This window comes from Spirosoma sordidisoli, from assembly GCF_004138325.1.
Lineage (GTDB): Bacteria > Bacteroidota > Bacteroidia > Cytophagales > Spirosomataceae > Spirosoma > Spirosoma sordidisoli.
The window spans coordinates 403,701-633,570 of record NZ_SBLB01000005.1 but is presented as its reverse complement, the minus strand read 5'-3'; the positions used below and the strand labels follow the sequence as shown (position 1 = coordinate 633,570).

The 229,870-nt window shown below is 55.7% G+C and carries 182 protein-coding genes (1 of these 182 running past the window's edge); 82 read left to right on the top strand and 100 right to left on the bottom strand.

The window, feature by feature from the left end; translation table 11 throughout:
- Positions 1–183: 183 nt before the first annotated feature.
- The 4 genes from EQG79_RS20360 to dnaN all read right to left on the bottom strand — a co-directional run bounded on the left by EQG79_RS20360 (position 184) and on the right by dnaN (position 4,157).
- Positions 184–768: a carboxymuconolactone decarboxylase family protein gene (locus EQG79_RS20360; protein ID WP_317126258.1), complete on the bottom strand. Its 585-nt coding sequence runs from the start codon at positions 766–768 to the stop codon at positions 184–186.
- A 75-nt stretch (positions 769–843) separates the two neighbouring features.
- A complete protein-coding gene (locus EQG79_RS20355) occupies positions 844–1,398 on the bottom strand; it encodes a peroxiredoxin (RefSeq protein WP_077919314.1) in 555 nt (184 codons plus the stop codon).
- Between the two features lie 315 nt (positions 1,399–1,713).
- The gene (locus EQG79_RS20350) at positions 1,714–2,952 is read right to left on the bottom strand and encodes a TCR/Tet family MFS transporter (protein WP_129603527.1); all 1,239 of its coding nucleotides are present in this window, start codon (positions 2,950–2,952) and stop codon (positions 1,714–1,716) included.
- Between the two features lie 83 nt (positions 2,953–3,035).
- Positions 3,036–4,157 (bottom strand): DNA polymerase III subunit beta, encoded by a 1,122-nt coding sequence (gene dnaN, locus EQG79_RS20345; RefSeq protein WP_077919316.1) that lies wholly within the window; start codon positions 4,155–4,157, stop codon positions 3,036–3,038.
- A 68-nt stretch (positions 4,158–4,225) separates the two neighbouring features.
- Here dnaN and EQG79_RS20340 point away from each other — a divergent pair, with 68 nt between their 5' ends.
- The 15 genes from EQG79_RS20340 (at position 4,226) to EQG79_RS20270 (ending at position 20,604) form a co-directional block, all read left to right on the top strand.
- On the top strand, positions 4,226–4,753 hold the full coding sequence (locus tag EQG79_RS20340; RefSeq protein WP_129603525.1) for a DUF2480 family protein: 528 nt from the start codon (positions 4,226–4,228) through the stop codon (positions 4,751–4,753).
- A gap of 167 nt (positions 4,754–4,920) precedes the next feature.
- Positions 4,921–5,820 carry an ABC transporter ATP-binding protein gene (locus EQG79_RS20335; RefSeq protein WP_129603523.1) on the top strand — a complete coding sequence of 300 codons (900 nt, stop codon included), beginning with the start codon at positions 4,921–4,923 and terminating at the stop codon, positions 5,818–5,820.
- Between the two features lie 171 nt (positions 5,821–5,991).
- Positions 5,992–9,639, top strand: a complete 3,648-nt coding sequence (locus EQG79_RS20330) for an ABC transporter permease/M1 family aminopeptidase (RefSeq protein WP_129603521.1) — start codon at positions 5,992–5,994, stop codon at positions 9,637–9,639.
- 23 nt (positions 9,640–9,662) lie between these two features.
- Positions 9,663–10,010: an S-adenosylmethionine decarboxylase family protein gene (locus EQG79_RS20325; RefSeq protein WP_077919320.1), complete on the top strand. Its 348-nt coding sequence runs from the start codon at positions 9,663–9,665 to the stop codon at positions 10,008–10,010.
- The gene (locus tag EQG79_RS20320; protein ID WP_077919321.1) at positions 10,007–11,305 is read left to right on the top strand and encodes a DUF4178 domain-containing protein; all 1,299 of its coding nucleotides are present in this window, start codon (positions 10,007–10,009) and stop codon (positions 11,303–11,305) included. The genes EQG79_RS20325 and EQG79_RS20320 overlap by 4 nt, the downstream gene beginning before the upstream one ends.
- A gap of 7 nt (positions 11,306–11,312) precedes the next feature.
- Entirely contained in the window at positions 11,313–11,504 is a 192-nt protein-coding gene (locus tag EQG79_RS20315; protein WP_129603519.1) for a hypothetical protein, read from the top strand.
- 11 nt (positions 11,505–11,515) lie between these two features.
- Entirely contained in the window at positions 11,516–11,731 is a 216-nt protein-coding gene (locus EQG79_RS20310; protein WP_077919323.1) for a DUF350 domain-containing protein, read from the top strand.
- Positions 11,724–13,289 carry a polyamine aminopropyltransferase gene (locus tag EQG79_RS20305; protein WP_129603517.1) on the top strand — a complete coding sequence of 522 codons (1,566 nt, stop codon included), beginning with the start codon at positions 11,724–11,726 and terminating at the stop codon, positions 13,287–13,289. Before EQG79_RS20310 ends, EQG79_RS20305 begins: the two co-directional genes overlap by 8 nt.
- 4 nt (positions 13,290–13,293) lie before the next feature.
- On the top strand, positions 13,294–14,970 hold the full coding sequence (locus EQG79_RS20300) for an FAD-dependent oxidoreductase (protein WP_129603515.1): 1,677 nt from the start codon (positions 13,294–13,296) through the stop codon (positions 14,968–14,970).
- 6 nt (positions 14,971–14,976) lie between these two features.
- Complete coding sequence (locus EQG79_RS20295) at positions 14,977–16,008, top strand: hypothetical protein (protein WP_129603513.1); 1,032 nt, start codon at positions 14,977–14,979, stop codon at positions 16,006–16,008.
- 73 nt (positions 16,009–16,081) lie between these two features.
- Positions 16,082–17,149 carry an AAA family ATPase gene (locus tag EQG79_RS20290; RefSeq protein WP_077919327.1) on the top strand — a complete coding sequence of 356 codons (1,068 nt, stop codon included), beginning with the start codon at positions 16,082–16,084 and terminating at the stop codon, positions 17,147–17,149.
- Positions 17,146–17,799, top strand: a complete 654-nt coding sequence (locus EQG79_RS20285) for a DUF3226 domain-containing protein (protein WP_077919328.1) — start codon at positions 17,146–17,148, stop codon at positions 17,797–17,799. The genes EQG79_RS20290 and EQG79_RS20285 overlap by 4 nt, the downstream gene beginning before the upstream one ends.
- Position 17,800: 1 nt before the next feature.
- Positions 17,801–18,700 carry a LysR family transcriptional regulator gene (locus EQG79_RS20280; protein ID WP_077919329.1) on the top strand — a complete coding sequence of 300 codons (900 nt, stop codon included), beginning with the start codon at positions 17,801–17,803 and terminating at the stop codon, positions 18,698–18,700.
- Between the two features lie 83 nt (positions 18,701–18,783).
- A complete protein-coding gene (locus EQG79_RS20275) occupies positions 18,784–20,331 on the top strand; it encodes a M28 family peptidase (RefSeq protein ID WP_077919330.1) in 1,548 nt (515 codons plus the stop codon).
- Positions 20,332–20,382: 51 nt separating this feature from the next.
- Complete coding sequence (locus EQG79_RS20270; protein ID WP_077919331.1) at positions 20,383–20,604, top strand: DUF4834 domain-containing protein; 222 nt, start codon at positions 20,383–20,385, stop codon at positions 20,602–20,604.
- Positions 20,605–20,671: 67 nt separating this feature from the next.
- Here EQG79_RS20270 and EQG79_RS20265 read toward each other — a convergent pair whose 3' ends face one another.
- Positions 20,672–21,073 carry a hypothetical protein gene (locus EQG79_RS20265; protein ID WP_077919332.1) on the bottom strand — a complete coding sequence of 134 codons (402 nt, stop codon included), beginning with the start codon at positions 21,071–21,073 and terminating at the stop codon, positions 20,672–20,674.
- On the bottom strand, positions 21,070–21,651 hold the full coding sequence (purN, locus tag EQG79_RS20260; protein ID WP_077919333.1) for a phosphoribosylglycinamide formyltransferase: 582 nt from the start codon (positions 21,649–21,651) through the stop codon (positions 21,070–21,072). The genes EQG79_RS20265 and purN overlap by 4 nt, the downstream gene beginning before the upstream one ends.
- A 116-nt stretch (positions 21,652–21,767) precedes the next feature.
- On the opposite strand from purN, the gene EQG79_RS20255 reads away from it, so the two are divergent.
- Genes EQG79_RS20255 through EQG79_RS20240 form a run of 4 tightly spaced genes read left to right on the top strand, consistent with a single transcriptional unit; the run spans position 21,768 to position 24,305 of the window.
- Complete coding sequence (locus EQG79_RS20255; RefSeq protein WP_077919334.1) at positions 21,768–22,394, top strand: ABC transporter ATP-binding protein; 627 nt, start codon at positions 21,768–21,770, stop codon at positions 22,392–22,394.
- Positions 22,395–22,399: 5 nt separating this feature from the next.
- Entirely contained in the window at positions 22,400–23,137 is a 738-nt protein-coding gene (locus EQG79_RS20250; protein ID WP_077919335.1) for a peptidylprolyl isomerase, read from the top strand.
- Positions 23,134–24,042: an SDR family oxidoreductase gene (locus EQG79_RS20245; protein WP_077919336.1), complete on the top strand. Its 909-nt coding sequence runs from the start codon at positions 23,134–23,136 to the stop codon at positions 24,040–24,042. The genes EQG79_RS20250 and EQG79_RS20245 overlap by 4 nt, the downstream gene beginning before the upstream one ends.
- Entirely contained in the window at positions 24,039–24,305 is a 267-nt protein-coding gene (locus EQG79_RS20240; RefSeq protein ID WP_129603511.1) for a DUF167 domain-containing protein, read from the top strand. The genes EQG79_RS20245 and EQG79_RS20240 overlap by 4 nt, the downstream gene beginning before the upstream one ends.
- 166 nt (positions 24,306–24,471) lie before the next feature.
- On the opposite strand, the gene EQG79_RS20235 is transcribed toward EQG79_RS20240, so the two are convergent.
- The 6 genes from EQG79_RS20235 to EQG79_RS20210 form a co-directional block, all read right to left on the bottom strand.
- Positions 24,472–25,950 carry a RagB/SusD family nutrient uptake outer membrane protein gene (locus tag EQG79_RS20235; protein WP_129603509.1) on the bottom strand — a complete coding sequence of 493 codons (1,479 nt, stop codon included), beginning with the start codon at positions 25,948–25,950 and terminating at the stop codon, positions 24,472–24,474.
- A gap of 14 nt (positions 25,951–25,964) precedes the next feature.
- Positions 25,965–29,150, bottom strand: coding sequence for a SusC/RagA family TonB-linked outer membrane protein (locus tag EQG79_RS20230; protein ID WP_129603507.1), 3,186 nt, complete (start codon positions 29,148–29,150; stop codon positions 25,965–25,967).
- Between the two features lie 268 nt (positions 29,151–29,418).
- Positions 29,419–29,880, bottom strand: a complete 462-nt coding sequence (locus EQG79_RS20225) for a GNAT family N-acetyltransferase (RefSeq protein WP_129603505.1) — start codon at positions 29,878–29,880, stop codon at positions 29,419–29,421.
- A 120-nt stretch (positions 29,881–30,000) separates the two neighbouring features.
- Positions 30,001–30,801, bottom strand: a complete 801-nt coding sequence (locus EQG79_RS20220; protein WP_077919342.1) for a polyprenol monophosphomannose synthase — start codon at positions 30,799–30,801, stop codon at positions 30,001–30,003.
- A gap of 73 nt (positions 30,802–30,874) precedes the next feature.
- On the bottom strand, positions 30,875–32,233 hold the full coding sequence (hemG, locus tag EQG79_RS20215) for a protoporphyrinogen oxidase (RefSeq protein ID WP_129603503.1): 1,359 nt from the start codon (positions 32,231–32,233) through the stop codon (positions 30,875–30,877).
- Positions 32,230–32,610, bottom strand: coding sequence for a DUF4296 domain-containing protein (locus EQG79_RS20210; protein ID WP_129603501.1), 381 nt, complete (start codon positions 32,608–32,610; stop codon positions 32,230–32,232). The genes hemG and EQG79_RS20210 overlap by 4 nt, the downstream gene beginning before the upstream one ends.
- 90 nt (positions 32,611–32,700) lie before the next feature.
- On the opposite strand from EQG79_RS20210, the gene EQG79_RS20205 reads away from it, so the two are divergent.
- Genes EQG79_RS20205 through EQG79_RS20195 form a run of 3 tightly spaced genes read left to right on the top strand, consistent with a single transcriptional unit; the run spans position 32,701 to position 35,636 of the window.
- Positions 32,701–33,564: a DUF58 domain-containing protein gene (locus EQG79_RS20205; protein WP_129603499.1), complete on the top strand. Its 864-nt coding sequence runs from the start codon at positions 32,701–32,703 to the stop codon at positions 33,562–33,564.
- A complete protein-coding gene (locus EQG79_RS20200; RefSeq protein ID WP_240699404.1) occupies positions 33,564–34,526 on the top strand; it encodes a hypothetical protein in 963 nt (320 codons plus the stop codon). The genes EQG79_RS20205 and EQG79_RS20200 overlap by 1 nt, the downstream gene beginning before the upstream one ends.
- Positions 34,527–34,556: 30 nt before the next feature.
- A complete protein-coding gene (locus EQG79_RS20195) occupies positions 34,557–35,636 on the top strand; it encodes a VWA domain-containing protein (protein ID WP_129603497.1) in 1,080 nt (359 codons plus the stop codon).
- A gap of 18 nt (positions 35,637–35,654) precedes the next feature.
- Here the strand turns inward: EQG79_RS20195 and EQG79_RS20190 are convergent, their stop codons facing one another.
- Both EQG79_RS20190 and EQG79_RS20185 read right to left on the bottom strand, forming a co-directional pair.
- A complete protein-coding gene (locus tag EQG79_RS20190) occupies positions 35,655–36,299 on the bottom strand; it encodes a phosphatase PAP2 family protein (RefSeq protein WP_129603495.1) in 645 nt (214 codons plus the stop codon).
- A gap of 6 nt (positions 36,300–36,305) precedes the next feature.
- Positions 36,306–36,782 carry a gliding motility lipoprotein GldH gene (locus tag EQG79_RS20185; protein WP_077919348.1) on the bottom strand — a complete coding sequence of 159 codons (477 nt, stop codon included), beginning with the start codon at positions 36,780–36,782 and terminating at the stop codon, positions 36,306–36,308.
- A gap of 109 nt (positions 36,783–36,891) precedes the next feature.
- On the opposite strand from EQG79_RS20185, the gene EQG79_RS20180 reads away from it, so the two are divergent.
- From EQG79_RS20180 to EQG79_RS20170, 3 genes are all read left to right on the top strand, one after another.
- Complete coding sequence (locus tag EQG79_RS20180) at positions 36,892–37,257, top strand: BlaI/MecI/CopY family transcriptional regulator (RefSeq protein ID WP_129603493.1); 366 nt, start codon at positions 36,892–36,894, stop codon at positions 37,255–37,257.
- A 68-nt stretch (positions 37,258–37,325) separates the two neighbouring features.
- Complete coding sequence (locus EQG79_RS20175; RefSeq protein WP_129603491.1) at positions 37,326–39,053, top strand: M56 family metallopeptidase; 1,728 nt, start codon at positions 37,326–37,328, stop codon at positions 39,051–39,053.
- A 341-nt stretch (positions 39,054–39,394) separates the two neighbouring features.
- Positions 39,395–40,987 carry a sensor histidine kinase gene (locus EQG79_RS20170; RefSeq protein ID WP_129603489.1) on the top strand — a complete coding sequence of 531 codons (1,593 nt, stop codon included), beginning with the start codon at positions 39,395–39,397 and terminating at the stop codon, positions 40,985–40,987.
- 99 nt (positions 40,988–41,086) lie between these two features.
- Here EQG79_RS20170 and EQG79_RS20165 read toward each other — a convergent pair whose 3' ends face one another.
- Positions 41,087–42,121, bottom strand: a complete 1,035-nt coding sequence (locus EQG79_RS20165) for a glycoside hydrolase family 43 protein (RefSeq protein WP_129603487.1) — start codon at positions 42,119–42,121, stop codon at positions 41,087–41,089.
- 69 nt (positions 42,122–42,190) lie between these two features.
- On the bottom strand, positions 42,191–43,228 hold the full coding sequence (locus tag EQG79_RS20160; protein ID WP_129603485.1) for a LacI family DNA-binding transcriptional regulator: 1,038 nt from the start codon (positions 43,226–43,228) through the stop codon (positions 42,191–42,193).
- 446 nt (positions 43,229–43,674) lie between these two features.
- On the opposite strand from EQG79_RS20160, the gene EQG79_RS20155 reads away from it, so the two are divergent.
- The 16 genes from EQG79_RS20155 to xylA all read left to right on the top strand — a co-directional run bounded on the left by EQG79_RS20155 (position 43,675) and on the right by xylA (position 69,146).
- Complete coding sequence (locus EQG79_RS20155; RefSeq protein WP_129603482.1) at positions 43,675–46,803, top strand: SusC/RagA family TonB-linked outer membrane protein; 3,129 nt, start codon at positions 43,675–43,677, stop codon at positions 46,801–46,803.
- A gap of 45 nt (positions 46,804–46,848) precedes the next feature.
- Positions 46,849–48,588: a RagB/SusD family nutrient uptake outer membrane protein gene (locus EQG79_RS20150; RefSeq protein WP_165358929.1), complete on the top strand. Its 1,740-nt coding sequence runs from the start codon at positions 46,849–46,851 to the stop codon at positions 48,586–48,588.
- Positions 48,589–48,906: 318 nt separating this feature from the next.
- The gene (locus EQG79_RS20145; RefSeq protein ID WP_077919356.1) at positions 48,907–49,851 is read left to right on the top strand and encodes an RraA family protein; all 945 of its coding nucleotides are present in this window, start codon (positions 48,907–48,909) and stop codon (positions 49,849–49,851) included.
- A gap of 26 nt (positions 49,852–49,877) precedes the next feature.
- A complete protein-coding gene (locus EQG79_RS20140; protein ID WP_077919357.1) occupies positions 49,878–51,161 on the top strand; it encodes a mandelate racemase/muconate lactonizing enzyme family protein in 1,284 nt (427 codons plus the stop codon).
- Between the two features lie 24 nt (positions 51,162–51,185).
- Positions 51,186–54,098 (top strand): glycosyl hydrolase 115 family protein, encoded by a 2,913-nt coding sequence (locus EQG79_RS20135; protein WP_129603478.1) that lies wholly within the window; start codon positions 51,186–51,188, stop codon positions 54,096–54,098.
- A gap of 78 nt (positions 54,099–54,176) precedes the next feature.
- The gene (gene uxaC / locus EQG79_RS20130) at positions 54,177–55,655 is read left to right on the top strand and encodes a glucuronate isomerase (RefSeq protein ID WP_129603476.1); all 1,479 of its coding nucleotides are present in this window, start codon (positions 54,177–54,179) and stop codon (positions 55,653–55,655) included.
- Between the two features lie 13 nt (positions 55,656–55,668).
- Positions 55,669–57,012: an MFS transporter gene (locus tag EQG79_RS20125; protein ID WP_129603474.1), complete on the top strand. Its 1,344-nt coding sequence runs from the start codon at positions 55,669–55,671 to the stop codon at positions 57,010–57,012.
- Between the two features lie 150 nt (positions 57,013–57,162).
- The gene (uxuA, locus tag EQG79_RS20120) at positions 57,163–58,416 is read left to right on the top strand and encodes a mannonate dehydratase (RefSeq protein ID WP_129603472.1); all 1,254 of its coding nucleotides are present in this window, start codon (positions 57,163–57,165) and stop codon (positions 58,414–58,416) included.
- Between the two features lie 78 nt (positions 58,417–58,494).
- Positions 58,495–60,654: an alpha-glucuronidase family glycosyl hydrolase gene (locus EQG79_RS20115; RefSeq protein ID WP_129603470.1), complete on the top strand. Its 2,160-nt coding sequence runs from the start codon at positions 58,495–58,497 to the stop codon at positions 60,652–60,654.
- Between the two features lie 77 nt (positions 60,655–60,731).
- Positions 60,732–62,150 carry a Gfo/Idh/MocA family protein gene (locus EQG79_RS20110; RefSeq protein WP_129603468.1) on the top strand — a complete coding sequence of 473 codons (1,419 nt, stop codon included), beginning with the start codon at positions 60,732–60,734 and terminating at the stop codon, positions 62,148–62,150.
- A gap of 10 nt (positions 62,151–62,160) precedes the next feature.
- Positions 62,161–63,570: a putative oxidoreductase C-terminal domain-containing protein gene (locus EQG79_RS20105; protein ID WP_129603466.1), complete on the top strand. Its 1,410-nt coding sequence runs from the start codon at positions 62,161–62,163 to the stop codon at positions 63,568–63,570.
- A gap of 50 nt (positions 63,571–63,620) precedes the next feature.
- On the top strand, positions 63,621–64,796 hold the full coding sequence (locus EQG79_RS20100; protein ID WP_129603464.1) for a Gfo/Idh/MocA family protein: 1,176 nt from the start codon (positions 63,621–63,623) through the stop codon (positions 64,794–64,796).
- 64 nt (positions 64,797–64,860) lie between these two features.
- Positions 64,861–65,700, top strand: a complete 840-nt coding sequence (locus EQG79_RS20095; RefSeq protein ID WP_129603462.1) for an SDR family NAD(P)-dependent oxidoreductase — start codon at positions 64,861–64,863, stop codon at positions 65,698–65,700.
- Positions 65,701–65,788: 88 nt separating this feature from the next.
- Positions 65,789–66,835: an endo-1,4-beta-xylanase gene (locus tag EQG79_RS20090; RefSeq protein WP_369822677.1), complete on the top strand. Its 1,047-nt coding sequence runs from the start codon at positions 65,789–65,791 to the stop codon at positions 66,833–66,835.
- 101 nt (positions 66,836–66,936) lie between these two features.
- Complete coding sequence (locus EQG79_RS20085; protein ID WP_077919368.1) at positions 66,937–67,641, top strand: NUDIX hydrolase; 705 nt, start codon at positions 66,937–66,939, stop codon at positions 67,639–67,641.
- Positions 67,642–67,814: 173 nt separating this feature from the next.
- Positions 67,815–69,146: a xylose isomerase gene (xylA, locus tag EQG79_RS20080; RefSeq protein WP_129603460.1), complete on the top strand. Its 1,332-nt coding sequence runs from the start codon at positions 67,815–67,817 to the stop codon at positions 69,144–69,146.
- 62 nt (positions 69,147–69,208) lie between these two features.
- Here xylA and EQG79_RS20075 read toward each other — a convergent pair whose 3' ends face one another.
- The 3 genes from EQG79_RS20075 to recQ form a co-directional block, all read right to left on the bottom strand.
- Positions 69,209–70,420 (bottom strand): PSP1 domain-containing protein, encoded by a 1,212-nt coding sequence (locus EQG79_RS20075; protein ID WP_240699403.1) that lies wholly within the window; start codon positions 70,418–70,420, stop codon positions 69,209–69,211.
- Between the two features lie 87 nt (positions 70,421–70,507).
- Positions 70,508–71,791 carry a phosphoribosylamine--glycine ligase gene (gene purD, locus EQG79_RS20070; protein WP_129603458.1) on the bottom strand — a complete coding sequence of 428 codons (1,284 nt, stop codon included), beginning with the start codon at positions 71,789–71,791 and terminating at the stop codon, positions 70,508–70,510.
- An 87-nt stretch (positions 71,792–71,878) separates the two neighbouring features.
- Complete coding sequence (gene recQ / locus EQG79_RS20065; protein ID WP_077919372.1) at positions 71,879–74,086, bottom strand: DNA helicase RecQ; 2,208 nt, start codon at positions 74,084–74,086, stop codon at positions 71,879–71,881.
- A gap of 107 nt (positions 74,087–74,193) precedes the next feature.
- Here recQ and EQG79_RS20060 point away from each other — a divergent pair, with 107 nt between their 5' ends.
- From EQG79_RS20060 to proC, 7 genes are all read left to right on the top strand, one after another.
- Positions 74,194–75,162 carry a KpsF/GutQ family sugar-phosphate isomerase gene (locus tag EQG79_RS20060; protein ID WP_129603566.1) on the top strand — a complete coding sequence of 323 codons (969 nt, stop codon included), beginning with the start codon at positions 74,194–74,196 and terminating at the stop codon, positions 75,160–75,162.
- Positions 75,163–75,435: 273 nt separating this feature from the next.
- Positions 75,436–75,951, top strand: coding sequence for an RNA polymerase sigma factor (locus EQG79_RS20055; RefSeq protein ID WP_077919373.1), 516 nt, complete (start codon positions 75,436–75,438; stop codon positions 75,949–75,951).
- Between the two features lie 203 nt (positions 75,952–76,154).
- Complete coding sequence (locus tag EQG79_RS20050) at positions 76,155–77,627, top strand: phytoene desaturase family protein (RefSeq protein ID WP_129603445.1); 1,473 nt, start codon at positions 76,155–76,157, stop codon at positions 77,625–77,627.
- 32 nt (positions 77,628–77,659) lie between these two features.
- Positions 77,660–78,496 (top strand): phytoene/squalene synthase family protein, encoded by an 837-nt coding sequence (locus EQG79_RS20045; RefSeq protein WP_077919375.1) that lies wholly within the window; start codon positions 77,660–77,662, stop codon positions 78,494–78,496.
- Positions 78,497–78,546: 50 nt separating this feature from the next.
- Complete coding sequence (gene gatB, locus EQG79_RS20040; protein ID WP_129603443.1) at positions 78,547–80,037, top strand: Asp-tRNA(Asn)/Glu-tRNA(Gln) amidotransferase subunit GatB; 1,491 nt, start codon at positions 78,547–78,549, stop codon at positions 80,035–80,037.
- Positions 80,034–81,158 carry a TlpA disulfide reductase family protein gene (locus EQG79_RS20035; protein WP_129603441.1) on the top strand — a complete coding sequence of 375 codons (1,125 nt, stop codon included), beginning with the start codon at positions 80,034–80,036 and terminating at the stop codon, positions 81,156–81,158. The genes gatB and EQG79_RS20035 overlap by 4 nt, the downstream gene beginning before the upstream one ends.
- Before the next feature lie 69 nt (positions 81,159–81,227).
- On the top strand, positions 81,228–82,031 hold the full coding sequence (gene proC / locus EQG79_RS20030) for a pyrroline-5-carboxylate reductase (protein WP_077919378.1): 804 nt from the start codon (positions 81,228–81,230) through the stop codon (positions 82,029–82,031).
- Between the two features lie 76 nt (positions 82,032–82,107).
- On the opposite strand, the gene purB is transcribed toward proC, so the two are convergent.
- The 20 genes from purB to EQG79_RS19930 all read right to left on the bottom strand — a co-directional run bounded on the left by purB (position 82,108) and on the right by EQG79_RS19930 (position 105,596).
- Positions 82,108–83,448 carry an adenylosuccinate lyase gene (purB, locus tag EQG79_RS20025; protein ID WP_077919379.1) on the bottom strand — a complete coding sequence of 447 codons (1,341 nt, stop codon included), beginning with the start codon at positions 83,446–83,448 and terminating at the stop codon, positions 82,108–82,110.
- A gap of 94 nt (positions 83,449–83,542) precedes the next feature.
- Complete coding sequence (locus tag EQG79_RS20020; RefSeq protein WP_129603439.1) at positions 83,543–84,922, bottom strand: DUF1207 domain-containing protein; 1,380 nt, start codon at positions 84,920–84,922, stop codon at positions 83,543–83,545.
- A 1-nt stretch (position 84,923) separates the two neighbouring features.
- Positions 84,924–86,288 (bottom strand): dipeptidase, encoded by a 1,365-nt coding sequence (locus EQG79_RS20015; RefSeq protein WP_129603437.1) that lies wholly within the window; start codon positions 86,286–86,288, stop codon positions 84,924–84,926.
- 174 nt (positions 86,289–86,462) lie between these two features.
- Entirely contained in the window at positions 86,463–87,122 is a 660-nt protein-coding gene (gene plsY, locus EQG79_RS20010; RefSeq protein ID WP_077919382.1) for a glycerol-3-phosphate 1-O-acyltransferase PlsY, read from the bottom strand.
- 154 nt (positions 87,123–87,276) lie between these two features.
- Positions 87,277–88,554, bottom strand: coding sequence for a M16 family metallopeptidase (locus tag EQG79_RS20005; RefSeq protein WP_129603435.1), 1,278 nt, complete (start codon positions 88,552–88,554; stop codon positions 87,277–87,279).
- 84 nt (positions 88,555–88,638) lie between these two features.
- Entirely contained in the window at positions 88,639–89,847 is a 1,209-nt protein-coding gene (gene porV, locus EQG79_RS20000; protein ID WP_077919383.1) for a type IX secretion system outer membrane channel protein PorV, read from the bottom strand.
- Positions 89,848–89,965: 118 nt separating this feature from the next.
- Positions 89,966–93,463: a type IX secretion system sortase PorU gene (gene porU / locus EQG79_RS19995; protein WP_240699402.1), complete on the bottom strand. Its 3,498-nt coding sequence runs from the start codon at positions 93,461–93,463 to the stop codon at positions 89,966–89,968.
- Positions 93,423–94,034: a sprT domain-containing protein gene (locus EQG79_RS19990; RefSeq protein WP_077919385.1), complete on the bottom strand. Its 612-nt coding sequence runs from the start codon at positions 94,032–94,034 to the stop codon at positions 93,423–93,425. The genes porU and EQG79_RS19990 overlap by 41 nt, the downstream gene beginning before the upstream one ends.
- A gap of 63 nt (positions 94,035–94,097) precedes the next feature.
- Positions 94,098–94,295, bottom strand: coding sequence for a hypothetical protein (locus EQG79_RS19985; protein WP_077919386.1), 198 nt, complete (start codon positions 94,293–94,295; stop codon positions 94,098–94,100).
- 177 nt (positions 94,296–94,472) lie between these two features.
- A complete protein-coding gene (locus EQG79_RS19980) occupies positions 94,473–94,949 on the bottom strand; it encodes a GtrA family protein (RefSeq protein WP_077919387.1) in 477 nt (158 codons plus the stop codon).
- Between the two features lie 116 nt (positions 94,950–95,065).
- The gene (locus tag EQG79_RS19975) at positions 95,066–96,472 is read right to left on the bottom strand and encodes an NADH-quinone oxidoreductase subunit N (RefSeq protein ID WP_129603433.1); all 1,407 of its coding nucleotides are present in this window, start codon (positions 96,470–96,472) and stop codon (positions 95,066–95,068) included.
- 118 nt (positions 96,473–96,590) lie between these two features.
- Positions 96,591–98,066, bottom strand: coding sequence for a complex I subunit 4 family protein (locus EQG79_RS19970; RefSeq protein ID WP_077919389.1), 1,476 nt, complete (start codon positions 98,064–98,066; stop codon positions 96,591–96,593).
- Positions 98,067–98,074: 8 nt separating this feature from the next.
- Positions 98,075–100,000 (bottom strand): NADH-quinone oxidoreductase subunit L, encoded by a 1,926-nt coding sequence (gene nuoL / locus EQG79_RS19965; RefSeq protein ID WP_077919390.1) that lies wholly within the window; start codon positions 99,998–100,000, stop codon positions 98,075–98,077.
- An 83-nt stretch (positions 100,001–100,083) separates the two neighbouring features.
- Positions 100,084–100,428: an NADH-quinone oxidoreductase subunit NuoK gene (gene nuoK, locus EQG79_RS19960; RefSeq protein ID WP_077919391.1), complete on the bottom strand. Its 345-nt coding sequence runs from the start codon at positions 100,426–100,428 to the stop codon at positions 100,084–100,086.
- Between the two features lie 141 nt (positions 100,429–100,569).
- The gene (locus tag EQG79_RS19955) at positions 100,570–101,391 is read right to left on the bottom strand and encodes a 3'-5' exonuclease (RefSeq protein WP_077919392.1); all 822 of its coding nucleotides are present in this window, start codon (positions 101,389–101,391) and stop codon (positions 100,570–100,572) included.
- A 43-nt stretch (positions 101,392–101,434) separates the two neighbouring features.
- Positions 101,435–103,015 carry an FAD-dependent oxidoreductase gene (locus tag EQG79_RS19950; protein ID WP_129603431.1) on the bottom strand — a complete coding sequence of 527 codons (1,581 nt, stop codon included), beginning with the start codon at positions 103,013–103,015 and terminating at the stop codon, positions 101,435–101,437.
- A gap of 104 nt (positions 103,016–103,119) precedes the next feature.
- The gene (locus tag EQG79_RS19945; RefSeq protein ID WP_077919394.1) at positions 103,120–103,512 is read right to left on the bottom strand and encodes an ExbD/TolR family protein; all 393 of its coding nucleotides are present in this window, start codon (positions 103,510–103,512) and stop codon (positions 103,120–103,122) included.
- Between the two features lie 100 nt (positions 103,513–103,612).
- Positions 103,613–104,326 carry a MotA/TolQ/ExbB proton channel family protein gene (locus EQG79_RS19940; protein WP_077919614.1) on the bottom strand — a complete coding sequence of 238 codons (714 nt, stop codon included), beginning with the start codon at positions 104,324–104,326 and terminating at the stop codon, positions 103,613–103,615.
- 110 nt (positions 104,327–104,436) lie between these two features.
- A complete protein-coding gene (locus tag EQG79_RS19935) occupies positions 104,437–104,625 on the bottom strand; it encodes a hypothetical protein (RefSeq protein WP_129603429.1) in 189 nt (62 codons plus the stop codon).
- On the bottom strand, positions 104,625–105,596 hold the full coding sequence (locus tag EQG79_RS19930) for a zinc-dependent alcohol dehydrogenase family protein (protein WP_077919395.1): 972 nt from the start codon (positions 105,594–105,596) through the stop codon (positions 104,625–104,627). The genes EQG79_RS19935 and EQG79_RS19930 overlap by 1 nt, the downstream gene beginning before the upstream one ends.
- Before the next feature lie 110 nt (positions 105,597–105,706).
- On the opposite strand from EQG79_RS19930, the gene EQG79_RS19925 reads away from it, so the two are divergent.
- Positions 105,707–106,432, top strand: a complete 726-nt coding sequence (locus EQG79_RS19925; protein WP_077919396.1) for an MIP/aquaporin family protein — start codon at positions 105,707–105,709, stop codon at positions 106,430–106,432.
- A 54-nt stretch (positions 106,433–106,486) separates the two neighbouring features.
- Positions 106,487–107,998, top strand: a complete 1,512-nt coding sequence (gene glpK / locus EQG79_RS19920; RefSeq protein WP_129603427.1) for a glycerol kinase GlpK — start codon at positions 106,487–106,489, stop codon at positions 107,996–107,998.
- Positions 107,999–108,049: 51 nt separating this feature from the next.
- Here glpK and EQG79_RS19915 read toward each other — a convergent pair whose 3' ends face one another.
- Positions 108,050–108,919 carry a YitT family protein gene (locus tag EQG79_RS19915; RefSeq protein WP_077919398.1) on the bottom strand — a complete coding sequence of 290 codons (870 nt, stop codon included), beginning with the start codon at positions 108,917–108,919 and terminating at the stop codon, positions 108,050–108,052.
- Between the two features lie 109 nt (positions 108,920–109,028).
- On the opposite strand from EQG79_RS19915, the gene gldD reads away from it, so the two are divergent.
- On the top strand, positions 109,029–109,619 hold the full coding sequence (gldD, locus tag EQG79_RS19910) for a gliding motility lipoprotein GldD (RefSeq protein ID WP_077919399.1): 591 nt from the start codon (positions 109,029–109,031) through the stop codon (positions 109,617–109,619).
- A gap of 33 nt (positions 109,620–109,652) precedes the next feature.
- Complete coding sequence (locus EQG79_RS19905; protein WP_077919400.1) at positions 109,653–110,066, top strand: c-type cytochrome; 414 nt, start codon at positions 109,653–109,655, stop codon at positions 110,064–110,066.
- 42 nt (positions 110,067–110,108) lie between these two features.
- On the opposite strand, the gene EQG79_RS19900 is transcribed toward EQG79_RS19905, so the two are convergent.
- On the bottom strand, positions 110,109–110,468 hold the full coding sequence (locus EQG79_RS19900; protein ID WP_077919401.1) for a winged helix-turn-helix transcriptional regulator: 360 nt from the start codon (positions 110,466–110,468) through the stop codon (positions 110,109–110,111).
- A gap of 128 nt (positions 110,469–110,596) precedes the next feature.
- Here EQG79_RS19900 and EQG79_RS19895 point away from each other — a divergent pair, with 128 nt between their 5' ends.
- The 3 genes from EQG79_RS19895 (at position 110,597) to EQG79_RS19885 (ending at position 112,313) form a co-directional block, all read left to right on the top strand.
- Positions 110,597–111,229, top strand: coding sequence for an NAD(P)H-dependent oxidoreductase (locus EQG79_RS19895; RefSeq protein WP_077919402.1), 633 nt, complete (start codon positions 110,597–110,599; stop codon positions 111,227–111,229).
- A gap of 166 nt (positions 111,230–111,395) precedes the next feature.
- Positions 111,396–112,010 (top strand): hypothetical protein, encoded by a 615-nt coding sequence (locus EQG79_RS19890; RefSeq protein ID WP_129603425.1) that lies wholly within the window; start codon positions 111,396–111,398, stop codon positions 112,008–112,010.
- 114 nt (positions 112,011–112,124) lie between these two features.
- Entirely contained in the window at positions 112,125–112,313 is a 189-nt protein-coding gene (locus EQG79_RS19885) for a hypothetical protein (protein WP_129603423.1), read from the top strand.
- Positions 112,314–112,419: 106 nt separating this feature from the next.
- On the opposite strand, the gene EQG79_RS19880 is transcribed toward EQG79_RS19885, so the two are convergent.
- The 5 genes from EQG79_RS19880 to EQG79_RS19860 form a co-directional block, all read right to left on the bottom strand.
- On the bottom strand, positions 112,420–112,815 hold the full coding sequence (locus tag EQG79_RS19880) for a tellurite resistance TerB family protein (RefSeq protein WP_129603421.1): 396 nt from the start codon (positions 112,813–112,815) through the stop codon (positions 112,420–112,422).
- 24 nt (positions 112,816–112,839) lie between these two features.
- Positions 112,840–113,625 carry a prohibitin family protein gene (locus EQG79_RS19875; protein WP_077919406.1) on the bottom strand — a complete coding sequence of 262 codons (786 nt, stop codon included), beginning with the start codon at positions 113,623–113,625 and terminating at the stop codon, positions 112,840–112,842.
- Positions 113,626–113,702: 77 nt separating this feature from the next.
- Positions 113,703–114,032, bottom strand: a complete 330-nt coding sequence (locus EQG79_RS19870; protein WP_129603419.1) for a hypothetical protein — start codon at positions 114,030–114,032, stop codon at positions 113,703–113,705.
- A 100-nt stretch (positions 114,033–114,132) separates the two neighbouring features.
- On the bottom strand, positions 114,133–115,497 hold the full coding sequence (locus tag EQG79_RS19865; RefSeq protein WP_129603417.1) for a sensor histidine kinase: 1,365 nt from the start codon (positions 115,495–115,497) through the stop codon (positions 114,133–114,135).
- Between the two features lie 10 nt (positions 115,498–115,507).
- Complete coding sequence (locus tag EQG79_RS19860) at positions 115,508–116,200, bottom strand: response regulator (protein ID WP_129603415.1); 693 nt, start codon at positions 116,198–116,200, stop codon at positions 115,508–115,510.
- 328 nt (positions 116,201–116,528) lie between these two features.
- Between EQG79_RS19860 and EQG79_RS19855 the strand changes: the two genes are divergently transcribed.
- Positions 116,529–116,726 carry a hypothetical protein gene (locus tag EQG79_RS19855; protein ID WP_129603413.1) on the top strand — a complete coding sequence of 66 codons (198 nt, stop codon included), beginning with the start codon at positions 116,529–116,531 and terminating at the stop codon, positions 116,724–116,726.
- A gap of 61 nt (positions 116,727–116,787) precedes the next feature.
- Here the strand turns inward: EQG79_RS19855 and EQG79_RS19850 are convergent, their stop codons facing one another.
- Positions 116,788–118,413: an acyl-CoA carboxylase subunit beta gene (locus EQG79_RS19850; protein ID WP_129603411.1), complete on the bottom strand. Its 1,626-nt coding sequence runs from the start codon at positions 118,411–118,413 to the stop codon at positions 116,788–116,790.
- 280 nt (positions 118,414–118,693) lie between these two features.
- On the opposite strand from EQG79_RS19850, the gene EQG79_RS19845 reads away from it, so the two are divergent.
- The gene (locus tag EQG79_RS19845) at positions 118,694–121,801 is read left to right on the top strand and encodes a VPS10 domain-containing protein (RefSeq protein ID WP_129603409.1); all 3,108 of its coding nucleotides are present in this window, start codon (positions 118,694–118,696) and stop codon (positions 121,799–121,801) included.
- 650 nt (positions 121,802–122,451) lie between these two features.
- On the opposite strand, the gene EQG79_RS19840 is transcribed toward EQG79_RS19845, so the two are convergent.
- Positions 122,452–123,447 (bottom strand): MlaD family protein, encoded by a 996-nt coding sequence (locus EQG79_RS19840; protein WP_129603407.1) that lies wholly within the window; start codon positions 123,445–123,447, stop codon positions 122,452–122,454.
- 173 nt (positions 123,448–123,620) lie between these two features.
- Complete coding sequence (locus tag EQG79_RS19835; RefSeq protein ID WP_077919616.1) at positions 123,621–124,460, bottom strand: N-acetylmuramoyl-L-alanine amidase family protein; 840 nt, start codon at positions 124,458–124,460, stop codon at positions 123,621–123,623.
- 178 nt (positions 124,461–124,638) lie between these two features.
- On the opposite strand from EQG79_RS19835, the gene EQG79_RS19830 reads away from it, so the two are divergent.
- Positions 124,639–127,773, top strand: coding sequence for a putative LPS assembly protein LptD (locus EQG79_RS19830; RefSeq protein WP_394343316.1), 3,135 nt, complete (start codon positions 124,639–124,641; stop codon positions 127,771–127,773).
- Positions 127,774–127,866: 93 nt separating this feature from the next.
- On the opposite strand, the gene EQG79_RS19825 is transcribed toward EQG79_RS19830, so the two are convergent.
- Both EQG79_RS19825 and EQG79_RS19820 read right to left on the bottom strand, forming a co-directional pair.
- Positions 127,867–129,036, bottom strand: a complete 1,170-nt coding sequence (locus tag EQG79_RS19825) for a zinc-dependent alcohol dehydrogenase (RefSeq protein WP_077919413.1) — start codon at positions 129,034–129,036, stop codon at positions 127,867–127,869.
- Positions 129,017–129,859, bottom strand: coding sequence for an SRPBCC family protein (locus tag EQG79_RS19820; RefSeq protein ID WP_077919414.1), 843 nt, complete (start codon positions 129,857–129,859; stop codon positions 129,017–129,019). Before EQG79_RS19820 ends, EQG79_RS19825 begins: the two co-directional genes overlap by 20 nt.
- 400 nt (positions 129,860–130,259) lie before the next feature.
- Here EQG79_RS19820 and gldG point away from each other — a divergent pair, with 400 nt between their 5' ends.
- Together gldG and EQG79_RS19810 are read left to right on the top strand one after the other, a co-directional pair.
- Positions 130,260–131,927: a gliding motility-associated ABC transporter substrate-binding protein GldG gene (gldG, locus tag EQG79_RS19815; protein ID WP_077919415.1), complete on the top strand. Its 1,668-nt coding sequence runs from the start codon at positions 130,260–130,262 to the stop codon at positions 131,925–131,927.
- A 6-nt stretch (positions 131,928–131,933) separates the two neighbouring features.
- On the top strand, positions 131,934–132,989 hold the full coding sequence (locus EQG79_RS19810) for a saccharopine dehydrogenase family protein (RefSeq protein ID WP_077919416.1): 1,056 nt from the start codon (positions 131,934–131,936) through the stop codon (positions 132,987–132,989).
- A 78-nt stretch (positions 132,990–133,067) separates the two neighbouring features.
- Here the strand turns inward: EQG79_RS19810 and EQG79_RS19805 are convergent, their stop codons facing one another.
- The 5 genes from EQG79_RS19805 to EQG79_RS19785 form a co-directional block, all read right to left on the bottom strand.
- Entirely contained in the window at positions 133,068–133,571 is a 504-nt protein-coding gene (locus EQG79_RS19805) for a DUF4126 family protein (RefSeq protein WP_077919417.1), read from the bottom strand.
- Between the two features lie 9 nt (positions 133,572–133,580).
- Entirely contained in the window at positions 133,581–134,669 is a 1,089-nt protein-coding gene (locus tag EQG79_RS19800) for an NAD(P)-dependent alcohol dehydrogenase (protein WP_077919418.1), read from the bottom strand.
- 203 nt (positions 134,670–134,872) lie between these two features.
- Positions 134,873–135,925, bottom strand: a complete 1,053-nt coding sequence (locus tag EQG79_RS19795) for an SDR family NAD(P)-dependent oxidoreductase (protein WP_077919419.1) — start codon at positions 135,923–135,925, stop codon at positions 134,873–134,875.
- Between the two features lie 91 nt (positions 135,926–136,016).
- Positions 136,017–137,174, bottom strand: a complete 1,158-nt coding sequence (locus EQG79_RS19790) for a zinc-dependent alcohol dehydrogenase (protein ID WP_077919420.1) — start codon at positions 137,172–137,174, stop codon at positions 136,017–136,019.
- 155 nt (positions 137,175–137,329) lie between these two features.
- Positions 137,330–139,174, bottom strand: coding sequence for a glycoside hydrolase family 2 protein (locus EQG79_RS19785; RefSeq protein ID WP_129603403.1), 1,845 nt, complete (start codon positions 139,172–139,174; stop codon positions 137,330–137,332).
- A gap of 82 nt (positions 139,175–139,256) precedes the next feature.
- Here EQG79_RS19785 and EQG79_RS19780 point away from each other — a divergent pair, with 82 nt between their 5' ends.
- Both EQG79_RS19780 and EQG79_RS19775 read left to right on the top strand, forming a co-directional pair.
- On the top strand, positions 139,257–139,610 hold the full coding sequence (locus EQG79_RS19780; RefSeq protein WP_129603401.1) for a winged helix-turn-helix domain-containing protein: 354 nt from the start codon (positions 139,257–139,259) through the stop codon (positions 139,608–139,610).
- Positions 139,611–140,046: 436 nt separating this feature from the next.
- Entirely contained in the window at positions 140,047–142,623 is a 2,577-nt protein-coding gene (locus tag EQG79_RS19775; RefSeq protein ID WP_129603399.1) for a TonB-dependent receptor, read from the top strand.
- A 94-nt stretch (positions 142,624–142,717) separates the two neighbouring features.
- Here the strand turns inward: EQG79_RS19775 and EQG79_RS19770 are convergent, their stop codons facing one another.
- Both EQG79_RS19770 and EQG79_RS19765 read right to left on the bottom strand, forming a co-directional pair.
- Positions 142,718–143,152, bottom strand: coding sequence for a response regulator (locus tag EQG79_RS19770; protein ID WP_077919424.1), 435 nt, complete (start codon positions 143,150–143,152; stop codon positions 142,718–142,720).
- A 265-nt stretch (positions 143,153–143,417) separates the two neighbouring features.
- Positions 143,418–144,770, bottom strand: a complete 1,353-nt coding sequence (locus EQG79_RS19765; protein WP_129603397.1) for a PQQ-dependent sugar dehydrogenase — start codon at positions 144,768–144,770, stop codon at positions 143,418–143,420.
- Between the two features lie 137 nt (positions 144,771–144,907).
- Between EQG79_RS19765 and EQG79_RS19760 the strand changes: the two genes are divergently transcribed.
- From EQG79_RS19760 to EQG79_RS19730, 7 genes are all read left to right on the top strand, one after another.
- The gene (locus EQG79_RS19760; protein WP_129603395.1) at positions 144,908–146,614 is read left to right on the top strand and encodes a hypothetical protein; all 1,707 of its coding nucleotides are present in this window, start codon (positions 144,908–144,910) and stop codon (positions 146,612–146,614) included.
- The gene (locus tag EQG79_RS19755; protein WP_165358928.1) at positions 146,614–146,949 is read left to right on the top strand and encodes a tRNA-binding protein; all 336 of its coding nucleotides are present in this window, start codon (positions 146,614–146,616) and stop codon (positions 146,947–146,949) included. The genes EQG79_RS19760 and EQG79_RS19755 overlap by 1 nt, the downstream gene beginning before the upstream one ends.
- A 71-nt stretch (positions 146,950–147,020) precedes the next feature.
- A complete protein-coding gene (locus EQG79_RS19750) occupies positions 147,021–149,072 on the top strand; it encodes a plastocyanin/azurin family copper-binding protein (RefSeq protein WP_129603391.1) in 2,052 nt (683 codons plus the stop codon).
- Positions 149,073–149,239: 167 nt separating this feature from the next.
- Complete coding sequence (locus EQG79_RS19745; RefSeq protein WP_240699401.1) at positions 149,240–149,800, top strand: hypothetical protein; 561 nt, start codon at positions 149,240–149,242, stop codon at positions 149,798–149,800.
- 49 nt (positions 149,801–149,849) lie between these two features.
- Complete coding sequence (locus tag EQG79_RS19740) at positions 149,850–150,710, top strand: tetratricopeptide repeat protein (RefSeq protein WP_129603389.1); 861 nt, start codon at positions 149,850–149,852, stop codon at positions 150,708–150,710.
- Positions 150,711–150,749: 39 nt separating this feature from the next.
- On the top strand, positions 150,750–152,120 hold the full coding sequence (locus tag EQG79_RS19735) for a M20/M25/M40 family metallo-hydrolase (RefSeq protein ID WP_129603387.1): 1,371 nt from the start codon (positions 150,750–150,752) through the stop codon (positions 152,118–152,120).
- An 18-nt stretch (positions 152,121–152,138) separates the two neighbouring features.
- Complete coding sequence (locus tag EQG79_RS19730) at positions 152,139–153,413, top strand: aminotransferase class V-fold PLP-dependent enzyme (protein ID WP_129603385.1); 1,275 nt, start codon at positions 152,139–152,141, stop codon at positions 153,411–153,413.
- 5 nt (positions 153,414–153,418) lie between these two features.
- Here the strand turns inward: EQG79_RS19730 and EQG79_RS19725 are convergent, their stop codons facing one another.
- Genes EQG79_RS19725 through EQG79_RS19705 form a run of 5 tightly spaced genes read right to left on the bottom strand, consistent with a single transcriptional unit; the run spans position 153,419 to position 161,602 of the window.
- Positions 153,419–156,580 (bottom strand): nSTAND1 domain-containing NTPase, encoded by a 3,162-nt coding sequence (locus EQG79_RS19725; protein ID WP_129603383.1) that lies wholly within the window; start codon positions 156,578–156,580, stop codon positions 153,419–153,421.
- On the bottom strand, positions 156,577–157,737 hold the full coding sequence (locus tag EQG79_RS19720) for an SIR2 family protein (RefSeq protein WP_077919433.1): 1,161 nt from the start codon (positions 157,735–157,737) through the stop codon (positions 156,577–156,579). The genes EQG79_RS19725 and EQG79_RS19720 overlap by 4 nt, the downstream gene beginning before the upstream one ends.
- 10 nt (positions 157,738–157,747) lie before the next feature.
- Positions 157,748–158,770, bottom strand: a complete 1,023-nt coding sequence (locus tag EQG79_RS19715) for a trypsin-like serine peptidase (protein WP_077919434.1) — start codon at positions 158,768–158,770, stop codon at positions 157,748–157,750.
- A gap of 11 nt (positions 158,771–158,781) precedes the next feature.
- Complete coding sequence (locus EQG79_RS19710) at positions 158,782–159,936, bottom strand: hypothetical protein (protein WP_129603381.1); 1,155 nt, start codon at positions 159,934–159,936, stop codon at positions 158,782–158,784.
- Between the two features lie 4 nt (positions 159,937–159,940).
- Positions 159,941–161,602: a S8/S53 family peptidase gene (locus EQG79_RS19705; RefSeq protein ID WP_129603379.1), complete on the bottom strand. Its 1,662-nt coding sequence runs from the start codon at positions 161,600–161,602 to the stop codon at positions 159,941–159,943.
- A 325-nt stretch (positions 161,603–161,927) separates the two neighbouring features.
- On the opposite strand from EQG79_RS19705, the gene EQG79_RS19700 reads away from it, so the two are divergent.
- Complete coding sequence (locus EQG79_RS19700) at positions 161,928–162,380, top strand: lipocalin family protein (RefSeq protein ID WP_129603377.1); 453 nt, start codon at positions 161,928–161,930, stop codon at positions 162,378–162,380.
- Between the two features lie 54 nt (positions 162,381–162,434).
- Here EQG79_RS19700 and EQG79_RS19695 read toward each other — a convergent pair whose 3' ends face one another.
- From EQG79_RS19695 to EQG79_RS19685, 3 genes are all read right to left on the bottom strand, one after another.
- Positions 162,435–162,794 (bottom strand): MmcQ/YjbR family DNA-binding protein, encoded by a 360-nt coding sequence (locus tag EQG79_RS19695; protein WP_129603375.1) that lies wholly within the window; start codon positions 162,792–162,794, stop codon positions 162,435–162,437.
- A gap of 196 nt (positions 162,795–162,990) precedes the next feature.
- Positions 162,991–163,887, bottom strand: a complete 897-nt coding sequence (locus EQG79_RS19690) for an aromatic alcohol reductase (RefSeq protein WP_077919439.1) — start codon at positions 163,885–163,887, stop codon at positions 162,991–162,993.
- 179 nt (positions 163,888–164,066) lie between these two features.
- Positions 164,067–164,930 (bottom strand): helix-turn-helix transcriptional regulator, encoded by an 864-nt coding sequence (locus EQG79_RS19685; RefSeq protein WP_129603373.1) that lies wholly within the window; start codon positions 164,928–164,930, stop codon positions 164,067–164,069.
- A gap of 200 nt (positions 164,931–165,130) precedes the next feature.
- Here EQG79_RS19685 and EQG79_RS19680 point away from each other — a divergent pair, with 200 nt between their 5' ends.
- The 3 genes from EQG79_RS19680 (at position 165,131) to EQG79_RS19670 (ending at position 170,146) form a co-directional block, all read left to right on the top strand.
- A complete protein-coding gene (locus tag EQG79_RS19680) occupies positions 165,131–165,820 on the top strand; it encodes a 3-keto-disaccharide hydrolase (RefSeq protein ID WP_077919441.1) in 690 nt (229 codons plus the stop codon).
- A 47-nt stretch (positions 165,821–165,867) separates the two neighbouring features.
- Positions 165,868–168,735, top strand: a complete 2,868-nt coding sequence (locus EQG79_RS19675; RefSeq protein WP_129603371.1) for a PVC-type heme-binding CxxCH protein — start codon at positions 165,868–165,870, stop codon at positions 168,733–168,735.
- Positions 168,736–168,898: 163 nt separating this feature from the next.
- On the top strand, positions 168,899–170,146 hold the full coding sequence (locus EQG79_RS19670) for an FG-GAP repeat domain-containing protein (protein ID WP_129603369.1): 1,248 nt from the start codon (positions 168,899–168,901) through the stop codon (positions 170,144–170,146).
- 155 nt (positions 170,147–170,301) lie between these two features.
- Here EQG79_RS19670 and EQG79_RS19665 read toward each other — a convergent pair whose 3' ends face one another.
- The 10 genes from EQG79_RS19665 to EQG79_RS19620 all read right to left on the bottom strand — a co-directional run bounded on the left by EQG79_RS19665 (position 170,302) and on the right by EQG79_RS19620 (position 183,620).
- Positions 170,302–171,306, bottom strand: coding sequence for a Hint domain-containing protein (locus EQG79_RS19665; protein ID WP_129603367.1), 1,005 nt, complete (start codon positions 171,304–171,306; stop codon positions 170,302–170,304).
- A gap of 18 nt (positions 171,307–171,324) precedes the next feature.
- A complete protein-coding gene (locus EQG79_RS19660; RefSeq protein ID WP_077919445.1) occupies positions 171,325–172,884 on the bottom strand; it encodes a flavin monoamine oxidase family protein in 1,560 nt (519 codons plus the stop codon).
- Positions 172,885–172,993: 109 nt separating this feature from the next.
- Positions 172,994–174,163: a pyridoxal phosphate-dependent aminotransferase gene (locus EQG79_RS19655; RefSeq protein ID WP_129603365.1), complete on the bottom strand. Its 1,170-nt coding sequence runs from the start codon at positions 174,161–174,163 to the stop codon at positions 172,994–172,996.
- Between the two features lie 244 nt (positions 174,164–174,407).
- Positions 174,408–176,072 (bottom strand): complex I subunit 4 family protein, encoded by a 1,665-nt coding sequence (locus EQG79_RS19650; protein ID WP_129603363.1) that lies wholly within the window; start codon positions 176,070–176,072, stop codon positions 174,408–174,410.
- Between the two features lie 57 nt (positions 176,073–176,129).
- On the bottom strand, positions 176,130–178,019 hold the full coding sequence (locus EQG79_RS19645) for an NADH-quinone oxidoreductase subunit 5 family protein (RefSeq protein ID WP_129603361.1): 1,890 nt from the start codon (positions 178,017–178,019) through the stop codon (positions 176,130–176,132).
- Between the two features lie 58 nt (positions 178,020–178,077).
- Positions 178,078–178,713, bottom strand: a complete 636-nt coding sequence (locus EQG79_RS19640) for a 2OG-Fe(II) oxygenase (protein ID WP_077919449.1) — start codon at positions 178,711–178,713, stop codon at positions 178,078–178,080.
- Positions 178,714–178,742: 29 nt separating this feature from the next.
- Positions 178,743–179,054 (bottom strand): NADH-quinone oxidoreductase subunit NuoK, encoded by a 312-nt coding sequence (nuoK, locus tag EQG79_RS19635; protein WP_077919450.1) that lies wholly within the window; start codon positions 179,052–179,054, stop codon positions 178,743–178,745.
- Positions 179,055–179,095: 41 nt separating this feature from the next.
- Positions 179,096–179,629, bottom strand: a complete 534-nt coding sequence (locus EQG79_RS19630; protein WP_077919451.1) for an NADH-quinone oxidoreductase subunit J family protein — start codon at positions 179,627–179,629, stop codon at positions 179,096–179,098.
- 23 nt (positions 179,630–179,652) lie between these two features.
- Complete coding sequence (locus tag EQG79_RS19625; RefSeq protein WP_129603359.1) at positions 179,653–181,128, bottom strand: 4Fe-4S dicluster domain-containing protein; 1,476 nt, start codon at positions 181,126–181,128, stop codon at positions 179,653–179,655.
- 83 nt (positions 181,129–181,211) lie between these two features.
- Positions 181,212–183,620 (bottom strand): alpha-ketoacid dehydrogenase subunit alpha/beta, encoded by a 2,409-nt coding sequence (locus EQG79_RS19620; RefSeq protein WP_129603356.1) that lies wholly within the window; start codon positions 183,618–183,620, stop codon positions 181,212–181,214.
- Between the two features lie 243 nt (positions 183,621–183,863).
- Here EQG79_RS19620 and EQG79_RS19615 point away from each other — a divergent pair, with 243 nt between their 5' ends.
- From EQG79_RS19615 to EQG79_RS19605, 3 genes are all read left to right on the top strand, one after another.
- A complete protein-coding gene (locus EQG79_RS19615; protein WP_077919454.1) occupies positions 183,864–184,316 on the top strand; it encodes a DUF1573 domain-containing protein in 453 nt (150 codons plus the stop codon).
- 158 nt (positions 184,317–184,474) lie between these two features.
- Positions 184,475–185,380, top strand: a complete 906-nt coding sequence (locus EQG79_RS19610) for a prohibitin family protein (protein WP_129603354.1) — start codon at positions 184,475–184,477, stop codon at positions 185,378–185,380.
- 29 nt (positions 185,381–185,409) lie between these two features.
- Complete coding sequence (locus EQG79_RS19605; RefSeq protein WP_077919456.1) at positions 185,410–186,561, top strand: acyltransferase family protein; 1,152 nt, start codon at positions 185,410–185,412, stop codon at positions 186,559–186,561.
- Between the two features lie 194 nt (positions 186,562–186,755).
- On the opposite strand, the gene EQG79_RS19600 is transcribed toward EQG79_RS19605, so the two are convergent.
- The 10 genes from EQG79_RS19600 to EQG79_RS19555 form a co-directional block, all read right to left on the bottom strand.
- The gene (locus EQG79_RS19600) at positions 186,756–187,709 is read right to left on the bottom strand and encodes an alpha/beta hydrolase (protein WP_129603351.1); all 954 of its coding nucleotides are present in this window, start codon (positions 187,707–187,709) and stop codon (positions 186,756–186,758) included.
- A gap of 72 nt (positions 187,710–187,781) precedes the next feature.
- Complete coding sequence (locus EQG79_RS19595; protein WP_077919458.1) at positions 187,782–189,026, bottom strand: serine hydrolase domain-containing protein; 1,245 nt, start codon at positions 189,024–189,026, stop codon at positions 187,782–187,784.
- Between the two features lie 333 nt (positions 189,027–189,359).
- Entirely contained in the window at positions 189,360–190,874 is a 1,515-nt protein-coding gene (locus tag EQG79_RS19590) for a capsule assembly Wzi family protein (RefSeq protein WP_129603349.1), read from the bottom strand.
- A 58-nt stretch (positions 190,875–190,932) separates the two neighbouring features.
- Positions 190,933–192,312: a sugar transferase gene (locus EQG79_RS19585; RefSeq protein WP_077919460.1), complete on the bottom strand. Its 1,380-nt coding sequence runs from the start codon at positions 192,310–192,312 to the stop codon at positions 190,933–190,935.
- Between the two features lie 185 nt (positions 192,313–192,497).
- Positions 192,498–193,871 (bottom strand): capsule assembly Wzi family protein, encoded by a 1,374-nt coding sequence (locus EQG79_RS19580; RefSeq protein ID WP_240699400.1) that lies wholly within the window; start codon positions 193,869–193,871, stop codon positions 192,498–192,500.
- Between the two features lie 330 nt (positions 193,872–194,201).
- Positions 194,202–194,744 (bottom strand): T9SS type A sorting domain-containing protein, encoded by a 543-nt coding sequence (locus EQG79_RS19575; protein ID WP_129603345.1) that lies wholly within the window; start codon positions 194,742–194,744, stop codon positions 194,202–194,204.
- 1 nt (position 194,745) lies between these two features.
- Positions 194,746–196,443, bottom strand: coding sequence for a beta strand repeat-containing protein (locus EQG79_RS19570; RefSeq protein WP_236648568.1), 1,698 nt, complete (start codon positions 196,441–196,443; stop codon positions 194,746–194,748).
- A 205-nt stretch (positions 196,444–196,648) separates the two neighbouring features.
- On the bottom strand, positions 196,649–197,893 hold the full coding sequence (locus EQG79_RS19565) for a WcaI family glycosyltransferase (protein WP_129603343.1): 1,245 nt from the start codon (positions 197,891–197,893) through the stop codon (positions 196,649–196,651).
- A gap of 227 nt (positions 197,894–198,120) precedes the next feature.
- Complete coding sequence (locus EQG79_RS19560; RefSeq protein ID WP_206445601.1) at positions 198,121–198,852, bottom strand: glycosyltransferase; 732 nt, start codon at positions 198,850–198,852, stop codon at positions 198,121–198,123.
- Between the two features lie 40 nt (positions 198,853–198,892).
- A complete protein-coding gene (locus tag EQG79_RS19555; RefSeq protein WP_129603341.1) occupies positions 198,893–200,152 on the bottom strand; it encodes a hypothetical protein in 1,260 nt (419 codons plus the stop codon).
- 353 nt (positions 200,153–200,505) lie between these two features.
- Here EQG79_RS19555 and EQG79_RS19550 point away from each other — a divergent pair, with 353 nt between their 5' ends.
- A complete protein-coding gene (locus EQG79_RS19550) occupies positions 200,506–202,941 on the top strand; it encodes a hypothetical protein (RefSeq protein ID WP_129603339.1) in 2,436 nt (811 codons plus the stop codon).
- A gap of 38 nt (positions 202,942–202,979) precedes the next feature.
- Here EQG79_RS19550 and EQG79_RS19545 read toward each other — a convergent pair whose 3' ends face one another.
- The 7 genes from EQG79_RS19545 to EQG79_RS19515 form a co-directional block, all read right to left on the bottom strand.
- Positions 202,980–203,879: a glycosyltransferase family 2 protein gene (locus EQG79_RS19545; RefSeq protein WP_077919467.1), complete on the bottom strand. Its 900-nt coding sequence runs from the start codon at positions 203,877–203,879 to the stop codon at positions 202,980–202,982.
- A complete protein-coding gene (locus EQG79_RS19540; protein ID WP_077919468.1) occupies positions 203,872–204,729 on the bottom strand; it encodes a glycosyltransferase in 858 nt (285 codons plus the stop codon). The genes EQG79_RS19545 and EQG79_RS19540 overlap by 8 nt, the downstream gene beginning before the upstream one ends.
- Entirely contained in the window at positions 204,726–205,400 is a 675-nt protein-coding gene (locus EQG79_RS19535; protein WP_161492694.1) for a class I SAM-dependent methyltransferase, read from the bottom strand. The genes EQG79_RS19540 and EQG79_RS19535 overlap by 4 nt, the downstream gene beginning before the upstream one ends.
- Before the next feature lie 21 nt (positions 205,401–205,421).
- Positions 205,422–206,711, bottom strand: a complete 1,290-nt coding sequence (locus EQG79_RS19530; RefSeq protein ID WP_077919470.1) for an oligosaccharide flippase family protein — start codon at positions 206,709–206,711, stop codon at positions 205,422–205,424.
- A gap of 204 nt (positions 206,712–206,915) precedes the next feature.
- Complete coding sequence (locus EQG79_RS19525) at positions 206,916–207,875, bottom strand: GDP-mannose 4,6-dehydratase (RefSeq protein WP_077919471.1); 960 nt, start codon at positions 207,873–207,875, stop codon at positions 206,916–206,918.
- Entirely contained in the window at positions 207,872–208,978 is a 1,107-nt protein-coding gene (locus tag EQG79_RS19520; RefSeq protein WP_077919472.1) for a Wzz/FepE/Etk N-terminal domain-containing protein, read from the bottom strand. The genes EQG79_RS19525 and EQG79_RS19520 overlap by 4 nt, the downstream gene beginning before the upstream one ends.
- A 12-nt stretch (positions 208,979–208,990) precedes the next feature.
- A complete protein-coding gene (locus tag EQG79_RS19515; RefSeq protein WP_129603337.1) occupies positions 208,991–211,399 on the bottom strand; it encodes an SLBB domain-containing protein in 2,409 nt (802 codons plus the stop codon).
- A gap of 226 nt (positions 211,400–211,625) precedes the next feature.
- On the opposite strand from EQG79_RS19515, the gene secA reads away from it, so the two are divergent.
- The 4 genes from secA to EQG79_RS19495 all read left to right on the top strand — a co-directional run bounded on the left by secA (position 211,626) and on the right by EQG79_RS19495 (position 218,501).
- A complete protein-coding gene (secA, locus tag EQG79_RS19510; protein WP_129603334.1) occupies positions 211,626–215,018 on the top strand; it encodes a preprotein translocase subunit SecA in 3,393 nt (1,130 codons plus the stop codon).
- A 183-nt stretch (positions 215,019–215,201) separates the two neighbouring features.
- Positions 215,202–216,293, top strand: a complete 1,092-nt coding sequence (locus EQG79_RS19505; RefSeq protein WP_129603332.1) for a hypothetical protein — start codon at positions 215,202–215,204, stop codon at positions 216,291–216,293.
- Entirely contained in the window at positions 216,290–217,420 is a 1,131-nt protein-coding gene (locus EQG79_RS19500; protein WP_129603330.1) for a glycosyltransferase, read from the top strand. The genes EQG79_RS19505 and EQG79_RS19500 overlap by 4 nt, the downstream gene beginning before the upstream one ends.
- Before the next feature lie 142 nt (positions 217,421–217,562).
- Entirely contained in the window at positions 217,563–218,501 is a 939-nt protein-coding gene (locus tag EQG79_RS19495; protein ID WP_077919477.1) for a 3-oxoacyl-ACP synthase III family protein, read from the top strand.
- A 442-nt stretch (positions 218,502–218,943) separates the two neighbouring features.
- Here the strand turns inward: EQG79_RS19495 and EQG79_RS19490 are convergent, their stop codons facing one another.
- The 3 genes from EQG79_RS19490 to ispE form a co-directional block, all read right to left on the bottom strand.
- Positions 218,944–220,932 carry a M1 family metallopeptidase gene (locus EQG79_RS19490; RefSeq protein WP_165358927.1) on the bottom strand — a complete coding sequence of 663 codons (1,989 nt, stop codon included), beginning with the start codon at positions 220,930–220,932 and terminating at the stop codon, positions 218,944–218,946.
- Between the two features lie 118 nt (positions 220,933–221,050).
- Complete coding sequence (locus EQG79_RS19485) at positions 221,051–221,647, bottom strand: cytochrome c oxidase subunit 3 (protein WP_129603328.1); 597 nt, start codon at positions 221,645–221,647, stop codon at positions 221,051–221,053.
- A gap of 72 nt (positions 221,648–221,719) precedes the next feature.
- The gene (ispE, locus tag EQG79_RS19480) at positions 221,720–222,553 is read right to left on the bottom strand and encodes a 4-(cytidine 5'-diphospho)-2-C-methyl-D-erythritol kinase (protein WP_129603326.1); all 834 of its coding nucleotides are present in this window, start codon (positions 222,551–222,553) and stop codon (positions 221,720–221,722) included.
- A gap of 148 nt (positions 222,554–222,701) precedes the next feature.
- On the opposite strand from ispE, the gene EQG79_RS19475 reads away from it, so the two are divergent.
- A complete protein-coding gene (locus tag EQG79_RS19475; RefSeq protein WP_129603324.1) occupies positions 222,702–223,400 on the top strand; it encodes a beta propeller repeat protein in 699 nt (232 codons plus the stop codon).
- A 3-nt stretch (positions 223,401–223,403) separates the two neighbouring features.
- On the opposite strand, the gene EQG79_RS19470 is transcribed toward EQG79_RS19475, so the two are convergent.
- The 4 genes from EQG79_RS19470 to EQG79_RS19450 all read right to left on the bottom strand — a co-directional run.
- Positions 223,404–225,857, bottom strand: coding sequence for an OmpA family protein (locus tag EQG79_RS19470; RefSeq protein WP_129603322.1), 2,454 nt, complete (start codon positions 225,855–225,857; stop codon positions 223,404–223,406).
- Between the two features lie 86 nt (positions 225,858–225,943).
- On the bottom strand, positions 225,944–227,971 hold the full coding sequence (locus tag EQG79_RS19465) for a gliding motility-associated C-terminal domain-containing protein (protein ID WP_240699399.1): 2,028 nt from the start codon (positions 227,969–227,971) through the stop codon (positions 225,944–225,946).
- 414 nt (positions 227,972–228,385) lie between these two features.
- Positions 228,386–229,033 (bottom strand): hypothetical protein, encoded by a 648-nt coding sequence (locus EQG79_RS31100; protein WP_161492695.1) that lies wholly within the window; start codon positions 229,031–229,033, stop codon positions 228,386–228,388.
- A gap of 180 nt (positions 229,034–229,213) precedes the next feature.
- Positions 229,214–229,870, bottom strand: the 3' portion of a protein-coding gene (locus EQG79_RS19450) for a GMC oxidoreductase (RefSeq protein ID WP_077919484.1). It continues 1,068 nt past the right edge of the window; only the last 657 of its 1,725 coding nucleotides appear in the window; its start codon lies off the right edge, out of view — the gene reads right to left on this strand; it ends in the stop codon at positions 229,214–229,216.

Below are 229,870 nucleotides of genomic sequence, written 5' to 3'. Positions count from 1 at the left end.
TTTTTTTTGTGAGCATGTCGTTGACATAAAAAGACCTCCTTTCTGGCTTTGGCGTTGTGGTGATGCTCAAAGCTAAGAAAGGAGGTTCCTTTTTGTCAACTCCCTAAAATTCGGGATGACTCATGTTTCCAAAGGACCCCGTCAGGGGTAAACCCCCTGACGGGGTCCTTTGGAAACAGTTGCTTACAATACCGTAATCAATCCTTTGATAACAGCACCCAGGCGAATCGCGTCCAGCACGCGGGCTTCGGAAGCACCGTGTTTGAGTACGCTCTCCTCGTGCGACCGAACGCACATTTCGCAGCCGTTCACGGCCGAAACGACCAGGCTCATGAGTTCGAAAAACTCCTTACCCAGTACTGGCGTCATCATGATGCTCATCCGGATACCCGCCTGGGCCGTGGTGTAATACTCTTTATCCATGAAGTGCCGGAACCGGTAGTACACGTTGTTCGTGCTCAGCAGCGACGTGCAGGCCAGCGTTTCGCTTAGCTCGGCGGCCGTGGCTCCTTCAGCTTCGGCGGCTTTGGTAAAGGCGTCGATCAGCAGCTGTTGCTTTTCGTTAGCGGCTACCGACAGGGCCAGCAGCAGCGCTTCTTTCCTGGTCAGGTGCTGGCTGTTGTTCAGCACATTGCTAACGTTGATTTTCAGATCGCGCAGATACCGGTTATCACTCAGCTGCTCCAGCACCGGGAAGTCAGCCGTTGTATCGATGCCCAGGTTGCTCAGCAACGATTGGGCCGTGTCATTCAGTGTCGTTGTCATCATGTAAAGCGTATAAGCGTGAATGAGGAAACCAATCCTCCTCATTCACGCCGGTTTATCGTATCGATCGCTTAGTTATTAAGCGGCCAGGGTGGCTTCGCCTTTGGTCCAGTTGCAGGGGCAGAGCTCGTCGGTTTGCAGGGCGTCGAGTACGCGCAGTACTTCGTTTACGTTACGGCCTACAGACAGATCGTTAACGGCCACCCACCGAACAATACCTTGTGGATCAACGATGTAGGTAACGCGGTAAGCTACTTTCTCGTTAGCTTCCAGAATACCCAGCTCATCGGCCAGCGACTTCGAGGTGTCGGCCAGCATCGGGAACTTCAGCCCGCGCAGGTCGTCGTGGTTTTTGCGCCACGCCAGATGAACGAACTCCGAATCGGTCGAGGCACCTACGAGCATGGTGTCACGGTCTTCGAAGTCGTCAAATTTTTTGTTGAACTCAGCGATTTCGGTGGGGCAAACGAAGGTAAAATCTTTCGGCCACCAGAACATCACGAGCCATTTGCCAGCCTGTCTGTGGTCGTCTGACGAGATTTCGTAAAACTCGTTGCCTTTATCGAGCGACACCACCGCCAACTTCTTGAACTCGGGAAATTCTGACCCTACCGAAACGATATGATTTTTCATAGACAAAACAGGTTGTATTCAATTGTAACGACTTACTTCTGTACAAAAATAGGCGCCTATATCATATTTACTACTATTGATTTTATCAATGAGAAATAGATAAACTATATGCCTTCATTATTCTAATAGCGAATTGTATTGTTCATTATCACCTCAACTCAAAACCTAATCATCGCCTAACCGCATCTTCCTATAATACAATTTGAATCAGGCTACCGCATTAAAGAAAAATTGAACCATAGTGCTGTGGCCCATAAAAAAACACCCGACTGCTTAGCCAGGTGTCGTTCATAAAATTGGCTGGTAACGGCTGGTTTATACGCTTACCAGCTTGGGTTTCCGGAAACCGCGCCAGGCCAGAACGGCGCTGATCAGGGTCAGTACCGCACTCAGCACATACGGCGCGCCCGGAAAGTAAACGGGTGCCTCGGTGCTGGTGAAGTACGAAAACAGGTTGGTCATAATCAGCGGGCCGAAAATCGATGTAGTACTGGTCAGGCTGGTCAGCGCGCCCTGTACCTCGCCTTGTTCGTTGGCCGGTACTTGGGTCGATATGATCCCCTGCACCGAAGGCCCGGCAATGCCGCCCATGGCGTAAATAGCCATAAACGCGAACATCATCCAGCTCTGGGTGGCAGCCGCAAAGAGAGCGAAACCCACCGCCGAAAACAGAAGCCCCACGTAGACCGATCGCTCCTGACCGAGTTTAGGAATAATTATTCGCGTCAACCCGCCCTGAACGATAGCAAACGCCAGCCCGATGGTAGCCAACGACCAGCCAACCATCTGCTCGTCCCAGCCAAATTTCTCGATGGTATAAAACGTCCAGGTGCCCTGTACCGAAAAACCGGCAATGTAGATCAGCACCAGCGAGGCCACCAGCCCCAGAATAACCGGATAGCGACCCAGATTCAGCAGCGACCCGACCGGGTTGGCCCGTCGCCAGTCGAAAGGGCGTCGGTTTTCGGGAGCCAGGGATTCGGGCAGGATGAAGAACCCGTACAGGAAGTTGAGAAACGTAAGCCCCGCAGCGACGAAGAACGGCGTGCGCGACCCAAACTGGGCCAGCGTACCACCCAGCGCCGGGCCCAGGATGAAGCCAACCCCAAACGCAGCGCCTATCAGTCCGAAATTTTGCGCCCGCTTTTCGGGAGTGCTGATGTCAGCAATGTAGGCGCTGGCCGTTGTGAAGCTGGCCCCTGTAACGCCCGCCAGCAGCCGCCCCAGAAACAACCACTCGATGGTTGGCGCAAACCCGGTCAGGACGTAATCGAGGCCGAAGCCGAACAGCGAAAACAGCAGCACCGGCCGGCGACCGTACTGATCGCTGAGTCCACCCAGTACCGGCGAGAAGATGAACTGCATAGCCGCGTAGGCAAACGTCAGCCAGCCACCGTAGCGGGCGGCCTCGCTAATGTCGCCGTCAATAAGCTGCTCAATCAGTTTCGGAACAACGGGAATAATGATGCCTAGCCCCGTTACATCAATCAGGAGGGTGATAAAAATAAAGATGAGCGCCGGGCCGCGACGGTCAGATACAGCAGGGTTGGCCATAATGATAAATGAAGAATGATGAACGATGAACAGGTATTGCGCGAGCGATTACCCATTCATCATTCATCATTCTTCACTCTTTTTTACGCGTATGTATTCAGCATCACTGGCATGACCAGCATCAGAATATCTTCATTTTCTTCTTTATCGGCAGGAATCAGCAGACCGGCCCGGTTCGGAGCCGACATTTCGAGCGAAATCATCTTAGCGCTCAGGTTGCTGAGGACTTCGGACATCAGCTTGGCGTTGAAGCCGATTTCCATGGGCTCGCCATCGTAGTCGCAAAGCAGTTTCTCGTTGGCTTCGTTCGAGTAGTCGAGATCCTCGGCCGAGATGGTCAGCGAGTTGGTTTTGAGCGACAACCGAATCTGGTGCGTAGTGCGGTTGGCGTAGATCATAATCCGCTTCAGCGAGTTGAGCAGATCGGTCCGGCCAATGGTCATCACGTTGGGATTGTTGGTCGGGATGGCGTTTTCGTAGTCGGGGAAACGCTCGTCGATCAGGCGGCAGATCAGCTGCGTGGGTCCGAAGGTGAACGACGCGTTGGCCTGGCTGAATTCGGCCACCACCGGCACGTTTTCCGGCAGCGAGGCTTTGAGCAGCTGCAGCGCCTTCCGCGGTACGATCAGCGACGCACTGGCTGCCGAGCCGAGGTCGGTCCGGCGGTAGCGGATCAGGCGGTGACCGTCGGTAGCCACGAAGGTAGCATTGTCGGTCGACAGTTGCAGGTATACCCCCGTCATGGCCGGACGCAGATCGTCGGTGCTGGTGGCGAAGACGGTATTGTTGATGGCGCTCAGCAGAATATCCGACGTCATATCGACCGACAGAGTCTTGGCCACGGTCGGTAGTTTTGGGAAGTCGATCGGGTTTTCGCCGGAGAGTTTGTAGCGACCGTTGTCGGTCAGGATTTCAGTGCCGAAGGTGTCGGTATCTATGTTGACGGTAACGGGCTGTTCGGGCAGACTACGCAGGGTATCGAGCAGCAGCTTGGCCGGAATGGCAATGGCGCCGTTCTCGCTGGCTTCGACCGGAATCTGGGTGGTCATGGTCGTTTGCAGGTCCGAAGCCGTAACGGTCAGCGTACCATCTTCAATACGAAACAGGAAGTTTTCAAGGATGGGAACGATGGGATTCGTGGCCACTACCCCGTTTATATGCTGAAGATTTTTAAGAAGGACGGACGAGGAAACGATAAATTTCATGGGCCTGTTGTTTAGGGGCGTGACATGATGATATATATCTACAAAAGTAGCAAAAAATACTGAGACGGATGGAAACAGAACTGGTCAACCGAGTAGCCAATAGTGGCCTGGTAACGCTCGATCTGGAAGACTTTTATCACCCGGGCGAGCGCCTGGTCTACGACCTGAAAGATAACCTCTACATGGGGCTTATTCTGAAAGAAAAAGACTTCCGCGCTTTCCTGAAAGAACACGACTGGAGCCAGTACGCGGGCAAAAATGTAGCGATCACCTGTACCGAAGATGCTATTGTTCCGACCTGGGCCTACATGCTGCTGACCCTGCAGCTCCAGCCCTATGCGCATACCGTTGTTTTCGGGTCGCTGGCCGATCTGGAGACAAAGCTATACCTCGACGCCATTGCCCGGATCGACCCCGAGACCTACCGCGATGCGCGTGTTGTAGTGAAAGGCTGCTCGAAAGTACCGGTGCCCACGTCGGCCTACGTGGAGCTGACGCGGGTATTGAGGCCGGTGGTGCAGAGTCTGCTCTTCGGTGAGCCCTGTAGCACGGTGCCGCTCTATAAACGATCGGTTCCCAAACCCATCAGGTCCTGAGTAGTTTGCAATAACAAAAAAAGCCCCATTCGGTCGACGGATGGGGCTTTTTTTTGCCATTAGACAACCAGAATCAGCCGCCCGATCAAGTTTGGCTTTTTTTACTGTTCAATTTGTAACTATTTGCTATAAATTGACTTTCCCCAAACTTTTTACCCACTCTTTGTATGCAACTCGAAATCCGCAACCTTTCCAAGACCTATTCGAACGGGGTTCACGCGCTCAAAGATGTAACGCTAACCATTCCGCAGGGCATGTTCGGGCTCCTGGGGCCCAACGGGGCTGGCAAATCGAGCCTGATGCGTACCATCGCCACCCTTCAGGAGGCCGACAGCGGAAGCATCACGCTGACCGATGTTGGCGGGGCCGACCTGAATGTGCTGACCCAGAAAGACGCCACCCGACGACTGCTGGGCTATCTGCCGCAGGAGTTTGGGGTTTATCCCCGCGTAACGGCCGAGGCCATGCTCGATCATATCGCTACGCTGAAAGGCATCGCCAACGGACGCGAGCGGAAAGAGCTGGTATCGGGCCTGCTGCAGAAAGTAAACCTGCACACCGTTCGGAAGAAGAACCTCGGTACCTTTTCGGGGGGTATGAAACAGCGCTTCGGCATTGCGCAGGCCCTCATCGGCAACCCGCGTCTCATCATTGTCGACGAACCCACGGCGGGCCTCGACCCGGCCGAGCGCAACCGCTTTCATAACCTGCTGGCCGAAATTGGCGAAAATACGGTGGTCATTCTGTCGACCCACATTGTTGAAGACGTCACGAACCTCTGCTCCGACATGGCCATTATCTGCCTCGGCGAGGTCGTCGCGCAGGGAAATCCCAACGACCTGGTGGCCGATCTGCACGGTAAAGTCTGGCAGAAATTTGTGGAGAAAACCGAGATCGATACCTACCGGGCGATGCACCGCGTCATCTCGACCCAGCTAAAAGGCGGCAAAACCCGGCTACACGCCTACAGCGACGGGCCGATACCCGGTTTCGACGCCGTAACGCCCGACCTGGAAGACGTCTACTTCGCCAAGATCACAGAGCGCATGGAAGTCACGACGGTCTAACGGTGACCAGGTCAGGTGGTGCGTGCGGTCGGCGTCCCGATCCGCACGCACCACCTGACCTGGTCACCGTGGTCCGTGAGGACACGGACCACGGTGAATCATGCACAACGCTGGGAACGATGACTGCCCGCCTGATCGACTTAGGTTTATGTTCTAACCCCCTTACGACTTATGTTTCTTGAAATATTTCGTTTTGAAGTGGCGTACCGGCTCAAACGACCGGCCACGTACCTCTACGCCCTGATTTTATTCCTGTTCACGTTCCTGTTTGTCATTTATGGCAGTGGTCCGGCCTCCGAGAAAACCAACGTAAACTCGCCCTATGCCGTCAGCCAGTTCGTTGTGGTGCTGACGATCTTCGGTATGCTCATCGCTTCGGCTATTATGGGCGTACCGGTCTACCGCGACATCGAACACAGCACCAAAAATTACTTCTTTAGCTTCCCCGTTACCGAGCGGGGCTATCTGCTGGGGCGGTTTTTTGGTTCGTTCGTCGTACTGCTGGGGATCATGATCGTCGGGTTGCTGGGCATTGCGGTGGGGTCGCTGCTGGGGCCGGTGTTCAACCTGGCCGACAACACCGAACGCTTCGGGCCGATCCGGTTCCGCGACTATGCCTACCCCTTCCTGCTGTTTGTCGTGCCGAACATGTTTCTGGTCGGCAGCATCTTCTTCGGGCTGGTTGCCTTTTCGCGGCAGGTCTTTACGACCTACGCAGCCAGCATTCTGCTGTTCATCGGGTACCTGCTGGGCAGCACCCTGGCCAGTGATCTCGATAACAAACGCCTGGTCAACCTCCTCGATCCGTTCGGGTCCTACGCCTACGACAACGCCACCAAATACTGGACGCCGGTTGAGCAGAATACGCTCCTGGCACCCCTGGAAGGCGATCTGCTCACCAACCGGCTGATCTGGGGCGCCGTAGCGCTGCTGATCTTCGGCCTGACCCTGTTCAGGTTCAGCTTCACCCGATTCCTGGCGGTTAAACTCGGCCGAAAACAGAAAGGAGCCGATGAACCGGTGCTGGCCCCGTCGCTGGCCAGTCTGCCCAAACCGACGCCTGTTTTCCAGACCAGTGCTTACGTTCGGCAGATGGTCAGGCAGGCCGGGCTGGAGTTCCGCAGCATTGTTCGTGATCCGTATTTCATCGCCATTCTGCTCGGCGCGGTGCTCTTCCTGTTCCTCGACGGCTGGTTCGGCTCGCAGATATACGGAACGCCGTCGCTGCCCACGACCTACGCCATGCTCGAAGCCCGCAACGGCACCTTCTTTTTCTTCGTCCTGATCGTCCTCATCTTCTATACCGGCGAGGTCGTTCACCGCGACAAGTCGGTGCATTACGATACCATTGCCGATGCCCTGCCCGTACCTGACTGGATGAACTACGGCGCCAAGCTGCTGTCGATGCTGTATGTCTGTTTGCTCCTGTGCAGCCTGGTGCTGGTATCGGGGGTGCTGAACCAGACCGTCAAAGGGTACTTCAACTACGAGTTTGGCCTGTATTTCCGCGATTTGCTCGCCATTGGCTTTACCCAGTATTTCCAGCTGGTGATGCTGGCCTTTTTTGTCCATACGCTCGTCAACCAGAAGTTCACGGGTCATATCGTTACGCTGGCCGTATACATCGTGATCTGGGCCGTGCCGCAGTTTGCCGAGTTCGGCTACCGGCTGGCTATTCCGTTTTCGGGGGGCGGGGTTACCATTTCGGACATGAACGGCTTCGGGCATTATCTGACCGGCCTGTTCGCCTTCCGGGCCTACTGGTATGCGTTTGGTGGTCTGCTGCTGGTGCTGGCCCTGTGGTTCTGGAACCGGGGTAGCGATACCGCCTTCAAAGCCCGCTGGCAGCTGGCCCGGCAGCGGATGGGTCGGGTATCGATTGCCGTATTCGCCATCCTGCTACTGGCTTTCGTGAGCATGGGCGCCTGGATTTACACGAACGTCAGCGTCAAAAACCGGTATTACTCAGCCGACGAAGGGCGGGAACGACTCGCCAACTACGAGAAGAAGTACAGCAAATACCGCAACGTACTCCAGCCCAAAATTACCAGCGCCCGGGTAAACGTGGATGTCTATCCTGACGAGTTCAAAGCCGTAGCAGCCGGTCAGTTTGTGATCGTCAACAAGGGCGATCGACCCATCGACTCGCTGCATATCAGCATGGCGCCCGACAACTTTCACCGCAGCCTGACGCGCTTCACCATCAACGGTATAGCCCCCGGCAAGGTATTCAACGACGAAGCGATGGGCTATACGATCTACCGGCTGGCCAAACCCCTTATTCCCGGCGACAGTGCGCGCATGGAGATGGCCGTAACGGGCCAGTATGTCGGGTTCGCCAACAGCGGTAATGACCGGGATGTCCTGAGCAACGGCACCTTCTTCAACGTCGGTATCCTGCCCGGCTTCGGCTATAACGGCGACGCGGAACTAAGCAGTGACAAGTATCGCAAGAAGTACAGCCTGCCCATCAAGGAGTGGGCACTACCCACCCAGACCGACCCGCGCGGCCTGCGCGATTTTCTGTTCACGACCGATGCCAACTGGGTTACCTTCGAAGGAACCATCTCCACAACCCCCGACCAGACGGCCATCATGCCCGGCGAGCTGCTGAAAACCTGGACAGCCAACGGGCCCGACGGTAAGCCGCGCAAGTATTTTAAGTATAAGCTGCCCGGCTTCTCCGATTACTTTTTCAGTATGTGTTCGGCCCGCTACGGCGTCAAACGCGACAAATGGACCGGCCCCGATGGCCAGACGGTGGCGCTGGAGATCTATCACCAGCCCGGCCACGAGCGCAACCTCGACCGGTTTATGGCCAGTATGAAGGCATCGCTCAGCTATTACACGAAGAATTACGCCCCTTACCCGTATCCGGTACTGCGCGTGCTGGAGTTCCCCCGCTATGCCTCGTTTGCGCAGTCGTTCCCGACCACGGTGCCGTATTCGGAAGAGTTTGGCTGGGTGGGCGACTTCCGCGACCCCGACAAAACCGACTACGCCTATTACGTAACCGCCCACGAAGTAGCCCACCAGTGGTGGGGTCACCAGATCATGCCAAGCCGCACCCGGGGCGCCAACCAGATTTCGGAGACCATGGCCGAATATTCGGCGCTGATGGTGCTGAAACAGCGGTACGGAGCCGATGCCATGCCGAAGTTCCTCAAGTACGCCCTCGACCAGTACCTGCGTGGCCGCTCGAACGAAGACAAGTTCGAGGCCAATATGCTCGACAACGATACCCGCAGCTATGTCTGGTATCAGAAGGGATCGATGCTGATGTACGCCCTGCAGGACTATATCGGCGAAGAGCGGGTCAACAAGGCGCTTAACGACTATATGAAGGCCGCCCGTTTCCGGCAGGAAGCCCCCTTTACGACCTCGCTGGAATGGTACGGCTTTCTGAAAGCGGCCACCCCCGACTCGCTCCGGCCCTGGCTGACCGACAATTTCGAGAAGCTGACGCTCTACGACAACCGCATCACTAAAGCCGAAGCCAAAGCTCTCGGCAACGATCGCTACCAGGTCCGGCTCTACATCCGCTCCGAAACGCAGTATTACGACAAGACCGGTAAAGAGATTAGTAAAGGCAAAAACCCCGTCGTGGCCGATATTGCGGTACTGGCTGCCGATAGTAAAAACAAAGACGGCCTGACCATCAAAGTGCCGCTGCTGATGCAGAAGCGCAGCATTCGGCCCGGCGAGCAGGTCATTGACGTAACCGTAAAAGGCAAACCAGTCAAAGCCGGTATAGACCCGTACAACAAACTCATCGACCGCGTATCCGACGACAATCTGGTGACTGTCGATCTGTTGTAACTTCCGGCTTTCCTAAACGAACTATGTATAGCCCCGGCCTGCACATACTGGCCCAGTTTACAGCGCCGGCATCGACCCTGACCGATGCCGGCAGCTGCAAACGGCACTTCGACCAGCTTGTCGACACCCTCGGCCTGACCAACGTTGGCGAGGTGTATCACAGCTTCCCGAACGGCGGCTTCACGGTGACGATCTGCCTAACCGAGTCGCATATCGCGATGCACACCTGGCCCGAATACGGACTGGCAACCTTCGATGTGTTTCTCTCCAACTACCGGCGCGACAACCAGGCGCGGGTCCGGCAGATCTACACCGAAACCCTGTCGTTCTTTCAGGGCATCGAGCAAACCAAAACCGAACTGCTCCGATGACCGAGTCTGCACCGACCACACCCCCATTGGCCACGCTGACCTGCCCGAACTGCCAGACGTCGATCACGTATTACGACGTTACGGGCAGCTCGTTCTACGCCTGCCCGGCCTGCGCTACCCTGTTCGAATACGAACACGAGGGGCCACCGCGTATTATCCATACCCTGCAGAAACTAAGTACCCAGCCGCTGATACCGATCGGCGCAACGGGTACGCTGGGCGGCAACGCCTACCGCGTAGTGGGGTTCATGCGCAAGACCGAGGCCGGAGCAGCAGCCGAGTGGAGCGAGTACGTGCTGTACAGCCCGGTAGTCGGCTATGCGCAACTGGCCGAGTATAACGGCCACTGGCAGTTTGTCCGGCCGGCCCCGCGCAACGACTACACCATCCTGAAAGAATCGGCCCGCTCCTGGACCGTCAATGACGACGATCGGGATTACCAGCTGTACCACCACTACCAGCCCCGTTTGCTGGCGGCCGTTGGGGAGTTCGACTGGAATATTCGGGAAGATGAAGCGCTGACGGTATACGAGTTCATCGCGCCCCCCTACATGCTCTCCAGCGAGCAGAAGAACGAACAGGAAGCAAGCTGGTACCGGGCCGAGCACCGCTCCCGGCAGGCCATTGCCGACGCCTTCGGACTCGACAACGAACTGCCGCAGCCGCTGGGCGTAGGCGCTATACAGCCCTCGCCCACCGAAGGCCTACTGGCTCCGCTCGTGTCGCTGACGATTGGGGCCTGTCTGGCCGTACTGCTAATCATGCTGATTTTTAACGGATTTCGGTCGTCGCCCACGCTGATCGAACAGTCGTTTTTCAGTCAGCGCGACTCCACGAAAGGCAACGCCCTGCGCGAGTTTATCAGCCCTTCGTTTGCGGTAGAAGGGCCCACCGCCCTCGCTGTTCAGATGAATACGACCCTGACTAACCAATGGGTCGAGCTGGCGGTGCGGCTCGTCAACGACCAGACGGGCGACGCCTACGAGTTTGCCAAAAGCATTGAATACTACTCGGGGGTGAGCGGGGGCGAAAGCTGGACCGAAGGCCGCCAGAGCGAATCGGCCGTACTGTCGCGGGTGCCGTCGGGGCGGTATCATCTGGAGGTGCAGCCCTATGCCGAAAACGCCATGCCGGCTCCGGTTCGCATCACGGTAAAACAGAACACCACCCTGCACTCCAACATTTTTCTTATACTGGCGGCTTTGCTGATCTACCCCATTGTGAGCTACATCCAGCAAGCCAGTTTTGAACAAAGGCGCTGGGCCGAGAGCGACTACGGCGCCATGGACGACTGATACACCGATGAACCAATTCAAACCCCTTCGGCTCTACGGCCTGGTTGTACTTTTGGTGCTGGGCGTTTTCACCTGGGCTACCATTACCGGCACCCGCCTGCTCGGCGACGATGATGAGTCGGTCGAGAAACGGCAGGGCTACAGCTCGGGCGGACGATCAGGTGGCCGCGTTGGCCGTACTCATTTCTACCACAAATAACCGCTACCCTTATGGAATACCTGAACCCCAAACTGATCACGGCATCGGTTGTTTACTCCCTGATCGGCATCCTGATTCTGGTCGTCAGCTTTTACATCTTCGACAAGCTCACGCCCAAAACGCTCTGGAAAGAGATCATGGAGGAGCACAATACCGCGCTGGCTATCGTGGCGGCTGCGTTCATGCTGTCCGTAGCCCTGATCATCAGTTCGGCCATTCATGGTTAGCGAAGAACAACCCCGATCAACGCGCGGCAACGCATCCCGGCCCGACCTGCTGCCGGTGCTGCTGCTGGTGTCGGTGTTTGTAATTGCTACCTGCGGACTCATCTACGAGCTTATTGCCGGTACGCTGGCCAGCTACCTCCTGGGCGATTCCGTTACCCAGTTTTCGACCATCATCGGTACCTATCTGTTTGCGATGGGCATTGGCTCGTGGCTCTCGAAATACCTCGACGGAGCGCTGCTGAAGTGGTTTATCCGAATCGAGATACTGGTCGGCCTGGTCGGCGGCTGGTCGGCCCCGCTGCTGTTTGTGCTGTTCGAATACGTGCAGTCGTTCCGGGTGGTCCTCTACGCGCTGGTGGGGCTGACGGGGGTGCTGGTCGGCCTGGAGATTCCGTTGCTCATGCGGATTCTGGAAGGCCGGTACGCCTTTAAAGATCTGGTTTCGCGCGTGTTTACTTTCGATTACATCGGGGCGCTGCTGGCTTCGCTGATTTTTCCGCTGGTGCTGGTGCCGCAGCTGGGTCTGGTGCGTACCTCGCTGTTTTTCGGACTGCTCAACCTGGCGGTGGCGGCTGTGGTACTGTACCGATTTCAGGAAACGCGGCCCTACCGGCGCAGCTTCACCCTGACTATGATCGTCGCGTCGGGGCTGATGCTGGTCGGGTTCGTGGGAGCCGACCGGATCATGACCTATACCGAAAGCCTGGCGTTTCAGGACAAGGTCATCTATAGTAAAACCACCCAGTACCAGCGCATTGTGCTGACGCGCAACGCCCGCGAATGGCGGCTGTTCCTGAACGGCAACCTGCAATTTTCGTCGGCCGATGAGTATCGCTACCACGAAGCCCTTATTCATCCGGCCATGCAGCAAAATCCGTCGGCCCGGCGGGTGCTGGTACTGGGCGGTGGTGACGGGCTGGCGGTACGGGAGCTGCTGAAATATCCGCAACTCGATGCCATCCGGCTCGTTGACCTTGACCCCGGCATGACGCAGCTGTTTCAGCAGAACGAGATGCTGCTGGCGCTGAACCAGCGGTCGCTGCTGTCGCCGAAGGTGCAGGTGCTCAATGCCGATGCGTTTCTGTTCGTTCGGCAGGACACCAGCCGCTACGACCTGATCGTGGTCGACTTTCCCGACCCGGCCAACTATTCGATCGGTAAACTGTACAGCACCGCTTTCTACAGCGAGCTCGACAAGCTTCTGTCGGCAAACGGCGTCGTGGTGGTTCAGTCGACCTCACCCTACGTAGCCCGGCGCTCGTTCTGGTGTATTGCACATACCCTCGGGGCCGTTGGGTTCCGGACCCTGCCCTACCATGCCTACGTACCGTCGTTTGGGGAGTGGGGCTATGTGCTGGCCGCCCGAAACCGGCCGCTATCGCCGGTTCATCGCGCCGTCAGGCTTCCGGCCGGGCTGCGCTATATCAACGTCCGAACCCTGGCCGACCTGACCCACTTCCCCACCGACATGGCCGAACTCCCCACCGACATTAACCGACTCAACAACCAGGCGCTGGTTCGTTATTTTGACGATGACTGGGGCCCCTACAGCCACTAAGCCGATGCCAACCCGCCGATTTTTTCTGCAGCAGACGGGGCTTGGCCTGGCGAGCCTGCTGGCCGGCCCCTGGGCCCTGGAAAGCTGCCGGTCGACTACTGCCCGGGTACCCATAGCGGGTCAGCTGCGTGGCGCCAACCAGGCGGTCGGTCACCTGCTGCGCGGAGGCATGACGTTTCCGGCACCCACCCGCAACCGAACTGTCGATGTGCTGATCATAGGCGGTGGTATAGCCGGTTTGTCGGCCCGGCGGTGGCTGCACCGGCAGGGGCTTTCCGATACGCTGCTGGTTGAACTCGACGAGCAAACCGGCGGTAATTCGAGCCACGGCCAGAACACCGTATCGGCTTACCCCTGGGGGGCGCACTACCTGCCCATACCCGATCCGCGCAACACCGAACTGATCGATTTTCTGCGCGACACCGGCACCATAACGGGACATACCGACCAGGGTCAGCCCATCTACAACGAATACCACCTCTGCCACGACCCACAGGAACGACTGCTCATTGACGGGCACTGGCAGGAAGGGCTGGTGCCGGAGCGGGGGGTTCCGGCCAGTGACCGGGCGCAGCTGGCGCGCTTCTTCGCCCTCATCGACACCCTGAAACAGGCCAAAGGGCAGGATGGTCGCGATGCGTTTGCCATTCCGCTCGACCAATCATCGGCCGACCTTACTTTTCGGGCGCTGGATACCGTCACCTTCGCCGATTACCTCGACCAGCACGGGTACACCTCGCCCTATCTGCGCTGGTACCTGACCTATGCATGCCGTGACGACTACGGCGCCACCCCCGAAACGGTATCGGCCTGGGCCGGGCTGCATTATTTTGCCGCCCGGAAAGGCCAGGGCCGTACGCAGACGGGAGGCCTCGTTGCATCCAGCGATGTGCTGACCTGGCCCCAGGGAAACGGCTTTCTGCTCGACCACCTCCGCCAGTCCGTCGACAGCCCACCGGAACAGCCGAACCTGCTGACTCATCATCTGGCCTATGCTATTCAGCCTCAGCAGGACGAGGTTCGGGTGCTGTGCTATGACGTGACCGCCCAACAGACTATCGCCATCCGGGCGAAGGCGGTGCTGCTGGCCACTCCGCAGTTTGTAACGAAATCACTGCTCAGGTCCCTGGCTCCCGACCGGGCCGCCTTCGCCGATCGGGTCCATAACGCGCCCTGGCTGGTAGCCAACCTGACCGTCAACAGCCTCCCTCAGGGTGGCGGTATGCCTCTCTGCTGGGATAACGTCGGCTACAATACGGCCTCGGTAGGCTATATCACCGCCAACCATCAGGACGTGAGCGACCAGCCCAAACGGGTTATAACCCTCTACTGGCCCCTTACCGACGCCCCGCCCCACGAAGCCCGCCGACGCGCCTACCAGTCGACCTACGCAGACTGGGTTCAGCAGGTGCTGGCCGAGCTGGAGACGCTACACCCCGGCGTTACGCCCTCTGTTGAGCGGGTCGATGTGCAGCTATGGGGGCATGGCATGGTGGCGCCCACGCCCGGCTTCGTCTGGGGAGAGGCACGGCAGCAGGCCATGCGTCCGATCGGCAAGCAGCTGTTTTTCGCCCATTCGGACCTGAGCGGGGTATCTCTGTTTGAAGAAGCCTTTTATCAGGGCATCCGGGCCGCCCGCGAAATAGTTCAGGCACTGCACCCATCCACCAACCCCGTCTGACGGCCCATGCAACCCTGGATTCGTTCTCCGCGCTACGATGGTGTGTTCATCCTGATGCCGCCGTTTATAGCCCTGCTGATCGTAGCGCTCCTGCCCGACCGCTACCGGACCACCACCGACATGCCGGTGGTGAGCTGGTTCTTGCTCGTCGTCCTGATCGATGTGGCGCATGTATACAGCACCCTGTTTCGCACCTACTTCGACCGGGCGCGGTTTCGGCGGCAGCGGTGGCTGTTCGTTGGGGTACCGGTCATCTGTTATCTCATCGGCGTTGGGCTGCACAGCCTGGGCGCGGGGGTATTCTGGCGGGCGCTGGCCTATCTGGCGGTTTTCCATTTCGTCCGGCAGCAGTACGGCTTTTTACGGCTCTATGCCCGTACCGAATCGGGTCGATTTGCCTGGCTCGACGCCATAACGATCTATGCTGCCACGCTTTATCCGCTGCTGATCTGGCACCTGACACCCGACCGCAATTTCAACTGGTTTACCGACGGCGATTTCTGGCAGATCGACTGGCCCCTGGGTCGGGCGGTAGCTACGCTTCTGTACGTGGGTCTGCTCGGCCTGTATCTGGCGAAAGAGCTGGTCACGGGTTTCCGATACGGCACCGTTAACCTGCCCCGCAACCTGCTGGTGCTCGGTACAGCCCTGTCGTGGTACGTCGGTATTGTTTACCTCAACGGCGATCTGGCGTTTACCCTGCTCAACGTCGTATCGCACGGCATTCCGTATCTGGCCCTGATCTGGCTCACCAACCCGCCCCGGTTCAGGCGCCGGTCGGCGCTGGCGCAGCGCGTATGGCTGCGTCTGGTCCTTTTTCTGGGCGTCGTGATCGGGCTGGCGTATCTGGAAGAAGGCTTCTGGGACGGGCTGGTCTGGCGCGAACACGGGGCTGTATTCGGCAGCTTCCAGGCGCTGCCGACCGTTCAGAGCGACTGGCTGCTCGCGTTACTGGTTCCGCTGCTGGCCCTTCCGCAGGCAACGCATTACGTACTGGACGGATTCATCTGGCGACGCGACACCGGAACGGCTACCTGAGAAGCCAGTAGGTGCTGCTTTTTGTTCGTATTCGTATTAACCCGTACTTTGACTGGTATTAACATTAACAACCATGTTACGCTCTCTCGACATCCGAAACTACCGCAACCTGCGTCACCTGACCATCGGGAAGCTAGGGCGGGTAAACTTGCTGGTTGGCAAGAACAACACGGGTAAGACGTCGGTACTGGAGGCAATTTATGTATGGGCCAACTACGGGCGGTTCCAGACTATATATGAGATACTGGAAACCAGAGATGGCACGTTTGAATCAACATCTGAAGATCCGCAACTACGCGCTCAGGCGCTGCTGGCATCCCTGTTTACCAACCGCGTAAGCCGTACAAAAGAAGATTCAGCTCAGATTACCACTGACCGGAACGGTATAAAAAGTCAGTTAACGCTTAGTCTGCGTCTGATGGAGCCAGCCCCTTCGGAAGTAGAGATAACACCGACCAGGAAGCTGTTATTTTTTGAAGTAGACTCTGACGCAGATCACAATATCATACAGCCTTACCACATACTCGATGCCAAAACGCGAAGCGATTTTTCGTTTCTGCAGCCTCGAGACATCAAAACCCAGTTCATCCGCTCGAACGAAATCAACACCGTAAACGTAGGGCACCTCTACGACGAAATTGCCACAACTGATTGGGAAGAAGAGGTTATATACGCACTCAGGATCATTGACCCCAGAGTTAGCAAACTAAACTTCAGAACCGATATTGTGAGCAATAAGCGGTATCCAATAGTGCGGCTGGAAGATAGCAATCAGCAACTTCCTCTCCGCTCAATGGGCGATGGTATCAACCGAATTCTGGCAATCATTCTTGCCATGGTTAATTGCGAAAACGGATACCTGCTGATCGACGAATTTGAAAATGGCCTGCATTATTCCGTTCAGGAGAAATTGTGGGAAGTTATCTTTTCGCTGGCTGAGCGGCTCAACATCCAGGTTTTTGCCACGACGCATAGTCTCGACTGCGTTGACGCTTTCTCAGCCGTCCTCAACGCCGGGTCGCTGCCCCCCGACTCTGGTACCATGATCCGGCTCGAAAACTATGAAGACAACATTGTGGCAACCGTTTATGATGCCGACGATATTCAGGCTACCACCCGCGTTCAGGTTGACCCCCGATGAGTACGTATATTGACCGCAAAAAACTTCCGTTCAAACTGCTCGTTGAAGGCAAAGATGATTTATTCGTTGTAGCCAGCATTCGGGACAAACACCGCCTGGATGATAATTTCGAGATCATCGACTGTCAGGGCGTCGACAAGATAGCCGATCAACTTACCGCGCAGATCCTGCGGCAGCGACCTACCGTCGATGTGATTGGGGTCCTGCTCGATGCAGACGCTGATTTGCAGGCACGCTGGGATAGCATACGTCAGGTCCTGCTTGGCAAATCGTATCAGGTAACGGCTTCACCCAACTCGAATGGGACCCTGATTACGGGCGATGGCCGAAATCCGACAATTGGCATCTGGCTGATGCCCGACAACGTAACCACCCCCGGTATGCTGGAGCACTTTGTGGAGCGATTGATTCCTGCCGATGACCGTCTACACGTACATGCTCAACAAATTATAGCTACCATCGAGCAACAGGGTATAAACCGTTACCCGCTCATTCATCAAAAAAAAGCGCTTATTCATACCTGGCTCGCCTGGCAGGAGGAGCCCGGCAAACCGATGGGAACAGCGATAACGGCAACGTATCTTAACCATGACGCCGATCTCTGCCTGCGCTTCGTTGCCTGGCTGAACCGACTGTTCAACACCCCATAGCATGCTCGACTTTCGCCTGAACGTTTTTTATACCGTTGCCAAGCGGCTCAGCTTTACCAAAGCTGCGGCCGAGCTGTACGTGACGCAGCCCGCCGTAACCAAACACATTCAGGAGCTGGAGCACCAGTTCGGTACGGCCCTGTTCGACCGGCGCGGTAACCAAATCAGCCTGACGGCCGCCGGTAGCCTGCTGCTGCGTCATGCCGAAACCATTATGGCTACCTACCGACAGCTGGAGTTCGACATGAACGCGCTCAAAGGCGAACCGGGCGGTGCGCTTCGGCTCGGCGCCAGTACGACCGTAGCCCAATATGTTATCCCACCTATCCTGGCCCGCTTTCATGAACAGTCGGTCGATGTCAGCATTTCGCTGCTGAACGGCAATACCGAACAGATCGAGCAGGCGCTGCTCCGGAACGATATCGACCTGGGGCTGGTAGAGGGCCGAACCCACCACAGCGACATCCGCTATACCCCGTTCGTCAAAGACGAACTGGTACTGATCTGCCGCGCCGACCACCCGCTGGCCGACCGCGACGAGATCACCCTCGATGAGCTGAAGGCTACTCCTATTCTGCTGCGCGAACGCGGTTCGGGCTCGCTCGAAGTGATCGAACACGCGCTCCGGGGGCAGGGCATCAAACTGACTGACCTCACCATCGAGATGCAGTTGGGCAGCACCGAAGGTATCAAATCCTACCTTAGCTATTCGCGCTGCATCGCGTTTGTGTCGGTATTTGCGGTTCAGGAAGAACTACGGGCCGGTACGCTCAAGATCGTTGACGTGCAGAACCTGACCATTAACCGCGAGTTCTATTCCATCCAGTTGCAGGGCGTCAGCGAAGGATTGCCCGATACGTTCATGCGCTTTGCGCGCCAGCATTACAAACGCCGGGACTAGCCCCCCGACGGCCAACCGATCATCCCTTGTTCTGCCTGGCCTCGCTCCCTTTTTCGTAGTTTTACCGCCCAAACCCAATCATCATGCAAACGCATTCGTTACTTGCCCTGCTGACGGGCCTGTACGTCGCTACCACCAGCGTAACGGCTCAGCCACGCCCGGCCAAAGCACCACCTGCCAAAGCCAGAAACGCAGCACCATCGGCCCTCCTCCCCGAACAACGGCTCCCCCGTACCGAACCCGAAACACACCTCCGCTTCCTGGCTTCTGACGAACTACAGGGTCGGCGCACCGGCGAACCCGGCAACCGGATTGCCGCCCGCTACATTGCCGAGCAGTTTCGGCTGCTAGGCCTCAGGCCCGCTGGTGAAGGAAACGATTATTTTCAGCCCATCGCGTTCGAGCGGGTCGGGTCGGCCACGATGGCCACGCTGACGCTGGGGAAAGATACGCTCCGGCTCGGGAAAGAACTGGTCGTGATGGCCGGTGGGCCATCTACCCTGTCGGGCGAGGTCGTTTACGTCGGTTACGGTCTGACCGATGCCGAAGATGGCTACAAAGGCCGCGACGTGAAAGGTCGTATTGTCGTGGCGCAGGGTGGCTCTCCGGAGGCCAAAGGACCGGGCGAAATCTTCCGGGCGTCGAACCGGAAGCGCCAGCTGGCTACCGAAAAAGGGGCAGCGGCCCTGATCGAGTTGTATGCCGAGTCTATTCCGTGGGGATTCGTTAACCAGTATTTCAGTCGCGAACAGGTCAGCCTGCCTGCTCCGGCCGATGGGGGTGCCCCGGTGGCTCATCTGTGGGTCAACAATACCAACAACCAGTATAAACAACTGAAAGAGCCCGGCCAGTCGGTTACGCTGCGTACGTCGGGACGACCCCGCTCAACGGCTCCGTCGGCCAACGTAGCCGGCATTATTGAAGGCACTGACCCCAAACTCAAAGACGAGTACGTTGTGCTGTCGGCGCACTTCGACCATGTTGGCGTGGGCAAACAGGGCGGCAATCCCTACCAGCCATCGGACAGCATCTTCAACGGCGCGCGCGACAACGCCTTCGGTACGGTAGCCCTGCTGTCGGCGGCCAAGTCGCTGACCCAGCAACGGCCTAAGCGCTCTATTCTGGTGCTGGCCCTGACGGGTGAAGAAGTTGGGTTACTCGGCAGCCGGTATTACGCCGAGCATCCGCTGGTACCGCTGAAACAAACGATCTTCGATCTGAACACGGACGGGGCCGGCTATAACGACACCACGCTCATTTCGGTCATCGGGCTGGAGCGAACCGGCGCCAAAGCCGAAATAGAAGCCGGTGCCAAAGCGTTTGGCCTCGGTATCTTTGCCGAACCCGCCCCCGAGCAGGGCCTCTTCGACCGGTCCGACAACGTTAATTTTGCGATCAAAGGCGTACCCGCTCCCGATATCGCCCCGGGTTTTACGGCCTTCGACGCGGCCATCGGCAAATATTACCACCAGGCGATCGACAATCCTGACTCCATCAATTTTGGCTACCTGCATCGCTTCTGCCAGGCGTATGCGCACATGGCCCGGCTGATTGCCGACCGCGCTACCCGCCCCCAATGGGTAGCGGGCGATAAGTATGAAGCCGCCGGAAAAGCCTTGTATGGTCAGTAAGCAAACTAATCAGGCTTCCCTGACGTTTATTCAGTACGAACGACATCCGACATGCTGCTCAAATATCTGTTCATCATCACCCTGATCATTCTGTTTGTACCGCCGGTGCGCCGGTTTGTATTCTATCTGCTGGTTGGCCGGCAGCTGGTTAAACAACAGAAGCAACACCCGACTAGCAACCGCCGGGAGGGCGATGTGCGCGTAGACAACCGGCCAAAGGGCGATACGCGCTTTCAGGGGGGCGAGTATGTCGATTACGAAGAGATCAAATAACGTCTTGATATAACGCAGGAGGGGCGCATCGACTGGTTCGATGCGCCCCTCCTGCGTTTATGTTCGGCTACTCTACGGCGTATTCTTTCCGGTATTTTACGGCCAGGCCCGTCATGCGGTAGCCGTTGGTGGTCTGCGAGGTAAAATAGGTGTAGCGCACGCCAACCAGCGCATCGGCCCCGAGCTTCTTCGCATCCATGGTCATCCGGGCCAGTAGCAGTTCTTTCTGCTGCATGTCGTTACCCCGGCTTAGCATCCGTCGGTTCTGGGTTTGCCGATCGGTCAGCGGCACCTCGCCGATGGATTCCAGCTCGCGGATTGGCTCGAACGACCGGTCTGGTTTCTGGTTGTCGTAGAAGACATCGACCGGGTAGTTCGGGTTGTTCTGCAAATACACGATGGGCCGGAAACAGCCCGTTAACAGACCGCCTAACCCAACGATTACCAACAGACGACCGAGTGTTTTCATGGCCTGGTTTCCAGTTGGTTGAGCAGATCGACCACAACGCGGGGGTAATACGCATGCTCCAGCTTCTGTACCTTACGGGCTACATCGTCGGGAGTGTCGGCGGGATCGACCGGACAGCTCGCCTGCACGATGATCTGGCCTTCGTCATAGCGCTCGTTCACGTAGTGGATCGTGATGCCCGACTCGGTTTCGCCCGCAGCCACCACGGCCTCGTGTACAAAATGACCGTACATGCCTTTTCCGCCAAACTTAGGCAGTAATGCCGGGTGAATATTGATGATCCTGTCCGGAAACGCCTGCACCAGCCCGGCCGGCATGAGCCACATGAACCCCGCCAGCACGATGAGGTCGATCTGTTGCTGTTGCAGCAGGGTCGTTATCCGGTCGCTGTTATAAAAGGTAGTGCGATCGAACAACAGCACCGGAATATGCAACCGGCGCGCCCGTTCGATTACGCCCGCCCTGGGGTTGTTAGACAGCATGAGCGCCACATCGATATCGGCGTAGGCCGCACAGTACTCGGCTATTTTCTCGGCGTTGGAGCCGGAACCGGACGCAAACAGAGCAATTCGTTTCAAGGTAGGTACGAGTTGGTAGCGGAAAGTCGGTAACGCAGCTGAACGAACCGATACGCACGACAATCGGCTCAAACATACAACTTTTACCTATTTTTGTGGTGATTCGCCCCTATCCAATGCTGGCAACTAACCAACTTACGTTTGCCTACGGTCCGTCCAGGCAGTTCGTTTTTCCGGACGTTTACTGCGCCGACCGCGAAGCGCTCCTGATTCTCGGCCGCTCAGGCACGGGCAAAACTACGTTTCTGCACCTGCTGGCGCTGCTGCTTCGGCCCCAGAGCGGTTCGGTTACCATGAACCAGACCGAACTGACCCAGCTTAGCCCGGCCGAAACGGCGGCTTTCCGGGCCAGCCACGTGGGTATTGTCTACCAGAAACCGCATTTTGTGAGCTCGCTGTCCGTACTCGACAACCTGCTGCTGGCCAACTACCTGGCCGAAAAACCGCAGAACAAAGCCCGCGCCCGCGAGCTGGCCGGTCAGCTCGGCTTCGGTGATCATCTCAGCAAAAAAGCCAACCAGCTCAGTCAGGGCGAACAACAGCGCGTCAGCATTGCCCGCGCCATGATGAACCAGCCCGGCGTCATACTGGCCGACGAACCCACCTCCAGCCTCGACGACGAAAATACGGCGCGGGTCGTCGACCTGCTTCGGCAGCAGTCGGAACAGATCGGGGCCAGCCTGATTGTGGTAACCCACGACCAGCGCCTGAAAGACGCATTTGCCAATCAGGTTCTTCTTTAATCCTCATGAAAAAAGCGTTCTGGCTCCTGTTGTTCCTTCCGTTCCTGTCAAAGGCCCATGCCGACAACAACGCACGAGGCCCCGGTAAACCCGGCAAAAAGAAAGACTATCTCGTTACGCTCGAAACGCCCTACGGCCCCATGCAGCTCGTCCTGTATGACCAGACGCCAAAGCATAAGGAAAACTTCATCAAGCTCGTTGACCGGCGATTTTACGACAGCCTGCTCTTTCACCGGGTTATTCAAAATTTTATGATTCAGGGGGGCGACCCCAACTCGAAACAGGCCAGACCCGGCGAACCGTTGGGTAATGGCGACGTAGGCTATACCGTTCCGGCCGAAATTTTACCGAACTTGTTCCATAAGAAAGGGTCGCTGGCCGCAGCCCGGGACAATAATCCCGCCAAAGCGTCGAGCGGCTGCCAGTTTTACATCGTGCAGGGCCGCGTCTGGCCCGACGATGAGCTGCAAAAGCAGATCGAACGGAGCCGGAGCCGCGCGCCGGAGCGGGTCATGACCGATGCGCAGAAGCAGACCTACAAAACCCTCGGCGGCAGCCCGCACCTGGACGGCAGCTATACGGTTTTCGGGGAAGTGATTCACGGGCTGGCCGTAGTCGACAGCATTGCTCAACAGCCCCGCGACCCGAAAGACCGCCCCACGGCTGATGTACGGATGCGTATGACCGGCGCGTGGGTCAAGAAAAAGAAGATTACCAAACAATACGGGTATCAATACTTATGACAAAAATCCTAATTACCGGCGCTAATGGGCTGCTGGGGCAGAAACTGGTTGGTTTACTGGCTCAGCAATCCGACATTGAGCTGATTGCGACGGCCCGGGGGCAGAACCGGCTTCCGTTTACCGAAGGCTACACGTATCGCTCGATGGACATCACCGACCGGCAGCAGGTACTCGACGTGATCAGCGATGTTCAGCCACAGGCCGTTATCCACGGAGCCGCTATGACCGATGTGGATAAGTGCGAACTCGACAAGGAAGCCTGCTGGGCACAGAACGTTACCGCTACCGAATACATCGTTGACGCCTGCAAACAGACCGGCGCGTTCCTCTGCCACGTCTCGACGGACTTTATCTTCGACGGAGCCGACGGACCGTACGACGAGTCGGCCGCGGCCAACCCGATCAGCTTCTACGGCTGGAGCAAGTATGCCGCCGAGAAAGTAGTGCAGCACAGCGGCATCCGCTGGGGTATTGCCCGCACGGTGCTCGTTTACGGCATTGCGCACGACATGAGCCGGAGCAATATTATCCTCTGGGTCAAGAAATCGCTGGAAGACGGCAAAACCATCAAGGTCGTAACCGATCAGTTTCGCAGCCCAACGCTGGCCGAGGACCTGGCCAGTGGATGCGCGCTCATTGCTACCAGACAGGCCACCGGCATCTTCAATATCTCGGGCAAAGAAGTACTGACGCCCTACGAAATGGCCATCCGCACCGCCGATTATTTCGGGCTGGACAAGTCGCTCATCACCCAGGCCGACGCGTCGACGTTTACGCAGGTGGCCCGCCGACCACCCCGCACCGGTTTCATTATCGACAAAGCCCGTACCGAATTAGGGTATGCCCCCCACTCGTTCGAGGAAGGCATTGCGACCCTGGCCAGCCAGCTTCAGCAGCCCGCATGACGATACAGCTGAAGGTGAAGCCCGGCAGCAAGGTCGATTCGCTGTTTTACGACGCGGCCGGGCTGCTACAGGTCAAGATCAAAGCACCGGCGCAGGATGGTAAAGCCAACGCTTACCTGGTCGAGTTTCTGGCCAGACAGCTGGGCATACCCAAAGCCAGTGTCACGATTACGGCGGGTTTCACCAGTCAGCACAAACGGGTCGATATCGACGCTTCGGCCGAGACCGTGGCGCGGTTTACCGACCAGATTGCCCGACCCTAGAGCAACTGGCTGCTTTCATGAACCGATCGGATAAACAGCAACGCGCCTGACTCGGGTTTGAGTCAGGCGCGTTGCATAGTGGGGGAGCGTAAGCCGCACGTCCGGCGCGAGGCTTCTGCTGAATCAGGTCTTTTTCTGGCGATTCAGCAGCGCCACCGGATGCTTGTTACAGCGGGTTCTGCACAATGGCTTTGTTAGAATCCAGCTCCCGGCGCGGGAACAGGAACTCCCACTGAGGATCACCTGCTTTTACGTCGAAGATGACAGCTACCGCCGGGTTGTGGTTGGCTCCGTTCCGGTTCAGGGGCAGATTCATCCGTTTCAGATCGGTAAACCGAACCCCTTCGCCCCACATTTCGATACGGCGGTGGAAAAGAATTTCGTCGATCAGGGCCGTACCGGTTTTGGTCGACCGAACATAGGCCGGATCACGCTTGCTAACGTAGTCGAACAGCACCCCGGCGGCTTCGGTTGTTTTGCCCAGCCGGGCCTGCGCTTCGGCTTCGATCAGGTACATTTCAGCCGCCCGCATGTACGGAATATCGCCCATGGTGCTGGTCGACGGCGTACCCGGCAGCCGGAACTTCTGAGTCATGTAGGCAACCCGCAAACCACCCGTCGGCACAACCGAGTTAGCCGCTGTCGGGGCTTTTACCCACATTTTCGACCGGACGTCCGTAGCCGGAATCTGATCATACACCAGTTTATTGATCAGCTTGGGCGTGACCCGGATATTGGTCGAGTTGAAGTTGCTGGAGATATATGAGTGAAACGCTCCAAAAAACTCCGACTGATCTTCAATGTGATCGAAGCCCCACATCCACTCGGGGTTATTGATGTCAGAAAATCCTTCCTGATACTGCGCGATGCTCATCAGCGAAAACGACTTACGGGCCTCGGCGGCAAACCTGGCGGCATCGGCCCAGTTCTGCTGCGTGAGCGCCACACGGGCCTGAAACCCTTTGACCACCTCCAGATTGATGTGCGACTTATAGGTACGGGTCGACGTTAGCAGTCCGGCCGCATCGACCAGATCCTTGTTGATCTGCGTGTAAACGTCTTCTACCGTAGCGCGGGGCAGTCCATCGGTCGTCGGCGTTAGTACCAGCGGAACGCCCAGCTGGCTGTTTGGCTTAGCGGCTCCGTCGTACCGCTTGCCATAGAGTTGAACCAGATTGAAGTACGAAAAGGCCCGCAGCGCCAGGGCTTCGCCTTTAACCTGATTCCGCTCGGCCTGCGAACCCGTAGCGTTGTCGATGTTGGCAATAGCCAGGTTCGCGTTTCCGATGAGCCGGTAATACAGCTGATACGGGAAGCGGGTCATGGTATTGACATCAGACCGGTGGGCAATCCAGCGCTGCTCGCCCAGGTGCCAGTTGTTGGAGGTGTTGCTCAGGATCAGATCTTCGCCCATAGCGTCCAGGATAATCATCATGGCCGGATGACCAAAGTGCCCCTGCGAGTCCAGATACCGCAGCACCATGGCCCGGTAAATACCGTTGATAGCGGCCGATGCGTTTTTGGTCGTTGCGTAAATAGCTCCGGCATCGACGCTTCCCGTAGGCGAGGTTTCCAGATAGGATTCTTTACAGGAGGTAGCAAACAGGCCCATCCCGACGAGCACTGTCAAAACTATTTTTTTCATGAGTTGTCTGACGTTTAGAGCGAGAATGAAATACCCATAACCAGGCTTTTGGCCGGGCTGAACACGTTGGAGGTGGTACCGGCGAAACTCTGCTGCACGTTCATCCCTTTCCGGGCCGACAGCAGGAAGAAATTCTCGCCACTGATGTACACCTGCGCGTTTTGTACGAATATCCGGCGCGAGAGGGTGTTCGGAATCGAGTACCCGAGCGTTACCGAACGAATGTTGAGATAGCTGGCACTGGTCAGCCACCGGTCAGAAGCCGCATCGAAGTCAGCCGTTCGGCCATTGTCCATGCGAGGTACGTTGGTTACGTCACCGGACGATTGCCAGCGGTTCAGAATATCGACGTGTTTGGCACTGCCGTAACTACCCGATCCCATCAGAGCCGCGTAGGCACCGTCGTAAATTTTGCCACCAATCTGGTACACCAGCAAGCCCGACAGCGTCAGTCCTTTGTAGCTGAACGAGTTGGTGATACCGCCCGTCAGTTTGGGAATCGAGGTGCCGTTGTAATGGAAGCGGGCGTTGTTGATACTGGTCGTTACGGTATCGCCGGCTTCGGTAATGCGCGAGTTGGCCGCTACGAAGGTGCTGGCCCGGTACTGAGCCTCGCCCGTTGTGGGGTTCACGCCCATGTATTCGCGGAGCCAGAAATCATAGATCGAATGACCAACCGACAGTTTTTTGGTACCGTCAATGATCTCCGGAGTTTCGTCCGGCATCTTCGTGATCTGGTTTTTCAGACGGGTCGCGTTCAGGTCGATGCGCCAGGTAAAGCCCTGGGTACGAACCGGCTCCAGGCCCAGTTCAAGTTCAACACCCCGGTTGTACATCGTCCCGATGTTCCGCGTAACGGTCGTGATCCCCGTTGACAGCGGCAGCGGTACGGCAAAAATCAGGTTCGACGACTGGCGGTTGAAGTACTCGATCGTACCCGTGATGCGGCCTTTGAACAGACCAAACTCCAGGGCCACGTCCGATGAGTTGCTCGACTCCCACTCCAGGTCCCGGTTACCCAGGCTGGTCTGAAGTGAACCAGCTTCCAGCGCATTGTTGTTGTTCAGCGCAAAAAGCGGCTGCCAGGCGTAATAGCTGATGGTGTTGCTGGCAGCGAAGCTACCCGTATTACCACCACCATCGTTACCCGTCTGCCCATACGAAGCGCGCAGTTTCAGCAGGCTGATGCTGGGAATATTTTTAATGAAATCTTCCTGATCCAGACGCCACGCACCACTCACCGAATAGAACGTTCCCCAGCGGCTGTCGCGGTAGAACTTGCTCGTACCATCGCGCCGAACCGATGCCGATACGAAATAACGCTGGTCATAGTCGTAGTTGAGACGCGAGAAGTACCCTTCTACCCGCCGAACGTTGTATACCGAGTTCAGGTTGGTCGTGGTGGTAAAATTGACCAGTTCATAATTGCCGTCCAGCACCTGCTGCGAGCGGGAGCCCGTCAGAAAATTATCCGTCACGCTGAAGTTCTCGTGGCCCAGCAACACGCCTATGGTGTGCTTGCCGATCGACTTGTCGTAGTTCAGTAACTGGTTCAGGTTATAGCCACTGATATTCTGGAACTCGTGCGTGGCGCGACCGGCCGGCGCCCCATCGCCAATTTCGGGGTTGCCGTAGGTTACGTTGTTGATGTTGGTAATGTCGGCTCCGAAGTTGGCGGTCAGTTTAAAGTCTTTCAGGAAGGTTACTTCGCCGTAGGTCCGGCCGCTCAGCACGTTCCGGCGGAAGTAATTCTGGTTCAGCTCGGTTTCGGCAATGGCATGCCGACCTGCGTATTGCGGACGGGAGGGTAACCCCAGTGCGGTCAGGTTGCCGTAGTCGTAACGCCGGTTACCGTTGGGCAGGGTCAGAAACTGCCCCGGATTAGCCGGATCGTAGGCATAGACCGGGTAGATCGGCCCCATAGTGCGCGCGAAGAAGAACGGGTTAACGAACGACGTACTGCCGTCGGCATCGGCCTGGTTGGAGTTCGACACGGTAGCCGATAGGTTGGCACCGGTTCTGAACCACGGTTTTATCTGCGAATTGATGTTGAGCCGGGCTGTATACCGTTCAAAGTCGGAACGAATCAGATAGCCTTTATCGCTCAGGTACGAAAGCGACAGGAAATAATCCGTTTTGTTTTGTCCGCCCGCAAAGCTGAGGTTGTATTCATCCCGGTTGCCCTGGCGCATCAGCGGCTTCGCCCAGTCCAGGTCTTCGGCCGAGTACAACAGACGCGCGTTCGGATTAAGCTGCCCATCGACACCGACCAGCTGGTTATTAGGTACGTTGTAAATATTGTATCCCACATTTTCGACCACACGGCTGCTGGCATCGGCATTAGCAGCCGACAAAGAAAGCGGGCTCGTAGCGCGGTAAGCCAAACTGTTGCGGTACGATTCCCACATCAGCGGGTAGTACTCAGCCGGACCGACGCGCTCGTATTCGGGCAGGGCGCGGGTGTTCAGCCCTTTTGTATACCGGAACGAAATAGTGCTCTGGTCTTTAACGCCTTTTTTGGTCGTTATCACCACAACCCCGTTGGCGGCCCGGGCGCCGTACAGCGCCGTTGAGGCCGCATCTTTTAGGATTGTGATGCTCTCAATATCATTCGGGCTGATGTTGCTGATGTTGGCTGTAAACGGAATACCGTCTACCACGTACAGCGGATCGTTACCCGACGAGTACGAGCCGAACCTCCTAATCCGGATATCCGGCGCCGAACCAGGCTGGCCGCTACCGACCGTTGTCTGCACCCCGGCCGCGGCTCCGGCCAGCGCCTGCCCCACGTTGGTAAGTGGGCGGGTTTTGAGGTTCTCGGCCGAGATCGTACCGGCTGAACCCGTAAACGAAGCCCGTTTGGCCGTACCGAATGTCGTTACAATGACCTCGTCCAGGTTGGTGGCATCGGCCTCCAGGCGAACCGAGATAGCCGACTGATTGCCTACCGCCACTTCCTGAGACTTGTAGCCCACGAAGCTGAACACAAGCCGGGTACCGGGCGTTGCCTCGATCCGGAAATCGCCGTCGGCGTTGGTTGTTGTGCCCCGGGTTGTGCCTTTGACCAGCACCGTAACCCCCGGAATCGTGGCTCCATCGTCGCCTGTTACCTTTCCGGTCACTACCTGACCCTGGGCCATAGCAGCCTGACTCAGTAGGACCACTATCAGAAGACAAATAAGTTGTAGAACTCTGTTCATGTTGATGGTTATAGCTTAAAAACAGCTCGCAATTTAATATGTTAATATGTCAACCAAGAAGTTTATGGAATAAAATTTGGTGTTACTGGCTTTTATATAAGAATTATACCACTAATTGTTTATTTGACGATATATTATAATTCAACCCAAACCATATAAATACTAGGATTAATACAAAAAAGGGCGGTGACCATACCCAATGGTATGATCACCGCCCCGACCGATGCGGCCCGCGGGTAGCCGGCCGCATCAGTTGAATCAGTACGGGTTATTGGTGTAAATTCAGCTTCATGCCCTCGTGCGAATCGACAAAGCCGAGCGACGCGTAAAATCGTTTGGCATCATGCCGTTTCTTATCGGTAGTGAGCTGAAGCAGACGGGCTCCTTTTTCGCTGGCGCGCCGGATAATGTACTCAAACACGGTAGTGCCGATGCCCTGCCCCCGGTACGTCGATTTAACCCGAACCGATTCTACCTGCGCCCGGGTACTGCCCTGGTGGGTCAGACACGGAATAAAACTGAGCTGAAACGTGGCTACGATCTCGCCATTTTGTTCGGCAACCGTCAGCTCCTGGTTCGGATCGTTCGCAATGGCCCGGAACGCCCGGTAGTACGACTCGGGCAGAGGCAGTTGAAAAGGGTCTCTCGCAGCCCCCAGCGGGTCGTCGGCCAGCAGCCGGACAATTTCGATCAGGTCAGCTTCAGTAGCCAGTCGGTAAATTAAATTCATAGAGGCAGCGGGTTAATGGAAACAAGACTGGTCAGAATAGCACCAAACGCAACACCCGCTGCTGTGTTCCCACAACAACGGGTGCGCAATAAAATAGGTGCCGACCGACGATCCAACGCCCTATACCGCATCGACGGGTTCCTCGGCTCGTACGGCCGCTTCCCGACGCGGGATATAATGGCGAAAGAAACTGCTGATTTTCATCTGTAGTACGCCAAAAACGGCCTCCTTGAAAATCTTGGACGACATTTTTGAGACGCCTTTGGTACGATCGGTGAAAATAATGGGGACTTCGGTAATCCGGAAGCCATATTTCCAGCACGTAAATTTCATTTCGATCTGGAACGCATACCCAACAAACTTGATTGGGTTGTGCAGAATCACTTCCAGCACCTCGCGCCGGTAGCAGACAAAACCCGCCGTGGGGTCCATAATCGACATGCCCGTCACGAACCGCACGTACACCCCGGCAAAATACGACATCAGTACCCGGCCCATGGGCCAGTTCACGACGTTGACGCCTTTGATGTACCGCGACCCAACCGCAACGTCGGCCCGCTGCGGCCCTTCGTCCGCGCAGGCGTGGTACAACCGGATCAGATCGTCGGGATTGTGAGAGAAGTCGGCATCCATCTCGAACAGGTACTGATACCCCCGCGACAGGGCCCACTTGAACCCATCGATATAAGCCGTACCCAGGCCCAGTTTACCCCGCCGTTCGAGCAGATGAAGCCGCTGCACCGGACCGTTGGGGGGAAATTCTTCCTGTAAATCACGAACACGGCGGGCCGTTCCGTCCGGCGAACCATCGTCAACGATCAGGATGTCGAACGGCTCGGCCAGGCTGAACACTTTACGGATGATAGCCTCGATGTTCTCTATTTCATTATATGTGGGAATAACCACCAAACGTTCTTTCACGATGTCGAGCAGGTTAGTATGAGGGATCTATTATTACAACACGAAACCTATGCCTTTTTGTACAATTAAGCCATTAAAAATTGTTAATCAGCGATTTAGCACCAATTTCTTCGGCCAGGTTACGTGCTTTCTTCAAACAGTCGGCCAGCGAAAGGCCACCGTACCAGTTGGCGCAGACCAGTAACTTATCCGCTTTAACCGCAGCTACCTGCTGCTGCACAGCTACAATCTGCCCATCATATTGCGGAATAGCGCGATCCCAGCGGTAGATGGCCCGAAATACGGGCTCGCTGGCCCTAATTCCAAAGCTCCGGGCCAGCTCCTGGTGTATATTCCTGAAAATAACCTCGTCGGGCTGGCGGGCGTTGTCGGCAGCGGTCATACCACCCACAAACGACGTAAACAGCACCTCATCGGCCGGGCAGCGCCCCGATTCCGGCCCGGTACCGAACACCGAACTGCTCCAGATATGCCCGGCGGCAAACCGCTTCTCCACGGCGGGGTTCAGCCCACCAAATCCGTTGAGAGGATGCTGAACATCAACGCGTTTGTAGGCAGAATGAACCGCCGTCATGGGCGGATACCGAACCGCCTGCAAGGCTTGTGCCAACCCATCGTAATAAGGCGCAACCAACCGCGCAGCCGCATCGGCACCGACCGCCAGCACCAACTGATCGACCTCGGTTATTCCCTGTACGCTGGTTACGCGCCAGCCGTTGCTCGTGCGGGTAAGCTGGCTGACCGGATCGTTGAGCGACAGCTTCGTCAGGCGGGCGGCCAGGGCGTCGGGCAGGGTCTGCATACCATCCCGGAAGCTGAACGACTGCCGCCGACCGGCCGCCGACTGGTTTTTGATCAACCCTTTCAGTACCGATCCGTAGTCGCGTTCGTAAGCCAGCAGCATCGGAAAGGTTTCCGACACCAGCAGCTGATCCGGATCTCCGGCATAGATACCGCTCACAAACGGCGCCAGCGCATAGTCGACCAGCTCATCGGAAAACCGGCGCCGGAAAAAGTGACCCAGCGTTTCGGAACCGATCGATCTGGTTTTGTTGAAAAGCTCCCGAACAATGGCCCATTTGGTACGCCAGCTGAAGAACGTACCGCCCAGCAGCGACGGCGGGCCCGACGGCAGCGCCCGGTAGTGCCCGTTGCGGTAAACGAAGCGGGCTTTGCTGACGGGGTTGGCAAAGAGCAACTCGGAGGTCAGGCCGAGTTCGTCGATCCACGCCAGCAGCTCATCTCCACCCAGCAGTGAGTTAGGACCCAGCTCGCGCAGGTACGACGCGTTGCCCACCAGCTCGCGCCTGGACCGGATATAGCCCCCCGGCTCGGCCGAGGCTTCCCAGAGGTGATAGTCAACACCCCGCTTTTGCAGCTCGTAGGCCAGGGTCAGCCCCGAAATACCCGCGCCAATGATACCGATTCTCATGAACGGGCAGAGGTCTTACCGGTTTCTGTTCGCTTCTGCAGTTTGCTAACCACTTCTTTATAGATCGCTTCCATATCGCGCGGGTGCGATGCGTAGTATTTGTAGCTTTGGTTGTAGGCCGAGGTGTCGGTCTTGAACCGGCGCAGAATCTGTTTCTCCAGCCGCTTGTAAACAATATTGGACGAGTCGGACGACGAGAACGCCATACGACTTACGCGAGCTTCGGCCATATGGATCTCGACCAGAATATCGGCCATCCGATCTTCATCGAGCAGGTTATCGGGCCGCTCATCGGCCGGCACTCCGCAGGCCATCATCCAGAGGGCCGTTAGCAGCAGCACGCCCTGACGAACAACAGCAAATCGATTACGGCGCATAGAAAGAAAGATTACAGACTACTTTTGTAAGGCAGTCGCGGTGCACAAAGTTCGGGCATGGCTGTTAAAATACCCTAACACCTATCACCTATGGATGAATTCCTGGCCAGACTTCGTCATTTCGACATTCGAATCCGGAAAGCCGTTAACTCGCAGATGCGGGGCAGCTTCCGGTCGGTCTTCAAAGGGACCGGGCTGGAGTTTGCCGATCTGCGTCAGTATCAATACGGCGACGATGTGCGCGCCATCGACTGGAACGTATCCTCCAAAGGCCACGGCACCTTCGTCAAAGTATTTCGGGAAGAGAAAGACCAGACCGTTTTTTTTGTTGTCGATGTCAGTGCTTCACAACAGGTCGGGCCGCACCACCGCGACAAACTCACGACGACCAAGGAGGTATGTGGCGTACTGGCCCTGTCGGCTATTCACGAAGCCAGCCACGTAGGCCTGTACTGCTTTTCGGATCAGAAAGAAAAATACATCAAACCCGGCAACGGGCTGAAAACGGGCTATCAGCTCATTATGAGCCTGTTCAAACTGCAACCCGAGTCGGGCCGGACGAGCATTGCCGATGCGCTGCTGTTTACGCTCAACAGTCTTAAGCGCCGGAGTGTGGTCATTCTGCTGTCTGACTTTATCGATCAGAGCTATGAACATAACCTGAAGGCGCTGGCTAAGAAACACGATCTGGTCGTTATACACCTGTACGACCAGCGCGAGGTAAACCTGCCCCGGTTGGGCATCATTCCGGTATACGATACCGAAACCGGCCGAACGGTATGGGTCAACACCTCGTCGGTTTCGTTTCGGAGCAGCCTGCGCGACACGTTCCGGCAAAATCAGCTTCGGCTGGAGCGCCTTTGTAAACAATATAACGCCAACTACCTGGCCCTCGATTCGCAGGAAGACTTTGTTCCTAAACTCGTTGACCTGTTTCGCATTCGCAGAAAATAATGACTGGTTTCTGGGGCCTGCTCCGGCGGAGGTATGCGGCCATCGTTTTCATGCTCCTGCTGCTGGTGATCGACACCGGCGCCCAACCGCCCGCCCGGTCGCGGCTGACCGGCGTGTTTCTGACCGACAGCATCGAGATCGGTCGGCCGTTCCGGTACGCGCTGACGTTTTATCACCGGCCAACCGTCGATGTGCTGTTTCCGGATACGGCCGCGCATTTCAGTCCTTTCCAGGTCCAGGACGTCGCTATTTTTACGACCGAGACCACGGGCAGCGGACCGACCGCGGTCAGCCGCGACAGCGCCGTTTATACGCTGGTTTCGTTTGGGATCGATTCGGCCCAGCTCCTGCAGGTGCCCGTGCGCCTGATCAATGCAACCGACTGCACGACCCTTTTCACGCAGACCGATACCGTTTTTCTGAAGTCGAAGCTCAAAGCCAGCCGACCGGCCAGCCTGACGCTGGCCAGCAGCACCCGGCTGGCGCCCCTGCGGCAACAGTTCAACTACCCCGTTCTGGGTCTTGTGCTGGCCATGACGGGGTTGGCGGGCCTCCTGCTTTACGCCCTCTTCCGGCAACCCATCGAGCGGCAATACCGCCTTTACCGGCTCAACCGACGCCACCTTCGCTTTCTGCGCGACTACAATCGCCTGAGTCGTAATATTATGCCGATAACCGCAGCCGACTCGGCTAACCAGGCCATCGTGCTCTGGAAAACCTACCTGACTACGCTGGAGCAACGGCCGTATGAGTCGATGACCACTTCGGAAATTGCCGAGCAGATTGCCAATGAGCGCGTTACGGAAGCCCTTCGCGAAGCCGACCGGATGATTTACGGGGGGGCTTTCTCGTCGCAATCGCAGCCAGCCTTACAGGTATTGAGCGACATAGCCACCCAGGCGTATTACCGGCGCCGGATCACCTTGCAGTACCACAACCTGGTAACCCAGCCGCTGACCTGATGTCTGACCTGACTCCCGACTACACCCCGCATGAAACCCTGGTACTCGCTCGACTGGCTTAGCCCGCTGCAATGGCAACAATACCGGTTTGCGTATCCGCTGGCCTTGTGGGGCATACCGGCGCTGGTGCTGCTATTCCTGCTGCGCTATTATTTGCATCAGCAGGCCCAGCAGCGGCTGAACATTTCGCTCGGCCCACTCTACGCTTCGCTCAGCGGAAACCGGCCGCAACGGCTGGGCCAGTCGGTACTGCGCCTGCTCCGGTACCTGTTGCCGCTGAGTGTTTTTATCGGTGTCAGTTTCATCCTGATTGCGCTGGCCCGCCCCCAGATCGTGCGCGAACAACGGGAAGAAGACTCGGAAGGAATTGATATCATGTTCGCCATGGACGTCTCTGACTCGATGACCGAAACCGACCTCCCACCCACCCGGCTGGCTGCGGCCCGGCGGGTAGCGCAGTCGTTTGTGAACGGCCGCAAGAATGATCGGATCGGGCTGGTCGTTTTTGCGGGCGAAGCCTACTCTCTCTGTCCGCTCACGACCGACTACGCGCTGATTAAGCAGTATTTGAGCGAGTTGAACGCGCAGATGGTCCGCACGTCGGGAACGGCCATTGGCGATGCGCTGGCCCGCTGCATTGTTCGGATGCGCGACCCACTAGCCCCGGTCGCCGACACGACCCGACGCGACAGCCTGGCAACCGCCAAAGAACGCAGCAAAGTGATTATTCTGCTGAGCGATGGCGACAATACGGCGGGAAACCTGGACCCGCTTACGGCCTCCCGGCTCGCCAGGGCCTTCTCCATAAAAATCTACACCATCGCCGTTGGCCGGCCGGTGGCCGCGCCCAACGAAGCCGTTACGGTTGATGAAGGCATTCTGAAAACCATTGCCACGACGGGAAACGGTAGCTTTTACCGGGCTTCGGATGCGCGTCGGCTCCGGGCCATTTTTGCCGAAATTAACCGGCTCGAACGCGCCCCGGTCCGCATCCGGGTGTATCAGGATGTGCAGGATTATTACCGGATTTACCTCTGCTGGGCCATTGCCTGCCTGCTGTTCGGCCTGCTGCTGAAGAACACCATCTTCGGCAATGTACTCGAAGACTGACGCCGGTCGGACCGGGCGTTACAGCTTTCGCTTCAGCCGAACGGTCTGGAGCCACTCGTAAAGCCCCCAGTAGACCAGCACCGACGAGGCCGTACCGATCAGGGAACCCACGAATACGTCTTCGACAAAGTGCTGAAACAGGTATACCCGCGAATACCCCGTCAGGATACCCAGCAGCAGAAAGAACCAGCCCCGGTTTTTACGCCCGTCAATGAAGGCCCATAACGAGAACACCGCAAAAGCCGATATCGTATGGCCCGAGGGGAAGCTGTTGTAGCTGTAAATATCCAGCCCTTCGATGAGGTGGTATTCGTTGATAGAGTGTTCGAAGTAACGAAGCGGGCGGGGCGAGCCGGAAAATACGACCGTTTTCAGAAACAGCGACGTCAGCGACGATACCGCAAAACTGGCCACTGCCAGCAGGCCAATCCGCCAGTTGTAGATCAGCATGATGACGCATGTAATCACGAAAAAAGCGCCATCGCCCAGGTACGTGGCGTAGGTGAAAAACAGGTCCGCTTCGGGGCTGTTACGGGCGTTGACCCACTGCATCAGCTGCGTCTGCGAATAGAGCAGCTGCAACGTGCCCACGATCAGCAACGTACATCCGTAGGGAACAAAGAACCAGCGATTGTTACGAAAAAGAAGAAGCAAAGCGGGCATACTAACTTAATTGGCAGGCGTTGCCTTTTCGACCGTAATTCCTACACTCATGATGTTCAGCAGCGGGTCCTGCCGCATGTACTGCCGGATCTGCATGGTGTAGCGGCCGGATTTGGGGAAACGGTAGTTGCGCTTCATCAGAAACTTATGATCGAACAGATCGCCGAGTCCGTCGCCGTTGGGTTTGCCGGTTTTGGGGTCGAGCAGAATCAGCTCGTCGAGCCGCGACTCGATTTCCCGACCGCTGGCATCGCGCAGATACCGGGTCAGGTAAAGATTGTAGTACCCGTAGGAAAGGCTGTTGCGCAGGTTGTAATAAATGTTGTAGGGTATGGTGGCGTCGTCGATCTCAAAGGTAAACGAGGGGGCATTTTTGACATACCATTTGCCGTCTTCGATGTCTTCATAAGCGCTGTACACCGCATTGGTGTCGCAGCTGAAGGCCGCTAACGCCATGACAAACAAGACCATTACTTTTTTCATACCGGCTAGTTAATCCATCACAAAGCTACGATGCCCCATCTGGCTTTTCAAACGCTGACAAAAGAGCAGGATTGTTTTTAAACTACATAAATAGTTTTAGGTTTGTACTATGGAAAAGTTAACCGCTAAGGAAGAAGAAGTTATGCAGGTGCTGTGGCGCATGGAGCCCTGTTATGTAAAAGACATGGTGCCTAACTTCAGCAACCCGCCCCTGCACTACAATACCGTATCTACGATTGTCCGTAACCTGGAAGAAAAGGGCTACGTAGGCCACCGCGCCTACGGCAACACCCACGAATACTACGCTGTCATCTCTAAAGAACAGTATCAGAACCGGTTTGTGCTGACCAAAATCGTGGGCGACTACTTCGACAATTCGTACAAGAACCTGGTTAGCTACTTTGCCCGGAACGAAAAAATTTCGGCCGACGAACTCCGGGAGATCCTGGCCATGATCGAGAAAAAAGACGAATAGCCGGGTTCGCGTCCGGTCCGACCAGCCTAACACGAGTAGCTGCCAGCCACTCCTCCCACACCAATCTGATGGAAACGTTGCACTATATCCTCCTGTCCAACGGACTACTGGTTGTGGTCAGTCTGGCCTTTTACGCACTCCTCCGGCGCGAAACCCTGTTTGGGGTCAACCGGGTCATTCTGTGGCTGGGCCTCGCAACGGTGCTGCTGCTCCCGCTCGCGGAGCTGCCCGACTGGCGACCGCAGCCCGTGCGCCACATGATGCAGCGAACGGCTCAGGCCATTGCGCCAACCCTGCTGGCTCCACCCGCCGACATTACCATCACCTATCCTACTGGTCAGACATTCCGGTCTACACTGCAACCACCCACCCAACCGGGCTGGCCATGGCAGCGGTATCTGGCCGGGCTGTACCTGGCGGGGGTGCTGGTGTTACTGGTTCGGTTGGGTAGCCGGCTATGGGCCCTGCGCCGGATTATTGGCCAGTCGGTTTGTGAGCCCTACACGGATTTCACGCTGGCCCGCAACGAGACCGTCACCTCGCCTTTTTCATTCTTTGGCTGGGTGGTAATCAACCCGGCGCTCTACCCGCCCGATGTTTTTGAGCACATTCTGCGCCATGAGCGCGTACACATTCGGGGCTGGCACAGCCTGGACACGATCACGGGCGAGCTGGTTTGTATACTCTTCTGGTTCAACCCGGCTGCGTATCTGTTCCGGCACCTGCTGCACCAGACACTCGAGTTTACGGCCGACCAAACCGTAGTAGCCGAGGGGGTCGATGAGCGGGTTTATCAGTACAACCTGGTTACGGTAAGCCTGTCGGCCAGCCGCAGCCCGCTGGTTACGTCGTTCGGCCAGTCGGCCCTGCGGCAGCGCATCCGCATGATAAACCGCCCCCGGTCAGGACCGGCCGTCTGGGGCCGATACGCACTCTGGGGATTGCTGGTCAGTGCGGGCGTACTGGCCTGCCGCCACCGCGATCAGGCCCAGGCGGATACGTCCGGGTTTATTCCAAATCACGCCGGTAAAAGACTACCCGCCACTAGTTCGACCCGGGCACTGGTTGTTGAACTGGAAGCCCGGGGCAGCTGGTACCAGCACATGGCCCTCTTCGATACCCGATCCGGTACCGAAACCATTGCCAGCGATCCGGTGGTGGTACAGATTCTGAAAAATAAGTTCTCCGTTGCCAACGACTTTCTGTACGCATCCGCTCTGTATATCAACGGAAAAGAAATGCCGCTCGATTCGCTGAGCCAGATCGCGCCGGAATCGATCAGCGAGCTGTTTGTCATGCACCAGCTTGAGGGGCAACCCGATACCGACAGGCAGGCCAAACCGTACCAGATCCTGCTTCAGACCGCCACGAAGCCGGTTCGGTTCACGGCGCAGCGGAACGAATTTTTCGCCCTGCTGCAGGCCGCAGCCATCTCGCAGCACCCCCGGGGCGAATCGTATATGTTTACCATGAACTCCCTGCTCGAAGCGACCTTTTTTCATAATAAAAACGCCCTGGTCGAACGCACGGCCGACGAGCACCTGAAGGTATACGACGAGTACAAAAATGACGTCGACGTCTTCATCAACAACCTGCCGGCCACCGTTGCCGATGTAGCCACGATACACGTGCGCGAGGTAGCCAGGCTGGGCACACGGGAGCGTCCCTATACAAGCTGGTTTCGCCCCGATCAGCCCGAGCGCCGGTTCGAGCTGCATATCAAAACCGCCCCCAAACGGGCCAAACGCGACAGTAGCTACTACGTATTCAGTCCGTTCTACACCGGCGACTTTTAGGGAGACACCCGCCAAGCATACGCCTGCACCCTCCTTCCTGCGTCTTTGCACGAACTAGCGGACGATCGCGGTCAACTGGCCGTTTAGTGTTGTGAAACCGATTGATTTCTTCCTGAAATTTCGTCGTCGTACGTGGCAGAATCCTTATTTCATGGCGCCTTTTTAACTATTCTTACATCTTTGTAATCGTATTGGCATTTAGTACTACAAAACCGGGTAGATTTCCCTGATGGCAATCAAACCGGCTCCCTTGTACCCATCCGGTTCGGGTTCAATCCTACTCAACACGTCTGCGCATTTGTAGTTCTCTACCCACTCACTGGCTTGTTCTTTACCGGAGTATGTTCACCTCTTCATGCCTATCCGATCATCTTGGACCACTTGCTCTCACCAACCCTGCAGAGCAGGGTTTTCCGATCGATGTTTTAGCCAACGCAGCTCATGCCTTCAGTACAGGAGTCGCCTGTACACTTTTTCTGTTATTTCTGTTCTATAGTTTTCTCTACCGCCACGATCTTCTTTACCAATGGTTCAACGTGGCGAGTACGGCTTCGGTTGGCTTTTTTACCTTATCCTGGTATCAACTCCTCCGGCCCGACCTGTTCGATCAGGAGCTGTACGCGGTGCTGCTTGTTGTCTTCGAGAAGATGATGATCATAGGGCTGGCCGGTACTGTATACTACCTGCTGAACCGGAGTAAAATTCGGCGACTCAAACGCCTGACAGCCATTGGGATAGTCGGTACTCTTGTTGGTCTGCTGGCAGTCTGGACAAAGCAACAGTGGCTCAGTTCATTGTGTAAAGGCATTTCGTCCGTTATTCTCGTCGACTCGTTCGTTATGGCGTTTCTGGCTGGCCGCAACCAGCGCGATTACAGCGGCTATCTGGTGGCGCTGGCGTTATTAGGCGCCAGCATGGGCTCTACCCTGGTTGTACTCAAGTTGAGCCAGCAGCCGTCATTTACGATTTTCGCCCCGCTTCCGCTCAGCCTGATGCTCGCGAATCGGTTCGGTGGCTTTTTCGTGTTGCTTTTCCTGCTGGCCCGCCATAACTATCATACAGGCCGGCTGCTTCATCTGGCCCAGGGCGAGCTGGTTACGCTCTCCGACGAGAAGCGAGCCATACTTGAACAGCAGAACGCCTGGCTTGAGCAACAGGTAGCCAAGCGAACTACCGAGTTAAATCAGTCCAACCAGGTGAAAGACCGGCTGTTTTCCATCATAAGTCATGAGCTCCGAAGTCCCATCGCTTCGTTGAAAAGTATGCTGATGATGATGCAGCAACAGAACCTGAGCCGGGTTCAGTTTATGGCCTTACAGGCCCGGCTATCCCAACACGTTGACCGGCTCTACGGCAACCTGGATAATCTGCTGTACTGGTCGCTCGGTCAGATGAACGAACTCAGATCACGGCCAGCCCCCCATCCGATACGCGAGGTGGTCAACGAAGTACTGGGCCTATTGCAGGAAATGGCCGCAAGTAAGCAAGTTGCCTTTCAAGTCAATGTACCTATTCAAAACCAGGTCTGGGCCGACGAGCTTCAGCTGCGGGTCATTCTGCGCAACCTGGTTGATAACGCCATCAAATTTTCTAAACCGTCGGGCATCGTAACCCTAAGCAGCTACCGGGAAGGCGAGCGCTGCTGGATTTGTGTTCAGGATACGGGGCAGGGAATGTCGATGGATCAGTTGGCCACCATGTTTGCCAATGCTCCCTCGTCGACAGGTACCGCGGGTGAGCGCGGTACGGGGCTGGGTCTGCGCCTGTCGAAAGAACTGACCGAGCGCAACCAGGGTCAAATGATCGTCTACAGCGAACCGGGGGCAGGTACCCTGGTCAAAATCAATCTGCCCGCGGCTCAATCCCTCCAGAACAGAACGAACCGCGCCGGTAACGAGCACACCCGACAAACACCACAGGTACAGGTAACATAAAATACCCCGAACCGCGCTAGGCAAACGGGCAGTTCGGGGTATCTCAAGACAAACCGGCGGGGCTACTCCCCCCGCTCCGGGTCTGAACTATGACTTCATCTAGGGCGTGATGGTCTCGATCGACCCATCGGCCCGGCGGGGCAGCTCCCGGACTTTCACATTGCGCAGGTGCGTTTTACCCGACAGTTCGACATCGTGGTAGAAGATGTACCATTTGCCGTTGAACTCCACAATGGAGTGGTGGGTTGTCCAGCCGGTTACGGGCTTCATGATAACGCCCTGGTACGTGAACGGACCGTAGGGCGTATCGCCCGTGGCATAGGCCAGCAAATGGGTATCGCCGGTCGAGTACGAGAAGTAGTATTTGTTTTTGTACTTATGCATCCAGCCTCCTTCAAAGAACCGGCGGTCGTGATCACCACCGAGTAGCGGCTTCCCGTTCTGGTCCAGAATCTGCACATCTTTGAGGGGCTCATCCAGCGTAAGCATGTTTTTACTCAGTCGGGCAACCTTAGCGCTCAGCGCCGGTTCGTTATCTTTCTTCAGATCGGTTTTGGAGCCGTTGGCCTCGTACTTGCCCGTATGCCACCGTTGCAGCTGCCCGCCCCAGATACCACCCAGGTACATGTAGGAAGTGCCGTCGGTATCGGTAAACACCGCCGGATCAATACTGTAGGTACCCGCCATCGGCTGCGGCTCGGCTTTGAACGGACCCGTCGGCGACTTGCTGGTAGCTACGCCAATCCGAAACACATCCTGCTTGTCCTTAACCGGGAAGTAGAGGTAATACGTCCCGTTTTTATAGGCTGCATCGGGTGCCCAAAGCTGCCGCCCCGCCCAGGGAATATCTTTCAGATCGAGGGCTACGCCATGATCGGTCACCTTGCCACCAATTTTATCCATTGACAAAATGTGGTAGTCGCGCATGTTGAAGTGTCCGCCTTCGTCGTCTTCGGCTACGTTGGCTTCGATATCGTGCGAGGGGTAGATATAGATCTTCCCGTTGAAGACGTGGGCCGAAGGATCGGCGGTGAAAATATGGCTAACCAGCGGCTTCGGCGCGCTGGCCGACTGGCAGACCCCGGCACTGGCACAGGCCGCTACCAGCGCGGCCACCAAGAGTGACCGATTCATGACTAGGGATTGGACGAGATTTTTGGTACGCATATCAGACTAATAGGGTTTACAGTAAACAAAAAGCGATCAGCGCGATTCGGCCGGCGGAGTACGTAGCGACGAGGCCCGGACCACAAGCTCGTAATTAAGCAGGATCGTGTTGGTTGTATTGATGCGCAGCAGCCCGTTCAGGTGATTGATCAGGCTTTGGGCCGCTATTTCGCCCATTTCCTGACCGGGATAATGTACCGTTGTCAGGTTGGGCTCGATCACCTGCGAGACCGGGTCGTTATTGAAACCAACCACGGCGATATCGCCGGGAATCGAAAATCCGTTGGCTTTCAGGGCGCCCATGCAGCTTACGGCGCAAAAATCATTGGCCACAAAAAGCCCGTCGGGTGGCGATGCCATATGTTTGATATGATCGGCCATCTGCAGGCCATCCTGCCGGGTCAGGTTGGTTAGCTGCACCAGCGCATCGTCGACGGTTAGCCCGTGATCCATCAGAGCGAGCTTATAGCCTTTGAGCCGGTCTTCATATACGTTCCGTTTTATGTTGCCGGTCATGTGCATAATCCGGCGGCAGCCCTGCTCGATGAGGTGACTCGTTGCATCGTAACCCGCCTTTACGTTGTCGATCACGATGTTGGTGCAGTTTTTCTGGGGCATGATCCGGTCGAACAGGATCATGGGGATGCCTTTCTGAAAAAAAGTATTGAAGTGATCGAGGTTTTCGGTGTCGGCCGCCAGCGACACGAGCAGCCCGTCGACCCGGCTGTCGAACATCGTTTTGGCGTTGGCGACTTCTTTCTTGACCGACTCCAGCGACTGGCTGATGATCAGGTTGTAGTTGGCGTCGTTGGCTACTTTCTCCATACCGGCCAGCACCGTCGACATGAAGTAGCTATCGAGCCGGGGCACAATTACGCCGATCGTGCTGGTACGCTGGCGTCTCAAATTACTGGCAAACATATTGGAGCGGTAACCCATCTCCTTCGCCTTGCTGGCGATCATATGTTTGGTATTGCTATTGATAGCGGGGTGATCATTCAGCGCCCGACTCACTGTAGCTGGTGATAACTGCAGCAGTCTGGCTATGTCATAGATCGTTACATCTTTCTCCATGCTAAACTTCCTTACCGGTGGTGGTAAGGCAAAATACGGCTTAATCCTGTAAACTACATTTGCAATCGGTTGAATAAAGCGAGCCGTTTCCGTCATTCGCGGCATAAATATGCATAAACTATCAGTAACGCGCTGTAATTATTGACCAATACCTACCCAAAAGAAGGATAAAATTAGATTATTTACTGGCACTAGGGTTTTCCCTAATAAGATTTTTCTCATAAAAAATTTTTATGCAACCGATTGCTTTACTAGAAAAATAACAGGAATTTTATAGCCAAAACACCTATGTCTTCTATAGCATAGGTTGTCTGCTACTTATATCAATTTTTTAAATTCCTGATTTACAAGAGATTGCTTGTTAAAGTACCAACTCTTTAGGTTTTAACAGTCAGCCGCTTCACCATCAGGGATTTGTCAACTTATTTAAACTCTTTGTACACTTTATGTTATTTCCACGATTACTAAACTCAACGGCGCTGTCGCTGGCTCTCCTGCTGCGACACGCTGTTCGACCGACACTGTCGGTTAGCCTGCTTACCCTGAGCAGCCTCGGGTCGATCGTTATGGCTCAGACAGCCCAGGTGAAAGGCGTGGTGCTGGACGAGAACAGTCAGCCCTTACCCGGCGTCAGTATCGTCATCAAAAACACCCAGCGCGGTACATCGGCCGACGCTGAGGGCCGGTTCTCGCTGGCAGCCGCTCCCGGCAATACCCTGGTGCTGTCGCTGGTCGGTTACGAAAGCAAAGAGGTGACGGTTTCCAACAGTACGGCCGATCTGCGGGTACAGATGGCCCCGTCAGACAACCAGCTCAACGAGGTAGTAGTCGTCGGCTACGGTACCCAGAAACGGTCTGACCTGACGGGTTCGGTTGTATCGCTCGATTCCAGAGCCCTCAAGGAAGTACCCGCAGCCAACGTATTACAGGCGCTGGCAGGCCGGGCCGCCGGGGTTGACCTGGCCCGTACCGGTACGGCCCCCGGCGCCGGTGCCCAGCTCCGCATTCGGGGAAACCGCTCGCTGAGTGGCTCGAACGACGCCCTGATCGTGGTAGACGGCGTTCCCTACGGCGGTAGCCTGAACGACCTCAACACCGACGATATCGCGACCATGGATATCCTGAAAGATGCGTCGGCAACGGCCATCTACGGGTCGCGGGGTTCGAACGGGGTGCTGATCATCACCACGAAACGGGGTAAGATCGGCAAACCGGTTATCAGCTACAACGCCTATGCCGGGCAGAACACCATTCTGGGCCAGTATGACCTGCTCAACGGACAGGAGTTCAAGGCCATGCGCGACCTGGCGCAGTACAGCGCGGGCTACTCACCCGACGAACTGGCCGGTGTGGCCGCCGGAACCTCGACCAACTGGCAGGATCTGCTTTACAAGAAAGGCTTCGTGACCAGCAACGAGCTGAGCCTGTCGGGCGGCACCGAAAACACCCAGTACGGCTTCTCGGGTGGCTATTTCAAAGAAACCGGTGTGATTACGGGGCAGTCGTTCGAACGGTTTTCGCTGCGCACCTCGATCGATACCAAGCTGGGCAGCCGCGTAAAAGTGGGCCTGACCAACCTCAGCAACCTGAACTATACGCGGGGCGAGGGCATCAACCCCATCTACAATACCCTGCGACTCAGCCCCCTGACATCGCCCTACAACGCCGACGGCACGCCTAACCTGCGGCCACTGCGGGGCACCATCGACGAGCTGTCGAGTATGAACCCGATTACGCTCGAAGACCAGAACGCCATTGTACAGCGTCGCCGGCGGATCACGACCTTCAACAGCCTTTACGGCGAGGTGCAGATCATCGACGGCCTGAAGTACCGGCTCAACGTCGGGCTCGACTTCCGCCAGGAAAACTTCGGCCAGTACATCGGCCCCAACACCATCATCAACCCGGGCTCTACTCTGCCCACGCAGAACAGCGCAGCCGTACAGAACGGCGAATCGTACCGCTACACGGTCGACAACATCGTTACCTACGATAAAGTCTTTGCCGAGAAACACCACCTTACGTTTACCGGTCTGTACGGCGTTCAGCAGGACCGTGGTTTCACGAACCGGGTCGAAGCAACGGGTCTGCCTGCCGATTATATCCAGTATTACAACCTGAACCTGGCCAGCGGCACGCCCGTAGTGCCGGCGGGGGGTAACAACAGCTTCAACCGAAGCGGACTGGTATCGATCATGGCCCGGGTCAACTACGTCTACTCCGATCGCTATCTGCTTACGGCTACGTTCCGTCGCGATGGGTCGTCGGTCTTTCCGCAGGGCACCTGGCTCAACTACCCGGCTTTTGCGGTGGGCTGGAACATCAGCAACGAAGAGTTCCTGAAAAGCAATACCCTCATCTCGCTGCTGAAACTGCGGGCCGGGTACGGTATTACGGGTAACCAGGGCATTCCGTCGGGCGCCACCCGGGGCAGCCTGTCGACCAACCGCTACAACTTCGGCAGCAACAACGTGCTGGGCTACTTCGTCAGCTCGCTGGGCAACCAGGACCTGCAGTGGGAATCGACCAGCAACGTCAACGTAGGGGTCGACTTCGGTTTGTTCAACAACCGGCTGTCGGGTTCGATCGACCTGTATCAGCAAACCACCGACCGCCTGCTGGTGCAGAAAAACCTGCCCCTGAGCAACGGCGCCAACAGCTACTGGACCAACGCGGCCAAAACCCAGGGTAAAGGGATCGAAGTGGTGCTTAGCTCGGTCAACGTCAACACCAGCAGCGGGTTCAAATGGACCACCGACCTGAACTTCGCCATCAACCGCGAAGAGATTCTGGCGCTCGAAGACCCGACCAAAACGCAGGACATCGGCAACGGCTGGTTCGTGGGTCAACCGATCAACGTCATCTACGACTACAAGAAAATAGGCATCTGGCAAAGCAACGAGGCCGATCGGGCGGCTCAGTTTGGCGCGGTACCGGGTCAGATCAAGCTCGAAGACCTCAACAACGATAACCGCATTACCGATGCCGACCGGTCGGTGATCGGCTCGTTCCAGCCGAACTGGATCGGCGGTATGACCAACCGGTTCAGCTACAAAAACTGGGACCTGACGGCTACGATGAACGCCCGGATCGGCAACACCCTGGTAGCGACCTATTTCCAGTCTGACGGTACCGGCACCGGCTACGCCTTCCTGAACAACGGCCGGGTCAACCAGCCCAAATTCGACTACTGGACCCCGACCAACCCGACCAACGCGTTTCCGCAACCCGCGCCCGGCGACCGGATCAACTACTCCTCTACGCTGGGGTACTACGACGGCTCGTTTGTGCGGATGCAAAGCCTCAACCTGGGCTATACCCTTCCGACCGGCCTGCTGAAGAAGGCGGGGCTGGGCTCGGCCCGGGTCTATATCTCGTCGCGAAACCCATTCCTGCTTTACTCGCCCTTCGTGAGCAACGGTCTGGGTATCGACCCTGAAGGAACCGGCACGGGTGGTGCCGTACCCACCCAGGGCGCTTCGGCCGGCACCGGCGTCAACAACCGGGCCATAACGGTTGGACTGACCACGCCGGCGACGCGCCAGCTGCTGATTGGCGTAAACCTCAAGTTTTAATCTATTCGATAATCCCGGTATATGACGTTGTCAACAACCATGACTATGTATAAATCACTCAAGATAGGCAGTCTGAGCCTGGCGCTAACGGCCCTCCTCGCTACGGGCTGTCAGAACGTTCTGGAACAGGAATTCCGGTCAGAACTAGGTCCCGAATTTTTTGCCACAGCCGGTGGGCTGGAGGGGGGCGTTACGGCGTCCTACTCGATTGCGCGTTTCTTCTGGGGGTCAGAAGGGTTTACCTATACCGAAAACGCGGGTACCGATGAGTCGATCCTCGGCGCCAGCGACGGCAATACAACCTTCTTCCAGTACACCAACATTCTGCCCTCCGAAGGGTCGATCGGGTCGATCTGGAACAACAGCTACCAGGCTATCAACAACCTGAACGGGGTACTCAAGTTCGGCCCCAGCGCCAACATCGACGCGGCCCGCCGAACCACCCTGCTGGCCGAAGCCAAGTTTCTGCGCGGGTTTTACTACTACCTGCTGGTGCGCAACTTCGGTGATGTGCCGCTCTCGCTGAACTTCATCGACGTACCAACGACTTCGGCCTCGCGGGCACCGATTGCCGACGTATATGCCGCCATCATCAAAGACCTGACCGAGGCTTCGCAGGAGCTGCCCAACACCTCGAACCAGTCGAAAGGGCGCGCTACCAAACCGGCTGCGCTGCACCTGCTGGCTAAAGTGTATCTGCAGCGGGGCTGGTCGGCAGCCGCTCAGCCGACCGACTTCCAGATGGCCGCTACGACCGCCCGGACGCTGATCGACAACCAGGCGACCTATAACGTCGGGCTGGAGCAGGATTTTGCCGATGTGTTCCGCGAAGGCAACGAGTACGGCAAGGAGTCGCTGTTCGTCATTGACCGCAATACGGACCCCAGCTATGCCGAAAGCCAGTTCAACAACTCGCCCCAGATTGCGAACGGCAATAAAGAGAACCGCGCCAACTTCTTCTGGGTGTCGCTGTATACCAACGCCCTCAACGTGAATGCGGGCATTCCGGGAGCGCCCAACAACACGGTAGCCGTGATGGACCGCGACGCCCGCAACGGTCGGCCGTTCCGCCGGTTCCGGCCTACCAACTATACGCTGAACACCGCTTTTGCCGATCGCACCACCGATTCGCGCTACTTCAAAACGTTTCAGTCGGCCTGGATTTTTAACCGGACCACCCCCGTTACCACCTCGCGCGGTACGCTGGTAGCCGGTCGGGATACAGCCATCTGGATGCCGGGTGTTGAAGTAACCGAAGCCCAGCGCCGGGCCTTCAAGGGCGTTATCATCTCGCCTTCGCAGTACACGGCCGATCTGCACCCGACCATGACCAAGTACACGGCCGTCAACCGGCTTACGGTCAACGAATCGTCGTACCGGCCCATCATCCTGTTCCGGCTGGCGGATACCTACCTGCTGGCGGCAGAGGCTTACATCAAGGATAACAAACCAGCCGAAGCCGCGGCCATGATCAACGCCGTGCGGCAACGGGCGGCCTACAAAACCACCAACACCCCCGCCCAGAATGCGGCTGCGGCTACGGCACTGGCCATCACCCCCGCGCAGGCTACGCTCGACTTCCTGCTCACCGAACGGACCCGCGAACTGTACGCCGAGTACGCCCGCTGGCAGGACCTGGTGCGGACCAAAACCCTGGCCAGCCGCCTGGCTACCTACAATCCGACACCGGGTTTTCGGGAGTATCATTTGCTTCGGCCCATCCCGCAGTCGCAGATTGACCTGACAACCTCCGGTCCGAAGTTCCCGCAGAACCCGGGCTACTAACCCATGACCGGCTGGCTGACTACTGCATCAGAAGGTAGTCAGCCGGTTTTTACAGAAGTCATCGAACAGACAGGCCCGATACGCTGCGGAGCGTAGATGGCCGACCCGTAATCCTGATCAGTCAGGACCTGACTGACAAGGCAGTAGCAATTATAGGTTTACCGGACAGCCTCCTGCCACCTGGCGGGAAGGCTGTTTTTTCACCTAAGCTACCAACGGAAGACTGCAACTGAAATTCAATCGGTTGAAAAGGGTAGAAGGAGTGCACAGCCGCGTTTATCCGAATGTATACAAACCCCTTAACCTTTTTTTACCTGTATGAAGCTGACAATTGTTACAGCCGCTTTAGTATGCCTCCTCGGGCGGGCAACAGCGTCGCTGGGGCAGCAGATTTCCCGCGAAGAGCTCATCTTCCTGACGCCCGACTGGAAAGGCGAACGCTTTCCGGACGGACGACCTAAAGTGCCGGATGCCATCCTGAAACGGATGAAGCTGGTGACCCACGAAGAAGCCTGGGCTGTGCTCAAAAACGAAAACTACCGGTATCAGTTTACTGGCGACTGGCAAACCATCAACCCCGACAGCGTACTGGTAGGACGGGCGCTGACGGCCACGTTTATGCCCGGCCGACCCGATGTACACCGCGTGACCGACGAAAAAGGACATACCAAAGATGGACGCGTAAAGTCCCAGAACGCCTGGCCTATCGACATGCTGATAAAAGGCGATGTGTACGTGGTCGATCAGTTTGGCATGCACGAAGACGGACCGACCATTGGCGACAACCTGGGCAACTCGATCTACGCCAAAACGGGCAACGGCATCGTTTACGAAGGCGCCGTTCGGGACGTGGCCGGGCTGAAGGAGATTGGCGGCTTTACGTCCTACTTCCGCAGCTATCACCCCTCCCACCACAACCCCGACGGAAACCTGAACACCACCCTGGTCGGCATCAACCGCCCTACGCGCATCGGTAAAGTCATGGTCATGCCCGGCGATGTGGTACTGGGCCGCGACGGGGGTGTCTGCTTCATTCCGCCCCACCTGGCCGAGAAGGTTGTAAAAACATCGGAGATCATCCGCCTGCGCGACATGTTCGGCCACCAGCGCCTGCGCGAGCAGAAGTATACGCCCGGCCAGATCGACACCCGCTGGTCGGCCGAAATCGAGAAAGACTTTTCGCAGTGGCTCAACGCCCACGTGAACGAACTGCCCGTACCGAAAGAGCAGATTCAGGAGTATTTGAAAACCCGTACCTGGTAAACCGAACGCCTACCCCTTACCGAACCATGACTAAACCTACCTCCCGGCGTTCGTTTCTGACCAAGAGCGCCATCAGCACGGCCCTGGCCGCCACTACGTTCTCAACCTTCGGCGAAGGCCTCGAAACGGCGGTTCATAACGCGCCCCTGTCTTCGGCCCCATCTGACCTGAAAATAACCGATATAAAATGCGGCTACACCCGAAACGGACACAGCCTCTTCGTGAAAGTACATACCAACCAGGGCATCTGGGGCTGCGGTGAAGCCGTCGATGCCTCGGTCGGCACCTACCACCTGGTTAAAATGATGGGCCAGCGCATCAAGGGCAAAAGCCCGCTCAACGTGAACCGGCTGTTCGAAGACGTTCGGCGGTCGGGTTTCTTCGAAGGTGCGCAGGCCGGTATCTATATATCCGTTCTGTCGGCTATCGAAACGGCCCTGTGGGACCTGGTCGGTAAAGCCCTCGGCATGCCCGTCTACCAGCTGCTGGGCGGTAAATTCCGCGATAAAATCCGTGTCTACTGCGATACGGGCGCCTACCGCGAAACCGACACCAGCCCCGACGCCTTCGGCCGAAGCGCCAAACGAGCCGTCGACATGGGTTTTACGGCCGTTAAGTTCGACATCGACGAGCGCAACGACCCCAACAAGTACGACGCCTACAACTGGACCGCCAGCCAGGGCGAACTGGAGCGGATGTACAACCAGATTGCCAGCGTCCGGAAAGCCGTTGGCCCGAAAGTCGATATCTGCGTCGACATGCACGGCCGGTACGACGTCACCACGGGCCGGCGCGTGGCCAAGATGATGGAACCGCTGAACCTGCTGTTTCTGGAAGAGCCGATCCCGGCCGAAAACCCCGAAGCTTACCGCCAGATCCGCGAAGCGTCGAACACGCCGATCTGCGCGGGCGAGAACCACTACCTCGCCCACGGGTTCCGGAAGCTGCTCGAAATCGGCGCCGTCGACATCATCATGCCCGATCTGCAAAAAGCGGGCGGTCTCGGCGAAGCGCAGCGGATTGCCAACCTGTCGAATCTGTATTACGTACCCTTTGCGCCCCACATGGTAGCCTCTTACCTGGGCGCCATGGCGTCGAGCCACGTTTGTGCGTCGGTGCCGAACTTCCTGATTCTGGAGTGGCAGATTTATTTCCACGAGGAGCCGATGTTCAAAGAGGTCGTCACCTTCGACGGGCCGATGGTGAAAGACGGCTACATCCCGCTCTCCGAAAAGCCCGGTATCGGGGTCGAAATCAACGAGGAAGGGATGCGTAAATATGCCCCCAAAGACGTTCCATTTTTTGTATAAGCCAGACCGAATGCCCACTTGACTATGTTGACTTACCCAACGTTTCTTTCTTTTCAAAAACGAGTTCTGGCTTTCGCCTTCCTGGCGTTGGTCAGCGCATCGTCAGTTTGGGCCATCGATCCCGATTCGTACGTCGCCAGCCGAAAAAGCAAGGGTTCCTTTGCGCTTTCTGCTGGCGGCCGGTCGACTCCGCTCCTGACCAGCCCGACCGACTTTCCGGGGGTTGTTCGGGCCGTCAGGAACCTCCAGGCCGATATCCGGCAGGTGACCGGGGCCGAGCCAGCGCTGATGACCGGCAACCCGGCCTCCGCCAGAGAGCTGGTCTTGATTGGCACGCTCGGCAAGAGTCCGCTGATCGATCAGCTGGTAAAGGCCCGTAAGCTCGACGTGTCGGGTATTGTTGGTAAGTGGGAAACGTCGCTGACCCAGGTGGTCGATAAACCCATGCCGGGCGTTGATCAGGCGCTGGTCATCGTCGGCAGCGACAAACGCGGTACGATTTACGGGATCTACGACCTCTCGGCCCAGATCGGCGTATCGCCCTGGAACTGGTGGGCCGACGTACCGGCCGTCCCGCAATCCAGTTTATATGTGCTGCCCGGCCGTCATTCGCAGGGTACGCCCGCCGTCAAGTACCGCGGCATCTTCATCAACGACGAAGCACCCGCCCTCTCGGGCTGGTCGAAAGAGAAATTTGGCGGCTTCAACCACAAGTTCTACGAACACGTTTTCGAGCTGATTCTCCGGCTGAAAGGCAACTACCTCTGGCCCGCCATGTGGGGCAATGCGTTTTACGACGACGATGCCATGAACCCGAAGCTGGCCGACGAGTACGGCGTCGTAATTGGCACCTCCCACCACGAACCCCTCATGCGGGCCCATGACGAATGGCGACGCTATGGTCAGAAAACACCCTGGAACTACCAGAAAAACGATTCGACCCTGCGCGAATTCTGGCGAACCGGCATCCGGCGCATGGGCACCAACGAAAGCATCATAAGCGTGGGGATGCGGGGCGACGGCGACGAGCCGATGAGCCGCGAAAGCAACACCGCCCTGCTCGAACGGATTGTGGCCGACCAGCGGACCATCATCGGCGAGGTAACCGGCAAGGCCCCGTCGCAAACGCCCCAGCTCTGGGCCCTCTACAAAGAGGTGCAGGAATACTACGAAAAGGGGATGCGCGTACCCGACGATGTTACCCTGCTCCTCTGCGACGACAACTGGGGCAACATCCGCAAGCTACCGGCCGTAGGTACGCCCAAACGCAGCGGAGGCTACGGCATCTATTACCATTTCGACTACGTAGGTGGCCCGCGCAACTACAAATGGCTCAACACCAACCCGATTGCGCGCACCTGGGAGCAGATGCACCTGGCCTACGAACACGGCGTCGACCGAATCTGGATTGTCAACGTCGGCGACATCAAACCGATGGAGTTTCCGATCGAGTTTTTCCTCGATTACGCCTGGAACCCGGCCCGGTGGCCCGCCGGCAAACTCCCCGACTATACCCGGCTCTGGGCCGAAAAACAGTTCGGCGCCAAACACGCATCGGCGATTGCCCAGATTCTGACCCGCTACACCCAGTACAACGCCCGCCGGAAACCCGAACTCCTCTCGCCCACGACCTACAGCCTGACCAATTATCGGGAAGCCGAAACCGTAGTGGCCGACTACAACAACCTCCTGGCCGAGGCCGAACGGATCGGGCGGGAGCTACCGGCTACGCATCAGGACGCTTATTTCCAGCTCGTATTGCACCCCGTCAAAGCCTGCGCTACCGTAAACGAGATGTACGTAGCCGCCGGCCGGAACCAGTGGTACGCCAAACAGGGCCGGGCTGCTACCAACTTGCTGGCTCAACAGGTTGAACGGCTCTTCGAGCGCGACGCGCAGATCAGCCGCTTCTACAACGACACCCTGGCGGGGGGCAAATGGAGCCACATGATGGACCAGACCCACATCGGCTACACCTACTGGCAACAGCCCGAAAAAAACAAAATGCCAGCCGTTCAGACGCTGACCCTGCCCCAGCCAGCCAATATGGGCGTAGCCATCGACGGATCGGCAGCCTGGTGGCCGGCCGAGTCGGGCGAGGCCGTTTTGCCCGCTTTCGATGCCTTTCATCAGCAAACGTCGTACATCGACGTATTTAACCGCGGCCAGACGCCGTTTCGCTTTACGGCCGAATCGGGCGCGCCCTGGCTGAAGCTGTCGTCGTCGGCCGGCAGCGTCGATCAGGAAACCCGCCTGCTGGTCAGCATCGATTGGAAACGGGTACCGGCCGGCACCCAGCGCGCGCCCATCACGATCAGCGGGCCGGATGGCAAACGCATTACGGTACAGGCAGTGGTACATAATCCGGCGGGGCTCCAATCCGATGCCCTGGCGGGTTTTGTAGCCAGCAACGGCTACGCGTCCCTGAAGGCCGATCTGCCCAGCCGCACCGTCGAAACCGGGTCGACAACCTGGTTGCGCATTCCGGATATTGGCCGGACGGGCTCGGGCATGACCATAGTGCCGGTTACCGCAGCCAGCATCGACAAGCCGGGTGGCGCATCGCCCCGGCTCGAATACCGGGTTCATATCGCCGAAAGTGGACCGGTTCAGGTACAGACCTACCTCTCGCCCACGCTGAATTTTAACGACAACAAAGGCCTGCGATTCGCTATTTCGTTCGACGACGAAGCGCCCCAGGTGATCGACATCCACGCCAGCGAAACCAACAGGGTATGGGAGCAGTCGGTAGCCAATAACGTACGCCTGATCACCTCCCGCCATACGATCGGCCAGCCCGGCGAACACGTGCTGAAGATCTGGGTGGTTGACCCGGCGGTGGTTTTCCAGAAAGTCGTGATCGATCAGGGTGGCGTAAAACCCAGTTACCTCGGCCCGCCCGAACGCGTATCGCCAGCCCGACCAAGCGCCAACTAACGATAACCGGAGCACCCGGGATTCACTGGCTACAACCAGCAAAACGCCCGATCCGATTCAGTACTCGAGAACAGACACATGATTGATCTTCCTCCCAGCCACCCCGCCACCCGCGATTTTCTGGACGAAAACTTCATCCTGGAAACCGAAACGGCCCGTTACCTCTACACTGAGTTTGTACGGGACCTGCCGATCATTGACTACCATAATCACCTGTCGCCCGCCGAAGTGGCGCTCGACAAACGGTACGACAACATGACCGAGATCTGGCTCCAGGGCGACCACTACAAATGGCGGGCCATGCGGGCCAATGGCGTTCCGGAAGCGCTCATCACGGGTAGCACAGACCCCTGGCGGTCTTTTAACGCCTGGGCCCATACGGTTCCGTACACGATGCGGAACCCGCTCTATCACTGGACGCATATGGAATTGAAAAAACCGTTTGGCATCGGCGATCTGCTCAACGAAGCCAGCGCCCGCTCTATCTACGACCAGTGTAACGAACAACTTCAGTCGCGATGGACGGCCCGTGCCCTGCTGACCGAGCATAAGGTGCAGGTCATCTGCACCACCGACGAACCGGCCGACGACCTGCGTTATCATCAGCAGCTGGCCGACGAAGGGACCGACCTGACCATGCTGCCGACGTTTCGGCCCGACGCGCTGTTTCCGGCATCGGGCCAGGCCTGGCGCGATCGCGTGGCAGAGCTGGCTTCCGTCAGTGGCCTGGCAATTACGAGCCTAGACACCTTTCTGGAAGCGATGCAGCGACGGATCGATTTCTTCCACGAAACAGGCTGCCGGGCCGCCGACCACGGCCTGGCGCAGATGCCGCTGGCAGCCGCCCGCAGCAGCCAGCTCGACACCGCTTTCCGACAGCTGCTAGCCGGCCAGACAACCGTTACGCCCGACCAGATCGACCAGCTGACGGGCTGCATCCTGCTCGAACTAGGTCGGATGTATCACCAGCGCGGCTGGGTGCAGCAGTTTCACCTGGGTGCGCTGCGTCAGGTCAACACCCGGCTCACCAAACAGATCGGCATCAACATCGGCGTCGACTCCATCAATGATCTGCCGCAAACCGCCCGGCTGGCCCGCTTTCTCGACACCCTCGACCAGAGCGGGCAACTCACCAAAACGGTGCTCTACAACCTGAACCCGGCCGACAACGAAACCTTCGCCACCATGATCGGGAACTTCCAGGGCGAGTCCACGCCGGTCGTATCCACGCCGGTCGTATCCACGACGGGCGCATCCACGACGGGCAGGATGCAATGGGGGTCGGCCTGGTGGTTTCTGGACCAGAAAGACGGGATGGAAACCCAGCTGAACGTTCTCTCGAATATGGGGCTGCTGAGCCGGTTTATCGGCATGGTGACCGACTCGCGGAGCCTGTTGTCGTTCTCGCGGCACGATTACTTCCGGCGTATTCTCTGCAACATCATCGGTACCGATGTCGAGAAAGGCCTGCTGCCCAGAGACCTTACCTGGCTGGGGCAGATGACCGCCAACATTGCCTATCACAACGTCTCGACCTTTTTTGACTGGAAACACTAACCCGACCCCAGGAATGACCGGACAATCTCAACCCGCAGCGACCTCGGCCGTTGGCAAACGGAGCAACTACCGATGGATCATCGTAGCCCTGCTCTTTTTTGCCACGACTATCAACTACCTCGACCGGCAGGTTATCAGCCTGCTGAAGCCGATTCTCGAAAAAGAGTTTAGCTGGACCGAGTCCGACTACGCCAATATCGTAACGGTCTTTACGTTTTTCTACGGCTCCAGTACGCTGTTGGCTGGCTACATCATTGACCGGATCGGCACGAAGCTGGGCTACATCGGCGCTATTCTGGTCTGGAGTCTGGCCGCTATGGGCCATGCGCTGGCGGGGGGTACGCTGGGTTTCATGGTAGCCCGGGCGCTGCTGGGCATTGGCGAAGCGGGTAACTTCCCGGCCTCGATCAAGACCGTTGCCGAATGGTTTCCCAAGAAAGAACGGGCGCTGGCGGTGGGTGTGTTCAACGCCGGGGCTAACATCGGGGCCGTGGCCGCTCCGGCCGTTGTACCCTGGCTGGCGCTGGTTGCGGGCTGGCAGATGGCCTTTATCGTTACGGGCGCCCTGGGCTTCGTCTGGATTGTGGCCTGGTGGATCTATTACGAAGTGCCGGCACGGCACCAACGGGTCAACGCGGCCGAGCTGGCCTACATCACCGACGAGCCCGTTGCCCCAACCGTGGCCGGCGATGCGGCTGCCACCGACCTCATTGCCGATGCGCCGAAAGCCCCTTATGCCATCTTCTCCAACCGGGCAATCTGGGGGTTCATGGGCGGCAAACTCCTCACCGATCCGATCTGGTGGTTCTTTCTGTTCTGGCTCCCGTCTTACCTGGCCAGCATCTATAACCTCGACCTCAAAAAGCTGGGCGGTCCGCTGATCATCATCTATCTGGCCGCAACGATCGGGAGCGTAGGCGGTGGCTGGCTCTCCTCGACGCTGATTCAGAAGGGCTGGCATCCGACCCGGGCGCGGCAGTATGCCATGGCCCTGTTCGCGGTCTGCGTTACGCCCGTCATGCTCATCAGTCAGCTGAGCAGTATGTGGCCCGTTATTGCCATCCTGTCGCTGGCCGTGGCTGCCCACCAGGCCTGGTCGGCCAACATCTTTACCGTGGCCGCCGATCAGTTTCCGAAGCACGTGCTGAGTCGCGTAGTTGGGTTCGGCACCATGGCCGGTACGCTGGGGGGCGCTATGTTCCCCCTGCTGGTTGGCCGGATTCTGGATCATTACAAAGCGCTGGGGCAGCTATCTGAAGGATATTACGTTATTTTTTACATAGCCGGGCTAGCGTATCTGGTAGCCTGGACTCTGCTCTACGTGTTTGTGTTCCGCCGAAAAGTGGCCACCACCTGATCAGTTTGCTGAGTCGAAACTGGCATCGGTCAGCCGGGTAAAGGCCGGGATCAGGAAGCACGTTACGTGCTGGTTTACGTGTTTTTTTAGCTATGCGGAGGCCTCGTCGGCATGAACCGTCGGGGTCCTCTCTTTACAAAGTGTACGTTTATGGGAATGTTACAAACCATGCGCTGGTTCGGGCCAAACGACCCGGTTTCATTGATGGATATCCGGCAGGCGGGGTGTGCCGGAGTGGTTACGGCCCTGCACCAGATTCCGGTCGGTGAGGTATGGCCAACAGCCGCCATCGAGCAGCGCAAACAACTGGTTGAAGCCGACAACGATCGGTATTCGGCCCTGCACTGGGCCGTAGTCGAGAGCCTGCCCGTTCACGAAGCCATCAAGAAAGGCCAGCCCGAGCGCGCGCAGTACATCGAGAATTACAAGGCGTCGATTCGCAACCTGGCCAACTGCGGCATCCGTACCGTTTGTTACAACTTCATGCCGGTCCTCGACTGGTCGCGCACGAACTTGAGCTACGAGATGCCCGACGGATCGCGGGCGCTGCGGTTTGTGTGGGAAGATTTTGCGGTATTCGACCTCTGCATCCTGAAACGCCCCGGCGCCGAAGCCGACTACGAACCCGAACTCATCGAGTCGGCCCACCGCTCCTTCGCGCAGATGACGCCCGACCGCGTTACCGAACTGGCCAACATCGTGCTGCTGGGGCTGCCCGGCTCCGAAGAGGCCTTTACCCTCGATACGTTTCAGGGCCTGCTCGACGACTACGCGACCATTGGCGATACCGAGCTTCGGAATAACCTGTATTACTTCATTCAGCAGGTCGCGCCGGTGGCCGAAGAAGCTGGCGTGAACCTCTGTATCCACCCCGACGATCCGCCGATGCCGCTGCTGGGTCTGCCCCGCGTGGTCAGCACCGAGTCCGATCTGGCCCGGCTGATGGAGGCCTGTCCCGTAACCGCCAACGGCATTACGTTCTGCACCGGCTCGCTGGGTATCCGCCCCGACAATGACCTGCCGGGCATGATCAGCCGCTTCGGCAACCGGATTCACTTCGTCCACCTCCGCACCACGAAACAGGAACGCACCGACGGCTGGCGCAACTTCCACGAAGCCGACCACCTGGCGGGCGATGTAGACATGTACGCCGTTGTCAAAGCCATTGTGCTGGAGCAGCAGCGCCGGGAGCGGACCGGTACCGGCGTAACGGCCATCCCGATGCGCCCCGACCATGGTCATCAGATGCTCGACGATCTGCACAAGAAAACGTATCCGGGCTACTCGGCCATTGGACGGCTGCGCGGACTCGCCGAGCTGCGGGGCCTGGAGCTGGGCATCACTCGCAGCCTGGCCGACCAACCGGCTCAGGCATCGTACCAAACGTATGCCAATACCCTTTGAGCGGTCTGAAAAGCCTATTCGCTGACAGCCATCAACATATCCAAACTGAACCGCTTTGCCGAAGCAAAGCCGCTTTATATGACATATATCCTTAAACCGATTTTCGTACTTGGCTGTCTGCTGCTGCTGATCAGTAGCCGGGCCCAGACTCTCTCCAGCCTGCCTCCGGGCGGAGACGATGGGTACCGGCTGTGGCTGAAGTACGACCTGATCGATGATGTTGCCAAACGACAGGCTTATGCCCGCGCTGCTCAGTTTATTGCCCTGACCGGATCAGGACCGGTTTTGCGGTCGGCGGCCGAAGAACTACAGACCGGTTTGCGCGGCCTGCTGGGCAAAACCGTTCCGATCATTAGCAGCGTTGGCAGCCGTACGGGCGGCATCGTGCTGCGCGCAGGTGCCCCAGCCGCCACCCCGCCCGCCAACCGCGAAGGTTACCAGATTGCCGCTGACCGCAACACCCTGACCATCTCCAGCCCGAGCGAGGCCGGGGTGCTCTACGGTGCGTTTGCCCTGCTGCGGCAGATGCAGACCCGCCAGCCGCTCGACGGGCTATCGCTGGCGAGCAGCCCGAAAGTACAGTACCGGATGCTGAACCACTGGGATAACGTAGACGGCACCATCGAACGGGGCTACGCCGGTGGGTCGCTCTGGAAATGGTACGAACTCCCCGAGCGAATCGACCCGCGCTACCGGGACTATGCCCGGGCCAACGCATCGCTTGGCATCAACGGTACCGTTATCAACAACGTCAACGCCAGCGCCCGCTTCATGACGGCCGAATACCTGCAGAAGGTTGCCGCCCTGGCCGCTGTTTTCCGGCCCTACGGCATTCGGGTTTATCTTTCGGTTTACTTTGCGGCCCCCAAAACGCTGGGTAAGCTCAAAACATCGGACCCGCTCGACCCCGAGGTGCGGAAATGGTGGAACGACAAGGTCAAAGAAATTTACCAGATTATTCCCGACTTCGGCGGTCTGCTGGTTAAGGCCAATTCGGAAGGTGAGCCGGGGCCGCAGGATTACGGCCGTACCCATGCCGACGGGGCCAATATGCTGGCCGAAGCCATGAAACCCTACGATGGCGTCGTTATCTGGCGGGCGTTCGTTTATAAGGCCGACCCCAAAGCCGATCGCTTCAGAGCAGCCCACGAAGAGTTTACCCCCCTGGATGGCCAGTTCGACCCCAAGGTGATCGTTCAGGTCAAGAACGGCCCCATCGATTTTCAGCCGCGCGAGCCGTTCTCGCCCCTGTTCGGCAGTATGCCCAAAACGCCACTGGGCATGGAGTTCCAGCTGACCCAGGAATACCTCGGCTTCGCTACCCACCTGGTCTACGAAGCGCCCCTCTTCAAAGAATGTCTGGATGCCGATACCTACGCCAGTGGCAAAGGCTCGACCGTAGCCAGGGTCATTGACGGCAGCCTGCACGGCTACCGGACCGACGGACCGTCCAGGACGCTGATGGCGGGGGTGGCCAATACCGGCTCGAACCTGAACTGGACGGGTCACCCCATGGCGCAGGCCAACTGGTACGCCTTTGGTCGGCTGGCCTGGGATCATACCCTCTCCGCCGAAGCCATTGCCCGCGAATGGATCGGCATGACGCTGACCCACAACCCGCAGGCCACCAGCCGAATTGCGAACCTGATGCTCCGATCGCGGGATATTTACGTCGACTATAACACCCCGATGGGGCTGAGCCGGCCCTGGACGGGGGTTCACTTTGCGCCCGAGCCCTGGCAGGCCCGCAGCCCGCGCCCCGACTGGACAGCCGTTTATTACCACCGGGCCGACTCGGTGGGAGTCGGTTTCGACCGGACGGCCACCGGCAGTAACGCCCTGGCGCAGTACCGACCTGAGGTACAGCAGCAATGGAACGACCCCGAGACCTGCCCACTGCCGTATCTGCTCTGGTTCCACCACGTGCCCTGGACCAAAAAACTGTCGACCGGCCGTACGCTGTGGGATGAGCTTTGCAACCGGTTCTACACCGGTGCCGACTCGGTACGCTGGATGCAGCAGGAATGGGCCGCGGTAAAACCCGCCCTCGACCCGGCCCTGCATGCCGACGTGGCAGCCCGGCTGGTTACGCAGCACCGGGAAGCCATCTGGTGGCGCGATGCGTGGGTACTTTACCTGCAAACCTTTGCCAAACAGCCCATTCCGGCTCCCTTCAAAAAGCCCGAACGGACCCTCGATGACGTTAAACAATCGGTCGAAACGTATCTGCTCCGGTAGTGACGACATGAGTGCATACAAGTAGGGCGGCCCCGTGACCGGCTTACTCAATCCTAAACCCCCAACCCCTTTTGATCATGACTCAGCCCGTTGAAAACTCGTTATCGAGACGAACTTTTTTGAAGGCCAGCGCCCAGGCAACCCTGTCGACAGCCATCATCGGCGGATTTCCAACCATTGTGCCCGCTTCGGTGCTGGGCAAAAACGCGCCGAGCAACCGGATCAACATCGGCGCCATTGGCACGGGCCGCATTTCCCGCGGCCACGATATGCCGGGTGTCTGGCAGTATGACAACGCGCTGATCATGGCCGTCTGCGACCTGGACAGCAAACGCGCCAACGAAGCCAAAACGCTCGTCAACGGCTTTTATACCAAAAAAACCGGCAAAGACTACGACGGCGTTCGGGTCTATACCGACTACCGTGAGCTGCTGAATAACAAAGACATCGACGCCGTTCTGGTCAGCACCCCCGACCATTGGCACGCGCCCATCGTGATCGATGCCGTACGGGCGGGCAAGGATGTGTACATGCAGAAACCCGCGTCGCTAACGATAGCCGAGGGCCGGATGATGGCCGATGCCGTTAAACAGTCGGGCCGTATTGTGCAGGTAGGCAGCCAGCAGCGCTCGTCGGAGCAGTTCCGGTATGCGGCCGAGCTGGTTCGCAACGGCCGAATCGGGCAGCTGAAAACGGTGTACGTCGGCCTCCCCGGCGACCCCGCGGGCGATGAGGAGCCGCAGATGCCCGTTCCTAAAAACCTGAATTATGACATGTGGCTGGGTACTACGCCCGAGGTCTATTACACCGAGAAGCGGGTGCATCCGCAGTCGGGATACGACCGGCCGGGCTGGCTCCGCTGCGAACAGTTCGGCGCCGGCATGATTACCGGCTGGGGCTCTCACCACATCGACTGTGCGCACTGGGCTATGAATACTGAACATACCGGCCCGGTCGAGATCTGGGGCAAAGCCGACTTCCCGAAGAGTGGCCTCTGGGATGTTCACGGGATCTTCCGCACGGAAGCCCTGTACGAAAATGGCGTTCGCATGATCGTGAGCAACGAAATTCCCAACGGTATCCGGTTCGAAGGCACCGAAGGCTGGGTGTTCGTATCGCGGGGCGACGGGGCGGTTACGGCCAGCGACCCGGTGGCGAAACAGAATGCGGCCAAAAAACTGGACGCCAGCGATCCCAAACTGCTGACGTCGGTCATTGGCCCCAACGAAACCCACCTGACCGTCAGCAAAGAGCACCACGGCAACTGGCTGGAGAGCGTGATCAGCCGGAAAGAGCCCATCGCGCCGGCCGAAATCGGGCACCGCTCGTGTAGTGCCTGCCTGCTCCATCAGGCCGCCATGAAGCTAAACCGCAAACTGTACTGGGACCCGAAGAAAGAGCAGTTCAAAAATGACCCCGAAGCCAATAAAATGCTCTCTCGTACGCAGCGGGCCCCGTACGCCATCAAAGCTATGGCCAGTAATAAAGCCCGTTAACGCCCTGCCCATGAACCGAACCCTAGTACTGGGCAGCCTGTGCCTGGCTACCCTATTTACCGCCTGTCAGTCTTCAGAGTCAACGGATAAAACCCGTACCGATACGAATACCATACGACTGATTACCCTCGACCCCGGCCATTTTCACGCGGCCCTGGTTCAGAAAACCATGTACGAAGGCGTAGACTCGACCGTTCGCGTCTACGCCCCCGACAGCCAGGGGAGCGGCCCGTCGGACCTGCAGCTGCACCTCGATAAAATTCAGGGATACAACAGCCGGGCCGACAACCCCACCCGCTGGAAAGAAGACGTGTACCGCGGTTCCGACTTCCTGGCCAACATGCTGGCTACCAAAGCCACCCCCGGCGATGTGGTGGTGATGGCGGGCAACAACCGGCTGAAGACCGATTACATCGCGCAGACCGTTGGAGCGGGGTTCAACGTGCTGGCCGACAAGCCTATGGTCATCAGCGCGTCGAACTTCGATAAGCTGAAAGACGCCTTCGCCACGGCCGGGCAGAAAAACGTGCTCTTATACGACATCATGACGGAGCGGTACGAAATCACGACCATGCTCCAGCGGGCTTTTTCGCAGCAGACGGCTCTGTTCGGTACGCTGGAGAAAGGCACCCCCGCCAACCCGGCCGTTACGAAAGAAAGCGTCCATCACTTCTACAAGAACGTATCGGGCAGTATTCTTACCCGACCGGCCTGGTTCATGGACGTGGCGCAGCAGGGCGAAGGCATCGTTGACGTGACCACCCACCTGGTCGACCTGGTTCAGTGGGCCTGTTTTCCGGAACAGTCGCTCGATTACCAGAAAGACATTCGGCTTACCTCGGCCCGGCGCTGGACAACGGACATGACGCTGAGCCAGTTCAAAGCCATCACCAAACAGGCCAGCTTCCCCGACTACCTGCGGAAGGATGTGGTCAAAGACAGCGTCTTGCGGGTCTACAGCAATGGCGAGATCAACTACCAGCTCCGGGGCGTTCATGCCAAAGTATCGGTCACCTGGGCCTACAAAGCTCCCGAAGGTGCCGGCGATACCCACTATTCGATCATGCGCGGCAGCAAGGCCAACCTGATTATCCGGCAGGGCGCCGAGCAGCAGTACAAGCCCACCCTCTACATTGAGCCCGTAGCCGGTAACAGCACTCTGGAAGCCTCTCTCAACAGCGTATTACCCGCCGTTCAGAAAGCGTATCCCGGCATCGACGTCAAAAAGACGGGCGCGGGCTGGGAGGTCGTTATTCCGGAGAAGTACAAGGAAGGTCACGAAGCCCACTTCGGCCGGGTCATGGAAAAATACCTGACGTACCTGAAAGCAGGATCGATGCCCGCCTGGGAAGTCCCCAACATGATCGCTAAATACTACACTACCACCCAGGCGCTCGAACTGGCTAAAAAAGCGCAGTAAGCGGATTGGCTTGCCAAATCTGGCAAGCCCAGAAACCCCACTCAGACCCAATGAATCAGATCCAGGATACCAACCGGCGCTCTTTTCTGAAGGAGTCGCTGACGACCGCAGCTGGTCTCGTTACCGGCACTTCCCTGTCTGCACAGACGCTGACAGCCTCCACCCAGCTGATCACCCAGTCGGGACCCGCTATCATCACGACGCCGAAAGCACCGCGAATCCGGTTTTCGGTCATTAAAATGAACCACGGCCATATTTACGGTCAGGTCGAAGCCGTTATCCGGGGCGGGGGTGAGCTGGTTTCGTTCTATGCACCGGAGCCGGACCTGGCAGCCGCCTTTGCCAAACGCTATCCCAATGCCAAACAGGCCAGCGATGAAAAAGCCATTCTGGAAGACAACTCGATTCAGCTGATTCTCAGCTCGGCAATTCCGGAAGAGCGCGCTCCGCTGGGTATTCAGGTGATGCGGCACGGGAAAGATTACATGGCCGACAAACCCGGTATCACCACCCTCGCCCAACTGGCCGAAGCGCGTAAGGTGCAGAAGGAAACCAAACGCATCTACTCGATCATGTACAGCGAACGGTTCGAGAACCGCGCTACCGTCAAAGCCGGTGAGCTGGTCAAAGCCGGGGCGATCGGTAACGTGGTGCAGACCATTGGCCTCGGCCCGCACCGGATGACCCCGAAATCGCGGCCCGACTGGTTCTTCGACAAAAAGAAGTTCGGCGGGATTATTTGCGACATCGGCTCGCACCAGTTCGACCAGTTTCTGTTCTTCACCAACTCGACCCAAGCCGACATCGTTGCGTCGCAGGTGGGCAACGTACACCATCCGCAGTATCCGAAATTCGAAGATTTCGGCGACGTCATGCTGCGTGGCGATGGCGGAACGGGCTACATCCGGGTCGACTGGTTCACCCCCGATGGACTCAAATCCTGGGGCGACGGCCGCCTGACTATTCTCGGCACAGAAGGCTTCATCGAAATTCGGAAGAACATCGATCCGGCCGGTCGCGAGGGGGGCAATCACCTCTTTATAACCGACAAGAAAGAAACCCGCTATCTCGATTGCAGCAAAGAACCGCTGCCCTACGGCGAGCAACTCGTAAACGATATTCTGAACCGGACCGAAACCGCTATGTCGCAGGAACATTGCTTCCTGGCCACCGAACTGGCACTCAACGCCCAGAAACAGGCCCGGCCGCTTACCCTGAAAAAATAAGCGCAGCCCAGTGCTGCCTCAAACACCCCAATTCTGGATCATCAATTAATTAGCTGGTAGTAAAATGGAATCCTTTGCAGAGACCCCCAATCAACAGGTTGCCGAACCGGCCGCCGATACACATATCCGCTTTGACCACGCGTTCTCCCTGGCCGGTAAGCTGGCCCTGATTACGGGCGGAGGCAGTGGCATTGGTTTCGATATTGCCCGCTGCATGGTCGACGCTGGTGCTACTGTGATCATCACCGGCCGCCGGGAGCAACCCCTCCGCGACGCCGTGGCCGCACTTACCGCCGATCGACCTACCCCCGCAGCCCATTACGTGGTCAACGACGTGACCGAGCGCGATCGGCTCGACGGACTGGTTGCCGACATCGAAACGACCTACGGACCTATCGATGTTCTGGTCAACAACGCCGGCATCAACATGAAAAAACCCGCGCTGGAAGTTACAGACGCCGACTTTGACCGGATTGTTCATACCAACCTCAACTCGGTATTCTCGCTGACCCGCGCGTGCGCCGGCCGGATGATCGAGCGCGGCACTGGCTCCATCATCATGATCTCGTCCATGGCGGCCTACTACGGTATTGACCGGGTGGTGGCTTACGCAGCTTCCAAGTCGGCGGTAGAAGGTATGGTTAAGGTGCTGGCGTCGGAGTTTTCGGGCAAAGGCGTTCGCGTCAATGCCATTGCGCCGGGATTTATCGAGACGGCCATGAGCAAAACCGCCATGGGGGGCGACCCCGACCGCTTCGCCCGCGCCATGCGCCGGACCCCGATGGGTAAATTCGGCAAACCCGAAGACATTGGCTGGGCCGCTGTTTTTCTGGCTTCTGATGCTGCCCGGTACGTTACCGGAGCCTCGCTCCCCGTCGATGGCGGCAACTCGATCGGCTTCTGATGCCTTGTCCTGACCAACCAGATTCATTATTCTCTTTCAGCGCATTACCATGAAAACCTCCATTCGTTTGTCGGTACTGCTGGGCGGTATGACCCTGCTGGGCGCGGGCCTGTCCTCGCACGTTCAGGCCCCCGAGCCAACCCTCAGGGATGCCTACAAAAACTATTTCCCGATTGGCGTAGCCGTAGCTCCCCGCACCCTGACCGGCCCCGAAGCCGACCTGGTCCGGCAGCAGTTCAGCAGCATCACCCCCGAGAATGCCATGAAGATGGGGCCTATCCACCCCGAAGAAAACCGGTACTTCTGGAAAGACGCCGACGCCATTGTCGACTTTGCGGTGCAGAACAAGATCAAAGTGCGCGGCCATACGCTGTGCTGGCACAACCAGACGCCCCGCTGGTTCTTTACCGACGCCGATGGGAAGCAGGTGAGCCGCGAGGTGTTGCTGGCTCGCCTGAAACAGCACATCAACGACGTTATGGGCCGCTACAAAGGCAAAATCTACGCCTGGGACGTCGTTAATGAAGCCGTGCCCGACACGGGTACCAGCCTGTACCGGAAGTCGAAATTCTACGAGATCATTGGGGAAGACTATATCGCCAAAGCCTTTGAATACGCCCACGAAGCCGACCCCGGTGCCCAGCTGTTTTACAACGATTATAACACCGAAAACGCATCGAAACGGGATCGGATCTACCAGATACTGAAGAAGCTGAAAGACAAAAAAGTACCTATCGATGGGGTTGGTCTGCAAGGCCACTGGTCTATCTACGAGCCTACCCCCCAGGAACTGGAAGAGTCGATCAATCGGTTTGCCAGCCTCGGCCTGAAGGTACAGGTTACCGAACTCGACATGTCGGTCTACCCGAAAGAGCACGAACGCCGGGCGCGGAAACCGACCGATGTCAGCGAGTTCACGCCCGAGATGGAGCAGAAACAGGTGGCACAGTATAAAATGCTGTTCGACCTGTTCCGCAAGCACAAAAAGACGCTGACCGGCGTAACCTTCTGGAACCTGTCGGACAAGTACTCCTGGCTCGACAACTTTCCGGTACCGGGCCGAAAAGATCACCCGCTGCTGTTCGATGAAAATTACCAGCCCAAAAAAGCCTATCAGAGCGTCGTAACGTTTTAAACGGTCGACCCGACGGGGTGGGATAAAAAACAGCAGTAAGCGCCAGAATTACGTAGTTTGCAGCCGAACGCACCGGTTTATCCCGCGTCGGTCCCGGATCAATGGTAGAACAGTATAAACAGCAGCATCCGTATCTGGTAGCCCTCGACTCCATCATTTTTGGCTTCGACGGCGAAAGCCTGAAGGTGCTGCTGGTGAAACGAGGCCTGGAAGAACAAACCTGGTCGCTCATGGGTGGCTGGCTGCAACCCGACGAAAGTCTGGAGCAGGCAGCCACCCGTATTCTGTTCGAACTGACCGGCCTGACCAACGTCTACCTCGAACAGCTCAACGCCTTCGGCGACCCGCAGCGCGACCCGATCGTCCGGACTGTGTCAGTCGCCTATTTCTCGCTGGTCAAAGTAGCCGACTACGCGTCGAAGCTGACCGAAGCGTTTCAGGCACGCTGGTTTTCGATCTACGACCTGCCGCCCCTGTTGTTCGATCATGGCGACATGGTCGACCTGGCCATTCGCCGATTGCGGTACAAAGCCGCCCTGCACCCCATCGGATTCGAATTGCTGCCCGAGAAATTTACCATTCCCCAACTCAAAAAGCTCTACGACGCGATTTATAACACCGAGTTCGACAAACGCAACTTCAGCCGCAAAATCCTGTCGACCAACCTGCTGATCAAGCTCGATGAAAAGCAGAAAGGATTCTCGAAACGGGGGGCCTTTTTCTACCAGGTCGACATGCCCCGATACCAGCAGCTGACCCACTCCCTGCTGAACGTTATCCCCAGCCCCGACGCTATCAGCTGGTAAAACCCTATCGCCAGGTTTACAGGCTAATTTCCCTAAAAATTAATACCTCTCGTTTTGACATTTACATTTTAAGTGTCAATTTTACACTCAATAATCAGCAGGAAGAAGAACCCCTGCAAACGAGCTGATTATCAATCATAATTATCAACTAACCAGTAACCAACTCCAGAACCATGGCAAACGTCACACTGGGTGATCAGGAATACTTTAAAGGCATCGGCGTCATTCCGTACGAAGGCGTTCAGTCGAAAAATCCGCTGGCTTTCAAATGGTACAACCCCGAGCTGATTGTTGGTGGCAAGTCGCTGCGCGATCACCTGCGCTTCGCTATCAGCTACTGGCATACCTTCACCGGAACCGGTGGCGATCCGTTCGGTCCGGGAACCCGCATTTTTCCGTGGGATCAGGACAGCGACGCCAACGTTCGGGCGCGACTCAAGATGGATGCCGCGTTCGAGTTCATCACCAAAATTGGGGCGCCCTACTACTGCTTCCACGACATCGACCTGGTTGACGAAGGTGACTCGGCCAGCGAGTACGAAAAACGGCTGCAGACAATTGTCGAGTACGCCAAGCAGAAACAACAGGCCAGTGGCGTGAAGCTGCTGTGGGGAACGGCCAACGCGTTCTCGAACCCCCGCTACATGAACGGCGCATCGACCAACCCCGATTTTGCGGTGGTAGCGTATGCCGGTACGCAGGTTAAAAACGCGCTCGACGCTACCATTGCTCTGGGTGGCGAAAACTACGTATTCTGGGGTGGTCGCGAAGGCTACATGTCGCTGCTGAACACCAACATGAAACGTGAGGTCGAGCACCTGGCCCAGTTCCTGACCATTTCCCGCGATTACGCCCGCAAGCAGGGCTTTACGGGAACGTTCTTCATTGAGCCGAAGCCGATGGAGCCTACCAAGCACCAGTACGACTATGACGCGGCTACCGTCATTGGCTTCCTGCGCCAGTACGGTCTGGAAAACGATTTTAAGCTCAACATCGAAGTAAACCACGCTACCCTGGCCGGTCATACATTTGACCACGAACTGCAGGTGGCCGCCGACGCCGACATGCTGGGCAGCATCGACGCGAACCGGGGCGATTACCAGAACGGCTGGGATACCGACCAGTTCCCGATCAACCTCTACGAACTGACCGAAGCCATGCTGGTTATTCAGCAGGCCGGTGGTATCAAGCCGGGCGGTATCAACTTCGACGCTAAAGTGCGCCGGAACTCGACCGACTTCGACGATCTGTTCATTGCTCACATCAGCGGTATGGATGCGTTTGCGCGGGCGTTTATCGTGGCCGACAAGATCCTGAAAGACTCCGATTATCTGGCATTCCGGAAAGAGCGATACGCGTCGTTCGACCAGGGCAAAGGCCAGGAGTTCGAGCAGGGCAAACTGACCCTCGAAGACCTGCGGAGCTATACGCTGGAGAACGGCGAGCCCCAGCTGCGCAGTGGCAAACAGGAGTGGCTGGAGAGCATCGTGAACCAGTACATCTAGGCACTACCATCCTCCTGATAAGCACAAACCCCGGCTGTACCAGGTACAGCCGGGGTTCGTGCTTATTGCGCTTTACCGTTGGGGGCTGGCTTCGGCGCGCTGCCGGTACCGCCCTTCGATTTTTTCTTTTTCTTCTTGTTGGTCCGGGTGGCGTATTTGGCGTCCAGCTTCTGCAAATCGCTGTTGAGCGCAGCCAGCGGTACGGCCTCTTTCTCGCCAACGGGCGTCAGGACATCGAACGACTCCGGGATAACACCCTTTTTGTTCAGCTCGACGATCTCCAGCACCCGCGCAATGGGCAGGGGGTGCCAGGTACTTTCGGCGCCATAGCCAAACCACATGAGCTTCCGGAAAATGTCGGTTTTCTGCAACCACGCCCGGCCTTTCTGCGTCTCCAGCGGTTTATCGATGGTCGGAATATCACGCAGCGCATCCATGTAGGTATCCAGCTCGTAATTCAGGCAACACTTCAGCCGGCCGCACTGCCCCGACAGTTTAGCCGGATTCAGCGACAGGTTCTGGTACCGGGCCGCCGAGGTGGCAATGTTCTTGAAATCGGTCAGCCAGGTTGAGCAGCACAGTTCACGACCGCAGGAGCCGATGCCCCCCAGCCGACCGGCTTCCTGACGCAGGCTGATCTGCCGCATCTCGATGCGGGCTTTGAACTCGCTGGCCAGCATTTTGATCAGCTCCCGAAAGTCGACCCGCTCCTCTGACGAATAGTAGAACGTAGCTTTCGTGTTATCGGACTGAAACTCGACGTCCGACAGTTTCATGTTGAGCTTCAGTTCACGCACGATCTCGCGCGAGCGATACAGGGCGGGCAGGTCGCGCAGTACCGCCTGTTCGTGCCGATCCATATCTTTCGGTGTAGCGATCCGGTGAATAACACGGGTGTCGTCGTTGATTTTGACGTTCCGCTTTTTCACCTGCAGGCGCACCAGTTCGCCCTGCATCGATACGGCCCCGACGTGGTAGCCCGACTGCATCTCTACCACCACGTAATCGCCGGTTGTCAGATCGAGCTGGTGAACGTTGCGGTAGTAGTCTTTACGGCCTCCTTTAAACTTTACTTCAACAACATCGTATTTTTTTGTGCCTGGCATGGCCACATCGCTCAGCCAGTCGAATGAATTCAGTTTGTTGCACCCCCCAGTGCTGCACCCACCGCTGCCGCAGCCTTTGGTAGCCGTTTTCTGCGGTTCTCCGCCCGGCCCCTCAGCCGCGCCACGCTGGGTTCCACACCCACCGGTCGCACAGGATTTACAAGACATAATATATATAGTTAGCAGCGATGAGTACCGAGCCACAGGCACCGGATGGCGTGTTTAGACCAACCCGTTCCGGCTCCGTATTCGTCGCTAGTCAGCGTACCGGATCAGGTCGAGCCCGATATCTTTCCGGTACTGTTTTCCCTCAAACTGCACCGTCCGGGCCGCTTCCTGCGACTTCCTGACGGCGTTTTCGAGCGAATTTGCCTGGGCTGTCAGCGCCAGTACCCGCCCTCCGTTGGTCAGTACATGACCGTTTTGCGCCAGCGTTCCCGCATGGAACGCGGTTACATCATCTAAACGATCCAAGTCCGAAATGATTTTACCTTTCTGGTACTCGTCCGGATACCCTCCCGATACCACCACCGTTGTTACCGCTGTCTGGGGCGAAACCTGCAGGGTTATCCTGTCCAGATCGCCCTCGGCCGTAGCAACCATCAGCTCTACCAGATCCGTCTGGATGCGGGGCAGCACGACCTCGGTCTCTGGATCACCCATTCGGGCGTTGTATTCGATCACATAGGGTTCGCCGTTGACTTTGATCAGCCCGACAAAAATGAAGCCCTGGTAACGGATACCCTCGCGCTGCAAACCCGCCAGCGTTGGTTTCACGACCTTCTCTTCAACTTTCCGCAGGAATGACTCATTGGCAAATACAACCGGCGAAACAGCTCCCATACCACCCGTATTAGGACCCGTATCGCCTTCGCCGATGCGTTTGTAATCTTTGGCTTCGGGCAGAATTTTGTAGTTCGTCCCGTCTGTCAGCACGAACAGCGACAGCTCGATGCCGCGCAGAAACTGCTCGACAACAACCTTGTTACCAGCCGCTCCGAATTTCCCGCCGAGCATATCGCGCAGGGTAGCCTGCGCTTCGGCTACGGTATCGGTAATGATAACCCCTTTGCCGGCTGCCAGGCCGTCGGCTTTCAGTACGATCGGCAGCGTATGGGTTTCCAGATAAGCCAGGCCAGCGTCGAGGGTTTCAGTCGTGAAGGTTTGCGAGGCCGCGGTTGGAATACCATGCCGGGCCATGAACGACTTCGAGAAGTCTTTGCTGCCTTCCAGCTGAGCGCCTTCGGCATCGGGCCCTACAATCCGTAACCCGGCCAGATCGGGCTGTTGCCGCAAAAAATCGACAATGCCTTTTACCAGGGGCTCTTCCGGCCCAACGATGAGCAGGTCGATCTGATGGTCACGGATGGCGGCTGCAACGGCTTCAAAATCGCTGTAACCGATGGTCAGGTTGGTGGCTACCAGCGCCGTACCAGCATTTCCCGGTGCCACAAAAAGCGTATCACACAAAGGGCTTTGGGCCAGCTTCCATGCAAAGGCATGTTCACGCCCGCCCGACCCAAGAATCAGAATATTCATTTATTGAAATGTATAATGAATAACGTACAATGATGAATAAAAGCAACAAGCAGGGCTCATTATACATTATTCATTTTTCATTATACATTAATTGGCAACTTCCGACAGGAACTTGATGCGCATCAAACGCAGGTCCTGCTCGGTAAAATCGTCACCACCGAACTCACGCATGGCAACGGCAATGTTATCGGTTTCAGCCCGCATAAAGTACTCATATATTTCGTCCTGCCGGTCTTCATCCATAACCTGGTTGATGTAGTAATCGAGGTTGAGCCGCGTACCGGAGTAGCAGATGTGCTCGATTTCTTCCATCAGGTCTTCCATCGAAAGCGATTTGGCTTCCGCAATCTCATCGAGGTCGACTTTGCGGTCGATCTGCTGGATGATAAAGATTTTTACTTTCGACTTGTTGACGGTCGATTTGATAACGACATCTTTAGCCGTCTCGATTTCGTTGTCCTCAACGTACTTGGTAATCAGCTCGATAAAAGGCCGACCAAATTTCTGCACCTTCCCCATCCCGACGCCATTGATCTGCGCCATCTCCTCGCGGGTGGTTGGGTAGGTCGTGGCCATCTCCTCCATAGACGGGTCCTGGAAGATGACGTACGGGGGCAGGTTTTTTTCTTTTGCTACTTTTTTCCGCAGCGCCTTCAGCAGACCAAGCAGCTCTTCATCGTAGGCAGCCCCGCCCGATGTGGGTGTGGTTTCGGCCTCGTGATCTTCTTTTTCGGGCTCCTGCTGATCGTAGTCGTGGTCTTTGGAGAGCGAAACCGGATACGGATCTTCGATGTAGTTGAGCCCGCGCTGGGTCAGTTTCAGAATCCCGTAGTTGTCAACGTCTTTTTCGATATAGCCGTAGATCGTGATCTGTTTCAACAACGAACACCAGAAGTCCGGGTTCTCGTTGAACTCACGGCCTTTGCCATAGACGTCGAGCCGATCATGCTCGTAGCTCGTTACGTACTGATTGCCCGTGGCGGTCAGCACGTCGGCCAGGTGCGCCACGTCGAATCGCTGATCGGTTTGCAGCACAGCCTGCAGCGCCAGGATGACCTCGTTCTGTACCTTGAATTTCTCGGTGGGCTTCATGCAGTTATCGCAGAAACCACAGTCCTTATCCAGAAACTCGCCAAAATAACCCAGCAACTGCCGACGGCGGCATACGCCCAGATTCGCGTACGACACCATTTCGGTCAGCAGGTGGCGGGCATTGTCGCGCTCGGTAACGGGCTTGTCTTTGTTAAACTTCTCCAGCTTGACGATATCGTCGTAGCTGTAGAACATGAGGCAGTTGCCTTCAAGCCCGTCGCGGCCGGCTCGCCCTGTTTCCTGGTAGTAACCCTCCAGCGATTTGGGCGCGTCATAGTGAATAACGAAGCGGACGTCGGGTTTATCGATACCCATCCCGAAGGCAATGGTGGCGCAGATGACGTCTACATCTTCGTTCAGGAAGGCATCCTGGTTATTCATCCGCGTCTGCGGATCTAGACCGGCATGATACGGAAGCGCCTTTACGTCATTGACATTGAGCAGCTCGGCAATTTCTTCAACGGTTTTGCGGCTGAGGCAATAGACGATTCCTGATTTTCCTTTGTGCTGCTTGATGTATTTGATCAGCTGCCGTTTGGCATCGGCTTTGGGCCGGATTTCGTAGTACAGATTCTTGCGGTTGAACGACGTCTTGTACAGGTTGGCGTCTTCCATCTGCAGGTTTTTCTGGATATCCAGCTGCACTTTGGGCGTTGCCGTAGCCGTTAACGCGATGACGGGCAGGTTGCCGATGTTATCGACAATACCCCGAATCTTGCGGTACTCCGGCCGGAAGTCATGACCCCATTCTGATATACAGTGGGCCTCGTCAATGGCGACAAACGAGATATTGGCTTTCTTCAAAAAATCCAAATTCTCTTCTTTCGTTAACGACTCCGGCGCTATATACAGGAGCTTCAATGTACCATTGAGCGTATCTTTCTTTACCTTGTTCATTTCTGCTTTCGAGAGCGTCGAATTCAGAAACTGGGCATTTACGCCAAAGGCATTCAGCTGGTCAACCTGATTCTTCATCAGGGCAATAAGGGGCGAAATAACGACAGCAGTACCCTCACTCACAATAGCGGGCAATTGATAGCACAGCGACTTGCCCGCGCCGGTGGGCATAATAACGAACGTATTGCGACCCGCCAGAATACTATGGATTATAGCTTCCTGGTCGCCCCGGAACTGGCTGTAACCGAAAATCTCTTTGAGCCGTTCTTTGAGGGTCGTGTAAACCGTCTGATCAACCTGCATCATTCTACAAATCGTACAAAAGTTACTTCACTTTAGGTGCTTGCCGTATCTTTGCTTTATAAAGTTAGCGAATATACGCGGCAAACCATTCCTGATTGCCAAAACCCATGCTGAAAGTAATAAAAAATCATAAAAGCATAGCCCGTACTGTACTGCAGGCAGAGGCCGACGCAATCCGTGAAGCGATCGACCGGCTCGACGACCAGTTCGATGCGGCTGTTGAGGCTATTTTGGCCCTCACAGGCCGCGTTGTCGTGTCTGGCGTGGGGAAAAGTGCGCTGATCGGTCAGAAGATTGTGGCCACTATGAACTCGACGGGCACCCCTGCCCTGTTCATGCACGCTGCCGATGCCATTCACGGCGATCTGGGCATGATCCAGACCAACGACCTGGTGCTTCTGATTTCGAAAAGTGGCAACACGGCCGAAATTAAAGGGCTGCTTCCTATGCTGCGCGATAAAGGAGTACGTATTATAGCAATGGTCAGTGAGCAGAATTCTACGCTGGCCCGGCAGGCCGACTACGTTCTCCACGCCTACGCGCCCGTTGAAGCCGATTCACTCAATCTGGCGCCTACCACCAGTACTACGGTGGCGCTGGCCCTGGGCGATGCGCTGGCCGTAAGTCTGCTGGAGGCTCGTGGGTTCACCCGGCAGGATTTTGCCCGCTATCATCCGGGCGGTTCGCTGGGCAAGCGATTGTTTTTAAAAGTTGCGGATATTTTTCCCCAAAACGGCTGTCCCCAGGTAAACGCCAATACCACAGTACGGGATATTATTTTCGAAATATCCGCTAAACGGCTGGGTGCCACGGCCGTAGTGGACGAAAACGGACAACTGGCGGGAATTGTGACCGACGGCGATATTCGCCGGACGGCTTCGGCTCACGATGCATTCTGGCAACTTACGGCGGCCGACATCATGACCCATTCGCCAAAATGCATTGATCCCGACGCTTATGCCGTTGACGCACTGAAAAGGATGCAGGAATATAACATTTCTCAGTTGGTAGTGACCCATAACGAGCGGGTTATGGGCTTTGTTCACCTGCATGACCTGCTGAAGGAGGGCATTGTCTAGCCACACAACACCCTTTCTGTTTAATCAAAAACCGGGATTGTTAAACAATATCCACAGTGTGCGTTCCACAAAATGTGGGAAAAAATCCACACTTCACAAGTTCACATATCAACGTATATACAATTGGCATCAAAATTAATGTCAATTAACTGTCTGATTATCAACAGTATTTACTACTAAGATGAAGTAGCTTAAGTATTTTAGCAAAGCTGGTTGCTTTTTTGTTTAATAGCTGTGTAAATTTGATTCAACAGGGATAAAACTTAAACAGCTATGACTGCGCTCGAATTCACTCATCATATTGGAAAAGTGTCCAAGTCGTTGCGCCCGTTCGCACTCCGGCTCACCAAAGACGTAGAAGATGCTAACGACCTGCTCCAGGATACGCTGCTGAAAGCTTTTACTAACCGTGATAAGTACACCGACGGAACTAACCTGAAAGCCTGGCTTTATACCATCATGAAAAATACGTTCATCACTAACTACCAACGGATGGTGCGTAAGAATACTTTCATTGATACAACTGACAACTTGCACTACATCAACTCGATGGAGAGCAGCACCGACAACCTGGCTTATTCGTCATTTGCGCAGGACGATATCAACCGGGCCGTCAACAGTCTCGACGATACATACCGGACCCCATTTATGATGCACTTCCGTGGTTTCAAATACCACGAGATCGCTGCAAAACTGGATATTCCTATCGGTACCGTGAAAAACCGGATTCACATTGCCCGTAAGGAATTGAAAGACCAGCTTAAAGTATACGCGCATTTTAACGCATAATCGCGATACTTTTCAGACTTTGTCTCGTCTTAGAGACATTGATTGAGTAGTTTTTGGTTAAAAAAGAGGAAGGTTCAAAAAAGTTGGATGGGTTTCCGTCCAACTTTTTTTTGCTACAAGGAGTTGCGGATAGGTACTCAGCGTGGAAATGTGCAACTTGGCACCCGTTCGCTGGATCGCTTACTTATTCGCATTACTTACCAATGTCCCAACGCGTTCTTGTGCTGGGAGCCGGTTTTGCCGGACTCTCTGCCGCCACTAGCCTCGCCGATCAGGGTTACGACGTTACCATCCTCGAAAAGAACAGTATGCCAGGTGGCCGGGCGCGGCTGTTCCAGGCAGAAGGCTACACCTTCGATATGGGTCCCAGCTGGTACTGGATGCCCGATGTATTCGATACCTATTTTGCCCGCTTCGGCAAACGAACAGCCGACTACTACAAACTCGTCCGGCTCGACCCGTCTTACAAAGTCGTCTTCGGCCCCGACGAAGCGGTTGACCTGCCGGCCGGTCTGCCTAATCTGGAAGCCCTGTTTGAGCAGTTCGAACCCGGCAGCGGGCCGCGGCTCCGCGAGTTTCTGAGCCAGGCCTCCTATAAATACAAGGTCGGTATGCAGAACTTCGTCTGGAAACCCAGCCGGTCGGTTACCGAATTTCTCAGCCTTAAACTCCTCTACGACGTTACTCGACTCGACGTATTTCAGTCCTTCGCTGTACACGCCCGTAAGTTTTTCTCGCACCCCCGACTGCTCGAAATCGTTGAGTTTCCGGTGCTTTTCCTGGGGGCTACGCCGGAGAACACGCCCGCCATGTACAGCTTGATGAACTATGCCGAAATGGCGCTGGGTACCTGGTATCCGATGGGTGGCATGCACGAGATCGTAAAGGCCATGGTTAGCCTGGCAGAAGAAAAAGGAGTGAAAATTCTGCTGAATCAGACTGTCCGGAAAATTGACATCGTCAACGGCCTGGCCAAACGAGTCGTAACCGATCAGGGCATATTTGAAACCGATGTGGTCGTGGCCGGTACGGATTACAACCACGTAGAAACCACCCTGGTTGATCCGGCCTATCGCAACTATGACGATGCCTACTGGCAAAAACGGGTCATGGCTCCGTCGTCACTGCTTTTCTACCTGGGTGTCAGCAAACGCTTACCCAAGCTGGAACACCATAACCTGTTCTTCGACGAGGACTTCAAGCAGCACGCTCACGAAATTTACGAGAACCCGCAATGGCCCAGTAAACCCCTCTTCTACGCGTCGGCCCCGTCAAAAACCGATCCCAGCGTAGCACCGGCTGGCTGCGAGAATCTCTTCCTGCTCATACCGGTAGCCCCCGATCTCACCGACGACGAAGCAACCCGGGCCCATTATTTCGAGATGATCATGGATCGGCTCGAAGCCTATGTGGGCGAAGATATTCGAAATTACATCGTTTATAAGCGCAGTTATGCCCACAGCGACTTCAAAAGCGACTACAACGCATTCCGGGGCAATGCGTACGGACTGGCCAACACACTCAAGCAAACCGCACTTTTAAAGCCATCGCTCAAGAACAAACGGGTGAACAATTTGTTCTACACGGGTCAACTGACGGTACCGGGCCCCGGAGTTCCGCCGTCGCTCATTTCCGGCCTGGTCGTCGCCAATGAGGTTGCTAAAGAATTTTCATAACTTGTCACCCTAACCTTCCGCTTTAAACCCGTATGATGGCATTGTTCAACAAGACCGCACTGGAATGCAGCAAGCTAATCACTGAGCATTACAGTACGTCGTTTACCTTGGGGATCAAGACGCTTGACCGCAAGTTCCACATGCCCATCTATGCCATCTATGGGTTTGTACGCTATGCCGATGAGATCGTGGATACGTTCCATGACTACGACAAGAAAACCCTCCTTGACCGGTTCAAACACGATACGTACCAGGCCATTCAGGAAAAAATAAGCCTGAACCCCGTGTTGCAGTCCTTCCAGCTGGTGGTGCGCCAGTACAAGATTGAGCACGAGCTGATCGATGCGTTTCTGCGCAGTATGGAAATGGACCTGTATCAGCAGGAATACGATGCCGAAGGGTATAACGAATACATTTACGGCTCGGCCGAGGTAGTCGGGCTCATGTGCCTGCGCGTCTTCTGCGAAGGCAACTGCGACGATTTTGACCGCCTGCGCGAGCCCGCCCGCAAGCTGGGAGCCGCCTTTCAGAAAGTAAACTTTCTGCGCGATCTCAAGAGTGATTATGTAGACCGGGGCCGGACTTATTTTCCGGGTATCGACTTCACGCAGTTCGGTCGCGATGCCAAAGCGCTTATCGAGAGCGACATCCAACGCGATTTTGACGAAGCCTACGTGGGTATCCTGAATTTGCCACGCGGTGCGCGCATGGGGGTTCATCTGGCCTATACGTATTACCAGACGCTGTTCAATAAAATCAAGCAGCTGCCGGCTTCGACCATCCAGAATGAGCGGATTCGGGTACCTAACCCGCAAAAACTGGCGCTCCTGGCCCAGACTTACCTGAAGTACCGACTGAATGTAATCTAAGGGCTTCGTCTGTTTTCGCTATCTTTGCCGGGAACTGCTTCTCTGTAATTATGGTAGCCGATGCGTCGCTTTCGCCGGAAATTCTTGCTCAGTACGAAGCCGTTGTCGGGCTGGAAGTGCATTGCCAATTGCTGACCAACAGCAAAATCTTCGCAGCCGACGCCAACGCCTTCGGAGCTGACCCCAACACCCATATCAGTGTCATTACGCTGGCCCACCCCGGCACGCTACCCCGCCTGAACCGAAAGGCGATCGAATATGCCGTACGGATGGGACTGGCCTGCGAGAGTACAATTACCCGCCACAATATTTTTGCCCGGAAAAATTACTTCTATCCCGATCTTCCGAAAGGCTATCAGCTCTCTCAGGATAAAGGACCCATCTGCGTAGGCGGAGGCATTCCGGTAAAAGCCAAAGACCCGGCTACGGGACAGCCGTACGATACGACGATTCAGCTCCACCATATTCACCTCGAGGAAGACGCCGGAAAAAGTATTCACGATGCCGACCCGACGGCTACCTGCCTGGATTACAACCGCGCCGGTACGCCCCTGATCGAGATGGTAACCGAGCCCTGCATCCGCACGGCCGACGAAGCTGGCCAGTTTCTGACCGAAGTTCGCCGGCTGGTGCGCTACCTCGACATCTGCGATGGCAACATGGAAGAAGGTTCGCTGCGCTGCGACGTAAATGTTTCGATCAGGCCTCGGGGTGCTACGCACTTAGGCACGAAGGTTGAAGTGAAAAACCTGAACTCGATTCGTAACGTGATGCGGGCCGTTGATGCCGAATTTCGGCGGCAGGTCGAGGTCACCGAGGCAGGCGGGTATATCGGGCAGGAAACGCGCACGTTCGATGCCGCAACGGGCCGCAGCTACGCCATGCGCGAAAAAGAAACGATGAACGACTACCGCTACTTCCCGGACCCCGATCTCACCCCGGTCGTGATTCAGGATGCGTGGCTGGCCGACATTCAGGCCAATATGCCGATGTTGCCCGCCGAGTGGTACCATAAATTTACTACCCAGTACAACTTACCGGACTATGATGCGGCCCTGCTGACCGATGCCAAAGAACTGGCCGAATATTACGAAGCCGTTTGTCAGCATACGAGCAATTACAAGGCCGCATCGAACTGGATTATGGGGCCGGTCAAGGGCCAGCTCAATGAAAAGACGCTGCGCGATCGGCAGTTTCCGGTATCGGCGGTGCAGCTGGCGGCCCTGATCACCCTCATCGACAACGGCACCGTTAGCCAAACCGCAGCGCAACAGGTGTTTGGGCTGATGCAGGAGCAACCCGGCATACCACCCGCCGAACTGGCTCAGCAGCATGGACTGGTACAGAATCGCAATACCGACGCCTTGAAAACGTTGGTAGAAGAGGTACTGGCAGCCTGGCCCGACAAAGTAGATCAGTACCGAAAAGGCAAGAAAAACCTGCTGGGTATGTTCGTTGGCGAAGTCATGAAAAAATCAAAAGGCTCGGCCGATCCGAAGCTAGTGAACGAGTTAGTCGTGAAGACATTACAAACAACATGAAAAAACTGCTTTTTGGCGTTACAAGCCTGTTGGCCCTGAGTACGGTTGCTTTCGCGCAACAGAAGTCGTTCACCGTTATGGGCAAGGTGAACAAAGCCGCCCCCGGTAGCTACGTTTACCTGGAGGCCAACAGCCAGCCTACCCGCAAGCTCGACTCAGCTAAGGTTGAAGCCGGCAACACCTTTACCATGACCCACCCCGTTGTTGACGGGGGCGAGGTGTTCGTCCTGAACACGGGCGGGGGCCAGAAACTGGCTCTCCTGGCCGAAGGGGGCGAAACGCTGAATGTCGTTGCCGATGGATTCCGGATGGACGCCAAAACCGGCCAGCCCGGCAAAGCAACCGTTACCGGCTCCAAAAACATGGAGTATTACGACAAGCTGATGACGCTCCGTACCGATATGGAAGCTAAAGTGGCTAACTGGAACAAGCAGGTAGCCGCAGCCACTGAGAAAAAAGACAACAAACGCATCGCTCAGATCGAGCAGGACTATACAGCCGCCGAGGCCGAGGTTGTCAATAAAGTGAAAGCCATGCTGCCCGAAATGGGCACGTCGCTGGTGTCGCTCTTTGCGCTGAACTTTATCAATATCGATACCGACTTTGCCACCTACGATGAGCTGGCCAAACGGTTTGAGAAAGAGAACCCCAACAGCCCCCACGCCAAATCGCTTATCGGTCGCGTGGCCCGGATCAAAGGCCTGATGGTTGGTTCGCCAGCGCCCGAAATCGCCCTCAGCGACACCGCCGGTACCGTTGTTCCGCTGTCGTCACTGCGGGGTAAGTACGTTCTGATTGATTTCTGGGCATCGTGGTGCGGTCCGTGCCGTAACGAAAACCCCAATGTGGTTCGGATGTATAACAAGTTCAAAGACAAAGGCTTCACGATCTACAGCGTTTCGCTCGATCAGGCTAAAGCCAACTGGACCCGCGCCATTCGGAACGATAACCTTACCTGGACCCACGTGTCGGACCTGAAGTTCTGGCAGTCGGCTGCGGCTCAGCAATACGGAGTACAGGCCATTCCGGCCACGTTCCTGCTCGATAAAGACGGAAAAATCATCGCCAAGAATCTTCGCGGACCGGCGCTGGAGCAGAAACTCGAAGAAATTCTAAAATAAGAGAAGACACGGCATAGCCGGAAGCGATTTCTTCCGGCTATGCGTGTTATTACCCACCCCTCCCTTCCTATGAAAATTGCGATTGTTGGCTGCGGCAACATGGGTATGGCTTTTGCCAAATCGTTTGTCCAGTATAATCTGGTCAGTCAGGACGATCTGCTGCTGATCGAAAAAAGCGCCGACCGCTCCGAGGCTCTTCGTGCCGAGAAAGCGGGGGTAGTGGTTGACACGATCAGCCACCGCGTTGGCGAAGCCGACCTGATTATTCTTTCGGTTAAACCACAGGATTTTAACGGCGTACATGAATCGCTGCGGGGCGTTATGCAACCTCGCCAGGTGGTGTTGTCTATCATGGCCGGTATTCCGATTGCGCAGATTCAGGAGAAGCTGAATCACCCGCTGGTCGTTCGGGCCATGCCCAATACACCAGCCATGCTCGGCATGGGCATTACCGGCTTTACGGCCGCCAAAGAAGTAGACCTGGCCAACCTGCGCCGGGTCGAAAACCTCATCAACGCCACCGGTCGTTCTATCTTTCTGGAAGATGAAGCCATGCTCGATGCCGTAACGGCACTCAGCGGCTCGGGTCCGGCCTATTTCTATTACGTGGTCAAGGCCATGATTGAAGCCGGCAGGCAGATGGGCTTCGACGATGCAGTAGCGGCTCTGCTGGTTAAACAGACCATGCTGGGTTCCTACCACCTGATCAACACCGCCGACAAATCGCTCGATGAACTGATTAAAGCGGTGGCATCTAAAGGCGGCACAACCGAAGCCGCCCTTCGGCAGTTTGAGCAGGGCGCTCTATCAGACACCCTGGTTGCCGGCATTAAAGCCGCCCAGGTCCGGGCTACGGAGCTATCTAAAGGGTAGTTTTACTATAAACGATGGGGGCCGGCCGGTAGAACAGCGTTTGTCTACCGGTCGGCCCCCATCGCTTGCTTATAGCTTACAGGCCCGTGTACTGGAAGGGTGTAATGGCCCGTAGTTCGTTCCTGACCGAGTCCGATACGGCCAGTTCGTCGATAAACTGCCAGATCGTTTGCTTGGTAATTTTCTCGTTCGTGCGGGTGAGGGCTTTCAGCGCTTCGTAGGGTTGCGGGTAGCCTTCGCGACGCAGCACGGTCTGGATGCCTTCGGCCACAACCGCCCAGTTATCATCGAGGTCGGCCTGCAGCGCGGCTTCGTTTAGCTCCAGCTTATCCAGTCCTTTCAGCAGCGATTTCAGCGCAATGACCGAATGCGCAAACGGTACACCCAGGCTCCGCAAAACGGTCGAGTCGGTCAGGTCGCGCTGAAGTCGGGAAATGGGCAGCTTGGCCGACAGGTGCTCCAGCAGGGCATTGGCAATACCCAGGTTACCTTCCGAGTTTTCGAAATCGATGGGGTTCACCTTGTGGGGCATGGCCGACGAGCCAACTTCACCCTCTTTCAGCTTCTGTTTGAAGTAGTTCATCGATACGTACGTCCAGATGTCGCGGTCGAGATCGATCAGGATCGTGTTGAGCCGCTTGTACGCATCCAGCGTAGCCGCCAGCATGTCGTAATGCTCAATCTGGGTCGTAAACTGACTGCGGACCATACCCAGACTTTTGACGAAGGAGTCGCCGAACTCTTTCCAGTTCTCGTTCGGATAGGCTACAGCATGGGCGTTGAAATTACCCGTAGCACCGCCGAACTTGGCCGCCGTCGGGATAGCCGCCAGCAGGAGCAGCTGCTTTTCGATTCGCTCTACAAACACGCTCAGTTCTTTGCCCAGACGCGTTGGGGAGGCTGGTTGCCCGTGTGTGCGGGCCAGCATAGGAATATGGGCCCACTGGTCGGCCAGCTGTTGCAACCGCATGTATACCTGCCGATACAGGGGCGTTATCTCGGTGTCCATGGCCTCGGACAGCGACAGCGGAATAGCCGTATTGTTCACGTCCTGGGAAGTTAGACCGAAGTGAATGAACTCCAGATACGGCTCAACGGGCGACCCTTTCAGCTTCTCCTTGATGAAGTATTCAACGGCTTTAACGTCGTGGTTAGTGGTTTTCTCGATGTCTTTGATCCGTTGCGCATCGGCCTCGGTAAACTGCTCGTACAAAGCCCGCAAAGCCGGAAAATGGGTCGCGTTGACCGCCGACAGTTGCGGAACGGGCCATTCGCAGAGAGCGATAAAGTACTCGACTTCGATACGAATCCGGTAACGAATCAGGCCAAACTCCGAGAAATAGGGGGCCAGTGATTCGACCTGACGCCGGTAGCGGCCATCAACGGGCGATATGGCCGTAAGTGCAGATAAATCCATACAATTAGGTAAAACGCAAAGGTACAAACGGGCGGGTCAACCAGCGGCATGCCCGGTAGACTTTGCCGTTGGCTGACCCGCCCGTCTTATTTTTTCAGAATGGATTCAGGTAAACCCCAATACCGATCCATGAGGTCTGCTGCTGCTCGAACTGGCTGTAGGGTCGGAAGCCCGAGTAGCCTTCGAGCAAAAACGTCAGGTTATTCTGCGTACGACCCACTTCTACGCCCACCCCGCCGTGAATACCCGGCCTGAAATCGGTCTGTTGCCAGAACTTGACATCGACGCCACCGACCAGCCGGGCCAGCCGCTCAGACGGCTTTTTGTAGTACGCACCCAGTTGCGCGCTGAGCCGCTCCCGCTCGCTGGTCTTGCGTAGCCCGATGCCCAGACCGCCGTAGAGCCGCCAGTTCTGTACCATCCGGCTGTAGGTCGCATCGACGACTTCGTAATTCACCGAATTGGGCGAAGGGGCCGTGATCCGATTGCGGTAGATGTAATCGTCGCCCAAATGTGACGACAGATGATAGAACCGGAACCGGTAGTTGTTTGCACCCCGCCGTACGTTATAGATGATGCTGATCTTGTAATCGTTGTTCATGAGTTGCCGGCGCTGACGGCCTTTGTCGGCATCCCAGTATACTTCAAACTGGGTAAACGACGCCAGATCCAGCACAACTTCCTCTGACCGGCCCGGCTCGGTAGTACGCCGGTAGAATGGCTTCGCAAACCCGAACGCAAACGGAACAATGCTGCCTTTGTACCGACTCCCCTCCGTATAATAAGCGGGCAGTACGGAGCCATAGGTCTGCGCTTCGAGCGGGTCGAGCAGGATGGGGTCGAACAGATGACCTTTGGGCAAAAACTCATGTTTGGGTCGGCTCAGTCGGGGTTGCTCGGCATTGGCTGGCGCGGGAGTTACCGCCAGGCTGTCCGTTACCGGCGCAGTAGCTTTCCGGCGTTCGCGTTTGGGCCGGGCGGGCCGGGCTGCGGGTGGCGCTGGCTCAGCGGGCGTCACTACGACCGGGGCTGGCGGTGGCGTTACTACCGCCGGGGCAGGCTCGGGAGCTGGCGTTACGGCTGGTGCAGCCTCTTTCCGGCGTTGTTCCCGCCGTTCGCGCCGACTGGGTTCAGCGGGTTTTGGCGCTGGAGCTGGGGCCGGAGCTACGGTCTGCGCATCAGCGCCCGTTTTGACAGGCTCAGCTGGCTTGGGTTTTTCGGCGGGCGGTGCCGGACGGTCTTTTTCGGCTTTTTTTGCCTGTCGCTGCCGTTCTTTTTCGGCCTGTCGGGCTTCGTACTCGCGTTGTTTCTGCAGCCACTCGGCCCGGACCTGACGTTCGCGCTGAACTTCCCGTTCAATTTTTTCTTTTTGTCGTTGCTCGGCTGGCGTCAACGTTCGGGGGGCTGGCTGCTGAGCCAATACCAGCGATCCGGTCAGGCAGGTTAGCAAAAGAGGCAATAAAGCGTGTTTCATGTTACTGCTTCAACTCCGCGTAGTTTTTGTAGAAGTACGGAATGGTTTCGATGCCTTTATAAAAATTAAACAGGCCGTAGCTTTCGTTGGGTGAATGGAGCGCATCGGTATCCAGACCAAATCCCATCAGAATAGATTTTATACCCAGTTCCCGCTCAAACAGGGCTACGATCGGAATACTGCCGCCCCCCCGCGTTGGAATCGGTTTCTTCCCCCAGGCGTCTTCGAAAGCCCGGCTCGCGGCTTCGAATTCGACCGAGTCGACGGGGGTCACGTAGGGCAGCCCGCCATGATGAGGCATCACCTTTACCGTCACGCCCGCCGGTGCAATGGCGGTAAAATGCCGGGTGAATAAATCCGTAATCTCCTCGGGCGTCTGGTTCGGAACGAGCCGCATGCTGATCTTGGCCGAGGCTTTGGAAGGCAGCACCGTTTTGGCGCCTTCGCCCGTATAGCCGCCCCAGATGCCGTTGGCATCGAGCGTAGGGCGTATGCTGGTCCGTTCGTTGGTCGAGTAGCCGCTTTCGCCCATCACGTCGCTGATCCCTAAATCCTGCTTGTACTCGTCCAGGCTGAACGGTGCTTTAGCCAGCTCGGCCCGTTCGGCTTCGCTCAGATCAACCACCTTGTCATAAAAACCAGGTATGGTAATGCGGCCCTGATCGTCATGCAGACTCGCGATCATTTTAGCCAGTACGTTGATCGGGTTGGCTACCCCTCCCCCGTATACACCCGAGTGCAGGTCGCGGTTAGCGCCCGTCACCTCGACCTCTACGTACGATAAACCGCGCAGTCCGGTTTCGAGCGATGGCGTTTCGTTGGAGATGATGCTTGTATCGGAGATCAGGATTACGTCGGCTTTGAGCAGTTCCCGGTTTCCGGCCACGAAAGTGCCGAGGTGGTCGGAACCGACTTCCTCTTCGCCCTCGATCATCACTTTTACGTTGCAGGGCAGCCCATCGGTAGCCAGCATGGCTTCCAGCGCCTTGATGTGCATATAAAACTGCCCTTTATCATCGCAGGCACCCCGGGCATAAATCCGTTCGTTACGAATAGTCGGCTCGAAAGGGGGCGTTTTCCATAGTTCGTACGGATCGGCTGGCTGCACGTCGTAATGCCCATATACCAGCACCGTTGGGCGGGCCGGATCGACTAGTTTCTGCGCAAAAACAATGGGGTGGCCCGCAGTTTCGTGCAGTTGGGCATCGTCCAGCCCGGCTGCGGTCAGCTTATCGCGAACAAATTCGGCCGCCCGGCGAACGTCCTTTTTGAAAGAAGAGTCGGCCGATACCGACGGGATACGTAGTAACTCGAGCAGTTCATCCAGGAATCGCTGCTTATTTTCGGCAAGGAAGTCTGTTAGCATAGGTCTTGTCTGGGTCTGGTACGATACGGCATCGGTGGTTCATCGGGTAGCGGGTTACGCCTGGCCAGCCGGGTTTGATGCGATGCGCCAGTTGATTCGGTTAGCTATAAAATCGCCCCGAAGTTACGCAGTTTTCGCGCAACGACGGGGCGTCGATGAATGCAGTAAATAGCTTTATTGCGGATCGCGTTTTTTACGCAGGCGAATCAGTACCGTTCGGTTTTCCTGGCCGCGCAGGAGCCGGGCAATATTCTTCTGGTGCGTCAGAACGACCATCAGAAAGATAACAAACCCGAATACGATCAGCAGCGGGCTTTCTTTCTGCCCGAAAATGCGGAGCAGCAGCAGCACCGGAAACGCCAGCGCGGCCAGGATCGACCCCAGCGATACGTACTGCGACGCAATAACCACCAGCAGAAAAATACCGATGCAGACAGCCGCCATTTCGGGATGAATGGCCAGGATCATACCCAGCAGGGTAGCTACGCCTTTGCCCCCCTTGAATCCGGCAAACACCGGATAGAGGTGGCCGATTACGGCTACCAGACCAAAAACCAGTTCAAACGTCAGAATTTCGCGAAACGTGATCACGTCCAGATACCAGAGCAGCATAGACAGCATAGCTGCCGTATAGCCTTTCAGCACGTCAACCAGCATGACAATGGTTCCGGCCCGTTTGCCGAGTACCCGAAACGTATTGGTAGCCCCGGCATTACCACTTCCTTTGGTGCGGATATCGATACCGAAAAAACCCTGACCATACCAGACGGCCGTTGGGATCGAGCCGAGCAGATAAGCCAGAAGCACTGTCAAACAGATGAGAAAAACGTTCATTGAAAGGATGTAAGTGAGACGTTATCGATATCGTTAGCTACGTAAGGAGGTTGTAACCAACAGCAGGAACCCCAAAACTACACGTAAATAACTAATCAGTCAAATTGACTACCCTATTGAACAACTTGACTAATGAATAAATTTCCAGATCATCCTATTTTCCGCCCACAACTACCTCACTCAGATGCGTATCCGTTAGATAAAGGTTTGCCATCTGTACAATATCCTCCGCCGAAACGGCCCGCAGGTTTTGAATATAAGTGGTCAGGAAGTCGGCTGGCAGATCGTCGAGCAGAATCACTTTGTACCGATCCGCAATCTCGAACGGCGTGTTGAGCGATCCTACAAACTCACCCGCCATGAAGTTCTTGACGGTCTCGAGTTCGTCGGGCGGTACCGGCTCGGTTTGTAAGATCCGAATTTCCTTCCGGATTTCGTCCAGGGTCTGCTGCGTATTTTCTTTGTTGACGTCGGTTCCGATCAGGAAATACCCATCCCGCCGGAACGAGGGCATGTTCGACGAGATGCCATAGGTAAAGCCTTTTTCTTCGCGGATGTTTTTCATCAGCCGCGAGCCGAAATAACCACCCAGGATTTCGTTGGTGACCAGCATCCGGAAAAAATCCGGGTGCGACCGCGTGAACAGCCGCCGACCAACCCGGATAGACGACTGTATGCTGTCAGGTTTCTCGGCCAGCGTCGCCAGCCCGTCGGCTCTAACGGTCTCAACGGGGGCTATGGGCGCTGCGCCCGTCTGGATAGGTACCTTTCCCAGTTCCCGGTTGATGAGCGCTACGTCGAGCTCGGAAACCTGACCCGCTACCAGGATCTGGAATGGGCGGTTATGCAGGGCACGCTGGTAGAAGTCAACAACCTGTTGCCGGGTCAGCGCTTCGATCTGGTCGGGCTGCTGGCTGCGGCCGTAGGGGTGATCGATGCCAAACAGCTTCTGCCGAAACAACACGCTGGCCAGATACGCATTTTTCTCGTAGTTGACCCGCAGGTTCTGCAAGGTTATATTCCGCAGATCGTCGAACTCTTTTTCCGGAAACGTCGGCTCTGTCAGCAGCTCACGCAGCAGGGGCAGTACGTCTGGCAGGAATTTGGTCAGGCAGTAAACGACTACGCTAGACCGGTCGGGACCACTGCTAAGCTCCAGAAAAGCGCCGTACCGGTCGAAGTACTCGCTGATCTGGGCCGACGAGCGGGTGCGCGTTCCTTCTGACAGCATTTTAACGGCGAAGAAGGCCGTAGCCGGTACCTGCTCGTACCACGTTCCCGCATCGAAAATGCACTCCAGTCGCAAAACGGGCTGATGATCTACATCTATCCGGTGCAGCCTTACGGTATTGTCCAGCGTATGGGTTTTGACGGCCGGGAGCCGTACTTCATGAATGGCCTGAAAAGCCGGTGACTGCGTTCTGTCTACCATGGTGTCAGAATAGCAAAAGAGTGAATGAGCAACGGGGCCAACCTGGCTACCCGTTTTGCTCATTCACTCTTTTGCGGTTATTCGTTAATAATCTTCGCTGGTGGTTTCGTCGTCGCTGAACAGGCGGTTGGCGCTGTTGAAGTTGAACAGTAACGAGATCCGGAAGGTGTTGGTCAATGGGCTCGGGCTGCTCTGGCTCACGGGAAGCAGATATGAGAAGTCGACGCCAAAGCGCTGCTGCAATTTCAGGCCTAAGCCCGTTGTAATGTATTTGCGGCCACCTTTCAGGTTCGATTCATTGAAAAAGCCACCCCGTACCGCAAATTGTTCGTTATACCAGTACTCGACCCCGGTCGAGATGGTAAACTCTTTTAACTCTTCACTGAACCCGCCCGGCGCGTCAGCAAACGAACCGAATACGGACTGGAAATAGCCTTTGTTCGCATTCAGGTTTACCGGACGCCCGCCTACCAGCTGTACATTCGGCGTAGGCACCATCAGTTTGTTGACGTCGACGACAAAATTAAACTTGTTGTACTGGTCGACATGGAATGTCAGGTTCGTTCCCAGGCGCAGGTTGGTCGGGATAAAGTAGCGCTCGTTGCCGCCGTAGTTAATCCGCCCCCCCAGGTTGGAGATCATGGCCCCAAATGCCCAGCCGATGCCTTTGCCGGTTGCGTCGTCCCGCACTTCGTTCTGGTAATAGGCACCGATGTCGGCCGCGGCCGTAGCACCCGGTTTCAGGCCCTGCAACGAGCTGCCAGCTGCCAGGTTCGAGTTTAGGTACTTGAGGTTTACGGCCAGCGAAAAATTCTGCGAAAGCCGCTGTCCGAACGAAGCCGTTACCGCATACTCACGCGAGTTAAAGGTACCGGCCGCCACACCCGTTGCGGTAGTAAAGTCGACCGTACCAAGGTCGAAATAAAGCAGAGAACCGCCAATCACCGAGTTTTTACCCACTTTAGAGTAGCCGCTCAGGTTGGTATAGTACATGTCGCCAATCAGATCGCGCAGCCAGGGCGTATACGAAATGGTAGCGCCTTTATCCTGTTTGGCAAAAACGAGTTTGGCAGGATTCCAGAAAATGGAGTTGGCATCGGGATCGCTGAGCGCTACCCCGGCTTCACCGAGCGCCCCCGATCGGGCATCGGGCGTAAAATTCAGAAAAGGGACAGACGAGGTGGGAACTTGAAGCTGCTGGCCGTTTAGTATTGGAATGGTATTCTGCGCTGAACTAACGAAGGGAAGAAAGCTGCAAACGCCGAGAAAAACACGGGAAAAATTGAGTTTCATACTACAAGTTGTTGGTCAACGACAGCAACTGATTGGGGGAAGTGTGGCAGTCCTGTGCGGTCAAAATTACGATGAATCGTTGGATAAGAAAAAAACAGATAATCCCCTCTCTGGTAAATTACTTGGTTAATACCACTCGCCCGGTACCGGTTGCTGTTGTGCCATCTGTGGCGGCTCGTACCTGAATCCGAACCACATAGATTCCGTTGGGTAGCGACGCACCGCTGTTCGACTGACCGTTCCAGGTACCGGCTTCTACCCGCCCGGGACAGTCGGTGCACTGGCCCGTCTGCTGGGTTAACAGGTGTCCGTTCAGATCATAGATGCTCAGTGTCCAGTCCAGCGGCTCGCCGGCGCGGTCGTGATCAGCCGTTAGCAGCGTTTGTGTTGTTACCGGGTTCGGACTGATCCGGATTTCGCGGAGGGTCAGACCCGGTCGTTCGGAAACTACTAAGGTCAACGTGCCCTCGGTTGAATTATTGTTGATATCCCAGGCTTTGACCCGCAGCCCGTAGGTTCCGGGCAATACGCCCCTGAACGTATGAACAACCTCTCCCTGCAGCCCGTCGGTGCCTGTAGCCACGTATTCACTGTTCAGGACAACCGGACTGTTATCACCCAGTACCGCCGTCAGATCGTGCCCCAGACCTGATCGGGCAATATTTATGCCCTTGTTGTCCTGTAGACTGATGCGCACCTGTATATCCGGCCCTGTCGCCTGCCAGCTCTCGCCCTGCCGCAGCCCGCCCACAACCGCCAAGGTAAGGCTGGGCGGTTGATTATCAACACCATCAGCAATAATACTGCCACCTATGCGCAGATTCTCATAACTTCCGGTCGCATCGAATATACTGTCAGCGCGAACGGCATACATATACAGTTTGGCCTGGCCAACCGTATAGTCGATATCTTTGGGCACGGTGAACCGCACGGTAAATCGCCCCTGCTGCACAGCCACCTGCCCCGAAAATACCGGATTCGTATACGCCCGGTAACTCATTTTAGGACTACCGGCTTCCTGCCCCAGGGTAGTGAGCAGGGCCGCCTTATCGAACAGGGTTAGCCGGGTTGTACCGGTAAAGTCGGCCACCCGCTGCCCATTCAGTCGAATTTCGCCGGTTAATTCAACCGTTTCCAGAGCCCGTAAGGTGTCAAAGCGGGCGTTGGTCAGTGGTTTGCCATTTACAGCGGTTAGTGTTGCCTGAGCCTGCGGATAAGCCAGTCGCATCGATGGATCGCCCAGCAAAGCAAAGTTTCGGTTGATTGCCCCCGCCAGACTCGCGTTCTTGGTAAGCCGCATAACGTCGCCTAAGCGGGGCATCTGCCCATTTATGGGGGTAAAAACGGTATTGTAAAACGCCTGATTCAGCAGCAGGTTCGTATTTGAATAGACGGGCCGGGTCGTGGTCAACAGTCCGATGGCCCCACCCACCCGACTGAGCAACGACAGTTCGGCACCCGAATTCACGCTGGGATCATCGTACCGACCAAACTGACACGTAGCGGTTACCCACAGGGGCAGTCGCCGGTTGCGCCACCCCTGAATATCGGAGAGCGTAACGACCTTTTCATCGGCCAGAGTCAGTATATCGCCGTGACCGCTGTAGTTGATAATGAGCCGACCATCGGCCATGGCCCGGCTTATGTGCTGGTTTACCACGGGAGCCCGCTGCCCGTCGGGGGTAACGGTCTGCTGATAGTTATCCAGATAAATACGTTCGGGCCTGAACGCGGGGGCTACCCGTTCAATCTGGGTGGCCAGTAGTTCGCCGTCGTTCTGGTGCAGGTTGTAATCGCCATCATCGGCAATAAGCATAACCCGGGTTTGCCAGTCGCCAACCAGCGATCGGTCCGTTGCGTACCGAATCAACTTGTCAACAACCGTCTGGGCTTCCTGAACTGACTTGACCGGTAGCCGGCCAATGCCTACGTCGAGCAAATGGTCTGCCGAGTCGAGTTCTCCCTGCCGGGGCTCTTCCCACTCGCCCTCCGCGTCGTCCATGAACCCGTAGTAATCATCGGACGAGTAACTCAGTACCGGATGCAACGACTCGCGGCTTTCGTAGACCGGAACCATATTGGCCTGCGCGGCCGGACTAGCGGCTTTGTTTATGTTCCGATAGTCGAAGGTAGCGTCGCCGAACAGCAGGAGGTACTTTAACCGCCCCGGCTGTTGCTGGTAAAAATGTCGAACGGCATCGCGGATCGCCGTCGGGTCGGGTTGTCCTGAGCCAAATTCGTTATAAACTTCCTGCGTTGTGGCAACCAGAACCGATAATCGGTCGTTCTGCCGCCGGAATTCGGCCAGTCGGTCGGCCTGATCGCGCCAGGCCGCCGGGCTGATAATGAGAAGATCCGGAGCTGGCTGCACGCGCAGGTTCTGATTGGCTACAGGCACTACTGAGACAGGCGCCAGTAGCTGCGCATCCGTAAACAGAAAGTAGTCGGCGGGCTGCGCGGCCCGCCAGGTAGCTGTCTGGGTAGCAGACAGGGTGTACAGCTGACTGGTGGGCGCCAGCGGCTGCGACACATCCCAGACCCGGAGCCCTGCACTGGCCTGCTGCACCGCCACCGAACCAGCCGGAAGCCGCCGTACCCACAGAGGCTGTTCGTACTGCCGGAGTTCGCGCCGGGCTTCAACCGCCAGAAAGTCCAGATACCCCTGCCCCGAGTTGTCCCGGTTGTTGCGGAAAGTCATGCTTACCCTGACGGTGTTGTCTGTACTCGCCAGTCGGGTCAGAAACGTGTCGGCACGAACAATGCCCTGGTAGTCGTATTCGAAGCCCGACACATCGGGAATCGGGATAGTACCCACCAGCTGGCTGTTCACCTGAATCCGAAACAGCCTTGTCGATGTATCGCGCGACATAGCCGATGCCCGCACCCGAATGGCCGACGAAGCAAGCAGGCCGGGCATGGCAAACGCTACGGTTCGGGTCGTATCGGTACTCAGAAAATCGCCCAGCCACGCCCGGCCCGAGCGCACCGACTGAACTTTGCGCAGTTCGGGTTCATAGTACTGATAGTCAGCGAAGGCAGTAACGGTTGGGGCGGCTGGTGACCCGGCCGAACGTTCGCTGATGCGCCGGCCCGGCCCCGACCCGATGTTCACGAAATAAAACGTTGTATCGCTGTAGGGGTTGATCTGATGCACGAACCGCCCTCCCGTCGTGTCGTACCGGATAGTATGCGGGCTCTGGCCGAAAAACAGAAGCGCATCACCCGCATCGAACCGGCCATCGGCCTCGCCCGTTACGAGCACGGCGTTTTCGACCAGATCTACCGCCCGAGGAGCCGAGTTGGCCTGCGGCAGGGGTGCTCCTCCGTTCCCGTATAATCGGAGGTTACGCGGATTCGCCGTAGCAAAGGCGGGATTCAGCCGTACCAGGGTTTCCTGGTTCAGACGGTACACGCCCGATTGGGTTACGCCAATTTTGAGCCAGTTTCCTTGCTGTAATACCGACTGCGCCCGCAGGCCAGGCACCGTAGCGATCAGCACCAGTCCAGCCAATAGCCAGGCCTGCCCCGACCCGATCAGCTGGTTCAGGGGGACACCACGATACACAGTGCTGCCACTATGTATCCATTTCAACAACCGCATGAGCCAGAATGGCATATGATCGACCGGAGGATAGTTCTTTACAAACGACGCGGGTCCGGCGCATCGTGCCACGCTGATAGGTCTTTTTTGCAAACAGAAACAGGCTTCCCTCCGGTACGTCGCGTAGCAGGCGGGTGTTTGGGGCACTACCCGATGGCGCGGGCTGATCGTACCGACGGAGGGCCGCCATCAGTACGGGACTGGCGTAGGTGGTAGCTGCCGGCCGGCTCATATACTGCTGTAACGGAAGGAGCACATCGGCCGGAAAAACCGCCTGGTGCAGAAAAGGCTGCATGAGCCGCTGAAAAGCTTGTTGCCAGGCTGTTCCGTGGGGTACCACCCGCCGTTTATGGGTCTGGCTGACCACCGCATGAGCCACTTCGTGCACGTACGTGATCAGGAAAGCGTAAGGGTTGAGGTTGGCGTTGACCGTAATCTGCATACGGCCATCGGGCCAGCGCCGAAAATCGCCCAGTTTAGTCCGGCGTGGCTTGGTGACCCGAAACGCGAAGCCGTATTGCTGCTGCAACTGCCGACAGGGCAGAGCGGCTGTAGCTGGTAGGTGATGGGCAAACAGATCAGACACGTATACAGTAAAAAAGCCCTATAAAAATAGGGCTTTTTTACTGTATACTCGAAAGCGACTGGCTTATTTCGCGCTATCAGCAGCAGCAGCAGCAGCGGTGTCGGTAACGGCCGTAGCAGCCGAATCCGTAGCCATCGTGGTGGTGTCGGTCGACATGGTAGCTGTTGAATCTACAGCAGCTTCTTCCGTCTTAGGTTTGCTCTGGCAGGCAGCGAAGGTCAGCATGCTGCCGACAAACAGGAGTGCGAATACTTTTTTCATTTGTACTTTGGTGGTCTTTAATGGTTTCAGCCGCAAATATACTTTTTTTTAGTAAGATGCAAATAAATACCCGTCCTTTTAATGTGATACGCCACTGACCTTTGAAAAATCCTGTGTTGGGTAAAACAAAAGAAAGAAATAGAATATCGAATATATAGACTTTAAATACAACTTTTCCTATTTCACCGGTCTCGACCGAATCCGATCGTACATACCGGTGCTCCGGAAGGTAAGCAGTTTGTGACCAAAGTAATTAGCCATGAAGCTAAGCCCCATGCCCACCACGTGCGAGGCCTTTTCACGGGCAAAAGGAGACAGATTGGGGAAGAAGGGGTTGGCAATATACGACAGGGTAAACTTGGAAACGCCTACCTGCACAGCCAGTGCCACCAGGGCGATGATAAAGAACTTGATAGCCTCGCGACCCGTATTCCCTGTTTTACCAGCCGAAAAAGCGAACCGCTTGGTCGGGATGAAACTAACAACGGTAGCCGTCAGATAGCCCAGAAACACACTGGTACCGAACTCGAAGTAATTCCGATAGAATATCTGGGACAGAAAGTTAACGGACGCACCCAGCAGAGCCGTTAGAAAGAACGAGAAGAAACTTCGGGAGACCTTGTATTTGGGCTGTTGTATACTACTCACGTTCACGGGCTTGCCAGTAGAAGCCAGCGTTGGTTTTAGCTTCTGCGGCAAAAATAGACAAATAAGGATGTAGTCGCTTACCGATCACCCGATTAACTGAGTGAGCGGCTCCAAATTGTCAATCAAAACAAACCCTGCAGTAAGCCAGGCGCAATTCCCAGTACGAGCGTCAGTATAGTAGCCGCCAGCAGTATATACCGATAGACCGGCGATACCCGGATCGGCTCCGTGGCACCGTCGCGGAAGTACATCGCGATGATTACCCGGAAGTAGTAGTAGATACCCACGGCCGACATCAGCACCGCCACTACCAGCAGCCAGATCTGGCCCCGCTCTACCGCGGTGGAGAATATGTAGAATTTACCCCAGAACCCGGCAGTCAGCGGAATGCCGGCCAGCGACAGCATCGATACGGCCATGGCGAAGCCCAGCAACGGGTTCTGACGCGCCAGTCCGTTGAAGTCATCGAAACCTTCGTTCGCTAAGCCCGTGCTCGACAGGGTTTGCGTACTGCGCTGCTGCGCGACCAGCAAGAGCACGCCGAATGCCGAAATAGTAGCTACTGAATAGGCCAGCGAGTAAAAGACAATGGCCTGTTTGGTCTGCGCGCCCAGAGCCGCCAGCCCAATCAGCAGATAACCCGCATGGGAAATGCTGGAGTACGACATCATCCGTTTGAAGCTGTTCTGGTACACCGCCGTTACGTTACCCACAACCAGCGTAATGGCCGTAATAATGGCCAGTATGGTCCACCAGAAGGTGTAAACCCCGCCGAACGAAATCGATAACAGTTTAAATAGGGCGGCAAAACCTGCTGTCTTGACCACCGTCGACATGAAAGCGGTGAAAATCGTTGGGGCTCCGTCGTATACGTCAGGTGTCCAGAAGTGAAACGGCGCGGCCGATACCTTGAACAGCAGTCCGATCAGCAGCATCAGCAGCCCGACGTACAGCAGCAAGGAAAGGCCCTGCTGCGGATTAACGGTACTGGCGGCAATCCCTTCGAGGGTAAACGATCCCGTTGACCCGTAGAGCAGCGCCATCCCGAACAGCATGATCCCGGTCGTGAACGCTCCCATCAGGAAGTACTTGAGCGCGGCCTCGTTGGACCGTAGATTGCGTTTGTCGCTACCCGTCAGGATGTACATGGCAATGGACAGCGTTTCGACGCCCACAAACAGCATGATCAGATTCTCGAACGAAATCATCATGATAGCTCCCACCAGAGAGAACATGATAATACCGTAATACTCTGCCGGTTGTGCTTCCTCATCTTCGATAAACCGGGTCGACAGGGCGATGACCAGGAAAGCCGATCCCAGCACGATGGCGGTAAATACCATCGACAGGTTATCGGTACGCAGCATGTCGTTGAAATACAGGTACGTCTTGTTCCAGTCGTAGAAGTTAGCGGCCAGCGCCACCAGCAGAAACAGCAACGCTGCGGGTAACAGCAATGTCCGCGACTTTTGGAAGCCCAGGAAGAGCAGCCCAATACCAGAAACCGATAACAGAACGATGGGAAGCATATTAGTTTGGTTTTCAGTGTTCGGTGGGCTGCGTTCAGAACATTGCCTGATCAGGTAGACTTCTCGTCTGCATCAGTAGCAACCGTTCGGGCCAGCCAGCCGAAACCGTTTGTAAGCTTTATTTCAGAGATACAGCCGAGGCACCGATGTATTTCATCAGGTTGACTACGGCAGGTTCAGTTACTTTGAGGAACGTTTGGGGGTAAATTCCCATCCAGAAGACCATAATCACCAGTGGCACAAATACCAGGCTTTCCGAACTGGTCAGATCGGCAAACGTACCGGTACGTACCGATGTTGGACCGAACATGCTTTTCTGAAACATCCGCAGCATATATACCGCCCCGAAAATAATGGTAAAGCCAGCGGCCAGACCCAGGTAGTGGTTGTACGTAAATACGCCATGCAGCAACAGGAACTCGCCAATGAATCCGTTCGTCAGCGGCAGCGCTACGCTACCCAGCAGCATAATCATGAAATAAACGGTCAGTTTCGGCGTCGTGCGGGTGATGCCGCCCAGCTGGTCGAGCTGGCGGGTGTTGGTCCGCGAGAAAATGACATCGGCCACGAAGAACATGCCCACTACGTTGACGCCGTGAGCCAGCATCTGAATCAGGGCGCCCTGCATACCGGTTTCGGTCTGCGAGAAAACACCGGCCGCCATCAGACCAACGTGCGAGAACGACGAGTAAGCAATGAGCCGTTTCATATCGCGCTGGCGGATGGCAATAATCGATCCGTAAACAATACCAATCACGGATAGAATGATGGCCGTTTTCCCCCAGGTTTCGACGCCCAGCGGCACGATGGGCAGAATGAACCGAATCAGGCCGTAAACGCCCATTTTCAGCATGATCCCGGCCAACAGCATCGTAGCTGGCGTTGGCGACTCAACGTAAGTGTCTGGCTGCCAAGTATGAAACGGAAATACCGGCATCTTAATGGCAAACGCGATAAAGAACGCCCAGAAGACCCAGCCCTGGGCCGCGGGGGTCAGTTTAAGCTGGTAGAAGTCAGCAATGGCCGAGCTGTGGTGCCCGCCGGTTACGGGTGTCTGATAATACAGGTACACCAGCGCAACGAGCATGAACAGACTGCCAAAGATTGTATAGACGAAGAACTTGAAGGTGACTGGTACCCGGTTCTCCCCACCCCACATTGCAGCCAGGAAGTAAATCGGAATCAGGGCCACTTCAAAGAAGAAGTAAAACAGGAAGCCATCGCGGGCCGTAAATACGCCCATCAGTGCCGCCTGCATAAACAGCATCAACGCATAAAACAGCGCTGGCCGGTCGTACTGCCGGTTAAAGGTCGACAGGATAATAAACGGAACCAGCAGCCCGGTCAGCAACACCAGCAGGACACTGATGCCGTCGATACCGGCGCTGAAACGAATACCCAGCGAGTTAATCCAGGCGTAGTCGAAACCAAACTGCGAGCTGGCATCGGGCTGAAACTGCGCAAAAGCGGCAACGGCGCCAACCAGTTCAACCAGCGCGGCTACCAGCGCGACCTGTTTCACCCGTTCGCCTTTCACGATCAGAAGTAACGCAGCAGCAACGGCAGGGTAGAGAATCAGGAATAATGTGAGCATATCTCAGATTAGAATCGAACGAAAAAACGCAGCGCGAAGATGGCAACAATACTGACGACCATGGCCAGCACATAAAACCCGATCGAACCACTTTGCATCAGCCGCAACTGGGCCGAACTTTGCCGGACCAGCCAGGCCACTCCGTTGACAACGCCATCGACCAGGCCTTCGCCGAAGCTGTAGAGCGCGTCGCCCAGCCCGCGAATGGGCCGAACAATGATGGTATCGTACAGCTCATCAATGTAGTATTTGTTGTAGACCACTTGCTCGGGCAATGAGCGCTCGGCCGTTTCGGGAGCCGGAACCGCCCGCCGGCTGACGTACATCACATACGCCACAACCAGCGCCAGTAAGGCTACCCCCGCCGATACCGCCATGAGCGTATACTCGGTCGAATGGTCGAGTTCCAGCGTCAGCGCCGTTGGGTTTACCTCCCGCGAAAACATGAAAACGGGATCGAGGAAACGGCTCAGCCAGCCCCCGCCCGGCAGGTTAAGCAGCCCGCCCACCGCCGACAGTATAGCCAGAAAAACAAGCGGAGCCGTCATCGTTGCCGGTGATTCGTGCAGGTGGTGGCGTTGCTCTTCGGTACCGCGAAACTCCCCGAAGAAGGTTAGGAACAGCAGGCGGAACATGTAGAACGACGTTAAGCCCGAGCCCAGCACACCCAGCGCCCACAGCACCTTGTTGTGGACGAATACATGCGCCAGAATCTCGTCTTTCGAGAAGAAACCGGCAAAGGGCGGCAAACCCGAAATAGCAATGGTGCCGATCAGAAAGGTGATGAACGTTATGGGCAGCGCTTTCCGCAGGCCCCCCATTTTTCGGATATCCTGCTCGTCAGACATGGCGTGAATAACACTACCCGCCCCCAGGAACAGCAGTGCTTTGAAGAAAGCATGGGTAACAACGTGGAACATACCCGCCGTATAGGCCGTAGCGCTTAACCCCAGGAACATATAGCCCAGCTGCGATACCGTTGAGTAAGCCAGCACTTTTTTGATGTCGTTCTGCAACAGACCGATCGAAGCGGCCAGCAGAGCCGTAGCGATGGCAATACCACCGATGATCTCGAGCGTCAGGGGCGCCAGCGTGTACAGCACGTTCGAGCGAACGACCATGTAGATCCCCGCCGTTACCATGGTGGCTGCGTGGATCAGGGCCGACACCGGGGTTGGACCAGCCATGGCATCGGGCAACCAGGTGTAGAGTGGAATCTGTGCCGACTTCCCCATGGCCCCCACGAACAGCAGGAGCGTAATGATCAGGATCGTGCTGTCGCCCACGGGCAGGCTCGTAGCCTGTTTGAAAATATCGATATACTCAACCGTACCGAAGGTATTGATGAGCATGAAAATGCCCAGCAAAAAGCCCAGATCACCGATTCGGTTCATCACGAAGGCTTTGCGGGCCGCGTTGTTATAGCTCGTGTTGGTGTTCCAGAAGCCGATGAGCAGGTACGAGCACAACCCAACGCCCTCCCAGCCAATGAACATGATGACGTAGTTGGAGCCCATCACCAGCAGCAGCATGAAAAATACGAACAGGTTCAGGAAAGCCATGAACTTACCGAATCCTTCGTCGTGCTTCATGTAGCCGATGCTGTAGAGGTGGATCAGCGTGCCAACTCCCGTTACAACCAGCAGCATCAACAGGCTGAGCTGATCGATCTGGAACGAAAAGTTGATCTGAAGATCGCCCACGCTAATCCAGTTGAAGAGCGTAGCAACGAGCGGTCCGGCATCATCGCGGAAGGCCGCCTGCCCCATAAAGGCACCGAACAGATAAGCGGTGGTCAGGAACGAGGCCAGCGCGGCTCCAACCGCAATGGCCCCGGCAGCCCCTTTCGAAATATGCCGAAAACCGATACCGTTGATCAGAAAACCAATCAGCGGAAAGAGAGGTATTAACGCACAAAGTAGTTCAGGCTTCATAATGTAGTCAATAGTCAACAGGGGTCAGGCGTCGGGTAGGGAACCGGGTAGCCATGAAGAACCACCGGCGACGCCAGCCTTTTTCACCATTTTAACTTGTTCAGCAGACCCACGTCGATAGAGCGGGTGTTGCGGTAAATCATGACAATAATAGCGAGCCCCACCGAGACCTCGGCGGCCGCAACAGCCATGATAAAAAAGACGAATACCTGCCCGGCCGAGTCGGAGCGGTACGAGGAGAAGGCGATCAGCAGCAGGTTCACTGCATTCAGCATAAGCTCGATCGACATGAAAATGATAATGGCATTGCGCCGGGTCAGCACACCGATGATACCGATCACGAACAGGGCCGTGCTGAGAATCAGATAATAGGTAAGCGGTATTTGCTGAATTACGTCCGGAATAAGTACGTCCTGCGTGGGTTGCATGGGATGCCGGTTAATAGAAAGTGCCGCAAAGGTAAAGATTATTCGATATTGGTGGAACTCCCAATGAAGCAGTGAAACAGAAGTTTATGCGCTATCGGTCGAACCTGACCGGCCGGGGGGCCTCTGCCGGTCCGTTGTCAGCTACCGTTTTCCGTTCACGTTGCTGAACATCCTGAGTTTTATCTCGGTCAGGCGCCGTTTGGTATCGAGCGGGAACTCGCCCTTCAGCATCCAGTCGTAGAAGGCAGGTTCTTTCTGCAAAACGTCCAGAACGGGCCGGTCTTTGTGCTTGCCGAAGTTGAATACTTCAACGCCTTCGCTGTTGAGAACAATCCGGCCGGCCAGGTCTACATTTCGGTTGGCGGTCAGGCTGTGCAGCATGTCCATGTCATTGTCGAACACGACATCCTGCCCGCTATCGGTCCGGGCCACCCGCCCCGAGTACCGCTGCACCTGCGCGTTGAGCACCTCGAGCGTGGCAATGGTGTCCGCTTCGGCACCATGCGCGCCGATCAGGTCCTTATCACAGTAAAATTTGTAGGCAGCCGTAAGATTACGGGGCTCCATCAGATGAAAAATCCGCTGCGCATCGACCAGCCGACGGTTTTTGACATCGAAGTCCACACTGGCCCGCAGGAATTCTTCTACCAGCAGCGGCACATCGAACCGGTTGGAGTTGAAACCAGCCAGGTCGCAGCCTTCCAGAAACTGAGCCAGCGTACGGGCAACGGCTTTGAAGGGAGGGGCATCTTTGACATCGTCGTCGTAGATGCCATGAATCATACTGGTTTCGAGCGGGATCGGTATACCGGGGTTAACACGCTGCGTTTTGCTGACAACCTCGCCACCGGGCAATGCTTTAATGATGCATATGTCGATGATGCGGTCTTTGGCGGTATTGATACCGGTTGTTTCCAGATCGAAGAAAGCAAGCGGCTTACGAAGTACAAGTTGATGCGTCATAACCAAACCGATTCACGGTAAGGCTACAAAGGTAAGCCGATTATCAGGCTTTTTTCAACTCGCGGGTCCAGTTTACCCCGGCCCGCACCGACGCAGCCGACGGCAACCGCCCCAGTTGCATCAGTTCCCGGATAATGGCTATATCGACGTCGCGTTTCAGCCCGGCCACAGCCAGAATTTGCTCCCCGGCAACGTAGAACGCCAGAAAGGAGTCGTCTTTTTCGGGGTCACCGTCGTAAATAATGTCGTCAAACGAGTCGGCATGACCGATATAATTAATTCGTTTTCCGTGTTGGTTGGTCCAGAAAAACGGGACTTGCTGGTAGGCCTGCTGCTGACCGGCCATGTTCAGACCGGCTACGTACCCCTGCTGGCCCGCCACTTTCCAGTGCTCGATGCGCTGTGCCCCGTCGCCGACCGGATATACGGCTACGTCGCCGGCGGCATACAGGTCGGGCGCAATGCGGAGATACGCGTCGGTCCGTATTCCCCCATCGTCTTGCCGGTCTACGCCCTGCACAAACGCGGTCTGCGGTTTAACGCCCAGCCCGACCAGCACCAGATCGGCCGCCAGCGACTTGCCGGATTTCAGCACGACCTCCCGAACCGTGGTATCGCCGGTTAACTGCTCCACTTCGGTACCGAGGTGAAACCGGATGCCTGCTTCTTCGTGCCATCCCTGAATAACCCGACCGATCGCTGGCCCGAGAATTTTCTGAAAAGGAATGGTATCCCGGCCAACCACATCGACTTCGCAGCCGAGTTTGCGCAGGCTCATGGCCGCTTCCAGCCCGATAAACGAACTGCCAATAACGACCACCCGTTTGCCGGGCTGCCCGGCTGCGCGCAGGAGCTGGCTGTCGTGCAGGCTCCGGAGGGTATAAACGCCCGCCAGCCCGGCACCGGGTACCGGCAGAGGATTGGGGGAGCCGCCCGGCGCGAGCACCGCCTGCTGGTAGGTTAGCGTTTCGCCAGATGCCAGCTCTATGGTTTTGGTAGCCGGATCGAGCGAAACGACCCGCTGGCCGGTACGGATCTCGATATGATGCGTCTGATAAAATTCGTCAGCCCGAAGCGGCATCCACTCGTCGGGCGCTTCGCCCTGCAGGTAATCTTTCGAGCAGTTGGGGCGGTCGTAGGGAGCTTCCTCGCTGGCTGTCAGCATCACGATCCGGCCGGTGAAACCGCCTTCGCGAAGCCCTTCGGCCGCAAACGCGCCCGCCCCGCCACTACCCACAATGACGCAGGTGTCTGCCGACGCCGGATCGGGCTCAACCATGGGGTTTTCTACGCTCTCGCTGTCGGTCGTGAGCTGAACGATGACCTGACCATCTTCGACACGCACCGCATGTTTGGGCAGTCCGTTCAGGGCGGGGGCTTCGAGCCGGTGACCCGTACGGACGTCGAAGCAGGCGTTGTGCCAGGGGCAGACCAGCCGGTTCCCGTGGAGCAACCCTTTCGCCAGCGGAGCCTGGTAATGAGTACATTGCGGATGCAACGCGTGATACTCGCCATCCACACGGGCGAGTAAAACGGTTTTGTCGCCCACCTGAACTTCTCTCATCTCACCATTGGCCAGATCATCGACCCGGCATACTGCAGCTTCGGCGTAGTTGGTTGTCATATCCTGAACGTTTGCCCTAATAACTAGCTGTTGGTGCCGAATGGTTATAAAAAAAGTCGGTGCCGCTATAAGCTGCACCGACTTCAAACTATCGATTTGTGTGATTATTTTGAGGTGGCCATGACCATCCGTATATTCAGTTTAGCGCCCGTTTGCAGCACATCGACCAGATCCTGAACCGTTAGCGACTTATCGAACCGCACCACCACGGTTGGTTCGGCAATACCGGCCATGATCGTTTTCAACTCATTTTCGAGGTTGGCCGGATCGACTGGTTTTTTATCGATGTAATACTGTTTCTTGTCATCGACCGAGAGGGTTACCTGTTTCTTGCTGAGCTGCTGAGACGAAGCCGCCTTGGGCAGCATCAGCTTGATCACGTTTGGGTTGGCAACCGTTGAAATGATCAGGAAGAACAACAGCAGAAAGAACATGATGTCGTTCAGCGACGAGGTTGCCACTTCGGCCGCAAACTTATTTTTTCGTCGGAGTTTCATACACGTAATGCCCGATCGGAAGAACTGGCGGTGAAAGAAGTTAGGTAGCCGCTGGTCCGTACTGAATCTGACGATTCAACGGGCCAGCCGGTGCTACGGATTAGCGCATCCGGGCGGTTTCGGCCGTGGGTTTCTGCAGGACCTCGATGAACTCAAAGGCGTTCATTTCGAGAGTAAGCGTAAACCGTTCGATCATCATGTTCAGCAGGTGATAGCCGGTATAGGCAATGACCCCTACGATAAGCCCGGCCCCCGAGGTAATCATTTTCTCGTACAGACCACCGGCAATGATACCGACGCTGATGTTGTCGGAGAGGGAGATGTCGTAGAAAATCCGGATGATCCCCGAAATCGTTCCGATAAACCCGAGCATGGGCGCAATACCGGCAATGATGCCCAGATAACCCATGTTCCGCTCCAGCCGGGCCAGTTCGATCTGCCCAACGGTTTCAACGGTGCTTTCGATCTCTTTGATCGGCGATCCGATCCGGCCAATGGCTTTCTCGAACACACGCCCCATAGCAGTCCGCTGGTTACGGGCAAACGACTCGGCCGACTTCACATTGCCCTGCGCTACCATGTCGCGGATGTTGTCGATGAAATTGGAATCGGAGCGGGTCTGCGACCGAATGACGAAAAGCCGTTCGAAGATCAGGTACAACGCGGAGAAGAACAGGAACGCAATAGGAATCATGACCCAGCCGCCTTTGGCAACGAGATCGAATAATTGCAGACTTTGGGGTTGAGCAGCCGCCGAGGTGGCCGAGAGCGATGCGGCCGTGGTGTCAACAGCCGGAACCTGAAGCAGGAGCATACGGTCTTTGTGAGTAAGTGGATCAGACTGACCGGCAGTCGTTTCAGGAACAAACGCCCCGGTTTCGTCCAATATTGTTGTCAAAGATAACGAAGGCTATAGAAAGTGGTTCAGCCAGCGATAGACTTTGTCCGTTTTTCATCTATACGGACCAGAATCCGGTACGACCAGCCGCCGTTTTTACGTTGCTGCGCTGACCAGTACACCCGGGCGTGGGACACCCCCCGGCCCTGTGTTACGCCATACCACCCATTACCACTGGCCGGGTCGTTGACCACGGCCAGGGTGTGCAGGAGCATTACGGCTTGATGAGTATCTTTCCCCATCGTCCGGGCCGGTCGGCGTGGGCAACAGCTTCCGTAATCTGATCGAGGGAATAGGTCGCTTCGACGGGTAACTGAATCGTGCCCGACGATAGCAGCGAGATCACGTTCTGCGCCACATCCTGTCGGGTCGCGCTGTCTACACGGCGCATCCAGTCCGTCAGCCAGAATCCTTTGATGGTCAGCTCGCGAAAAATCATCAGCCCTATGTTGACAGCCGGGTCCTGCCCACTGAGCAGGCCGTAAACCAGCATGGTTCCACCTTTTCCCAGACAGGTCAGGGCCTGCGAGGCCGTATGACCACCGACCGCGTCGAGCACGCAGCTCACACCGGCGCCCCCGGTAATCTGTTTTACCCGGGCGGTCAGATCATCGGTTTCGGTATTGATTACTTCGGTCAGGCCCAGTGCTTTCAGCTCGTCATTGAGGTCGTTGCGCCGAACCGTACCAATGGTCTTTATACCCCGCATGGCGCAGAGCTGAATGACCATTTTGCCGAACGCCGAACCGGACGCCGTCAGCATCAGCCAGCCACCCTCGGGTACACCCGAATCTTTTACCATAGCATAGGCCGTGAACGGATTAACGAACAGCTGAGCCGCCACCTCGTCGGTCATGGCATCGGGCACCGGAATCAGGCTGCGCTGGTGCGCAATGGCGTACTCGGCCCAGGTTCCAACGCCGGTAAAGCTGACCCGGACGCCGGTGCGCATCTGCACGCCTTCGCCCACCGCATCCACGACGCCCATCCCTTCGAAACCCGCCCCCGACGGCAGCTGTGGCCGGATGCCGTACAGGTTCTGGACGAACATAATATCGGACGGATTGATAGGGCTGGCAACGACCCGGATGCGTACTTCGTTGGGTCCGGGCTCCGGAATGGCGACGTCTGTAACGTTGAGAATATCGGTGGGCTTACCCGTTTGTTCGAATAGGATGCTTTTCATACGCCAAAAATATCACTTAATTCGCACAAACTATTCCTAAACTCAGTCGCCAGCCGGTACCAGCTCCTTGTTCGTGAGTCTCCCGCTGTCGGCTCCCAACTACCGCTTGAATGACAACCTCTCCTTTCCTGGGTGAATTAATTGGCACGATGGTGCTCCTGCTGCTGGGCAACGGGGTCGTGGCCAATGTGGTTTTGAAACAAACAAAAGGAAACTCCTCGGGCTGGATCGTGATTACCGCAGGCTGGGCATTTGCCGTAACCATCGGCGTCTTTGTAGCCAAAGCCTTCGGCAGCGTCGATGCGCACCTAAACCCGGCTGTTACCGTTGCCTTTGCCGTAGCCACCGATGACTACAGCCATGTATTGCCTTACATCTCGGCCCAGCTGATTGGTGCCTTTCTGGGCGCTACGCTGGTCTGGCTACAGTATCTGCCCCACTGGGCCACCACGCCCGACCCGTTCGACAAGCTGGCGTGCTTCGGTACGGGGCCGGCCATCCGGAGTCTGGGTGCCAACTTTTTCAGCGAAGCGCTCGGTACGCTGGTGCTGATCCTGGGTCTGGCCGGTATTTCGTCCAAAAATCTGGGTGAGCTGGCTATTGGCGTCGGCCCGTATCTGGTGGGTGTACTGGTGTGGAGCCTCGGTCTGTCGCTGGGGGGTACAACGGGATACGCCATCAACCCCGCCCGCGATTTTGGGCCGCGCCTGGCGCATACCGTACTACCGGTGTCGGGAAAAGGCTCGTCAGACTGGGCCTATGCCTGGATTCCGGTGGCCGGACCGCTGGCGGGCGCTCTTCTCGGTGGCTTGCTGATCCGGTGGTACGCCCTGTAGCAGCCGTATCTACCCTACCTGTCTTTATTTTATCGTTGTAATCTCAGCCTTCTCATGCCTACCTACGTAGCCGCTATCGATCAGGGTACCACCAGCACCCGCTGCATTGTTTTCGACCGGCAGGGTCAGATCGTTTCGCTGGCCCAGAAAGAACATAAGCAGATTTACCCGCAGCCTGGCTGGGTCGAACATAACCCGGAAGAAATCTGGCGAAATACGCTCGAAGTGGTGGCGCTGGCGCGGATCAAAGCCAAACTGTCGACGCAGGACATCGTGGCCGTGGGCATCACAAACCAGCGCGAAACCACCGTTGTCTGGAACCGCCGAACCGGCAAACCCTATCATAACGCCATCGTCTGGCAGGATACGCGCACCGGCGATCTCGTCAATCAGTACGCGGCTGCCAGTGAACTCGGTCAGGATCGGTTTCGCGAACAGACGGGCCTGCCGCTGGCTACCTACTTCAGTGGTCTGAAGCTGAAGTGGCTGCTCGATCATGTGCCTGGTCTGCGGGACGATGCCGAGCGGGGCGACGCTCTTTTCGGCAACATGGACTCGTTTGTGGTCTGGAATCTGACGGGTGGGCCGCAGGGCGGGCTACACCTCACCGACGTTACCAACGCCAGCCGAACCCAGCTGATGAGCCTGCATACCCTGAGCTGGGACGACGCCCTGCTCGACGCCTTCACGGTACCCCGCGCCATGTTACCCGACATCCGGCCCAGCAGCGCCGTGTACGGCACGGTGGCTTCGGAGGTACTGCCGGGGGTTCCGATTGCGGGTATCCTGGGCGATCAGCAGGCGGCTCTGGTTGGGCAAACGTGTTATGAACCGGGGCAAGCCAAGAACACCTACGGCACCGGCTGCTTCCTGCTCATGAATACCGGCACCGAACTGCGCCCCTCTACCTGCGGCCTGCTGACAACGGTAGCCTATCAGTTTGAGAACCAGCCTACCCAGTACGCGCTCGAAGGATCGGTTGCCATCACCGGCGCCCTGGTACAGTGGCTGCGCGACAACCTCGGCATCATCAAAAAAAGTACGGATATCGAAGCCCTGGCCCGCTCGGTCGATGACAATGGCGGGGCTTATTTCGTGCCGGCGTTCTCGGGCCTGTACGCCCCTCACTGGAAAGCCGATGCACGTGGCGTCATTGCCGGCCTGACGCGCTTCGTGACCAAAGGCCACCTGGCCCGGGCCGTGCTGGAAGCGACGGCCTATCAAACCGTCGACGTAGTGCGGGCTATGGAACAGGACGCGGGCGTATCGCTCAAATCCCTGCGCGTGGATGGCGGTATGGTTGTCAACTCACTGCTGATGCAGTTCCAGGCCGATGTCCTGAACGGTCCCGTCATCTGCCCACGCATGACCGAAACCACAGCCCTCGGAGCCGCCTATGCCGCCGGACTGGCCGTTGGGTACTGGAACGGACTCGACGATTTGCGGCAGAACTGGGGCATTGCGCACACCTACGAATCGACCATGGCCGACGACCAGCGTCAGAAACTTATGCGTGGCTGGCAGAAAGCCATCGAGCGGTCGTTCGGCTGGGAAGACCCCGCCTGACCAGCCCGCATGGGGGCAGATACTCTGGGTATCTGCCCCCATGCAAAAAAATCAATGCAGCGGCATACTCTTTACCTTACCATTCGACACGTCGTTGATCCCGTACTGAATCACGAAGGCGTTGGGGTCGAGTTCGTTGATGATAGCTTTGAGCCGTCCTATTTCCAGCCGGGTAATCACCGTATACAGCACATCCTGCGCCTGCTCCCGCACGCCATGTTTGCCATAGCCCTGGTGGCCAGCCAGCACGGTAACCCCCCAGCCCATCTCGGCCAGTTGATCATGAATAAGCAGGTGCTGGGGCGAAACAATCATCACAGCCGTATATTCCTCGAGACCGTGCACCAGGAAATCGATCATCTTGGAGGCCGCGAAGTAGGTGATGATGGAGTAGAGCGCCTGCTCAATGGTCAGAAAGAAAGCGGCCAGGCCAAAGATCACCACGTTCATCAGCAAAATAACATCGCTGATCTTCAACAAATTGCTAGTCCTGCTGATCAGCAAAGCCGCAATTTCGGTGCCGTCCAGCACGGCCCCGCCCCGCATGGCCAGACCAATACCCAGCCCGATAAAGAAGCCGCCAAAGACAGACGTCAACAGCAGGTCGGGGGTAACGTCGGGGTAGGGTACTACGGCCACGCACACCGCCAGTCCGGCAATAGCTACGGCGCTTTTGATGGCAAAGGGACCACCGATCTGTCGGTAACCGAGTACGATAAAGGGGAGGTTGATGGCCGGAATCAGCACCGCCAGCGGCAGGCTCAGAATATCGGCCAGTAACATGGAGACGCCCGTAACGCCCCCGTCGATGAACCGGCTCGACAGCAGGAAGCCCTTGAGACCCATACCGGCACTTAAAATACCGGCTACGATCAGGATAAAATTTTTCACGGGTGCAAACCAGGCGGGACGTTTTTTCATTGGTTAGTCAGCATTGTTCATCTCTAAAAGACCCGAATGCTTCTTTAGGTTTGGGAATCAGGCGAAATAAGACAGGAACCGTAAACGTTTGTTTAGCATTGCACTCCTTATGAAACACCTTCGCTCCTGCTTATTGTTTGGGTTTCTGCTCGTACTGGCAGCCTGTGGTACCGATACGTCTGATACTTACGTACCCAAACCCAAAGGGTACCCCCGCATCGACCTGCCCGTGGCGCGCTATCAGCCGCTGCCGCCAACCCACCCGTACCAGTTTGATTACAATAAAATAGCCCGGATTCTGCCCGATACGTTTGCCCGATCAGAACCACACTGGATATTTGTTCATTACCCGGCTTTTCAGGCCAGTGTGCAGCTGACCTACAAACCGGTTGGCAATGACGTAAACCGCCTGCGGGCCATGCTCGAGGATTCGTACAAGCTGGCCGCGCGGCATAACATCAAAGCCTACGCCATTGAGCAGCGCAAGATCCGGCTCAGGTCCGGTATGGAAGCCAGCCTGATCGACCTGTCGGGCGAGGTGCCGAGTCAGGTACAGTTTGTCGTTACCGATTCGACAACCCATTTCCTGCGGGGCGCGTTATACTTCAATACCGCCACCCAGAACGACTCGTTACAGCCCGTTATCCAGTATATTCGCAAGGACGTTCTGCACCTGCTGAATACCCTGAAATGGCGCTGACCGGGCTAACCCGCTGCGGTGCTTGTCACGATTATGAAACAACGGCTTGCTTTTCTTTTCTGCCTCCTCGTATCCGGGGTTATGGCCCAGACTACCAAACCAGCTTCAACGGCCAAGGTGGCTACCAAAACGCCGGGCCAGCTGCTGTATGAGCAACATTGCCTCACCTGCCACCAGGCCAATGGCTCGGGCGTGCCGAACCTGAATCCGCCCCTGCGCAACACCGACTGGGTCACGGGCGATAAAACCCGGCTCATCAACGTGTTGCTGAACGGCTTACAGGGCCAGGAGATCGAAGGCGAGGTCTACGATAACGCGATGCCCGCCCACGATTTTCTGAACGATCAGCAAATTGCCGATGTGCTGACTTACATCCGCAGCAGTTTCGGCAACAAGGCCGAGGCCGTAACCGCCGACCAGGTAAAAACCGTCCGGGTTAAGAAATAAGCGGCTTCTTCCGGTTGCGGGCACCTGCCCCAGCGAGGCCGCTTACCGGGACTGAATCCGGGCACGGTGCTGTATACCCCAGGCGCAAAGTTCCTGAATGATCCCGTCGAGCGAGCTGCCGTAGTCGGTCAGCTCGTACTCGATCAGGACGGGTGTGCTGGTGTATACCTGACGCTTCACAAACTCGTTCATTTCCAGCTCTTTCAACTCTTTCGATAGCAGCTTGGGCGTAATGTCGCCGATAGCCCGCTGCAATTCACCAAATCGTTTGGGGCCTTCGTGCAGCGCAATAACGATGGGTAGCTTCCATTTTCCGCTGAGCACATACAGCGCGTCATGAACACCACTCAGTTTATGGATGCATTCGGCCTGGCTCATCGTTTGTCTGTGTTCGGCTAACATAGTCCTGGTTGTAAAGCGTGATCACTATCCCAAAGGATACCGGTATCCTTTGGGATACTACTATCTTTTGCATATCGGACATACATAGCTTTGCAGGCAAATAGTTTCAAATTTTTAAATATATCGATATGAATTTTGTTGATGCACTTCACTGGCGCTATGCCGTCAAGAACATGAACGGGCAGGTAGTAGCTCAGGAGAAAGTAAACGCCATTCTGGAAGCAATCCGGCTATCGGCCTCTTCGGTTGGCCTCCAGCCCTACGAAATCCTGGTGGTGTCGGACCCGGTCCTGAAAGCTAAAATACACGAGTTGGCCTGTCCGCAGCCGCAGATCGTCGACGGATCACACATCCTGATTTTTGCCTCGCAGCTGACGGTAAACGCCGACCACATCGACACCTACATGCAGCGCATTGCGCAAACCCGGGCCATACCCGTCGAGTCGCTGAATGGCTTTTCCACGTCTATCAAAGGATCTTTGCTAACCCGAAGTGCCGATGAGCTCAGGAACTGGACCGCTCGCCAGGCCTACATTGCATTGGGCTTCGGACTGGTGGCGGCCGCCGTTGAAGAAGTGGATTCCTGTCCCATAGAAGGTTTTAACGCCACCGCCCTCGACGAACTGCTGGGCCTGCCCGGAAAAAACCTCACCAGCGTATTGGTGATGGCACTCGGCTACCGCGACGAAGCCAAGGATTTTCTGGCCAAAGCGCCGAAAGTACGTAAACCACACGATGAATTGTTTACAGAACTGGTATAGTCTGCCAGCCCGAACAGGTACGCTGAACGGCCGGGTGCCAACTGACGTCTGATCAGGGCATCCGGCTGTTTCAGTTTGCATCCAATAGACAACGAAAAGTTACCTTCTAATAAATATAGTACAAGAAAATCGTGGGGGTGGTGCGTTAGGGGGCTAAACGCACATCATGAAAGAAGCCCTACTCCTTTGTCTTCTAGGCCTGTGTGGTTCTGTTCAGGCTCAACAGCCATCAAAAACCGGCAACGCGTATACGTCCGCTTACGCAAAAGGGAGCTGGTCGGTGGGTGTACACGCGGGGTATTCAAAAGGTCTTATTCTGGAGAATAACAGTACAGCCCAGTTGTACGCCGGGTATTTCATTGCCAACCGGCTCCTGCTGGGGCTGGGTGCGTCGGGCAGTCAGGAATGGTTCAGGTTGGTTCGCAGCCAGACCTATACGGTGGGGCCAATGGCTCGCTACCAACTCAGCCGCACCCGTTTTTCGCCGTTTCTGACGGCTTCTTACCAGTTCGGGGGCCGATCGTTATCCGGGAGCGAGAGCCAGACCATGACGAGTGTAGTCAACACCACCGGTGGCCCCTTAGTCATAACCGGTACAGCCCGTATAGGCGGAACCGGAATCTCCAGATCAGTGGGAATTTTTTCGTGCGGAGCAGGGGTGAGTGCCGGTATAAGCTCCGCGCTCCGGGTTGATCTGGCCCTCAGCTATCAGCAGTGGCTGGATCAGCCGCTGGTTCAGCCGCAACTCGGGATCAACTATCTCATCGGTAAGAAATACTAGATTCCTGAAAATAGCCTAGCTTGCCAACCAACCCATCAGCCAGACACAGCGACATAACCGCCTTATGTCGGTAACAGGACAGCGTATGGGATGTCTATTTACCAGCAAGCTGACATGGAAGCACCAACTGAACAACCCGATCGGTCGTCGCTGCCGCAAGAGCGGTTCGACGCAGCCAATGATTTTCTGGAAACCTGCGACCGCATGAGCACCGGCTACGAAAGCGGGTTCTACTGGGAGGATACCCAGCGAGCCTTACGCATTGCGGCCGGCCTGGAAGCCTGGCCTGCTCAAACGCACTAGCCAGCCACCTCTGCCTGTCAATAACTTACGTTTACGCCATAGCCGCCTGGCTGATAACCAGGCGGCTATGGCGTAAACGTAACTTCACATCGGTACCAGGCGGTTTTTACAGACGGCCGAGGTCGTGCCGAAACCGCTGGATGAGTTCCAGTTCCCGGGCGGATGTGTTGTTATGCGCTTCGGCAATTTGCAGCAGGATGTTCACAAAGCGTTTTTTCATTGGCACAGTCAAAAATTTACGGTGCGTAGTAAATCGCCGTAACGCAAAATCATAGGCTTCCTCTACCGGAACGGCGCAGTTCTCCAGCAAAAAAAACGTGTGAAGTGCTAGTTCGCCGTAGGGTTGTTCGCCCAGTAGCTGACGAGCCAGTCTGGTTTCTTCGGGATCAATACCCCCGTCTACTTTGGCCAGCGCGTAAACAACGTTACCCAGGCCCAGGTACAGATCGGCGGGCGCAGCGGTCAACGGCGCTGGTTTACTACCTACTTTGTTAGCATCCATATCGATTAAAGGTTTATGTGTTGTTTACTGAACGCTGCCTGCCGACAGCATCAGGGGGGAGTTACCGTTGGTGATAATCACCTTACTATTGGGCGAGGTCGACAGCTTGTTGAAGGCTTCGATAGCCTTGAACTGGATCAGCATGGGGGTTAGCCCTTCGTTGATAATCCGCTGAGCGTCGCGGGTGCCTTCGGCTTCGATGATTCGGCGCTGGGCTTCCTGCCGTTCTTTGTCCAGCACGAACTGCATGCGCTGCGCGTCCTGCTCAGCCGCGAGTTTATCTTCAATGGCTTTGGTCAGGCCCGCGGGTAACGAAATGCTTTTGAGCAGCACCGACTCGATCAGAAAGCCCCGATCTTTGAGCTGGGTCATCATTACCTCCCGGATAGACCGTTCAATATCGGCCCGTTGTCCGGTATGCATATCCTTGGCAAAGTACCGCGACGACACATCCGCTACGGCCGAGCGAAACACGGGTAGTATGACCACTTCGGCGTAGTCGGGCCCGATCTGCTCCACGATCCGGGGCGCGTAGCTTCCTTCAACGCGGTACAGAATCGACACCTCCGACTGCACCGTCAGGCCTTCTTTGGAAGGCAACGGAGCACGCACTTCGAGATTGACGGTCCGCGTTGGAATTTTGATGACCCGCGTCAGAATTGGGTTGAAAATCTGTACGCCTTCGGGCAGGGTTTGCGGGTTTATTTTTCCAAGCGTTCGTCTGACGCCCACTTCGCCCTGCCGGACAATGGCGCAACTGCTCAGGGTTACTACCGCTAAGCCAATATGCAGAATGGTGATCGGTTTCATGGCTGTTGTGATGAATGGATGGTCTGATCAGAAAAACCGGCTGTTGCCGGGTACACACGACCGATAGCCGCCCGTGGTCAGTCCCGGCTGGGCGCGTAGCGCACGCGGTCGGTTCGGGGTTCGAGCGACAGCCGGCGATACACCTTGGCCAGCTGCTGGTCTACTTCCAGCTTAGCGGCCAGCAACGAGTCGTACTGAATCAGCTGCGCATCGTACCGCTGCTGAATCAGCTGCGTTTCAGTACGCTGATGGGCCAGACTGAGCAAAGAGATGCCACAGACCAGACCGCTCAGCAACATAAGCATCCGTCGATAGACCCGGTACATGCGCAACCGCGCCCGGAAATTGCGACCAGAACGGCGCTTCGCTCTGCCTGGATTGGAGTAATCGAGAATGTATTGGTTCATGGCTACTAGCGGTCGGTTGCGGAAACAAAGGTCTCCGACCCGCTTTAGAGCCCCATTAACCCCGTGTTAGAAAGCCATTAGAAAGTGGGGAACACCTGCTTCAGGCGCGTGGGAGCATCAACTGAAAGGTGGTGCCGCGCACGGCGTTCGACTCGACCGTGATGCGGCCCCGGTGCAGCTGGATGATCCGCTGAGTCAGCGACAGACCGATGCCGTGGCCGGGTACAGCGCGGCCATTGGTACCCCGCCGGAAAGGTTTGAATATATCGGGCAGTTCGCTGGGGTCGATGGGAGTACCCTGGTTTTGTACCGTCAGCTGGATCATGTGCCGGTCTGCCGTCAGCTGCACGTTCACCTCGTGGCTGGGCGAAAACTTGCCGCCGTTCTCCATCAGGTTGAACAGCGCCGTTCGGAGCAGGGGTTCGTTGCCCGTTACCCGAAACCCATCGGCCCCCGACGCGGCCGGCTCGGTAACGACCTGTACGCTGTAGCCAGGCCGGAGCCGAAGCAACTCCTCCCGGACCTGTTCGGTCAGTTCGTCGAGCGCTACCGGACCGGTCACTACCGCTTTTTCGTCCAGGCTGACGTTAGCCAGTGCCAGCAGGCCGTTGGTCAGCTGGTTCAGGTCACGCACATCTTCCAGGACCGATGCTATAGTAGTGCGTAACTCGGTCAGGTCATCGTCGGCCAGCAGCGACACCTCAAGCTGTCCGGTAATGGCCGTCAGGGGCGTCCGTAGTTCGTGGGATGCGTGCGAGACAAAGGTGCGCTGCTGCTGAAAGGCATCTTCGAGCCGGTCGAGCATCCGGTTGAAGCGGTGGGCCAGCTGGGTAAGCTCATCGGGGTTAGGGCCTTCTTTCAAGCGCTGGTCCAGTTGCGAGGCCGTAATGGTATCGATGCGATCGATAATCCGGCGAATCGGCTGCAACGCCCGACCGGCGTAGACCCGGCCCGCCCCAAATACGACGGCCGTAGCCAGCAGCCAGCCCACCGTCAGCAAGCCGGCCAGATTCCGCTGCTTACTGACTCCATACTTGTCTACGCCCGACGCCAGCACCACCAGCCGGTGGTAGCGGTCGTAATAGCGCACGCCCGCCACCTCGCGGGGGCCTACCCGCCAGTAAAGGCTGTTGTGCAGCCTTACTTCGTCGAGCTGCTCTTTCGATACCGTCAGGTAATCGGTGCCGCTTTCGAAAACGATCTGGTTCCGGTGGTTGTAAATAATGATCTCCTCGTCGTTCAGCACCGTCATGTGGTTCTTGTCCAGCAGCTTATACAGCTGCCGCCCCATGGTATCCGGCCCAAACAGCAGTTCGGCAGAGGTCAGGGCTTCGGCATGCAGACGCTCGCGGAATTCGTTCTCCCGATGCCGTTCGGCAACCAGGTAGATCGTAGCGCAGAATACCAGCAGTAAGCCCGATACGATGGCCGTAAAAAGCAGCGTCAGTCGATTGCGGATGGTCATTGCGCAGCGATCATTTCTGTTTCAGCACGTAGCCCAGGCCGATTACGGTATGAATCAGTTTAACGGGCGCATCTTTATCGATTTTGTTGCGCAGGTAGTTGATATAAACATCGATCACGTTAGTACCCGTGTCGAAGTTGAGATCCCAGACCTGCGAGGCAATGTCGACACGCGACACGACCCGGCCCTGGTTGCGCATCAGGTACTCGAGCAGAGAAAATTCACGGGCGGTCAGGTCGATACTTTGTCCCATACGACGGGCTACTTTCTCGCGCAGGTCCAGCTCAAGATCGGCCATCTTCAGTACGGCCTCGCTTTCGTCAGGGGGCGTGGCCCGGCGCAGCAAAGCCCGGATGCGGGCCAGCAACTCCAGAAAATCGAACGGTTTGACCAGGTAATCGTCGGCCCCCGCTTCAAACCCCATCAGCTTGTCGGTCGTGGAGTCGAGCGCTGTCAGCATCAGAATGGGGAGCTGTGTATTTCGGGTACGGATATACTGGGCCAGTTCAACCCCACTCAGCACCGGCAGATTGACATCCAGAATAACCAGGTCAAAATGTTCGGTCCCGATCAGTCGCTTCCCCTCACGTCCATCGGCCGCCACAGTCACGCTGTACGACTGGGTTTCCAGGCCTTTTTTGAGAAAAAGCGCCACTTTCGTTTCGTCTTCGACAACGAGAATATTGGGTTTCGACAGGCTCATAACCAATTCAGTTTGACGGGGTAAAGGTACTACCAAACCGGAACATGATAGTATTACTTTCAAAATAACCCACCTTACTCACCTGCCGATTATCGCACTGAAAAAAAATTGATAAATATTCTACTAAATCTATGTTACATATCTTATAAATGATCGTCTTAGATATGCAACGATTTACACTACCCATCTAGTAAGTCTAGACAACACCACGAGCAGGCTGCTTTTTCCGCTGCAACGAACTATCTTCGATAACCAATCTTCTGACAGTCAATATCTTAAAGAAAAATTTAGTAGTATCTATCTCCTCTCACGTACGGTTTTTACGGCAATGAATCTTCCTATTTTCGTCGTCCTCTCTATTTTGGGTCAGCTACTTATGACCATTAGCTTTGCGCGGGAAGCGCTCACTACCGACCAGGGTACCTTCTGCCGGGTGAAGTGCGCCATCGCCGGTTTCCTGTACCTGTTCGTCGCTATTCTGCTTGCCTGGCTTCTGTTTGAGACGCCCACCCTGCCAACGGTCTGAACGGGTGTCCGGGGGCGGGTCCGGGATCGTAACGACCCGGCAAAAGCCAGGGCCGCACCAGCTAGGTTTGAATAATACCCACCGAAAACGGTTTGGTGATCGGCGCGTGATTGGCAGCCGCGATGCCTTCCGACAGCACCTGTCGGGTCTGGAGCGGGTCTATGATGGCATCGATCCAGAGCCGGGCGGCTGCGTAGTAGGGTGATAGCTGGGCGTTGTACTGGTCGGTGATTTTGTCGAGCTGGGCCTGTTCCTGCTCCGGCGTGAGCGGCTGCCCTTTCGCTTTCTGCGCAGCCACCTGAATTTGCAGCAGGGTCTTGGCAGCCGATGCCCCGCTCATGACGGCCATCTGAGCAGTGGGCCAGGCTACCATCAGGCGCGGGTCATAGGCGCGGCCGCACATGGCGTAGTTACCCGCGCCGTAGCTGTTACCGATCACTACGGTAAATTTCGGCACCACCGAGTTGGCCATGGCGCTGACCATTTTAGCCCCGTCTTTGATGATTCCGCCCTGCTCGGCCCGGCTGCCCACCATGAAGCCCGACACATCCTGCAGAAACACCAGCGGAATCCGTTTCTGATTGCAGTTCATGATGAACCGGGCGGCTTTATCGGCTGCATCGCCGTAGATAACGCCCCCCATCTGCATTTCTACGGGCTGGCTCTGCGCCCCGCCCTGCTTCGGTATTTTAGCCTTCACCACCTTGCGCTGGTTGGCCACAATCCCTACCGCCCAGCCGTCGATACGCGCGTATCCGCACAGCAGCGACTGGCCGTAGGTTGGTTTATAGGCATCGAACTCAGACTTATCCACCAGTCTATCCACAATCTCGCGCATATCGTACGGTTTTACCCGGTCCGACGGCAGTAACTGGTAGATATCGGCCGGCTCTTTGGCGGGCGGAGCCGATTCGATGCGGTCGAAGCCAGCCGTTTCGCGCTGCCCTGTCCGGGACAGGATCCGTTTGATGGCATCGAGGCAACGCTGATCATCGGGATAGCGGTTGTCCACAACCCCCGAAATATCGGTATGGGTTACGGCGCCACCGAGGGTTTCGGCATCCACATCTTCACCAATGCTGGCTTTTACGAGATAAGGACCGGCCAGAAAAATAGAGCCGGTGCCCTCAACGATGAGCGCTTCGTCGGACATAATGGGCAGGTAGGCGCCCCCCGCCACGCAGCTCCCCATGATGGCTGCCACCTGTAGTATTCCCATGGCCGAGAGCTGGGCATTGTTCCGGAACGTTCGGCCAAAGTGTTCTTTGTCGGCAAACACCTCGTCCTGCAGGGGCAGATAAACGCCCGCACTGTCGACGAGGTAGATGATGGGCAGGTGGTTCTCCATCGCGATTTCCTGGGCGCGCAGGTTTTTTTTGGCCGTTATCGGAAACCAGGCCCCCGCCTTCACCGTGGCATCGTTGGCCACAATGACGCACTGGCGCCCCGAGATGTAGCCAATACCCACCACCACCCCTCCCGACGGGCAGCCGCCATGTTCGGCATACATACCCTCGCCCCCGAACAAGCCGATCTCTACGAAGGGGCGGTCAGAATCGGTCAGGTAGTCGATGCGCTCGCGGGCGGTCAGTTTGCCCTTGCGGTGCTGGTCATCTATTTTCTTTTGCCCACCACCCAGCTGAGTTTTGGTAGTGCGCTGCGTGAGTTCGTCGAGAAGGGTTTGCATGAATGAAGAGTCGGCCAGATCGGCCATTAGAAAACCCTAAAGTAAGCGAGTTGTTGCCGTCTCCAACACCGGCGGTCCGTAACGACGTACGATCAACAGCAAGCCGAGCCGCCAAGCCGACAGCCATCATATTTTGATTTTTATAGATTTTTCAATATAAAATAATGAAATACAGATTGATATCAGATTAAATTATAGACAATTGTTAAGTTTAATAAAATTATAAAGACCAGCTCTGTGTAAGCTATTTATGATTTCCTGTCCTCAATCTATACGTTCTATGAAGCCACCTTTCCTTTACGTTTTCCTCTCGCTGTTTGTTAGCCAGTTTGTCTACAGCCAATCGCCAAAGACACCGGCAACGGTCTCCTTCGACCCGGCCACCTACGAGGGGCTGCGCTGGCGGGAGCTGGGTCCGTTTCGGGGTGGGCGCTCCTGTACCGTTACGGGCGTGACCGGCAACCCCAATCTGTATTACATGGGCACCGTTGGCGGGGGCGTCTGGCGAACAACCGACGGCGGCCAAACCTGGGGAAACATCAGCGATGCCTACTTCGGCGGGAGCATTGGCGCGGTGGCCGTGGCCGAGAGCGACCCCAACGTGATTTACGTGGGCGAAGGCGAGCAGACCCTGCGCAACAACGTGGCTTCGGGTACGGGAATGTGGCGATCGACCGACGCCGGCACCAGCTGGAAACGCATCGGCCTGACCGATTCGAAACACATTGCCCGCATCCGTATTCACCCCAAAAACCCCGACCTGGTCTACGTAGCGGCCATGGGCAACCTCTGGAAACCCAATGAGATGCGGGGTATTTTTCGCAGTGCCGACGGGGGGCAGACCTGGAAAAAAGTCCTGTACATCAACGATCAGGCGGGCGCTGCCGATCTGGTGCTCGACCCTAATAATCCGCGCATCCTGTACGCCAGCACCTGGAACATGAAACGCAACGGCTACCGGATGGACAGTGGCGGGCCCGACTCCAAACTCTGGAAAAGTACCGACGGGGGCGACACCTGGGAAAACCTCTCCGATAAGTCGGGCATGCCCTCGGGTATCAACGGCATCATCGGCGTAACGGTATCTCCCAAAAACTCCAGCCGGGTTTGGGCCATCATCGAAAACAAAGACGCTGGCGGGGTTTATCGGTCCGACGATGCCGGCAAAACCTGGGCCCGCATCAATCAGGACCGCGCGCTGCTGCAACGGGCCTGGTACTACTGCCGCATCTATGCCGACTCGCAGAACGAGGATATTGTCTACGTCATGAACGTCAGCTACGGCGTATCGAAAGACGGTGGTAAAACCTTCGAGCTGAAAAATGCGCCCCATGGCGACCATCACGACCTCTGGATCGACCCGACCAACAACCAGCGCATGGCGATTGCCGACGACGGGGGCGCTCAGGTCTCGACCGATGGCGGCAACCACTGGACAACTTACCACAACCAGCCAACGGCGCAGTTCTACCGCGTTTCGACCGATAACCATTTCCCGTACCGCATCTACGGCGCCCAGCAGGACAACTCCAGCGTCCGGATTTCGCACCGGACGGGCAGCGCTTCCGTGACCGAAAAAGACTGGGTAGCGCTGGCCATCGGCGAAAGTGCCCACCTGGCGCCCGACCCGCTCAACAGCGAGGTCGTTTTCGGGGGCGACTACAAAGGCTACATGACCATGCAGGACCTGGCTACCGGGCAGGAGCGGTCTACCAACGTACACCCCGACCTGCCCGCCGGTTCGGGAGCCGATGCCATGAAATACCGCTTCAACTGGAATTACCCGGTCTTTTTCAGCCCGCACAACCCGAAAAAGCTTTATGCCGGCTCGAACCATCTGCACGTCAGCTACACGGGTGGTGAAAGCTGGGAGGTGATCAGCCCCGATCTGTCGCGGGGAGAGCCCGAAACCATTAAATCGTCGGGCGGGCCGATTACGCAGGACAACACGGGTGCCGAGTACTACGCCAACGTGTTTGCCGCTACCGAGTCGCCCTATACCGAAGGCGAAATCTGGACGGGGTCCGACGACGGATTGATCCATGTCACCATAGATGGCGGCAAAACCTGGAAGAACGTTACCCCCTCCGTGTCGCCGAAGTACAATATGATGAATTCGGTGGAGGTCAATCCGTTCGTGAAAGGGGGCGCTTACGTGGCGGCTACTTCGTACAAGTTCGGCGATTACACGCCCTACATCTACAAGACGCTGGACTACGGCAAAACCTGGACGGTGATGACCAAAGGGATTCCCAAAGACGAGTTTGTTCGGGTGGTCCGGGCCGATCCGAAGCGAAAAGGACTACTCTATGCCGGCACCGAGCGGGGCGTCTGGGTATCGTTCGACGATGGCGAGAGCTGGTCGAAACTTCAGCTTAATCTGCCTCCGGTACCCATCCACGACCTGGCCATCAAGAACGATAACCTCATTGCCGCCACCCACGGCCGTAGCTTCTGGCTGATCGATGACCTGACGCCCCTGCACCAGCTCAGGAGCGACCTGGCCGCCAAAGAAGCCATTCTCTACCAGCCGATGCCTACCTACCGCATGGCCGGTACCAGCAAACGCGACGCGCAGCTCGAAGGCGAAAATCACCCCAACGGCGTCATGATTCATTACTTCATCAAAAAAACTGACCCGGCTGCGGAGGTCAGGCTGGACATTCTCGAAAGCAACGGTACCTTGATCCGCTCGTTCAGCACGAAAGCGAAAGAAAAAGCCGACCTGCTGAAAGTCAAATCGGGGGGCGACCGTTTCGTGTGGGACATGCGCTACCCCGGCTATAAAACCTTTCCCGGTATGGTCTTCTACGGATCGCCCAACCTCGGTCCCAAAGCCGTACCGGGCAATTACCAGGTCAGGTTAACGGTAAACGGGCAATCGCAGACCCAGCCGTTCGAGATCCTCAAAGACCCCCGGCTGAAAACGACACCGGCCGACTATCAGGCCCAGTTCGATTTCCTGATGAAAGTGCGTAACAAGGTAACGGAAGCCAACGAAGGCATCATCAACCTCCGGAAGATCAAGGAAGACCTGACCTATCTCAAAAACAAGATGGGGTCCGACGAGAAGAACAAAGACATAAACGACGTCATTAAGAAGTTTGAAGACGAGCTCAAGACCATCGAGAACGACATTCACCAGACCAGGAACATGAGTGTGCAGGACCCGCTCAACTACGGTATCAAGCTCAACAACCGGCTGGCGCACCTCATGAGCGAGCAGGCCCAGGGCGACTTCCGCCCAACCAAACAGGGCGAAGAGGTTCGTAGTCAGCTCACGCAGGAAGTGGACGCCCAGCTGGGGAAGCTCAAAATGACCATAGAAACCAACCTCATGCGCATCAACCAGATGGCCAAAGACAAGGGCGTTGTCCTGGTTAACTAACGGATTTCCAACGAATGCCCCGTCAGGGCCTTCACCGCGCAGCGTCGGTAGAAATCGACGGGCACCCGCAGGACCAGGCCCGTCAGGGCCCATACAGCGCAGCGTCGGTAGAAATCGGCGGCCCACCCGTACGACCAGGCCCGTCAGGGCCTATACAGCGCAGCGTCGGTAGAAATTGATCAGCAATGTTTAGGGTTAACCCGGCACATGAGCCGTCAGGTACATCACAATCGCGGTGGTATACCTGACGGCTCATGAAATATTGGATGCATCGCCCTACCGACGCTACGCTGTGTAGGCCCTACGGGCCTTGGTCATGCGGGTGGGGCGTTAATTTCTACCGACGCTACGCTGTATAGGCCCTAACGGGCCATAGATCGGGTGGGCGCGCCGATTTTACCGACGCTATGCTGTATAGGCCCTGACGGGCCTGATCCTGCGGGTGCCCACCGATTTTACCGACGCTGCGCTGTATAGGCCCTGACGGGCCTGGTCGCCTGGTCATGCGCCCGTCGGTTTCTACCGACGCTGCGCGGTATGGGCCCTGACGGGCCATGGTCTTGCGGGCGCCGTCGTACCTCAACCTCTACCGACGCTATGCGGTTGAGGCCATGGAAGGGGTGGCATGATGGAACGGCCTGCGCTGTGCTCTACTTGGTAGAATCGGCCTGGCTGGTGACGTCTGTTGTGCTGGTGGGCTGCGTCCCGGTGGCCGTGCCGGTTTTATCTTTGCGGCCGAAGAGCGAGAAATGGACGTAGCGCTTGGGGTTCTCGCGCAGGTCGGTCAGGAGTTTTTCGAGGCTGGCGGTCGTAGCGTTTACATTCCGGTACAGCTGCTCATCAGACGCCAGTTTACCCAGCGAACCCCGACCGTTGTTGATGTCGCCCAGAATCCGCTGCAGGTTGTCGACGGTTTTGTTCACGCTGCCGAGCGTCTGCTTCAGCTGCAGGCCCTGCAGCGAGTCGGCAAACGTATCGGCTTTGGCCAGAATAGGCTTGAGCTGGCGTTCCGTCTCGATCAGCGAAGCCGACAGCCGGTTCACATTGGCGAGCGTGGTTCGGAGGCCAGCGCGGTTCTCGGCAATGGTGAGGTCGAGCGTACCAACGGCGGCATTGGCACTGTTGAGTGTCTTGTTCAGCACAACGCCCGTCTGGTCAAACTGAGCCACCACCCGATTGAGCTGGTACGTCAGCGAGTCGACGTTGTTGAGCACCGGCAGGGTTTTTTCGCGGATAAGAGCTGTCAGGCCGGTTTCTTTGGTAGCGACCAGCTGACCACCTTCTTCCAGCTGGGGCGTGCCGGGTTTAACGACCAGCCGAATCGATTTGCCGCCCAGCAGCCCATCGTCGGCCAGGATAGCCTGCGAGCCCTGCGTAACCCGGATGTCGTTTTTCAGCTCCACCGTTACCAGCAGCTTATTACCCTGATCCTGAAGAATATCGATTGATTTGACCTGCCCAACCGACAACCCGTTGATCCTTACGGGATTAGAGGATGTCAGCCCGTCTACGTTGTCGTAGATGACCTGATAGGTTCGGTTATTGGAAAAGAAATCGGACCCTTTCAAGAACTCGAATCCGAAATAAAGCATCATCAGCGAGACGACAGCCAGTAAACCAACTTTTACTTCCTGCGATAGTTTCATGCGTGTGAAGAAGGTGAGCCGCCTTGCTCGGGGTACACCTGCCAATTAGACTTAACGTATAACCATCTTCGGCGCCTGTTTGTGCCCCTGAACGCCGAAAAAAGGACGAACGGCAATTTTACACCGTTCGTCCCGTGTCGTGTCTGGAGGCTTCTGCCCGCCGATCCGTCGGTTTACCCGTTGGCTTCAATTTCTTCTTTGTACTGTTCAAACGCCTTGTAAATAGCGTTGACCATGGTTTTCTGACCTTCGTCCGACTTCAGATACAGTTCTTCGGCCGGGTTGGTCAGGTAGCCGCTTTCGATCAGAACGCTCGGCATAGTGGTTTTCCAGAGTACAATAAACCCGGCCTGTTTTACGCCGTTGCTTTTCCGTTCGGCATTCCGCCGAAAGCTGCGCTCTACCTTTTCGGCAAAGTTGATGCTGCTTTCCATGAACGCATGCTGATAATTGGCCAGCATGATGGTGGCCAGGGGCGAGTTGGGGTTGAAGCCTTTGTAGGTCTGCTGGTAATTTTTTTCCTGCAGGATTACGGCGTTTTCGCGCCGGGCCACGTCGAGGTTACTCTGGGTTCGGTGCAGCCCCAGGGTGTAGGTTTCGGTGCCATAAACCCGGTTGCTGGATGGGCTGGCGTTGCAGTGAATGGAGATGAACAGGTCGGCCCGATTCCGGTTGGCAATAGCCCCCCGCTCGTATAAATCGACGAAGTGGTCCGAAACCCGGGTGTAGATAACGCGAACGTCTGGATGATTTGCTTTAATTTTCCGGCCTAATTGCAATATGAGTTCCAGGTTGATGGTTTTCTCCTTGGCATATCGGCCGTGTGTACCGGGATCTTTACCGCCATGACCGGCGTCGAGCACGATGGTGCGGAGCCGGTTGGGGGCGGCAGACTCCTCGCTGCTTTCCTGGCTGGTGCGAATAGTATCCTGATTCAGATCAGCCTGAACAACGTCCGGAGAGACCACGGTCATGGCCAGCAGCGGCAGCGTTATCAGCAAACCGGTTGTCATTTTTCCGGGAGCCAGCAACAACGCCCGAACACCGGTTGATTTAATAATTTTTAACGGCTGAAAACGTTTCAAAGCGATAGTGGGATAATTGTTCGTGAATACCTTTGTAAGCCATAGGCTTAACGGCCAATTGGCAAATGTAATTTTTTTGATAGAACTGAAAAAAGGATACTTTATTTTGCGGCCCCTTCCAGCACGTCCGGCATGGCTTCGAGCCGCACTTTGTTTACTCCTGCTCTTCGGCAGCTATGTAGCACTGGCACAGGCAGCAACCTCTCCGCAGTCAACGTCGGTACAGCCCGACAAGGGTGGACTTCCCCCCGCCACGGTACCCGCCCAGCGCGTGCCGAACGCAGCCTCCGGCGTGCCCTCGGTCGCTAACCCGGCCACCCGCTCCAATAACCCGGCCTCCACCACATCGACCGGCGCGACGACCACCACGGCCACTACCCCAGCCTCCCAGACCAGCACCCGCGGACGCCTGCAACCCGGTCTTGTATCGCCCAGCACCGTTCGGCCCCAGCGCCGGGTGGGTGGTGACTCGCTGCGTGTAGCCGCCGGTGACACCGCCCTATCCGATACGACCCAGGCCGATCAGTTCAGTACAACAGTCAAGTATCAGGCCAAAGACTCTACCATCTACGCTGCCGATGGCCAGACGGTCGAGCTGTTCGGCGATGCCAGCGTTGAATACGGTGACATCTCGCTAAAAGCCGACTATATCCGTCTAAACTATCTTACTAACGAAGTATATGCCAAAGGTCGGTATGATTCGACAACAAAGAAGACAATCGGAAGACCCATTTTTCAGGATGGTGAAGGAAAATACGATACCAAAGAGATTCGCTACAACTTCAAAAGCAAGAAAGGGCGCATCCAGGGCGTCATTACGCAGCAGGGCGAGGGCAACATTCGGGGCACAACGGTAAAAAAAGATGCTGAAGATAACCTCTACATCGGCAAGGCGATCTACACCACCTGTAATCTGGCAACGCCCCACTTTCACATCAATGCCAGCAAACTGAAGGTGATTCATAACCGGCAGGTCGTGGCCGGGCCCTTCAACCTGGTCATCAACCAGATTCCGCTTCCGATCGGGCTGCCGTTTGGGTTTTTCCCGTTTCCGAAGCGAAAAGAAATCGGGGTATCGGGCGTTATCGTGCCGCAGTACGGCGAAGAACCCAACGGACGCGGCTTCTACCTGCGCGACGGCGGCTATTACTGGGCCGTGAGCGAGAACCTGGGGCTTCAGTTCAAAGGACAGATCTACTCGCGGGGAAGCTGGGGGCTGGGCGTCGCTTCGGCCTACAACAAACGGTATCGCTACAGCGGGGGTGTTGACCTGCGTTTTAACCGAAACCGTTCCGGCGACCGGGTCGATACCACCCAAACCCCACGTAATGACTTTGCCTTCACCTGGTCGCACTCGCCGGTACCGCGCGGGCGGGGTAGTTTTTCGGCCAACGTAAACGTCAGCAGCAACAGCTACAACCAGTTCAACTCCTTCAACCAGCAGCAGTACATCTCCAACGTGGCGGGTTCGTCGGTCCAGTACAGCCGCACCTTCGGGCAGTTTGCACGGGCCGGGGCTAACGTCCGGGTGAACCAGCAGTTCGGGCAGGTAAACCAGCGCACCGGCGTACGCGAGAACGGCAAAACCGACGTGTCGTCAGATTTCAACTTCGGCATCAACCAGATCTCGCCCTTCGCGCTCAAAGGGGGTACGGGCCGCTGGTACGAGAGTTTCCGGGTCGGTCTGGACGTTAGCGGGTCCATCACGATCAACAATACCATCCGCCGGCAGGTCGACACTACGGGACTGGGTTTTCCGGTTATCACTAACATCCCAACCATCAGCGCCATCGACCGGATTCTCGACAGCACCCGCCGGGCCAACAACATCCGGCTGGGTATCGTGGAGTCCGACCCGAACCTGATTGCCTTCAGCCTGGCCAACGCCGACCGGATCTGGGAAAACCGGGTTGTACAGGCCCGCTACAGCATTCCAATTTCGCTGCCCAACCTGAAGCTGTTCCGGTATATCAACCTGACGCCGGGTTTCGCCCTGCAGGGCGATATCTACAGCAAACGGCTCGATTATGTTTACGTTCAGGAAAACGACGCGGTTCGGATCGATACGGCCCGGGGCTTTTTCCCGTCGTATAACTTCTCGGTCAACGCCAGCATGAACACGCGCTTCTACGGCACGTACTTCATCCGCGGCAAACGCGTGGAGGCCATTCGCCATACGGTAGCGCCCTCCATATCGTTCAGCTACATACCCGACTTTACGAACCCCTCGTTCGGGCAGTTTCAGGTACTGCCGGCCGTAGGAAGCCTGGCCGCCCTGCCCGACTACCGCCGTACGCTCTCCCGGTTCAGGGGCCTGGGCGGCAGCGGTGGCAGCGGCAGTACCGAGTCGGCGTTTATCTCATTCGGCATTGTCAATCAGCTGGAGATGAAAGTCAGAACGCGGGGCGATACAACGGGGCAGGACTTCAAGAAGGTGCCGATCTTCGACAATATCAGCCTGACGGGCAGTTACAACATTCTGGCGCCCGACTACCAGCTTTCGCCCATTTCGGTCAACGCCAACACGCAGATTTTCAAGAACATCAGCTTCAACTTCTCGTCGACCTTCGATCCGTATGCCAACCGGGGCTATGGCGGCACTCCGCAGTATCTGCTCCAGGCCTATACGTTCGGTACCATACCCGTTCCGCCCCTGACGTACTCACCCCTGATCCTGAACACGACCGAATACGTCAACCAGCAGTACGTTCGGGTGCCCAACCTGTACGCTTTTCAGGCCGGACAGGGGTTGCTGCGGCTCACCAACATACAGGCGTATCTGAGTGCCCGGTTTGCGCCCAAACAGGCCGACAAGCCCAAGACCAGCGCCAACGCCAGCGAGGCCCAGATGAAGGCCATCAACAACAACCCCGAGTTGTACGTCGACTTCAATATTCCGTGGTCGATCAACATGAGCTACACCTTCGGGCTTACCAAACTCACGCCGGAGCTATCGCAGGTGGTTCAGGCGCTGACGCTGACGGGCGACCTGAGCCTGACGCCCAAATGGAAAATAACGGTGCAGACGGGTTACGACTTCCAGTTCCGCAGCCCGACCCTTACGACCATCGGCATCAACCGCGACCTCCACTGCTGGGAGATGGCCTTCAACTGGACGCCCTACTCCGGCAGCAACATCCGGGCTGGCAACTACTCCTTCGACCTGCGCGCCCGCTCGTCCATTCTGCAGGAGCTCAAACTGAGCCGCCGTCGCAGCTTCTACGACCGGGGCGGGTTTTAACTGAGTGAGTTGTCTATTGAGTGATTGAGTGAATTGTTTTTTGTGTCGACCAGGCCGTCCACTCAATCACTCAATAGACAACTCACTCAATAATCACGGGGTGAATACGACGCGCATGACATCGTCGGCACGTTTGCTGAAGAGGTCGTAGCCTTTCATGCCATCGTCCAGCGACATGCGGTGGGTTACCAGAAACCCGGTGTCGGCCTGTCCGTTGGCTACGTACTCCATGAGCCGGGGCATGTATTTCTGCGCGTGGAGCTGCCCCATCCGGAACGTGAGCGCTTTGTTCATGGCTGCGCCCATCGGCATACTGTCGATGAATCCGGCGTAGACGCCCACGATCGATACCGTCCCGCCTTTGCGGCACGCCATGATAGCCTGACGCAAAACAATAGCCCGATCGATCTCCAGCCCCGCAAACTGCTTGGCTTTATCGTAATAGTATTGTACGCTATCATCTACCGACTCCAGGCCAACGGCATCGATACAGCGGTCGGGACCCCGGCCGCCGGTCATCTCGCGGAGCGCTTCGAGTACGTCGACTTTCGAGAAATCGAGGGTTTCGGCTTTGCCAACGCGCCGGGCGGTTTCGAGTCGGTTGGGCTCGCGGTCGATGGCAATGACCCGCTCGGCCCCCAGCAGAAATGCGCTTTGGATAGCCATCTGACCAACGCCACCGCAGCCCCATACCGCTACCGTATCGCCCGGCTGGATACCGCACATGTCGGCCGCCATGAACCCAGTCGGAAACGCGTCGCCCAGGAATACCGCCTGCTCATCGGTCAGCCGTTCGTCTACCTTGAACATGCCCACATCGGCAAACGGAACCCGGATATACTCGGCATGGCTACCCGCATAGCCGCCAAACGAGTGGGTATATCCGAAGATGGCGGCCGGCGAATCACCCATAATTTTTTCGGGCATGAACGCGTTGGGGTTCGAGTTGTCGCAGAGGGAGTAGGAACCCGTTGAGCAGTAGGTACAATGACCGCAGCCGATGGTTGCCGCCACCGATACCCGGTCGCCTTTTTTCAGGTTCGTGATGCCGGACCCCGTCTCTACGACCTCGCCCATAAATTCATGACCGATAATGTCACCCTCACGCATGGTGGGGATGTAGCCGTTGATCAGGTGCAGGTCTGACCCGCAAACGGCTGTCTTCCGGACTTTGATAATGGCATCGCGCGGATTCAGGATTTCCGGGTCAGGTACCCGCTCCACGCGCAGGTCGTATTTTCCGTTATAGCACAACGCCTTCATGTTCCTTGTGTTTAGTGGGTTGTTTCTTCGGGATCGACTCGTGCTCGTTCGCCCGGCCCGACGGCTGGCCGGTTATCGTCGGTATTTCACCCGCTTCGAGCAGGCGTTTGAACCGGCGAATATCTTCTTTGATCATCTGTTTGAAAGCCGGGTTGAACAGCTTTACCACCGCTTCGCCGATAATGCCTTCGGGCGCGCGGTATTTGATGGTAGCATGCACCTCGGTGCCCCAGTTGCCCGGCGCGTCGATGAACCGGACCTCGCCCGAATTATCGACGGTAGCGCCCGGTACCGAACGCCAGACCAGGCGGCTGTTTTCTTCCTCCTCCACAATCTCGGCATCCCATTCCACGGCTGGTAAAGCCCGGGTTAGCGCATTGCCGGTGCTCACCTTGGCAACCCAGTGCGACCGCAGGTTGTCGGTTTGGGTAACCGATTCGAGGTGCTGCATGAATAGCGGCAGGTTCTCCAGCTGACGCCAGAAGCGGTACACCTCTTCGCGGGGTTTATTGATGGTAACGCTTTTGCTGATTTCGACCACGTCGGTTTCGGTTTTCTCGCCCGATGTGTCGCGGCCAATGGCGCTGTTGATGGGGCAGTAGCCAGTGGCCCCCCGGTAGGTCAGTACGCCACCCAGGGCGGCTGTGAGCAATCCGCCCAGCCCTCCGCGCCGAAGCCCTATGGTAAGCAGCAACGCACCGGCTCCCACCGACAGGTAGCGCTCGGTCGGTCCGACATTGATCAGACTCGATCCGCTCGGAATCGGGTCGACAGGGGCTATATCAAGCACACCACTTTTTGCTAATTCCGTTGTTTTTGCCATGATGATCGGGTAGTTAGTTTACTCTACTTTTTAACCAGAGTATTTAGGGAATGTTAAGAAGACCAGGCAAATATGAGCCTGGGGCATGGGCGGGCTATGGCGCTCGTGGAAACAGCCTGGCAGGCACCACACGCCAAAATCCCGTATCTTGCCCACCGGAACCCTGCGTAGAGACGCGATCGCACCGGCCCTCGCGTCTCCTGGGTGCCAGCCAATTTTCCTACGAAACCAATGGCTGACGCATAGGAGACGCGAAACCAATGGCTGACGCATGTGAGACGCGAAACCAATGGCTGACGCATGTGAGACGCGAAACCAATGGCTGACGCATGTGAGACGCGAGGGATCGCGTCTCTACAGGGGAGACATTTTGGGGGTATTTGTTCGTTACTATAGTTGTATGAAATCCGCTTCGGTACAAACGCTTTTGATTGTGGCGGCTCTGGTGGCCGTCAATGTGCTGTCTGCTTTTGTGTTTTTCCGGCTCGATCTGACCGAAGAGAAACGGTATACCCTCTCCGACGCTACCCGCACGCTCCTGGCCGAACTTCCCGACGACATTCACGTCGACGTATACCTCACCGGCGATCTGCCCCCCGCGTTTAAACGACTCGAAAACGCCGTGCGCGAAACGCTGGACGAGTTTCAGGTCCAGGCGGGCAAGACCGTTACTTTCCGCTTCATCGACCCCGACGTAGTTACGAACGTAGACGAAAAGAACAAACTCATCGATCGGCTCCAGCAGCGCGGTCTGCTCCCCACCAACCTGGTTGCGAACGAAGGCGGCAAACGCACCGAAAAGCTGGTTTTTCCGGGGGCTATCGTCTCCTACAAGGGCAAAGAAACGGCCGTACTGCTGCTGAAAGGCAACAAAGCGGCCTCGAAAGAAGAACAGCTGAACCAGTCGTACGAAGGGGTGGAGTTCGAACTGGCGTCGGCCATCCGGAAGCTGACCCAAACCGAGGGTAACCGTCGGCGGGTAGGGCTACTCTACAGCCATACGCAGGTGCCGCCGTCACGTTTTGCCGACCTGCTGGCCTCCGTGCAGCAGAGCTACGACCTGTTTTTCATCGATCTGAGCAAACCCGGCCCCATTACGGGCCTCGACGCCGTGCTGGTTCCCAAACCCGATCGTCCTTTTTCCGACGACGAACTCTTTAAGCTCGACCAGTACGTCGTCAACGGCGGACGGGCCTTGTTCTTCGTTGACGGCCAGCGCATCGACAGTGTCAGCAACGAAGGCAACTACGCCCAGCCGCTGAACCTCAACCTCGACGAGCTGTTTTTCCGCTGGGGCGTGCGTGTCAACCGCGATGTGGTGAAAGATATGTACTGCGCCCCCATCCCGCTCAACGTGGGTAACCTCGGCGATAAACCCAATATTCAGCTGCTGCCGTGGCGATTTTTTCCGCTGCTGAACAACTTCGGCACCTCCGGCAATCCCATTGTCCGAAACCTCGACGCGGTACTGGGCCGGTTCATCAGCACCCTGGATACGGTACAGGCGCCGGGCATCCGGAAAATTCCGCTGCTGATGACTTCGCCCTACACGCAGGTGCTGAAAACGCCCGCGCTGATCTCGTATAACGAAGCCCGTCAGCAACCCGATCCGCAAACCTACACGGGTGGGGTTCGGCTGGTGGGCTGCCTGCTCGAAGGCCGGTTTCAGTCCGTATACGCCAACCGGATTCTGCCGGGCGATGCGCGGGCCGCCGGGTTCAGGGCCAGTGGCGAGCCGAGCCGGGTACTGATCTGCGCCGATGGCGATCTGGTCATCAACGATGTCGACTACAAACGAAACACGCCCTATCCGCTCGGCTTCGACCGGTTCACGCGCAGTACGTTTGCCAACAAGGATTTCGCGCTTAACGCCGTCGACTATCTGGTCGACCCGAACGGCGTCATCGCGGCCCGTACCCGGTCGGTAGCCCTGCGCCCACTCGACAAAATCCGGCTCAACGCCAACCGAACGGGCTGGCAGTTGCTGAACCTGCTCGGTCCGCTGGCGCTGGTAGGGCTGGTCGGTCTGGTCTGGCAGGTAGTTCGCCGACGTCGGTATACGCACTAATTCGCTATGGCTACCAACACCTTTCTGCTGTACGGCGCCAACGGCTATACGGCCCGGCTCATGCTCGACCGGCTTGCCGCGTTTGGTCTGAGGCCGGTCCTGGCGGGGCGTAACGAAGCCAGACTCCGCCCCCTGGCCGAGCAGTATGGCCTGTCATACCGGGTGGCGGATCTGAGCGATGCCACGGCCCTCGATGCGGCCTTAGCCGACATGCCGGTGGTGCTGCACTGCGCCGGGCCTTTCTCCCAAACGGCAGCTCCCATGCAGGAAGCCTGCCTGCGCACCGGAACTCACTACCTCGACATTACGGGCGAGGTGGCCGTATTTGAACACGGGTTCTCCCTGCATGAAGCGGCTGTAAACCGGAATATCATGCTGATGTCGGGCGTGGGTTTCGACGTGGTGCCGACCGACTGTATGGCGCGTTATCTGCACGAGCGGCTACCCGATGCCACCCACCTCCAACTGGCTTTCGCCAATGAAGAAGGTGCCCTATCGCACGGTACGGCGCAAACGGCACTCGAAGGGTTGGGCGCGGGCGGCATGATTCGGCAGAACGGTCGGCTCGTTCCGGTTCCCTACGTCCACCATACCCTAACGGTCGATTTCGGCAACGGCCAACCGCAGCCCTGTATGGCGATTCCGTGGGGCGACCTCTCGACGGCCTACCGTACGACCGGCATCCCGACTATCGAAACCTACATGGGCACCACAACCCGGCAGATCCGGATGGCCCGGCTGGGCAATTACCTCGGCTGGCTCGTACGCCTGCCGTGGGTTCAGTCGTTTCTGCGTCGTCAGATCGCCAGCCGCGTTACCGGCCCCGACGAAACGGTTCGGCAGCGTGCCCGTACGCACGTCTGGGGTCGCGCTCGCAACGCCCAGGGCCAGACTGTAGAAGCCCGGCAGCACGGGCCCGAAGGCTATACGCTCACCGCCGAGGCCGCCCTGACCATTACCCGGCATGTTTTGAACGGAAACTGGAAGGCTGGCTACCAGACCCCCGCCGGGCTGTACGGAGCCGACCTGATTCTGGAACTACCCGGTACCTCGCGCGGATAAGCCTACGTCTGTATACAGTCCGGCCGCAGCCAGACCCCGTTTGGGAGCTGGCTGCGGCCGATATAATTTCGAGTTCGTTTACTGAGCCCGGTTCAGCTGCGGAGCGGGCTGCATGGCGTTAACGATGGACCAGCCCACCCCGATGGCCAGGGCGTCTTCGGCCAGCGCCACTACCGGATCGGGCACGCCCAGCTCGTGGGTTAACCATTGCCGAAGCCGGAAGAATGCCAGCGTGCCAACAACTGTACCCAGTCCGCCCACTACGGCGCCCACCGGAATGTCGGCCCCTTCGGCCTGGCTCAGGAATCCTCCGCAGGTAGCCCCCGAGGCAATGCGGGCGCCAAATTCAGGCGCGAAAGTGCGGTCAGGCACATTCGGAATTTTATCGCCCAGTATCTCGATACCGGCAATGGCTTTCAGGCCCAGCGAGACCGGCGGCAACGTGAGGTAATGAATCGGTTTCTGCGGCTCTTTGGCCGGCATCGTGCGGGCTAGCTTATGACTAAGCAGGGCCGGGGCGACCAGCGAGCGCATGCCCGCTACCACGCCCAGACCAAAGGCCCGAAAATACGTTTGAACCATATCGGTAGGTTAGTTTTCGTCTTTGAGCGTTTGCATGTCGATGACGAACCGGAACCGGACATCGTTATCCAGCATCCGGTCGTAAGCCTTGTTGACATCCTGAATCGGAATCAGTTCGATGTCGGGCGCAATGGCATGTTCAGCGCAGAAATCGAGGACTTCCTGCGTTTCCTGAATACTACCAATCAGCGAACCCGACAGCGTACGCCGGTGAAACGCCACTTCCATGTTGTTGGAAGCGCTTTTGAACTTACCCAGCATACCCACAACGACCAGCGCGCCGTCGCGCTTGACCAGCTTGACGTAGGGGTTGATGTCGAAGGCGTCGGGAATGGTAATCAGGATCAGGTCGAACGCCAGCTCACTGGCTTTCATGGCTTCTTTATCGGTCGAGACGATGACCGTTTGTGCACCCAGCGCTTCCGCATCAGCTTTTTTGTCGCCCGTATGCGAGATGACTGTCACCTCGGCCCCCATCGCTTTGGCCAGTTGCACCGCCATATGACCAAGGCCACCCAGACCGACCACGGCTACTTTATCGCCCGGTTGGGTATTCCAGTGCTTCAGCGGAGAATAAGTCGTTACGCCCGCGCAGAGGATGGGCGCAGCGGCCTTGATGTCGAGCGCTTCGGGGATGCGGAGCACGAACGATTCTTTAACCACAATGGTCGTTGAATAGCCGCCAAAGGTATTGTAGCCGCTCCCGTCGGGCTTCATGTAGCCATTGTAGGTAGCCGTCCAGCCAACGGGGCCTTCGCAGTATTGTTCGGTCCCTTCCTGACACGAGTGGCACTGCCCGCAGGAGTCGACCATACAGCCAACGCCTACCAGATCGCCCTCGTTGAACGTACGAACGGCGCTGCCTACCTGTACCACCCGCCCAACAATTTCATGGCCGGGTACGCAGGGATAAATCGTGTTGCCCCAGTCGTTCTTGACCTGGTGCAGATCGGAGTGGCAGACGCCACAGTACAGGACATCGATCTGTACTTCGTCGGCCTGGGGAGCGCTCCGCTCGATGTCCATCCGGGACAGGCGGCTGAGCGAGTCGATGAGCGAGGCTTTCGCTCCGTATGCTTTCGTTTTTATTGCTTCCATACCATTTTTCTGCCCTTCTGCCGACCAGACCGGCTCCGGGAAATGTATTACTTTACTAGTCTATCAAACAGGCGTCGGACCACTCGTGCGGCAGTAACACGCCATCCGGACAGGAGACGCAAGGGGTTGCGTCTCTACAACCCTGGTTCGTGTTCCCACAGACCAGGGTTGTAGAGACGCGCGAACCACGGTGGGGTCGGCTTTTAGGCCAGGGCCTCTTCTACGGTTGATTTGGCGTTGTGGTAGGCTCCTTTTACCGAGTCGCTGACCGCGCCGATCGCGTTTTGCGCCGACCGGCTGGCTTTGTGCGCTTTGTAACGGTACCGGGCTTTGTCGTACGGACTGATGGTCGGCACCGACAGCCGGTTACTGCGTGATAACAGCCATATACCACCCACTACGGCGGCCGCTACGCCCAGCGCAATAGCAATGGTTTGCTTCTGCTGTTGTTCGGCTTCGTCTTTCGGGGTCATGTCCCTGCGAACGCCAGCCGCCAGCAGCGGATCGGGCAACAAGTGGGCCATGGCTACGCGGGCCTTGTTCATCCAGCCCGCCACCACGTGGTCTTTGCCAGCCATGAGGGCCTGATAGCCTTCTTTGGCCACCGCAGCCGGGTCGGCCGTTTTCTGCGGATCGGCGCCTTTTACGTCGGCCGCACCCGCCACGTTGAAGAAGTTGGTGTTCGTAGCGCCCGGCATCAGCACCGTAACCGTTATATTGGTGTCTTTCAGCTCGTCCCGGATCGCTTCCGAGAACGACTTGATAAACGCCTTCGTGGCTCCGTAAACCGCCATCATTGGATTCGGGAAAACCGACACTTCAGAACCCAGCATTAGAATTTTGCCGTCGTTGCGGCTCACCATGTCTTTCAGGTACAGCTTGGTCAGGTGCATGAGCGCAATGGCGTTGACCTGCACCACGCTCAGCTCTTTCTGCAAATCGGTCTGGGTGGCAAACTGGCCGTACTCACCGAACCCGGCATCGTTGACCAGCACGTCGATCTGAAGACCCTGTCCGCTGGTTTCGGCGTAGATTTCTTCCGGTGCGTTCGGATCGGCCAGGTCTTTCCGGATGATCGTAGCGGTGGTGCCGTATTGATTTTTGAAGTTATAGGCCTGCTGCTGCAGCGTTTCTTCATCACGCCCCACCAGCACCAGGTTGTAGCCATCTTTGGCGAAAAGCCGCGTCAGTTCGCGACCGATACCGCTCGATGCACCCGTAATCAGAACCGTTTTTCCGTTTGTCTGCGTTTCCATAGTTGAGTTTGAGTAAGCAGACACCTGGGCCATGCCATCGCGACAGATCGCCTGACCCAGGTGCTGTAAGTTATTGGTACGATTGTTAGAATTAAGGCTTCAGGATGACTTTTGTGCAGTCGTCCTCTTTCTTCTTGAAGATGTCGTAAGCGCGGGAAATCTCGGCCAGCGGCAGCACGTGCGATACGATATCGTCCAGCACCACCTTACCCTGCACAACGAGATCGAGCAGGTGATCGATGTTTTTGTGCACCTGCGACTGTCCGTACCGAACCGTCAGTCCTTTGTCGAAAATACGGCCAACGGGGTAGTTATCGGTCGGCGAGCCGTAAACGCCCACTACCGATACGATACCCCCCCGCCGAACGGCCCGGAAGCATTGTTCCAGCACGCTGGTCGTTCCTTTTTCGAGGTTGATAACGGCTTTGGCCTTATCCAGTATCGTACGGTCGGCTTCCATACCGACGGCATCGACGCAGAGGTCGGCCCCGCGCCCTTCGGTCATACTCCGAATCGCTTCGACCACGTCTACCTCCCGGGGATTCAGCGTTTCTACGTTGTTGACCCGCCGGGCCCGCTCCAACCTATACTCGACCGGATCGATGGCTATGACGCGGCCCGCACCCTGTATCCAGGCCGATTTCTGGGCCATCAGCCCCACCGGACCCGACCCGAAAATGGCTACGGTTTCGCCCCCGCGCAGTTCGCCCCACTCGATAGAACTCCAGCCGGTCGGGAAGATATCGGACAGAAACAGCACCTGCTCGTCTTTCAGCTCCTCGGGCACGTGGCGCAGGCCATAGTCGGCATAAGGCACCCGAACGTATTCGGCCTGCCCGCCATTGTAGCCGCCGTAGAGGTCCGAGTAGCCGAACAGGCCGCCCCCCTTCTCGCTCAGCAGACCACCGTCGGGCCCGTAGAACTCGGGGTTCGAGTGTTCGCAGTGCATCTGCAACTCGTGCTGGCAGAAATAGCACTGGCCGCAGGCAATGGTGAACGGCACCACCACCCGGTCGCCTTTTTTCAGGTTCGTAACCCCGGAACCGACCTCTTCAACGATACCCATGAACTCATGGCCAAGGACCTCGTTGCGAAGCTGGGGCAGAAACCCGTCGTAAATGTGAAGGTCCGATCCGCAGATGGCGGTAGACGTAACCCGCAGAATAACATCCCGCGATTCCTCGATTGTAGGGTCCTCCGTTGTTTCGTACCGGATATCACCCATCTTGTGGAAGACTGCTGCTTTCATACCATAACGTTGTTGAATCGACCCGACCTGCTACTAATGAGCGTCGGCCGTTCATTGGCTAACAGCTCCTTCCCGCATTGGTTTATTTAATCTTTTAAGTGGACAGATATAATAGATTAATGTGCCGATCGCATAGGCTCCCTCTGCCTGACCGTTCAGCGGTTATGCGAACGGAGGAGCCCGGCGGGTACCATCAGCTCGCCGGTATGGAAATCGATCAGGCCGTTCTGTTCTTCTTCGATGTTGGTGGCCTGGGTATATACATCGCCCGCAATGGCCCGCTGGCGTAATTCTTCCTTGAAAAGCCGGATGCGCTCGACCCGGTCGTCGGTATCGGTAGGGCCGCCGTAGTTAACGAACCCAAAGCCGCCCCACTCACTGACAACCAGGGGCACCTGCGTGCGGTAAAAGAATGGGTCGCCCACTACCAGCGGGAATGCGGCCACGCCTTCGGTATCGCCCCGGGTCAGCCGGTCGAGCAGGTCGCGCCAGTGGTTGATGTCGGGGGTGTAGAGATGGGCCGTGAGCAGGTCTGACTTGAGCCGTCCTTCGCAGGAAATATGGTGCCAGCCGTCGTTATCGATCACCAGAAACTGCGGGTGGTGAATCAGCATGTAGTGGTACAGATCGGTGATGTATTGCCGGGTTTCGATATTGGTTGCAATATCCTGCGCGCCCCAGTCTTCGTTGTACAGACTCCAGATAATGATCGACGGATGCGTTTCCATCAGGGCCAGCATACGCAGCAGTTCGGCCCGGTGGTTCTCGCGGCTCCGAGCGGTTGAGGAGTGCGGGCTGGGCACCTCGACCCACAGCAGCAGCCCCATCTGATCGGCCAGCGTGTACAGCCGCGGATCGATACCGGCAATATGTACCCGAACCAGGTTACAGCCCAGCTCTTTCATGGCCGCAAAGTGCCGCTGCATCTCCTCGAAGGTGGCCGTACCAGGCTGGTACAGAATGCCGTCGAGGTAGGTAGATTTGCCGTTCAGGTATACGCAGCAGCCCCGCGCTTCCACTTTTCGCAGCCCGAAGTGAGTCTCGATCTGGTTGACATAGCCACTGGTGTCGATGAGTTGCCCAACCAGTCGGTATAAAGTGGGTGACCCGGGCGACCACAATTCAGCGCCCGGCACCTCAATCACCAGCCGCTGCTGTTTCTGGCCCGCTTCGAGCCGGATCGGGAAGTCCGACGAGGCCATGGGCGGCTCGTCGGCCGGCGCATCGGGGCCGAACACCTGGAGCCGGATGATATAGTCGCCGGGATCGTGGATGCGCGGGGTCACGTTGACCCGCACGAGCTGATCTTCGATTACACTCACCACTCCCACCCGTGACCGCAGCCGATTACGACCCACGGTTTCGATCCAGACGCTGCGTACGGCCCCCGTATAGGTCTGGTACCAGATGCCCCCGCGCTTATAGACGTGCGACTCCTGCTTACCCCGCGGAATCTCGGCGTCCATCGAGTCGGCAACGCGAACCGTCAGCCGGTTTACGGGCCGGAGCTGCTCGGTGCTCAGCTCGTACGAAAACGACGTGTACTCACCGTAGTGAATGGCTTCGTCTTCGATGGTCCGGAGCGGCAGGCCGTTCAGCCACACCCGCGTGTCGTATCCGCAGGCACCGAAAGTCAGCTGATAGATGGACCGGTCGGCCAGTTCATCCGGGAATTCGGGGAGGGTAAACTCGCGTTCGTACCAGACCACGACCGTATCCTGCCAGCCGGGCGATGGCATCTCTTTGGCTTCGGTCAGGTGGCTTTCTACGGATCCTGGCCAGTGCGCCGTTCGCTCATACGTATGGCCCAGGTACCAGTTGTCGGTCAGGCCCCGGTCGTCGAGGTCATGCGCGAATGCCCATTCGCCATCCAGCAGCAGGAAGGCATCGGACCGCTGTACGGCACGGGGCAAAACGCCGGGGTCAGGCCGTACGACAGTTTGCGACGGCGTTTCTTCCCGGCTTTCGGTCAGGCTATAGTTAAAGGGCGTTGCGTTCATAGGTCAGTAAACGACCCGACTCAGGCAGGGGTTTCGAAAATCTATCGTTTACTTTGACGGCTCGACCTATTCTGTCCTTCGTATGAACAAGCTCCGCGTCAACGGCCGCATCTGGCTCGAAACCACCTCTGCCGATGGTACCGAACGGTTCATGGGTATTGGCCGACTCGAATTGCTGGGCCATATTCAGCAGACCGGCTCTATCAACCAGGCCGCCAAAGCTATGCGTATGTCGTACAAACGAGCGTGGGAGCTGGTCCATTCGATGAACACCCAGGCCGACACCCCGCTGGTCACGACCCAAACCGGTGGCGACAAAGGGGGTGGCGCCATCGTTACCCCCGAGGGCGAAAAATACCTCTCCTACTACCAGGCTCTGCACGAACGTTTCCAACAGTTCCTGACCAACGAACTCAGCCGGCTTCCCAACGAATAAAAACCGGGACGCGTAGTCCGGGACGCGTAGTCCGGGACGCGTGGTCTACACCACCGTGGTCCGTGTCCGCACCGGGACGCGTAGTTGGACCACCCATGCGACAGCAATAAACCATCCGAACAGGAGACACAACCCCACCACCGTGGGGCGTGTCCGCACCGGGACGCGTAGTTGGACCACCCATGCGACAGCAATAAACCATCCGAACAGGAGACACAACCCCACCACCGTGGGGCGTGTCCGCACCGGGACGCGTAGTTGGCCCACGCGCGCGACAGCAACAAACCATCCGGGCGCTAGACGCAAAGGGTTGCGTCTCTACAACGCCACACCGCGAGACAGCAGCGCACGGGTTCACCCGTTGCGTCATTATTTCGGACCGTTATTTCCGTCGAACCAGAACGACCGTTATATTTCATCAGAAATAACGACCTGCATGAAGCACCTGTGCTTGCTGCTTTTCTTCGTGACGTCTCTCACACGGGGGGCTGTTCAGCCAGACAGTACTATCAAACCGGTAGATTCGCTTCGTCTGGTTCGGCTGGATGAGATCGTCGTATCGGCCTCGCGCGTGTCGGAACGCCTGATGACCTCGCCGGTCAGCATCGAACGGCTCGACGAGCGGCAGATTCGGCTGTCGGCGCAACCGTCCTATTTCGATGCCATAGAAACCCTGAAAGGGGTTCAGCTGCTTACGCCCAGCCTGGGTTTCAAAGTATACAACACACGCGGCTTTGCCAACTCCACCAACGTCCGCTTCGTTCAGCTGGTCGACGGTATGGACAATCAGGCCCCGCATATCGGCGCGCCCATCGCCAACGCCCTGGCTCCGTCCGACCTGGATATTGAACGCGTCGAGATCGTACCCGGTGCGGCTTCGGCACTTTACGGTATGAACGCGCTGAACGGCCTGGCGCAGCTGATCACCAAAGACCCGTTTACGTCAGCCGGCCTGAGCGTTAGCCAGAAAACCGGCGTCAATCACCTCAGCAGTCCGCTCACCCCGGCCAGGGCGTATAGCGAAACCAGCTTCCGATACGCCCGTACGCTCGGCCCGCGGCTGGCTGTCAGGATCAACCTGACCTACCAGCGTGGCTACGACTGGATCGCGCGCGACGCAACGGACCTGAATCCCAACGCCAACCTGTCACTCGGTCTGACCGGCGCAGCGAATCCGGCCGCTGATGCCGTCAATTCGTACGGCAACGAATCGGCCAACCGCCGGTCGCTGACCCTCAACGGCCAGCGCTACGTCATAGCCCGAACGGGTTATTTTGAAGACGAAACGACTGATCTGCGGCTCAATAATCTGCGGGGCGATGTGGGCGTGTTCTGGCGCATTCGTCCTGCGCTCACCCTCTCGTATCGGTACAAAGCCGCCACCCTCGACAATGTTTACCAGCGTACCAACCGCTTCCGGCTGGAGAATTACCGACTCGACCAGCACGGCGTTACGCTCGAATCGCCCTCGGTTCAGATCCGGATCTACCACAGCCGCGAAAACACCGGCGACTCGTACAACATCCGCTCCATGGCCGAAAACATCGACCGGGGCTACAAGTCCGACAACCAGTGGTTCAGCGACTTTACCAGCCAGTTTCTGGCCAGCACCCGCGCCGGACAGCCCGTAACCGACGCGCTCCGGGCGGCCCGCACCACCGCCGATGCCGGACGACCGCAACCCGGTTCGGACCGGTTCAGCGAACAGGCCGACAAACTCCGCGACATCAACAACTGGGATGTTGGCGCGGCCCTGCGCGTACGGTCGTGGCTCTACCATGCCGAAGGGCAGATTGAGCCGACGAAGGTGCGTTGGGCCAGGTTCCGCGAACAAACCGGCATTCAGCTGCTGGCGGGTTTCGATTACCGCCAGTACGTCGTTTTCCCCGATGGCAATTACTTCATCAACCCGGATGGCAGCGACCGCAACCTGGTCTACTACAAAATAGGAGGATTTATACAGGCCTCGCGCTCGTTCTTCGGCGAGAGACTGAAGCTGAGCGGATCGCTCCGGCTCGACAAGAACCGATATTTCGACGCCCGGCTGAATCCGCGGCTGTCGGCGGTCTATTCGTTGCAGGCCCAGCATACGCTCCGGGCGTCATACCAGAGCGGCTACCGGTTTCCGTCGCTCTTCGAAGCGTTTTCCAACGTCAACTCAGGCGGGGTAAAGCGCGTGGGTGGCCTGCGGGTGATGTCGCAGGGCATCTTCGAAAACTCGTATTTCCGGACATCTGTCGACGCCTTTCAGGCCGCGATCAATACCGACGTGAACACCAACCGGCTGACCGCCGAACAGGCCATTCAGAAGAATAAAGGGTTGCTGAAGTCAAACACCTATACCTATATCAAACCTGAGCAGGTAAACAGCCTTGAACTGGGCTACAAAGGCCTGTTTTTCGGCCAGAAGCTCTACATCGACGCCGATTTCTACTACAACGTATACCGGAATTTCATAGCTCAGGTAGAAGCTAACATTCCCCGTGGCTCCCAGCTCGACTCGGTGGCCTACTACCTGGCCGATCGTAACCGGCAGGACCGTTATCGGCTCTGGACCAACTCAAAAACCAGCGTCTACAACTACGGCGCCAGCCTGGGTATTCGGCATTCGGCAGGACGTAACTGGGTTGTTTCGGGCAATGCGTCGCTGGCCCGGCTCGACCGCACCGACCAGGGCGACGGTCTCGAAGAAGCGTTTAACACCCCCCAGTGGATTACGAACGTCGGCATCGGCAACCAAGCCCTCTGGAAGGGCATTGGTTTTTCGATCAACTACAAATACCAGTCATCGTTTTTGTGGCAATCGTCGCTGGCAACGGGTGTCGTTCCGCCGATCAACACGTTCGACGCGCAGGTGAGTTATACCCTCGCCCAACCCGACCGGGCTGTTGGCCCTTTATCCATCAAAATCGGCGGTACGAACCTGCTCAACCGACCGTATACCACCTTCACGGCCGGCCCGGCTGTCGGCGGCTTTTACTACGCTACCATCACCCTGACCGCCTTTGAGTAGCAACCCGTCGGTACGTCAACCCCGCCACAATCCGTATCTGCACTGACCACGATGATAAATGCGCCTTACTTTACAGCGGGCAGCTGCGGGAGATTTAAACGAAATGAATATATCGGTTGGGGTGCAGGCAGTTCTGCCAGTAGTCGATAATTAGTTTGAGCTGATCCTGGAAGGCGCTGGCGCTGGGGGCTTTCTCGTAAAAACCCTGTACCATGGCAGCATAGGCCGCATTGACCGATTCTTCGCTGGCCGTTGTGGTCAGGTACACGAACGGAATAGCTTTTCGGCTCAGGTATTCGCTCTGGTTGATGCGCTGCCGCAACTCGATGCCGTTCATGATCGGCATGTTAATATCGCACAACATCAGAAACGGCTGCTCGGTCGTAGATTCCAGGTAGTCGAGCGCTTCCTGACCATTGCCGAAGAAACGAATTGGGTTGGCGACGCCCAGTTTACGGATGGTATGTTCGATCATAAACTGATCGTCAGGGTCATCTTCAATGGAAATAATGGGGCCTTTCAGAGACATATTCGTAATATCAGGTCAACTATGACGATCTGACCAACTACAAAAATGAGTATTTGCCCTCAATTCCCCAATAACCTATAGGCCCACTAACCAAAAATACCCTTACTCCTCGAGGAAAGTACCCATCACGCCTGACGTTTGCGGCTGATTGGTTTTACCCGAAGAGCTGTCTCGTCCAAAAAATCCGCCGGCTAGTCAGAAAGGCCAGCCGTACCGCAGCAGCCTGAGCCATCGATGCGGAACGAACCGGCTTCCCTGAATACGGCTATTTCTTCGCCGTATGCGTCACCCGCCAGACCTTACCTTTTACCGAATCGGTAATAAACAGCGAACCGTCGGGGCCCTGCGCCAGGCCGACCGGCCGGGCTTTGGCGTCGCCGGGACTGGCCAGCTCGAGTTTACCGGCGTTGGCGTTCTTGCCGGGTTGTCCCTGTTCGGCTACCCCGGCAAAGTTCTCGGCGAACACTTCATACGGCCCCGACGGGCGGCCATCTTTGCCAAACGGAATGAAGGCCACAAAGTAACCGCCCTGATTCAGCGGAGCCCGGTTCCACGACCCGTGGAAACAAACGAAGGCCCCGTTTTTGTAGCGGGCCGGAAAAGCATTACCGGTATAAAAAAGCAGATCGTTAGGAGCCCAGTGGCCCGGAAACGCCATAATGGGCTTTTCTTTACCGGCGCAGCGGTCCTGTTTTTTGCCGTCGCCCCCGTATTCGGGAGCCAGTACTTTCTTATTCTGATTCTGGTCGTTGTAGCAGTACGGCCAGCCGAAATCCGACCCTTCCTTCACCATCAGGAACTCTTCGCTCGGCAGTTCGGCACTTTGCTCGTTGGTGTACATACCGGGATACAGCGTAGCCAGCATATCTCGGCCGTGCTGAAGCGCATACAGCGTGTTGTTGGCGGTGTTCCAGTCGAGAGCTACGGCGTTACGGATACCGGTGGCGTAGCGTTTACCGTCGGCCTGCCGCTGCCGGGGTTTGTTGGCATCGAAGACCCAGATACCGCCGTAGTTCTCCAGAATCGGGCAGGGGTCCTGCCCTTTGGAGCCCTGGGTCCGGTCTTTTTCCTGGCAGGCGTTCGAGGGCGCACCGAAGTTGACGTACAGCTTCCCATCGGGCGATACCGCCAGTGATTTGCTGGCGTGCTGACGCTGCAGGGTCAATCCCGTTACAATGGTTTCGGGCTGAGTAGTTTCCAGCACGCGGCCGTTGGTCAGCTTATACCGAAAAACAGCCGTATCGGCCGATGCGTAGAGGTAGCCGTTATAGATAGCAGCCCCCGTTCCCGGGTAGGTTCCGAACATGGAGGTCTGGTCGGCCTGACCATCGCCGTTGGTATCGGAAAGCTGAACGATGCCTTTGCCGTCTTTCAGCCGGTCGAGCTTCACGAATACCGTTCCGGTTGTAGGCTCTATCGCAATATGTCGGGCCTTTCCGAGGTTATCTGCATAGACTGTTGCCTGAAAACCACTCGTCAATTTTATACCTGCCGGATCGGCAGCCGCCGTTCGGGACGGAGCGGGCTTTGCCGGTTTACGGGGAGAGCCGTTGTGGGCCAGCGCGGTGGTGCCGACCAGCAGAGCCGCGGCCGTTGTCAGTAAGTAGGACGTCTTCATGGGAGTAATACGTAGTAAGCTCAGATACGTGGGGTAAACGGAGCGAGCTGGGCAAAAGTTTTCGTCGGAAGACAGGAAAAGTAGTGGTTTTTTGGCTTTTAGAGTACAATTTTGAGCATTTCCGCTTTGCTTTCCATATGACCTCATTTTCCCTATCTGTGAGTCGCCGGGTGGCGGCTCTCTTGCTGGGTGGGCTGCTCTCGGGCCCGCTGTTTGCCCAGTCTGATCTGCCTGCGTTACCGATCGCTCAACTCAGCCGACCGGCGGGCTGGCAGCTGGCGGGTTCGGTAGGTACCAACCCCGATGGCACGTCGCTACAAACCAAGTCTGGCAGCAGCCTGCTGGTGGGTTCCGGTGAGCCGCTGGTGCTGGCCACCCCTACCGACGATTTCCAGCTGCGCTTCGAGCTGCTGACGACCGTTGGCGCCGAGGTGTCACTGCTGCTGCCGACCGGCCAAACGCTCGCCCTGAATCGGGTCGCCGACCTGACCCGGCTCATGAAAGCGCCGGGGCTCTGGCAAAAAATAGAAGTCTGGTATAAAACCCCCAAAGGCAACAGCCCGGCCATTCTCGAAAAACTCATCATCAACGGCATAACCGTACGCGAAGGGCAGACACTGGCTGGCAAAGCCGCCGGTACGGTAGCCGTTGTGAGCCCGAAAGGGTCGGTAGCCGTACGGAATGCCGGGTACCGGGTGTTGTCGCCCCGCCGGGTGGCGCAGTGGAGCAGTCCGGTCAGCTACACCATCGTAGAAGGGCAGTACATCGACAACCGCGCCGAAGCCCGCACCCGCAAAGTGTTAAAGCAGGATACGACCAGCACCATCAACTACGAAGTGTCGTATGGCCAGCCGCGTCAGTACACGATCTTTTTTGCCGGCAAGCTAACGACCTTACAGGCGGGCGACTACCAGTTCGAGCTGAATCAGGGCGGCCAGGGTGGCGTCTGGATCGACGGGAAAGAGATCATTCCCATCAGCCACCGTGAACTCGGCCAGCCCAGCGTAGGCAACGTAACCCTCAGCGCCGGTCCACACGACGTGGAGGTGTATTTTTCGCGCTCCTGGTTCCGGCCGGGGCTGGGTTTGTTTGTGTCGCAGGCCGGTACGCGCCCCCAGCCGCTTCACGCCCTGGCGTCGCTCCCCGAGCCGGATCCGGTTGGGGTTGTGAGCGTAAAACCCTCGACCCGCCCTGAGCTGATTCGTTCGTTCGTACAGGTGCCGGGCGAGAATTACAAACGTACACACAGCCTGTCGGTAGGGTCGCCCGGCGGTTACCACTTCACGCTCGATCTGAACCAGATGGCGCTGCTCCAGGCCTGGAAAGGCGATTTTGCCAACGCCACCGAAATGTGGTACGAGCGGGGTGAGCCGCAGCTCCTGAGCCCGCTGGGACCCGTGGTCAGGCTACCGGCGCAGACCAGCCTGATGGTGCTGACCAACGACGCCACCGCCTGGCCCGACAGCCTGGGCGAGAACACCCTGCAATACAAAGGCTATACACTCGACAAGGCTGGCTACCCAACGGTCGAATACACGCTGGCTGGCGCTACCGTGACCGACGCCGTTCGGCCCCGCCCGGAAAGCGCCGGCCGGAGCGGCCTCGACCGGACACTGACCCTGAACGGGTCGCCCGATGGTACCCCTTACTGCCGGATTGCAGCCGGGAAAACCATCGAGGAAGTGGGCAAAGGCCTGTATGCCATTGATGACTACAGCTATTACGTACAGTTCGACCCAAAGGCAAAAACAAAGCTCCGGCAGAGCAATGGCAAACAGGAACTGCTGCTGCCGGTGGCGGTCAAAAACGGCGCCGGAACGGTCCAGTATTCGATTCTATTCTGATGAACACCTTAACCTGGGCTGACTTCGAAAAGGTAGAGATCCGCACCGGAACCGTAGTGGCGGTCGAGGCTTTCCCGCAGGCCCGCAAACCCGCCTACAAGCTGACCATCGACTTCGGTACGCTCGGCACCAAACGGACCTCGGCGCAGCTGACCAGGCTGTATCAGCCGGAAGACCTGGTCGGTAAACAACTCGTGGCCGTGGTGAACTTCCCGCCCAAACAGATCGCCACCTTCATGAGCGAATGTCTGGTGCTGGGTGCCGTTGCCGACGATGGCACCGTTACGCTCTTACAAACCGAACGACCTACAGAAAACGGATTACGCATTGCCTGATGTTTTGAAACAACCCCTGAACGGATCGAACCGCCCATTCAGGTCTAGAAGGCTGGCCGCTTAGTAAAACCATGAAAAAACTCATCACGCTCGTTACCCTTTCGTTGACCCTGCTCTACGCAGGCGCTTCTGGCCAGAACAGGCCGGCTACGGAAGGCGACTATTACCGAATCATTACCCTCCCGATTCCGGAAGATATAAAACTCGAAGTGGGCGGTCTGGCCCCGTTGCCCGACGGTCGGCTGGCGGCCTGCACCCGCCGGGGTGAGGTCTGGCTGATCGGCAATCCCTACATGCAGGGAAGCCGGGTACCGACCTTCAAACGGTTTGCGACCGGCCTCCACGAGCCGCTGGGGCTGATGTGGCATCCTAAAGGCTATCTCCTCTGCACCCAGCGGGGCGAAGTCACCAAGCTGATCGATACCGATGGCGACGAGGTAGCCGATGAGTACAAGTCGTTCTACAAATGGCCCCTGTCGGGCAATTACCACGAGTACAGCTACGGTCCCGTGCTGCTGCCCGACGGCGATATGGTCATTACCCTCAACCTCGACTGGATCGGCTACGGAGCCAGCCTGGCCAAGTGGCGCGGCTGGATGCTGAAGCTGACCGAAACCGGCGAGATGACGCCCTGGGCTACGGGCATGCGCTCGCCGGCCGGCTTCGGCGTCCTGCGCGACGGCAGCATTTTTTATACCGAAAATCAGGGCGACTGGGTCGGGTCGGGCCGGATGACGCACCTCACCAAGGGCGCGTTTGCGGGCAACCCGGCAGGCCTGCGCTGGACGAGCGAGCCGGGCTCTCCCCTGACGCTCAAACCAAGTGATGTACCAAGCACAGGCAAGCCCATGCACGAGGTGGCCAAGACCATTAAAGAGCTGAAAGTACCGGCGGTCTGGTTTCCGCACACGCTGATGGGCATCTCGACGTCAGATTTCAAGGAAGATACCACCAATGGAGCCTTCGGACCATTCAGCGGTCAGCTGTTCGTAGGCGATCAGGGGCATAGCAAGATCATGCGGGTGGCGCTGGAGAAAGTCAACGGCGAGTGGCAGGGTGCCTGTTTTCCGTTCCGCGAGGGTTTCCAGTCGGGCATTATCCGCACCGTATGGGGGCAGGATGGATCGATGTTCGTGGGCATGACGAGCCGGGGCTGGGCCGCTACCGGCAAAGACCCATATGGTATCCAGCGACTTGTCTGGACCGGCAAAACGCCCTTCGAGATGAAGACTATCCGCTCGAAGCCCGATGGCTTTGAGGTGACGTTCACGCTGCCTGTCGACCGCAAAACCGCCGAAGACCCGGCCAGCTACAGCCTCAACAGCTTCACCTACCGCTACCACAAAACCTACGGCAGCCCCATCGAAGATGCGCGGCCCGTTCCGATCCGGGGTATCGTTGTGGCTCCGGATGGTATGAGCGCCCGCATTGTAGCCGATACGGCCCTGCGCGAAGGGTACATCCATGAGGTGAAGCTGGAAGGCGTTCGGGCGGCTTCGGGAAACCTGGCCTTGCTGCACCCCACGGGCTATTATACGCTCAACGCCATTGCTCCCGGCGAGCGGGCTACAGTGGCGGCCCGCCCCGCTTCGGCCAGCCACGACCACAGCGCCATGATGGCCAGTACCGCCAAAGATGCCGGCATGGCCACCAAAGGTAAAAGCACCAAACCCGCTGCCGCCAGCCGCGCCACCGCTGGTCCGCAGCGCGCCAAACGCATCACGGAGCTTCCCGCCGACTGGACCAACGGCCCCGACCAGACCCTGACGATCGGGACAAAGCCGGGCCTCAAGTTCGACACCGAGAAGCTGGAGGTGAAAGCCGGTAGCCGGGTGAAGCTGGTTTTCAACAACAACGACGACATGCTGCACAACTGCGTCATCACCAAACCCGGCGCGGCCAATGCCGTCGGCAACGCAGCCCTCCGGCTGAACCTGAATGGTCCTAAGATGAACTACGTGCCCAACTCGGCCGATGTGCTGTTCCATACGAACATTCTGCAGCCCGAGAGCAACGAGAGCATCTATTTCGTAGCGCCCACCGAGCCCGGCGATTATCAGTTCGTCTGCACCTTCCCCGGCCATTCGTCGCTGATGCAGGGCACCCTGAAAGTTGTTAAGTAGAGACGCGACCCCTCGCGTCTCATAGGCGTCAGCAACCCGACCCCTCGCGTCTCATAGGCGTCAGCAACGTTTCTCGACAGACAGCATCATCCGGTAGATGTGGCTCTGGCTGACGCGTATGAGACGCGAGGGGTCGCGTCTCTACCAATGGAAACGACGTTCTTGCCATGAATTCCAGAAAGATGCCCCTGACATACCGCCTGACCCTTCTCACCACATTGTTGCTGCTGAGTAGCCTTACCTACGCCCAGCAACGCCGACGCGCCGATGACACGTCGCACTATCGCACGGCGCCGGTACCGGCCCACCTGATGCCGATCGAACGGGCGGCTGGGTCTTCGGCGCTGGGCAGCGTGTATTTTTACGGGGGCAAGAAACTGTCGTCGCCCTACTCGCTGGAGATTCCGTTCTACGAACTCAGCGACCCGACAGTTACGCATCATTTCCAGACCTTCCGGACGATGACGACGCTGGGGCGACTGGTCGGTCTGGCCCCGCTGGTCTATGTCCTTCTCCCCAAAAACCGCAATAACGGTACCTACTGGACGATATTTGGCAGTTCGGTCGTGGCGTCGCTGACGTTCAGCATTATCGGCAACAGCCAGGTCAATAAAGCCGTGACGCGGTACAATCAGATGCTGCTCCAGCCCCGGGTGGGCCTGTCAGTAGCTCCCGTTCCGCTAACGGGTCAGGGGGCCGTAGGCGCAGGCATGGCCTGGTCGTTCTAACCCATTCGTGCCCTGGTCCGTTATTTGTCAGGAACGAACCGTGATTCCTATGGAGATTCTGATTACAGCGGCTGTTATCGGCTATATCATCTACCTCCGCTACTATGCCGACCTTCGTACTGAACCGGATAAAGAGCGGGAACGGCTCCAGCTCGGCATCCGCCTGTACGATACCGACCAGCTCGAAGCGGCTTACCACTACTTCGACCAGGTTATTCAGGAGCGACCACAGTCGAGCATCGCCTACCTGTACCGCGCCCGGTGTCTGCTCAGGCTGGGCGATACCGACGCGGCCCTGCAGGATCTCAAAACCGGCAAAAGTTACGACAACACCGTTGTTGATATTCATACCGAAATTGGCCGTATTCTCTACGACCAGCGGGCCTATGCCGACGCGTTCACCGAGTTTGATCAGGCCGTTTTTCACTCGCAGGGGCGCGAATCGATGCCCTATTACTGGCGCGGCCTGACCCGTCAGAAGCTGCACCAGCCTCAGGAAGCTGAACAGGATCTGGAGCAGGCCACCGTCCTAGAACAGCAACATGACCCCATGAACCCACCCGCGTCAACGGCTTTTTTCGACAAACGATTGCTAATCAACGCGGCCTTTGTGCTGCTTCATAGCGTAGCGCTGTTGTATGTGATCAAGGAATCGACGGTAATTCACTGGCCGTATCTGATGGCGGCTATTTCGGCGGCCGCCATTGGCTTTGCCGAACCCCGGAAAGGCTGGTCGCTGGCGTTGCTGCAGGCGGCTTCGATCTGGCTCGGCTACACCTTCCTGACCGAAACACCCCTCAACGGGGGCGAACGGGAGCTGGAAGCATTCAATCTGTACGGCTCCATGGGGCTGACCTTTGTTGGCAGCTTTATCGGGAGCGTTTTAAAACGGTCGATGACACGGCGGTGAGCTATTTTTTGGTATTTTGCTTACCCAATCATCTGACCTATGAAAAACCGGTACATCGTTCTTGTTTGCCTTCTTTTCGTCTCCTTTTATCCATCTTTTGCCCAAACTGTACTGGTCAACCGCGACCCCCAGATTGCCGACCTTATCGCCCAGGTATCGGCCGACAGTTTACGCGCGCATATCGACGGGCTGGTTAGCTTCGGCACCCGCCACACGCTGAGTACCACCTCCGACAAACAGAAAGGCATTGGTGCCGCCCGGCAGTGGATTCTGGGCAAGTTTCAGCAATACGCCAAACAGTCGGGCGGACGGCTCACCGCGACGCTCGACACCTGGACGCTCCAGCCCGACGGACGACGGATCGACAAACCGGCCGATATGGGCAATGTGATGGCTACGCTGAAAGGCACCGACCCTACCGATAACCGGGTCTTTATTGTACAGGGCCACATGGACAGCCGCGTAACGGGCGTCATGAACCGCACCGCCGTAGCTCCGGGTGCCAACGACGATGGCTCGGGTACAGCCGCTGTTATCGAGCTATGCCGCGTACTCAGCCGCAGCCAGTTTCCGGCTACGATCATTTTCACCACCCTCACCGGCGAAGAACAGGGCCTCCTGGGTGCCGAACACCTGGCCGAGCGGGCCGTCAAAGAAAAGTGGAGCCTCGAAGCGGTGCTGAACAACGACATCATGGGCAGCAACCACAGCAACGAAACCAATATCATCGACAACACCCGGCTGCGCGTGTTCAGCGAAGGGCTACCGGCCAGTATGCTCAAAGACACCACCGGCCGCATTGCCCAGATCCGGAATTTCGGCAACGAGAACGACGGCCGCGCCCGCACCCTGGCCCGCTACGTAAAAGAACTCGGCGAGCGCTACGTCGAAAACCTGGAGGTCGTGCTGGTCTATCGCAATGACCGGTACCTGCGCGGGGGCGACCATACGCCTTACGTACAGCGCGGTTTTGCGGCCGTTCGCCTGACGGAGATGAACGAAAATTACAACCACCAGCATCAGGACCTGCGCACAGAAAACGGGGTTGAGTTCGGCGATTACGCCAAGTTCATGGATTTCGACTACCTCCGCAAGAACACCGCCGTTAACCTGGCTACCCTGGCCAACCTCGCCAAAGCCCCCGCCGTTCCGCAGGCCGTGACGATCGACGTCCGGAATCTGACCAACAGCACGGCCCTGTACTGGCAGGCTCCCAAAATTGGCAAACCCAAAGGCTATTACGTCCTGATGCGCGAAACCTACTGGCCGTTCTGGCAGAAGAAGTTTTTCACGACCAAACTGGGCATGACCCTGCCCTACTCGAAAGACAACTACTACTTTGCCGTTCAGGCGGTTAGCGAAGACGGCAACGAAAGCCTGCCCGTTCTGCCCGTCCCGAACCTGCGGTAGTTTTTCCACCGTACGCCTATGTCTACCCTCTCCAAGCGACAGTTTCTGAAAACGATGGTCGGCGCAACGACGCTGACGGCCGGGCAGTGGTCGGGTCTGACCGAAGCACTGGCCTCGGCAGGGCAACGGCCCGCGGCTGAGCTGGCCCGCGATGATGATTTCTGGCTGAAGATCCGGGCGCTATATCCGGTTACGAACGAGTTTACCCAACTCGAGAATGGCTATTACTCGCTGGCCGCCCGGCCCGTACTGGAGGGGTACCTGCAACACATCCAGCAGGTAAACGCAGTGTCGTCCTACTACATGCGGACGCGGCAGTTCAGCGACAAACGGCTGGCTCAGGAACAGCTGGCTCAGCTGCTGGGCTGCTCGACCGATGAGCTGATCATTACGCGCAACACCACCGAGTCGCTCGATACGGTTATTTCGGGGCTGACCTGGAAAGCCGGCGATGAGGTCGTCATGGCTCAGCAGGATTACGGCGCCATGCTCGATATGTTTCGTCAGCAGGCCCGGCGCTACGGCACGGTGAACCGACTGGTTTCGCTACCCAATCACCCCCAGTCTGACGACGAGATTGTGCGTCTCTACGAACAGGCCATAACGCCCAAAACCCGGATGCTGATGGTTTGCCACCTGGTCAATATTACGGGGCAGATTCTGCCTGTCCGGAAAATTACCGAGATGGCCCACCAACACGGCGTTGAGGTTTTGGTCGACGGGGCGCATGCGTTCGCGCATCTGGCCTTCTCGATAGCCGATTTGGGTGGCTGCGATTATTACGCCAGCAGCCTGCACAAATGGCTCGGCACCCCGCTCGGCGCCGGTATTCTCTACGTGCGCCGGGATAAAATCGCCCCCGTATGGCCACTCTTCGCCGACAGCAGCGTGCCCGATACCGACATCCGGAAACTCAACCATACCGGTACGCACCCCGTAGCCACTGACCTCGCCATTCAAGACGCGATCCGCTTTCATACCAGCATCGGTATCGACCGCAAGGAAGCCCGGCTCCGCTACCTGCAACACTACTGGACCGATCAGGTACGTAAGCACCCGAACATCACCCTCAACACGCCCGAAACCCCGGCCCGCTCCTGCGCCATTGCCAACGTGGGTATAGCCGGAAAAACGCCGGCCGAACTGGCTAAAGTACTTTTCGATCGATACAGGATCTTCACCGTTGCCATCGATAACGCCAACGTACGGGGGGTTCGGGTAACGCCCCACCTCTATACCACGACCGCCGAGCTGGATACCTTTGTCCGGGCGCTGACTGAACTGGCGGGCTGATCGGGCTACTGGCCACCAGATCCTGTACTTCGCTCCCGGATCGTGCCGCACTCCTCCTCCAGCTTTTTTGTCTTCAGCAAACCAAACTGCTTCCGCTGGGCTTCCGTCAGGGCCGGGTATACGTACTGACACAGATAGGCCGGCCTGTTTTTGTCCTGGTCGATAAAGAAACACCAGTATTCGGGGTCGGTTCCGGCCTTCAGGATACGATCGCCCAGCCTGATCCGGACCAGATCGCCCAGTATCGACATCCGCCCAAACGGCTTCGGCGCTCCTTGCTGAGCCAGCGTCGACGACTGCCCGGTCTGAAGGTCAATGACCCGAAGACTATCCCGGTACAGAACCAGCAGGTGCGAATCGGTTCGCCCGTCGGCGGCATAAAACAAGATATCGGAACGAGACGGGACCGATAGCAGCGACAGGCTGATCAGACTGTCGGCCCGCATGTCGCGCACCACGAGCTCCCCATTCCGCTGCCGGAACAGGCCGTGCGATGTACCGATCAATACCGGCGAGAACAGACCGGGCCAGGGCGTAAGCGTCCGCTGCCCCGCCAGATCGTAGCGCACGGGCTTCCCCGGGAACGAACGGGTCGTATAGATCAGCTGGCCCAGTGCCGGATAAACCCAGTGCTGAGCCGCCTGAGGTACCCATAACGTACGCTGGTTCAGACGCAGGCTGATTACGTGCAGGGCGCTGTTCATACCCGCCTTGCCGGGCTGCTGCGTATGAATCAGTACCGCCGACTCGTCGGGCGAAAAGGCCTGGATCGTGATGAGCTCGAACGGCTCCAGCCGCGGCCCCAGCAAACGTACCGTTCCCTGACCCAGGTCATATACCACCAGCTGATCGTTCGTGACGACAGCCAGCCGATTGCCCGACATAGACAGCTGATAGGCCGCCACGCTGGTGAGCCGGTACCGCATAACGTTCTGACGAAGGTCATAGACCCACAAGCGATCCTGACTGCTGACAACCACCGACGGAGCAACTCCGTTGACGAAGCTGACGCTGAACTCGGCCCGCGAAAAATCGGGCGAATCGACCGACAGCGTTTCCAGAAAGTGGCAGACCTCATCGGTGGGTTTGCCGGTCAGCTGGTACAGATGCGCCTGCTGGTAGTTGTCGACCACCACGGCGTATCGACCATCGTCCGACAGCGCCGTAGCCGATGTATGCGCAACCGCCATCGGAGCCAGCAGATTGTCCTGCCCGGTTTTCAGATCGATGATCCGAAGCCTGTAGCCCGGCACCGTATCTTTCTGATAAACCGCCAGCGAGTGGCCAGCCAGCCGAAACGCAGCAGCCCGGGCCTTGTAAACGATCGTGTCGGGCCGACCGGGCCGCCGTTGTCGTATTTCGAGCGTTTCGTCGGCGTAGAGCGTGCCTACGTAAGCCCGACTGGCACTCATGCGCACATCCCGCCCTACATAAGCCGCAAACGGCCGCTGGCCGATACTGTCGATCTCGTTCCAGAGCCGGAAGGCAACCCCATGCCGACTGCGTTCGTACTGCGGCAGGGCCGATGCATGAATAGCGCTGGCAAACAGACGCTTGTTCTGTCGCGAGGTTTTGTACCAGTACAGAAACGACACCAGCGCCCCTACCGACACCAGCGCGAAGAAATACGTCAGCCGTTTGTAGCGCCGACGGCTTAGGTTGGCCTGACTCAGCAGGTCAGCGTTGGCCGCCTGCAGGGCCATGATTCTGGTAAGCTGCGCGTCTTTTTCCCGTTCCAGCTGAATGGCCAGTTCTTTGGCCCTTGTTTCCCGTTGCAGCTTGATGGCCTGTTCGCGCAGTTCGCGGTCTTTACGGGCGCTTTCTTCGCGCAGCTGTCGGCGCTTGACGAGCGCTTCGCGCAGGCTGCGTACCTTCTCGACCGGTTCGACCAGCGAGTCGTGACTGAGTTCGTAAGTTTCGCCGAGGTGGGTCGTTTCGCAGCGGATGAGCCGGGCCAGTTGCAGCTTCTGAATGATCTGTTTTTTATGCTCGTCCGGGAAATCGCCCAGTAAACGGAGCATTTTGGCTTTCGACAGCCCAACGCGCCGGCCGCCTTCTACCAGTTCGTTCTCGATGATGTGGCTGGCGGCAGCGCGTTCCGGGCCGTCGCCCACTGTCCGAAGCTGGGTTCGGTAAAACTTGTCCAGGATCCGGTTGATCTCTTTCTCGCCCGAAATAACCGACCGGTCAACCAGGGCGGTGAAGGGTTCAGTACGGGCCGCGCTTTCCCGAAACTCCTCCTTCAGCCGACTCTCTACATGCTGACAGACAATCTGGAGCTGCGATCCTTCGATCTCGCAGTTTTCGTTGCTGAGCGTGCGGATAATCTCTTCGCGAACCACCGGATCGAACGAAAAGGCAGGCGTAGCAAACGGTCCTTCGGTCTGGTCCAGCCGGGCGGGCAGGTCGATGGCATCGCGGGCGGCTTCTTCGCGCAGCGGCCCCAGTTCGTAGCGGTTGCGCAAAATCAGGGTGATGTACGGCTTCAGGCTGTGCATCTCGGCCAGCCGATCTGACCGGATCGCCATGATGCACTTCACGGCAGGCTGGCGGCTCCAGGCAATGGCCGCGGGGGTGCGGTCGGCGGCTGGCAGATCGAGGAGCCAGTTGATCACGCGGGCCGGGGCCTGGTCGTGCATCAGCTCGGCCAGCTGCGACGCAAACGCCTGCTGGTCGGCCAGCGGATAGGCAAAGAATTCTTCGAACTGATCGAAGACCAGGATCGGAATAAGCCCGTTCGGAAAGGGCCGGGCCCGCAGCTGCTCCCAAAGTTTCGGGTTGGCGGCATCGAATGGTATGGTAACAGCCGGTTCGGGCAGGCCCGCCTGCTGCCAGGCTACCGACCAGGATTCGGTCAGTATATCATGCAGGACCTGGAGCGGCACGTGTCCGCCCGACTCGGCGGTGTCTTTGGCATTCTCCTGCTGAAACCGGACCCGAATCGGGTAATATCCCAGCGGCATCAGCTTCGGAAACAGACCCGCGCTCAGCAACGAGCTTTTGCCAAGGCCCGACTTCGAGAACAACACAACCACCTGCTCGGCCCGAACCAGCTGAAGCAGCTCGGCCGTTTCGCGGCTGCGCCCGAAAAAAATCCGGTGTTCGTCGGCCTCGAATGAGCACAGGCCCGGGTAGCGGTCTTTAGTAGCGGGTCGGTCGGGATTCATGGCATCGGCAGCTGCTCATATTCGGCCTGTAAACTCCGCAGAAAGAGCCCCAGATCATCGTCGATGAAATAGCACTTGAACTCCTCTTCGAAAAACTCCCGGTTAAACTGTTTATAATCCAGCCCTTTCGGGAATATGGAAAACGCCCTGTCTTTCTGCTTGATCAGCTTCAGAACCGTCTGAAACACAATCTTGACGTACCACTGATCGAAGTCGAACCCCAGAAATAGGTACGACTTCGGACTATCCTCGCCGGCCGTAAACTCTTCCATCACCTGCGGATCGAGGGCCGGGTTTCGGTTCAGGATCCGGTTCGTAAAATCGAGCAGCTGGCTCTCGGTCAGAATCATGGACGGCCGGTCGCCGAACCACCCAAAAATATTGTAGAGCAGCAGCTGACCCGGCTCGAGCGGTCGCGGGCCCGTGGGTGGCAACCCGTCCTGGGCATTGGCCAGGCTGTAGTAGCGATGCACGCACCGGCCCGGCGTCTGCTGATTCAGGAGCGTTGCCAGTTCGTTGTCGGGGTTGGTGTTGATCACGATGCGGAACGGCAGCTGCGCCAGCAGTTCGTACAGGCGCGTGTCGGGCTGGCAGGTTTCGTAGAACTCCTGCGCCAGCTTGGCCTGCATACCCGGAATGTTCTGGGTCAGGTCGCTGTAGCGCTGCGCGATATAGGCCAGGTTAGACGCTTCCCGCTCGTCGTAATAGATGTTCTGCTGCTGCATATCGCTGGCCAGCGCCTTGGCAAATGCCCGGTTGAAGGTGGTCGTCTGCAACGGCCCGCCGTCGGCTTCCTGCACCTCACAGAGCAGCGTTCCCGGCCCCAGAAACAACAGGCAATGCCCATCCCGAATCGACTGAGCCAGCTTCCGGAGCCGCTCCGGAATGCCCGTTTCCAGCTCGCGGAGCCAGTCGGGGTATTCGGTATCGTCGGGGTGCTGGGTAGCCACCTGTTTAACCAGGGGCAGGAGCCGGTTGCTCTTTTCGGCCTTCAGAATAATCTTCTCCCACAGATCGATGGGGGGCGTTCCGTTGAAGGGAATACTCAGCGTGTTGATCCCAGCCACCGTGGCTACCTGCCGGGCTGCGTCGGGCTGCTGGTACTTCTGCGCCAGAGAAATTTTCAGCCGGAACCGTTCGCGGGGAGTCAGTGGCATACCGGTGTGGTTAAGCGATCAGCTGATCGAAGGCTTCCTTGACCCGCAGGCCGTTGATCCCCTGGTTACGCACAACAGTCTGGCTCGACTCGGGATCGACCAGCTCGCCACCGGCATGGTGCAGCGCCACGACCTGCCAGGCCGAGTTGAATACGGGCGAGCCCGACGAGCCGGGCAGCGTATCGGTCAGGTACTGCACCACCTGCTCGTCGACTCCCGTTACCACGTTATGATACAACGCAATCTGTTTGGGGCCGCCCGCCGGGTGCTGAATGATGTTGACAAAATCTTCTTTTTTGGCCGCCGTCGGGCTGAACGTCAGCGTCCCGTATTTAGCCGCCGGATTCCCTTTCACCTTTACGATCGTATAATCGAGCACGGCGGTTTCGGGCCGGTCGGTGCTGGTCGTAAAGGCCGCGTCGGGGTCGAGGCTGAACTCTTCTAAGGGCGCATCCAGCCCCTGCAGTGTCTTCTGGAAGTTAAACTGAAGCACCGACTGTCGCGCCGTGTCGATGCTGTCGATGACGTGGTTGTTGGTGATCACGTAGTTGTCGCCCACCAGAAAGCCGGTCCCCAGCCCGGCGGGGGTAACCACGCGAACTACGGCGCGGGCGCAAACGAGGCCCTGTTCGAGAAAACTGATGGGCAGCAGCGTGCTCTTGCTACCCATGATTTTCTCGAGCCGTTTCTCCTCTACCGGTGGTACGGCCGCTACGGCTACAGGTTTGGGAGGCTCAACGGGCACCTGCCCTTTTTTCAGGTTCTCCAGGATACCTTTCAGCGTTTCATCTTCGGCGCCCATCTCGTTGGGGCTGGTCACGACTTCGAGCAGGGCGATGATCTTGTTCCAGTTGTTGGCCGTTGTGCGCGCGTAGTCGAGGATGTTGAACCACATAACGGCCGGGTTGCCGCTGATATCGATCTGCAGGGTGTTGTAGTTGGCCCGCTCCACAACCGCAATGGCTGCGTTCGGCTGCCGGTAAAGCCGGGCCAGCCGGTAGTTCAGTATGGTAAGGGTCTCGTTCCAGTTCATACAGGGTAAGGTTATGGTAATAGGAGTTCGGGTTGTTTACCGGTCAGTTTGTCGATAAGCTCTTCCATTTTACCGGGCGTATCCACGCACCAGTCGACCAGTTGAGCAATCTGGTCAGCGGGTACTGAACTGGCAAAGGTGCCTGTTGGAAATCCCAGTTGGGTAGCCACCATGTTAATATTGGCCGTATCCCGATACGAGCGCGATAGCAGGCTCAGGATGTCGGCGCCCCGTGTACCACCGAAATACGTTTCCCGAATATTTTCCTTGAGTAGTTCGAGGTGAAACTGGGCTCCACTTCGGGCCTGCCGCAGTTGCAGGGGTGAGCTGTAGACAGCGTCGAAGAGCGGACTGACAGGGTCAGGGCTGATCAGATAGCGACCGTTGTAGCCGTACCTCATTCGGTACATTTCAAAAAAATCGGCCACCTCCTGACGGCTGTCACCGGGGTATATTGTACGAAACACGTAGTCGTACTGCAACACGTCGTCTTTCACGTACTCGATCAGCGAATAGGGCTGATAGCCCGGCGCTTCTCGTTTACCGACCACCTGCACCTGCGACTCATCGTCGACGCAGAGATACGCACGCGGAATGTCTTTGACCGAGTCGAACCGCTGCTGCCACTCCTCTGTCATGAGCTGCCACCAGACCTCCGTCAGCGTCAGAACCAGGCCGGGTTCCAGACTGAGCCTGCGCCAGATCCGGTTCGATATCACCATCGGGATGCCGCCCGATACATCCCTGCCGCGAACCAGACAGGCTACCCGCTGTCCGCCCGGATCGGGTGCCAGTAGGTTCGTTCCGATACCACCCAGTACAAACTGTGACTTCCCAAAGGGGTCATAGATGGCTCGCCCGTCGGCCACCCGGATCCGGATTCGGGTGGCGTTCCCGCTCCAGAACAGGCCTGGCACCCGCGGTACCCAGTCGCTAAGCGTAAACTGATTCAAACTGACGGGAATATCGGCTGTGTTATCAGGATTAGCCAGTATCGTTCGCCAGAAATCGGATTCGTGCGCGACGTTCATCACGGACTGGGCCCGCCCGCCCGCCAGACTGGTGTCAAGCTGGTCAGCAACCGCATAATTTTCCAGCGTTTCGATCACGCGGGTGGCCTTGTAAGCATCAGCGAACGATTGGGCAGGTGACAGAGCCGGTAGCATAGGATCAGCGGATTACAGATTGAATAAACACTTTCAGCCGGAGCGAGGCTTCGGGCATGGCCAGCAGCGTGTCGAGAAAGAGACGCTGGTCAGCCGGGCTCAGGTCGTCGGGCTGCTTTTCTTCGTTGTCCAGCAGCTCCTGCAACCGGGGCGACAGCTGAATCAGTTGCTGCACTTCCGTTTCGAACATCATCTGCTCTTCTTCGTTCTCGGGCCGGGGCATGGTCTCTAGGGTCACAAAACCGGCCAGTATGCTCAGGATGGGCCAGGCCACCACGTCGGCGGGGGTTTTGTGCAGCAGCGAAGCCGTGGGGGGTATGGCCAGCGCATCGGCGGCCTTCAGCACACCGTTGCCGAAATACAATCGAATGTCATTGTCGAAGCCGGGCGCTATCGCCTTGCGGGCCGACGTAAACAGGGCATGACGCGTAGCCTCTACCTGCTGCCAGCCGGGCAGGGCCGCCAGCTCATCGAAGTACTTCAGCCGGTACAGCGCTGCCGCTGCGGCCACCTGGGGCGTAGCCGCCGACGTACCGGCCCCGGCCAGACTGACCACATGATCGCAGCCGATCTTGGCCCAGGGCACATTCGGTGTAAAAGCGGCAATGGATCGGTCCATCAGCCGCCGTGGGCCGAAGTTACCCTGCATCAGACTGACCGGCGCGTCGGGCTGGTAGTAGGGCGACCCATCGAAGGTAACTCCGCAGGCCGCCGTAACCCGGCCAAACCGGGCGGGGTACACGAGCGTACGGGGGGTGGCCCGCCCGAAGTTGTTACCAGCCGCCGACACGATGAAGATGCCCCGCTCGTAGGCTTCGTTCACGACATCGGCCCAGGCGTTGGAAGCCAGCCCGCCCATACTCATCGTCACGACATGACAGCGGGTGGCGGGGTCGTCGTGGAGCCGGATTACATACTCCATGGCCTGCACAAACGCCCGCGACCGAAACAAAACAACGCTCCTGGCGATCCGGATGGGAACGATCTCGATGCGTTCGGCCAGCCCCAGACTATCGTCAAAACCGGCCTCATCGAGTCGAATCCGCTTGCCGGCCAGGATCGACAGCGTACCGGTTCCGTGGCCAGGCTGGTTGGTAGCCCCCCCCGACCGCGGGTCAACGGCCGAGTCGGGCGCTTCGCCCTCAATGAAGTTGCGTTCCAGATCGTGCCGGATAATCGTATCCGGAAACGTGTGGTGCGTAGGGTCGTAGCCCGTGTCGAGATGAGCGATCCGTACAACCTGACCGGGCTGGGCGTTGATCTGGTCGCGGGCGGCTTTGAGCTGGGAAAAATCGCTGCCGAGGTGCCAGATTCGCTTTTCGGCCCGGCCGTCGCGGGTGGGGTAAGTCCAGTGTGGATCGTAATCGTTGTTACGGCTGCAGACATCGCCCGTATCGCCGAACGATTCGAGTTGCAGCAGCCGGTCGTCGTAGGCCGGGTTCCGAAACGGATAGTGGTTGATGTAATCGGGTTCTGCAAAGGCCACGCTGGACCGCTGGCGCGCCAGGTGCGCCCGATCCCAGGGGCTGGTTGCGGGAGCCGGTTCGGCCGGAGTAAATCGTTCGGTAGCAGCCTCGGTCAGCAACGTAGCCGCATCGCCGTCAATAATGAGGCCATCCTGATAAATTTTCATCGTACTTCGGGCAAATGGTGTGTGTGTGTTCATGAATATGGATGAAATGAAGCCAGGATTTTTGCCTTATTTAGTAAACGGTAAATAACAGATATAGAATAGGTTACGTACACACTCGCAGCTACACATTAGTCGTCATTTGAGCCGTAAATGGAAATATGTTTCGCCATAATTTTTCGGCGGGCCGGTTCGCGTTCTGATTCCGGCTTACCGATGCATCGGTTGGCGGATAAACTGCGTACAGTAGGTATGGAAAGAAATTGGCCTTTCGCTAGTGTTCCGACGGGCTGTATTGATTTTTTTGTACTTTAGAGTCTCTTGTCTGTCTTTTCGATCAATCCATCAAAATGCATTTTCTATGAAGCGTTCCCTGTACGTGTTTTGTCTGCTCGGCCTCATCACGCTGTTAAATGCCTGTAAAAATGATGACCCGGCTCCGGTTTCACCCATTGTTGGCCGGTGGGAGCTGAGCCGGGGACTGCTTAGTGGATTTCCGGCTTCCTCGAATATCAACGGAGCAGCTATCGATCTGTATTATTTCGAGTCGCTCGGCTCCACCATCGACATCTACGCGGATAATACATTCAACACCAACTACAAAAACGTTACGGTCGATGATGCCCCCGGAACCTGGGAGTTCTCGAACAATAGCCTGACCCTGAAGTACGACACCGGCGATCAGGACATATATACGTACTCGAAAAACAAAAACATTGAAGAGCTGACCTTAACGACACCCGTCAGCTATACTCTGCCTGTTTCCTCGACGGCAACGGTCCAGGGTCAGATAACTACGATATATAGAAAATAAGCATCTGCTTACGGTCTATAAAAAAAGCCTCCGGATATGTTCCGGAGGCTTTTTTTATAGAATTGACTCATCGGGCCCGGGTTCCAGCAGCGCCGACAATCGTTTGGGCGCGACCTCCCGGTAGGCCGCCGACAGAGCGTCGAGCAGGGTTTCTTCGGCTACCTTACCCAGACTGACCAGGGTCCAGCCCTGGCGGCCCCACTTATTCGGTACGGGGTAGATAACGGTCCGGTCGAAGGTCGAGAACAGGTCCTGATCCCGCTCGGACAGTTTGAGGCAGACCCGATTCTCTTTCTGGTTCAAAGTCACGACGACTTTCTTCACGACTTTGAACGATGTTTTGTCGAAATGGGGGGCCTCCGTCATTTCGGGAAACGACAGAGCCATTTGGCGGAATCGTTCGATAGAAACCATATGATGCGTTTGCGGGTGATTAGACGCTAAATACGGCAACCCTGGGCAACTTTGGCCTCTGCCGACGAACAAACTAGTTCACCCGGTCCTAGTGGCGACACGTCAATCGGCGGGGTGACCTGTCAAAAAAAACCTGCCTGCCCAAAATTTCTGCGGGACAGCATGTCAATTTCCCGTTCCCAACGCCCTTCATCACTTATCGACGTCCGCGACTTGCCGACAAAATCTCCTGTACGCTTGTCCACTGAATGGCGGGATAGCGGTCGTTGTCGAGCGGTTGGTTCTGGGCGCTGAACATGCTGTGCATATACTGACTTTGCTGCCAGCTGGGGTAGACCTCCTGCTCGCCCTCCGGATGCGCAGCCCGTTCGCGCTGGTTGTAGGCCGCCAGTTCATCCCGACTCCCCAGCCGAACGACCTCAAACCGCTGACCGGTCATCTCGCCGGCCACCGCAGCCAGCTCGTTGGGGCTGATCTGAAAACTGGCAATCCGGAGTATACGGGGCGTACTAGCGTCCAGGGCAGCCTCGGCCGTATAGGCGGCCGTATTGTCCATGGTCGTGAAGTCAATGCGCCAGTCGGCATCTTCCCAGTAGGTTACCTGTTTTTTCTCGAAATTGAGCAGCGGGATGTAGGCCAGCATATCGGCAAAGGCGCCGTTCAGAACGGACGTAGCCGCAATAGGAGCCTGGTCGAGATGGGTCTTGAAGTCCCGCCGTAGATCGAAATTGCGGTTGTAGCCCTCGGCAATCTGCGTGTAATCGCTCGAAAAATCGGACGGAATAAAGCGCGGCACCCCAGCCGCCACGGCCGCTTCGAGCAGCTTCGACTGGGTATCGATCAGCACATCGCCCAGCCCCTGAATGGCCGAGACAACGCACGAAACACCTTCGCACGCGCTGGTCAGTTGAGCCAGATCGTTCATATCGACCCGAAAAACGCGTACGCCCCGCTGCTCGAGTTCCTGTACTTTATCATCGTCGGAGCTGAGCCGAACCAGCGCCCGAACGTCCGCACCCCGATCGAGCAGGGCGTTGATGATTCGTCCGCCCAGATTACCGGTTCCGCCCGCTACCAGAATTGTTGTTGCCATTGCCTGTTTCGTGATTTGCTTGTGTTGATATATGTTGCAGCGACAAAGGTCTGACCGGCCACGCAGACCGACCGGCGAATTCCTGCTTTCTTTCGGCTATATCCTGCTTTTCTTCGGCTTCGTGAACGATCGGCAACAGCGCTGCCACCCAGAACCCGCCCCGTGTCGATACCGTGACCTCAGCGAGCCTGTCCCCGCCTGAAAGCGCGCGGACTCACCCCCATCGCGCGTTTGAACGCGACCGAAAACTGGGTGGATGAGTTGAACCCCAGGGCATCGCTGATGTCGGTTATCGAGGCCATGTCGGCTCGCAACAGTTGGCAGGCCTGTCTGATTTTCCAGCCGATTACGTACTGATACGGCGACTGACCCGTAGTGCGCTTAAAAAGACGGGCAAAATGGAACACGCTGAGGTTAGCCAGCCCCGCCAGTACATCGAGCGTTACGGGCTGATCGGCACGGGCTTCCAGATAGGCATCGATACGATGTAGTACCGCTTCCGGCAACCGCCGTCCCGGTTCCGTGCGTGGCTGACAGGTAGCATGGTGTTCGATGAGGTGATAACACAGCGCATTGGTTAGCGACTCGACGTAGAGCAGGCCCAGGGCGTGCTGGGTACCAACCGCGTTCAGCAGTTGCTGCCCCAGCTCACTCAGCAGCGCATCTTCGAACTGAAACCGGTCGCGGAGGTTAAACGACCCGATGTCCATCCCCTGCCGGGCCAGCCGTTCCAGATGCTGACCATCGATAGACAGATGAATGGTATCGGCCGGGCCGGTCCAGGCTACCCGGCCGTACTCTCCGCCGGGATAGAGACCTAAGTCTCCCGTGCGGAATACGGCCTGCTGCAGCTGACTTCCTTTTTGCCGCTGGGCCAGTACCGGGGCTTCCATCTGGTGCAGCATCAGCAGGTGCTGCTCGTGATAGTGCGGGGGCAGCTCCATGGCTTCCAGCTGATAGCGCTCTACCCGTACGCCCTGCCAGGCCAGCGTTTCGCTAGTTACCAGCGCGGGGCGGGTGTAAATCTCGGAAACGTATTTCATCGGGGCCGGGCGATGCCACAAAAGCACCACCCGGTTTATCAACCCGTTTGCAGCCGGTTAGTTATGTCGATGTCCGGATTCAGGGCTACCAATGCGTCCGACCCCGAAACGTATAATCGAATCATGGATGAGTAATAGAAATAACGTTTAGCCCTTTATACATTATCTGTTTCAGGGGTTACCCGCTTGCTATCGACAGGATGCACCCAGACCAACAGCCTCATCCCTCCCGGCCCGTTCTGTCGAACGGGCTGCTGGCCATCTGCCTCGCGATACTGATGCAGGCGGGCAGCCTGGGCCCTGCTTCGGCCCAGTCGACGGTAAAAGCCGTTTCGCTGTTCGATGGAAAGACCCTCAACGGCTGGAAAACCGTCGACCCCACCCATGCCCGCCTGTGGTACGTGGCCGACAGCGCTATCCGGAGCGGGGATGGCGTCAGGAAAATACCCGCCAATACGTATCTGCATACCATCAACCAATACGGCGACTTTGAGTTTCGCTGCCTCTTTCGGCTGTCGGGCAATCCGGCAACGGGCATGATCAACAGCGGTATCCAATACCGGTCGGTGCTGCAGGGCGACTCAATAGTTGGCTATCAGGCCGACATAGGCACCGGCTACTGGGGCGACATCTACGACGAACATCGGCGGGGAAAACTCGTCGGTGGCGATCTGAGTACGCTGAAACGTATCCTGAAGGAAGACGGCTGGAACAGCTACATCATCCGCTGCCGGGGCAACCGACACGAACTGTACATCAACGGCGTCAAAACCGCCGATTATACCGAAACCAACAGCCGGATTCCGCAACGCGGGGTCATTGCTGTTCAGATCCATAGCGGAGGAGCGGCCCAGGTCGAATTTCGCGACCTTACCCTGACCGAACTCTGACCGCCCGTAGTAGTGCTGCTCCGTATCTGTTAGACGCGACATACCCCATGAACAAACTCACTTTCCTGTTCCTCCTCACCGGTTCGCTGTCTCTGACCAGGCCAGACAGCACGGCCCAGACCCCAGCCAGCAAGCCCGGCCAGGACACCGAAAAAGTAGACCGCGACTATGCCCTCGAAGCCACGATGCTCGGCTATTTTGCCAAAGACGGCGCCCGCAACCCGACCTTGCGTGCCAACAAAGGCGACCGGGTCCGGATTACGATTACCAACGGCGAGCTGATGACGCACGATATCGCGCTGGAAAAACTCGGCATCAAAAGCAAAACCCTGCAGGAAAAAGGCACCAGCACCAGCATCACCTTCAAAGCCGACAAAAGCGATACGTACTTCTGTACCGTGCCGGGCCACCGCACAGCTGGTATGGTCGGCACGTTCGAGGTGGTTGAAGGCGCCATTACTACCGCAACCGTGGCCGGCCAGCTGCCGATGCGGAATGGCAAACCTATGAACCTGAATTTCGAGACCGGCACCCTGACCGACTGGACCGCCACCGGCGATGCCTTTACGAACGCACTGGTCGATCAGGACCCGTCGCCGGTACACGAGAAAGACATGACCATCGGCTTCGGCGGCAAGTACTTCCTGAGCAGTGGCGGCACGGTAAACGCGAAGCGGACCGGCACCCTGACCTCGGCGCCGTTTCGGGTCACACAGCCCTTTGCCGCCTTCCGGGTGTCGGGGGGTGCGTTGCTGGATACGCGGGTCGAGCTGGTACAGGCCGGTACGAACAAGGTCATTTTTCATAGCACCGGTCAGGGACGCGCCACGCTTCAGCCGGTTGTCGTCGACCTGCAGGCCTATCAGGATCAGGACATATTTATCCGGATTATCGACAACGAGACCGGCATTTCGCAGATTCCGTATATCCCGCACGACAAGTGGGCGCATATCAACTTCGATGAGTTTCTGTTTTACCCGACCCGGCCGGTGTTCGCCAACGAGCTGAAACAGAAAGACATCATTATTCTGCCGCCCCTCGACCCGGTGCTGAACGCCGGGCTGTCGGGTATCGAGGCAGCCAAGGCCATGACCCTGCCCACGGGCTTTCGCATTACCCTGGCCGCTGCGGAGCCGGACATCGTTAAACCTATCTGCTTCACGTTCGACCCGCGCGGCCGGCTGTGGGTGGTTGAGTCGCATACCTACCCCGTTCCGGCCCCCGAAGGCCAGGGGCGCGACCGCATCCTTATTTTTGAAGATACCAACGGCGACGGCACGCTCGACAAGAAAAAGGTCTTTGCCGAAGGTCTGAACCTGGTCAGTGGTATCGAAGTGGGGATGGGGGGCGTATGGCTTGGCGCGGCTCCGTACCTGTTGTTCATCCCGGCCGACTTCAAAACCGATAAGCCCGCCGGCCCTCCCCAGAAGATGCTCGATGGCTGGGGCACCGACGATACGCACGAGGTGCTGAACAGCCTGCGGTGGGGACCGGATGGCTGGCTGTACGGCACCCACGGTGTCTTTACGCACTCGAACGTAGGCAAGCCCGGCGCGCCCGATGCCGAACGAACCAAACTGAACGCCGGCGTATGGCGGTTTCATCCCACGACCCACCGGTTCGAACTCTTTTCGGAAGGCACCAGCAACCCCTGGGGGCTCGACTTCAACGACTACGGCCACGCCTTCGTTACAGCCTGCGTTATTCCGCATATGTACAGCATGATTCAGGGCGGGCGTTATTTCCGCCAGGCCGGGAATCACTTCAACCCCTATACCTACGACGACATCAAAACCCACGCCGACCACGTACACTGGGTGGGCGAACGGGGGCCCCATGCGGGTAACTTCCGGTCAGCGTCGGCTGGAGGTGGTCATGCGCATGCCGGTGCCATGATCTACCTGGGTGGCGAGAGCTGGCCCCGCGAATACCGCAACGATATTTTCATGAACAATATCAACGGGGCCCGGCTCAACCGCGATCATCCGGCCCGCGCCGGGTCGGGCTACGAAGTAAACCACCGCCCCGATTTCCTGGTCATGAACGACTCCTGGTCGCAATGGCTGAACCTGAAATACGACCCCAGCGGCTCGGTATGGGCCATCGACTGGTACGACAAAAACCAGTGCCACAGCCCCAACCCCGACGTGCACGATAAGACGATGGGCCGGATCTTCAAGATCACCCACCAGAACGACAAATGGGTACAGGTCGACCTGGCCAGTGCCTCCAGCCGCGAACTCGTCAACTACCAGCTGCATTCGAACGAATGGTACGTACGGCAGGCCCGCACCCTGCTGCAGGAGCGCGGCCCCGACAAAAAAGTCCACAAAGCGCTGAAGGAAATCCTGACCAGCAACCCCGACCCGACCCGAAAGCTCCGCGCGCTCTGGGCTCTGCACGTCACCAAAGGCCTGAGTGAGAAGGAACTGACGGCCTTGCTGGCGCACGAGAACGAGTACATCCGAAGCTGGGCCATCCAGCTGCTGGCCGAGAACAAAGCGGTTTCGCCCGAGGGGCTGAAGCGGCTGGCGACCATGGCCCGGCAGGACAATTCAGCTCTGGTGCGGCTCTATCTCACCTCAGCCATGCTCCGGCTCGAACCGGCACAGCGCTGGGAGGTGATGGACGCCCTCGTGCAGCGGGTTGAGGATAAGGATGACCACAACCTGCCGCTGATGGTCTGGTACGCATCTGAACCGCTGGCCGCGCTCGACATGAAACGCGCGCTCGAGATGGCCCAGAAGTCTAAAATGCCCAAGCAACTGACCTATACGGTTCAGCGTATAGCCGCCATCGGTACCGACGATGCGAAGAAGCTACTCAAAGAGCTGAACGACCGCCTGGGCAAACGGGATCACTCGCCCGAAAACCACGAACTTCAGACGCTGATCGCCAAAGCCCTGGAAGACTAGAGACACTCGCCCGCTACCCCGGTCCGTGTCCCCACGAACCGGAAGCTAGAAACGATCACCCCACCCCGGTCCGTGTCCCCACGAACCGGAAACTCGAACCGATTACCCCGCAACTCCCTACGGCGTTATCTTTACACAACCCGATCAACAGCCCGGGCCGACTATGAAAAAGACCTTGATCATCACGACACTCCTGCTCGGCTGGCTTACCGGCGCACAGGGCCAGTCGAAATCACTGTTCAACGTACGCCGGCAGCAGGCCGCCAGCACAGCAATAACCCCACCCACACCGGCCAGGGCGGTTGTGCCATCGGGCGACTTCCGGAAAACGACGCTTACACGCGATTTTCTGTCGGAGGGCGTAGCCGTAGCCGACCTGAACAAAGACGGCCGGATGGATATTGTGGCGGGCTATTACTGGTTCGAAGCACCCAACTGGACGCGTCACGAGATGGCCCCATCCCGCGTTTTCGACCCGCGCAAAGAGTATAGCGAGTCATTCCTGAACCTGGGCATGGACGTCAATCAGGATGGCTGGGACGACGTGGTCATTGTCGACTTTCCGGGCAAGCCCGGCTTCTGGTTCGAGAACCCGCAGGGAAAAACCGGCGCCTGGCCCAGGCATATCCTCGCCGATTCGATGGGTATCGCCAACGAGTCGCCGGGCTTTATCGACATCGATGGCGACGGCCGTCTCGATATCCTGTGTGGCGACCGGGCCAAAAAGCAGATCGTCTGGCTGAAAGCACCCGCCAAACCCGGCGAAACCGAGTGGAAACGGTTTGCGCTGAGCCAGGAGAACGTGCCCGGCACCGAGATTTTCTCGCACGGGATCGGCTATGGCGACGTCGATAAAGATGGGCTGAAAGACGTTGTGGTGCGGGAGGGCTGGTACAAAGGCACTACCGATATCAAGGGAGGAAACTGGGTATTCCACCCGGCTAATCTGGGTGAACCCTGCTCGCACATGCAGGTACTGGACGTCAACGGCGACGGCCGGAACGATGTGGTCAGTGCGTCGGCCCATGCACTGGGCATCTGGTGGCATGAGCAGGTAATCGACGAGCAGGGCCAGATCAATTTCAAAACGCACCTGATGAGCAACACCACTTCCCAGACCCACTCGTCGATCATGGCTGATCTGAACGGCGACGGTCGCGCCGATTATATCACCGGCAAGCGTTTTCTGGCCCATAACGGCCGCGACCCCGGCGACGGTGATTCACCTATCCTGCTGTGGTTTGAATTTACGCCCGGCCAGGCTCCCTATTACAAAGAACACGTCATCGACACCGACTCTGGCGCGGGCCTCAACATTGTGGTGCAGGACATGACTGGCGATAAAAAGCCGGACATCGTGATCGCCAATAAAAACGGCGTATTCCTGTTCGAGAACCGGACAAAGAAATAACGCTCTTTCCGCGTTGTCTGTCATCCCGACGAAGGACCGGGGGGAGGCCAAAGACAGAGATAAAAAAAGAGACCCATCGGCCGACCGAGCAAAAAAAGCCGCTGCGCCCATCCGGACGGACGGGCGCAGCGGCCAGGTAGGTTAGGTTAGTCGTTTTATTTATCGAGTACTATGGTTCCGCCAACTACATAGGCGCCGGCTTCGGTAACCAGCGAGTACACGCGGTCAACGGTACGAACGGCGGCTTCTGTCCGGACAACCCGGTACGCTTCGGCCCGACCGTTTTCGGTCCGGTACAGCAACTCGCCGGTAGTTACCTCACCCAGGGCTTTGCGGCCGGTAGCCGTCAAAACAGGGTGGTTCGCCGTGGCTTCGAACAGTACGGGCGCGGTGGGCTGAGCCTGCGTACCGGCCGTCAGTTCAGCCGCCGGGCTCAGCCATACACCAGCGATGGTAAATGAACCGGCTTCGTGGACGTTGAGCTTCGTGACTCTGGTTGGCAGAACGGTTTTGGTAGCGGCTGCATAGCCCTGGACCACATCACCGGCCTGTAGGGTGCTGATCGGTTTCGAGCTGCCGTTGGCCAGCGTTACGGGTGCGTCGGCGGCAAAGCAGAAGTTATACTCGTCTTTTTTCTTGTCGCCCCCCTCTTCACTTTTGCCGCTGCCACCGGCCAGTAGTCCGGCCATCTCGCGCGACAGCACAAACGTCAGCGTCGACATCAGCCCGGGCTCTTTCTCCCCTACGTATTTCAGGTCGTCGATGTAGGCGTCCCACGCTTTCCGATCGGCCGATGCGCCCGGAATGACGAACGACTTAACATCGCCTGACTTCTCGTTTTTGTAGATCGCCAGCAGTCCCAGCTCTTTGGTATCCTGGGCGGTAAAGACCTTGTAGAGATAGATTTTCCGGGTAATTCCATCGCTGTAGGTGAAGACATAGGCCGGACGCTCCTCGTAACGGTCCAGGATGAACCCACCCGATTTGAAATAGGTGTCTTTGTCGAGGTTCGCAATTTTGATGGCTTTGACCGCCGTAGCCTGGTCGGCGGTCATGCCCATGCTGGTGGCAGTCGACTGCGCCCAGACGCGCTGGCTTAAGGTTTGCGTCGTAACGGCGCAGACAACGAAGAGCAGAATGGCAAATAGGTTAGTTTTCATAGTTGACTTGGTTGTTGGTTAGCCTACCCGGGCCGCAATGGCTTCGACCGTCCGGCGAGCCGACGTAAAGGCACCGGCCATCCAGGCGGTCAGGTAGGTTGTATGTTCACCGGCAAAATAGATGTTTCCATCGGGCTCCAGCAGGGCGGGGTAGTATTTCCTGCGGGTAGCGTCGTCGTAGGTAGCCCAGCCACCGGCGCTGTAGGGAAGCCGATGCCAGGCCAGCGAGAACGAATTCTCAAATTCGGCGGGGTACTGGGGGTGAATTTTACCGCCCTGCGCCAGCGCCAGCTTCTCGCGCTCGGCAACCGACATAGCCCCAACGGCTTCGGCCCGGCTGTAAAAGTTGTAATAGCCAATCAGCACCCCTTTGCGCCCCTGGAACCCGAACGACGGATACCAGATCTGGTTGATGTCCATGTTGGTACGCGAAATACCGCCGTATATCCAGTCGTCTTCTTCCCAGAAACGCCGTTTGAACTGCAGCCCGATCTTACCGGTTTTGATGTAGGGGACAAAATCGGCCGCGCGCTTGACGGTACCGGACAGATCGGACTCCAGATTCTTCAGCATCGGCAGCGGGAGCGTACAGACGCAGAATTCGGCGGTCAGCTCAGCGGGTTTTCCATTGCGCTGGTAAACGACCCGCACGCCCGATTCGGTCTTGCGCAACTCGGTAACGGGTGCGTTGAATACGATTTTACCGGCCAGTTTCTTCTCCAGTGCTTTCGGAATAGCATCCATGCCGCCTACCGGCTGAAGCAAGGTAGTCTGTTGTTCGTAGATGTAATCGCCAACGTTGTAGAATACGGGCTGGTTGAAGCCCGAGCGCAGCAGATCGGTCAGACCAAACGGGTCAGTCATCTCGCCGGGCGACTGGCCCGCACCGGGTTCGCGGCTGCTTTTATAGCCCCGCCGGTTGGTGCCTTTATACAGGTGGGCGGTGTTGAGGTCGCCTTCGTTTTTCAGAAAATCGACCAGTTTCTCGATGTCTTCTTTGGTCAGCTGCTGATCGAGAGCACTCTGGTCCAGCGACTTGGCCAGCAGCTCGGCCGTATAGCCGCGCATGTCGTTGTGATACTCTTTGATACGCAGCCGCCGGTTGGCCAGTGGGCCCGTGCCACCGTCGTTATAGAGATAGGCGGCTTCGTTATTCCCGTTAAAGATCTGAAGCGGCACCCCCAGCTCCCGGCAATACTGCAGGGTCAGCTGGTGATGGTGCGGAATACGGGCCGCTCCGCCGTTGAAGTAAAGTCCTTCTTCAAACTGGCAGCTCTGTGGCGTACCTCCACCCAGTTCCGTCTCGGCAGTACCGCCCCGAACCGTCCAGACGCGCCCACCCGAACGCCCCCGAGCCTCCAGCACGGTGCATTCATACCCCAGTTTCCCGAGTTCGTAGGCCGCGGCCATACCGGCCAGCCCGGCTCCCAGAACAACAACCTTACGCCCTTTTCCATCGCTGGTACGTCCGTTAGCAGGCAGGCTCAATGCCGAAGCGGGGGCTGGCTGCAGCAGACCCCATGCCAGTAAGCTAGCGTAACTGGCAGATGTTTGGTTAATAAAGTCACGACGAGTCATAGAACGGGGGAAGAGAGGAGCCGGGGGTGCTGAAGGAAGCGAGGAGGAGCGAATCGGCTGAACAATGTCCGGTGCCTCTCTCCTGCCCCTTCCTGCCTGACTCCTGTAATTAACCTACTACTTTTTTGAAGCTGTCCATGAACATGGCCATTTCATCCATAGTACCCACACTGACCCGGCAGTAGGGCTGGCCACTGAAATCACGCGTCTGGATACCGATGCCATTGGCAAACATCTGGCCCTCGAACGTTTTGGGCTTCATCCGGATGGGGAACAGGATGAAGTTGGCCGCTGACGGAATCACCTCGTAGCCCAGGGCGGTGAGGGCTTTGGTGGTAAAATCGCGGGCTTTGGCGTTTTCGGCCCGGCAGTGATCCTGCCATGCCTTGTCCTGGTAGCTGGCGATACCGGCCATGAGGGTGGTGATGCTTACCGCAAACTCGCCGTTGGTGTACGGCTTCAGCAGCTTCAGCATCTCCGGCTGTGCGATGGCATAGCCCAGCCGCAGACCGGCAAACCCGTGGATTTTCGAGAACGTACGGGCCAGAATAAGGTTCTGCCCTTCGGCCACCAGCTTACCCAGTTTGGGGCGGGCCGCCGGCTCGTAAAAGTCGATATACGCTTCGTCGACGAAGACCGGCACTTTGGGGGATACCTCTTTACAAAAAGCTTCCAGATCGGCCGTTGGCACAACGGTGCCGGTGGGGTTATTGGGGTTGACCAGATAAACCATTTTCACCTCGGGCGTCAGCTTCGACTTGATGGCGTTGAGGTCATACTGGTATTCTTTGGTCATCGGGATCGACACAATCTTGGCGCCCATGCGCTGCGCCCGCTCCAGCAGGTCGTCGTAGGTCATGGCACTGGTCAGGATGGTACCGCCCCCTTTGGCAAAGTGCGAAGCGGCTGCCATCAGAATGTCTGACGAACCCGGCGACATCATGATATGCCTGGCCGTTACGCCCTCGTCGGCCGCAATCAGGTTCTTCAGCTGGGCGAACTCCATCCAGGCGTATCGATTACCAATCTCGCTGGCTTTGATGAGAGCCTCTTTAGCACTGGGTGCAATACCCAGCGGGTTTTCGTTGGCCAGCAGCCGGGCCCGCAGCTTGGGCATCGTATCGGGAGGAGACGTCAACGGAGCAAACTCATTGACGAAGACCGAATGGCCGGGCATACGCTGCACATCGGCTTTAGCAACGCGTAAACCAGCCGTAAGTCCGGCGGTTAGTAACCCACTGGCCCGCAGCCAGTCACGACGAGTTAGAGATGACGACATGATATCTGTTTTATTTTTTTCAGATAAAATTAGACAATCTCCCGAGGACTTCAAAGACCGGACAGGAGTACTGCCAAAGGCCACGATATTAGGCAATAAACTAAAATAAACTATCGACTATAGGTGATTATTATTCGGCCTATTTAACTTTTCACAAAATATTATATTATTTTCTTAAACAAAGTCCATACAACCTAGCAGTAACACAATTCACTATTTAGTCACTGTAAAAAGTATACACGATTTACTCAACGGCAAAACGAATCAGCCACTGGCCTATGGTCTGGCTGGTCAGGTCGAAGATCAAATTGGGAAACAGCCCCAGCGCCAGCGCCAACGCCCCCAGCGGCACCAGCAGCAGCTTTTCGCGCAGCGTCAGGTCGGTCAGGACCGATGCCATATCATGGCGGGACCAGGCCGTTCCGAAGAACATGCGCTGTAACGTCCAGAGAAAATAGGCCGCGGCCAGCAGAATACCCGACGTCCCCAATACGGTCAGCCAGCCCGGTATCCATTCGGACTGAAAACTGCCCATGAGCGTGAATAACTCGCCCACAAAGCCCGAAAAGCCGGGCAACCCCAGCGACCCGAAAAAGGCAACCGCCGTCAGGATCGCAAACTGAGGCATCGGCTGCATCAGCCCCCGATACGAGTCGATTCGCCGGTCGTGGGTCCGGTCGTACAGTACCCCCGTCAGCAGAAACAGCATGGCCGACAGCACCCCGTGGCTGACCATCTGATAAACCGCCCCGTTGACACCCTCGGCCGTGAGCGACGCCACCCCCAGTAGCACGAATCCCATGTGCGATACGGATGAGTAGGCAATCATTTTCTTCAGGTCGGTCTGCGCCAGCGCGTTAAGCCCGCCATACACGATCGACAGCACCCCCAGCCCCGCCAGGCCGGTGGCATATTCGGCAGCTCCGTCGGGAAAGAAATTCCAGGCGATTCGCAGGAAGCCGTAGCCACCGATCTTGAGCAATACCCCCGCCAGCACCACCGAAATAGGCGTGGGTGCTTCAACGTGGGCGTCGGGCAGCCAGGTATGCAGCGGTACGATCGGCAGCTTGACCGCAAACCCGAGAAATACGGCCCAGAACGCCAGCATACGGGCCGGCATACCCAGCACGATCGGCTCAGCCGCCGGGTTCAGGAACGCATCGGGCAGGTAGTTGCGGCCATCGGCCAGGTAGCGCATATCGAAGGTGTGTACAATCTGGGCCGGGTTGAGCTGCCCCGCCTGTATGTGCGCCTGCAGCAGTCGGATCACCTCATCGGTCAGGGCCGAGGGGTCGGTGACGAAGCCAGCTGCCAGCGCCGTACTGACCGGGTCCATGACCGACAGATACAGCCCGATCATGACAAGCAGAATCAGCAGCGAGCCGAGCAAGGTATAGAGAAAAAACTTGATCGACGCGTATTCGCGCCGGGGGCCGCCCCATAAGCCAATCAGGAAATACATCGGCAGGAGCATGAACTCGAAAAACAGGAAGAACAAAAAGAAGTCGAGCGCTACAAAGCAGCCCATCACCGTCCCCGTCAGCAGCAGATACAAGGCATAATAGGCTTTCTGCCGGTGCGTAATGGTCCAGGAAGAGACAACCCCCGCCAGCATCACCACCGCCGACAGCACCACCAGCGGCAGGCTGATGCCGTCTACCCCCACCAGGTAATCGATGGATGCGATACCGAGCCGCCCCAGTGGCAACGTAATCCAGTCGGCCTGTTCGAGCAACTGATAACCGCCTGCCGACCGGTCGAAGGCGGCATAGGCCAGCCCCGCCAGCCCTACTTCGAGGATCGTAACGCCCAGCGCAACCCATCGAAAGGCGGCCGTCTGGCGTTCGGGCAATAGGGCCACCACGAGCGAACCCAGCAGCGGCAGAAATATGAGTAACGAAAGCAGCATGTCTAGCGCGGTCCTGAACCGCCAGTAATCATCTAGTTGACCGAACGCTATGTCCGGTTATAGTATCCACCAAAGAACGATCAGCAGCCCTACAACGGCCGCTGTAATGTAAGACTGCACCCGGCCGTTCTGCACCGAGCGCGTCAACCGACCCAGCCGACCCGCCAGCCAGGCCGCCCCGTTGACCAGCCCATCGACCCCGAACCGGTCAAAGGCATGGACCAGATGCGCCAGCACAACGCCCCCTATCCCCGCGCCGTTTACGGCTCCGTCGACCAGACGCTGATCGGCCCGGTTGAGCAAGGTCGCGGCTTTGATGGCCGGTGTGATAATGTACCACTGGTATGCCCGGTCAAGAAAGCCGTACTGCACCGAGAGCTGCACATACAGCCGGGTTGGGTTAGGCTCCCGCATCCGAACGCCGAACCAGCCGCCCAGCAGCACCAGCAACACCGAAACGGGGGGTAACCAGGGCAGTTCAGCTTCGGCAGGCAGGGGTAGTACACCGAAAACCCAGCTCCCGTGCGCGGAAAAAGGATTGATCGAAAACCAGAAAGCTACGGACAGCACGGCCAGTATGGCCACCGGTACGCGCATTAGTCCGTCTGCTTCGTGTACGCCCGACAGCGGTGCGGCTTCGGGCTGGTACTGACCCAGGAAAATCAGTCGCCACTGCCGCGCCATATACAGCGCCGTCAGTCCGGACGAGAGCAGCAACAGTACCGGAATACCAGCAGCCAGGGAGATATCGGCGGTTTCGGCCCAGGCGAAGGCTCCGCCCAGGATTGCTTCTTTCGACAGGAAGCCCGAGAAAAGCGGTACGCCCGCCAGCGCTGCGGCACAGACCGTATAGGCCACAAACGTAACCGGCAACGCCCGGCTCAGCCCACCCATCTGCCGCATATCCTGCGTATGCACGGCGTGAATAACCGACCCGGCACTCAGAAACAGCCCCGCCTTAAAGAACGCATGGGTCAGCAAATGGAACAGCGCCCCGCCCACATTTCCCATGCCCATGGCGGCCACCATCAGCCCCAGTTGCGAAACGGTCGAGAAGGCCAGCACTTTCTTGATATCGGTCTGGAAGAGGGCCGAATAGCCACCCCAGAGGGTAGTGATCGTGCCGATCAGCACAATGACAGCCCGCGCATCGGGCGATAGCAGCGGCTGAATACGAGCCAGCAGAAATACACCAGCCGCCACCATCGTAGCCGCATGCAGCAGCGCCGACACCGGGGTTGGCCCTTCCATCGCATCGGGTAGCCACGTCAGCAGCGGAAACTGAGCCGACTTACCCACGCAGCCCATGAACAGACACAAACCTACCGCCGTGGGGGCTACAGCGTAGAGATCGGTATGGGTCAGCTGCGCCAGATCGAGCGTATCGTAGTAGTAATAGGTCAGAAAAATACCGATCAGCATGCCCATATCGCCAACCCGGTTCATCAGAAACGCTTTTTTAGCGGCCTGACTCGCAGCGGGCCGGTCAGCGTAGAAACCAATAAGCAGGTACGAAGCCAGCCCAACCAGCTCCCAGAAGGCGTACATCACCAGCAGGTTACCAGCCAGAACGATGCCCAGCATGGCGCCGATAAACAGTTGCAGATAGGCAAAATAGCGCGATAGCCGGGGCTCATCGTGCAGGTAAGACAGCGAATACATCTGTACAAGCAGGGCTACCCCGTGTACGATAACCAGCATAAGCCCCGCCAGCCCATCGACCCGGAAGCCAATATCGAATGAAATTCCCGACAGCGTTGCCCAGTCGGCCTGTAAGGTAAGCGGCTGCTCCGGGAGGTTCACCGCCAGCCCGATCGACCCGATCAGTCCCAGCGCCGTCAGCCCCACAGCCAATGGTCCCGCCAGGCGCCGGTTGGCCAGCGATACGGTCAGGAATCCGGCAAATGGCAGCAGTAACAGGCAAACAGCTAGTAACGATTGGAGCATTCCGAAGAAGGTTGGCGTCTCAGGCCGCAAATATCCCGATTCATCGATGGGAAACCAACTACCACCCAGCCGTTTTCAGCCATCCCGTCAGGCTCAGGCGGTCGCGGGTGGCCGGCAGCACCTCATGTTCCAGCCGGGCGCTCTCGAAACAAACCAGCCGCCCGCCGGTCGGGTTGACCCGGATCAGCTGTTCGCTCCCGTCGGTCTGGGGCAAATAAAATGCCAGCTGGCCCCCATCGGTCTCCTGCCAGTCGGCGTTGAGGTAACAGATGACCGACAGCTTCCGGCGCGAATCGCTCCGGAACTGATCGAGGTGGCGTTTGTAGAACGTACCCGGCGGATACAGGGCGTAGTGAAATTCGTAGTCGCGCAGGCCTAGAAAACAGGTCTGGTTAACGTAGTGCATAAAGGTATTGACCCGACCCAGAAAAGCCGCTTCGTCCGGCGTTGCGGTGGCCTCGTCGATCCACAGAATCTCGTCGCCCCGGATGGCCGTCTGTACGGTGACCTGTTCATTGCCGATACCCGCCACCCGAAACTGACCAGCCTGCCGCCGGTGATGCAGCTGCTGCGCCAGCGAGGCCACTTCGCCGGCTGAGAGAAACTCATCGACAATACCGTATCCTTCGTTCAGTATGCCATCGATGATGGATTCATATTGGTGAACAGGGAGTTCGTTATCAGGCTGGTTCATAGGTATATTCAGGTTGCGGCTCTTTATCACTACTGCCTCAGTTCGTTCAGCTCGTCGAGTTGAGCCGTTCGGAAATGACGATACACCTGCAGCACGATGGCCAGCGCTACCGCCGACTCCGCAGCCGCGACCACCATCACAAACAAAGCCAGCATCTGGCCCTGAATGCGGTCGGGATCGTACTGACTGAACGCAACCAGGTTGATATTGACGGCGTTGAGCATCAGCTCGATGCCCATCAGCACCACGATGGCGTGTCGTTTCAGCAACACTACGGCCAGGCCAATGCTGAATAGAGCGGCTCCAACGATCAGAAATAAATGGCTATCTACAGATTGCACGTTTGCCGGGGTTTAGCAGAAATTGTCAGAATGGATGAGGCTTATCGGGTCAGTCGGTTACTCGCCAGATAGGTAGCCCCGACCAGAGCCGCCAGCAGCAGAATACCAACGATTTCGAACGGAACAATGTACTCGGTCATGAGCTGACGGCCTACCGTTCTGATCGTACTTTCCCAGCCAACCGGCTGGTTCAGCAGGGCAAAGGAGGCCCGCGCCAGCAACGTGTACAAAGCCACAAACACGCCCCCCGACACCAGCAACGCCATACCCCACGAGTTGCCGATCCGGTTAGGCGACGGAATCTGGTTGGGCCGCTGGCTGTCGGTATTCGTTCCCGACCCGGCTTTGCTGGTCAGCATGACGCCAAAAATAACCAGCACCAGTACCCCACCTACGTAGATCATGATCTGGGCTACGGCCAGAAAGTCGGCACTGGCCAGTACGAACAGGCCTGCCACCCCCAGCAAGGTCAGGAGCAGAAAAAAAGCCGCGTACATCACATTCCGGGTCAGCAGCACCGCCAGCGCACTGACCAGCGTAAGGGCGGCAAAACCATAAAAAGCAAGTTGAATCACAGGTTGTAGGCGGTTTGGTCAGGTTATTCGGCTGCGTCTGGGTCCGACGCCGGTTTGTCGGCCGATGCATCCGGTGCAGGAGCCGCGGGTTTGGGCTTCATCGTCGGTCGGAAACCGGCCGGCTTCGGTGTAGGTGCTGCCGCCGATGGCGCTTCGGCCGGCTTCGGTTCGGGCTCGGCGGGTTTGGGCTTCATCGTTGGCCGGAAAGCAGGCCGGGGCCGGGCAGTATCCGTTGGCTCGGGTGCCTTTTCCAATTCAGATTCAGCGGGCATTGCTGGCTCCGGGAGAACGGCGGGCTTCGGTTTCATAGTTGGCCGAAAACCAGCCGGTTTCGGAGGTGCTTCGGGCGTATCGGGTGCTTTCTCACTGTCTGCGGGCGCAGCCGGTTTCATCGTTGGCCGGAAAGCCGGACGAGGCTTCGGTGTATCGGTCGACTCAGGAGCGGGCGGGGTCGCGGCCGGTGCGGGCTCGGTCGGAACCGGAGGGGTCGGCTTCATCGTTGGGCGGAAACCGGCTGGTTTCGGCTTCGGCAGGTCTTCCGGTGTCTTTTCCGCGCCGGGTTCGGCAGGTTTGGCCGCCGGTTTCATCGTTGGCCGGAAAGCCGGTTTAGCAGGCGGAACGGGCAGCTTCTCCGGCTCGGTGGCCGCTGGTTCGGCTTTTTCTTCGTCAGCTGGCGCGATTGGAGCGGGCGGCTCGGCGGGCTTCTGCGAAGGGCGGAATACGGGTCGTTTTTTGGCTTCTAACCCACCCTGCGCAATCTGCTGCATCTCGTCGGGAGTCGCATCGGTTGCTGGATGAGCAATAGCCCCGTCGGTCGAGTTGGCAGTTGGGTCGGGAGCCGCGGGTTTGGCCGTCGGCCGAAACACGGGACGTTTGGCAGCGGGTGCCATTGCTGGCTCACTGGCGGGAGTCGGTTGAGCGCGTTTGGCCGCAGCGGCCTGTTTGGCTTCTTCTTTCTCGCGGACAAACTGTTCGTAGAGGGCGCGCTTTTCGTCGGCCTCCTCGGGAGTTAGTTCAGCGAAACTATAGGTGAGTTTACCCAGCTCAAATTCGCTGTAATCGAAGGTCTTGTCCATCGTCAGGCACTCCGTTGGGCACACAACGGTACAGAGGCCGCAGTAGCAGCACTTGGCCATATCGATGTCGAACTTGGCGGCATACAGCCGGATCGGGGAGCCATCTGACGCCCGGCCTACTTCTTCCGTTGCTTTTATAGCATCGATGGTGATGCAGTCGACGGGGCATACCTTGGCGCATTTGTCGCAAACGATACAGTCGTCGATCTCGTTGCGAAGCCGGTAGCGTCCGTTGTCGGGAATCGGCAGCTGCTCGTGCGGATACTGCAGCGTTACAAGCCCATTCTGCTGATCGAAATAGTTGTCACTGGCAATGCCTTCCGGGGTTCGGCGGTGGGTAGCCTGGCGCAAATGCCGCCAGGTTAAGCTCAGTCCTTTCAGCGTTGTCCGAATCCCGGATCGTATATCCCTGATGTATGACATTGATGATTGAGCAATTGAGTGATTGAATGATTGAGCGCATCAGGTTGGTAACTCACACAATCACTCAATCACCCATTCACAACTTATAAGGGTGGAAACCGGGCGGGGTCGGCTTCGCTCATGAGCGAATAAACGACCTCGATCACGTCGTCAACGCTGGGTTTCGAAAAATAATCCCCATCGGAGCCGTAGGGTGGCCGGTGTGCTTTTGCCGATAATGTACGCGGAGCCGAATCCAGGTACCGATAGGCGCCCTGCTCGTCGACCACCTGCTGCATCATGAATGCCGACGCGCCACCCGGCACATCTTCATCGGCAAATACGACCCGGTTGGTTTTTGAAATCGACGCTACGATCGAATGATGAACATCGAACGGCAGCAGCGTCTGCGCATCGATCACCTCCAGACTAATGCCCATAGCGGCCAGCTGAGCAGCAGCCTCCATCGCAATCCGGCACATGGAACCGTACGTAACCAGCGTTACGTCAGTACCGGATCGTAATATGTCGGGTACGCCCAGCGGCAGCGAGAACTCGGTAAGGTTATCGGGCACCCGCTCCTTGAGCCGGTATCCGTTCAACGATTCGATCAGCAGCGCCGGATCGTCACCTTTGATTAGGGTATTGTAGAAACCAACGGCCTGGGTCATGTTACGGGGCACCAGCACGTGCATGCCGCGCAGGCTGCCGAGCATGGCACCCATGGGCGAACCCGAATGCCAGATGCCTTCGAGCCGATGGCCGCGCGTCCGCACAATGACCGGCGCTTTCTGACCACCCCGCGTACGGTACTGCAAGGTTGCCAGATCGTCGGTCAGGGTTGGCAGGGCGTAGTAGATGTAATCGAAATACTGAATCTCGACAATAGGCCGCAGGCCACGCATGGCCAGACCAACGCCCTGTCCAATGATGGTTGTTTCGCGGATGCCGGTGTCGGTAATCCGAATCTCGCCATATTTCTCCTGCAAGCCGGCAAATCCCTGGTTTACGTCGCCGATCTGCCCTACGTCTTCGCCCAGGGCTACTACGCGCGCATCGCGGCTGAAGAGGTTATCGAAATACCGCTGCATCAGCAGGTAGCCGTCCACCACGGGGCTCTCGTCCGAATACCGGGCGGGCTCTCCCGTAATCCGCATCGGCGACTCGGGCGACTGGCTGTAGAGATGGGAGCTGAACCGTTCGGCGTTTTCGGCATTGGTACGGTCGAGCCAGGTCCGCAAGCCCTGCCGGGCCGTGCCGGTATCGGTGCGCAGCAGCCGGAGCGCCTTACGAACAGCCGCTACCGAATCGCGCCGGAGCAGGGTGTTGGTCTTGCGCAGCTCCTCGCGGATGGCCATCAGCTCGGCCGCTTTCGGATGATTACGGGCCGATCGCTGCAGCAGATCGAGGGCTTCGTCGTGGTCGGCCTTCATCGACTGCTGGTAGGCGTTCCAGGCGTCGATCCGGGCTTTTTTGGCCACGTCTTTGGCCTGGGCCTCGATGGCATCGAGTTCGTCGTGGGTAGCGTAGCCGTTTTCCAGAATCCACTGGCGGAACGTCAGATTACAATCGTGCTCAGCTTCCCAGTTCAGCCGCTCTTTCGACTTGTACCGCTCGTGCGAACCTGAGGTCGAGTGGCCCTGCGGCTGGGTCAGCTCCTGCACGTGGACCAGAACCGGTACATGCTGCTCCCGGCAGATGCGGGCGGCCTGCTGGTAGGTTTCCAGCAGCGCCACATAATCCCAGCCTTTAACGGTAAAGATCTCAAAGCCTTTCTCGTCGGCATGATCCCGCTGAAAACCGGCCATCGCCTTCGAAATACTTCCTTTAGTGGTCTGATATTCGACGGGCACCGAAATGCCATATCCATCGTCCCAGACCGATATGAGCAGCGGTACCTGCAGCACCCCGGCGGCATTCATCGTCTCCCAGAACATACCCTGCGAGGTGGATGCATCGCCGATATTGGCATATACGATTTCGTTGCCATGGTGCGAGAAGGCCGGCATGTCGTGCAGCGCCGGATTTTGCCGGAACAGCCGCGATGCGTACGCCAGCCCCAGCGAACGGGGAATCTGCCCGGCTGTCGGTGCAATATCGCATACGGAATTATACTGATCTGTCTGACTGCGCCAGAGGCCCTGCTCATCGAGCCAGCGCGTGGCATAGTGGCCATTCATGGAACGCCCGGCCGTGTTCGGATCGTGGGCAACGTCGGTATGGGCATAAAGCTGGGCAAAAAACTCCGTCCAGCGAAGCTCGCCCAACGCGGCTACAAAGGTCTGATCGCGGTAGTACCCCGACCGGAAATCACCCCGGCTAAACGAGCGGGCCGCTGCCAGCTGGGCCAGTTCTTTCCCGTCACCGAAGATACCGAATTTGGCCCGCCCGCCCATAACATCGCGCCGACCTAACAGGCTAACCTGTCGGCTTTCGCAGGCCAGTCGATAGTCAGATAGGATTTTTTCACGACTTAGAATATCAGCCGAGCGGAGTTGTTCGTTTGCTATCACAGCAGAGCTACGGGTTGAAAAAGTCCGGAAATTAATTTCTTGATGAAGTGCTACAGGGTGGTAACGTTCTACAACCATGTAAAAGTAAAAGTAAGATAAAAGTTAGCAGCTTTCAAAAAAACGATTTTCTCTGTTTCTTTGTTGACCCGACAGCGACCAACAAGAATTTGGCAAACTGTTTGCTCTGACAACATTTAATCGGCAAAGTATCTTAACAACCAAACCATAATTCCGTTTAGTCCAATGAAAAAGATTTTTTCACTTTTCGTAGCTTTATTTGTGCTGGTCGCAGTTAGTTACGCCCAAAAAGGAGTCATGAAGTTTGCGAAAGAAACGCATGACTTCGGCAAGATCGAGCAGGGCAAACCCGCTACGCATGTGTTTGAGTTCAAAAATACAGGCACCGATCCAATCATCATCAACGACGCGCAGGCTTCCTGCGGTTGCACCAAGCCCAGCTTCTCGCGCGAGCCGGTGATGCCCGGCAAAACCGGCACGATTTCGGCTACGTACAATGCCGCTGCCGCTGGTCAGTTCACCAAAACGGTAACGGTAACGAGCAATGCAGAGTCAGGACAAACGGTTCTGTATCTGAAAGGCGAGGTTGTTTCGCAGAAAGAAGCGGCTACCGCAGCCGCTCCGGCAGCAGCCCCAGCTCAGAAAAGCGCTAAAAAAAGCACCAAGACTTCACGCTAACACGCTGAAGGGTTAATAGTGTGGTCAAGAAAGGCATCTGGTCGTTTACCGGATGCCTTTTTTCGTACCTTAGGGATAACTTGTACCAAGAGACCGGCCTGAAACGGGGCTCTTTTTTTACGCATACCCACATACCCCACTGTTAACTGATATGCCCCATGTTTCTCCCTATCCTTGGCCTCGTGATCCTGATTGCCGGCTTTGCCGTTAATACACCGGCTCTTACTTTTTCGCGGTATGCGCGCCCCCTCAAACTGATCGGCGGCATCCTGATCGTACTGGGCTTCCTTACATCCAGCATCCGGCAGATCAACGCGGGTCAGGTAGGCGTTATCACCCTGTTCGGCAATGTCGACGACCGCGCTCTTCAGTCTGGCCTCAATTTTGTTAACCCCCTGGCCCGGGTCACCGAATACGACATCAAGACGCAGAATTACACCATGTCGGCCACCCACGACGAAGGGGAGCGCCAGGGCGATGATGCCATTCGGGTACTGACGGCCGACGGGCTGGAAGTCGTCATCGACCTGACGGTGCTGTACCGGGTTGTTGCTAACGAAGCTCCGAAAATTCATGCGCTGATTGGTACGGATTATACCGACAAGGTGGTTCGCCCCATTACCCGGACCCGCATCCGCGACAACGCCGTATACTACGACGCTGTGGCCCTCTACTCTACCCGGCGCGATGAGTTTCAGAACCGCATCTACAAAACCATAGAGGCCGATTTCCGGAAGCGAGGCCTGTTGCTCGAGCAACTGCTGATCCGCAACATCGATCTGCCCGCATCGGTAAAGAAAACCATCGAATCAAAAATCAACGCCGAACAGGACTCCCAGAAGATGCAGTTCGTGCTGGCTAAGGAGCGGCAGGAAGCTGAACGGAAACGGGTCGAAGCACAGGGCATTGCCGACTATCAACGCATCCTCTCAACGGGGCTCAGCGACCGGCAACTCCAGTACGAGCAAATCAAAGCCCAACGTGAACTGGCGGCTTCGCCTAACGCCAAAATCATCATCATGGGCGGGCGGGGTACTACGCCATTACTTCTAACCGATAAATAAGCAGCCGTTCTGCCGTTACGCTCCTCCCTATGCAAACTGCTCCTTCTTCGGCCCAGGAGCCAGCCCTGGCTCAACCCGCCCCGATCCGGCGGCTGCTCTCCCTCGACGCCCTGCGTGGCTTCGACATGTTCTGGATTATGGGTGGTGAAGAAATTTTTCACGTCCTGGCCCGAACAACGGGCTGGGCCTGGGCCGTACTAATGGCCGACCAGTTCACCCACGTTGCCTGGAACGGATACCGCCCCTACGACAATATTTTTCCGCTCTTTCTGTTTCTGGCAGGTGTATCAACGCCCTACTCGCTCGGGAGCCGGCTGGCGCGTGGTCATAACCGGGCTGCGCTGGCGCGCAAAGTAATTCAGCGGGGGCTTATTCTGGTCCTGCTGGGGGTTATCTACAACAATGGTCTGTTCGTGAAGCCGTTTGCCGAACTCCGTTTTCCGAGCGTGCTGGGCCGCATCGGGCTGGCGGGCATGTTTGCCCAGCTGATCTACCTCTACGTTCGTAATGAGCGTAGCCGATACGCGCTGTTTGCCGGTATCCTGCTCGGTTACTGGGCGTGGCTGGTGCTGATCCCCGTACCGGGAGCCGGAGCAGCGGGTAGTCTGACGATGGAAGGCAGCTGGGTCGGCTACGTGGATCGGCTGCTGGTGCCCGGCCGGCTTCATAAAGGTATTCACGATCCTGAAGGGCTCCTGTCTACCCTTCCCGCCATCGGAACCGCTATGCTGGGCATATTTGCCGGTACTCTCCTCCACCGACGCGATGTGAGCGACCGTTTCAAGCTTCAGTGGCTCGTGCTGGCCGGGGTGGTTTGTCTGGCGCTGGGCTGGCTCTGGAATCTCGTATTTCCGGTCAATAAAAACCTGTGGACCAGCTCATTTGTGCTGGTGGCGGGCGGCTGGAGTTTTCTGATGCTGGCCCTTTTTTACTGGATCATCGACATACAGGACAGCCGTCGGTGGGCCTTTTTCTTCGTTGTCATCGGCACCAACTCGATCCTGATTTACCTGGCTGGCGAAGTGATTGATTTCGAGCACGCGGCTCATTACCTGTTTGGCGGGCTGCTGGCCTTCTTCAGCGAGCCGGTTCGGGCGTTGGGTGGGGTACTGGCGTTTCTGGCCGTGAAATGGGGCTTTTTGTACGTGCTGTACCGCCAAAAATTGTTCTTACGGGTCTGACCGTATCGATCAGCTTGTCTGGATGGTCATCGATCCCGAAGATACCGCCCCGCTGGGGCTGGGTACAGGGAAACAGGTAGCGGCATCTATGAACATATTGCCCCTCCGGGGCTTGGTGGCGGATGACATCAGGAGAAGTACCACCCGTTGACAGGACTCACGCTGGTGGCTGCCTGCTTTAGGTACAAAAGATATTAGTTGGCCAGGCCCATGGCGGTGAGCCAGGCCTGACAGGCGCTGGGCCAGCTGTTGAGCGACCCAAACTTTTGCGTACGCAAACCGTATCCATGCCCCCCTTTCGGATACAGGTGCATTTCGGCCGGTACGTTGTGTTTCAGGCAGGCCAGATAATACAGGATGCTATTCTCCACAGGCACACCCTTGTCGTCTTCGGAGTGTACCAGAAAGGTGGGGGGCGTCTGCGCCGATACCTGTAGCTCATTCGAGAAATCAGCAATCAGTTCGGGCGACTTATTGAGAGTACCCAGCAGCTTATCGCGCGACCCTGTGTGGGCTTTCTCACCGAACGTAATGACGGGATATAACAAAATCGCAAAATTGGGTCGGGCCGCGTCCGGTCGGGCCACGTCTGGTCGGGCCGCGTCCGGTCGGGCTGACGCGGGCGGGCGCTGATAGTGGGTCGATACGGTAGAGGCCAGATGACCGCCGGCCGAGAAACCCATAATCCCTATTTTGGCCGGATCGATCCCGTACCGGCTTGCCTGTTGCCGAATCAGCGTCAACCCCTGCAACGCATCCATCAGCGGTACCTCGTGCTGGTTGGTCATGATTTTCGGGTCGGGCAGCCGGTATTTTAACACGAACGCCGTGATTCCCATCTGGTTGAACCAGCGAGCTATATCTTCGCCTTCATGACCAGCAGCCAGAATGCTGTAACCGCCACCGGGACAAACCATGACGGCCGCTCCCGTTGCTTTTCCTTTCGGCGGCAGGTAGGCCGTTAGCGTCGGAACCGACACGTTGCTGATCCGTAGAATGCCGTCCGTGGTTTCGGCTTTTTCGGTAATCGATACGTTGGGGAGTGCATTCGGAATAGCCCCGTCAGGCCATAGTTTCAGTACTTCCTGTGATTGAGCTACGGAGCCCAGTACGGTGGTCATGACTACAGTAAGAAGAAAAGCGCGCATGTAAACAGAGGTAGGCCGATAAACCAACAGGCACCTACACAGTTCCAAAGCGAACAGCTCGGGCCGCTCTACTCATATTTCTACCTCACTGTCAGTGGTTGGGGTCGCTTCTTTCGAGCCGCTGTTCAGCACCTCGATCAGCTCCTTTACGCGGTAAACCGTCTTGTTATAGCGATTACCCAGAATAATGATGACGTACTCATCTTTGGGACTGAACCAGAACATGGTGTTATAGCCCTTCCACCAGCCGGAATGGTAGATGTATTCAGGTTTGTTCAGACCGTCGAGCATCATCCGGAAACCGTACCCGTAATTTTTGGCCCCTTTCCGTTCAAAACTCCGCGGAATGAAGGCTTCGGCCAGGGTCTTTTTCTGGAGCAGACAATCGCCGTTCAGCGCCCGGTACCATCGGAAGAGATCGCCCGTGGTCGAGTAGATGCCCTTGTCCCCTACCACATCGTCGTAATAATCTTTGGGAATCCGGCGATTCCACTGGTAGCCTGCCGTTCGATGGTGATTGATAGAGTCGTTCCTGGTGGTAGCCACGAAGGTCTGGTGCATGCCCAGCGGATCGAAAATGTTTTTCTTGATAAACGCTTCGTAACTCTGCCCGGTCGCTTTCTCAATGATTGACGCCAATACCATGTAATTCGTATTGCTGTAGCTGAAGCCGCGGCCCGGAATATTGTAGGCTTTAGGGGTTGGCTTCACCGTAGCAAACCAATGCATAATGGTCGCGTTGGTCGGATATGGCTTTTCTCTCTTGTAGAAGTTCACCTTCATACTGTCGTCGAAAGCGTAGGCGTAGTTGGGCAGTCCGCTCCGGTGGCTCAGCAACTCCCGTATCGTAATCCCGTGGTACGGAAAGTCGGGATAGAACTTCTGAATGGTGTCTTCGAGCGAGAGCTTACCGGCTTCGATGAGCTTCAGGGTACCGACCGCCGTAAAAGTTTTCGACAGCGAAGCCAGCTGGAATTTAGAGTCATCGACCAGCGTATCCCGCTGATTTCGCTCAAAATGGCCCAGACCGAAACAGTTCCGGTACAGAACGATGCCTTTCTGCGCCACCAGCACATTGCCGTTAAGACCCTCCCGAACCTTCTGCCGGAAAATGGCTTCGATCTGCTGCGACTTCTGCTCAGCATTGATTTGCCGTCGAATAGCCTGTTGTTCGTCGGCTGAAACAACCTGTTCATCAGCACAGGAGCGCAGCGCGCGCGCCGACTTATTCAATTCCTTCTGAGAATTCTGACCGCAGGAGAACCCGACAGTGACAAGAAACAAGATACTATACCCGATACGACTCATCCGCACCATCCTCACGCACTATTATAGGCTAATTACACAGACTAACTTGAGCAAAAATAGGGATTCTTACCAAAGCGAATTACTACACTTTGCCGGTCTGCCACAAATAATAGGCAAAAACTTACTTACAGCTCCATAGGTTACTGGCTTCATCGGCCTAGGATGGCCCTCTGCACTTAGGTGAAGCTTATTGTACTACTCAACCATTCATGACCTACGATGACTCGCGCAGCAGGCATGACCCCGGATAGCCAGCAAACCCATCTTCTACCAAGATCCCCGTTCCGGCGGCCCAGCCCTTTGTCAGGTAGACAAAAAATGATATTTGCCAGTCAGGTTTCGCTAGTAAGAACTTCTAGCAGCCTGAGAATTGGCCGGCCGGCTGAACAGGCCCGACTTCCGCAATCCAAGGTAGGCTCCTACGCTGTTGGGCAGCAAGCCACCCGAGTCGAGCGCCAACGAGCCGTTCAGGGTCGTTCCGCCCAGTATATTTAGGGGCACAGATGCCGTCAGCAATCCCGAAAACTGCGTAGGAAGAGTCAGGTAAGGCGATGGGTAGGTACCGGCATTGATGCTGTACGAAAGCCGGGTCGTTACATCGACCGTACCGAACAGCAGGGCGCTAACCCCGAGGTGGTACGCACTAACCCGGTTATTCCCGATTGGCCCACCCGAATTCAGCGAAGGCCGAACTTCATTGGATGGGGTTAAAAACGGGGTTCCGATGGCCCGGCTGAAGTAGACCCATCCATCGACAAACTGACTGTGATTGAAGTAATTGTCCCGCCCCCGCCGACGGTCATCATCGATCACGAATTCATCTCCGCCCTGACTACCCGTAAACAGGTACTCGAACGTAATCTGACGGAGAGAGAAAGCCCCTTCAGCCGGGGTATTCCTGTTTTTCAGCCTCAATCCGTTCAGGCCATCGGCGATGTTTGTACCGTAGAACAGTGATCCATCATCGTACAGAAACTGGCGATACACGTACACATTCCAGCTACCAATGTCAGCATCAGCCGCCAGATCGACAGACCCCAGGTGGTTGCCGATCCGATTTTCTTCAAACGAAGTAACTACGTTATCATTCTGGAAGTTACCCCGCGAACCAAGAACTACCGCCGGATAATAGCGAAGCGTAGAAGGCAGCTGACCATTAACGGCCACGTTGGGACTAAGTACACCCGGAGCAGCCTGACCTGCCCAGATTACCTGGTGGTTGAAGCCCGCATAGAGTCGAAACGGCCAGGTGGTTTTTCCTAACCGGCCGTACAGATACTTTTGATGCAGAAAAGAGCCTGTGATCTGACGCCCCGTGTTCTCGAACCATCCGTGCGAGTAGGCGCCCAGAAAGGAGATAATTCCCCTGGTAAATGGAATACTGGTGAAGGTAGGAACGCCGATCTGAATTTTCGGAATGGGCAGGGCGTTACCCGACCAGGCATAGGCACCGGTTGTCAGCAGGGTATCGACCAGACCAACCAGTTCGCGCCGACGACCCGCATAGAGTTCAAAAGCCCCCAGTCTGCCTTTTATATAAGCCTCCGGTACTAAAACCTGATTGGTTGCTCCGGCATTGGCAACGACATCAAGGCCATAACCCCAGTCGATTTTAGGCCGGTAGCCAGTGCTGTCGGCAGCTCTGTAGTCTGATTTCAGGCCGGCACTAAAGCGGGCGATCGAGCCATTCAGAGGTACTGTACCGTACTGATTAGCCCGGAGCCAGAAGGGCGTCTGATCAGAAGCTACCAGTCCGCCCGCTTCCAGATGATAGGCATTCGTTCGTTGACGTTGAGCCTGCAGGCCATGACTCGTAACGAGCCAAAGCCCCAGCAATAAAATACGGGTTATCCTCATAGATAAAAAACGGCTCTGCGTTGGTCAAAACCGTTTTGTTGCATTACAGGCTGGCTATTTATTTGCCACGTCCCTGGGCCATGACACGCAGGGTCTGCGCAATGATCCACATATCAAAAAAGAACGACCGACGCTCGGGATACAGCAAGTCGTACCGCAGGCGCTGAACCATCTCATCGATCGTGGCGGCATAGCCAAACTTAATTTGACCGATCGATGTGATACCGGGCTTCACCTTCAGCAGCGACCGGTATTCAGGTGCAACCTCAACGATCTGATCGATGAAGAACTGCCGCTCGGGCCGTGGGCCAACGACAGACATGTCGCCTTTGAGCACGTTAACGAACTGAGGTATTTCATCCAGACGGGTCTGGCGCATGAACCGCCCCCAGGGCGTGATCCGGCTATCGGCCAGGCCACCCGACAACGATGGGCCCGCTTTCTCAGCGTTCACGTACATACTACGGAACTTGATGATTTTGAACGGCTTGCCACCCCGTCCGATTCGCTCTTGTGCGTAAAAGATAGGGCCTTCCGATGTCAACTTCGTAATCAATGCCAGCACCAGAAATATCGGCATGCCAATTAAAAGCGCTCCCAGCGAAAAGGCGATATCGAACCCCCGCTTCAGCATGTTGACCCTGAAGTCGGCCAGCATTTGCGACGACAGGTTCAGAACCGGCAGGAAATCATGGTACTCAACCGAAGCGCCCCGCGTCAAAAATCCGCGAAAGTCTACCAGCAGCTTTACCTGGTAGTTTTCGTCTTCGGCCTGATCCACAATCTCTTTCAACTTATTATTATCAATGTAGGGCATACAGCAGTATACACAGTCTATATTCTGTTCTTTGATATAACGGGCTAAGTCGTTATAACCGCCGGTCAGCATAGACTTGTTCTCGTCGGTGGCATGATCAAAGTATCCCTGAAACCGGAATCCCATTTCGGGATGCAGTTCGTAGAAACTTTGAATCGTACTGGCCAGCTTGCCATAGCCGACCACGATATACCGTCGGTTGTTATATCCACGCGCCCGATACTCTTTCAAAAAGACCAGCCCGCCAATCCGAAAAGCGGCAGCCATACTGGTAAACAGCACGTACGTTATCAATAAATGCTCTCTGGAGTAATAATAGCCTTTTATAGCTACCCAGCATATAGAGATGACCGCTATATGCAGCGCCATCAGGAAGAGCAATTTCTTTATTAAATGGTCCGCTTTAAAAAGCTGACGAGGAAACGTATAGGGTTTGAACAGCAACACCTCAACCAGCCACACCAGATTAAACAACACCCACAGCAGCGCATAGGGCGGTTCTGAAACAGGCTCGATGGCCCTAAATTTTATCCAGTATGCCCCTACAAAAGCCGCGTTCAGGCTGAGAAAATCAGCAATTACGTGCAGTGGAAAGAACAATATTGAATAACGATGCCTCATACCTTTTTGCAAATCCAGATGGACTCTATTGACTCATCATATGGACTACCTACGCTAAAATAAGGCATTCGGTTGACCAACACCTGCTAAATTATCCTACGGTTCGTGTGGCGAGTCCGCAAATTACGAAGAAAACAGGGGGTGAGTATATGACATTTATTAAAGGGCGCTGAGCTCCCAACGCGTCAGGGCGTCGACGCCAAAACCTTACGAAGACTCAAAAATGTACCCACTCCGTTCTTGTATAAAGTGCCTGCATCTACCGCCACACTACCCGTTATGTCCAGTCCGCCCGCTATGGCCAGCGGTACAACCATACCCAGGTAGCCGGAGAACTGGTTACGGGCGGGGTTATATGGCTCATCATACGTTCCCAGATTTCGGCTAAACGAGGCTTTGAGCTGATACGAGATAGGCGACTGCAGGGCCGATCCCCGAACAGGAAGTTCACCCGCCAGTCCCAGGTGCAGAACCGTCACCCGGTTGTTGACTGTAAAGGTACCGTACGGATATTCCCCGTTCGGACCCAGTGCCGGCGGAATAAACGGTGTTCCGATCGTGTGCTGTCGGTAGGCCCACCCGTCGCGAAACTGCTGGTGGTTGAAGTAATCGTCCTTACCCCGACGTTTGGGATCTTCGAGCACAAATTCCGGTCCACCCTGGCTGGTTGTGTTCAATACTTCGAACAGGATATCCCGAACCAGGGCATGTGGGTCGTTCCGTCGGATGCGTATTCCGTTCAGCCCATCGGCTACATTGATGAGCGAGTATATGGAGCCGTCTTCAATCAGGCTCTGCCGATACATAAATAATGTATGGCGAACCAGATCGATCTCAGCCGCTATGTCGATCGAGCCAACATGATTTCCGACCCGGTTGGTTTGGTCGAAAAACGTATATTTAGTCGTATCGGTCCGCCCTTTATTGATGCCGGTCACTACGTAAAAATAGTCGATTGGCCCCGACGGCAGTTTGCCCCCGGCGGGTATGGTGCCGGGTATGCCGGTCGGATCAGCCGCCTGCCCGCCCCAGACTACCTGGTGGTTGAAGCCGCCATAAAACCGAAATACCTCATTGGTTCGGCCCAGCCGGAGGTATAACGACTTCTGGTGGAGCATGGTGTTGCGGATGTAGCCCGATGCGGCCAGGTAACCATGCGCATAAGTACCCTGAATAGCCACCCAGCCTTTTGTAAAGCCAATCGGCGTAAACACCGGGATAGCGATCTGAATCTTGGGAACCGGCATCGCATTGCCCGACCAGGCATAAGAACCCGTAGACAGGGTCGAATCGGCCAGCCCAAACCGTTCGCGACGACGACCCACGTAGGCTTCAAAAATACCTTTGCGTACTTTCAGGTAGGCTTCGGGCAGCAGCACCGTTCGCTCGTACGGTAATTTGTTCTGAGCCGCATTGGCTACCACACTGAGGCCGTACCCAAAAACATATTTTTTCGGAGAGGAGCGGTATTCGGTGCTATCGTATTCGCTGTATATACCGGCCCTGACCGTAAATACCGGCGACTGATTCGGGACGATACCGAATTGGTTGGCACGCAACCAGAAAGGAGTGGCAGTCGACGAGGACAGATACGTGCCTGCTTCAATGGAGTATTGGGTAGGCTGCCGAAGTGGCTGGGCTTGTAGGGTAGAACAAACAGCAGCCGTGCTGATCCATGCGTACAGAAGACACCTAGAGGGGAAAATACGCATTAGAGAGGAAGTCTGATTCCAGAAAGAACATACAATAATAATGATTGAGCAGGGCCTTTATTGCCAGCCTGATCAGGAATTGAGCCTGAGGCCGCGGACAAATATAGGTCATAAAGGCGAAGAGACCCACGTACCGTACGTGGGTCTCTTCGCCTTTATGACCTATGTATTATAGAGTTACTTCTTAATAATCCGGCTCACCGCCCGCTGTTGGTTTGCTTCTACAATAGGCATATACACGCCCGACGACAGGGAAGCAGGTTTCCACTCCACGCGATGCTGGCCCGCTGCCTGGGTTTCGTCCTGCAGCAGTTTCCCGACCACTTTCCCCTGCGCATCCGTTACCCACAGGTTGACTTTTCCGTCGGCAGGCAGGTAGTAGTCGATGGTCGTTACCTGATCGAACGGATTGGGAAATGCATTGAGCTTAAGCGGAAACTCCGATCGGCCGGCCGACAGGGTTACGGGTTTGATAAAGGCCGTAAAGGTGCTCCCTTGTCTGGCTTCGAAACCAGGCAGTAGCGTCACCGACCGGCCCGCCTGATAGTCGACGGTAGATGCCGCGTTAACCACATTAACGGCTTCGATCGTTTCAACAGCCTGTTCCAGATGCTGACTGCCGCGGTCGTAACTGATCTGAATACGGAGATGCTGGGTTGGCGCCTGGGCCAGACACCATACCGGCGAGCAACAGATCAACAGAGTGAGTAGCGTGCGCATCTTATTTCCGGGTTTTACCATGTATACGACTGATACGCTGCTCCAGCTGACGGCTTTTCTTCGTCAAAGCGTCATTCTGCTTTTTCAATTCGATGACGTAGAGGGTTAGTTCTTCAACTTTCTCCAGCAGTTTGGCCTGCATCTGCCCTACATCGACGCCTTCTTTAACAACCTCCTCGGCAGACGGAACGCCCGGCAGATGTTTGTTCTGCTGTATGTATGTATCTACTTCGTTAAGGCTACGGAGCCGGTAGCTGGCATCGAACACCCGGTCAGACCAGTCGTTGGTGCTTTTAACCGCTACTTTTACTTTTTCGGTGAGCACGCCGTCGGCTACATAGAGCCGGTAGCCCGCTGGCGTTTTAGACACGCCCGGCCCGATCACGACCCCACCGGTGTTCGTATTCACCAGGTTATCGCCGTCAGCTACCCAGGCCGTTTCTTCTGCGGCCATCCGGGCCGAACCATTTGTGCTACCTAGTACCACATCACCGTTGGCGTCTACAGTCAGAAACTTGGTAGTGTTCAAGGCCGTAGCCGGGCTGCTCGATTTCAGGTTGGTCAACCGCAGGCCCGACGTGTTTGTACTGGCACTAACCACCTCCAGTTTATTGGCAGGCGCTGAGGTGCCGATGCCAACGTTGACTGCATTTCCTAAAACCATACTGTTGCTTTGGCTAACAATAGCGTTAGATCCAATAGCAATTGCATTAGTTACGTTTACAGAGTTTGAACTCACCCCAGATTGGTACCCAACAAACACATTGTCCGAACCCGATGACACGCCAAAAAAACCAGCATACTGGCCAAGGTACACATTTCTATTACCAGAAACATTCCCATAACCAGACCCGTCTCCAATAGTAGTGTTACCACTACCCCCCTTGTTATTTAAACTAGAGGCATTACCGATGAACAGGTTAAAACTACCACTCGTGTTTCCAGATCCAGCTAACTGGCCCATGAATAAATTACTGCCTCCAATGGTATTACTTTGCCCCGTATTAAAACCAATGAACACATTATTGCTGCCAGACTGATTACTTTGCCCTGCTCCATAACCGACAAATGTATTAGCTTGACCAGCATTACTTGTTCCAGAATTAGCGCCTATAAATGTGTTTTGAACCGCAGTTGTACTTGATGCACCAGAAAGAGATCCAATATATGTATTACTATAGCCACTACTGTTACTTCCACCTGCATCAGATCCGATAAATGTATTATCATTTCCGGAAGAGTTGGAATATCCTGCTCCAGTGCCTAAAAAAGCATTGTTTGCTCCATTATTAAAGTATCCAGACCTATGTCCGACGAAGACATTGTTGTAACCCAAGGCGTTTGAATAACCTGCCTCAGTGCCTAAAAATGTATTCTGATTCCCCGTGATATTACCAAATCCGCTTCCATACCCAAAAAATGAGTTGTTCTGTCCAGAAGAGTTCGCTCTACCAGATAATGCACCAGTAAACACGTTCTTAGTACCTGCCATATTACTGATTCCAGCACCACTCCCAATTAAAGTATTACTGGCTCCTGTCATATTGAGACTACCAACTCCCACACCGATCAAGGTATTTTCTGATCCAGGTGTAGACGATGCAGGTGCTGTGACAACTAAATTTCCTTGTGCATACAGGCCTTTATACCCAAACAGCAATGCTGACATCAGAACAGCTTGTAAGTAAATTTTTCTCATATTTGAAGAATGTTTTGTATTATCCGTTAAATTTGCTCAATTTATATTACCTGTGCAACATCGTTACAAGTTTAACTTTAAAAAACAAGTCAACGTACAGTTTTGCGGTTGGCACTTACAAGGCAGTTATTTGTGAAGAATCTTACAACTAATATTAACCAAAACTGAAGAGGTATTAGCGATCACAAAATTCATGCCAAACCCTTTATTTACGCTTACTAACAGACATTATTTTTTTTTCATAAGGCAATAATAAAGTGTCCTTGTTTAACATCAAGACAGCATAACGCCGTGCATTTTCCTTTAATTTAACTAAATTATCTGAAATAGCTAAGTCTAGTATGGCTTGCGCTAATAATACAGCACTCTCAGGCTGGACAATTAGGGCGACATTATCAGAAATTAGTTGTTGAGCCAAAAGAGATGATTCCTCAGCAGTAACAATAGTAACTCCTCCAGAGGCTAGTATAGTTGTTAGTTTAGAAGGCATAACAATATTAGTCATACCTCTCTTTTGAATAACAACATGTATATCTGCAGTAGACATTAGCCGAGGAAGATCCTCATAAGGGACACCAGGGCCAAAGAAAACATTTGATAGTTTTCGTTTATGTGAATCAACTAAAAGCATTTGTTTAATTGCACCTTCCCCATTAATCAGAAATTTAATTGACTTGTTTGAAATAAGTATCTCTGCAACATCGAGTAGAATTTCTAAACCTTGTTTAGCGCCTAAGTTACCAGCGTACATTATTACAAGATCAGAGGGCTGAAACCCATACAAGGAACGGAATGACTCATGTTTATTTAAAGGCCGAATAAATTTAGTATCCACCCAGTTGGGTAGCATAAAGAACTTATTAGATTGTACCCCCTTACTAAGAATCATATGCCTCATTCCTAAGCCTATACTGGAAACTACCGTAGCTTTCTTAAGTAAGAATTTTTCTATATTACCAAGTAAATATAATAGTCTCTCATTTTTAATTAAACCAAGTGTTCGAGCTGCATCAACCTGCAAGTCCTGAATATGAAATAGATAAGGGATATGTTTTAATTTGCCATATAAGTAAGGCAACAAGCCTATAAACATTGGAGGTGAAACACATACTACTGCATCATAATTAGAAAAAAAAACTTTTAACCACACAGGAAATGAACTAACAGCAAAAGAGATTTCATGTAAAATACGCTTAAAACCAGAAGGATTCATAGGTACATACAAAGGGCATCTGTATATAGTCACATTATTTAACTTATCGACAGTCCAAAGTTTTCCACGATAAGCAGGATCAATTTTCCATTTTGGATAATGCGGATGAGTCGTAATTACGTCAATACTATGGCCTCTTTGGGCCAACCAGTCAACTAACTCCCCATTATATTTACCACTACCTGTCAATTCGGGAGTGAAATTTGCTGCATAAAACAAAAGTTTTAACTTTTTCATAACTATTATTTGGCATAAAGAAAATCAATTCGCAAAATATGTGAGCCAAGATATTTCGTCGCAGCAGTTAGTCTGATTGGTTCAAAACCTGATCCTTTAGTAAGTTCATGCATTTCATCAAATAGTGGTTTGCCTTAGTACAAATACTTTGGTAGCAATCATCAATGCCATTAATATAATAAACTTGCTTTAGGTCATAGAAATATATAAATGACTTATCATCAAAATTAATGTATTTTTTTAAATGCGTGACTAAGTGCTCGTTGTAGCAAATAAAATCCCAACGAAAATCTAGATAATACCTTGATTTTCAAAGAATAAGGGCTTTTTCCTTCAATATTAGTTGGGCTTACATTTTTATCATGCCTACGATACAAAACTAGAATACTAGGTATAAAATCTGCAGTATAAAAGACATTAACTAGTATCCCAATCCACATACCGTGGTCTATATTAGGATAAAAGTCTATGGCTTTTGGAAATGGCAATGCGAAGTTTAAAATATCCCTGTTAAATGCCATACAGTTTCCAATATACGTGTTCTTCACAAAATTTTTTATTACTCCTGGACCTGAATTGTAAATATTGAAAAAGGATTTAGGATGAAGAGAAAAACCTTTCTCGTCTATAAATTTACAGTTACATACTACTAGCTTATGCTGTTGCAAATGTTCAAGCATGGTCGATACACGATCAGATAGCCAAACATCGTCTTGATCAGCTAAAAATACGTAATCTCCTTTAGCCTGATAGAGTGTAAATTGAAAATTAAGAACTGCGCTTTTAAATTTCTGGTTCTCAAATAATTTAATGCGCTCATCATTAAAAGAATTGATAATAGCAACTGTGCTATCAGTTGATGAATCATCAGAGATTATCACCTCATCTTCATGTGACAATTGTTTTAAAATAGATTGGAGTTGATCAAATATATACAATTCTCCGTTGAAAGTCGCCATACAAACACTAACCATAATACGCAAAATTTATTTGAGTTGATTAAATTTTCCCTTCAAATTGTCTATTCTTGTAATAAACACTATAAACAACTAAACACAAACTTAGCAAAGTGAAACCTAAAGGATGGTTAACATAAGGATTCGTTGCTGAAAGAAGGTAAGTAAATAGTACAGCTAACCAAAATGGTCTAGAAAATTTTTCACCCTTCGTGAGTAAATATAATCTGTGTATGTAGACCAATAATAATAACCAGAGGCTTAAACCAATTATACCTTGCTTGTGTAAAATCTCTAAGTAAGCAATTTCCATATGTGAGTTTCTAATAGGTATACCATACCCAAAACCATGACCGAAAATAATGCTTATAAAATCTATCTCATCAACTACTTGGCTAATTTGGATAAACCTAATAGCATCGCTTTCTTCTTTATCACCTATATATTGACTGTATTCAAGATTAAAGATGTACAACGCCAACAAGAAACATGTAATAACAAATGTAATTAACGCTAAAATAGATTTATTACGAAGTAACATTTTTATATTTTTGATATTGACAAACCAACTCACTAAATAAGTTAACACTACCATTAGAACAAAACCTCTTGTACCTGTAAGAAATATTGCAAAAGAAATAACTAATACTGAAATTCTATTTTTCCAATTTTTAATACCTGAATCTATCCAGAAAAATAAACCGACGCATAAATAAAAGTCGCCCTTATAATATATAAACCCATACGATCCTTTAAAAAATACTTCATTAGAAACAGGATTATCAATATCAGACTGTCCGGTAGCATAGATATTAAAAAAATACCATACCTGACCAAAATTAAAAATATCTAAAACAACAAAAAAAACAATTGTTACATGTAACAAGGCTAAGATCAATGAGCTACGTTTTAACAATCTAACAACCGTTTCTATATCTCTCTCACTATTTATACTCAAGGAAAAGTATAGAATGATGATGAAAAAACAAAATTGCTTTATATCTAAAAATAAAAAAGTACTATTTACGCCATTAACAATACCTAATAATGAGGAAAACAACATTGACAACAGATAAGCAGCAATAACAATAACAATATTTTTTCTGACCTTTCTACAAATGATTATATGTGCGCTTACTATGGATAGTCCTGTTAACCACAAAGCCATACGAAGTGTAAAGAATGAGGTAATTTCAGTAAAACGGCCTGAACCACCCAGAAACATTTCTATTAACAAAATAGAAAAAATTATTTTGTTAATAGAGGTAATATTTTCTATACTGATTGCCAAGGGAAGTTTCATGGTGCAACTCTATTATTGCTCTTAAGACAGTGGGCGATACTGTTTACTTAAACATATGCATCGCCTAATCGCAAATTTAAGTCATATAATATTAAGTATCTAAGCTACAAATATAAACCAAACACTCAAAATTATCATATCATATATATATGAATACTATTGTAAGGCTAGTTTACGTATACCAACAATCTAGTACTCCCATAAAGTAACCATTTATATCTATATGCAAATTTATCTTCATCCAAATAGATCAGTGCTAAAATTTCAGTTTATATTGCAGAGATTATTACCAAAATTTAAAAGTAATGTTGTCTGTAGGGAAATTATGGATATGCACAATTTCGTTTCTTCTTTTGAAGCTATCAATTGATACAATAATTGTAATAAAGGATAGAAACAATGTAGAGAAAATATCAGTAATTTTAAAGTCGACAAATCCTATATGCATTGACGAAATAAACATCTGGCGTTGTTCATTAAATGGCAAGTTCAGCTTGCTTGCAGCAAAGCAGATTGATAATAAGACAAATACATTAACAATAAGCTCGGATAATGATAAGATATTCTACAACAGTATTGCCATCGACATTCCTAAAGGCTGCGGTTTGACCACGGATACACTTAATATTAAGATAGGTTCTAATACATACGTGTATCCTTTAAGATATATCACAGTAAATTGGTATAAGAAAAAATATCTCGATAAAACATTATATCTAGCGCCAACAGAGGAATTCAAAGTGAAATCTAGCTTTCCATATTTTAGAAAGATCATTAACTGGTCAGGAGACTATCAACTTTATACAAAGTTGATAGATAGCAGTAGATCTATAATCCTATTATTGAGTGTATTCGCTTTATTTTTCATCAAAAATAACTACGTAAGGTATGATTCTAAAGCTATTCCTCCGTATGCGTATTACCTGTTATGGACATTGTGTATAATATGGACGATAGTAAGAACCCCTTTCCATCTAAATGAATTAAAAAGCGGTCTAGACCCTTCATGGATTACAGCTTTAAACTGGTCTAGCAATTTAGATTACAAATGGGGAAAAGATATTATTTTCACCTACGGACCTATGTATTGGTTGGTTAAGCCATCAGTGATTCTTACCCCAGATCATATATCCAGATACTTTGTTATCACCCTAATCATCTACAGCATTGTAGTTTCTTTTATATATAAATTCATTTTGTTAAACCATAAACATAGTGCATTCTCATCTAGGCAGATTACCATCACTATTAGTATATTACTATTATTCAATTTTGAGCTCCTAGATTACATAAATATGTGTATTTTAATTTTATTATCGAGCTTAATTGATAAAATTAATAAACTAACTATCATAAAGGTAATTTCTGCTTGTTTTTTATTAGCTATTGCCTCGCTAGTTAAATTTAGTTATGTTGCAATTGCAATTAGCTTGTTTATATTAATTCCAGTAATATCGAGCAGAAAAAAATTCCTATATTCTACAATCTATATTTTAAGTTATGTGATATTTTTGACTGGCCTCTGGTTAGTGAATGATCAGAGTATTACAGATATCTACAGTTACATAATAAGGGGGTTAGATATTGCAAGTGGGTACAGTGAAGCAATGGCTACTCCCTTTTGGGATTATAACACTTCATTCTTCTCTAACTTAATCGATTTATTTTTTTTAATTACATCTATTAGTATTTTATTAATCTACGCATGGATTGCTTATAGAACTTTTAGCAACAATACACTTAGGAAAAATTTGTTGCTATGTGCACCTCTTGTATTTTTATCATTTAAAGAAGGTTTTGTTAGATTTGATGGCGGACACTTAGTGTTATTTTATTCACAGCTTTTGTTAGTTACTATTTTTGTCTACTATATACACATATCTACAGAGTACAGATCAAGCGTATCTAACAAGCTGGTAGGCATAGCAATTCTGTGTTTGATTGTCGTCACACCCTATTCTTCCTTTAATTCTAATCATATATTATTACCATTGAGAACAGACAAATTAGATGAAGTACTAAAGCAAAATAAAGATTTTATAAAAAATAACTTTCCGATTAGTCAACAAACGAAGAAGATATTCGACCAGAAATCACGAGTCGATATTATGCCTTGGGATATATCTACTCTTTACGCCTATAATGCGAACTGGAAACCTAGACCTGTATTTCAATCCTATACTGTTTATACGGAAGGATTATCAACACTTAACACTAAATGGTATTCATCAAAATATGCACCCCAATATATAATCTACCAATATAAGTCTATTGATAACAGATATCCTTTGTATGATGAGCCAGAACTAAATCTAATGCTCCTATCTAGATATCAACCTGTAGAAAACCACAATAACAATTATTTATTATTAAAACTTCAAGAAAGACCTTTGATTCAAAATTACATTGAATTACCTGTAAAAAAATACACATTAAATTCAAAGCTATCAGTTGTAAGCTATAAAGGTACGTATACAGTTTGTAGTGTCGATGCTCACCAGACATTAGCTGGAAAGATCTTAAACTTTTTCTATAAAATACCTCCTTTGTCTATTACTATGTTTGATAGTCTTGGAAGGCCCTATGGCGAGCATAGGTTAGTTAGAAAAACAGCAAACGAGAATTTAATTATTTCTTCGTATGTTAACAATCTGAATACCTATCGTGATTTATTTAGCCACAATACACCCAACAAAATTTCGTATTTTAAGATTAATGGAAATCCTCTGTTCTACGATCCGGAGATCAATATAAAGATGGTATTCATCAAAATGTACAATAAAAATTAACATTAGATAATTAACACTACTAAAATTATATATGAATATTAATCTCTCTGTTGGCGTAGCATGTAATGATACATCAACTTTCTAAACATTGGTGATAACTTTTCGCAGTTTATAAATCTTTTTAAATCCCCGGCATTGTCTTCATTTAAAATGCCCTGGTAAATGCGATCAAACAATTTAGCCTGATTCAATTGAGATGACAGGAAGTCGCCAAAGCCATTATTTATCATGCTCCATAAATTAGCTGCCCGGTTTTTAAAATTTACTTCTTTGTTAACTGTAACATTGGTTTCATGCTGTCGGTAACTTACAGTCTGTTTTTTTAGAAATCTAACTTTACCTATAGAATAAGCTATGCAGGCTATCCAGTGATCATGCATCGTAGCCTGATCAGGCATTTTCATCACTTCATCTGACATTTTACGGTTAAATAACATTGTGCAACCAGTTACAGTGTTACCGAACAGAAGAGAATAAAAGGTTGTTTTGGATGGATCAATCTCCCTCATTGTCCAAAACGATTCTGCTATAATTTGCCGTTTACTATCTATTACTTGCAGATCTGTATAGACCAAGGCAGGTCTACCTCCAGTAATTGGAAGTATGAGTTCTATCGAATCACCCAGTTTATCCGGTAGCCATATGTCATCTTGATCACAACAGGCAATAAAATCACCAGTACAGTTCGCTATGGCCTGTCTGAAGTTTCTTACTACCCCTTGTCTATCTTTATTTTTAATAACTTTCAATGGCAAGGCATCTTTAAAACCCAATACTACATCAATAGTGTTATCTTCTGACATATCGTCACATACGATAACTTCATAAATAGGGTATGTCTGTGCACATAAGGAATGCAACTGCTCCTCTATGTATTTCTGACCATTATAGGTAGTCATTGCAATTGATACCCTCTTATTATGACTTATACTAGCCATCGTATCGCCCCATTTTCCCTTTGCAACAATCCAGTACCCCCTTCAACATCATTTTACTCCTGTATAATCGTTTATCTTCCAGCCACATATTTTTGCTCACGTCTTTGAGTAACTCATACATAAATATTAAATAGTACTTACTGGGTATATAAAATGCATATTTCCACATCACGTAGGACGTATTACGGAATCTATAATAGACGCGAGTTGGGTTGTGTGAGGTCCAGTGAATTGTCTTTCCGAGGATAGACACATGCTTTCGTATTCCCAATCTATGATTGAGCAGTAGATAGTTCAATTCAATCACACTATATCCATTTCTTGCGAGTCTCATACAATATTCATGATCTACCCAATCAATAAAGAGTTTTTCCAAGAATGGACCGCACTGTTTATAAGCCTTTAAATTCAATAAATTCCCCGAAGTAATAGTAACATAAACATATCGGTGTGATTCGCCTGCTAAATGTGGTGTTGATTGCGCTGCCAGTATACCTATTTTGTCCGATTCTCGTTCACTTAAAAAAGTGACCATTCTTGCTACCATGTTATCTGGAACCAAGGTATCATCGTCCATAGTGAGGAGATAATCAAAACCATGGTTTATAGCAGCATTCGCAGCTATGTTGAGTGCATTGGCAATACCTAAATTCTGTCCATTAAAAATATATTTAATATTGAAAAATGTCTCCAAGGACATAATCAGGCTTTCATTGATTGTCTCTGAGTTATCAACAACAAATAGAGTATCAACCTGGTTGATGTAAGACTTTATATTATCTATAACAGAAATTTCTGAATTGTATAATACAATCGCACCTGCAACCTTTATCTGACTATGATTATTCATCCTTCTTTTTTAGAAACTGCAATGAACTGTGAAGCGAAGAAGTCATCGAAAATCATTAAAGTCAATTTATTGAACAAATTCACTTTCCAACTCATTGGATGACCTGGGAACCGCTGTATTGAGGTTACAAGCTCGAATTTGAAATTCGGTAGACTGACCAGATCCACTAAGTTTTTTTTGCAAAAAAAACGCAGGTGAGTCTTATCTAAAACCCCTCCTAAAGGGTCATATTGAAAATCTCCTTTAAATATTATTTTATACAAAACTTTATAAAAGCGAATATTCGGCACACTCACAATTAACTGACCTCCAGGTTTTAAAAACTTTTCTACTTTTGATAGAACTGTCCATGGGTCTACGAGATGTTCCAGAACGTCTCCGCAGATAATTGCATCAAAATATTCTTTTTCTAAATCAAGTTCTTGATTTTCAATATCAGCTATTATAAACTGATCTATTAGCTCATGGTCTTGATTTGTTCCTTCAAGTTTGAATACGTCTACGCCTACAACTTCACTAGCACGATTGCTATGTTTCAGATACACTAAAGTATCTCCGCCCCCAGATCCAATCTCCAATACCTTTATACTGCCTGTTTTTGGCATTAAGCTTACCAAATCATGCCTTACTCGTGTAAAGTACTCTTCCTGCTTAATTTTGTATAGGCTCATAGTCATTTGTGTGTTTAAATGTCAAGCTTTAGAAATGGTCCTCCATAATGAATATTGAGGGAATTTATATTCTAATAAAACTATTAAAGATAAAACAATAATAGTTTGAGTTAAAACAACAACAACTGCAGCACCAATTATGCCTGCTTTCCAACACAGAACTACTGTTAAGAAAACGCTAACAAACACCATTATATTAAATATATTTGCAGTATGCTTTTGTAATTTGTAAGCAAGTAGTGTTTGATAAAAAGGAATGTTCAATGATACAATGAATCCGTTAAAACTTAATATTTTTAATACTAAAGCTATATCGGCTTGGTAAGAACCGGTTATAAGATAAACCAAATATTCAGATGCCCCAAACAGCGCAATACATAAAAATAGCATGGTAAAGCTAAGAGAAAAAGCTATTTTTTTGACAAATCCAACTAACCGCTCATGCGACTCCCCAGCTAATTGACACACATGCGGATACATTGCCTGAGATACTATGATTAACAATTGCCAAAGTAAAAAAGTGACCTTCTCTGCAATACTATATTTCCCCAGTTCTGAATCATTTACATAAAATCCCAATATTACTATAGTAGAACTATTAGAAATAAGTGACGATAAGCTTAAAGCAAAGAAAGCCCAGCCCTCTGTTAATTGATTTTTTACAGCTGCTATGGTAGGGATTCTTAGCTCTAATTTTTCCTTCTTTATAGCTAAATAAGTACCAAGTATCCCAGTTAAGGTATTTGCAACACCGTATATAAAAACAACGTATCTATAACTCTCTCTTTCTTTTATAAACAGAAATAACAAAATCAATATTAGAAGTTTAGATATTATATTTAAGTATGTTATATATTTCATTCGCTCCACTCCCTGAAAAAACCACGTCGGTAGAAGTACATTACCCAGTATATACAAGAATCCAGAAGAATAGATTATAGGTTCCGCTCCAAACCTTGGATAAATAATAATACCACCTGCTAAACCTATAGTAACGATAAGTAATAAAAATATCTTTGCCGCTAAGACATTAAAGAAGAGAGCACTTATGTGTAAACAGTTATTTTTGTTCTGTGCAACTTCCCTTGTCGCGGATATGCCGAAGCCGTAATCAGTTACAGTTATCAGATAAACAAGAATTGTCAAGGCGTAACTTACAGTACCATATTTATCTATTCCTACTACACGCACTAAATATGGAAAAGTTATTATTGGAATAACAAAATTAGTAACCTGCACAAAGCCTAGTGCAATTAGATTTGCGCCAATCTTTTTTTGCGTTCCACTTAACTTATCTACTATATTGATCATACTTTTTTAACTCATCTTACGTAAGATTCAACACTAATATTGAGACTTTAAATCTTCTGTGCTTTCATCGCTCATATAAGCTTGTTGATTTTTCTGCCTAAATCAACATTTTATCATTGAACTAGTGATTACTTTTGAGATTTATAGTTTCTAGTGATCTAGAATCTGTTTGTTTCGAACTTGCTTTTAGAGTTTGTCCGAATCTTAATTCTGTTCAAGGTATCCATCAACCATCAGCTTACCTACCTCTTTCATCGTATGATGGGCAGCCCACTTCAATTTTTTTTGAGCTTTATCAGCATTAGCATACCCTTCAGCAATATCAGTCAGTCTAAATAAATCTGGATCTACACGCACATGATTCTGCCAGTTCAAACCAACTGCCTGAAATACAACATCGATAAAGGCGCGAAGCTTATTCGTTTGCCCCGTAGCAATAACGTAGTCATCAGCTTGATCTTGTTGCAGCATAGCCCACATTGCTTCGACATAGTCAGGTGCCCACCCCCAATCGCGGGCAATATCAATATTACCCAAAGTCAATATTTCTGTACTACCATTAGCGATCCGGCATGCAGCCTTCACTATTTTCTGTGTGACAAAGCGTTCTGGTCGTAAGGGGGATTCATGATTGAACAGGATTCCTGTACTTGCATGCAGTTGATAGGCCTCACGATAATTTGCAACCTGCCAGAAAGCAGCCGCCTTAGCCACACCATATGGACTACGCGGTCGAAACGGTGTCAATTCGTTAGCTGCTTCTTTACCTGTGTCGCCAAAACATTCGCTCGAACCAGCATTGTAGAACCGGATTGGTAAACCGCTAAATCGAATAGCTTCAAGTAGGTTCAAGGTGCCTACACTTATGCTTTCCAAAGTTTCAACAGGTTGCTCAAATGACAAGCCTACCGAACTCTGTCCTGCCAGATTATACACTTCGTCAGGCTTCACTTTTAAAAGTGTCTGTAAAACACTTCTAAAATCGACAACGCTAATGGAAAGTACTTTGATGTCCTGATGAATCCCTAAACGAGTAAGGTTCCGAAATGTAGCCATTTGCGCATCCCGAGACCCGCCATATACTTCATACCCTTTTTCCACTAACAATCTAGCCAGATAAGCGCCGTCTTGCCCTGAAACCCCACAGATTAAGGCCCTTTTCATATGCGGTTTGTTGTGGTTTGCCTGGACACGTTAGTAGCCAAAGCATATCTTCGCCAACTACTAAAAAGCGCATATAGAAAGCCAAGTATTCCTCCAATAGCCGCAAATGCTAAAACGATCAGTGTTCGTTTAGGACCGCTTTTTAGTAGGGGCACCTGCGCAGGTTCAAGAATTTGAAAAACTGGAGATTCTTCCTGTACCTTTATTCGAGCCTGCTCCAGTTGTTTCGACAGATCATTGTACACCGTTTGTGCCAACAGATAATCGGCCTGTAGACGCTGCTCTTCTATCTTAGCCGTTTCCAAAAACAAACTCCGGTTGCGATCACGATAGCTGGAAAGTGCAAATTCAGCAGCTTGGTAACGGTGGCGGGCATTATTAACTTGTTGAGATAAGAACTGAACCTGTTTCCTTGACTTGCCTGTCCTGTAATTAGTCACATAGGTAGTGAGATAATTAAGTGTTTGGTTTGCCGTAGTGGCAGCCACCACAGGGTCAGGCATCTGACTAGTAATGGTGACAATGCCTGACTTTTTATCTATTGTTGCACTTACCCGTTTACTAACCTTTTTGCTTAATTCTTCCTGCTTTTTGGTCAATTGCAGAGCAGATCCACTAGGCCGAAGAGACGTTTCTTCTGTACCCCCATCCCCTGATATACTCCCTATCCAACTTTTATCCTGCTGTATCAGATATTGTTCTAAGGATTGGCTTTTGGCATTACTTCTTGATGTAACTGGCTGCTGGAGCAAATGCAGAGAAAAAGGAACACTTTGCACAATATCTGGGTATAAATCGGGCCGTATTGCCTCTGATGTTCCACTTAGATTATCGAAACTAACACCCGCTAATCCGGCCAGAGACTTAAGATCACCCAGACCGCCAGCTCCAGCCGGCGTTTTTAGCTCAGGCATCACCCGTACGGTCGATGTAAATTCGTTTGGCAGAGAAAAAGCATACACAGCTCCGATTACCAGGAAGACAGCCGTCCAGACTAGTAAAGTCCGACGGCTATCTTTGAAAAATTGAATGATATCGCCCAGCCGGATTTCAATTTCGTCAGCGCTAAGTTCGCCTGGAGTCATAGGTTCTTTTGTCGTCATGGCTGCGTTACCCTAGAAAAACCGACTCAAAACGGTGATGACCAATGTACCAACAATAGACAAAATGCTGGCCCGCTCTACGCCCGACAGCCTGTTTGTATCCATCGGTTTGAACGGGGCTACGATCGTAGAACCAGGCTCTACCCGCGGGCGCGACTTGAAAAATAAAAACGTTCGGGTTCTGTCTTTTCGTCCGTTCGGATAGATAATATAAGCCTTTCGCTGACGGGCGTTATCGGTGAAACCACCGGCCTCACTTACATAATCGTCAAAATCATAACCTAGTTTGAAGCTCACTACCGACGGGTTCAGCACAGCCCCTTCAACGGCTACCACCTCAGACTGACGGGGGATAAACAGCGTATCGCCGTCGTTGAGCAATAGGTTTTCTTCAGCGCCCGGATCGTCGAGGATATGGCGCAGATCGCTGCCTACTACCTGGCCCTGTCGGCTGTAGCGGGCACCGGCCATGTAAGCACCCGGCTTCAACCCGCCCGCTCGGGTAATTACATCGGCAATGCGTTCCTGGCGGTTGAAAATGGCGTAGTTGCCAGGGTGCAGCACCTCACCGAACACAAACACCTGCCGCTGGGCCTCGTAGTTCGGCGATGAACGGACATACACAATATCGAACGGCTGGAGCCGAAAACCGGCAGCACTGTCGGAGGGAGAGGCTGGATTTGTTTCCAATGGGCTCATCTGCAGGTTGCGGTCGAGGGCAAACCGGTACATCTCGAGCGTGGTGGTGCGGATACCAGCCGAGTCCTGACGGATACGCCGGGCGACCTCAACCAGGTTGGGCTTGGCGCCTTCCTGAAAGCCACCGGCCCGCGCAATCAGGTCGGCCACGCTCATGTTGTTGACAAATTCGATCGTATCGGGGCGGTTGACGGCTCCTTCGATGGTCACGTAATAGGTTTCGCGCAGATCCTGGATGGATAGTACGGTCAGGCTGTCCTGGCGCAGCAGGGGAATGTCGGCCACTTCGCCCCGCATCAGCTTACCGAGATCGAAAGAAAGATTTTCCCGATCCATGTCGGCCCGCTCGCGGATAATGGTGGCCCGGTTGGTGAAGGCGTCTTTCCGTAATCCTTCGGCCCGATTAATCAGTTGTTTTACGGTTTCCAGACCGGGTTCCAGCGCGTAGTCGCCGGGGCGCATAACGGCTCCCGCTATCTGTACGCGGTTTTCGTACCGCTCCAGAATCTTGCCGACGAAGTATTTATCCCCCCGCTGGGGTACAAAACTGGCGATCTGTTCTTCGGTGATGGTGACGATTCGGCGCTCGCGGGCGGTGTTGCGCCGGAGGGTGATGCTGGCGCGGTACGCTTCGTCGCCAAAGCCTCCCGCAAAGCTCAGTACGTTCTTGAGGGTTTCGCCCGGCAGCACCTCAAAGATGGCCGGTCGGCGCACTTCGCCCGTCAGTTCAACGCGCGTCTCGTAGTCGGCAACCCGGATCACGTCCTGGTCGAGCAGCCGGATGTTATCGCGCTGATCGGCCCGCAGTATAAAATCGTACAGGTCGATGGTACGAACCACGCGGTTGCCGCGAATGATGCTGATCTTCCGGAAGGAGCCGGTCTCCGGATTAGGCCCGCCCGCCAGGTACAGCGCGTTGAAGGCCGATCCGAGCGACGAAATGGTATAGGTGCCGGGCCGTACGACCTCGCCAACCAGTGTTACCCGAATGCTGCGGATGTTGCTGAGCGATACGTTGGCGTAGGTGCCGCTGCCCGGACTGCCCAGTCCCTGGTAACCACCCTTACGCAGCCGGTCGATGATGCGCTGTTCGGCCTGCTCGATGGTGAGGCCGCTGACAAAAATGGGCGGGATGTTCGGCACTTTTACGGTACCATCGGGGGTAATTTTCAGCCGGAAGCTGTCCGACGATGCGCCCGAAATATCGATGCTGATCTCATCGTCGGGGCCAACGATATAGTTGCGGGGGGTGGCGATGCGCAGATTGGGTTCGAACGACAAATTGGCATTCTCGAACAGCGATGCACCAAAGACTTTGATTTTGCGGCTGGTATCGGTACGGGCAGTGTACGGTAATGAATCGATAACCCGGCGCGACAACCCGTTCGGCAGGGTACGGCCCAGGCTGGTATCGGCATAGCTTTGGCCCCGATTCCGGTTGGTCTGCGACCGGATTTCCGTGATACGGCGACGCATCTTGGCAATATCGGTCAGTGTATACCCCTGCGACATGGCGGCCTGTTCGATCTGTGCTTCGCTTAAGCCACTGGCCTGTGCCCGCCGGTAGAACTCTTCGACCTGTTCATCGGTAAGTTGATCGACCCTTGACCCGGCCTGCTGTGCGATGGCTGGACTCAATCCTGTCAGGCTGAACAGGATAAAAACAAGGCAAAACAGGCAACTGAAGTGAGAATAACGTGACAATTTGTCCTTAGTACGCATGAATGGCGGCCGTTGGGCCAAAAATTGATTCACAAAAGTAATAGATTCCTTCTAAAACGGTATTCCCGTATAGTAAGGTAGCTAGCCTGAGTGTCACCAGTCTTGCAGTCCGGGGGTAATGCACTAAATTTGTAAAAAAATCAGGTTTACTGGTCAACGCCGTGATCAGCAAATTCGGATAGCTCAGCGCTTCTAACTGACCAGTATCGACTATCGACCATACGAGATGATCAATTTCATAGCCAAGTTATTTGGCACCAAATCGCAGCGCGACATTAAGGAGCTGCTGCCGTACGTAGAAAAAGTAAATGCTGAATTTGTTCGGTTGAAAGACCTGTCGAACGACGAGTTACGGCAGGTATCGGCCGACCTGAAAGCGCAGATTGCCGCTGAACTGGCCGATATCGACAATCAACTGGCCGAACTGTCGGCCGCGGCCAGCAGCGTTGATGTTGACGTGAACGAGAAGGAGCGAATCTTTAACCGGATCGATAAACTCGAAGCGGACCGGAACGTAGAACTCGAACGCGTACTGCTCGACATCCTGCCCCGCGCGTTTGCCGTCGTGAAGGAAACCGCCCGCCGGTATACCGAAAACGACCAGCTGACCGTCACCGCTACCGACTTCGACCGGGACATCTCCCTTCGGAAAAAGAACGTCGTTATCGATGGCGACAAAGCCCACTGGGCCAACCGCTGGGATGCCGCCGGTACGCCCATCAAGTGGGACATGGTTCACTACGATGTGCAGATCATCGGGGGCGTAGTGCTTCACCAGGGTAAAATTGCCGAGATGGCAACCGGTGAAGGTAAAACGCTGGTGGCTACGTTTCCGGCCTTTCTGAACGGACTGGCTGGTCGTGGGGTACATATCGTAACGGTCAACGACTACCTGGCCAAACGCGACTCGGAGTGGATGGCTCCCCTGTTCGAATTTCATGGCCTGCGCGTTGACTGCATCGACAAACACCAGCCTAACTCCGACTTCCGGAAACAGGCGTACCTGGCCGATATTACCTACGGCACCAACAACGAATTCGGCTTCGACTACCTGCGCGACAACATGGCCCGCGAAACCGGCGAACTGGTACAGCGGAAACATCACTACGCTATGGTCGATGAGGTCGACTCCGTCCTGATCGATGACGCCCGTACCCCGCTGATTATTTCGGGACCGATTCCGCGTGGCGATGAGCAGGATTATATTGAACTGAAGCCGCGCGTGGCCCGCGTAGTCGAAGCCCAGCGCAAACTGGTTTTCGATTTCCTGAACGACGCCAAGAAGAAAATTGCCGCCGGCGACGAAAAAGAAGGCGGTCTGTCGCTGTTCAGAGCCCACCGCGGATTACCTAAACACAAGCCGCTCATCAAGTTCCTGAGCGAGACGGGGAATAAGGCGCTGCTGCAGAAAACCGAAGCCATCTATCTGGCCGAAAACCAGAAGCTGATGCCGGAAGCCGATGCCCCCCTGTATTTTACCATCGACGAGCGGCACAACAGCATCGACCTGACGGAGAAAGGCATCGACTACCTCACCGGCTCCGGCGAGGACCCGAACTTCTTTATCCTGCCCGATCTGTCGATCGATCTTAATGCCATCGACAAAAATCCGGAGCTGTCGGAACCCGAGAAAATTCTCGGCAAAGAAGCCGTTGTTCGTGATTATGCTGTGAAGACCCAGCGGATCAACACGGTAAACCAGCTCCTGAAAGCCTATACGCTGTTCGAACGGGATACCGAATACGTCATCATGGACGGTAAGGTAAAGATCGTCGATGAGCAGACGGGCCGGATTATGGAAGGTCGCCGGTGGTCCGATGGCCTCCACCAGGCGGTAGAAGCAAAAGAAAACGTAAAAGTCGAAGACGCTACCCAGACCTACGCTACGGTAACCCTCCAGAACTACTTCCGGATGTACCACAAGCGGGCGGGTATGACCGGTACGGCCGAAACCGAAGCCTCTGAATTCTGGCAGATCTATAAAATGGACGTGGTCGTTATTCCGACGAACCGCCCCATCAGCCGCCAGGATGAAGAAGACAAGGTATACCGGTCGGTCCGTGAGAAATACAATGCTGTGGTGGACGAAATCAACATGCTGGTCGAGAAAGGTCGGCCGGTACTGGTGGGTACCACCTCGGTCGAAAACTCCGAGCTGCTGAGCCGCCTGCTGACGCTCCGCAAAATTCAGCACCAGGTTCTGAACGCCAAATACCACCAGCGCGAAGCCGAGATCGTAGCCTCGGCCGGTCAGCCGGGTACGGTTACGATTGCGACCAACATGGCGGGTCGGGGTACCGACATCAAACTGACACCCGACTCGAAATCGGCGGGTGGTCTGGCCATTATCGGTACCGAGCGCCACGAATCGCGCCGGGTCGACCGGCAGCTGCGCGGTCGCGCCGGTCGTCAGGGCGACCCCGGTACGTCGCAGTTCTTTGTGTCGCTGGAAGATAGCCTGATGCGCCTGTTCGGTTCTGACCGGATTGCAAAGGTGATGGACCGGATGGGGCTGGAAGAGGGCGAAGTGATTCAGCACTCCATGATTACAAAGTCGATTGAACGGGCACAGAAAAAAGTCGAGGAAAACAACTTCGGCATTCGGAAACGCCTGCTCGAGTATGACGACGTGATGAACTACCAGCGCGAGGCCATCTACAAACGCCGTCGGAACGCGCTCTTCGGCGATCGTCTGCCGCTCGACATTGCCAATACCATGTACGACGTGGTAGAAGAAACGGTCAACAACGCCGAAGGCAACTACGAGGAGATCAAACTCCAGCTCCTGACCACACTCGGCGTAACCCCCGAACTGAGCGCCGACGAGTTTGGCCGGATGAAGAAACCCGACGCGATCCGGCGCCTATACGACGAAGCCGAAGCTCATTACCAGGCCAAAAACCAGGCCATTGCCGAAAAAGCACTGCCGGTTCTGACGCAGGTGCTGAACGAACAGGGCCACCAGATCAAAAATATCGTGGTTCCGTTCTCTGACGGGCTGCATGAACTGACGGTGGTAACCGATCTGCGCGAAGCCGTCGAATCGGGCGGGCGTCTGCTGGTGACGGAAATGGAAAAAGCCGTAACGCTGTCGGTAATCGACCAGGAATGGAAAGAACACCTGCGCGAGATGGATGACCTGAAGCAGTCGGTTCAGAACGCCGTATTCGAGCAGAAAGACCCGCTGCTGGTCTATAAGTTCGAATCGGTCGAACTCTTCAAACGGTTCCTGAACAAGGTCAACTTCGATACGATCAGCTTCCTGGCCAAAGCCGATATTCCGGCGCAGGATGCCGCTGAAGTGCAGCAGGAGATCCGGCAGGCACCGGCCCAGCGCCGACCCGAACCCCAGCCGAAGCTGCAAACCAATATTGACGATTTCGACGACGACCACCTCGCTACGGGCCCCGAAGAGTATGCCCGCCGGATGGCCGAAAACAACGCCATGGGCGCCGGTGCGCCCCCCATGGCTCCGCGTCAGGAACCGATGCGGGTGGCCAAGCTCGACCGTAACGCCCGCGTAAACGTTCAATATGCCGACGGTTCCGTAAAACGGGATGTCAAGTTCAAAACAGTAGAAAACGATGTGCTGAGCGGTAAAGCCATGCTGATCGACTAAAAGTCGGCAACGCGCCCCGCCTGTCAACCCTCTGATTGGTGCCTGCCCGGTATCGATCAGAGGGTTGCTGCTTTCAACAATGATCGGTCCGGAGCCAGTCTGTAGCATCGCGAAAGCGGCACGATTGATGCCCTGATTTCGTTATATTCATACGCAGGTCCGAACCGCTGGCCTGTTGGTCCGATGAACCCGATTCTGTACCTACGCTGGCTTTTTGTTGGTCTGTTCCTGACGGCTTCGCAGCCTGGCAGGGCGCCCATTCGCTTGCAGCCGCAGTCGATTCCGTTTACCCCGAACGAATTTTACTTGGCCACCGTCACCGACCAGCGCGTTGAACGGGGGGCTATAGCACGACTGGCCCTCACGCCCGGGCAGGCGCCCCAACCCGTCGATATTGAGGGGGGGGTGGCAACCGGCATTCGCCAGTTCGTGAATCAAAGTTTGAAGCAGAACAAATCGCTGCGGCCCATTGCCATGCGGATTACCCAGCTCCGGCTTACCGAAACGGCCGTGGGCAATCGGGTAACGGGCCAGTTCGTATTTGCCGCGGTTTTCGATTTGCTGGGCAAGTCCGACGATGGCAGCGAAACCAGCACCCGCCTGACCGAATACCGGGGGAGTGCCAACTATACCCGCCCCCTCAGTCAGACAACTATTATCGAACCCACCATCCGGCAGGCGGTTGTGGCATCGCTGCGCAGCCTGAACGACTACATGAACCGCGAATCCGGCCAGAACGAAAAGCTGGCCAAACGCCTGCGGGTCGTCTTTCTGGATGATAGCCGGATTACCAACGACGATACTGTACAGTACAATCCGGAGCGTCCGCTGACCTGGGCCGATTTCCGGGCCGAACCACGCCGGGGCAGCCACTACGCGGCCGAGGTCTTCACCAGCTTTGCCTACGAGGGCCGGAGCACCGTAAAAGATGGAGTCATCACCATCCAGCTGACGACCAAGGCCTACATGCTCAAGAACTCATCCTGGGGCCGGGCCGACGCCAAAACCCCCTATGCCCTCAACCACGAGCAGCGCCACTTCGACATCACCAGGCTCATTACGGAACGCTTCAAGCAGAAGATCCATCCAGACAGCCTGACGCTGGAAGATTACAATAGCATCATTCAATACCAGTTTCTGGAATCGTTTCGGGAAATGAACCGGATGCAGGAGCAGTACGATGCCGAAACCAATCATAGCGTCAATCAACTGGCTCAGGAGCGCTGGAACCAGAAGATCGATGCCGAACTGCGTAAGTTTGGGGTGAAGAAGTGAAAAAGCCCCGCGTTTTTCTCGTCAGTACCGCCCACCCGGCTACCGATCCGCGCATTGTTTTCAAACAATGTCCGACACTGGCCGATCGGTACGATGTTTTCTGCGCCCTCCCCCGGGCCGACCCGACGGTTTGCCCCAACGCCCGGTTTATCCGGCTTCCGTACTTTCGGCGGGTGATCTGGCGGGTCTTGCTGACAAGCCCGCTGGTCCTGTGGCATGGTATCCGGCTGCGCCCCGCCCTGATTCATATTTATGTGCCCGAACTGCTGCCGGTTGCGTTTGTCTGCCGACTCTTTGGCACCCGTGTTATTTACGAAGTGCAGGAGAATCTGCACAGGAAATTACATATCAGGACGCTGAACCGGGGAGCAGTTCTCGAGCTGGCTTTTCGCTGGTTCGACCGGCTGGCCAGCCGCTATCTGTATCTGATTTTTACCGAACACGGGTATCTGAGCACCTATACCCGGCTTCGTAAGCCTCATGTGGTTATCTATAACTACCCGCTGCTGTCGTTTCTGGATCCATTTCGGCAACCTTACCGACCCGATCCACACCAGCCGTCGTTTTTGCTGATCGGCTTGCTGAGTCCCGAACGCGCTTTCGACACGCTGATCGAAGCCCTGAAGCGGGTCGCGATCCGGTATCCTCGTCTGGAAGCCCATCTGTTCGGTAAGCAGGCAAGTCCTTCGACGTATATAGAGCAATTTGTATCTTTGTCGGCCATTCGTTCAAATGTGAAGCTATACGGCTATACGGACCAGCGCCAGGCTTTGCTGAAGGCAGCCGGGGCCACCGCCGGACTTGCCCTGCTCAAACCCGTTGGCGACTATCCCGAGTCGTATCCAACCAAGCTGTTCGAGTATATGGCGCTGGGGTTACCCGTGATCACATCGGATTTTCCGCTATATCGGGAAGTTGTCGAACGTCATAATTGCGGCTTGTGCGTATCGGCCGAAGAACCCGCTGCCATTGCCGGGGCGCTTCTGTATTTGACGGAGCATCCAACCCTGGCCAAAGCCATGGGAGAACGGGGCCGACGAGCCGTCGAAGCCTGTTACTCATGGGCAACCGAGTCGGCAAAACTGTTTAATTTTTACGAACTGGTGTTGCAGAAAGAACGCAGTTAGATAATTTTTTGCCTAATAAACAAGACAAAACAAACACATTTTGGTATTGTTCTAATGACAAGTACCATGCTTTCCCGGAAGGATTTAACTTTCGGTCTGAATTACGGGTGGAAGTACTGAACGCCCTCTTTTTTTTGACCTGATGTACATTCATGCAGTAAGCCACTACCTACCTACAGCTGTAGTCGGCAACGAACACTTTACCCGACTCAACGGCCTGTCAAGCGACTGGATTATTGAGCGTACCGGTATCGAAGAGCGCCGGAAAGCGGCCCCGGGTGAGAATACCAACACGATGACCATCGACGCGATCCGGCGCCTGCAACCCAAAGCCGATCTCGCTACGGTCGACCTGATCGTTGGCGCTACGTATACGCCTTATGATACCATCGTATCGCTGGCCCACGAAGCCCAGCATATGTTGGGTATTGCCGATATACCGGTCGTTTCGATCTCGACGGCCTGCTCGTCATTGCTGAATGCGATCGAAGTGGTAGAAGGCTATTTTGCCTTGAATAAAGCCAGCCGGGCGCTGGTGATCGTATCGGAGCACAACACGGCCTACAACAACGATGAAGATACGATCTCGGGTCATTTGTGGGGCGATGGCGCAGCCGCGCTCCTGATCACCAAAGAGCGGCAGAGCGACGACGATTTCGAGATTATGGGCCTGCTTACGGGCGGAGCCGCTCATACGCCTAAAGCCACTACGGGCGTGACCATGCGCCCAAACGAAGGGGGCGTTGCCATGCCGTTTGGCCGCGATGTCTTCATCAACGCCTGCCAGTACATGCCCAAAGCCAGCCTGCAGATTCTGGAGCGTTGCGGCCTTACCCTGGCCGACGTTGATTACGTGTTGCCCCACCAGGCGAACCTCCGCATTTCGCGTAATGTGATGAACACCCTGGGCCTGCCCGAAGAAAAGCTGATTTCCAACATTCAGCGACTCGGCAATACGGGCTGCGCGGGTTGTGCCATTGCGCTCTCCGAACAGTGGGACACCTTCCAGAAAGGCCATCGCATCGTTATAACCGTTTTCGGTGGCGGCTACTCGTTCGGCGCGATGCTTATTCAAAAATAATCATCCGTGGGCATGTAGCGGGGTGCCTGCTGGTTATGTACCTGACGGCACATTCATGTTGCTGGTCCCGAATGAGGCTACCGACGCTACGCTGTAAAGGCCCTAAAGGGCCATATATTGATGGGTGGCTGTCGATTCCTACCGACGCTGCGCTGTTGTGGCCCTAACGGGCCATTGTCTTCGGGGTGCCAGTTGATTTATACCGACGCTGCGCTGTTGTGGCCCTGACGGGTCATTGTCTGCGGGTGCCTGTCGATTCTACCGACGCTAAGCTGTTGTGGCCCTGACGGGTCATTGTCTGCGGGTGCCTGTCGATTCTACCGACGCTAAGCTGTTGTGGCCCTGACGGGTTGGGGCTTATTCCAGATCGACAATAAAATAGGGAGAAAAGGGAGTCGCTGCGACTGTTCCTTTTCTCCCTATTCAATGCTATGCTGCGCTATTACTGCGCTTCTCCGCGCCAGGTGTTATTGCGGCTGTTAATATCGGGCAGTTTCTGGTCCGGGTCAACCACCACCGTTTTCAGGGGCGACGTTGAGTTGTATTTGAACGTCCAGGTTCCGCCCCGCTGCCATACTTCGACCGGCAGGTTTACCCGGCTCTTCTTTCCGTTGGTTTCGGTGACTTCAACCGTAACGGGCATGGCCATCTTTTCGAGGTTTTCGATCGAAATCAGCGATCCTTTCGTAGCCGAGCCGTCTACGTACTTCACGTCCCGAACGGCCTGATCGAGTTTCCAGGTCTCGTAAAAGAAACCCCGCCAGAACCAGCCCAGGTCTTCGCCGGCCCCATCTTCCATGCTTCGGAAGAAATCATAGGGCGTGGGGTGCTTGAAGGCCCAGCGGTTTACGTATTGTTTGAACGCATAATCGAACCGGTCGGGGCCGAGAATTACGTCCCGCAATAGTTTGAGACCCATACCGGGCTTGTAATAAGCCAGAATTCCCAGCGCACGCGACTGCTGCACATCCGGAATGGTCATTACCGGCTCGGTGGGGTAAAACAGAGCCGGCGCAATGTCGTGCATGGTGCCCCGCTCCCGGTTGTATTCGCCGTTGTTGAAGTTAGCCGTCGACAACGTATTGATAAAGGTGTTGAAGCCTTCGTCCATCCAGGGGAATTTACGCTCGTTATTGCCTACAATCATCGGGAACCAGTTATGGCCGAATTCGTGGTCAGTTACGCCCCAGAGCGCGTCTTTCTTGTCTTTGTGGTCGCAGAACACGATGCCGGGATACTCCATACCACCCACAATACCGGCCACGTTGGTAGCCACGGGGTAGCTGTACTCGTAGAGGTATTTGGAGTAGAACTCGATGCAGCCTTTTACATATTCGGTCGAGCGGCCCCAGGAGTCGTTGGTAGCGCTTTCGACCGGGTAGACCGACTGGGCCAGCGAGGTTTTTCCACTAGGCAGGTTCATGCGCGCAGCGTCCCAGACAAACGCTTTCGAACTGGCAAAGGCCACATCGCGGGTGTTCTGACACCGGAATCGCCAGGTCAGCGTACCTGACTTCTTGGGCCGGGTGTTGGGGTCGTTCACTTCTTCTTTGCTGCGGATCATCACCGTCTTATCGCTTTTTGCAGCCTGAGCCAGCCGCCGGACCTGCTCGCCGGTCAGCACGTCGTTGGGGTTCAGCAGCTCGCCAGAGCCAACTACGATGTGGTTCCAGGGCACGGTAACGCTGTATTCGTAGTCGCCGTAGTCGAGGTAAAACTCGCCCGCACCCAGGTAGGGCAGCACGTTCCAGCCTTCGATATCATCGTATACACACATCCGTGGATACCACTGGGCAATTTCATAGATCACCCCGTCTTTCCGTCGAAGCTGCCCCATCCGGTCGGAGCCGTATTCCGGAATCTTGAACGAGTAGGCCACCTTTACCCGTACGACCCCATCGGTAGGTTTTACGGGTTCGGCCAGGCGCACCTGCATACGGGTATCCGTAATCTCGTACGGCGCGGCTGCGAATTTGTTTTTGCCCTGCTCTACCTGTACGCTCGTAATGGTCAGGCCACCCGCAAAGCCCAGGTTGCCGAACCGCCCGCCCGTTGTGGGGGTGGTTCGGGCCGCCCGCGACGTATCGCTGAAAGCATTCTGGTCGAGCTGAAGCCACAGATACGCCAGCGACTCGGGCGAGTTGTTGCGGTACGTAATGGTAACCTCGCCCGTAACGGTATTCTGCTGATCATCCAGCGTAACGTTGATCTGATAATCGGACCTGTTCTGCCAGTAACGGGGACCCGGCGCTCCGCTGCCCGTACGGTAATCGTTACCGGGCTGCATGTTAAACAGCGGATGGAACAGGGCCAGTGGGTCATACTGCGAGCCAGCCGATCCTGACCCCGGCCGGGTCGATGAGGGTGTGGTTTGGGCAAAACCAGTCAGGCAAGCCATCCAGAGGCCCACCCCAAGAATGATTTTTTTCATGAACACGTGATGAAACAAAATTTTATACAAATAACGATAGAAAGCGGCTGTCGTTGTAAGCCAAATCAAAGTTGACCCGTAATCCACTGACGATCAACAGACAGCAAAATATACATACTTACCAGGCCAGTCCGTGGTGGGCGATCAGGAACACAAACAGGCCGATCCAGAGAATATCGACAAAGTGCCAGTAGAGGGTGATCAGCTGGAGCTTGAGCCGGTTGGGCGGGTTTACACTGTATACGAATGAATCGACGTAGGGCCGGCGACGCAGAGCCTCGACCAGCACGATGACCAGAAAAACGAGACCGATCAAGATGTGAATCAGATGAATGCCTGAAATGACGTAAACGAAACCACCGGCCGGATTGCCCGACAGCCCAACACCGGACAGAATCATTTGCCGCCAGCCCCAGCCCTGCAGGAGCATGAACAGCGTACCCAACACCAGCGTACTGGCAATATTGGTCCGGTAACTTTTGAACCGCTCGTGGCGGAAGGCGTGGTTGGCATTGTTGAGCGTAAAGCTGCTCAGCAGTATCGCTACCGTACTGATCAGGAAGACGTTAGGAAGCTTCACGTCGGTCCAGCCCGCCCCGGCCCGACGAATGATGTAGGAAGCAAGCAGAATCGTGAAGAACATCACGCTGCTGGCAATACCCAGCCATACCATAAAGCGGAACGGCTCCCGCCGTTTCGTCACAAAATTGCTCATGTCGTTCCGTTTTCAGCGTCCCGGCTGTTTACTTCGGTTGGTTCGGATGCGTTCAGACTCGTACTCAAACAACTACTTCCCTGCTCCGGGCTTCCCTTCCCAAACGCGGTACGCCCGGAATTGGTTTGGGATGACTATGGGCGCATCGAAAATCCCGTAAAGTGTAGATCCTGACCCACTCATGCTGGCGTAAACGGCGCCGGCTTCGTACAGTTGCTGCTTGATGGCCGGGAGCACCGGGTACTTCGGAAAGAGGCTGTCTTCGAAATCGTTATGAACCGTTTTGTGCCAGATACTGACGGGTTCCAGCAACTGATCGCGCAGGGGTACATCGGGCAGGCGCGGGCGCACGCCGGCATAGGCCTCGGCCGTCGATATAGCCAGATTGGGGTAGACCAGCAGTATATAATAGCCCGTCAGGTCGACGCCTATTTCGCTGAACACATCGCCCTTTTCAGTGCAGTATACGGGTTGGTTTCGGATAAAGAAGGCGCAGTCGCTTCCCAGTTGCCGGGCGTAGTTTTCCAGCTGATCGGCAGTCAGGTTCAGGCCAAAGCGCTCGCTCAGGCTTTTCAGCGCAAAGGCTGCGTCGGCCGAGCCGCCCCCCAGCCCCGCTCCGATCGGGATGATTTTGTGCAAATGCATCTGTACCGGTGGCAAGCCGGGATAATCGGCCCTGAGTAGCTTATAGGCCCGCACACACAGATTGGCGTCGACCCGACCGGGCTCGTCGCCGGGAATGGTTATGCCGCTGCTGGCAAACCCGAACTGGTCGGCCGGAATGATCTCCAGCACGTCGGTCCAGCCAACGGGGTAAAAACACGACTGTAGGTTATGAAATCCATCGGGCCGCTTATCGGTAATGCGCAGGCCGATATTGATTTTGGCGTTAGGGAACGTCAGCATCAGAACAAGAGCAGGAAATGAACAGCGAATATGGCAGGCAGATCAGAGAGAACGGAAAAACTACCCTTATTTATTTGGAGAAGATGAGAAACGAATGTATATATTGACATCTATTATCTATGATGAGAGCTTAGCTTACCGATACGGTATGAAATCGTTTTTCTTCTTTTTATTGACCAGTCTGGCCCTGGCGGCCTGTGTCGATACCGCTACGTCCGTCACCCCGGCCGATCCGGACTGGCTCCGGCTGGAAATCCCCTCCGGCGGGGAAGCCAGGCAGGTAGCAGGCGACCTGGACGGTACGCTATTCGTGGCAACCACGTTTGAGATTTATAAAACAAGCAATCGGGGTAAAAGCTGGGAGCTGATTCGCAGGCGTCATTATGGGCCGCAGGGGATCATTCTCAGGCATGACACGCTCTGGAATGTAACAAACGGGGGCGGTACCCCACAGCAAAAGTTCGTGTATGATCGATATGCCGATTATACCGTCGATGGCGGCAAGACCTGGCAAAAAGATATGAACCCAACTGAGCTACGCCTGCAAATCAATGCTGCCTCTGCTACCGACGGAACGGTCTATACCATCAGAGAGAACTCAACACCTAAGGCCGAAGACCCATTATCAGCCTACGTTAATCCGGCCGATATTCTGAGGCAGACAGCTGAAGGAACTACCCTGCTTGCGCTTCCATTCAGGCACGGAATCAATGCCCTGCATCTCGATTCCAGGAATCGCCTGTATGTGGCGGTATATGGTACTCACGTACCGGAAACGAACCGGATACTTTCTTCCCTGACGGAGTCCCCGGCGGTTGTGTATGTATCCCGGCGTCGGCAGCCATAACGGCTATTTGATTTCGACGACCCGGAATTCGGTTCGGCGGTTGCGCTGATGTTCGGCTTCGGTGCAGATCACCTCGTCGGTGCAGTTATTGACCAGCTGGGTTTCGCCCATGCCGAGGGTGGTAATACGCCGGCGGCTGATGCCTTTGGAGGCCAGGTAATTGGCAACGGCTTTGGCGCGCTGCTCAGACAGGACCTGGTTCCGCGCAGCTTCACCACGGCTGTCGGTATGCGAACGGATTTCGATGATCAGCGATGGGTACTTGCGCATCGTCGCCACCAGCTTTTCCAGCTCGCGGGTGGCATCGGCCCGCAGGCTCACGCCCCCAAAATCGTAGTAGATATTGTCGATGGTGACTACGTCGCCTACACTCAGCATCCGCAGGTCGGCCGATACTTCCTTGGGTTTGGTTTTCTTCGGCAGGCGCCTGATCCGGTTCGTATTGGTGCCGAATGCGGCTTTCGAGGCAATCAGGGTGTAGTCGCAGCCTTCGACAATATCGAACAGATAGCGGCCGTCGGCGCCCGTAACATACTCGCGCTGGCTCCGGTCACATTCGTTACGCAACCGAACGGTAACCCCCTCCAGCGGTCGGCGGTCGCGCTCGCTGACGACCATACCCCGCACGCGCGATCGGGTCAGCGGCCCGGCCGTATATTTATTGACGGGATTGGCCGCAATGGTATCCATGATCACCGTTGGTTTGGTGATCCCCATCTCGATCCGGCTGGGCTGATCGTCGGCCAGGTCGCGTGATGAAAAGCCGATCGTACTGGTGACGTAGCCGTCGCGGCTGGCCTGGAACATAAAGTCGTTGTTGGCTTCGAGACACAGGCGCACAAACCCACCGGCATCGGTAATGAGGGTTTGGTCGGCGCGGCCTTCGCCCCGGGCTTTAACCAGCACACTTACGCTGTCGAGCGCCTGATCCGTTTCGGTATCGTAGAGTCGGATGGTGAGGTCGCGGCACTCGAACAGCGAGCTCTCGCGCACGAACCGGTAAATATCGTCGTTGCCCGCCCGGCGGTTACTGCTGAAATAGCCGCCCTGCCGGTTCGCATCGGTAATGAGGCCGAAATCGTCCTGGGGTGAGTTGATCGGTTCGCCGAGTGCCTCAACAGCCTGTACGTTGCTCCCATTCGTCAGGGTTGCGTAGAAAATATCGAGCCCGCCCCGCCCCCGGCGCCCGTCGGACGAGAAGTAGAGGTTACCCGCATCGTCGACGAACGGAAACAGCTCGTTTCCTTTGGTGTTGATCGTAGGGCCCAGATTAACCGGCTTGCCCCACTGCCCATTCTGATAACGGCTTGCGTACAGATCGGTACCACCCGAACCACCGGGCATGTCGGACGCGAAATACAGCAGCTGCCCGTCGCGGCTCAGCGTAGGGTGACCAACCGAGTATTCATCACTGTTGAAAGACAGTTCTTCGATGTCGGCCCAGGCGCCGTTCTGCTGGCGGGCGGTATACAGCTTGAGTTTATTGACCCCTTCGGCGCTCTTCCGGGAGCGTCCGTCGTTGTAGTTGTTGCGGGTGAAATAGATCCGGCTGCCATCGCGGGTAAACGTAGCCGGGCCCTCGTGGTATTTTGTGTTCAGAGTTTTGCTGAACCGCTGCGAGGGACTAACGGGCCGAACGTCGTAGCCCAGTCCCTGAGCAATGTTGACCCCGCCTTCAAAACCGGTGACAATACGCGAGTCGTTGGCCGTACCGGGTGTATAATGATCCCGGCCAACGCCACCGGTTCTGACCCGCTGGTTTTCGACTTTACTGGTGCTGCCGTCGGCGTTGATGATGCTGGCAATCTTAAGCCCGTTTCGGTTTGGCACATAGAAGAGATCGAGATAACCCGAACCGCCCCCCTTGCCACTGGTTTCTATCGTCGAGCCACCCTTGGTACCCGACACGTAGACCAGCCCGTCCTGGTAAAAAGCAGGGCTAAACTCCTCGCCCGACGAGTTCAGGTCCAGAAATTCGAGCCGGTACCGGATCGACTCGTTCCGACCGCCAGCCTGCGCGCCCAGCCCCACCGCTCCGGCATCGGCCCGGCGTTCCTGCATTTTCTCTTTCAGCTTCAGATACCGTTCATACTGCTGCTGAGACTCCTGAAATTTCCCATTACCGGCCAGGGTCTGCGCGTATTGCAGGGTCTGCTGCGGATCGTCGCCGGTGCTGCTGTTGAGGGCTTCGCGGTAATATCGCTCGGCTTTGGGTCCATCGCCTACCTGCTGATAGGCATAGGCCAGCCGGCCCTGAACCGTCGATTTCTGAGCCGGGCTAAGCTGGGCACCCTGGTCGGTTAAAAGCTGCGTATAGGCATCAATAGCCCGGCCATAGGCTTTATAGTTGAGCAGGCGGTCGGCTTGCCTCAACAAGGAATCGACCTGTGCCCAGGCAGTCAAACTGCTCAGCCACATACCCACGCCTACGATCCAACTAATCAGGTTCTTACTCATTGCTATCAATACTGGTCTGCCTGTCAAGTCTGGTAGATATACTTAATCGGCAAACAAATTTGCATACAAAACACGCCTGGAAAAAATTACCGCATCAGTGTTAGGACACGACTAAACTCCCTGCCGTCACTCAACTGCACCTGGTAATAATAGGTACCATCGGGCAGGCCCTGTCGGGCCGTAACGGCAGTGCCCTGATTAGCAGTACCATCCCAGTCGTTCTTATACTCGTTCTGACGATAAACGAGCTGCCCCCATCGATTATATACATCCAGTCGGATAGACACGCCCGGCGGTACCTGCTGGATCACGAACCGGTCGTTGATCCCGTCGTTGTTGGGCGAAAAACCATCAGGAATAAACAAGGCGGTTGCCGATTCGCCGGGAGGCAGGCTGTGGATCGTTACCCGGGTTGGTTCGCTATTATCCGTGGGGTCCTGGTTTCGGTCAGGATCGGCCTCTACCCCGCTGGTCGACTGATCGCGGCATATGGTACCATTCAGATCGGTGGCCCAGGCGAGGGCCTGATTGGTAAAGGTGAGCGTCTGCGCCTGGTCTACCGCCAGCCGAACGGTTATCCACAGGTTGGCCCGGGCGGCTGCCAACAACTGGTTACCGACCCCTAACAGCGTCGTATCGGCCCCGCGTCCGGTATAGGCTGCGTTCAGCAGCAGACCCGCATCGGCCCGAACGGTTACGGCCTCCAGCCGGGCACCAACCGCTCCGAATGCCGTCTCGAGATTGTTGGAAAGCTGTACGTGCTGAAGGGGATTCCGGCCGCTGTTCACTACGCTGAGCCGGTATGTCAACTCGACCAGACGACCTTTGCTTCCCGTTAGCCATAGCGGTTCGCTGACGGCCATACTGAGTCCAATCATTTCCGGATGCGGAGCCTGGGCCGTCAGTTGCGCAGAGGCTCCTACGCAGGGGCCGTTGCCGTCGGGATCAGGGGTCTGAACCGTAAAGGTGACTGCTCCGCGCTGTCGGTCCTGTTCCGATAGCAGATAGCGGGTAGCGGGGCCGGCATCCGTAAACAGCCCTCCACCCGAACTTTGCCACTCGACCCGCTCGGCCGAGCCGCCCAGCCTGCCGCGCAGGGTTACGACCCCGGCCGACCAGTTGAGCGAGTCGATCCAGACCCGTACGGTAGCCGGGCTGCTCAGGCAGGGCGGTATTGCATTGGCACAGGCCGAAATCGATACCTGAACCGGATTTGGTTCGGTCAAGCAGCCGTTCTCATCCTGCCCGATTATGTAATAGGTACCAGCCAGAACAGCCGTTGGCGACTGTACGGCGGGCGCATCTGGCTGCGTGCCTTTCCGGAACGAATACCGCAGCTGCTGGCTGGCTGCGTCTGACTCACGAATAGCTTTGGTAAGATCGGCCGTCATCAGCGGACAGCTATTTTGCAGGCTCGTCAGCAGGATCAGCGGTTTGTCAGACGGCTGCACTTCTACCCGCACTCCGGCCGAACTATCGCTCTGGCAGGTGCCAATCTGACAAACGGCTTTGTAGGTGGTCGATGCGGCCGGCTTTACCCGGGTTGTGATACCAGTTGTGCCGTCTGACCAGCGAACCGTACCGAGACAGCCCGAGGCCGTTAACTGCACCGCCTGACCCAGGCAAACCGTCGACTTATCGATGGCCACAAGAGGTACGGCTGGTATAGCCACCTCAATACCCGTTCGCTGGGATGCGCTGCTCAGACACTGGTTTTGTTCACAAACGGCCCGAAAAACAGCGCTCTGGGTTAGCGTACCTGAATAAGTTGAGCCGATACCTATCTCCGTATCACCGGGGCCGAGCCACCGAACGGTTCCGGCACAGCCGCTGGCGGTGAGCGTAACCGGATCGCCCGGACAGACACGAGTGGCCGAGGCTGTAACGACCGGCGCCGATGGTGTTTTGACGGTAACCAGATAGGGCTCGGAGAAACAGCTGATGCAGCCCGGTTTCAGGCGACAGATAGCCATGTAGGTGGCCGACCGGGCTGGTCGAACCGTTATCGTCGGGCCGGTATCACCCGTTGACCAGACTACCGTTCCTGCGCAGCCGGTGGCGCTTAGCGTTACCGCTTCATAACGACAAACCGACGTAGCCGAGCCAGTAAGCACTGGCGGCTCCGGATGCCGACAGGTATCAGCAGAAACAGGCCCGGTCGTACCAGCCAGCGCCGATACCACTATCAGATAACTGCCTATAATCCACCCAATACTCCTAAGAAAAGTAAAATGTACTTGTTTCGTCATACTCTACAATCAGCCTGCGAGGGATCAGTCGAATATCATGCCAAGTCATCAATTGTAAGCGACCCACCAAAACAGGTCACATAAATAAGTGAATAGCTGAACCAATGAGATGTTACCAAGCTGAAATTTCGTTAACAAATCATCGTCCTCCCAATTATCACAAACCATGCCAAGTATGGAAATAGAAATCGGCGCAACCGTCCCGACAGGGCATAAAAAACCGGGCGGTATGCCTTCCTGAGAAGGATACCGCCCGGTGCTCGAATTCACTCCTGGTAATTACTTACGCGGGGGTGTTGTGGTGGTCGACGATGATGACGACGAGCGTGAGCTTCTGCTTTTCTTCCGGTTAGTATTGTTACCGGTCGAGCCGCTATTCATCCGATCGGTCGTGCCCGACTGCGAGTCGGTCGACATGGTCGAACCGCTGTTCATCGTACCGGTACCGGTCGAATATGATCCTGAGTTAGAAGAGGTCGGCGGCTGAGTCGTCGAGCCTGAGTTGTAGGTACCCGAACCGGTAGTTGTACCTGAGTTCATCGTGCCCGAGCCGGTCGTGGTGCCCGAACCCGTGGTTGTACCCGTATTGGTCGAGGTTGGCGGCTGGGTCGAATACGTACCTGAGCCCGTTGTGGTGCCCGAGTTATTCATCGTACCCGATCCGGTCGTTGTGCCGGCTCCGGTGGTCGTACCTGAGTTATACGTACCCGAACCGGTTGTACCCGAGTTAGTGGTCGGCGGCTGGGTCTGATACGTACCCGAGTTGGTTCCGGTGTTCGTACCGCTGGAGTAGGTTCCCGTTCCGGTGGTTCCGGTACCGGTCGTACCCGTCGAACCTGAACCTGTCGTTGAATTAGTGGTCTGTGCCGTTGCGTTGAGGGCCATGCCGGCTACCAGCATCCAACCCATTACTATTACCTTTTTCATAGTTGAGCAAAATTTCTGTTTATCAATTTACTTGACATTCACTAACATAACTCGCCTAAAAACTGAATTGTTTTGTTAGTCTGTCAAATAAATAGATTTTAATCTTTTTATTTCGTAGGGCACAAAAAAAGCAGCGGGGGTATTCGCCCGCTGCTTTCCTGCTTTTATTAGGTCTGTATCTTACAGATTGCCTTTCTTCATTTCCTTCACGGCGAAGTCGGCCGCGCGGGCGGTCAGGGCCATGTACGTCAGCGACGGGTTTACGCACGAAGCCGAGGTCATACAGGCACCGTCTGTGTTGAAGACGTTCTTGACGGTATGAATCTGGTTGTGCGAATTCAGAACCGACGTTTTCGGATCGCGACCCATGCGGGCGGTACCCATTTCGTGAATACCGATGCCTGGATTTTTGGTCTTGTCGTTATAGGCCGATATGTTTTTGAAACCAGCGGCTTCGAGCATCTCGGCCGCATCGTTCATCATATCGATCCGCATCTTGTGCTCGTTATCGCCATAGGCGGCATCGAACACGATCAACGGCAGACCCCACTTATCCTTCTTATCGGAGCTCAGGGTCATGCGGTTGTTGGGATCCGGCAGCATCTCGCCGAAACCACCCAGACTCATCGACCATGGACCCGGTGTGGTGAGGCTTTCCTTGAAATCAGCACCGAAACCATCTACGCCGTTTCCGCGGTTCCAGCCTCCGCGGCTGGCGCCACCCTGGTAGCCGAAGCCGCGCAGGTAATCGCGTTTGTCGCCGGCCCAGTTCCGGTAGCGCGGAATGTATACGCCATTGGCGCGACGGCCGTAGTAGTACTGGTCTTCCATGCCCTC

Coding starts and splice junctions, on each gene's coding strand:
- EQG79_RS20360 (WP_317126258.1), bottom strand. CDS start 768: ATGATGACAACGACACTGAATGACACGGCCCAATCGTTGCTGAGCAAC.
- EQG79_RS20355 (WP_077919314.1), bottom strand. CDS start 1,398: ATGAAAAATCATATCGTTTCGGTAGGGTCAGAATTTCCCGAGTTCAAG.
- EQG79_RS20350 (WP_129603527.1), bottom strand. CDS start 2,952: ATGGCCAACCCTGCTGTATCTGACCGTCGCGGCCCGGCGCTCATCTTT.
- dnaN (WP_077919316.1), bottom strand. CDS start 4,157: ATGAAATTTATCGTTTCCTCGTCCGTCCTTCTTAAAAATCTTCAGCAT.
- EQG79_RS20340 (WP_129603525.1), top strand. CDS start 4,226: ATGGAAACAGAACTGGTCAACCGAGTAGCCAATAGTGGCCTGGTAACG.
- EQG79_RS20335 (WP_129603523.1), top strand. CDS start 4,921: ATGCAACTCGAAATCCGCAACCTTTCCAAGACCTATTCGAACGGGGTT.
- EQG79_RS20330 (WP_129603521.1), top strand. CDS start 5,992: ATGTTTCTTGAAATATTTCGTTTTGAAGTGGCGTACCGGCTCAAACGA.
- EQG79_RS20325 (WP_077919320.1), top strand. CDS start 9,663: ATGTATAGCCCCGGCCTGCACATACTGGCCCAGTTTACAGCGCCGGCA.
- EQG79_RS20320 (WP_077919321.1), top strand. CDS start 10,007: ATGACCGAGTCTGCACCGACCACACCCCCATTGGCCACGCTGACCTGC.
- EQG79_RS20315 (WP_129603519.1), top strand. CDS start 11,313: ATGAACCAATTCAAACCCCTTCGGCTCTACGGCCTGGTTGTACTTTTG.
- EQG79_RS20310 (WP_077919323.1), top strand. CDS start 11,516: ATGGAATACCTGAACCCCAAACTGATCACGGCATCGGTTGTTTACTCC.
- EQG79_RS20305 (WP_129603517.1), top strand. CDS start 11,724: ATGGTTAGCGAAGAACAACCCCGATCAACGCGCGGCAACGCATCCCGG.
- EQG79_RS20300 (WP_129603515.1), top strand. CDS start 13,294: ATGCCAACCCGCCGATTTTTTCTGCAGCAGACGGGGCTTGGCCTGGCG.
- EQG79_RS20295 (WP_129603513.1), top strand. CDS start 14,977: ATGCAACCCTGGATTCGTTCTCCGCGCTACGATGGTGTGTTCATCCTG.
- EQG79_RS20290 (WP_077919327.1), top strand. CDS start 16,082: ATGTTACGCTCTCTCGACATCCGAAACTACCGCAACCTGCGTCACCTG.
- EQG79_RS20285 (WP_077919328.1), top strand. CDS start 17,146: ATGAGTACGTATATTGACCGCAAAAAACTTCCGTTCAAACTGCTCGTT.
- EQG79_RS20280 (WP_077919329.1), top strand. CDS start 17,801: ATGCTCGACTTTCGCCTGAACGTTTTTTATACCGTTGCCAAGCGGCTC.
- EQG79_RS20275 (WP_077919330.1), top strand. CDS start 18,784: ATGCAAACGCATTCGTTACTTGCCCTGCTGACGGGCCTGTACGTCGCT.
- EQG79_RS20270 (WP_077919331.1), top strand. CDS start 20,383: ATGCTGCTCAAATATCTGTTCATCATCACCCTGATCATTCTGTTTGTA.
- EQG79_RS20265 (WP_077919332.1), bottom strand. CDS start 21,073: ATGAAAACACTCGGTCGTCTGTTGGTAATCGTTGGGTTAGGCGGTCTG.
- EQG79_RS20255 (WP_077919334.1), top strand. CDS start 21,768: ATGCTGGCAACTAACCAACTTACGTTTGCCTACGGTCCGTCCAGGCAG.
- EQG79_RS20250 (WP_077919335.1), top strand. CDS start 22,400: ATGAAAAAAGCGTTCTGGCTCCTGTTGTTCCTTCCGTTCCTGTCAAAG.
- EQG79_RS20245 (WP_077919336.1), top strand. CDS start 23,134: ATGACAAAAATCCTAATTACCGGCGCTAATGGGCTGCTGGGGCAGAAA.
- EQG79_RS20240 (WP_129603511.1), top strand. CDS start 24,039: ATGACGATACAGCTGAAGGTGAAGCCCGGCAGCAAGGTCGATTCGCTG.
- EQG79_RS20235 (WP_129603509.1), bottom strand. CDS start 25,950: ATGAAAAAAATAGTTTTGACAGTGCTCGTCGGGATGGGCCTGTTTGCT.
- EQG79_RS20230 (WP_129603507.1), bottom strand. CDS start 29,150: ATGAACAGAGTTCTACAACTTATTTGTCTTCTGATAGTGGTCCTACTG.
- EQG79_RS20225 (WP_129603505.1), bottom strand. CDS start 29,880: ATGAATTTAATTTACCGACTGGCTACTGAAGCTGACCTGATCGAAATT.
- hemG (WP_129603503.1), bottom strand. CDS start 32,233: ATGAGAATCGGTATCATTGGCGCGGGTATTTCGGGGCTGACCCTGGCC.
- EQG79_RS20210 (WP_129603501.1), bottom strand. CDS start 32,610: ATGCGCCGTAATCGATTTGCTGTTGTTCGTCAGGGCGTGCTGCTGCTA.
- EQG79_RS20205 (WP_129603499.1), top strand. CDS start 32,701: ATGGATGAATTCCTGGCCAGACTTCGTCATTTCGACATTCGAATCCGG.
- EQG79_RS20200 (WP_240699404.1), top strand. CDS start 33,564: ATGACTGGTTTCTGGGGCCTGCTCCGGCGGAGGTATGCGGCCATCGTT.
- EQG79_RS20195 (WP_129603497.1), top strand. CDS start 34,557: ATGAAACCCTGGTACTCGCTCGACTGGCTTAGCCCGCTGCAATGGCAA.
- EQG79_RS20190 (WP_129603495.1), bottom strand. CDS start 36,299: ATGCCCGCTTTGCTTCTTCTTTTTCGTAACAATCGCTGGTTCTTTGTT.
- EQG79_RS20185 (WP_077919348.1), bottom strand. CDS start 36,782: ATGAAAAAAGTAATGGTCTTGTTTGTCATGGCGTTAGCGGCCTTCAGC.
- EQG79_RS20180 (WP_129603493.1), top strand. CDS start 36,892: ATGGAAAAGTTAACCGCTAAGGAAGAAGAAGTTATGCAGGTGCTGTGG.
- EQG79_RS20175 (WP_129603491.1), top strand. CDS start 37,326: ATGGAAACGTTGCACTATATCCTCCTGTCCAACGGACTACTGGTTGTG.
- EQG79_RS20170 (WP_129603489.1), top strand. CDS start 39,395: ATGTTCACCTCTTCATGCCTATCCGATCATCTTGGACCACTTGCTCTC.
- EQG79_RS20165 (WP_129603487.1), bottom strand. CDS start 42,121: ATGAATCGGTCACTCTTGGTGGCCGCGCTGGTAGCGGCCTGTGCCAGT.
- EQG79_RS20160 (WP_129603485.1), bottom strand. CDS start 43,228: ATGGAGAAAGATGTAACGATCTATGACATAGCCAGACTGCTGCAGTTA.
- EQG79_RS20155 (WP_129603482.1), top strand. CDS start 43,675: ATGTTATTTCCACGATTACTAAACTCAACGGCGCTGTCGCTGGCTCTC.
- EQG79_RS20150 (WP_165358929.1), top strand. CDS start 46,849: ATGTATAAATCACTCAAGATAGGCAGTCTGAGCCTGGCGCTAACGGCC.
- EQG79_RS20145 (WP_077919356.1), top strand. CDS start 48,907: ATGAAGCTGACAATTGTTACAGCCGCTTTAGTATGCCTCCTCGGGCGG.
- EQG79_RS20140 (WP_077919357.1), top strand. CDS start 49,878: ATGACTAAACCTACCTCCCGGCGTTCGTTTCTGACCAAGAGCGCCATC.
- EQG79_RS20135 (WP_129603478.1), top strand. CDS start 51,186: ATGTTGACTTACCCAACGTTTCTTTCTTTTCAAAAACGAGTTCTGGCT.
- uxaC (WP_129603476.1), top strand. CDS start 54,177: ATGATTGATCTTCCTCCCAGCCACCCCGCCACCCGCGATTTTCTGGAC.
- EQG79_RS20125 (WP_129603474.1), top strand. CDS start 55,669: ATGACCGGACAATCTCAACCCGCAGCGACCTCGGCCGTTGGCAAACGG.
- uxuA (WP_129603472.1), top strand. CDS start 57,163: ATGGGAATGTTACAAACCATGCGCTGGTTCGGGCCAAACGACCCGGTT.
- EQG79_RS20115 (WP_129603470.1), top strand. CDS start 58,495: ATGACATATATCCTTAAACCGATTTTCGTACTTGGCTGTCTGCTGCTG.
- EQG79_RS20110 (WP_129603468.1), top strand. CDS start 60,732: ATGACTCAGCCCGTTGAAAACTCGTTATCGAGACGAACTTTTTTGAAG.
- EQG79_RS20105 (WP_129603466.1), top strand. CDS start 62,161: ATGAACCGAACCCTAGTACTGGGCAGCCTGTGCCTGGCTACCCTATTT.
- EQG79_RS20100 (WP_129603464.1), top strand. CDS start 63,621: ATGAATCAGATCCAGGATACCAACCGGCGCTCTTTTCTGAAGGAGTCG.
- EQG79_RS20095 (WP_129603462.1), top strand. CDS start 64,861: ATGGAATCCTTTGCAGAGACCCCCAATCAACAGGTTGCCGAACCGGCC.
- EQG79_RS20090 (WP_369822677.1), top strand. CDS start 65,789: ATGACCCTGCTGGGCGCGGGCCTGTCCTCGCACGTTCAGGCCCCCGAG.
- EQG79_RS20085 (WP_077919368.1), top strand. CDS start 66,937: ATGGTAGAACAGTATAAACAGCAGCATCCGTATCTGGTAGCCCTCGAC.
- xylA (WP_129603460.1), top strand. CDS start 67,815: ATGGCAAACGTCACACTGGGTGATCAGGAATACTTTAAAGGCATCGGC.
- EQG79_RS20075 (WP_240699403.1), bottom strand. CDS start 70,420: ATGTCTTGTAAATCCTGTGCGACCGGTGGGTGTGGAACCCAGCGTGGC.
- purD (WP_129603458.1), bottom strand. CDS start 71,791: ATGAATATTCTGATTCTTGGGTCGGGCGGGCGTGAACATGCCTTTGCA.
- recQ (WP_077919372.1), bottom strand. CDS start 74,086: ATGATGCAGGTTGATCAGACGGTTTACACGACCCTCAAAGAACGGCTC.
- EQG79_RS20055 (WP_077919373.1), top strand. CDS start 75,436: ATGACTGCGCTCGAATTCACTCATCATATTGGAAAAGTGTCCAAGTCG.
- EQG79_RS20050 (WP_129603445.1), top strand. CDS start 76,155: ATGTCCCAACGCGTTCTTGTGCTGGGAGCCGGTTTTGCCGGACTCTCT.
- EQG79_RS20045 (WP_077919375.1), top strand. CDS start 77,660: ATGATGGCATTGTTCAACAAGACCGCACTGGAATGCAGCAAGCTAATC.
- gatB (WP_129603443.1), top strand. CDS start 78,547: ATGGTAGCCGATGCGTCGCTTTCGCCGGAAATTCTTGCTCAGTACGAA.
- EQG79_RS20035 (WP_129603441.1), top strand. CDS start 80,034: ATGAAAAAACTGCTTTTTGGCGTTACAAGCCTGTTGGCCCTGAGTACG.
- proC (WP_077919378.1), top strand. CDS start 81,228: ATGAAAATTGCGATTGTTGGCTGCGGCAACATGGGTATGGCTTTTGCC.
- purB (WP_077919379.1), bottom strand. CDS start 83,448: ATGGATTTATCTGCACTTACGGCCATATCGCCCGTTGATGGCCGCTAC.
- EQG79_RS20020 (WP_129603439.1), bottom strand. CDS start 84,922: ATGAAACACGCTTTATTGCCTCTTTTGCTAACCTGCCTGACCGGATCG.
- EQG79_RS20015 (WP_129603437.1), bottom strand. CDS start 86,288: ATGCTAACAGACTTCCTTGCCGAAAATAAGCAGCGATTCCTGGATGAA.
- plsY (WP_077919382.1), bottom strand. CDS start 87,122: ATGAACGTTTTTCTCATCTGTTTGACAGTGCTTCTGGCTTATCTGCTC.
- EQG79_RS20005 (WP_129603435.1), bottom strand. CDS start 88,554: ATGGTAGACAGAACGCAGTCACCGGCTTTTCAGGCCATTCATGAAGTA.
- porV (WP_077919383.1), bottom strand. CDS start 89,847: ATGAAACTCAATTTTTCCCGTGTTTTTCTCGGCGTTTGCAGCTTTCTT.
- porU (WP_240699402.1), bottom strand. CDS start 93,463: ATGCCATTCTGGCTCATGCGGTTGTTGAAATGGATACATAGTGGCAGC.
- EQG79_RS19985 (WP_077919386.1), bottom strand. CDS start 94,295: ATGAAAAAAGTATTCGCACTCCTGTTTGTCGGCAGCATGCTGACCTTC.
- EQG79_RS19975 (WP_129603433.1), bottom strand. CDS start 96,472: ATGCTTCCCATCGTTCTGTTATCGGTTTCTGGTATTGGGCTGCTCTTC.
- EQG79_RS19970 (WP_077919389.1), bottom strand. CDS start 98,066: ATGCTCACATTATTCCTGATTCTCTACCCTGCCGTTGCTGCTGCGTTA.
- nuoL (WP_077919390.1), bottom strand. CDS start 100,000: ATGAAGCCTGAACTACTTTGTGCGTTAATACCTCTCTTTCCGCTGATT.
- nuoK (WP_077919391.1), bottom strand. CDS start 100,428: ATGCAACCCACGCAGGACGTACTTATTCCGGACGTAATTCAGCAAATA.
- EQG79_RS19955 (WP_077919392.1), bottom strand. CDS start 101,391: ATGACGCATCAACTTGTACTTCGTAAGCCGCTTGCTTTCTTCGATCTG.
- EQG79_RS19950 (WP_129603431.1), bottom strand. CDS start 103,015: ATGACAACCAACTACGCCGAAGCTGCAGTATGCCGGGTCGATGATCTG.
- EQG79_RS19945 (WP_077919394.1), bottom strand. CDS start 103,512: ATGAAACTCCGACGAAAAAATAAGTTTGCGGCCGAAGTGGCAACCTCG.
- EQG79_RS19940 (WP_077919614.1), bottom strand. CDS start 104,326: ATGCTCCTGCTTCAGGTTCCGGCTGTTGACACCACGGCCGCATCGCTC.
- EQG79_RS19935 (WP_129603429.1), bottom strand. CDS start 104,625: ATGCTCCTGCACACCCTGGCCGTGGTCAACGACCCGGCCAGTGGTAAT.
- EQG79_RS19930 (WP_077919395.1), bottom strand. CDS start 105,596: ATGAAAAGCATCCTATTCGAACAAACGGGTAAGCCCACCGATATTCTC.
- EQG79_RS19925 (WP_077919396.1), top strand. CDS start 105,707: ATGACAACCTCTCCTTTCCTGGGTGAATTAATTGGCACGATGGTGCTC.
- glpK (WP_129603427.1), top strand. CDS start 106,487: ATGCCTACCTACGTAGCCGCTATCGATCAGGGTACCACCAGCACCCGC.
- EQG79_RS19915 (WP_077919398.1), bottom strand. CDS start 108,919: ATGAAAAAACGTCCCGCCTGGTTTGCACCCGTGAAAAATTTTATCCTG.
- gldD (WP_077919399.1), top strand. CDS start 109,029: ATGAAACACCTTCGCTCCTGCTTATTGTTTGGGTTTCTGCTCGTACTG.
- EQG79_RS19905 (WP_077919400.1), top strand. CDS start 109,653: ATGAAACAACGGCTTGCTTTTCTTTTCTGCCTCCTCGTATCCGGGGTT.
- EQG79_RS19900 (WP_077919401.1), bottom strand. CDS start 110,468: ATGTTAGCCGAACACAGACAAACGATGAGCCAGGCCGAATGCATCCAT.
- EQG79_RS19895 (WP_077919402.1), top strand. CDS start 110,597: ATGAATTTTGTTGATGCACTTCACTGGCGCTATGCCGTCAAGAACATG.
- EQG79_RS19890 (WP_129603425.1), top strand. CDS start 111,396: ATGAAAGAAGCCCTACTCCTTTGTCTTCTAGGCCTGTGTGGTTCTGTT.
- EQG79_RS19885 (WP_129603423.1), top strand. CDS start 112,125: ATGGAAGCACCAACTGAACAACCCGATCGGTCGTCGCTGCCGCAAGAG.
- EQG79_RS19880 (WP_129603421.1), bottom strand. CDS start 112,815: ATGGATGCTAACAAAGTAGGTAGTAAACCAGCGCCGTTGACCGCTGCG.
- EQG79_RS19875 (WP_077919406.1), bottom strand. CDS start 113,625: ATGAAACCGATCACCATTCTGCATATTGGCTTAGCGGTAGTAACCCTG.
- EQG79_RS19870 (WP_129603419.1), bottom strand. CDS start 114,032: ATGAACCAATACATTCTCGATTACTCCAATCCAGGCAGAGCGAAGCGC.
- EQG79_RS19865 (WP_129603417.1), bottom strand. CDS start 115,497: ATGACCATCCGCAATCGACTGACGCTGCTTTTTACGGCCATCGTATCG.
- EQG79_RS19860 (WP_129603415.1), bottom strand. CDS start 116,200: ATGAGCCTGTCGAAACCCAATATTCTCGTTGTCGAAGACGAAACGAAA.
- EQG79_RS19855 (WP_129603413.1), top strand. CDS start 116,529: ATGAATCTTCCTATTTTCGTCGTCCTCTCTATTTTGGGTCAGCTACTT.
- EQG79_RS19850 (WP_129603411.1), bottom strand. CDS start 118,413: ATGCAAACCCTTCTCGACGAACTCACGCAGCGCACTACCAAAACTCAG.
- EQG79_RS19845 (WP_129603409.1), top strand. CDS start 118,694: ATGAAGCCACCTTTCCTTTACGTTTTCCTCTCGCTGTTTGTTAGCCAG.
- EQG79_RS19840 (WP_129603407.1), bottom strand. CDS start 123,447: ATGAAACTATCGCAGGAAGTAAAAGTTGGTTTACTGGCTGTCGTCTCG.
- EQG79_RS19835 (WP_077919616.1), bottom strand. CDS start 124,460: ATGACAACCGGTTTGCTGATAACGCTGCCGCTGCTGGCCATGACCGTG.
- EQG79_RS19825 (WP_077919413.1), bottom strand. CDS start 129,036: ATGAAGGCGTTGTGCTATAACGGAAAATACGACCTGCGCGTGGAGCGG.
- EQG79_RS19820 (WP_077919414.1), bottom strand. CDS start 129,859: ATGGCAAAAACAACGGAATTAGCAAAAAGTGGTGTGCTTGATATAGCC.
- gldG (WP_077919415.1), top strand. CDS start 130,260: ATGAAATCCGCTTCGGTACAAACGCTTTTGATTGTGGCGGCTCTGGTG.
- EQG79_RS19810 (WP_077919416.1), top strand. CDS start 131,934: ATGGCTACCAACACCTTTCTGCTGTACGGCGCCAACGGCTATACGGCC.
- EQG79_RS19805 (WP_077919417.1), bottom strand. CDS start 133,571: ATGGTTCAAACGTATTTTCGGGCCTTTGGTCTGGGCGTGGTAGCGGGC.
- EQG79_RS19800 (WP_077919418.1), bottom strand. CDS start 134,669: ATGGAAGCAATAAAAACGAAAGCATACGGAGCGAAAGCCTCGCTCATC.
- EQG79_RS19795 (WP_077919419.1), bottom strand. CDS start 135,925: ATGGAAACGCAGACAAACGGAAAAACGGTTCTGATTACGGGTGCATCG.
- EQG79_RS19790 (WP_077919420.1), bottom strand. CDS start 137,174: ATGAAAGCAGCAGTCTTCCACAAGATGGGTGATATCCGGTACGAAACA.
- EQG79_RS19785 (WP_129603403.1), bottom strand. CDS start 139,174: ATGAACGCAACGCCCTTTAACTATAGCCTGACCGAAAGCCGGGAAGAA.
- EQG79_RS19780 (WP_129603401.1), top strand. CDS start 139,257: ATGAACAAGCTCCGCGTCAACGGCCGCATCTGGCTCGAAACCACCTCT.
- EQG79_RS19775 (WP_129603399.1), top strand. CDS start 140,047: ATGAAGCACCTGTGCTTGCTGCTTTTCTTCGTGACGTCTCTCACACGG.
- EQG79_RS19770 (WP_077919424.1), bottom strand. CDS start 143,152: ATGTCTCTGAAAGGCCCCATTATTTCCATTGAAGATGACCCTGACGAT.
- EQG79_RS19765 (WP_129603397.1), bottom strand. CDS start 144,770: ATGAAGACGTCCTACTTACTGACAACGGCCGCGGCTCTGCTGGTCGGC.
- EQG79_RS19760 (WP_129603395.1), top strand. CDS start 144,908: ATGACCTCATTTTCCCTATCTGTGAGTCGCCGGGTGGCGGCTCTCTTG.
- EQG79_RS19755 (WP_165358928.1), top strand. CDS start 146,614: ATGAACACCTTAACCTGGGCTGACTTCGAAAAGGTAGAGATCCGCACC.
- EQG79_RS19750 (WP_129603391.1), top strand. CDS start 147,021: ATGAAAAAACTCATCACGCTCGTTACCCTTTCGTTGACCCTGCTCTAC.
- EQG79_RS19745 (WP_240699401.1), top strand. CDS start 149,240: ATGAATTCCAGAAAGATGCCCCTGACATACCGCCTGACCCTTCTCACC.
- EQG79_RS19740 (WP_129603389.1), top strand. CDS start 149,850: ATGGAGATTCTGATTACAGCGGCTGTTATCGGCTATATCATCTACCTC.
- EQG79_RS19735 (WP_129603387.1), top strand. CDS start 150,750: ATGAAAAACCGGTACATCGTTCTTGTTTGCCTTCTTTTCGTCTCCTTT.
- EQG79_RS19730 (WP_129603385.1), top strand. CDS start 152,139: ATGTCTACCCTCTCCAAGCGACAGTTTCTGAAAACGATGGTCGGCGCA.
- EQG79_RS19725 (WP_129603383.1), bottom strand. CDS start 156,580: ATGAATCCCGACCGACCCGCTACTAAAGACCGCTACCCGGGCCTGTGC.
- EQG79_RS19720 (WP_077919433.1), bottom strand. CDS start 157,737: ATGCCACTGACTCCCCGCGAACGGTTCCGGCTGAAAATTTCTCTGGCG.
- EQG79_RS19715 (WP_077919434.1), bottom strand. CDS start 158,770: ATGAACTGGAACGAGACCCTTACCATACTGAACTACCGGCTGGCCCGG.
- EQG79_RS19710 (WP_129603381.1), bottom strand. CDS start 159,936: ATGCTACCGGCTCTGTCACCTGCCCAATCGTTCGCTGATGCTTACAAG.
- EQG79_RS19705 (WP_129603379.1), bottom strand. CDS start 161,602: ATGAACACACACACACCATTTGCCCGAAGTACGATGAAAATTTATCAG.
- EQG79_RS19700 (WP_129603377.1), top strand. CDS start 161,928: ATGAAGCGTTCCCTGTACGTGTTTTGTCTGCTCGGCCTCATCACGCTG.
- EQG79_RS19695 (WP_129603375.1), bottom strand. CDS start 162,794: ATGGTTTCTATCGAACGATTCCGCCAAATGGCTCTGTCGTTTCCCGAA.
- EQG79_RS19690 (WP_077919439.1), bottom strand. CDS start 163,887: ATGGCAACAACAATTCTGGTAGCGGGCGGAACCGGTAATCTGGGCGGA.
- EQG79_RS19685 (WP_129603373.1), bottom strand. CDS start 164,930: ATGAAATACGTTTCCGAGATTTACACCCGCCCCGCGCTGGTAACTAGC.
- EQG79_RS19680 (WP_077919441.1), top strand. CDS start 165,131: ATGCACCCAGACCAACAGCCTCATCCCTCCCGGCCCGTTCTGTCGAAC.
- EQG79_RS19675 (WP_129603371.1), top strand. CDS start 165,868: ATGAACAAACTCACTTTCCTGTTCCTCCTCACCGGTTCGCTGTCTCTG.
- EQG79_RS19670 (WP_129603369.1), top strand. CDS start 168,899: ATGAAAAAGACCTTGATCATCACGACACTCCTGCTCGGCTGGCTTACC.
- EQG79_RS19665 (WP_129603367.1), bottom strand. CDS start 171,306: ATGAAAACTAACCTATTTGCCATTCTGCTCTTCGTTGTCTGCGCCGTT.
- EQG79_RS19660 (WP_077919445.1), bottom strand. CDS start 172,884: ATGACTCGTCGTGACTTTATTAACCAAACATCTGCCAGTTACGCTAGC.
- EQG79_RS19655 (WP_129603365.1), bottom strand. CDS start 174,163: ATGTCGTCATCTCTAACTCGTCGTGACTGGCTGCGGGCCAGTGGGTTA.
- EQG79_RS19650 (WP_129603363.1), bottom strand. CDS start 176,072: ATGCTGCTTTCGTTACTCATATTTCTGCCGCTGCTGGGTTCGCTCGTG.
- EQG79_RS19645 (WP_129603361.1), bottom strand. CDS start 178,019: ATGCTCCAATCGTTACTAGCTGTTTGCCTGTTACTGCTGCCATTTGCC.
- EQG79_RS19640 (WP_077919449.1), bottom strand. CDS start 178,713: ATGAACCAGCCTGATAACGAACTCCCTGTTCACCAATATGAATCCATC.
- EQG79_RS19625 (WP_129603359.1), bottom strand. CDS start 181,128: ATGTCATACATCAGGGATATACGATCCGGGATTCGGACAACGCTGAAA.
- EQG79_RS19615 (WP_077919454.1), top strand. CDS start 183,864: ATGAAAAAGATTTTTTCACTTTTCGTAGCTTTATTTGTGCTGGTCGCA.
- EQG79_RS19610 (WP_129603354.1), top strand. CDS start 184,475: ATGTTTCTCCCTATCCTTGGCCTCGTGATCCTGATTGCCGGCTTTGCC.
- EQG79_RS19605 (WP_077919456.1), top strand. CDS start 185,410: ATGCAAACTGCTCCTTCTTCGGCCCAGGAGCCAGCCCTGGCTCAACCC.
- EQG79_RS19600 (WP_129603351.1), bottom strand. CDS start 187,709: ATGCGCGCTTTTCTTCTTACTGTAGTCATGACCACCGTACTGGGCTCC.
- EQG79_RS19595 (WP_077919458.1), bottom strand. CDS start 189,026: ATGGTGCGGATGAGTCGTATCGGGTATAGTATCTTGTTTCTTGTCACT.
- EQG79_RS19590 (WP_129603349.1), bottom strand. CDS start 190,874: ATGAGGATAACCCGTATTTTATTGCTGGGGCTTTGGCTCGTTACGAGT.
- EQG79_RS19585 (WP_077919460.1), bottom strand. CDS start 192,312: ATGAGGCATCGTTATTCAATATTGTTCTTTCCACTGCACGTAATTGCT.
- EQG79_RS19575 (WP_129603345.1), bottom strand. CDS start 194,744: ATGCGCACGCTACTCACTCTGTTGATCTGTTGCTCGCCGGTATGGTGT.
- EQG79_RS19570 (WP_236648568.1), bottom strand. CDS start 196,443: ATGAGAAAAATTTACTTACAAGCTGTTCTGATGTCAGCATTGCTGTTT.
- EQG79_RS19565 (WP_129603343.1), bottom strand. CDS start 197,893: ATGAAAAAGTTAAAACTTTTGTTTTATGCAGCAAATTTCACTCCCGAA.
- EQG79_RS19560 (WP_206445601.1), bottom strand. CDS start 198,852: ATGGCGACTTTCAACGGAGAATTGTATATATTTGATCAACTCCAATCT.
- EQG79_RS19555 (WP_129603341.1), bottom strand. CDS start 200,152: ATGAAACTTCCCTTGGCAATCAGTATAGAAAATATTACCTCTATTAAC.
- EQG79_RS19545 (WP_077919467.1), bottom strand. CDS start 203,879: ATGGCTAGTATAAGTCATAATAAGAGGGTATCAATTGCAATGACTACC.
- EQG79_RS19540 (WP_077919468.1), bottom strand. CDS start 204,729: ATGAATAATCATAGTCAGATAAAGGTTGCAGGTGCGATTGTATTATAC.
- EQG79_RS19535 (WP_161492694.1), bottom strand. CDS start 205,400: ATGAGCCTATACAAAATTAAGCAGGAAGAGTACTTTACACGAGTAAGG.
- EQG79_RS19530 (WP_077919470.1), bottom strand. CDS start 206,711: ATGATCAATATAGTAGATAAGTTAAGTGGAACGCAAAAAAAGATTGGC.
- EQG79_RS19525 (WP_077919471.1), bottom strand. CDS start 207,875: ATGAAAAGGGCCTTAATCTGTGGGGTTTCAGGGCAAGACGGCGCTTAT.
- EQG79_RS19520 (WP_077919472.1), bottom strand. CDS start 208,978: ATGACGACAAAAGAACCTATGACTCCAGGCGAACTTAGCGCTGACGAA.
- EQG79_RS19515 (WP_129603337.1), bottom strand. CDS start 211,399: ATGCGTACTAAGGACAAATTGTCACGTTATTCTCACTTCAGTTGCCTG.
- secA (WP_129603334.1), top strand. CDS start 211,626: ATGATCAATTTCATAGCCAAGTTATTTGGCACCAAATCGCAGCGCGAC.
- EQG79_RS19505 (WP_129603332.1), top strand. CDS start 215,202: ATGAACCCGATTCTGTACCTACGCTGGCTTTTTGTTGGTCTGTTCCTG.
- EQG79_RS19495 (WP_077919477.1), top strand. CDS start 217,563: ATGTACATTCATGCAGTAAGCCACTACCTACCTACAGCTGTAGTCGGC.
- EQG79_RS19490 (WP_165358927.1), bottom strand. CDS start 220,932: ATGAAAAAAATCATTCTTGGGGTGGGCCTCTGGATGGCTTGCCTGACT.
- EQG79_RS19485 (WP_129603328.1), bottom strand. CDS start 221,647: ATGAGCAATTTTGTGACGAAACGGCGGGAGCCGTTCCGCTTTATGGTA.
- ispE (WP_129603326.1), bottom strand. CDS start 222,553: ATGCTGACGTTCCCTAACGCCAAAATCAATATCGGCCTGCGCATTACC.
- EQG79_RS19475 (WP_129603324.1), top strand. CDS start 222,702: ATGAAATCGTTTTTCTTCTTTTTATTGACCAGTCTGGCCCTGGCGGCC.
- EQG79_RS19470 (WP_129603322.1), bottom strand. CDS start 225,857: ATGAGTAAGAACCTGATTAGTTGGATCGTAGGCGTGGGTATGTGGCTG.
- EQG79_RS31100 (WP_161492695.1), bottom strand. CDS start 229,033: ATGAAAAAGGTAATAGTAATGGGTTGGATGCTGGTAGCCGGCATGGCC.